The sequence below is a fragment of the Halorubrum lipolyticum DSM 21995 genome, from assembly GCF_000337375.1.
Classification (GTDB): Archaea; Halobacteriota; Halobacteria; order Halobacteriales; family Haloferacaceae; genus Halorubrum; species Halorubrum lipolyticum.
In genome coordinates this window covers 1-178866 of record NZ_AOJG01000012.1, presented here as the reverse complement: position 1 = coordinate 178866, position 178866 = coordinate 1, and the positions used below count along the sequence as shown (strand labels likewise).

Genomic DNA, 178866 nt, shown 5'->3' with positions numbered 1-178866 from the left:
GTTCACCGCTGATCCGGTGGCAGTGAAGTATATCCGAGCGGCTGGGGCTTTGGAGAAGTTCACTACCGATCTACCATGAAATATTTATAAACGACAGCTCACTCCACCTCTCGCGTCAGCTGCTTTCGATACGGCTCGAACCCCTGTTTCTCGTAGAACGCCATCGCTCGCCCGTTATCGGCGTCGACGTCGAGTCGAAGTTGGCCGCAGCCCTGCTCGCGCGCGTCGACCTCTGCGCGCTCCATCAGTCGGCCCGCGATCCCGGTTCCCCGGTACGCCTCCGCCACGTAGATGTCACCGACGACGAGCCGGTCCGGTCGGTCGAACACCGCGGGACACTCGTCGACGCTCGTCGAGACGAACGCGACGAGATCGCGGTCCGGATCGGGAACGCCGACGGGTGCGGGGTCCTCGGGGTCGAGGCTCGTGGGATCGACGTCGTCCGCGTCGACTCCGGCGTCGACCGCGACGACCCACGTCCGGTAGTCGTCGTTCTCGCGGAGCAGGTCGAGCCGGAACTCGGCCTCCGCGGCGATCAGCTCCTCGTCGGGTCGGTTCGCGAGCGCGTGCGCCTCCGCGCTCGCCGCGAGATCGCGGTGGTACGGCAGCCACAGCGCCGCCGCATAGCGCTCGGCGGCGGCCTCGGTGGCCGACAGGCGTCGGATCTCCATACGGCGGTCACCGGGGCCGGCGGCATACGCTTTCGGGTCGCGTGCGAGTCAGTCGCAACCTCCGATATCCGGGAGACGAAACCTTGAAACGCGCCTCGGGCGAATCGTGAGGCATGGAACTGCGGGTCATCGAGAAGACCGACACGGAACTCCGCATCGAGATCGCCGGCGAGGACCACACGTTCATGAACGTGCTGAAGGGCGTCCTGCTCGAGACCGACGACGTCGCGGCCGCGACCTACGACATGAACCCCGAGCAGTCCGGCGGCCAGACGGAGCCGGTACTGACGGTGAAATCCGAGTCCGGCGACCCGCTCGACGTGCTCGCAGACGCCGCCGAGTCGATCACCGACCGGACGGGCGCGCTGCGCGACGCCGTGAAGGCGGCCTGATAGGCCGCGGACCTCCGCTCCTCCTCACCGGACTCTCCGTCTCTCTCCGTTCGCTATCTCCGCATCCTTCGCTATCTCCGCGTTCGTCGACACTCTCTCGCGTCGATCTCGCGCGAACGAGGGGGCATACCTAAGTGCCGACTCCCGAAATGTGGGGGTATGCCGCCGAGCGTACTCATGCTGGGATGGGGGTACCCGCCGAACATCACCGGCGGGCTCGACGTCCACGTCGGTGAACTGTTCTCGGGGCTCCGCGACGACTTCGGGGTGGACGCCACCCTCGTGTTGCCCGCGGAGTTCGCGCCGGACGACGAGCCGGGTATCGAGCCCGTCGAGACCGGAGAGGGCGACGTCGCGGCCCGCGTCGACCGGCTCAGCGACCGGTTCGCCGAGTTGGCTCCCGACTACGACGTGCTCCACACCCACGACTGGTTCGGCTACGGTCCCGGCCGACAGGCGTCCCGCGCGTCCGACGCGACGTGGGTGTCGTCGTTCCACTCGCTCGCGAGCGACCGCAACATCGACCCGCCGAAACGCGAGGTCGAGACCGAGCGACGCCTCGCGAACGCCGCGGACACCAACATCGCGGTCAGCGAGATCGTCCGCGAGGACATCCGCGAGCTGTACGACGCCGACTCCCGGGTCGTGTACAACGGCTTCTCCACCCCGAAATTCTCCGGGAAGGAGGTGCGCGAAGACCTCGGTATCGACGGCGAGATGCTCTTTTTCGTCGGCCGACACACCGATCAGAAGGGGATCTCGCACCTGCTGTACGCGATGCGGAAGCTCCGTCGCCCCGGCGTGACGCTCGTCGTCGGCGGGTCGGGCCACCAGACGGACCAGCTGAAGCGGTTCGCCGAACTGCTCGGCATCGACGACCGCGTCGAGTTCGTCGGCTACGTCCCGGAGGCTGAACTCGGCGACTACTACGCCGCCTCGGACGCGTTCGTCTCGCCCTCGTACGCGGAGCCGTTCGGGATCACGATCACGGAGGCGCTGGAGGCCGGGACGCAGGTCGTCGCGACTCGGTCGGGCGTCGCCGAGGTGCTCCCCGACGGCTGTCTCGTCGAGGTCGAAGTCGACTCGGAGTCGATCGTCGACGGAATCGCCACCGCGCTCGACCGCGAGCGGCCCCCGGAGTACGAGCGCCGCGAGTGGTCGGAGGTCACAGAGGACACGCTGGCCGTGTACGAAGACGTGGCGTAGGGCGCTCGAAAGGCGTAGGACGCTCAAAAGACTCAGGCGCTCGAAATTCCGTTTCTCTCGGTCCGTTTCTCCGTCGACGATTACCCGCCGTCGATCACTCGTCGTCGCCGCGGTACACGTCGAACTCGGTGGCCGCCTCCGGGTGGGTGATCCGGAACCCGTCCGCGGTCTCGGACACGCCGCGGGTGCTTCCCGACTCGCCGCCGTACGGGCTCTCCTCGCCGTCGACGCCGCTTCCGCCCTGATACGGGGAGGTGTACGGCGACCCGGACACGGGCTCGTTGAAATCCTCCGGTGGGAGGTAGATCCGCTCGCCGCTCGCGGAGCGAACGACGACCGCGACGTCGCGAGTCCCGCTCACGTCGATGACAGTCCGCTCCCCCGTGACGCGCGCGTCGATGTCGATCTCGTCCATGCCCCACGTTGCGGACGGGGACGGTTTAGCACTACCGACCGTCGCGGCGCTTTCGGCGGCCAGACGAGAGGGGTGGTGAACCCTTTTGTGCGGTCGCGTCGAACCCCGACCCGATGGACGTCAACAGCCATGCCGAGGAGCTCGCCTCCGACCTCGGTGTCGACAAAGAGGAGGTCACAGCCGACCTGCAGAACCTACTGGAGTACAGCGTCCCGATCGAGGAGGCCAAACAGAGCGTCCGCCGGAAGCACGGCGGCGGAGGCGGCGGCTCGACGCCGACGCCCGATTCGGTCGACGTGGGCGAGATCACCACCGACCACGACGGCGTGACGGTGACCGTTCGCGTTCTCACGCAGGGGACCCGCACAATCCGGTACCAGGGCGACGACCTCACGATCCGCGAGGGGGAGATCGCCGACGAGACCGGCGTCATCTCCTACACCGCGTGGCAGGACTTCGGGTTCGAGCCCGGCGACTCGCTGACGATCGGCAACGCCGGCGTCCGCGAGTGGGAGGGCGAGCCGGAGCTCAACCTCAACGACTCGACGACCGTCGCGATCGCCGACGAGCCGGTCGAAGTCGACCGGGCGGTCGGCGGCGACCGGAGCCTCGTCGACATCGCCGCGGGCGACCGCGGCCGCAACGTCGAGGTCCGCGTGCTGGAGGTCGACGAGAAGACGATCTCCGGACGCGACGGCGAGACGGAGATCCTGGAGGGGGTCCTCGGCGACGCCACCGCGAAGCTGCCGTTCACCGACTGGCAGCCCCGCTCCGAGCTGAAGCCGGGCGCCGACCTCCGGATCGAGGACGTGTACGTCCGGGAGTTCCGCGGCGTCCCCTCGATCAACCTCACCGAGTTCTCGACGGTGACCCCGCTCCCCGATCCGGTCGAAGTCGCCGAGGACGCTCCCCGCCTGTCGATCGCCGAGGCGGTCGGTTCCGGCGGGATGTTCGACGTGGAGGTCGTCGGCAACGTCCTCGAGATCCGCGACGGCTCCGGGCTCATCGAGCGCTGTCCGGAGTGCGGTCGCGTGGTCCAGAACGGCCAGTGTCGGAGCCACGGCGACGTGGACGGCGAAGACGACCTCCGCGTGAAGGCGATCGTCGACGACGGCACCGACACCGTCACCGTCGTGCTCGACGACGAACTGACCGCCGAGGTGTACGGCGGCGGGCTCGACGACGCCCTCGACGCCGCGAAGGACGCGATGGACAAGGAGGTCGTCGCCGAGGCGATCGCCGACTCGCTCGTCGGGCGCGCCTACCGCGTCCGGGGGAACCTCTCGGTCGACGACTACGGCGCCAACCTCGACGCGGCCGAGTTCGAACTCGCGGACGACGACCCGGCCGACCACGCTCGCGCCGCGCTCGCGGAGGTGGGCGAATGAGCGACGACGGGCCGGGCGCCCGCGAGGTCGCTCACCGGGTGTTCGCGGCCGAGTTCGACGACGCCTCCCTCTCGTACTCCGAGAGCGACGAGGAGCGCGCCCCCAACTACGTCGTCATGCCGACCGGCGCGCGCGTGAATCGGCTGTTCGTCGCGGGCGTGCTCACCGAGGTCGAGCGCGTCAACGACGAGACGCGCCGCGGGCGGGTCGTCGACCCCTCAGGCGCGTTCGTCACCTACGCGGGACAGTACCAGCCCGAGGCGCAGACGTTCCTCGAACGCGCCGATCCGCCGGCGTTCGTCGCGCTCACGGGCAAGGCGCGCACCTTCGAGCCGGAGGACTCCGACCGGGTGTTCACCTCGGTCCGCCCGGAGAGCCTCAACGCGGTCGACGCCGACACCCGCGACCGCTGGGTCGTTTCCGCCGCCGAGGCCACCCTCGACCGGCTCGCCGTCTTCGCGAAGGCCCTCGAGTCGGACCTCCGCGGCGAGGAGCTCCGCGCGGCTCTCGAATCGGGCGGCGCACCCGCGTCGCTGGCGGCGGGAATCCCGAAGGCAATCGCCCACTACGACACCTCGACCGCCTACGTCGAGGCGCTCCGTCGGCTCGCCGTCGACGCCCTGGAGCTGATCGCCGGCGACCGCGACGAGGTGCGCGCGCCCGAAATCGCGCCCGACGCGGGCGGCGAGGCCGCGATCGGGTCGCTCCCGGAGACGGACGTGACGATCGAGGCGCCGGAAGAGCCGGTCGCCGACGAGGGGGCAGCGGAATCGGAACCGGCCGTCTCCGACTCTGACGACCCCGCCTCTGAGCCGGAGTCCACATCCGAGCCGGAGACCGCCTCTGAGCCGGAGTCCACATCCGAGCCGGAGACCGCCTCTGAGCCGGAGTCCACATCCGAGCCGGCATCCGATTCAGAGCCGGAACCCGCCTCTGAGACCGAGTCCGCAGCCGCAGGTGAAGAGACGCCTGAGGCGGCCGAGACCGTCGAGACCGCTGCGACGACCGAGACCATCGATTCCGGTTCCTCGGAGACCGACTCGATCGGTTCCGACTCCGAACCCATCGGCTCGGAGACCGAGGACGAGAGCGACGGACTCGGCGACTTCGACGCCGGCCTCGACGACGCCGGGGCCGACGACGCCGTGGCGGGCGACACCCAAGGAGACGCCACCGACATCGATCTCGACGAGCCGACGACCGAGCCCGCCTCCGACGAGATGTACGAACTCGACGAGGAGGAGCGCGAGGAGATCGAGTCGGAGTTCGGCACCGACTTCTCGACCGGGAGCGAAGTCGAGGAGCCCGGCGAGGCCGACATCGACGTGCCGGACCCCGAGGAGATGAACGAGCCCCCGGCCGAGGAGGGCGCCGCGGTGTCAGCGGACGCCGAGGAGCCGGCCGCCGCCGATCCGGCTCCGGCGAGCGAGGAGCCGGCGGACGACGACGGGGCCGAGTCGGCCGACGCTGTCGACCTCGAAGCGGTCGCTATCGACGCGATGGGCGCGCTCGACGACGGCGACGGTGCCGACCGCGAGGCGGTCGTCGAGGCGGTCGTCGACGACCACGGCGTCGCCGCCGACGCGGTCGAGGACGCGATCCAGGACGCGTTGATGAGCGGGAAGTGCTACGAGCCCGGCGACGGCGTGCTCAAGCCGATCTGATGGCGCCGGGCGCCTCGCCCGCCGTCGAGCCGATCGTCGACGAGCCGGCGGCCGTGGCCGACCTCGGGAGCGAGCGCGCGCTGCTGGTCGCCGACGTGCACGCCGGCATCGAGGTCGGACTCCGCTACGAGCGCGGCGTCGAACTTGACTCTCGGGCCGACGAGCGCCGCGAGCGGCTCTGCGGCCTCATCACCGAGACCGAGGCCGACCGACTCGTGGTCCTCGGCGACCTCGCCCACCGGATCGGGGCGCCCGACGGCGACGAGCGCGAGGAGCTCGTCGAGCTGATCCGAGCGGTCACGGACCGCGTCCCGATGACGCTCGTCGAGGGGAACCACGACGCGGGCGTCGCCGAGGCGTTCGCCGACGACCTCGACGTGATCGGGGCCGGAGGCGGCGTGATCGGTGGCGGTAGCGGCGTCGGTAGCGGCGGTGTCGGTAGCGGCGGTGTGACCGCCGGCGCTGGCGTCGGCGTCTGCCACGGCCACACGTGGCCGATCCCGGACCTGCTCGACGCCGACGTGGTGTGTATGGGCCACGAGCACCCCCAAGTGCGGCTGGAGGACGCGGTCGGCGGCTCGCGCGTCGAGCGCGCGTGGCTCCGCGGTCGACTCGATCCGAGCGCGTTCGTCGAGGAGGGGGATCCGGAGGCGGAACCATCCGGAGACCCGCCCGAACTCGTCGTCTTCCCCGCGTTCAACGAGCGCTCCGGCGGGACGTGGGTCAACGTCGACGGCCAGTCGTTCCTCGCGCCGTTCCTCCCGGACGCGCTGCCGGCCGCCGACGCCTACCTACTCGACGGGACGCGGCTCGGCGACTACCGGCGGGTGTGAGCAAAAAAACGCGAAAAACGAGCGCGGCTACTCCTCGACCGGCCGGAACCGGAAGCCGTCCCAGTCCTGGCTCTCGGGCTCGCGGATCCCGGCGCCCGGCTCGCGGAGTTCGTCGGCGTAGACGGGCTCGACGCGGTCGCCGATGTCCACGTCGAACGCCTCCCCACCTCCGTCCTCGCGCTCGGCGATCTGTCCGAGCGCGCGGACCGCCGGGCCGTCGTAGTCGTCGCCCATGTCGAACTCGACGATGGCGAGGGTGTTGGGCTCGCGGACGCCCGGCGGCGTCGCCGTCGAGGTCGTCCACGTGAGGACCCGGCCCTCGTACGCCCGGAGGTCGACCGTCCCGACGCGCTCGGCGCCGTTGGGACTCACGGTGTGGGGCGGGTAGGTGATCGTCCCGTCCACGTACTCGGCGGCCTCGAAGGCCGGTTCGGCGGTCGCGTCGTCGGTTCCGCTCGCGTCGTCCGCGTCGTCGTCGCTCATTGGCTTCCCTCCAGAATCGCGGTGGTCACGCAGTTCCCGAACCCGCCGACGTTGCAGGCGAGGCCCGTGTCGGCCTCGACCTGCCGCGGGCCGGCGTTCCCGGTGACCTGCTGGACTATCTCGTACACCTGTGCGACGCCGCTCGCGCCGAGGGGGTGTCCCTTCGACTTGAGTCCGCCGGAGGTGTTGATCGGGAGCTCCCCGTCGCGGTCGGTGACGCCCTCCTCGACCGCCTTCCACCCCTCGCCCTTCTCGAAGAAGCCGAGGTCCTCGCTCTGCAGGAACTCGAGGATGGTGAACATGTCGTGGAGCTCCGCCACGTCGACGTCGTCCGGCGAGATCCCGGCCATCTCGTAGGCGATATCGGAGGAGTCGACGACGCCGCCCATCGTCGTCGGGTCCGCGCGCTCGTGGACGACGTGGGTGTCGGTCGCGCCGCCGATCCCCGAAATGACCGCGTACTCGTCCTCGGGGACGTACTCCTCGGCGACCGACTCGGGACAGAACACGAGCGCGGCGGAGCCGTCCGTGATCGGACAGAAGTCGTACAGCCGCAGCGGGTCGGCGACGATCGGCGAGTCGAGCACCGTGTCGAGGTCGACCTCCTTCCGGAACTGGGCGTGGGGGTTGTCCACGCCGTTCCTGTGGTTCTTCACCGCGACCTTCCCGAGGCTCTCGCGGGGGGCGTCGTACGTGTCGAGGTAGAGCCGCGCCGTGAGCCCCGCGAAGGAGGGGAGCGTGACGCCCTGTTTGTACTCGACCGGATGGGTGAGCGACGCGATCACGTCGGTCGCCTCAGCGGTCGTCCGGTGGGTCATCTTCTCGCCGCCGACTAACATTGTGAGGTCGCTTGCGCCCGAGGCGACCGACTGCCACGCGGCGTACACGCCCGCGCCGCCCGAGGAGGACGTCTGGTCGATCCGAGCGGTGTAGGCGGGCTGTGCCGCGAGATCGTGGGCGAGCGCGTTCGGGACCCCCGTCTGGCCCTCGAACTCGCCGCTGGCCATGTTCGAGACGTACAGGTGATCGAGGTCGTCGCCGTCGATCCCGGCGTCGTCGAGCGCGGCCGCGCCCGCCTCCGCCAACAGTTCGCGCACCCACGCGTCGCGTTGCCCGAACCGGGTCATCGACGCGCCGATGATCGCTACGCGTTCCATACCCGTGGGTCCACGGCGCCCACCTAAAGCGTACCTCTCTGCGGTCGGCGGGGCGGGGAGATTCCCCCGCCGGCTCACTCTGCGCGTCGCCCGGCGTGACCGGGGTAGTCGCGCTCGAACCGCGACCCGATCTCGTCGCGGTCGAGCCGGATCACGACCGGGCGCCCGTGCGGGCAGGCGTACGGGTTCTCGCAGGCGTCGAGCCGGTCGAGCAGGTCGACGACCGACCCCTCCGTCAGCGAGGTGTTCCCGGTCACGGAGGGGTAACACGCGAGGTCCGCGAGCAGCTCGTCGACCACGTCCGTCACCGGCTCGTCGCCCGCGGCCGCGTCGTCGACGAGCGCGGAGAGCACGTCCCGGACGAGCCCCGGATCGAGCGCGGCGTCGAAGACGGCGGGGACCGAGCGGACGACCGCCTCGCGCTCGCCCGCGCGCTCGGCGCGGAACCCGATCCCGGCGAGGTCGTCGACGAACTCCTCGAACAGCGCCGCCTCCCGCGCGGTGAGCTCGATCCGGACGGGCTCGGCGAGCGCCTGCGCGTCGGCGCCGTCGGCGAAGGCGGCCTGCAGACGCTCGTAGTTCACGCGCTCGTCGGCGGCGTGCTGGTCGATCAACACGAGCCCGTCGGGCGCCTCGGCGACGACGTACGTCTCGTGGAGCTGTCCGAGCACCCGCAGCGGCGGGAGCGAGTCGTACGTGCGTTCGGCGCTCGTCGACTCGCCGTCGAGGGTCCGCTGGGCGGTCGCGGTCGAGCGCGAGTCGGTGGCGGCAGCCGACGCGGAGTCGGCCGCACCGGAATCGGCGTCGTCGCCTCCCGGGCCGTCGAACCGGTCGATTCCCCCCGCCTCTCCGGGGGCGGTCTCGGTCTCGGCCTCGGTACCGGCGACCGCACCGGCGTCGTCGTCCTCCGCCCCGTTCCCGGCCTCGTCCGGGTCCGACTGCCAGCTCCGCGGCGAGGGGCGGTCGGACGCGGAGCCGGCGGAACGGGCGGAATCGGCGGTGTCCGACCCAACGTCGCCCACCGCCCACGCCTCCTCGTCCGTGGGGTCTAGTTCGGACGCGCTGGTCACGGACCCGGCAGTCGGATCGCCGCTGTCGTCTGAATCGCCGCTGTCGTCCGGGTCGCCGCTGTCGTCCGGGTCGTCGCTGTCGTCCGGGTCGTCGCCGTCTCGATCCTCCCCCCTCCGACCGCCGAGCGCGGCGCGCTCGTGGTCGGTCCCGGCGCCGCCGACGGCCTCGGTCTCGGAGCTCTCGGGAGCGACCGTCGCCTCGTCCGGGGCCGACTGACCCCTGGGGGCCGTCGAGCGGATCAGCCCGTGGTCCAGGAGGGCCTCCTCCACGGCGTCTTCGACGGCCTCGCGCACCGCCGGCTCCTCGTCGAACCGGACCTCCAGCTTGCGCGGGTGGACGTTCACGTCCACGTCGCCGGGCGGGACCTCGACGAAGAGCACCGCGAAGGGGTACCGATCGGGCGCGAGCTGGCCGCCGTACGCGTCGAGGACGGCCTCGCGCAGGGCGCTCGCGGTGACGTACCGACCGTTGACGTAGGTCGCGAGGTACTCGCGGGTCGACCGGGTCGTCTCCGGGTGCGAGACGAGGCCGGTGACGCCGCGAACGGGGGGATCGGTTTCCGAACCTCCCGGCGCCCACGCCACGTCCACCATCGCCTCCGCGACCTCGCGGCCGTAGACGGCGAGCACGGCCGACCGGAGGTCCCCGTTCCCCTCGGTCGCGAACGTCTCCCGGCCGTCGTGTTCCAGCGAGACGGCGACGCCGGGGTTCGCGAGCGCGTAGCCGGTGACGACCGCGTTGACGCGGTCGAACTCGGTCGCGGTCCGCTTGAGGAACTTCTTGCGGGCGGGCGTATTATAAAAGAGGTCGTCGACCTCCACGGTCGTCCCCTCGGGGCAGCCGGCGGGGCGCACCTCCCCGACCGTGCCGCCCTCGACGGCGATCTCCGCGCCCGCGTCGGCGCCGGGCGGGCGCGACCGGACGGTGAGTCGCGAGACCGCGCCGACGGTGTACAGCGCCTCGCCGCGGAAGCCGAGAGTGCCGACGCCGCGGTCGAGGTCCTCGATGTCGCCGATCTTGGACGTGGCGTGTTCCGCGACGGCCGCCTCCAACTGGTCGGCCGGGATGCCGACGCCGTCGTCGCGGACGCGGATCCCCTCGGTGCCGCCGGCCTCGACCGACACGGCCACGCGCGTCGCGCCCGCGTCGAGGCTGTTCTCGATCAGCTCCTTGACGACGCTCGCCGGGCGCTCGACGACCTCGCCGGCCGCGATGCGCTGGACGGTCCGCTCGTCCAACCGCTCGATGTTCGGCGGCTCCATTGCTACTCACCGGTCGGACGAGCGCGCACTTGAAGCCGTTGTCGCCGACGGCGACGCGAGACGGACGGTGTGTCGGGAGCGTCGTCATTTATAAGTCGAACTGCGGTGGCGCGCGCCGGTGAGCGGCCGACAGGCCGCGAGCCGTACGCGCGAGGGAGTCGGTCGTCCGGAGCAACGCGGAGGACGACCGACGAGGCTGGGGAGGTGTGAGGCTGCGGTGCGGTTGCAGGTGGGCGGGACTCAAAGGGGCAGTCGCCGGCGGCAACGCCGCCGGCTGCCAGAGGCGCGAAGCGCCTCGCTGCCGCGAGGGCGACGCTCGGCGACGCAAGCACCGCAGCGAGCGAGGGGCGTGGTTCGAGAGAGAGCTTCGCTCTCTCGTCATCGCCGGAAATCGGAGATTTCCGGCTAGCAGTCAGAACGCTCTGCGTTCTGACGACATCGCCGGAAGTCAGAGACTTCCGGCTAGCGGCCAGACTCCAGAGGAGTCTGGCAACATCACGAGACGCCGAAGGCGTCTCGAACGACAGCAAGGCGCGCGAGCCGTCGCGGCTGGGGCGTGGCGGTGTTCACCGTCGATCCGGTAGCAACCCATTTATAAACGAACGACCGTCGCTTCGAAGCGGTTCGTCGTCGAGTCATCGATCGCGTATAAATACACCCAAGAATGAGAGAACGCAGAACGAAGGGAAACCGGACCGTCCCGCTTATCCCTCCATCCCGCCGAACGACAGCCCGTCCTCGACGGAGCGCTGGGCCGCGAAGTAGACGATCGCGACGGGGAGCGCGAACAGGTTCGCGAACGCCGCGAACCGCGTCCACGGCGTGGAGAACCGCCCCTCGGTCGCGAGGTTGTACAGCTCCACCGAGAGCGGGTAGTTCTCCGGTGAGAGCAGCGTCTGCGCGATGATGAACTCGTTCCACCCGGCGAGCCAGACGAAGATGAGGACGACGGCGAGTCCCGGCTTCGTGAGCGGGATGATGATCTCTCGGATCGTGTCCAGGAAGCTCGCGCCGTCGACCATCGCCGCCTCCTCGTAGGAGATCGGGATGTTGTCCATGTACGTCTTCAGCAGCCACGTGTTGAACGGGATCGCCCCCGCGGCGTAGAACAGCCCGAGGATGAACAGGTTGTTCGTGAGTCCGTACGAGCTGAACAGCGAGTAGAGGGCGACGAGCGTCGCGATCGACAGCCCGGCGCCGATCTGCGTGAACAGCACGTAGCCGTAGAGGATCCGCTTGCGACCGACGAAGCTCCGGCGCGAGAACGCGTACGCGGCCGGGACGATCATCGCGAAGCCGGCCACGATCGTCACGCTCACCAGGTAGAGGCTGTTGAACAGCGCTCCGGGGCCGGTCTCCGTTCCGACCCACCGGAAGCTGACCAGCCCGCTCCCTCCGCCGAGGACGAGCTGGGGGTACCCCCAGTCGCCGTCGACGAAGAAGAAGTCGGACTCGAAGACGACCCAGCGATACGCGCCGAGGTTGTACGTCGACGGGTCCGGGAAGATCCCGCTCGTGTTGAACAGCCGGGTCCCCTCGGCGAGCGACGCCGTGAAGATCCAGAACAGCGGGAACAACAGCAGCAACACCATCGCGAGCCCGAACAGGGTCATCAACACGCTCTTCGAGACGTCCCACGGCGTCCGTCTCCCGGTACGGAGGTCGTACACCGTCCGCCGGAGCGACACGACGAACCGCTTCGGCGCGGTCACGAACGCGATCAGCTTCGCGCTGATAAGCGCCAGCGCGGACTGCAGGGCGCTCATTCGTCACCCACCCCCTCTGCGAGGCCGCCGTAGCGCACGGCGGCGTACATGAACAGGCCGATAACGGCGATCGCGACGATCAGGATCGCCGCCGAGAGGCCGAACTCGTTGAAGCTGATCGCCTCGCGGTAGCCGTACACGATGATCAGCTCGTTCTGTCGCGCCGGCCCGCCTTGATTGAACACCCACGGGATCAGGAACTGCTGGAACGCCGTCGCGCCGGTGAGGATCGACGCGAACAGCACCGGGCGCCTGATCGCGGGGAGCGTCACGGTGCGGAACCGCTCGAGGAAGCCGGCGCCGTCGACCATCGCGGCCTCGTGAAGCTCGCGCGGCACGTCCTGCAGCGCGCTCACGATGATGATCACCATGAAGGGATACGCCAGCCACACCTCCGTGGTGACGTACGCGAAGAACGCCTCCCAGCGCCCGCTGAGGAAGCCGATCGGAACGTCGAACAGCAGGATTTCGGGCGCCGACAGCGACGACATGACCCCGTTGTACCGACCGAGGATCGTGTTGAACACGCCGAACCGGGCGTCGCTGAACATCCCGCGCCAGACGGTGATCGTGAAGATGCCGGGGAACCCCAGCGGGACGATCACCGCCGCGCGCATGTAGCGTTTCCCGAAGACGCGCGCGTGATTCAAGAGGAGCGCGATGCCGACGGCCAGAAACACCTTGATCACGAGCGAGACGGCGACGAACAGCCACGTCGTCGTCATCGATGTCCAGAACTGCGAGTCGCTCAACAGCTGGACGTAGTTGTCCAGGCCGATCAGATCGGCGCCGCCGCCGATCACCGACCCGGCGAACGTCGCGTCCGTCAGCGAGATATAAAACAGGTAGACGATCGGATACAGCATGAAGCTCGAAAAGAGGATGACTCCGGGGATGACGAGAAGGAGCCCCCAGTCGCGGTTGGAGAACGGGACCGCTGCTCGGAGCCGCGCCAAGCCGCTCGCGCCGGTGCCGGTGTGTGAAGAGGCCATGGTTGCTAGGTGGGAGGCCGCCTACTGGTTCTCCCGGATCGTTTCGGCCGCGCTGTCGAGCGCCGCGTCGCTCTCTTCGTCGCCGTTGAAAACGTTCGTCAGCGCGTTCGTCAGGGGGTCCCAGACGTCGTTCATATCGGGATGGGTCGGGATCGGGACGCCGTGGTCGACCTGCTGGGCGAACGCCTGAACGTCCGACGAGAGGTCTCCGTCCTCGACGACGGAGGTGAGAACCGGGATGTATCCCTGCTCGGCGGCGTTGGTCTCGACGATGTCCTCGTTCGTGGTGTACCACTCGGCGAGTCCGGTGGTCGCGTCGATCGTCGACTGGTCGGCGTCGCTCAGCATGGCGCTGAAGTAGAACGTCTGGATCCCCGAGTACGACCGCGGGTTGTTGCCGTCGACCGTCGGGAGCGTCGTGACCCCCAGGTTGTCGATCTCCCCGGAGAGGTTCGCGATCTCCCACGGGCCGTTGATCGCGAACGGAGCGGCGCCGTCCGCGAACGCGACGATCTGCGACTCGTAGCCGGGGTCGGCCGGGACGTAGTCGAAGAGCGTTTCGAGCGCGTCCATGCCCTGCTTACACTCGTCGCTGTCGAGGGTGACCTCGAGGTTCTCCTCGTCGAAGATGTCGCCGCCGTACGCCTGGATGAAGCCGCTGACGAAGTACGGGTCCGTCACCGGGTACGAGAGGCCGTACTCGCCGTTCTCGGGGTTGTGGTACTCGTCCATGACGGAGACCATGTCGTCGAGCGTCTCCGGCGGCTCGTCGACCATGTCCTCGTTGTAGAACAGGGCGACGGTCTCGGAGGCGAACGGGAGTCCGTGGACCGCGCCGTCGTACTGAACCGCCTGCTGTGCGGTCTCGGTGAAGGCGTCGAGCGAGTCGATGTCGTCGCTCGCGTCGTAGAGGAAGGGCGGGTCTTCCCGGACCGCGAAGCGGCCGACCCAGTCGTGCGCCCAGACCCACGAGTCGGGGCCCTCTCCGGACGGGATCGCCGTCTCGAGCTGCTGGTCGAGCTCGCCGCCGGGCTCTTCCTTGTTGATCGTGTGACCCGTCTCCGACTCGAACTGGTCGACGTAGGTGGACATGGCCTCGTCCTCGCCGTCGGAGAGGTCGGTCCACAGCGTCGCGGTTCCCGGGTCGTCGACTCCCGCGGAGTCGTCTGAGTCGTCAGACTCGTCCGATCCGCCGGAACCGTCCGACCCGTCGGAGCCGTCCGATTCGTCGGAGCCGTCGGACCCGTCGCCGCCGTCACCGCCGGTGCTGATACAGCCCGCGAGCGCCGCGAGCACGGTACTTCCCCCCATCGTCTTCAGTAGCGTTCTGCGTTTCTCGTTCATGTGTCTACAACAAACGATGAATTACATATTCATACATTTAGTTTTTGGGGTGGTCGCTCTCGACTGCCGTCGAAGCGTCCCGGGAATCACCCGGTCAGGTGCTTCCTCGTCGAGCCGTGTTCACCGCTCGTCGAGGCGTCTCGGCGTCTGAATCGCGGTCACTCGGGGACCCCGGACAACGGTTGTCTCGATCCCGACGGTGGTCTACATCTGAGATGAGATTATTCCTCACATATCGAAAAAACAGCAAAGAACTAATATGCGAGAAGCTCCCTTTGCCAGTAAATGGCAAGAGTCACGCTCGACACGCTCCGGAAGGAGTTCGACCGGGGAACCATCGTCGCCGTCGACGACATCGACCTGGAGATCGAGGACGGCGAGTTCGTGACCGTCGTCGGGCCGTCGGGGTGCGGGAAGACGACCACGCTCCGGATGGTGGCGGGACTGGAGGAGCCCACGTCGGGCGCCGTTCGGTTCGACGACGAGGACGTCACCGACATGCACGCGAAGGAGCGCCCGGTCGCCATGGTGTTCCAGAACTACGCGCTGTACCCACACAAGACGGTCCTGGGGAACATGGAGTTCGGGCTCAAGATGAGCACCGATATGACCGCGGAGGAGCGCCGCGAGCGCGTGACCGAGATGGCCGAGATGATGGGGATCGCGGACTTACTCGACGACAAGCCGGACGAGCTCTCCGGCGGGCAGAAACAGCGCGTCGCGCTGGGCCGCGCCATCGCCCGCGAGCCAGAGGTGTTCCTGTTCGACGAGCCGCTCTCCAACCTCGACGCCAAGCTCCGCACCGAGATGCGCGCGGAGATCCAGAAGCTCCAGAAGGAGTTCGGCGTCACCGCGATGTACGTCACCCACGACCAGGAGGAGGCGATGACGATGGGCGACCGCCTCGCGATCTTGAACGACGGGGAGCTCCAGCAGGTCGGGAAGCCGACGGAGGTGTACGAGAACCCGGTCAACGAGTTCGTCGCCGGTTTCATCGGCTCGCCCTCGATGAACTTCATCGACGTGGAGGTCGAGACCGACGGCTCGTCGGCGACGATCCGCAGCGACGACGCCGGGCTCGCGTTCGAGCTCAGCGACGAGTACGTCACGGGCCACGAGCTGAAGAACGCGCCCTACACGCTCGGGATCCGTCCCGAGAACATCCGGATCGTGGAGCACCCGACCGGCGACGAGACGCTCGCCTCGACCGTCGAGGTCGTCGAGCCGATCGGCTCCGACAACTACGTCCACCTCACGGTCAACGAGGACTTCCTCGCGCGGTCGACTCCGGACGTCTTGCCCGAGGCCGGCGACGAGGTGGGCGTGGTGTTCGAGGAGGCCGACATCCACCTGTTCGACGCGGAGACCGGCGAGGACGTGTTCCTGACCGAGGAGGAGATCGCGGCCGCAGTGGCCTGATACGGAGCGGTTTCGGATCGGTGGGTTTTCGTTGCTTTTTGCGACGGAGTAGTTGCCGGCGCAGTACCGATCGACTGCATATAAACCGTTGACAGCGGATCGACGGCCAACACCTCCAAAGCCCCAGCCTCGCGCGCGACTCGCAGCCTGACGGCTGCCCGTCGGCACGCGCCACCGCACATCTCCGGATTCAAAAGTCGATTTATAAACCGCTCCGTCACCCGCGTCAGCCCTTCAGTCCGCCACGTCTGGCGTCGGCGCCTCGCCGCCGAGCCGGTCGCGGTCGTGGGCCGCCTCGAAGTCGAGGTCCGGGCCGCGCGCGATGATCCCGGAGGGCGTCACGTCCGGGTGCGTCGTGTAGTAGTGCTCCTTGATGTGGCTCATGTTCACCGTCTCGGCGACGCCCGCGGTCTGGTAGAGGTCGCGGAGGTACGGCCAGAGGTGCTCGTACTGGTGGACGAACTGCTTGTTACACATGAAGTGGGTGTGATAAACTTGGTCGAACCGGACCAGCGTGGTGAACATGCAGATGTCGGCCTCGGTGAGCGAGTCGCCGACGAGGTAGCGCCGATCGGCGAGGCGCTCGTCCCAGCCGTCGAGCGCGCCGAACAGCTCGTCGATCGCCTCGTCGTAGGCCCCTTGAGACTTCGCGAAGCCGGCGCGGTAGACGCCGTTGTTGACGGGCTCGTAGATGTCGGTGATCACCTGGTCGACCGCCGCGACGGTCGCCTCGTCGCCGTCGCCCGGCAGCAGCGACACGTCGTTGCCGAGGTCGTCGAACGCGGTCGAGAGCATCCGCAGGACCTCGCGGGACTCGTTGTTGACGATCGTCTCCTCTTGGGTGTCCCACAGCACGGGGACGGTCACGCGACAGGTGGCGTCGGGGTCGGCCGCGACGTACAGCTCGCGGAGGGAGTCGCTGCCGTGGAGGCGGTCGGGCGTACACCCCTCCTTCTCGGGGGTGAACTGCCAGCCGTCCTCGGCGCGGTACGGGTCCACGACCGAGACGCCGATGGCGTCCTCCAGGCCGAGCAGCGACCGCGCGAGCAGGGTTCGATGCGCCCACGGACAGGCGTAGGAGACGTACAGGTGGTACCGGCCCGCCTCGGGCTGGAACCGGTCGTCGGGCTCGGCGTCGACGTGGTCGGGTACGTCGCTGCCGGCGATCCAGTTCCGGAACGTCGTCTCGCCGCGCTGGAACGAGCCGTCCTCGCCCGTCGCCTCGTACGCGTCCGTCCGCCACTCGCCGTCCACGAGTTGGTTCATACCGATCACACGGGCGCGAGGCCCATAACGTGGCCGGGGACGCGCGCGTCACCGGGTTCCGTCTCCTCACGGACTCACGGGCGCGGACGGCGACGGCCGCGTCGGCAATATTGCCGCGTCGCGACGGGTTTATGCGGCGCACGCGACTACCGGCTTCCAGTCATGGCCGCACAGGCGATGGATCGGGTTCCGCGATCGTGATGAGGTCTTCTCCGTGAGCATCGACACCGCGCGGCGAACAGACGCGCCGTACCCGAGAGCGGCCGCGCCGCCGATCGGGGTGACCGCCCGATGCTGACCGGTCGCGAGGCGGTCGCCCGGACCGGAATCGACGCCGTGGCGCTGAAACCCGCCGAGTGCGACGTGTCGCGGGCCGTCGAGCTCCCGCTCGATCGGGTGACGATCGATTACGAGGGGCGCGACCACCTCCCGGACGCGGCGACGCTCGACCGGGTGGCCGCGGAAACGGAGCTGTACGTCACCACGCCGGTGCGAGCGGACGGGTTCGACCCGCTCGGGGACGACTCGCTGGTGGCCCGGGTCCCGGACGCGGCCCGCCGGGTGCTCGTCGCGGGCCACGGCGCCTACCTCACGGACGAGGAGTCGTCGCGCGCGGTCGCCCCCCGGCTCGGGGCCGCGCGGCGCGCCGCCCCCGACGCGTGGGTCGGCACGGAGGGCGTCGAGCGCGTCGCGCTGGCGGCGGGCGGGACCCAGTTCGAACTGCTCTCCCGGTCGACCGACCGCGACGTGCGCGCCCTCCGCGCCGCCGGGTTCGACGGCGAGGTCGCCGTCTACGCGCCGACCGTCCTGACCGACGACGAGGACGCCGTCCTCGACGCCGTGGGCGCGTACGTCGCCCGCCGCCGGCCGGTGGCCCGCGCGCTGCCGGACGGGGACTCCGACGACGCGCAACCGACCGATTCGGAAGCGACCGGCCGCGCCCGCGAGGTGCTCTCGGCGGCCGCGCGGGACTTCGCGCTCGTCGGGTCGCCCGAGACCGTCCGCGATCGCGTCGCCGACCTCCGCGAGGTCGGCGTCGACCACGTCGTCGGCTACCCGGCACGCGGGATCGACGAGTTCCTGTCGTAGTCGGGCACATACGGCGTGAGACAGCCGTTCGCTGATGAGCGCTTTTTGATCGATAGCGGGGGTGGGTATAGCGGATTGGTGAAACGGTTATTTATAAGCGATCGAGTGATATTGCTGGCGGCTGTGTATCCGTGATCGACGCCGCTGCGGTGAACACCTCCAAAGCCCCAGCCCCTTTGAGTCCCACCCGACCACCGGAAGACGGTCACGCGGTGTCACCGCGTGAGCAAGCGAGACCTTCGATCTCGCCCTGGTCCTGCTCGCTCACTTCGTTCGCTGCGCGGGCTGCGACTTCCGTGCTCCCGCTCATTCCGTTCGCGGGACCGCACCGCCCCGCCCCGCACCTCGCACCTCCCCAGCCTCGTCGGCCACTCTCCGCTTCGCTCCGAGTGGCCGACTCCCTCGCGCGGCGCCGTTCGCGGCCTGAAGGCCGCTCACGGGCGCGCGCCATCGCACTCGTCATTTATAAGGGATCGTCGTCTTCACTCGAATTCAGTTAAATACCGAATCACCGCCATCGAACTGCGACAGTCACTCCCGTACTCTCCCGTCGCTGTATCCGTACTGACCGCGGCCAGACCAGATGTGTCCACTACAAAGCGTTTCAACAGTATCTTCGGTCCCCGGAGACGCCCGCCCCGTCGTTTTTAAGACGTATCGGTGACAGGCGAGCGCATGAGCCGATCAGACGCGTCGACGGAGCGAGGCGCTCCGGCGGACCGAGACTCCTCACCCCCCGAAGTCGCGGTCGTCGGCGGCGGCGCCGTCGGCGTCACCGCCGCGGCCGACCTCGCGGCCCGCGGCGCCGACGTGACGCTGTACGACCGCGGCGACCTCGGCGCCGGGAGCTCCGGGCGCGCGGCGGGCGTGCTGTACGACGCGTACGCCGAGGACGTCGACGCCGCGCTGGCCGCCCGCGCGATGGAGCGGTTCCGGGCGTTCGATCGCTCGCTCCCCGGGTTCTCGTTCGCGCCGTGTCCCTACGTCATCGCCGTCCGCGAGGGCGACCCGGACGCCGAGGCCGTGCCGGCGATGGTCGACCGGATGCGCGCGCACGGTCGGGACGTGGCGGTCGTCGACCCCGAAGCGCTCGGCGACCGGTTCCCCATCGCCACCGACGACCTCGCCGTCGCCGCAGTGGCCGAGAACGCGGGGTGGTGTGACCCCGCGAGCTACGTCGCCGCGGCGGGTGAACGCGCGCGTCGCGAGGGAGTCGCCGTCGAGACCGACACTCCGGTCTCGCTCGCGGGTGGCGGTCCCGAACTGTGGGTCGGCGGGGCGACCCGACGCGAGGGCGCCCGCGAGTTCGACGCCGTCGTCGTCGCCGTCGGCGCGCACACCGCCGGCTTCCTCGGCGACGCGGGGGTCGAGGTCCCCGTGGTTCCCTACCGGGTACAGGCGCTGATGGCGCGGGGCGACCGCGGCGACCGCGACGCCCGCGGCGACCGTAGCGACTCGGCGAGCTACGACGGCCCGATGGTGTACGACGCGACGGCGGGCGCGTACGTCCGGCCGCACCCGACCGGCCTGCTCGCCGGGGACGGCACGGAACCGGTCCCGGCCGACCCGGACGACTACGACCCGACGGGCGACGACTGGTTCGTGGAGTCGGTCTCGGCGACGCTCCGCGAGCGACTCGACGCGGTCGGCTCGGACGGCCCGGAGGTGGAGCGCGCGTGGGCGGGTCTCTGCACGGCCACGCCCGACGGCGACCCCCTCGTCGGGCCGGTCGGCGATCCCGCCGACCGCGTGTTCGTCGCCGCCGGCTGGCAGGGCCACGGGTTCATGCGCGCGCCGGCGATCGGCGAGCTCGTCGCCGATGGGGTGTCGGCGTCGCTCGACGGGATCGAGGCGGGAGATTCGGAGGAGTCGGCGTCGCCGTGGATCGACGCGTTCGCTCCCGACCGCTTCGACGGGAGCGAGGAGTTCGAAATCGCGGAGGGAATGTCCGTGGAGCGCCGGTCCGGGGAGTGAGCGGGACGCGGAGTCAGGCGCCGTCCGCGTCGCGGTCAGCTTCGGTTCCGTCTTCGGCGGCCTCCTCCTCGACCACGGCCACGTCGCGGCCGTCGTCCTTCTTCGGGATCTCGACCTGGAGGGTCCCGTTCCGCGTGAGCGTCGCGTTCGCGCCCTGCGGCGTCACGTTCGCGTCGCGCGGGAGGTCGGCGCTCCCGGAGAGCGAGACGCCGCGGCCGGGGAACAGCATCTCGTACCCGTCGTAGAAGTCGCGGAACCGGTCGAGCTCGACCTCGACGGTGTGATCGAGGAACGTCACGTTCAGGTCCTCGCCGCGGACGCCGGGGGCGTCGAAGACGACCAGGTAGGCGTCGTCGCTCTCGAGGAGGTCGTACGAGAGCGGCCGCCGCTCCTGCATCTTGCTCCACCCGCGGCCGAGGCGTTCGAGGGCCCGACGGACCACCGACCGACCCGTCTCCACGAGTCCGCTCACGGGCTACACCTCGATCTCGGCGAGGTCGCTCCCGCCGCAGTACGGGCACGACAGGTCCTCGACCGCGTGGTCGTCGGGCACGTCGTAGGTGTAGTGGTTCTCGAACATGTCGAGCTCGCAGTCGTCGCTCTCGCACTTGACCTCCATCGTCGATGGCATATACGGAGCCGTTGGGTCGGCGAGGGCTTAAACGGCGTGGCGGCGGCGGTCGAGGCGCGCGGAGCGTTCGGGCGCGGCAGCGCGGTTAGCGCTGCCGCCGCGGCGGTCAGATCCCCGCGCCGCGCAGTCGCTCCGGAACGACCGTTCGCTCCGCGAGCAACGCGACGAGGATCCCGAGCGCGAACCCCGCCCAGACTCCGGGCCCGTACGGGAACAGCGCCGGGGCGAACGCGAGCGAGACGCCGAGCCAGACCGACGCGAGGAGGATTCCCGCACCTGCGGCGACGTACGTCAGCGTCTCGCGGAGGTCCTCCGTGACTCGGTCCCGCGCCAGCCACGCGACCGGTCCGAAGACGAGGGCGGTCCCGGCCGCCCACGCGACCGCGACGCCCCACGGGCGCGGCTCGGCGGCGTAGAACTGTCCCGCGGCGAAGAGGCAGACGCCGGCGAGCACGACGTACCGCACGACGCGCAGTCGGGCCGAAACCGTCTCGGAGGGCATGGCTCTCGATCCCGAGCGGTCCGATATAAGCGATTCCCCGCCGCGTTCCGCCCTGCGCGTCCCGCACCGTTCGTTCCGCACGCTTTTCCCGTCTCGGCCGACTACGGTGGGGTAACATGACCGATTCGCCCGCGTCGGGCCGGGGCTCGCTCCCGTCCGACCCGAACGACCTCTCCGTCACGATCGTCGACGGCTACGTCGACGAGCCGGCGCACTTCGGCGTGCCGCCGTACATCTCGACGTACCCGCGGTACACGGCCGGCGCGCTCGTCGACGCGGGCGTCCCCGAGTCGCGGATCACCTACCACACCATCGACGAACTGCGCGACGACCGCTCGAAGCGCGCCGACGTCGCGAACGCGGACCTCATGGTGTACGTCGGCGGGATGACGGTTCCCGGGAAGTACGTGGGCGGGACCCCGGCCGAGCCGGACGAGGTCCGGGAGCTGGGGTGGACCGCGGACGGGGTCACCCTGCTCGGCGGCCCCGTGCGGTTCGGCGTCGGCGAGGAGAACGCGGGCGCGCAGGAGACCGAGCGCGACGACCTCGACTACGACTTCGTCGCCATGGGCGACGTGGAGGCGGCCGCCTACGACCTCGTCCGCGAGGGGTTAGAGGGGTTCGGCAACCGGATGCGCGACAACGCTGAGATCGACCGGTGGGCCGAGAAGGGCGCGTTCGTCGTCGAGCAGCACCCGAACCACCCCGACTACCTCATCTGCGAGATGGAGACCTCGCGCGGGTGCGCCTACCGCTGTTCGTTCTGTACCGAGCCGCTGTACGGGAGCCCGGCGTTCCGGGAGGCACGCTCCGTGGTCGACGAGGTCGACGCGCTCTCCGACCGGGGGGTCAGGCACTTCCGGCTCGGCCGGCAGGCCGACATCCTCGCGTTCGGCGGCGACGGCGAGGCGCCGAACCCCGACGCGCTCCGGGAGCTGTACGGCGGGATCCGCGAGGTCGCGCCCGACCTGCGGACGCTCCACCTCGACAACATGAACCCGGTGACGATCACCGACTACCCCGAGGCCTCCCGCGAGGCGATCCGGGTGATCGCCGCGCACAACACGCCGGGCGACACCGCCGCGTTCGGGCTGGAGTCTGCCGACCCCGTGGTCCAAGAGCAGAACAACCTGCTCGTCACCGCCGAGGAGTGTCTGGAGGCCGTCCGCGCCGTCAACGAGGAGGGCGGGTGGCGCCCGGGCGACGGTCCGGAGACGACGCCCGGTCCCGACGACCGGGTGACCGGCCCCTCGACCGGGCCGGACGCCTCGCCGCGGCTCCCGAAGCTCCTCCCCGGGATCAACCTCGTCCACGGGCTCGCGGGCGAGCGCCCCGAGACGTACGAGCACAACAAGCGGTTCCTCCAGACCGTCTACGACGAGGGGCTCATGCTCCGCCGGATCAACATCCGGCAGGTGATGGCGTTCGCCGGCACGGAGATGGCCGAGACGGGCGCCGACATCGCCCAGGAGCACAAAGACCAGTTCCAAGCGTACAAGAAGGAGGTGCGCGAGACCGTCGACAACCCGATGCTCGACCGGGTGGTCCCGCCGGGGACGGTCCTCCCCGACGTGCACCTGGAGTACCACCAGGACGGGAAGACGTTCGGCCGCCAGCTCGGCACGTACGCCCTTCTCGTCGCCGTCCCCGGCGAGCGCGAGCTCGGCACCGCCATCGACGTGGCGATCACGGACCACGGCTACCGCTCGGTGACGGGCGTCCCCTACCCCCTCGACGTCAACGCGGCGTCGATGGACGAGCTGACGGCGATCCCGGGGATCAACCGGAGCAAGGCGGGAGACATCGTCGTCGGACGCCCGTACGGCTCGGTGGCGGAAGTCGATTCGGGCGTCGCCGACCTCTCGCGGTTCGCCGTCGCCGACGACGTCGACGTGCCGATCCCCGGCCGCGAGCGCGCCGGGTCGGGTCCCGGGCCCGCAGCCCGCTCCCTGCTCGACCGACGCGACGGCTCCTCCGTCGGACGCGGGGACTGAGCCGATGACGGGACCGGGATCGGACCCGCACTCGTCGGTCGCCCGCGTCCCGGTCCCGGTCGACACCCGCGCGCCCGGCGGGACGACGAACGCCCACGTCGCCGGGGGGCTCCTCGTCGACCCCGCGGCCCGCACCGACGCGCTCGACGCCGCGGCTGGCGTCGCCGACGCGGAGCCGTCCGAGGGCGGGGCGAGTCCCGTGGTCGAGGCGATCGCGGTCACCCACGCGCATCCGGACCACGTCGGCGCGGTCGCCGAGTACGCCGACCTGACCGGCGCGCCCGCCTTCGCGCACGCCGACCACGTCGACCGGTTCGCGGCGGCGGCCGGCGTGGCGCCCGACGACACGTTCGAGGACGGGGAGACCGTGGGCGACACCGAGGTCCGCGCGGTCGAGACGCCCGGTCACGCGCCGGACCACGTCGCGTTCACGGTGACGGAGGGGCGAGGAGGCGAGAGCACCGCCGGCGCGCTCCTCTGTGGCGACCTCGCCGTCGCCGAGGGGAGCGTCGTCGTGGGCGCTCCCGAGGGCGACCTCCGGGAGTACCTCGACAGCCTCGAACGCGTCCGCGACGCCGGCTACGACCGGCTTTATCCGGGCCACGGCCCCGTGATCGACGACCCGAGAGCGACCTGCGACCGGCTGATCGACCACCGGCTGGACCGCGAGCGGGCGGTCCTCGCGGCGGTCGAGGGCGGCGCGAGCGACGTTGGCGCGGTCGTCGACGCCGCCTACGAGAAGGACCTGACCGGCGTCGCCGACCTCGCGCGGGCGACGGTCGTCGCGCACCTCGAGAAGATCCTCGCGGAGGGGCGGCTGGACGGGGAGTGGGCGGGTCGGATCCGAGGCTGACGCGGCACGATCGTCCGTCGGAGTCCTCTGGCTCGTCGCCGCGGGGGTGCTCATGCCGCTCTGGCTCCGGGCCGTCGGGACACCGGCGACGCTCCCGAACCTCCCGGCGATCGGCCTGCTCGCGCACGGGCTCTGGGAGATCACGCTCGGGGGCGGGTACGCGCTCGTCGGCGGCCGGTTCGAGTACGTTTTTAGAGCTCGGCCTCGAGATGGGCCGCCAGCCCGTCGAGCGGCGTCTCCGTCACGTCGACGAACCGGCCCCCCACGTCCTCGACGCCGCCGTCGGCCGCCGGGTCGTCGCCGACGTGGACCAGCGACGCGGGCGGGACGCCGAGCGCGTCAGCGGCGGTCTCGAACGCCTTCGGGTGTGGTTTCCGCCAGCCGCAGCCGATGCTCGTCGTGACCGCGTCGAACTCGCCGCGGAGCCCGGCGCGGATCAGGGTCTTGGGGACCAGTTCGGGCACCGCGCAGTTCGAGAGGAGGCCGACCGGCCCGCGCTCGCTCACGTCTCGCACGGCGGCTCTCGCGCCGTCGCGTCGCGTCACGTCCGGGTCGAACGCCGCGACGACGGCGTGCCGGACGACGTTATCGGCGGCCTCGACGCCGCGCGAGTCGAGCGCGTGCGCCACGTGAGCGGGGAGGGGGACCTCCGCGCCCGCGGGGGCGTCAACGTGTCGCTCGCCGTACGCGACGTGCCAGTCGTCCGGTACCTCGACGCCGCGCGACTCCAGCTCGCGCGCGACGATCTCCGCGGGGTCGGACGGGTACTCGACGTCGACGAGGGTCCCGAACAGGTCGAAAGTGACTGCCACGATACGGGAGGTACGGTCAAAACGGGATTGAACCTGTCGGTCGGCGCGGCCGATGCCGGGTTCCGGGGTCGACCGGACGCCCGGGTGCCGACCGCGACGCGCTCGTCACAACATCGCCGCGACGTGGAGCGTGTAGAGCCGGTAGAGACCGGTCACCCACGCACAGAGCCAGAGGATCATGAACCCCGCCACGCCGGCCCGGAGCCGCGCGCGCCAGTGGCCCATGTCCTCATGGATCTCGTCGATGTCGACGTCGGGGTCCTCGTAGGCGTCGGCGTTGCGCTTCGCCTGCAGGATCCGGACGATCCCGGTGAGCGCGAACGCCAGCAGCGCGTACGCCTGCACTCCGAGAAACGCGTGGATCACGGCGATTCCGGACAGGTTCACGAACAGTCGCGGGATCATCCACCCGACGATCGGGACGGTCGTGAGCACCAGTCCGACGCCGATGTACCGCAGGTGGCGCATGAGGACGGTCCACGTCACGGTCTCGGTGTCGATCATGATCCACGCCCCGTACAGCAGGAACGGGAGGCTCGCCGTCACCGACAGCCCGGCCGCCGCCGCGATAACCGACTCGTCGACCATTACTCGCGGTTGGGTCTCCGGCGCGTAAAGCCCCGCGATCCGCGGCCGCGGGAGCCGCGGATCGCGCCGACCGCAGACGAAAACAGTTAGCGTCCGGAGCACGTATCTCCGAGCCATGGAGGACACCTCGACGGAACCGGATCCGGAGCGGCGGCCGGACCGGTCGTCGGACGAGCCCGACGGCGCGTCTTCCCGGAACCGCGCGTCGCCCCGATCCGACGCGTCTCACGGGGGCGGCGACGCTCCCGCCGACGCGCCCGGCGGCCCGGCCGACGACGCGCCCGACGACCTCGACGAACTCCGCGAGCGGGTCGACGAGGAGTACGACTTCGACGACTTCGGGCCCTCGGACATGGCCCGGATGAGCGCGGAGGAGTGGGACGCCGCGTTCGACCCGGACTCGTGGATCACCGGTGACCGGCTGCTCGCCCGCGCCGAGGCGGAGCTGAAGTCCCGGATCGCGCGCCGGGACGTGTTCGGCGTGTTGGAACGCGTCCGCGAGGACGGCGAAGACCGGCTCCTCGTCTACTCGGACGAGGGGTACGCGATCGTCCGGCCGACGGGGGAGGTGACCGGACAGGGGACCGTGCTCCGCGACATCGAGCCGGTCGTCGCGCTGGCGGCGATGGAGTCGCACGACGTGCCCGAACCCCCGGAGGACTGGTCGCTTCCCCACCCCGACACGGTTCCCGAGGGATCGGGCGAGTTCGGGAACCTGATGGTCCAGGTGATCGCGGTCGTGCAGGTGCTCGCCGGGGTCGCGCTGCTCGTCGCCTCGTTCGTCGCCGACCTGAACACGATCGTCGCGCCGGCGATGGGGATCGTGTTCCTGCTCATCGGTCTGCTGCTCTTCGTCATGGTCGCGAACGCGCGCCTCTCCGATCGGTTCCGTTCGGAGGAGTACCGCGAGCGGCTGCGGGCCCTCCGACAGGCCAAGGAACGGCCCGACTTCGTCCCGGTCGAAGGCGGGGTCGTAACCGACGACGACCGAGACGAGTGAACCGCCGATATCACGCGACAGAGGCCTTGTAAACCCCTCCGAGTCGACGGGTTCAGTCGGTGGGTTTAAGCGCACCCCGTCCCGAGTGAACCTGTATGAAAAGGCGGGAATTTGTGCGGACGGCCGGCGGCGCCAGCGCCGCGGTCGCGGCCTCGGCCGGGGCGACCGGAACGGCCGCCGCACAGGAGGCGGAACCGGACTGGCCGAGCGGCGTCACCGGCGGAAACCTCGGGGAGTACATGGACGCCCGCGGCGAGAGCGAGGTCACCGTCGAGGTCGGCGCGGGGAGCGACGGGCTCGCGTTCGCCCCGACTCAGCTGTGGGTCGACACCGGGACGACGATCACGTTCGAGTGGACCGGAAGCGGGGGCGACCACAACGTCGTCACGGTCGAGGGCGAGGCGTCCCTCGACAGCGGCGACCCGGTCGGCGAGGAGGGATACACCTACGAGTACGAGGTGACCGAAGAGGACGCCGGCATCACCCACTACCACTGTGTGCCCCACGACGCCGTCGGGATGCACGCCGGAATCGCCGTCGGTGAGGACGTTCCCACCGTCGAAACCGGCGGGAACACCGGGTGGCCGGAGAACATCGCGAAGGTCGGCGTCCCGCTGCACGCCCACTGGGTCGGCATCGCGGCGATACTCGGCATCGCGCTGACCTTCGTGTTCACCTTCTACCTGCTGAAGTACGGCGAGTCGGCTCACACCGGTCACGGAGGTACCCAATGAGCTCCGGCGGCTCCTCGTACGGTGACATCCATCGGTACGAGCCCGCGAGAGAGAGCACCGCCGCCGCGATCGCGATCGTGCTCCTCACGGTCATCGAGGTCGTCTTCGTCTCCCTGTTCGTGTACGGGCTCATGTCCGCCTGGGCCTCGACCGAGTTCGGGAACATGTTCGCCGGCGCGTTGCTGGCGATGATCTTCATCGACCTCGCGTTCATCCTCCTCCTGTACCGCAAGGAGTTCCTGCCCGACGTGATGATAGTAAAGAAGCGCCGCCGCAAGTGGGAGGACCTCTACGTCCGCGAGGAGGACAAAGACGGCGTCGGGGTCGACACCGGGAACCTGACCGAGACGCTCAAGAAGGCCGTCTACCCGTACTACAAGAAGTAACCTGACAATGAGCCTCAAAAAACAAGACGAGATGGACCACAACGCGTGGCTCAAAAACCAGGACCTGACGGTCATCGAGACCGCGTTCCTCACCACGCTCATCTGGCTCGACAAGCGGCTCCGCATCGTCGATTACCTCGAGCTGCTGGAGACGATGTATTACCGCGCCAACCTCCAGATGCCGAAGAGCCACACCGAACAGTACGACCTCGACAACAAGTTCTGGTACTGGTACCCCCTGTACTCGCTCGGGTCGCTGTCGATCGTCGCGTACCTCGTCGCCGCGGTCACCGGCGCATTGCTGGGGTTCTACTACGCTCCCTCGACCGCCGGCGCCGCCGCGCAGGGCGATCCGACGGCCGCGTACGACTCGCTCGTGATGATCATGAAGGACGTCCAGTTCGGATACATGCTCCGCTCTATCCACCGCTGGGCCGCCCAGTTCATGGTGGCGGCGGTGTTCCTCCACATGCTTCGCGTGTACTTCACCGGCTCCTACAAGGAGCCCCGCGAGGTCAACTGGATCCTCGGGATCGTCCTCATCGGCCTGACGCTGCTGTTCGGATTCTCCGGGTACGTGCTCCCGTGGAAGCAGCTGTCCTTCTGGGCCGCACAGATCGGCGTCGAGATGGCGCTCGCGACGCCTCTCGTGGGCGAGTGGGCGGCACAGCTCCTGTTCGGCGGCTTCACGCTGGGACAGGCGACGCTCGTGAGAATGTACATCCTGCACGTGTTCGTGCTGCCGTTCGTGGTGACGGGGCTCATCGCCCTCCACGTCGGCATCGTTTGGGTGCAGGGCATCGCGGAGCCGCACTAATCCAATGACCGACGACGACACACCCATGACGGACGGAGGTACCGACGCGGAAGCGCGCACGGACGGCGGTCCGCCGGCGACCGTGCCGCCGGACGACGAGACGCCGACCTGGTCCGAGCGGAAGGAACACTCGAGCGGGCTCGCGCAGCTCACCTACCAGTACTTCGAGCGCTCTCGCCGCGAGGACGAGGACCTCCGCGCGGAGTCGACGTACGTCGAGCGCGACGTGCTCGGCTTCCCGACGTGGCCCCACGAGACGCTCCGGAACCTCGCGATCACGAGCTTCTTCGTCGGGATCATGATCCTCGTCGCGGCGCTCATGCCAGCCCACTTCGGCGAGCCCGCCAACCCGGGTTCAACGCCGGCGATCATCCTCCCCGACTGGTACCTCTACTGGTCGTTCGGCCTGCTGAAGCTCAACCCGCTCAACCCCGAGCTGGCCGTGCTCGGCGGCAACATCGTGATGTCGAACGAGCTGCTCGGGATCGTCGCCCACGGGATCATCTTCGGCGTCATCGGGCTCGTGCCGTTCCTCAACAAGGGGAGCGCGCGTCGCCCCGTCGAGCAGCCGTTCTGGGCCGCCGTCGGCGTGACGGGCGTCATCCTGGCGTTCACTCTCGCGGCGCTCGCGATCCAGAACTTCTTCCCGATCTCGCTCGACCTGCTCCTCACGCTCACGTTCATGCTGCCCGTGCTCGGCGGCATCCTCACCTACGCGGTGTTGAAGACGATGCGTGAAGGGTACATGTACGACCTGAACCGGCGGTACTACATGCTGCGGCCCCCGAAGTAACGCCTCGAACCAACCCGATTTTGCGGTCACCGTCACCGATGTCACCACCTTCAGAGACCGACGACACGCAGGCGTTCGACGAGACGGGAGATCCCGTCGCGAAGGACGCCGAGGACGCCGGAAAGGACCCACGAGACGAGCCGACCGGGCCGCGCGTCGGTCCGGACGGTCGGGAGATCGTCGTCCCGTTTCGGCTGTACAAGGCAGTCACCGTCTTCTCCACGCTCGCCGCCGTGGTCGCGTACCTGATCGGCTTCACGCTGATCGACGCGGCGACGCTGCAGATCAGCTTCGTCCGGACGACGATCGTCTACCTGCTCAACAGCGCCGGCCTCTACCCGTCCGACGACCTGCTGGTCGCGGTCCTCGCGATCACCGGAATCGGGTTCCTCGTCGCCGGAACGGCGGTGTACGTTCTCGGTACGCGGTTCCGCGGGCAAGGGATGGGAAAGCCTCAAGGCGATTCCAGCGAAACCTGAGATAATGGCAGACGAGTTCATCAAGGGGTTCACCCTCTTCACGCTCGGCGGTCTCGGATGGCTCACCTTCGGCGGTTGGTACCGGACGCCCTCGTACTACGACATCGTCCAGCTCGTCAATCCCGCCGAGGGAGTCAACACGGCCTACGGCGAGATCGGACTGATCGCCGGCGACGCGTCGTTCTGGCTGATGATCCTCGGCGCGCTCACGTTCTGGGTGTTCATTCCGCTGAGCCGCCAGCTCCGGGACATGCTCGACGAGGACGCGGAGACCGCGAACTGACTGCGAACTGACCGCGACCGCTCCGGTTTCGATCGTTCACCCTCTGCCCCCTTTTCTGTCGGAGTGTCGGCTCCGCGCTTCGATCCGTCTGCCTCAGCCATGAACGGTCGACGACGGATCGACGGCGAACGCCTCCAACGGACCGGCCTCGTCGCCGGCCTACGTCCGGCTGTCAGAGGCGCTTCGCGCCTCGCTGTCACCGGCGTGTCGCGCCGGTTGCGAGCGAGAGCTTCGCCCCCGCCCTGGCGCTCGCTTTGACGGCGGCGACGCCGCCGCGTTGCTATTTATAAGCAGCGTCGCTATCGCTCACGGCTATTTAAATACGAGTCGCCGCCGAGAAACCGCGACACACACTCTCGCAATCGATCGCCGTTGCTCCGACACTGACCGCAGCACGTCGGAACGCGGTCGTTACCGCGGACCTCGACGGCGCTCCCGCGTTCTCGAACGACGCCGATCCGGCGGAGGAGTCCGGCTGAGGGCCGCGCTCGTCTTACGCGACGACGAACTGGTTCCAGATCCCCGAGACGAGGAAGAACAGCGAGTAGTAGGCGACGAACACCATCAGGACGACCGAGGCGGCGATCGAGCTCTTCGGGGCCTCGATCGGCATGTCGTTACGCGCCTCGACGTTGCGCGCCTCGAGCTCGAACAGGTCGGCGATCAGCATCGTGACCACGATCACCGCGAGGATCGTGCCGCTGACGGGCGCGTCGAGCATGAACAGGAACGTCAGAAGCATCAGTCCGATGTTTGTGAACGCGTGCGGCGTGTACGGCTCGACGCTGTCGTCGTCGCTCCCCTGTTCGACGTGGTGCCGGTGCGCGATGTGTCGGGTCGCGAGGTTCGCGACCGCCATCACGAGTATCGCGTACGGCAGCATCGGTCCGACTTCGGACAGCCAGCCGAGCGGAACGAGGAACTGCAGTGGGTCCATACCGACACATCCGGTCACGAGTTATTAGAGTGTTTCCGATCGGCGCGCTCGTGAGGCCCACTCGGCGCCGCGAACGCGACCCGACCGACCGTCTCGATCTCGATCGGTCGGTGCGGCTCGACGGTTCCCCGTCGCTTCCCGTCGACCACGAGCGCGATCGGCTCCGACTCCCGTTCGACGGTGAGCCGGACTCGATCCGCCGCGACCCACGCGCCGGTCCGGACGCTGAACGGGGCGATCGGCGTGACCGAGAGCCCGCCCCCGGGCTCGACGAGGGGGCCGCCGGCGGCGTTCGCGTACCCGTCGCTCCCCAGCGGCGTCGCGACGACGACGCCATCGGCGCGGACCGACTCGGTCCGATCGCGGGAGAACCCGACCCCGAACTCCGAGATCCGCGCCGGCTCGTCGGTGATCAAGGTGACGTCGAACGCGGCCCGCGCGGGGGCGCCCGTCCCGCCGTCCACCGCGAGGACCGGGTGCGCGACGCGCGTGACGGAGTCGCCGCCCGCCCACTCGTCGAGCAGCCGCCGGAGCGCGTCGACGGCGCCGTCGCGATCGAACGCGAACCGGCGCTCGGCGACGGGGAACACCGTGCAGTTCGGCGCCGCCGCGACGGCGTCGCGGACGGCCTCGTCGCCGACGGCCACGATGAGGGCCGCGTCGCCGGCACCGATCGCCTCCGCGTCGGCGTTCGCGTCCGCCTGGGTCGCGAGGCGCCCGCCGGCGTCTCGGACCGCGTCACGGAGTTCCGACGCTCGCTCCTCGTCGCCGGTGACGGCGATGCGGCGTTCCGACGCTTCCATGTCCGGGGGTCCGGCCGGCGCGTGTGAAAACCTCCCGGTTCGCGCCGGGGGAGTGTCGCTAAAACGGCCAGTCGCCGGTGATCTTCATCCCCGTCGCCTTCCCCTCCCGCTCGAGCGCGGCCGCGATCTCGTCGGTCGGCTTCCGCGCGGTCGACACGTCGTCGCCGGCGAGGTCGACGACGAGCGCCGTCAGGAGGATCGCCTGCTCGCGGAGGTTCCGCGACTCCAGCTTGTCGAGCGTGTCCGCGCCGGTGTGGCCCCAGCCGCGGCCGCGCCCGTCCGTCTCGCCGGAGACCATGTAGCCGGGGATCCCGCGCTCGACGAACGGCCAGTGGTCGCTGTGGGGGACTAACTCCCCGCCGAGCGCGATCGGGTGGTCGAACCGGTCGCTCACGCGCTCGCCGGCCGCCTCCAGGTCGTCGAAGCCGTGGTGGTCGAGCCGCAGGGTGCGCCCGAACACGTTGCTGTCGACGTTGACGACGGCCTTCACGCGGCCGGGATCGACTCCTTCGGCGAACCGGCTGGAACCGACCAACCCCACCTCTTCGGCGCCGAAGCCGACGAACCGCACCCTCGTGTCGAGCTCGTCTTCCCGGGCCGCGAGGGCGTTGGCGACCTCGACGAGCGTCGCGGTGCCGGCGCCGTTGTCCATCGCGCCCTCCGCCAGATCGTGGGCGTCGACGTGACAGGAGACGACGAGGGAGTCGTCGGTGTCGGGACCGATCTCGGCGATCGCGTTCCCGCTCGTCGCGTCGGGGGTCTCGCAGTCGACGGCGACGGTGAGGGACTCGCCCTCGCGTCGGCGCGCGAGGCGCGCGCCGGTTTCCTTCGAGACGCCGACGGCCGGGATCTCGCCGATCGGCGCGTCAGCGGTGCCGACGCTGCCGGTCGGGGGGAGCGTCCCCTCGACGTGGTTCGCGAAGACGAAGGCGGCGGCCCCCGCCTCGACCGCGTGGTAGTACTTCTCGCGGCGGTGGACGAACCGGTCGACCGAGTCGGGGGTGTCCGACGAGACCATCACGACCGTCCCGGACAGGTCCCCGTCGAAGTCCCCGGGGACGCCGTATCCCAAATCGACGAACTCGCCCGTCGCCTCGCCGCTCGGGCTCCGCGGGAGCGCGATGCAGGCGTTTCGCCCGCTCGCGACGGCCTCGTCGCCGCGTCGGATCTCGCTGTCGCCGCGCGCCCAGCCCTGGATGTCGAACTCCTCGATCCGAGGGTCGCGCGCGCCGGCGTCGACCAGCGCGTCGCGGGTCAGCTCGAGTCCGGCGCGCTCGCCGTCAGATCCGGCCATGCGGTCGTCGACGTCGACGAGTGATTCGAGGTGGTCCCACCCGGCGTCGCTCGTGAAGGTGTCGCCGATCCAGTCGGTCATGCCTGTGGGTGGCCGGGGCGCGGGTCAAGCGTTTCGGTGGCGGCGGACGGGGCTGGATTCGAGCGTAACGCGTCGTTGGCTCGGGTCGCTACGGCGCGGGACTCACCGGGACGAGCGCCGCCGCGGCCTCGGCGGCCGCGAACGTCGAGCCGTACGCGTGGTTCAACATGAGGTAGGTGACGACGCCGAGCACGAGCGAGAGCAGCCACGCGCTCGCGGCGATCCGACCCACCCGGCGGTGCGGGGTCTCGTTCCGGAGCTCCGACTCCGAGTGGGTGAGCCCGAGAATGATGGCGTAGAGGACGACGGGCACGGCGACGACGGAGAGGACGATGTGGATCGCGAGCATGATGAGGTACGCCGGGTAGATCCAGTCCCACAGCGGGACCCACGCGTACGCCGACTCCAGGACGAACTCCCGCGTTCCGCCGCCGGCGACCTTCGGCAGGTACAGTCCGAGGAACACGAGGATGAGGGCGAACGAGGTCGTCATCGCCGCCGCGTGCTTCTTCACCTCGCCGTTGCGGATCCAGTACCACCCGAGCGAGAGCGTGACGATCGTGACGGTGTTGACGGCGGCGATGGCGTGCGCGAGCAGGTCGACGGTGCTCCGCGTCAGTTCGGGGAACAGCGCCTGAAACTGCGGGACGAGGAACACGCCGCCGACCGCGCCGTAGCCGACGACGGTGAGGAGCGCGGTGACAGCGCCGGCCCGCCCTTTGACCCGGTCGCGAACGCTAGCGGTGGACATATCGGTAGGAGGGAACGGAGCGATAAGTCGGCTTCGGGTACTCCCGAGGGTCGGGACGCTTCCCGTCTACCGATCGATGACGCCCGTCGCGGTCGCGACCTCGATCGCGGCCGCCTCGTTGATCCCGCCCTGCAGGATCGTGTACCGGTCGCGGATCTCGTGGGCGCTCGTGAGCGCGGCGATCAGCTCCGCGTCGTCGAGCCCGAGCTCGGCGGCGGTCGTCGGGGCGTCCAGCTCGGCGAGCGCGTCGCGGATCGCGGTCCACTCGCCGTTCTCGCCGCTGTGGAGGTACTCCGTCATGATCGAGGCGACGCCGACCTGATGGCCGTGGAGCGCCCGCCCCGGCGCGGTCCGGTCGAGCTGGTGGGAGATGAGGTGTTCCGCGCCGGAGGCGGGCCGCGAGGAGCCCGCGATCGACATCGCGACGCCGGAGGAGACGAGCGCCTTCACGACGACCCACGCCGACTCCTCTAAGCCGGGCCGGATCATGTCGGCGTTCTCGACGAGCAGCTCCGCGGTCATCTCCGAGAGCGCGCCCGCGTACTCGCTGTACTCGACGTTACGCAGCCGACGGGCGAGCCGCCAGTCCTTCACCGCGGTGTAGTTCGAGATGATGTCCGCACACCCCGCGGTGGTGAGCCGCCACGGCGCCTCCGCGATCAGCGTCGTGTCCGCGACGACCGCCAGCGGCGGGTCGGCGGCGACCGAGTGGCGCGTGTCGCCCTCGGGGATCGAGGAGCGCCCCGAGACGATCCCGTCGTGTGAGGCGACCGTGGGGACGGAGACGAAGCCGACGCCGAGGTGGTCGGCGGCCATCTTCGCGATGTCGATCGGCTTCCCGCCGCCGAGGGCGATCAGGTAGCCGGGGTCGACCGCCTCCGCGGTCTCGGTGAGCTCCTCCACGGCTTCGAAGGAGGCCTCCTCGACGACGGCGGTCGCGGGGTCGTCGAACTGCGCGCGCACCCGGTCGCCGGCGATCTCGTTGGGCGTCGGGCTCGTCACGATCAGCGGCCGTCCCGTGAGGTACAGCTCGCCGACCGCCTCCCCGAGGTCGTCGAGGACGCCGTGCCCCACGAGCACGTTCCGGGGGAGCTTGATCCACGTGGTCTTCTCGAACATACCGAGGCGTCGCGCTCGCGGGTGAAAGCCGTTGTCCATGTCGGTCGCGCGACGGGGTTCGGTCGGTCTCGGTCGCCGCTCTTAGGCTCCGAGCGCCGCCAGCGTCGTCGCCGCGTCGTAGAGGAAATAGACGCCGAACCCGGCGAGCACGACCGCGGAGCCGACCGCGACGAGCGGCGCGAACGTCTCGATCCGGCGCTCGGCCGCGACGAGGCCGGTCGGGAACCCCGCGATCCACGTCAGCACGCCGAGGAAGAACCCGCCGATGAGCGCCGGGGAGCCGGTGGCGACCACGAGCGTCCCGGCGAGGTCCTGGCCGACGACCGGGAGCCGGGCGAGCACGTCGAGCTCGCCGGGGCGGAGGAGCCCGACGCCGATCGTCAGCCAGAACAGCACCTGGTACGGGTTCGTCAGGGCGAGCACCAGCGCCTTGCGGAACCCCTTCCCGTCCTCGACGACGGGATCGTCGCCGGAGGTCGGCCGGAACGACGCCCGCGCGCCGCGGGCCGCGCCGACGGCGAAGTACAACATCAGGACGCCGCCGACCGCGACCATGGCGCCCTGCAACAGCGGGAACGACTCCACGACCGCGACGACGCCGACGTACGCGAGCACGAAGAAGATCGCGTCGGCGGTCGCGGCGCCGAGGCCGGCCCGGAAGCCGGCGAGGCGACCGCGCAGCACCGACTCCTCGGCGATCACGGCGTTCATCGGTCCGGGCGGGGCCGCGAGCGCCAGCCCGAAGACGACGCCGGCGCCGAGCGTTACGAGGAGACTCACACCGTTCGAGAGGGTCGTTTTCGTGAAAAGCCTCGCGAACGAAAGCCGGTCGTCAGGGGCGAGGAACCCGCATCGATGGACGAGTGTGGGCGGTAGCGTCCGCGGATCGAGATCACCCCGCGTCCTCGACCCGGATCGCGCGGGCGACCTCGGCCGGGAGGCTCTGCTCGCCGGTCGGCGTCGCCACGGTCACCATCCCGAACGGGGCGACGTCGACGACCTTGATCTCGGTACCGGGCGTGATCCCGGCGTCGGCGAGGTACTCCAGCTCCTCCTCGTCGCGGTCGGAGACGCGGGCGACGACCACGCGGTCGCCCTCCTCGCGGTCCGCGAGCCGCGCGCCGCTCCCCTCGTCGACGGGTTCGAGGTCCGCGCCGGGGATCGGGTCGCCGTGGGGGTCGACGGCGGGGTCACCGAGCGCCTCGGCCACGCGCCGCTCGAACGCCTCGGAGATGTGGTGTTCCAGGGCGTCGGCCTCCTCGTGGACCTCGGTCCAGTCGTAGTCGAGCCGCTCGGCGAGGAACGCCTCCAGCAGCCGGTGGTGGCGGACGATCTCTAGCGCGACCGCCTCGCCCTCCGCCGTCAGCTCCGCGCCGCGATACGGCTCGCGCTCGACGAGCCCGCGCTCCTCCAGCTTGCCCAGCATGTCGGTGACCGACGGGGAGGTCTTGTCGAGGTACTCCGCGATCGCCGACGTCGAGACGGGCGGGCCCTGCTCGGACTGGAGGACGTAGATCGCCTTCAGGTAGTCCTCCATCACGTCGCTCAGCATTTATAAGCGATCGCGGCCGCCGGCGGAAATACCTACCGGGAGGCGGTCCGGACGGCGACCCACCACGAACTCACTCGTCCTGCAGCTCCGCGTCCCGCAGCGCCTCGTTGAGGTCCTCGCGGACGCGCTCGCCGGTCTCGCGGTCCATCGCGGTGGTGACGATCCGGTTCTCCTGCACGCTGGAGCCGTCCCGCAGGAGGAGCCGGACGTTCCCGTTGGTCCCCGCGCGGGTCGCCTTCGCGCGCAGGCCCGTCCGGGAGCCGGTCCCGCCGGCGTCGATCGGGCCGGGGACGATCTTCTTGACGTGCGGGTGTTGCGCGACCGTCCCCACCGCCTTCCGCCCCTTGCGGTCGCCGATGAGCGTCGAGTGCGACCCGCCGATCTTCTCGCGGGGCGGCGTCTCGACGACCTGTAAGGCTCGGTCGCCCCGCCGGTCGAGCACCCACGAGACGACGGGGCTCGCGTCGTCGCCGGCGGTGGACTCCCCGCTCCCTCCCTCGCCCGCTCCCGCCTCCGCGTCGGGGACCCGATAGAACTCGTGGTGGACCTGCGCGCGCGTCTCACGGAGCGGCTCTCGGGCGCCGGCGGCGTAGACGGTGTCGGGTCGCTTCCGGCGGATCTCGTCGGCGACGCGCCCGGCGAAGTTGCGGAGCTGGATCTCGGTCAGCTGCTCGTCGCTCTCGGGGCGGGTGGTCACGGTCGTCTCGCCGACGACCTCGTCCTCGTCGAGCATCGTCAGGCGCGCGCGGTCCGCCGAGAACTCGACGACGACGGCGTCGGCGTTGGCGGTGTTGCAGGTGAGACAGTAGTCCCCGGGCTTGCGAAGCGGGGTTCCACACCGCCGACAGTTCATAGCGAACGGAGGGACGTGACGGGTAAAAGCGCGTCCGTTCGCCGTGTCGCGGAGGCAACCCATATAGTGGGGGCGGGCCTGAAGAAGAGTATGAACACCGACCGATCCGCGGCGGACGCCTCGGACGGGGGTTCGGAGACCGAGGTCGACGGGGGCGATTCGGTCGCTCCCGGTCCCGCTGACGCCGGTCCGGGCGAGCCCGAACCGGAGATCCCGGACGGCGACGCCATCGAGGACCGGCTGGCGCGGCTGTTCCGCAGCGGGCGGACGAACGCGGTGATCGCGTGGGCGATGGTGGCGGTGCTCGTCGGCGCCTTCGTCGAGAGCCTGCTCGGCCTCGACCTCCTCCCGATGGTCCTCGTCGCCGCGATCACGGCCGTCGTGGTCGCGCCGGCGGTCGCGGCGCGGAATCCGCGGGTGATGCCCCCGTGGGAGGTGCTCGGCCTCGCGCTGTTGCCGGTGCTGGTGCGCGTGCTGTTCGGGGGCGAACTCGGGACGTTCGCGACGTACCTCGCGATCGCCGCGTTCGCGCTGATCGTTACCGTCGAGCTGCAGATGTTCACCACGCTTCGGGTCACCCACTGGTTCGCGGTGCTCTTCGTCGTGATGGCCACGATGGCGACGGCGGCCGCGTGGACGGTGCTCCGGTGGAACGCCGACCGGCTGCTCGACACCGCCTTCCTGACGACGAACGACGCGCTGATGATCGAGTGGATCTACGTGACGCTGGCCGGGCTCGCCGCCGGCGTCCTCTTCGACGCGTACTTCCGGCGGCGCGGGGCGCGTCTCCGCCGCGCGATAGGGCGGGTGGTGCGCCGATGAACGTCCGCGGGATCCTCCGCGCTCGCCCGTCGCTGCGGACCCAGCGCCGGCTCACCAGGGCGATGCAGGTCCTGCTCGCCGGCATCGTCGTCTACGGCGTGGCCTTCGGTCAGCCGAAGGCGATCACCAACGGCGGGCTCGGCCTGTTCGTCACGTTCGTGCCGGCGCTGCTCGAGCGCAACTACGACATCCCGCTCGACCCGTGGCTCGGCGTGTGGATCACGACGGCGGTGTTCCTACACACGTTGGGGTCGGCGGGGTTCTACGCGCAGATCCCGTGGTGGGACCACCTCACGCACGCGCTGTCGGCGTCGCTGGTCGCCGGCGCGGGATACACGACGCTCCGCGCGGTGGACCTCCACAGCGACGAGATCTACATCCCGTCGCGGTTCGCGTTCGTCTTCATCCTCGTGGTGGTGCTCGCGTTCGGCGTCGTCTGGGAGCTGTTCGAGTTCGGGCTCGACATCGTCGCCGACGAGACGGGCATCGAGATGCCGCTCGCCCAGTTCGGGCTCGACGACACCGTGGCCGACCTGACGTACAACTCCGTGGGCGCGCTGATCGTGGCGCTCTTCGGCCAGGCGCACCTCACGGGGGTCGCGGAGCGGGTCCGGGAGGGACTGTACGGCGCGTTGGACGAGCGGCCCTAGCGCAGGCACGCGGCCACGACCCGCAGCGCGGCCTCCCCGCGTACCTCCTTCGCGAGCAGGGGGACGCGCTTCACGTCGCGCCCGCGGAACAGGTCCGTCGCCCGGCGCAGCGCCGCCTGCTGGACCTCCCAGCGGCGCGCGCAGAACTCGCAGGTGTCCGGGTTCGGCTCCACGATCCACTCGGGGTCGATCGCGGTCCCGCTCGCCTCGGTCACGTCGCCGACGCCCTCCATCACCCGGTTGACCACGAGCGTGTTCACCGGAATTCCGAACTCGTCCAGCCGGGCGACGAGCCGCTCGGACTCGGCGACGCTCATCTCCTCGGGGACCGTCACCACGCGGAAGTCGGTCTTCTCGGGGTCGCGCAGCACGCTCCGGAGGCGCTCGATCCGCTCGCGGAGCTCGTCGAGGTCAGCGGAGGGGTCGGCGTCGTCGTCCCCGCCGCCGAACATCCCCTTGATGCCGTCCATCATCCCCGAGAAGCGCTGCCGGAGCTTCATCACTCGGCCGATCATCGAGTCCATGATCTCGGGCAGCTGGAGGAGCCGGAGGGTGTGGCCCGTCGGCGCGGTGTCGACGACGACCCGGTCGAACCGCGGGTCGTCGAGGTACTCGAGCAGCTGGCGCATCGCGGCCGCCTCGTCGGCGCCGGGCATCGTGCCGCCGAGGAGGGAGCCGAGGCCGGCGTCTTCCCCGTCGTCCGCGTCGCCGGCGGGGCCGTCCGCACCGCCCATCATCCCGCCCATCGCGTCCCCCATCTCGCCCATCCCGCCGAGTGGGTCGCCGTCGGCGCCGAACATCCCCTCCTCCATCGCGTCGTCGGGGTCGATCTCGGCGGCGTACAGGGGAATCTCCTCGCGGATGCGCGAGGGCTGCGCCGGGATCTCCGTCTCGTAGGTGTCGGACAGCGAGTGGGCCGGGTCGGTGGAGACGACGAGGGTGTTCACGCCGCCCGCGGCCGAGGCGAGCCCGGTCGCGGCCGCCATCGTCGTCTTCCCGACCCCGCCCTTCCCGCCGTAGAGGACGTAGTCCGGGGCGTCGACGCCGACCGGGAGGGCCGTGGCGGCGTCCGTTTCGGTCGGGAGGTCGGGGTCGCTGACCTCGTCGTTCTCCGACTCCTCGACGCGATCCACCGGCTCGACGTCGATATCGTCCATACCGGGTCGTGGGCGCGGGCCGCTTGTGTACCCGTCGGTCCCGACGTGGGTGTTGGACGAGGAATTCGGCAGTCCGATATCGAGAGCGTGAGTGGAGGTCGTGGCTACCGTGGATCGCTTATAAATAGCCGATCGTAGATCGGGGAGAGCGCCTCCAAAGGCCCAGCCGCTCACTTATAAATGATTGCCAGTAACTCTGCGGTGAAGACCTCCAAAGCCCCAGCCGGCGAGGCGGGCGCACTCTCGCTGCGCTCCTCGCTCAGTCGCTACTGCTCCTTTGCTGCGGTGCTTGCGTCGCCTGTGCCCGCCTCGCCGGCTGCCCCTTTGAGTCCCACCCCGCACAGCAACCGCAGCCTCACGCCTCCCCAGCCTCGCGGTTCGCGCTCTTCGAGCGCTCACCGCGTCCCTCGCGCGGTGCTGTTCGCGGCCTAACGGCCGCTCACAGGCGCGCGCCACCGCACACGAGTCCTAAAAAACCGTCTTAAAATAGAGAGTGCGCGCTACTCGCCGGCTCCGTCCGCGTTCTCGCTCCCGTCGCTTCCCGCGCCGTTCCGCACCTTCACGGCGACCCCGCTCGCGAAGTGCTCGGCCTCGGCGCCGGAGAGCTCGGCCCGCCCGACCGCGAACAGCGCGTCGTCCTCGTCGACGACGAGCACCTCGTCGCCGGGGCGGATCCCGTCGTCGGCCGCGGTCACGAACTTCGCGAACGCGTTGCGCCCCTCGCGGACGAACGGCTCGCTCTCCTCCCCGACGACCATCCGGTGACGCGGGGCCGCGAACGCCTCGCGGATCCGGGTCCCGCCGGCGATCCCGAGGGTGAACCGTCCGTCCGTGCCGTACGAGACGAGCCGGTCGCCCTCCGGGCTGCCGGGGTCGTCGTCCACGTCGCCGACGATCACCTGTCGGGGGCGGCCGCCGCTCGACCGCCGGAGAGTCAGCGTCTCGTCCGGGGGGAACAGCGCGTCGCCCGCGCCCGCACCGAACTGGTAGTCGGCGCCGGTCCGCAGGTCCGCGAGGGCCGCTGCGTCGCTCATACGTCGGGTATCCCGGCCACCCGCAAAGCGGTTGCGACACGCGACGCCGACGACGCGGACCGGGGCCGGCTCAGCCCGCCTCGCTCCCGCTCGCCGTGAAGTCGGCGGCGACCCCGTCCGCGTCGGCGCGCCACCGGTCGGCGAGGTCGCGGTACGCCGCCGGGTCGGTCGCCGAGCCCTCGCCGATCGGTCCGGGAGCGTCCACGCCGAGCCCGTCGGGGTCCGGGTGAGACGCGAGCAGCGCCGCCAGCGCCTCGGCCGCGGGGACGATCGCGCGCACGCACTCGATCCGACGGCCGAGATCGAGCGCGGCGGTCAGCCGGTCGAGCGCCGTCTCCGTGTTTTCCCTCTCGGCCGCGACACGCCCGCGGTCGGCGAGCGCTCGCGCCTCGACGGCGGTGAATCCGCCCGCCCGCGCTTGCTCCAGCCCGGACTCGAGCGCGGCCGCGGCGCGGTCGAGGTCACCCCGCTCGAGCGCGACCACGCCGCGGTTCCGGTTCACCATCGCCAACCGACGCCGCCCCGCGTGCTCGTCGAGCAGCGACTCGGTCCGGTCGAGCCACCGCTCGGCGGCGTCGAGGTCGCCCCGTCGGAGTTCGACCTCGGCGAGGGTCACGGCGACCATCGCCCGTCTGGAGTCGGCGTCGAGGTCCTCGAACGCCGCCAGCGCGTCGCGGAGATACCGCTCCGCGCGGTCGAGGTCGCCGGCGAGCTGCGCCGCCGACCCGAGGTGGCTCACCGCGAACGCACGGTACAGGTCGGAGCCGACCCGGTCCGCGATGGCCCGCGCCTCCCGCGCGTGGGCGGCCGCCTCCCCGACCTCGCCGCGCTGCTCGGCGATCGCGCCGAGGTTCAACAGGACGACCGCCTCGCGGTGCTCGTCGCCGACGGTCCGGTAGCCGTCGAGCGCGCGCTGCGCCTCGCGCTTCGCGGCCGCCAGCTCGCCGCGCCGGCGCCGGGCGACCGCGAGGTTGGTCCTGACGTTCGCCTCGCCGTGGGTGTCGTCGTACGTCTCGAACAGCCCGCGAGCGACCCGGTAGTGGTCGATGACCGCGTCGGTGCCGTCGAGCGCGTCGAGCGCGTTCCCGATGTCCATGAGGCTCTTCGCGATCGCGATCGGGTCGTCGACGGCCGCGCCGATCGCGTGCGCCCGCGAGGCGGCCTCGTAGGCGGCCTCGTAGTCGCCCGCGAAGTGGGCGGCCTGCGCCCGTCCCCGGACCGCGGCGGCGAGTCCCCGCCGGTCGTCGGCCGCCGAGAACAGCGCGGCGGCGCGGTCGAAGCGCTCGCGTGCCGCGTCGTACTCCCCCCGGCGACGGGCCACGTCGCCGTACCCGCGTTGGCGCTCGGCCTCGCCGGCCTCGTTCGCGGGCCGCCACGCGTCGAGCGCGTCGGTCGCCCCGTCGAGGTCGCCGGCGTCGACGTACATGCGGACCACCCACTCGGGCGCTCGATCTCGGAGGTCGGCCGGGCAGGCGTCCGGGAGGTCGATCCACGAGTAGCGGACCCGGCCGTACAGCCCCGCGAGCCGCGGGTAGCGTCGGCCGACGCCGTAGACGGCCCGCACGGCGTCGGCCGCCCACGCCTCGGGGTCGCGCTCGATCCGGTCCATCGCCGGCGCGTCGCCGCCGACCGCGCGCCGGATCCGCGACCGCCGGGCGGGGTCGTCGGCCAGCTCGAGCACCCGCGTCGCCGCCCGCCCCACCCGTCTGGCGACGACCGGCTCCGGCTCCCGCTCGAGGAGGCGCTCCAGGAACAGCACCGACCACTCCTGGTGGACCGCGCGGTCCGGATCGGTCGGCGTCGGGACGAGCACGGTGCCCGACAGGCGGTCGAGGGCCCGCTGCACCGCCTCCGGTGCCGTCTCGTCGTCGGCGAGCGCGTACGCGAACTCCCGAACGTCGCTGACGCCGGCCACGTTGAGCAGGTTCGCGAGCACCGCGACGCCCGCGGTCGGCGGCGGCCGCTCGGTCAGGTCGCGGACCGCCCGCGAGACGGACGCCTCCAGCCCCGTTTCGTCTGTCTCACCCGAGTTTCCGTCCCGTCCTCCGGCGGTCGAGGGAGCGTCGTCGAGGAGGTCGCCCGTCCGCACGAGGTGATGGACGAGACACAGCAGCTCCCCGGGCCGGTCGCCCTCCGGCCGGCGCACCGCGTCGAGGAGTGCGCCCGGGTCGGCGACTGCCTCGGTGCCGGTGAGCTCCGCGACGTGGGCCGCGAGCCGCTCGGTCTCGCGCTCGTCGAGCCGCGGCATCCGCCGGCTCTCGATCCGCCGCCGGTACTCGAGGTCGCTCGGGTTCAGGGGGAGCGAGTCGGGGTCGTCGTACCGCTCCTCGCGCGCGTCGAACAGGAACGACACGTCGTCCCGGTCGGCGAGCCCGCGCGCGACGCCGACCGCGTCGGCCGCGTCGGCGTCGACGACGTCCTCGACGACGACGAGCGCGTGCCCCTCGGCGGCGACCGCGCGCTCGCGGAGCCGGTCGGTCGCCGAGAACGGCTCTCCCTCGTCGCCGGGGCGGTACAGCACCGGCCCGCGACCCGACCGGTGCCACCGCACGGCTGCGAGCCGGCAGACGGTGCTCTTCCCGCTTCCCGCCGGGCCGACCAGCGCGTGGTCGTCGCCCGCGGCGAGCCCCTCGATCAGCCGGTCGGCGATCGACCGCCGCGAGCCGTCTCGGAGCGCGGTCCGGTCGAGGACGTAGCCGGCGTCGACCTCCGCGAACGAGGGCGTCGCGTGGAGCGGTCCCGTCGGGTCGGCGTCGCCGCCGAGCAGTCCGTCGTCGAGCGCGACGAACCCCTGCGCGGAGAGCGGGTCCGGGCCGCCTCCGCCACGCGCCGGCGGTGCGCCGAAGGCGTCGAACCCGCTTACGTCGGCGTCGCCGATCCCCCCGCGGCGGGCGTCGTTGTCGCTGCGTTCGCCGGAGCCGCCGGCGGATCCCGCGCCTCTGCCGGTTCCGCCGGTCCCGGTGTCCCCGTCGCGCGCGGCTCGCGCCTCGCGGATCGCCGCGAGCTCCTCGGTCACGTCGCGGCCCGCTTCACCGAGGGAGCGAACGCGGTCGCGGGCCCACGCCACCGCCTCGGGATCGGCAGATTCGGCCACGCCGTGAACGCCGCCGTCGGCGTCGAACACGACGAGGATCGCGGTCTCGTCGGCGACCAGACACCCCACGTCGATCCCGTCGGCGACCGACACCGCGGCGCGGTCACCGGCCGACAGCTCGCCCAGCGTGTCGGCGTAGCGCTCGCGGGCGTGCCGGTACGTTCGGTCGGTCAGCGCGAGGTCGACGGGCTCGCCGGCGTCGGCGACGCGTCGGAGCCGGTCGAGCAGGCGAGGGTACGGCAGCGCCGGAAGCGCGGCGGCGACGCCGTCGGCCTCCGCGAGCACCCCGTCGATCCGTTCCAAGGGCCGGTACGGGTCGGGCGCCGCCGCCCGGTAGGTGTCGGCGTCTCGCAGCGCGGCCGGAGAAATCTCGACGCCGGGACCGAGCGGGGCGAGCGTCTCGGTCGCGGCGTCGACGTCGGCGGCGACCGTCAGGAACCGCCGGTAGCTCCGCGCGAGCAGGCGACCGGTCAGCGTCGTCCGGTACCCGTCGGTCTCGCCGGCGACGAGTCCGGCGGCCTCCAGCTCGTCGATCGCGCGGTTGACCGTCGAGCGCGAGTGGCCCAGTTCGTCGACCAGCTCGTGTTTCCGGAGCGCCCCATCGACGAGCCGCTCGAGGAAGTCGAGCCGGCGCTCGGCCACCTCGACGAGTCCTGACGGCGCCTCCATTCGTCACCCACGACTCGGTCCACTCGAATAACTGTTTCCTCGATCACAGGTTCCGCCGCGGGGTGACACAGTGGGTCACCGGATGAGAATATGGGGCTGGACCGAGGGGATCCGCGTATGAACGGCGGAGCGATCGCGGACGAAGCGGGCGGAGACCGAGTGGAAGCGACGGTCGCGGACGCCCGGTCCGCGGGGGCGCGGCTCGCGGAGCGCGACGCCGCGGCGACGGGTCGGATCGCCGAAGCGGTCGGCGAGCGCCTGAGCGACCCGGAGACGATCAGCCGGCTGGCGCTGGCGGCCGCGAACGAGACGGGACGGGGCCATCCGGGGACGAAGACGGAGAAGATCGCGACGGCGGTCGAGGGGGCACGGGCGCACCTCCGCGAGACGCCGACCGCCGGCGTGATCGACCGGGACGGGCCGCGGGGTGGGCTCACCGTCGCCCGACCGGTCGGCGTCGTCGGCGTCGCGGTCCCGGCGACGCACCCGGTGGTCGTCCCCGCGGTCGTCTCGCTGTACGCGCTGGCCGGCCGGAACGCCGTCGTCCTCGCCCCGTCGCCGTCGGCGGTCGAGACCTGCGACATGGTCGTCGAGGAGCTCCGGCGAGCGCTCTCGGCGGCGGGCGCGCCCGCGGGCGCCGTCTCGATGGTCCCGGCGCCGCCGTCGAAGCCCGGGACCGACTCGCTGTTCGAGCGCGCCGACTTCGTCGTCGCGTCCGGCTCGGCGGCGACCGTCGCGGCCGGCCAGCGCTGCGGGACGCCCAACGCGTGCGCCGGCGCCGACGGGCTCGTCGCCGTCTCCGACGGGTCGGCGTCGACCTCGGCGGTGGCGACCCGCGTGGCGGTCGGCGCGACGTACGACTTCGGCGCCCACCCCGCCGCCGACGCGGCCGCGGTGACCGCGGAGGGAACGGGAGCGCCGCTGATCGCGGCGCTCGAGGACGAGGGAGGGTACGTCCTCGGCGCGGACGAGTGCGACCGGCTCCGCGACCTGCTGACCGTCGGCGGTGCGGAGACCGCGCGACCGACTGACGCGGACCGCGACGCGGAGCGCGGTGCGGGGTCGTCTCCGATCGGCAACTCGCCGCGGTGGTTCGCGTCGGTGCTCGACCTGCCCCCGGCGGCGGACGCGGCGGCGTTTCTGATCGTCGACGGCGGGGATCTGAGCGGGGATCAGAGCGAGGACCTGATCGAGAACGAGGAATCGGGCGACGGCGCGGGCGCCCGAGACGACCCGCTCGCGACGCTCCCGGGAATCCCGGCGGTCACGGTGCACGCCCGCGACGGGTTCGGCGCCGCGCTGCGACTGGCCGCAGACCTCGGAGGGGCGCACGCCGCCGCGGTCCACACGACGCGGCAGGGGCGGGTCAGCCGGGCGGCGGAGCGGCTCGCCCCCGGACGGCTCGCCGTCAACCAGCCGGGGACCGCGGCGGTGGGGTCGACGCGGAACGGGTTCCCGCTCGCGCCGCTCCTCGGGGGCGGAAGCCGCGAGGGGAGTCAGCTCGACGGCGGGCTGACCGCGACGGACCTGATCGAGACGACGACCGTCTCGGTGACGACGGTCGCCGACCGCGCCCCGCACCGGAGCGGGGCCGGAGAGACGCTTCGAGGGCCGTAGCGACGATTCGGGGGCCGTAGCGACGATTCGGGGGCCGTAGCGACGTTCAGGGGCCGTCTCGACGGACCGGCGAGCAACTCTCGGAGGATCGCCTCACAGCTCGATCCGGTCGACGATCGGGCCGTTGCCGTCGCCGTCGCGGTGGGTGTTGATCGCGACCGTCCGGATCTGGTCTTCCAGCAGCGACCCGTCGATCTTCGCTTTGAGCAGCGAGTCGACCTGGTACACGCCTGCCGCGTTGTTCATCCGAATCACGACCTGCGCCGGAGTCTCGTCGCCCTCGCGCAGGGAGACGCGCTCGATCGCCTGCGAGGAGACGGTGTTGATGCCGCGGCCGCCCTCCTCGTAGGGGACCCGCGAGCGCCCGCGCTCCATGTCGAGGCCGTCGGCGATCCGGACGACGCCGGCCTCGCGGGTCAGCGGCTGCTCCTCGGTGTGGTGACAGAGGATGGCGTGGAGCACTTCGGCCTTGATCCGAACCCGCTCCGGGACCCCGTAGAAGGAGGGGAGGAAGTCGTCGAGGAAGTCGGCCGCGAGCGGGATCGAGTAGTACGGGTGGTCGTGGCGGTGGACGACGTGCCCGATGTCGTGGAGCGTGGCCGCCAGCGCGATGATCACCGACTCGTCGGCCTCGTCGAGCCCCTGCTGGCGGGCGCCGTTGAACTCGACGCCGCCGTCCTTCAGCAGGTCGTACAGCCGGAGCGCGCGGTCCCGGACGATCTCGACGTGTTTCGCGCCGTGGTCGTTGTAGCCCTTCCGGTCGACCGGGTTGACGTTCTGCGCCTCCAGGTACGCCGCGATCTCCGGGTCCGAATCGATCCGATCGAGCATCTCGTTGAGCCGGTCGTCGGGGAAGGCGTGCTCTTGGTCGGGGTGGTACTCGTGGCGGTCGGCGTCGCGATCGGCGTCGGCGTCGATATCGATGTTGGAGCCGTCGACGGCGTCGACGGGATCGGATTCGGCGTCGGCGGGATCGGATCCGCCGGGATCGCCCTCAGTATCGGAAGAGTCAGTCATGAGATCGATGAGAACGCGACGAATGGGTAAAAGGATGTTCGTGACCCGACCGGTCGGACCGGCAGTTTCGACCCGAGGCACAACCTATAAGCGAACCAAAAGCGCATACGGTGGTGTGACCCGACCCGCGTCCGGACGCGGCTCGCCGACGCCGACAGCGACGCGGCTCTTCTCGAAAAAACGCGCGTGAACCGTCCACCGGCGGGAGTGGCGACCCCGTCTCGGACGACCCCCGACCCGCGCGCACCGTTCTCCGACCGACCGCCGACACCGACACGACCCGACCCATGACGGACACCACGACCACGACACCCTACGCGACGCAGGACGAGACGGACCGAGAGACGACCGACGAGCCCTTCGAGGGCGTCTATCCGGCGATGACGACCCCGTTCACCGACGACAACGAGGTCGACCACGAGCAGCTCGCCGCCAACGCCCGCTACCTCGAACGGGCCGGCGTCGACGGGGTCGTCCCCGTCGGCTCCACCGGCGAGTCGGCGACGATGACTCACGACGAGCACGTCGACGTGATCGAGACGGTCCGCGACGCCGTCGAGGACGTGCCGGTCATCGCCGGCACCGGCTCGAACAACACCGCCGAGGCGCTCTCGCTGTCCCGGCGGGCCGCCGACGCGGGCGCCGACGGCCTCCTCCTCATCTCCCCGTACTACAACAAGCCGGAGCCCGCCGGCTTCCTCGAGCACTACCGGACGATCGCCGACGAGGTCGACCTCCCGCAGATCGTCTACAACGTCCCCAGCCGGACCGGCCAGTCGATCCCCGTCGACGTGAGCGTCGAGCTCGCCGAACACCCGAACATCCGGGGGTATAAGGCCGCCTCCGGCGACCTGAACCTCATCAGCGAGGTGATCGAGCGCACCCGCGACGAGGCGTTCTCCGTGCTCTCCGGCGACGACGGGCTCACGCTCCCCGTGCTCTCGATCGGCGGCACCGGCACCATCAGCGTGGTCGCCAACGTCGAGCCGGAGCGCTCCTGCGCGATGGTCGGGGCCGCGCTCTCGGGCGATTACGACCGCGCCCGCGCGCTCCACCACGAGCTCTCGCCGCTCGTGCGCGAGCTGTTCGCCGAGACGAACCCGATCCCGGTGAAGGAGGCGATGCACGTCCGCGGCCGGGGCGGCCCGCTGGTCCGCTCGCCGCTCTCGCGGCTCTCCGCGGAGCGCCGGGAGGTCCTGCGCGAGCTGCTGGCCGAGTACGACGACGGCGCGCCCGGCACCGTCGACCCGGCGGCCGTCGAGCCCGCGACGGGGGACGCGGAATGAGCGGCGACGGCGCCGACGCGGACCTCCGGCTCGCCGTCACCGGCGCCGGCGGCCGGATGGGCCGCGAGGTGATCGAGGCCGCCGCCGACCGCGAGGGCGTCGCCGTCGCGGTCGCGGTCAACCGCACGCCGACCGACCCGGTGGCGGGCGTCGCGGTCGAGGACGCCGACCGGATCGACGAGCTGCTCGGGGCCGCGGAGCCGGACGCGCTGGTCGACTTCACCGGCCCCGCCTCGGCGGTCGCGTATGCCGAGGCCTGCGCCGACGCCGGCGTGCCGATGGTCACGGGAACGACCGGGTTCGCGGACGCGCAGCTCGACGGCCTCCGGGCCGCGAGCGAGTCTGTCCCGGTTCTCAAGGCGTCGAACTTCGCCCGCGGCGTCGCCGCACTCCGGCGCGCGGTCCGCGAGGCCGCCGCCGCGCTCCCCGGCTACGACGTGGAGCTGACGGAGACGCACCACAACGCCAAGCGGGACGCCCCCTCCGGGACCGCGAAGTCGCTCCTCGACGACGTGGAGTCGGTTCGGGACGACCTCGACCGGCGCGTCCACGGCCGCGAGGGCGAGGCCCCGCGCGAGTCGGACGAGATCGGCGTCCACGCGCGGCGCGCGGGCGATGTCACCGGCGAGCACGAGGTGCTCTTGGCGGGGAACCGGGAGACGCTCGAACTCACGCACCGCGCCGGCGACCGCGGCGTGTTCGCCGAGGGCGCGCTCGACGCCGCAGACTGGCTCGCCGCCCGTGCGCCCGGCTGGTACGGGTTCGGCGACGTGTTGGACGCCGGTAGCGCCGGAGCCACCGGCGAATAATTGACGGGCATACACACATCGACGAATAAATACCGACACTCATCTATACACCATTCAATGACGCTCGAAGCCGACGTATCCGATCTGTGGGACCGCTATCAGGACGGCCTGACCGCGGCCGACGCGACCGACGAGGACGCCGCCGTGATCGACGAGTTCCTCGCCGCGCTGGAGGCCGGCGAGGTCCGCGCCGCCGAGAAGACCGGCGACGACGTGACCTCGTGGGAGGCCAACGAGTGGGTCAAGCGGGGCATCCTGCTGAACTTCGGCCTGCGCGAGACCGAGGCGCGCGAGTACGGCGGCGTGACCTACCACGACGTGCTCCCGCTGCGCGACACCGACGACCTCGGCGAGCGGGGGACCCGAAACACCCCCGACGGCACCGCGATCCGCCGCGGCGCGTACCTCGGAAGCGACTGCATCATGATGAGCCCCTCGTTCGTCAACATGGGCGCGTACGTCGGCGACGGCACCCTCGTCGACTCCTGTGACACGGTCGGCTCCTGCGCCCAGCTCGGCGAGAACGTCAAGCTCGGCGCCAACACGCTGATCGGCGGCGTCCTCGAACCCGTCGAAGACGCGCCGGTGATCGTCGAGGACGGCGTCTCGCTCGGTGCGGGCTGCCGAGTCACCTCGGGCTTCCGCGTCGGCGAGAACTCGATCGTCGGCGAGAACACCCTGCTCACCCCCCGCATTCCCGTCTACGACCTCGTCGAGGAGGAGGTCATCTACGGTCACCTCCCGGCCGAGCGCCGGGCGTTCACCCGGATGGTCGAGTCGTCGGTCGGCGACCACGACCTCTTCCAGGGCGGCGCGTACAAGCCCGCGGTCGTCGCCACCCACGTCGAGGAGGACACCCTCGAAGCGACGCGGCGGGAGGACGCGCTCCGCGAATGAGCGACTCCGAGGCGGGCGCGGACCCGACCGCCGACACCGTCGACGGTAACTCCTCGATTCGGCGCGTGAGCGACTGGGACGCCGACCGGCTCGCCGAGCTCGCGGCCGAGCACGGGACCCCGCTCTACGTGCAGGACCTCGACCGCGTCCGCGAGAACTGCGAGCGCCTGCGCGGCGCCTTCCCGGACGCCGACGTGCGGTACGCCGTCAAGGCCCACACCGGGCGACGCGTCCTCGAAGCGGTCCGCGAGTCCGGTCTCGACGCCGAGTGCGCGTCGGCCGGGGAGGTCGACCGCGCGCTCGCGGCCGGCTTCGGCGGCGATCGGCTCCACTACACCGCGGTCAACCCGCCCGCCCGCGACCTCGACTACGTCGCCGGCGTCGCCGAGGCGGAGCCGGACCTCACGATCACCGTCGGCGCCGTCGACACCCTCGACCGGCTGGCCGAACGCGGCTACGACGGCCGGGTCTGCGTCCGGGTGAACCCCGGCGTCGGCGCGGGCCACCACGAGAAGGTCCGGACCGGCGGCGCGGCGAAGTTCGGGATCCCGTACGACCGCGCCGCGGCGGCGGCCCGCGAGGCCGCCGAGCGCTTCGACGTGGTCGGGGTCCACGCGCACGCCGGCTCCGGCATCGACTCGGACCAGCTCGATAGCCACCGCGAGCTGGTGGCGCGGATGGGCGAGCTGGCGCGGGAGCTGGCCGATCCGAGTGACGACGAGGCCCCCGTCGACATCGAGTCCGTCGACGTCGGCGGCGGCTTCGGCGTCCCTTATAAAGAAGACGCGCCGGCGCTCGACCTCCCGGCGGTCGCCGACGCGACGCGGGAGGCGGTCGCGCCGCTCCCCGCGGGCGTCGACCTCGCGATCGAGCCCGGGCGGTACGTCGTCGCCGACGCGGGCGTCCTCCTGACGCGCGTGAACACGGTGAAGCCGACGCCGGACGAGCGCGTCGTCGGCGTCGACGCCGGGATGACGGACCTGCTGCGCCCGGCGATGTACGACGCCTACCACCCGATCCGGAACCTCGGGGGCGGGCGAGCGGAAGACGGGAGCGACGCCCCCGCCCCCGACGCCCGGTCGGCAACCCCTGTCACGGTCGCCGGACCTATCTGTGAGACCGGCGATACGCTCTGTAGGAACCGAGCGCTCGCCGACCCGACACGGGGAGACCTCCTCGCGGTCGGGATCGCGGGCGCGTACGGATACGAGATGGCGAACCAATACAACTCACGACCGCGACCGGCGGAGGTCGCGCTCGACGACGGAACCGCGACGGTCGCCCGCCGCCGAGAGAGCCTGGCCGACCTGACGGCGGTCGAGCGCGGAGCGACCCGGAACCGAGCCGATCGAACCGATCGAACCGACCGAACGGGGGCGGGCCGATGAGCGCCCATGCCGTCCCGTTCGAGAAGTACCACGGGACGGGCAACGACTTCCTCGTCGTCGACGCCGACGCCGAGGCGGTCGGCGACCGCGCGGCGTTCGCGCGCGCCCACTGCGACCGCGAGACGGGCGTCGACGGGGCGGCGTTCGGCGCCGGCCCCGAGAGCGACGGCGTCGCTGACGGCGACCGGAACGCCGGCCGACGCGGCGCCGACGGCGTCCTCTTTTTAAGCGTCGAGGAGCGCTTCGACCCGACCCGCGTCGTGATGACGCTGGTCCAGCCGGACGGCTCCACCGCGACGATGTGCGGCAACGGCGCCCGCGTCGTCGCCCGGTGGGCTCACGACCGGACCGGCGACCGCGAGTTCATGATCGACACGCAGGCCGGGACCCGTCACGCGTCCGTGAACGCGGACGCGACCGCGGCCACCATCGAGATGGGCGAGCCGACGTTCGATCCCGCGCGGGTCCCGGTCGCCCGCGACGAGCCGCTGGTCGACGAGTCGGTCGCGGGGCTGACCGTCACCGCCGTCAACACCGGGGTCCCGCACGCGGTCGCGTTCGTCGACGGCGGCCGCGACGACCCCGACGGGATCGACGCGGTCGACCTCGACGCGGTCGCGCCGCCGGTCCGTCACGCTGACGTCTTCCCGCAGGGCGCGAACGTGAACCTCGCCGCGGTGGTCGACGACGGGTCCGGCGACGGCCCGGCCGTCATCGACCAGCGCACCTTCGAGCGCGGGGTCGAGGGCGAGACCCGCTCCTGTGGCACCGGCGCGGTCGCGGTCGTCGCGGCCGCCCGCCGGCTCGGCCTGATCGACGGCGGGTCGGCGGTCAGCCGTCCCCCCGGTGGCGAACTGGAGATCTCGGTGCCGGACCGCGGCCACGCGACCCTGACCGGTCCCGTCGCCCGCGAGTACGAGGGGACGCTCCCGACCGACCCGCGATGAGCGAGGCGGCGTTCGACCCGGTCACCTTTCTGGAGCGGGCGGTTCGGACTCCCTCTCACGAGTCGATCGACGAGATGCGCGAGCTCGTCGTCGAGACGCTCGACCGGTTCGGGGTCGAAAGCGAGGTCGTCGCCGGCGGCTGCGTGCTCGCGGAGAAGCGCTCGGACGCGCCCGCCGACGGGCCGCATCTCGTGTTGAACACCCACCTCGACACGGTGACGCCACACGTCCCGTTCGAGCGGGGCGAGGCGCGCGAGGGCGAGCGGAGCGGGGGTGAGGGGGACGCCGACGAAGCCGTGATCCGCGGCCGCGGCGCCTGCGACGCGAAGGGACCGCTCGCCGCGCTGCTTTCCGGATTCCTCGCCGCCGAACCGGAGCGCGGCCGGCTCACGCTGGCGCTCACGCCGGACGAGGAGTCGCTGTCCCTCGGCGCGGCGGCGCTGACCGGACGGTCGCCCGGGACCGAAGACCGGCTCGGCGGCGACCTGTACTTGGTCGGCGAGCCGACCGGCCTCGACGCCTGCACCGCCGCGAAGGGGCGGTTTCAGGGGACCGTCGAGCTGTCGGGAACCGCGGCGCACGCCGCCGAGTTCGCGGGAGCGAACGCAGTCGCGGCCGCCGAGGGCGCGCTCTCGGGGGTCCGGACCTTCGACGACGGCGCCGACGAACACCCGCAGCTCGGCCCGCCGAAGCTCACGCCGACCGTTATCGAGGGCGGCGGCGCGACGAACCAGGTGCCCGCGGACTGCGCGATCACCGTCGACCGGCGGAGCGTCCCGCCGGAGACGGCCGAGGGGTTCCGGTCGTCGCTCGCGGACGCGGTCCGGGCGTCGACGCCCGACGACGTCGGCGTCGCGGTCGCGCTGACGGACCGCGAGTCGCCGTTCTTCGAGGCGTTCTCGACGGACCCGGACCACGAACTGGTGGGGGCGGTCGCGAGCGCGGCCCGGACCGCGGCCGGGTCGGTCGGACTCCCGGCGGACCGCGGCGGCGCGGTCCGCCCCTTCGGCGCGGCGACGGAGGCATCCTACTTCGCGCCGGCGCCGACGGTTGTGTTCGGCCCCGGAGACCTCGCGGACGACGCCGGGGCGGTCGCGCACGCCGACCGCGAGTACGTCCGCGTGCGGGAAGTGGAAGCGGCCGCGGAGGCGGTCTCGCGGGCGGTGTCGGCGCTCCTCGGCGACGCGGGTTCGACGGGGACCGACGACGGCGTCTAGAGCAGGAACGTCTCTTCCTCCTCGGCGAGGTCCACGAACTCGTCGGCGGCCTCGATCAGCTCGTCGGCGGCGGAGTTCCCGAACCCCATGGCCTCGACGCGGACGCCCTCGTGACGGAGGTGCGAGCAGAGCCGAGCGAAGTCGCCGTCGCCGGTACAGAGCACGACGGTGTCGACGTGGCTCGCGAGCGAGACGGCGTCGAGGCTCATCCCGAGGTCCCAGTCGGCCTTCTTCGAGCCGTCCGCGAACGTCTTGATGTCCTTGATCTTCGTCTCGAAGCCGATGTCGCGTAACGCCTCGAAGAAGCTCTCTTCTTCGGGGGAGTCCGCTCGGATCACGTACGCGATGGCCCGGACGAGCGCACGGTCGTTGACCGCGGCCTCTAGCAGTCCCGAATAGTCGATGTTCCGAGAGTACACGCTCTGTGCGGAGTGGTACAGGTTCTGGGAGTCGGCGAGCACCGCGACGCGCTGATCGGGGTGGATTTCGGTCATATGCCCTCGTTCGCCCCGGCGGGTTAGGGGTTTTTGGATCCGTCCATCGCTCATGTCGCCACGTATGTTCGACTATCTGAAGTTTTTTGTATGTCCACTTGTTTCGTGGTAGTATGTCACGGCGACACACAGACAGAACCGACGACGACAGCCGCCACATCGGTCGGCGGCAATGGCTCTCCGCGCTCGGTATCGCCGGCGTCGCGACACTCGCCGGCTGTTCCGAGCAGGGCGGCGACGGCGGGGACGGGAGCGACGGCGAGGACGGGAGCGACGGCGGGAACGGAACGGACGACGGCGACGGCGAGGACGGGAGTGACGGCGGGAACGCCGTGGACGTCGGCGACTTCCCGCAGTTCGGCGTCGGCGACCTCTACGGTCAGGAGGTCGCCCGAACCCTCGCTCGCGACGCGTTCGAGCAGTCGGAGTACGAGTACGGCTTCGACGGCGACACCATGGTGAACCCGGACGGCGACCAGGTGGAGATCAACATCTACCACAGCGCCGGACAGGAGACCTCACAGCTCACCGCGGAGTTCATCGCACAGGAGCTCGGCCAGAACCTCGGCATCAACGTCGTCGTCGAGGCGATCGACGGCACCCGGTTCAACAACGAGTACTGGACCGCCGAGGCGCAGGGCGGCACCGACACCGTCAACGGCGAGGAGCTCGAGTGGGCGAGCCCGACGCCGCAGAACCCCGGTCCGCGTTCCGTCACCAGCAACGAGCCGTGGGACATGTCGATCGTGTTCGGGCTGAACACCTACCCGCTCAACCCGCTCACGAACGAGGTGTTCTTCGACGGCGCGAACACCTTCTACAACCCGGTCGGCTACTACCCGCAGTTCGACGTGCAGGCGTTGTTCGAAGACGCCCGGGAGGCGACGACCCGAGAGGAGCTCCAGCAGGCGTTCGTGGAGATCTTCGAGAACCTCGCCCGCGAGCAGCCGTACATCACGCTGCTGTTCAGCGACGATCTGGTCGGCTACAACCCCGACCTGAACGGGCCGATCGAGAACTTCTCGAACGGCTGGGACCTGCCGGCGTGGCACTTCGAGGACCCCTCCGTCTCAGGCTCGTACGACACCGTCACCTCGGCCGGGTTCACGACGCTGAACCCGCTGTACAACACCGAAAACGGCGCCGGGGACGCGATCGCTCGCGCGCTCGACCAGGGGTACACGTTCGACGAGAACCAGGAGTACTTCCCGCTGTTGTACGACATGTCCACCGAGGACGGCGAGGTGTGGACCTTCGAGGTCCGCGAGAACCTCCAGTTCAGCGAGCCGTACGGGCAGGTCACGGCGGAGGACTTCGTCTACCTGATTCAGGAGCTCCACCAGAGCGACTGGGCGAACACGGCGGCGTCCAGCAGCTGGGACGGCGTCGAGGTCGAACAGACCGGCGAGTTCGAGTTCGAGGCCACGCTGGAGACGCCGAACCTGCTGTGGCCCCAGACGTACGACCCGCTCCTGTACCCGATCCCGCGCGACCTGGTCGAGCCCTACGTCGAGGAGGAGGACGTCGACGGGCTCGAACAGGACGAGGAGCTGCTGGAGCTCCAGTTCACCGGCAACCTCGGTGCCTTCACCCTCGACGAGTGGAACCGCGGCTCCGGGACGGAGTACACCCGTAACGACGAGTACTACCTCCGCGACATCGACGAGGGGCCGGACCTGTTCTCCGAGGGGCCGCTGTTCGAGGAGGCCTCGATTAGCGTCGTCGAGGAGCAGGCGTCTCGGCTCGGCGCCTTGGAGACGGGAGAGGCCGACTCCGCGGCGATCCCGCCGGAGCAGTACGAGTCGTACGACGAGGACGAGAACGTGACGGTGCGGCAGGTGCCCACCCCCTACAACACGATCATCTCCGTGAACCAGCGCGAAAACGGGTGGAACGCCGGTCCGGGGAACCTGTTCCAGCACGTCCCGTTCCGGCAGGCGCTGGCGTCGGCGATCAGCAAAGACCAGCTCATCGAGGGCGTCTACCGCGGGCTCGCGGAGCCGCACTTCACCTGGCAGCCCCGCTGGTCCGAGTTCTACCCGGGCGACGAGTAGCGCTCTCGTCGCCGCGTTCACATTATCACACACACCACATGGGATTTGGAAGATACGTTACCGCTCGCGTCCTCTGGGCCGGAGTGGTATCGCTCATCATCACGACGATCACGTTCCTGCTCGTCTCCGCCGCGCCCAACCCGTCGGTCCAAGAGGCGGCGACGCAGGCCGCGCTACAGGGGGGTGACCCCGCCGAGGCCGCGGAACGCGCGCGCGAGCTTCGCGGGCTCGATCAACCGCTGTACGTCCGGTACATGGACTTCATCGAGAGCGTCTACACGTTCGACTGGGGCTGGTCCCGGAGCCGGAGCCAGCCGGTGACGGAAGCGCTCGGACAGGGACTCTACTACACCGCGCAGTACTCCGTGCCGTGGACGGTCCTGACGGTCCTGATCGGCCCCCTGGTCGGCGTCTACTCCGCGGCGAACATGTACTCTTGGAAGGACCACGCCGCGACCGGGTTCGCGTTCTTCGGATACGCCATCCCGAACTTCTTCTTCGGGATCATCCTGCTCCTGATCTTCGGCGTCTGGCTGGAGGTCATTCCGGTCGTGTACAACACCGACGTGGCGGTGTTCAGCGCACAGAACGCCGTGCAGCTGTCGATTCCGGTGTTCGTCTTGGTCACCGGATCGATCGGCGGGATCATGCGCGTGTCGCGCAACGAATCGGCGGAGTTCCAGAACGCCGAGTTCATGAAGACGGCGAAGGCCAAGGGGGTCTCGCCGATCCGCGCGTACGCGTACCACGTGATGCGGCCGACGCTCGTCCCGCTGTCGACGACCCTCGTCGGACAGCTGCTGGCGCTGTTCCTCGGGTCGTCGCTGCTCGTGGAGGTCGTGTTCGGCATCCCCGGGATCGGCCGGGTGACGTACAACGCGCTGATCGCACAGGACACGAACCTCCTGTTGGGCTCGACGCTGGCGTTCACGTTCATCGCCGTCATCGGGAACCTCCTGGAGGACCTCGTGTTCACGGTGCTCGATCCGCGGATCAGCTACGACGACAGATAACTCGAGGACACAGACATGGCAACACAGAAACCGGAACGATTCGACCAGGTCGACTGGGCGGAGATATCGCGGTCGCGGTGGTTCGACCTGTCGATCAACAGCATCGGCATGCTCGCCACCGCGCTCCCGCTCCTGATAGTCGCGCTGTACGACTGGCAGATCCTCGACGAGCGGACGCCGACCCTCGAACCCGTCGGTCCGGCGTGGGACGTGGGGACCGTCGATTACCTGTTCATTTTCACCCTGCTGCTGTTCGCGTTCTACATCGTCCTCCCGCTGTTCCAGAACCCGCGGCGGACGAAGTACTACTGGCGGGAGTTCAAACGCAACCGGCCGGCGGTCGTGAGCCTCGGCTGGCTCGCGGTCGTGTTCGTCGGCGGGATATTCGGCCCGTTCTTCATCAGCGCGCCCGAACAGAGCATCCTCACCGGCTACCAGCCGCCCGTCTTCCTCTCGGTCGAGCAGTCGTACGTCTCGACGTGCGTCGGCGACATCGTCGGCGGCCAGTGTCAGGGGACGTGGCAACACCCCCTCGGCACGACGGCCGGCGGGAAAGACGTGTTCGCGGGGATCGTTCACGGGATGACGATCAGCATGCAGATCGGCTTCATCACGACGACCATCGTGGCGACGGTCGGCATCACCTTCGGAACGGTCAGCGCGTACGCCGGCGGCTGGGTCGACGAGCTGATGATGCGGTTCGTCGACATCGTGCTCTCGTTCCCGACGCTGCTGATGTTCCTGCTCATCCTCTATATATACGGTGCCGGGCTCGGGATGTTCATCCTCGTCTTCGCGGCGTTCGCGTGGGGCGGCACCGCCCGGTACGTCCGCAGCAAGTCGCTGTCGATCTCCGAAGAGGAGTTCATCAAGGCGAACCGGATCAGCGGCGCCAGCACCTACCGCGTCGTGCGGCGCCACGTCGTGCCGAACGCGGCCAGCAGCATCATCACGCAGCTCACGCTGCTCATTCCGGGGTTCCTGCTCGCCGAGGCGCAGCTCGCGTTCCTCGGGCTCGGCGACTCCACGATCCCCTCGTGGGGACAGCTCATCTCGGCCGGTCGGAGCGACCTCTCGTTCGCGCCGTGGATCGTTCTGGCGCCCGGTATGGTGCTGTTCTTGACCATCTTGGCGTTCAACTTCCTCGGTGACGCGCTGCTGGACGCCTTGAACCCCGAAGCGGAGGCGGAGAACGCATAATGTCCACTCCACTGCTCGAGGTCGAAGACCTCACGACGACGTTCAGCACCGACAACGGAGACCTCACCGCCGTCGACGGCGTCGGCTTCACCGTCGACGAGGGCGAGACGGTGTGTATCGTCGGCGAGTCTGGCTCCGGAAAGACGGTCGCGACCGAGTCGATCACGCGGATCGTCAAGGAGCCGCCTGGCCGCGTCGAGGGGACGGTCCGGTTCAAGGGCAGCGACCTGATGTCGATGTCCGACGAGGAGCTCCGGCGGATCCGCGGAAACGGGATCGCGCACATCTTCCAGAACCCGCAGGAGGCGATGAACCACTGTTACACCGTGGGGTGGCAGATCGCCGAGGCGCTCCAGATCCACGAGGACGTTCCGGACGAGGAGGCGCGGGCGCGGGCCGTCGACCTGCTCGACCGGGTCGGCATCGCCAACGCGAGCGCGCGCTTCGACGACTACCCCCACGAGTTCTCCGGCGGCCAGAAACAGCGCGTGATGATCGCGATGGCGCTCGTGGGCGACCCCGACCTGCTGATCGCCGACGAGCCGACGACCGCGCTCGACGTGACGGTGCAGGCGCAGATCCTGAAGCTGCTCGACGAGCTCCAAGACGAGTTCGACATGGGGGTCCTCTTCGTGACCCACGACCTCGGGGTGGTCGCGCAGATCGCCGACCGGATCGTGGTGATGTACGCCGGGAAGGTGATGGAGCGCGGCGGCGTGCTCGACATCTTCGAGCATCCGGCGCACCCGTACACCCAGCAGCTGCTGAATTGCGTCCCGGAGATCGGCGGGAACGAGGGCGGGATTCCCGGCACGCTGCCGAACCCGCGCGACCCGCCGGACGGCTGTCGGTTCGCGCCGCGCTGCTCGTACGCGGAGCAGGCGTGCCGGACCGGCGAACAGCCCGAGGAGCTGGAAGTGAGCCCCGGGCAGCGGGTCTCCTGTATCCACTACCGGGACGGCCGCGACCCGTCCCTGCTCCGCGAGAACGCCCCCGGCGTCGAGTCGGGCTCGAACGAGGTGAGTTCGGCGGATGACTGACGAGCCGATCCTCTCGGTGCGGGACCTGAAGAAGCACTACCCGATCCGGAAGGGGATCTTCAATCGACAGGTCGGCGCCGCGAAGGCGGTCGACGGGATCGGCTTCGACATCGCGCCCGGTGAGACGCTGGGGCTGGTCGGCGAGTCCGGCTGCGGGAAGTCGACGGCCGCGAGCTCGGTCATCCGCCTGGAGGAGCCGACCGCCGGCGAGGTCGTGTTCAACGGGAACGGCCGGGGCGGCGCGACCCGCAACCCGGACGGCACGCACCCGAACGACGTGACCCGGTTCTCCGACGCGGAGCTCAAGCGCTTCCGGCGCGGGGCCCAGATGATCTTCCAGGACCCGGCGTCGAGCTTCGACCCGCGGATGACCGTCGGCGGCGCGGTCGCGGAGATGCTGGAGGTCCACGGGATGTCGGACCGCCACCGGCGGCGCGCGATCGTCGAGGATCTGCTCGAACGCGTCGGGCTCTCGGCGACGGATTACGACCGATACCCCCACGAGTTCTCCGGCGGTCAGAAACAGCGGATCGCGCTGGCCCGGGCGCTCGTGTTGAACCCGGACCTGATCATCGCGGACGAGCCCGTCTCGGCGCTCGACGTGTCGATCCAGGCGGAGATCCTCTCGCTCATCGACGACCTCCAGACGGAGTTCGACCTCTCGCTGCTGTTCATCAGCCACGACATGTCGGTGATCCGTCGGATCTGCGACCGCGTCGCGGTGATGTACCTCGGCGAGATCGTCGAGGTCGGACCGACCGACGAGGTGTTCGCCGACCCGCAACACCCCTACACCGAGGCGCTGCTGTCGTCGATCCCGACGCCGGACCCGCGGTCGACGGTCGGCGGGATCGAGCTCGCCGGGACGGTGCCGAGCCCGACGAATCCGCCGAGCGGGTGCCGGTTCCACACGCGGTGTCACCGCGTCATCCAGCCGGACGGGATCGACGTCGACCAGTCCGACTGGCGCGGGATACTGAACTTCCGCGACCGCGTCGCCGCCGGCCGGGTCGACGTCGAGAGCATCCGAGAGAACGTCGCCGTCGACGGCGGACCGGCGAGCGACGGCGAGGTCGGCGCACAGCTCCGAACGGAGTTCGACATCGGCGAGCGGATCGGCGACCCCGAGATCGAAGACACGCTTCAGGACGCGATCGACCGGCTCCTCGCCGGCGACGACGAAGAGGCGGCGGAGCTTCTCTCAGACCGATTCACGACGCCGTGCGCCGAGACGGTCCCGGAGCGGACCGTCCACTCCGAGGGCCACGAGTCGTCGTGTCTGCGACACCAGCGGGAGCAGGCGGCCGCGCCGAACCCGGCGGACGACTGACGCCCTCGGGGGTCACGTCCCGCCGAGCGCCGGCAGCGTCGCTCGCTCCGGCTCCGGCGGTTCGGTCTCCGCGTCGCCGACGACCACCGCCAGATCGCCGCGCGGCTCGCCGTTTTCACGACCGGAGCCGCCGTCGGTCAGCACGACCGCTCCGCCGACCGAGAGCGGCGCGACCACGCCGGCGGCGAGCGCGCGCGGGTCCGAGAGGTCGCTCCGGAGGACGACCCGGGTCTCGGCGTCGATCCCGTGTCGCTCGACGGTCGCGGCGGCCGCCGCGAGGAGGGTTCGGTGGGTGGTTTCGCCGTCGCCGGCCCCGTCGCGGACGACCGGGTCGTCGGGGCCGACCGCGCTCGGCGGCGTCCCCGGGTTCTCGCTCCACAGCTCCTGTTCCCAGTGGGTCGTCTCCGGGCGGGTCGGCGGGCCGCCGAAGGCGGCGAGGTTCGTGCCGGGCGCCGGTTCCGTCGCCGGCTCGTCCGCGACGGCGACGAGGACCACGCGGTCGCCGCGTTCGATCCCCGCCGTCGGATCGAATCGGACCGGGGCGCCCAGCCCCGCGGCGCCCAAAAAGGCGAGCGTCGTGTGGAACCCCGGCGTCGGGTCGACGGCGACGGTCGACCCCTCGCGCGCGCCGAGGTAGCGCAACACGTTGGCGGCCTTGTACGCGTTGGTGATCAGGTCGCGATACGTGCGCTCGCGGCCGTCGGCCGTGACGAGCGCGGTGTCGCGGCTCCGCCGGTCCCGAGCGAGCAAGTCGCCGACGACGTCCATACGCGGGGCTCGGGGCGGGCGAGACTTAAAAACGCGGAGGCGTTCCCGCGGGTCGCGAGCCGGGCCTCGGGAGTCGGACGCGGAGAGTCGGCCGGAGAGCGCTCAGGGCGCGCCGGCGATGACCATCTTCGAGCCGTCGGCGGTAACGGCCAGGTCGCGCGTGGAGTCGGCGTCGACCCGCACCGCGTCGCCGGGACCGAGCGCGACGGGCTCGCCGTCGACGGTGAGCGTCGCCTCGCCGTGGAGCAGCACGTACACCTCCTCGTGATCGGCGTCGGCGTGGTCGTGTTCCATCCCCTCCCAGCCGTCGTCGGCCTCGACGACCGTGACTCCGAGCTCCTCGCAGTCGAGCGCGTCGCGGAGGAAGTACATGCCGGGGGCGCGCGGTTCCACGTCGTCGTAGGCGGTCGCGTCGTAGCCCATACCCGGGGGAACGGGCCGGACCGCGGAAAAGGTAGGGGTCGGCGAAGGCGAGTCGGCAACGGACCGCCGAAGGGATTTAAAAGGAACTCTTCAGCTTCTCGAAGAAGCCGCCGCCGACGTCGATGTCTTCGCCGCCGGCCTCCGCGAACGCCTCCAGCGCCTCGCGCTGCTCCTCGTTGAGCGAGTCGGGTATCACGACGCCGACCTGCACGTAGAGGTCGCCGCGCCCGCGCCGACGGAGACGGGGCATCCCCTTCCCCTTGAGCCGGAACGTCTCCCCGCTCTGGGTGCCGGCGGGCACGTCCATCTCGACGCTGCCGTCGACCGTCTCGACCTCGATGGTGTCGCCGAAGACGGCCTGCGGGAAGGAGACGGCCTCGCTCACCCGGAGGTCGTCGCCGTCGCGCTCGAACCGGTCGCCGACCTCCACGTCGACCTCGATCAGCAGGTCGCCGTTGGGGCCGCCGTTCTCGCCGGGCGCGCCCTCGCGCTCCATCCGGAGGCTCTGTCCGGAGCGGATCCCCGCCGGAATCTCGACCGAGAGCGTCGCCTCCTCGCGGACGACGCCGTCGCCGCCGCAGTCGGCGCAGTCCTCGCTGTACAGCTCTCCCTCGCCCTCGCAGCGGGGACACGTCGAGGTCTGCTGAACCCGACCGAGAGGCGTCTGCTGCACCTGCTGGACCTGCCCGCGACCGTTACACTGCGGGCAGGTCTCCACGTCGGCGTCGGGCGGGTGGCCCGCGCCGTCGCAGGTGTCACACGTCGTCGGTCGCGTGAGCGTGACCTCCTTGGTCGCGCCCTCGAACGCCTCCTCCAGGTCGATCGCGAGTCCGGTCCGGAGGTCCTGTCCCTGACGCGGTCGGTTGCCGCCGCCACTGCCACCACCGCCGCGACCGCCGCCGAAGAACTGGTTGAAGATGTCCTCGAAGCCGCCGGCGCCGCCGGCACCTCCGGCGCCGCCGAAGGGGCCGCCCGCACCGCCGGGACCGCCGCCGCCCGTCGCGCCGCGCTTGTCGGCCTCGGTGAAGCGGTCGTGTCCCAGCTGGTCGTACTGCTGGCGCTTCTGCTCGTCGGTGAGCACCTCCTTGGCCTTCTGGATCTTCTTGAACCGCTCCTCGGCGTCGTCGTCGTCGCTGACGTCGGGGTGGTGTTCGGCGGCCTGCTTGCGGTACGCCTTCTTGATCTCTTCCTCGCTGGCGTCCCGCGATACCCCGAGGACGTCGTAGAAGTTCTCGCTCATGCGTTACGTTCGTTGTTCGTTGTTGGGTCGTTCGTGTCTGGGTCGCGTTACGCGGCGCGTCCGAAGGCGGGGGGCGAGCGACTACTCCTCGTCGTCCTCGTCCACGTCCTCGAAGTCGGCGTCGACGTACTCCCCGTCGTCGCCGTCGGCCCCCGCACCGCCTGCACCGCCGGGGCCCGCACCGCCCGGACCGCCCATGCCGCCCATGCCGCCCGGACCGGCGCCGGCCGCGCCGCCCGCGCCGCCCGGACCGGCCTGCGCGGCCTGTCCCTCGTACATCCGCTTGCCGATCTCCTGCAGCTCCTCGGTGAGCGCCTCGGTCGCGGACTCGATCTCGTCGGTGTCGGCGTCCTCGTCCTCGAGGACCGCCTCCACGTCTTCGATGGCCGCCTCGATGTCGGCGACGAGCTCGTCGTCGTCGAGCTCCTCCTCGTTCTCCTCTAAGAGGGTCTCGGCGCGCTGGATCGTCGTCTCGGCCTCGTTGCGGGCCTCGATCCGCTCGCGGCGGGCCTCGTCCTCCTCCGCGTGTTTCTCGGCTTCCTCCTGCATCTGGTCGATCTCCTCGTCGGAGAGGCCGACGCCGCCCTCGATGGTGATCGACTCGGCGTTGCCCGAGCCCTGGTCCTCGGCCTCGACGTTGACGATGCCGTTCTCGTCGATGTTAAAGGAGACCTCGATCTGGGGGGTTCCGGCGGGCGCCGGCGGGATGCCCGAGAGCTGGAACGCGCCGAGCAGCTCGTTCTCGTCGGCGATCTCGCGTTCGCCCTGGAAGACGCGGACGTTGACGGAGGTCTGGTTGTCCGCGGCCGTGGTGAACACCTTCGACTCCTCGGTGGGAATCGTGGTGTTCTTCTCGATGAGCCGCTCGAAGAGGCCGCCCTTCACCTCGATCCCGAGCGAGAGCGGAGTCACGTCGAGCAGGACGATGTCGTCGACGTCGCCGGAGAGAACGCCGCCTTGGACCGCCGCGCCGAGCGCGACCGCCTCGTCCGGGTTGACGTTCTTCTTCGGCTCCTGGCCGACGAGCTCCTCGACCTTCTCCTGGACCTGCGGCATCCGGGTGGAGCCGCCGACGAGGATGACCTCGTCGATGTCCGACTTCGAGTAGTCAGCGTCGGAGAGCGCCTGCTCGGTCGGCTCGACGGTGCGCTCGATGAGGTCCGAGGTGAGGTTCTCGAACGTCGCGCGGGTGACCGACTGCTCGAGGTGGACCGGACCGCTGTCGGTCGCCGTGATGAAGGGGAGGTTGACGGTGGTCTCCTTCTTGTTCGACAGCTCGATCTTCGCCTCCTCGGCGGCGTCTTTCAGCCGCTGGAGCGCCTGCCGGTCCTCGCGGAGGTCGATCCCGTGGTTGTTCTGGAACTCGTCGGCGAGGTGGTCGATGAGCGCCTCGTCCCAGTCGTCGCCGCCGAGGTCGTTGTCCCCGTTCGTGGCGACGACCTCGTAGACGCCGCCGCCCAGATCGAGGACCGACACGTCGAACGTCCCGCCCCCGAGGTCGTACACGAGGACGGTCTGGTCGGACTCGTCGTCGAGGCCGTACGCCATGGAGGCCGCGGTCGGCTCGTTGACGATGCGCTCGACCTCGAAGCCGGCGATCTCGCCGGCGTCCTTGGTCGCCTGCCGCTGCTTGTCGTTGAAGTACGCGGGGACGGTGATGACCGCCTTCTCGACGTCGTCGCCGAGGTACTCCTCGGCGTCGCGCTTGATCTTCTGGAGGATCATCGCCGAGACCTGCTCCGGCGTGTACTCCTCGTCGCCGATATCGACGGTGTAGCCGTCGTCGCCCATGTGGCGCTTGATCGACTGGATCGTGCGGTCGGGGTTCTGAACGGCCTGGTTCTTCGCCGGCTTGCCGACGAGTCGCTCGCCGTCGTCGGCGAAGGCGACGACCGAGGGGGTGGTCCGGTCGCCTTCCGCGTTGGCGATGATCTCGGGCTCGTCGCCTTCCATCACCGCGAACGCGGAGTTGGTGGTACCGAGGTCGATACCGAGGATCTTGTTGCTCGCCATCTTGGCCAAATGTACCGGCTTGTGTCGGTTAAAGGTTACTAGACGGCGCGATTCGAACGCGCAGTCGATCCCGTCGCAGTCATGCGGTTTCCGCGATCGTGTGAACGCGTCGCACCGGTGTTTTTATATCGATCCGCAAGCGCAGCAACGCGCCCTCCGTCGCTGGCCCTGACGAGACCGGGTCGGATCCCGTCGACGGGCCACTCAGATCCCGCTGACGAGGTCTTCGAGCACGGCCTCCGGGTCGTCGGCCTTCGCGACGCCCGACGCCAGCAGGACGCCGGCGGCGCCGAGGTCGCCGGCGGCGCCCACGTCGTCGCCGGTCGAGACGCCGGCGCCGCAGAACACGTCGACGGCCGGGTCGACGGCCTCCGCGGCCGCGACCGCGTCCTCGACGATCCCGGGGTCGGCCGTCGAGACGGAGACGTCGCCGCCGATGAGCTCCGGCGGCTCGACGGCGACCGCGTCCGGCCCGAGCGCGGCGGCGGCGCCGACCTGCGCGGGGTTGTTCGCGCAGACGATCGTCTCCAGGTCGGCGCGCTCGGCCGCGCGGACGGAGCCGTCGATGTCGGCGAGCTTCAGGCGGTTCTCGGAGTGGTTGACGAGCGTTCCCTCGGCGCCGTTGTCGGCGACCGCCTCGGCGAGCGTCGACCCGGTGTGGGAGCCGTGCGCGTTCGGCGAGACGTGCTGGGCCCACGTCTCGACGCCGGTGTCGGCGACGCGGGCGACGTCGGCGGCCTGCGGCGAGACGGCGATTCGCGCGCCGGACGACTCGGCCACGTCGCGGGCGGCGGTCGCGACTTCGATCGGGTCACACGGGTACGCCTTCAGGTTCACCAGGATGAACATATCCGTATTCGGGGGTCGCGGCGCAAATAGCTTCATGCTTCGGCGGCGTCGCCCCCGGAGCGACCCCCCGAGTCGCGAAACCGAAACCCGTTTCGCTGGCTCTGAGAGCAGAAACGACCTTATACCCCGCTACTGTGGGTCCGACAAGGGATGTCCCTCATCGAGCTCATCGCCGGCGTGGAAGCTCACGAGGCCACGTTGACCGTGTTCAACGCCGATCCGGCGGTCACGGACGAACTCCGGGAGTACTTCGCCGACCGCAACGTCCGGATCGTCGACGACCAGACCGCTTCCGGGCCGGGGGAGTTCGCCGTGCTGGCGCGCGACGGCGAGTTCGTCACGGCTGTGACCGTCGACGAGCTGTTGCCGCGACCCGGCGGGAACGGAGCCGGCGGGAACGGAGCCGGTGAATCGGGAGGCGACGGCGGCGAGTCGAGAGCCGAGGGGTCGCGAGGCCGGCGCGTCGGCGAGCCGGTGTTGGACCACCTCGACGAGACGATGTTCACCTCCTACTCGCGCGCGGACATGGTGGCCGCGTCCCGCGAGATAGAGGACCGCGCGTGGCGGGTCGGCGACGGCGAGCTCCACGCCGGATTCCAGACGCTCGACGTGCTCACCGGCGAGGCGGACACCTACGACCTGCTCGGCGAGAAGGAGCGGCTCAGCGTGCACGCGTACGCCGCGAACGAGGGCGACGCCCCCGACGTGGAACACTACACCGTCCACGTCGGCGAGACCGCGGAGATCCGGGAGACGTGGTTCGTCGCGTACGACGGCGGCGGGTACGACGACGCGAAGTGCGCGCTGCTCGCCGAGGAGCGCGCGCCGGGAGAGTTCTACGGCTTCTGGAGCTACGACCCCGAGACGGTCGATTACATCATCGACTACCTGACGGACCGATACGGGCCCGAAGAGGGAGGCGAGCCCGCGGACGACGCCGGAATAAACCGCTAACGCCGGGATACACCGGCAGCGTCGGAGCGGAGGCCGAGACGGCGTCTCAATCCTTTCGCTTGACCACGTCGCCGAGCGTCATCGTCCCGGCGTCGCCGCTGTCCCAGTCGGCGTCGTCGACGGACTCGCCCTCGACGAGCGTGATGTCGAGCGCGCCCTCCAGCTTCCGCTGGATGTCGTCGGTGGGGAGCGTGTCGCCGCGCTCCAGCTTCCGGATGAGGCTCGCCTTCTCGTTGAGCTGATCGGCCAGCTCCTCCTGGCTGAGCCCGCGGGACTCGCGGGCGTTGCGGATCCGGTCGTCGTAGTCGGTGGCGATCTCGTCCATGTCGTCGAACATGTCTCGCGGGCGCGTCGACCCGCCCGAGGAGCCGGACGAACCGGACGAGCCGCCGGAGGAGCCCGACGACTTCCCGGAGCTCGAACTCGTGGAGTACTTGCTGCCGCCGGAGCCGGTCGACTCGTCGCGGACCTCCGTGCCGAAGTCCGTACACGAGCTACACAGCTCCAGCTCGGCGCCTTCGACCTTCGTCGTCGTCAGCGAGGCCTGGTCGGCGCCACACATCTCACACTGGGGCATACGCGACGGTAACGCTCCTGTTGGTATAAAGGGTACGCCGGCGGGCTCCGGAGAGGGTTCACCCCGCCGAACTGCGCTCGCGGGTCCGCCCGCAGAATCGTGCCGCGGCCGGTACCCACTTGTCGCCGCGGGCGGCAGGGGACGTATGGACGTTCACGTCACCACCTCGACGGTGCGGGGGACCACCCGCGCGCCGCCCTCGAAGAGTTACACCCACCGCGCGCTGCTGGCCGCGGGGTACAGCGACGGCGCGACCGTTCGCTCGCCGCTCGTCTCGGCCGACACGAAGGCGACCGCTCGGGCCGTGACCGCCTTCGGCGGCGCGGTCGAACCGGAGGCCGGAGCCGAGACCGACACCGACGACGCCGACGCGCTCGTCGTCGACGGCTTCGGCGGTCGCCCCGCCGTCCCCGACGACGTGATCGACTGCGCGAACTCCGGGACGACGATGCGGCTCGTCACCGCCGCGGCCGCGCTCGCGGACGGGACCACCGTGCTGACCGGTGACGGCTCCCTCCGGTCGCGCCCGCAGGGGCCGCTCCTCGAGGCGCTCGCCGATCTGGGCGTGCGCGCGGAGTCGACCCGCGGGAACGGGCAGGCGCCGCTCGTCGTGAGCGGGCCGCTCGCGGGCGGCGAGGTCGCGATCCCCGGCGACGTCTCCTCGCAGTACGTCACCGCCCTGCTGATGGCCGGCGCGGTCACCGACGAGGGGGTCGAGGTCGACCTGACGACGCCGCTCAAATCGGCGCCGTACGTCGACATCACGCTCGAACTGCTCGCCGACTTCGGGATCGAGGCCACGCCGGTCGACGACGGCGGCGACGCGCTCGACGGCGCGGCCGGCGCGGCGGGGTTCGTCGTCGACGGGGGGCAGTCGTACGCGCCCGCGGACGGGAGCTACACCGTCCCCGGCGACTTCTCCTCGATCTCCTATTTGGTCGCCGCCGGGGCGGTCGCCGCCGAGCCCGGCGAGCCGGTCCGGATCGAGGGCGCCGTGCCGAGCGCGCAGGGCGACTCCGCGATCGTCGAGATCGCCGAGCGCATGGGCGCGGAGATCGAGTGGGACCGCGAGGTCGGCGTCATCACCGTCCGGCGCTCCGAGCTGTCGGGCGTCGAGGTCGACGTGGGCGACACGCCCGACCTCCTCCCCACCATCGCCGCGCTCGGCGCGGTCGCCGACGGCGACACCACGATTACGAACTGCGAGCACGTCCGGTACAAGGAGACCGACCGGGTCTCGGCGATGGCCGAGGAGCTGGCCAAGATGGGCGCCGAGACGACCGAGGAGCCGGACACCCTGACGGTCCACGGCTCCGAGAGCGACCTCCGCGGAGCGACCGTCGACGGGCGCGCCGACCACCGGATCGTGATGTCGCTCGCGGTGGCCGCCTTGGTCGCCGAGGGCACCACGACGATCCACGGCGGCGAGCACGTCGACGTCTCGTTCCCGAACTTCTTCGACGCGATGGCCGACCTCGGGATGGCCGTCGAGCGCGACGGCGCGGGCGAGTAGCGCGCCAGCGTTGTTTATAAATGCGGTGCGGTGGCGCGTGCCTGCGAGTGGCCGATAGGCCACGAGGAGCACGCGCGAGGGAGTCAGTCGCCCGGAACAACGTGGAGGGCGACTGACGAGGCTGGGGAGGCGTGAGGCTGTGCGGTCGGGTGGGACTCAAAGGGGCAGCCGGCGAGGACGACGCTCGACGACGAAAGCACCGCAGCGAAGGAGCGATAGCGACTGAGCGAGGAGCGCAGCGAGTCGCGCGAGTCGTCGCCGGCTGGGGCTTTGGAGGTGTTCGTCGTCGCTCCGCCAACAAGCATTTATAAGTGATCGGCTGGGGCTTTGGAGGCGTTCACCGCCGATCCACAGTTACCAATCACGTATAAACAGCCGACGGCGACACTAACATCGACTCAGAAGAACCCGCCGAGACCGACCGCCTCGACCAGCGGGACGCCCGCGACGACGGAGCCGATCAGGTAACCGCCGATCGCGCCGCCATTTAAGAGTGGGAGCCCGGCGTGGGGCCGGCCCTTGATCACCCAGCTCATCAGCACCAGCAGCCCCCCGAGGCTGCCGACCATCGCGAGCAGCGCGGGGATGTTGATCCCGATCAGCGGCACGGAGAGAGTCGCGGCCGGCGAGAACGTCGCCGCGCTCGCCACGAGCACCGCCGGGATCACGGCGTCGCCGAGCCCGATGAAGAACGCGTCGCGGTCCTCGATGTCGGTCGGCTCCGAGACGTCGGCGGCCGCGTCCGCGGAATCGTCGTCGTCGAGGTCGCTATCGGGGCTGTCGTCGCCGTCGTCGTCTCCGCCCGCCGGCTCCGCCTCCTCCCCGAGAAGCGAGTACGACAGCGACAGCGGGATCACGAGCACCACGGGGATGTTCAGGTCCATCACGCCCTCCGCGAGCGACAGCATGTGCTCGGTGCCGTACACCGAGATCGCGTCGTAGACCGCCAGGAACCCCAACAGGAGCAGCGCGGGCAACAGTCCGAACGAGATGCCGAACAGCCCCGCCGCGCCCGCGCCCATCAGCACCCCGGCGGTGTCGATCACGTACCACTCGGGGTACACGAGCAGGGCGACGCCGACCGCGACCGCGGGCACGGCGGCCGCGAGCGGCGAGACCAGCGCCGAGAAGACGTACCACGAGAGCCACGCCGAGACGCCGACGATCAGCAGTCGGATCGCCTGATCGAGGTCGTAGCGGAACGCCGCGAGCATCAGTCCGGTCATGGCGATGATCGCGACGATGTACAGAAGGCTGTTCGTCGGATTCTCCGGGTTCTCGACCGCCTGGTAGCCGCTCTCGACGAACTCCGGTACCAGCGCCAGCGCGCCCAGCTGGACGACGAGGAACAGGCCCACGACGAAGGCGACGCCGCGGTACTCGCGGGGGAACATTCGACCGTCGGTTCGAGAGCCCGGGGTTTCGACCTTGCGCTTCGCCGCGGGGACGCTCCGGTCGCTGCGGGACGGGAGCGCGGTACCGAGAAACGGGATCGGGTACGGTGTGGGAGCGGGTGAACCCGAACCCGAAAGCCGACGGACGACGGACGGTGGAAGCGAGTCTCCGACCGGCCCGCCCGTAAACGGGATTGGGCCGGTCGGTTTCGTCCGCGGCGTTTACGTGCTGCCCCGACCGCCGTAAGTAGCTACCGTCCAAATTCTCAGAAATGATACTCTCCGGGTCAAAACACGCGAGGTCACGACTGTGCGGCGTTCAGGAAAGGGAGGGCGAAGGGAACCGAAGGACGCAGACGGGAGTCGAACGGAGCTGTCGATGCGTCGAGTGCGGGGGACGAGAGGTGGCGAAAGGCGAGGCGGGCGGACGAGAGGCGTCGAAAGGCGAAGGAGACGGATGAACGACGGGAGGCGGGCGGGCGGCGGCCGAACAGCGGACCCCCGGGCTGTCACCGGCGTCGCCGCCCGAGTGGTCGGGACGGGCGCGTGGATTGTCGCCGAACTCCAACGAGAAAAGCGTCGGACTTCGGCATCGGATCGTTATCGCTTCTCCCGTATAAATGAGGCGGTCCGAACCGACGGGACTACCGACGGTCGCGCAGCGCCGGGAACTCCTCTCGCACCGCGGCGACGCGGCTCGGATCGACCTCGGCGGTCACGGTCGTCGGCTCGTCGCCCGCCGACGCCAGCGTCGTCCCCCACGGGTCGTAGACGGTCGTCCGGCCGCAGAGCGCGTCGCCGTCGAACGCGCCGCTCCCGTTGACCGCGGCGACGTACGCCAGGTTCTCGATCGCCCGCGCCCGGCCGAGCGTCCGCCAGTGCTCCACGCGCGGGTACGGCCACGCGCTCGGCACCAGCACGCAGTCGACGCCCGCCTCGACCATCCGCCGGAACTGCTCCGGGAACCGGAGGTCGTAACAGGTCGTCACGCCGACGCGGACGCCCTCGATCTCCGCCACCGGCTCCCGCTCGCCGGGGACCATCCGGGCCGTCTCCTCGGAGCCGTAGCCGAAGAGGTGTCGCTTCCGGTAGACGAGCCGCCGCTCGCCGCTACGGTCGAACAGCGCCGCCGTGTTCGCGAGCCCCTCGTCGGCCGGCACGTCGACCCCGTCGGCCGCGGACGCGGCGAGGTCCTCGACGACGGTCCCCGCCAGCACGTTGACGCCCTCCTCGGCGGCGACCGCGGCGAACCGGCTCAAGCGGTCGCCGGCGAGGCTCTCGGCCGCGCGGGCGTACGAGTCGAACGCGAAGTACCCGACGTCGAACAGCTCCGGGAGGACGACCAGGTCGGCCCCGTCGGCCGCCGCCCCGCGGACCGCTTCGACCGCGGCCGCGACGTTCTCCTCGACGGCGCCGCCCTCGACGCCGAGCTGGACGCACGCGAGCCTCATGCCGTCGGTCCGAGCGACGCCCGTAGGGCGTCTTCCAAGTTGTCCAGCTCCGCGTCGAAGTTGCGCTCGAAGAAGGACTCGACGCCCGGCAGCCGCCCGTCGACCACGAACTCGTTGGCCAACCGGCAGCCGCCGTCGGTCTCGGTGATCGTGTGCTCGCCGGTGACGCGGAAGGCGCGTGACTTACCGACGAACTTCACCCGCGTCGGCGGCTCGCGCTCGACCTCCTCCGTCTCGACGGAGATCGTCGACCGGATCATCGGTATCGGGAGCGCGACGTGCCACGTCGCTCGGCCCTCGCCGTGTACCTCGAAGGTGTCGACGACGCTTATCGCTCCTGCGCGCTGCTCGGCGTCCGAGATGAACGCCCACACGTCCTCGGCGGGGGCGTCGAACTCGAACGTCCGGGAGACTCGGACGGTCATACGCTCCCGTTTGGAGCGGTGGGGGTTAAAAACACGCGAGTCTGGCGGGCGTGGACCGAAATCGGCGGCAGTGAGGCGGGACGGGATTAGCCCTGCGGGGTCACGCGCCACGTCGTCGACCGCGCGCGACCCCACTTCTCGATGTCGACGTCGTCGGACTTCTCGGCGAGTCGGGGGAGGCGCGAGCCGACCTGCTTGGCCGTGAGACCGATGGCGTCGGCGATCGTCTTCGAGCGGACGTACCGCTCGCCACGGGTGACGCTGTCCGTGAGGTACGCGAGGATGCGCTGTTCCTCCTCGGTGTACTCGCTCATGTCCCGAAGGTAGGCGTCAAACGTTCTTAACGGTTTCTCGTCCGGACCGCGCTCAATCGAAGATCTGGACGGCGACGACCGAACAGAGGGCGAAAACGAACGCCGCTCCGAACCCCCACGCCTTCCCGAGCTGCGACGGGTGGCCGAACATCACGACGGCGCCGACGACCGCGATCGCGCCCAACGCGAGCGCCACGCCGATCTCCTTGTCGGACTCGATGGATGCCTCACTCATACTCGTCGCTTCGCGGGCGGCTACTTAGTTCATGCGAACGCGGAGACGCGAGCCACGCCGCGAGCGGGGACTCGGCGTCGAATCAGATGATCTCGACGTGCTCCGACTCCTCGTTGAGCGCGAGGTTCGCGGCGATCTCGGCGTTTCGCATCGCGTACTCCGCGGTGTGCTGGAGGCTGACGAGCACTTCGCGGGTCATCAGCAGGGTGTCGTTGTCGAGGTCGCTCGGCAGCTCCCCGAGGATCTCCTGTTCGCGGTCCTCGAGCCGGGCGAAGAGCTCGCGGCACTCGACCGTGAGGTCGTAGTCGCGCTCGACGACCGCCCGGACGGCGAGGGCGGTCAGGTCGTCCACCTGGTCGGTGAACTCCCGGATCTGTCGCATCGTCGCGCTGTCGACGTCGAGCGTGTGGCCCTCCGCCTCCATCACGATGTCGGCGATGTCCTCCGCGTTGTCGGCGGTGAGTTCGAGGTTCTTCGCGACTGACCGGTAGCCGATGAGCGGGAACCCCTCCTCCAACCCGACCGCGCGGGCGAGGTTCGGGTTCTGGTACGCCGTGAAGATCAGCCGGAGCAGGAGCACGAATATCTTGTTCGCCTGCCGCTCCCGGTTGAGCGCGCGCTGGGCTAGGTCGGGGTTGCCGTGCGCGAGCGCCTTCACCGCCTCGCCGCGCATCGTCGATCCCGTGTTCTCCAGCCGCTCGAGCAGGTTGTCGAGGGTGAAGTCCTCGGGGTCGACGGAACACCGGATCGAGATGTCTTCCGGCGTCTCCTCGATGACGCCGAGCCCCATCAGCTGCGTCTCGGCTTTATAAACGGCGTTGATGTGCTCGCTGTCGAGCGTCCCCTCGCTGCGGACGTGGATCACGCGCCGCCCGAGCACGTACTGGGCGACGATGGCGCGCTCGAGCGAGCGCGCGTCGAGGCCGTCGGCGTTTATCACCGCCTCCGACTCCTCCGTGCTCACCGACTCCGGCAGGACCGTGAGGGTCCCCTTCCCGCCCATCCGCAGCGACACCTCGTCCCCCTTGTTGACGCCGTGCTCCTTCGCCCACTCAGCGGGGAGGGTCATCGCCAGCGTCGACGGCCCCAACCGCTGGACTTTCCGCGTTTCCATGGAGATTGATACCGCCGGATACACCTTAACCTTGTTCCTATGTCCATTATACGCTTCACCGGATATACAAGGGATTCTCGCGAGTCGACGGCGGTGGAATGCGCGCGATCACGTAGTCGATCCGCGCGCTTATGACGCTCAGCCGCCGACGGGCAGACATGACTGAGCGGGTACTCGTCGTCGACGACTCCTCGTTCCAGCGGACCGTCGTCCGGGACGCGCTGGAGGGCCCATTCGAGGTGGTCGGCGAGGCGGAACACGGTGCGGAGGCGGTGGAGCTGTTCGAGGCGTACGAACCGGACGCGGTGTCGATGGACGTCGTCATGCCCGAGATGACCGGGATCGAGGCGACCGCCGCGATCAAAGAGCGCTGGCCCGACGCCGTGATCGTGATGTGCACGAGCGTCGACCAGCAGGAGAAGATGATGGAGGCGGTGAAGGCCGGCGCCGACGGCTACGTGACGAAGCCGGTCGACGCCGACGAGTTGGTCCCGGAAATACGGAGCCACCTCGGTTAGGCGTCGCAGTCGGCGGCGGGGGCGTCCGCGCCTCCCCTACGCCGGGTCGAACGATCGCAGCCTACGCCGGGTCGAACGATCGCAGCCTACGCCGGGTCGAACGATCGCAGAATGGACGCGAGCGCGCTCGCGAGCTCCTCGAAGCGGTCGATCTCCATCGAGTCGGTCGTGACCCAGATCCCGTGGCCGTTGGCGATGACCCGCGTGAGGTACCCGTTTTCGAACACGCGGACGGTGAACCGGTAGTCGCCGAGCTGCGTGTCGGCGTACAGCGACTGCGCGTGGAACCCGTGTCGCTCGCTCTCCGCGAAGCCGACGAGGTCGGCCGTCCGGCTCAGGTCGCTGCGGAGGTAGAGCTGCTCGACGTCCTCCTCGGTGAAGTACGTGAGGCTCCGCAGCTCGTCTCCGGTGGCGGTCCGCGCCGCGCTGAGCAGCTCCTCGACGCTGGCGTCCGGTGGGTGTCCCATGCTACCACGATCGATCGTCTGATACATGAGCGTATGGGTGCCCGCAGAACCGACGAGCCGCCCGACGAGCCGATCGGTGAGGGGGCGTGCGTCCCGTCCGCACGGCCCGGACCCGGAAGGACAGAGTTTAGCGACTCCCCCGATATCGACCCCGTAATGAGCGAGTACGACGACGTCTGCGTCCTGCTGCCCACCATGGACGAGGTCGAGACGGTCGCCCGCGTCGTCGAGGCGTTTCGCGACGCCGGGCTCGACGAGGTCCTCGTGATCGACGGCGGCTCGACCGACGGCACGCGGGAGGCGGCCAGCGAGGCGGGCGCGCGCGTCGTCGAGCAGTCCGGACGCGGGAAGGGGCAGGCCGTCAGGGAGGCGGTCGGCGAACACATCGACGCCCCCTACGTCGTGATGGCCGACGCGGACGCGACGTACGAGGCGAGCGACGTCGATGCGATGCTCGATCCCCTGCTGTCCGGCGAGGCGGACCACGTGATCGGGAACCGGTTCGCGGACATGCGCCCGGGCGCGATGACCCGACTGAACCGGATCGGAAACCGGATCATCAACCTCGGGTTCCGCGCGATCCACGGCGAGCAGTACCTGGACATCCTCTCGGGCTACCGGGCCTTCACCCGCGAGTCGTTCCGCAGGCTCCACCTCACCGCCGACGGGTTCGGGATCGAGACCGAGATGGCCGTCGAGTGCGTGAAGAACCGGCAGTCGGTCGCGGTCGTGCCCGTCACCTACCGCGAGCGCCCCGGCGGCTCCGCCACCAACCTCCACCCCGTCCGCGACGGCGGCGTGATCTTCCTCGAGCTGTACCGGAAGGCGAAGACGAACAACCCCCTGTTCTACTTCGGCAGCCTCGGCGTGATAGCGACGAGCGCCGGGGCGCTCATGACCGGGTACGTGCTCTACGACTGGATCGTCAACGGGATCCCCCACGAGATAATCGCGATCGGTGCAGTCGGGGCCGCGATCTTGGGGATCCAGCTGCTGATCTTCGGGTTCCTCGCCGACATGATCCTCTCGCTCCACCGCGAGCAGGTGGCGCGCTACGAGCGCGCGACCGAGGACGGCTCGGATCGGTAACCGACGCGTCTTCCCCCGCAGACCGATCGAGCCCCATGGTTTATGTCCGACCGCGGAGAGGAACGGCCATGGACGAGAAGCGGTTCGTCATCGCCCTCTTCGGTCTCGCCGTCGCGGTGCTCGTCGGATTCATCGCCTACCGGTTCGTCGCCCCGCTCACGGTCGCCGTCTTCCTCTACTACTCGACCCGTCGTCTCTTCCACCGCCTCGAGCGCTTCCGGCTCCCCGCGCGTGTCAGGGCGGTGGCCTCGCTGTCGCTGATCGGCATCCCGCTCATCGGCCTTTTGAGCTACACCGTGCTCCTCCTGCTGATCGAGGCGCGCCGGTTCATCGAGCAGTACCCGGTCGCCGAGACGATCGGCGCCGAGAACTCGTGGGTCGGCGACCTCGCCGCGCTCTCGAACCCGACGTTCGAGGGGGTCATGCAGGCGTACCAGTCCGGCCAGCTCGACCCGCTCATCGACTTCGTCTCCGAGCAGGCGGGGCTGCTGGCGGGCGTGCTCTCGGGGCTCGCGTTGAACCTCCTCATCACGATCGTCGTCACCTACTACCTGCTGCTTGACGGCTCGAAGTTCCACGAGTGGCTGCTCTCGTTCGACGACGACGCCGTCGTCCGCGAGTACTTGGAAGAGGCCGACGCCGAGCTGGAGGCGGTGCTGTACGGGAACCTCCTCAACGTCATCGCCATCTCGATCATCGCCGTCGTGACCTACACCGGCTACAACGTGGTCGCGCCCGAGATCGTCGAGGTGCCGTATCCGGCCCTCGCCGGCGCGCTCACGGGCGTCGCGAGCCTGATCCCCGTGATCGGAATGAAGATCGTGTACCTCCCGCTCGCGGCGGTGACCGCGGTTCAGCCGGTCCTCGGCGACGACATCGCCGCGCTCGTGTACGTCGCCGGATTCCTCGTCGTCGCCGCGGTCGTCGTCGACACGATCCCCGACATCGTTCTCCGGCCCTACTTCAGTGGGAAGACCACCCACGTCGGGCTGCTCATGCTCGCGTACATCTTCGGGCCGGTCGTGTTCGGGTTCCACGGGCTGTTCCTCGCGCCGATCGTGCTCGTGTTGGCCCTCACGTTCGCCAACACCGCCCTGATACGCCTCCTCGGCGGGGACTCCGAGGAGGTCGGTCCGGAGGTCCCGCGGGGACAGCGTCAGCTCGACGAGTTCTGAGCGGGAGGGCTCCCTCCGAGCCGAAGGCATAAGCCCCCGCTCGACGACCGGGGTGACGTATGCGAGTACACGTCATCGGTCTCGGCGGTGCCGGCGGTCGGATCGCCGGCCGGCTCGCCGCCGACAGCGACGGTGACCGGTTTCTGCAGGGCGTCAACGCGTTCGACACCGACGCGACCGCGCTCGACGCCCTCCGGTCGATCGACGAGTCCCGCCGGTACCGCTTCGGCGACGCGGCCGACGGGGGCGGGCTCGACGGCGACCTCCACGCGGCCCGGCGGCTCGGCGACGCCCACGCCGGCGAGTTGAGTCGGGCGATGGACGACCAGCAGCCGTCGCTCGCGGAGGCGTTCGTCCTCGTCGTCGGGCTCGGCGGCGGCGCTGGCGCGGGCGTCGCGCCGGCGCTGGCCGAGGAGCTGACCCGCCTCTACGACGCCCCCGTCTACGCCGTCGGGCTGCTCCCGACGCCCGCGGAGTCCGAGCGCGGCGAGCCCGACCCGCCCCACGCGAGCGCGACGGGGGACGCCCCCGAGAGCCTCCCCCCGGACCGGCCCCTCGCGGAGAAGAACGCCGCGCGGACCCTCGACGCGCTCTCCGATCGCTGTGCGGCGGTCTTCCCGTTCGACAACGACGACTGGCTCCGTCCGGGGGAGACGATCGCCGACGCCCGCGACCGGCTGAACGAGGTCGTCGCCGACCGGGTCGCCGCGCTGTTCGGCGCCGGCGAGGCGGACGACGCGGACTCGACGCCCCAGCAGGTCCTCGACGCGAGCGACGTGGCCCGAGCGGTCGGCGACGACGGGGAGATCGCCGTCATCGGCCACGCGACGCAGGCGGTCGAGCCGCCCGAGTCGGGGTCGCGGTTCGGGCTCGGGCTGTTCGGCTCCTCGGAACCCGCCGAGGTCGACACGAGCGCCGCGGTGTCGGCGATCGAGACGACGATCCGGAAGGCGGCCCGCGGGAAGAACACCGTCGAGGTGCCGGCGGGGCGGGCCGACCGGACCTTGCTCGTGGTGGGCGGGCCGCCGGCGTGGCTCAACCGCGAGGCGATCGCGGACGGGCGGCGGTGGCTCACCGACGAGACCGGTTCCGGCGCGATACTAAGTGGCGACGCCCCGGTCCCCCGCGGCGACGAGGTGTTCGCGCTGGTCGTGCGGTCGGGGATCGACGAGCCGGCTCGAGTCCGGGAGCTCCGGGAATCGATCGCGTGACCGCCGGCTGTCGGTGCCGACTCCCCCCGCCGTCTCCCGACCCGAACTCGTTAACCCCGTGAGGCGCCCAGTACGCCCGTGACCACCCACGCCGACCTCGGGTTCGACCTCGACGTGCGCGACACGGACGCGGTCGCCGACCGGCGCGACGAGCTCGTCGCCGCCGTGCGGGACCACGCCGGAACGATCGCCTACCAGCTCGCCCGGCTGCAGGGCGGCGACTACGGCCGACAGGAGGTGTCGACGCCGGGCGGGACGTGGACCGTCAAACACGAGGCCGGCGAGCTGGAGTTCCTGCTGTTCTCGCCGAAGTCGGGCTCGGACGTGTACGTGATCTCGACGAAGCAGCCGCCGGAGCCCGCCGACCTGGCGACAGCGCTCGGCGACTACGCGAACTTCGTCGCGGCGTGGAACGAGTGGGTAGATTCGCTCTCGGGCGTCCTCGACGGGGTGAGCGCCGAATTTCCCGACCCCGCGTCGACCGACGGGGTCGTGGCCGAGCGCGACCGCGTGCTGGACCGCGTGCGCGACACCTGCTCCGTCATGGCCGGCGAGATCCATCGGTACGAGGGCGACGACTACGGCACCTTCACCGCCCGCGTCGACGGCGACCGCTGGGAGCTGAAGTGGGACGAGGGGACCGTCTCGTACCTCCGGGTCGGGGGGTCGGGCGGGCTCTACCTCCTCTCGCAGTACGAGGCGCCGTCCGCGGCCGACGTGCGCGAGTACGTCGACTCGTTCCGCGGGTTCGTCGACGCGTACAACGAGTTCGTCGTGGAGCTGGAGAGCGACCTCGCGGCGGTCGAGCTGTAGGCGCTGAGAAACGATTGTGGGCGATAGCGGGAGTGAGTATTGCAGATCGGTGGCGGCAAGAGCGTATTTAAAAAGACATGAGCGACTGCGACGATCGCTTATAACTGACGAGTGCGGTGGCGCGCGCCTCCGAGCGCCCATCGGGCGCGAGGAGCGCCGCGCGAGGTCGCCGGCGCGTCGCGCCGGCTGCCAGAGGGACCTTCGGTCCCTCGCTGGAGTCGGTCGCCCGGAGCAACGCGGAGGGCGACCGNGGCGCGTCGCGCCGGCTGCCAGAGGGACCTTCGGTCCCTCGCTGGAGTCGGTCGCCCGGAGCAACGCGGAGGGCGACCGACGAGGCTGGGGAGGTGTGAGGTGCTGTGCGGTTTCGGGTGGGGCTTTGGAGGTCTTCACCGCCGATTTACCATCAACCACTTATAAACAGTCGACAGCAACATCACTCGATCGCTTATAAACAACCGATCACCCAACCCGCTATACCTACTCTCGCTATCGATCAAGAGTTCGTCTCCGGCAACCGGTTGTGTCACTGTGGTATGTCTAAACAAAACGATTTCAACGAACTCGAAAAGTTATACATATATGTGCCTATTTATCTGTGCAATGTGGGAATATTTATGCAGTAACGTCCGGTACCGCCGCGTATGACGATCACGCTACCGGGACCGACGCTCGGCGTCGTCGGCGGCGGTCAACTGGGTCGGATGATGGGCGAGGCGGTCGCGCCGCTCGGCGTCGAGGTCGTCGTGCTCGATCCGACGCCCGACTGTCCGGCTAGTCCCGTCGTCAGCGACCAGATCGTCGGCGGTTTCGACGACCCCGACGCGATCCGCGAGCTGGCGAGCCGCGTCGACGCCCTGACCTTCGAGATCGAGCTGGCCGACCCGGACCTGATGGCCGAGGCGGCCGCCGAACACGACGTGCCCGTTCACCCGGATCCGGACACCCTCCGCACCATTCAGGACAAGCTCGTCCAGAAGGAGGCGCTGGTCGACGCCGGGATCCCCGTCCCCGAGTTCGTCGCGGTCGCCACCGCCGAGGGGCTCGAGCGCGTCGTCGAGGAGTTCGGCGGCGTCATGCTGAAGGCCCGCGAGGGCGGGTACGACGGGCGCGGGAACGTCCCGGTCCGCGACCCCGCGGACGCGGCCGACGCGCTCGACGAGGTCGGCGGGAACGCGATGGCCGAGGAGTTCCTCGACTTCGAGCGCGAGATCGCCGTGATGGGGCTGAAGGGGGCCGACGGCGAGACGCGGACCTACCCCGTCACGGAGACGGTCCACCGCGAGGAGATCCTCCGCGAGAGCGTCGCTCCGGCCCGGACCGGCGACGCGGTCGTCGCCGAGGCCGAGTCGGTCGCGCGCGACGTGCTCGACGTGCTCGACGGCCGGGGCGTCTTCGGGATCGAGCTGTTCGAGACGAAGGAGGGAGAGGTGCTCGTCAACGAGATCGCGCCCCGGCCGCACAACTCCGGCCACTGGACCATCGAGGGCGCGCGCACCTCGCAGTTCGAGAACCACGTCCGAGCCGTCCTCGGCTGGCCGCTCGGCCCGACCGACCTCGTCGCGCCCGCGGTCACAGCGAACGTGCTCGGCGACGTCGAGGAGACGCAGCCCGCGACGCTGTCGGGCGTCGAGGAGGTGCTCGCGGCGCCCGACGCCGATCTCCACTGGTACGGGAAAGACGACGTGCGCCCGCTCCGGAAGATGGGCCACCTGACGGCGACGGCGGGAGGCGACGACCCGAGGGACGACGATGCCTCCGGTGACGCCGACCGCGACGCCCTGCTCTCGCGGGCGCGAGCCCTCCGCGACGGGCTGACCTTTCGGACCGAGTAGCTGCGGAGCGATGCCCGACGACCCCGCATCCGACGACCCCGCATCCGACGACCTCGCGCCCGAGGCGCCCCGCAAACGCCAGTCGATCCGGCTCCCGGCGGACCGGATCGAGGCGCTCCGCGAGTGGGCGGAAGAGGGGACCGCACTGACCGCCGCGGCCCGCGTCCGCGACCCCGACGACCGGCTCGCGCTCGTGAAGACCGCGTGGTCGGACGGGTGGGTCCTCCCCGGCGGCGCGGTCGAGGCCGGCGAGTCGCCCGCGGCCGCGGCGGCGCGGGAGGTCCGCGAGGAGACGGGGCTGGACGCGCGGATCGGCGACCCGGTCGTCGTCTTCGAGCAGTCGTACGTCGACGCCGAGCGCGACGCGGTCGCGTTCGAGGCCGAGTACGCGGTCTACGCGGCGCGCGCCGCTGGGCAGATTCCGGACGCCGCCGAGCTCGGGACCGATCCCGACGAGATCCGCGCCGCCCGGTGGTTCGAGGGAGTCCCGGAGGCGCTCCACGACGGCGACCTCCTCCGCGCGTACCTCTCAGGAGAGCACCGCTAACCGCCCGTCGCTGGTTTCTGTCGCCACCGTCGCGAACAGCCTCCCGTCGGCGGCGGTGACGTAGCTCGCGCCGCCGTCGACCTCGCGCTCGAACCGCGTCTCTCCGAGGCGGAGGGACCGGACACCGACGCCCCCGTCGACGCCGACCCCGCGGAGCCGTTCTCCGCCGACGTATATCGTGTCGCCCACGAGCGCCGGCGGCGTCGGTCGAACGGCGCTTCCGATATCGGTCCGCCACGCGCGGTCCCCGCTCTCCGCGTCCAGCGCGTACAGCCGCCCGCCCGAGACCGCGAACACTCCGCCGTGACCGGCCGCGATTCCCCCTTCGGCGAATCCGCGAAGGCCGGCGCGCCACTGCGGCTTCCCGGTCCGGTCGAAACAGCGAACCGACCCGTCTCCCGCGCCGACCACCACGTCCCCCGACCCCCGTGTCGACTCGTCGTCCGGCCCGCGGGACGCGACGACGGTCGGCGCGGTGCGGATCCCGGCGTCGACGGTCCGGTTCCAGCGCACGCGGCCGTCGTCGTCGACCGCGTACAGCTCCCCGCCGGCGGTCGCGGCGTAGACGACGCCGTACACCGACGCCAGTGAGTGGGCGGCGGCACGCCGGACGATCCCGTCGAGCCGCCGTTCCCACTGTCGCTCGCCCGTCGCGCCGTCGAACGCTCGGAGGTACTCGCCGGCGCCGATCACGACCCGATGACCGTCCCCGCGGTCGACGACGAGAGGCGTCGTCTCGCCGAAGACGTACTCGAACGCTCGGCTCCACAGCTCCTCACCGGTGTCGAGATCGCGCGCGACCAGCGCATCCCGCTCCGGGACGTACGCCACGCCGTCCGCGACGGCCGGCGCTCCGGTGTAGCGAAACGCGTCGTTGTCGTCGGGGGCGACGGCCCAGCGCCGGCTCAGGTCTCCGCGGTCGAGCGCGACCACGTTCACGCCGGTGTTCAAAAGCACCGTTCCGTCGGTCACCACCGGGTCGCCGGCGGGGATCCCGTCGAACTCGTGCGTCCGGTCGACGGTCGGGTCGTCGCGCGGCGCGGCGCCGTTCGGCACCGCCCGCGAGTTCCACTCGTTGCCGCCGCCGGTCGGCCAGTCGTACGCCTCGTCGCTGCCGGGAGCGGCGTCGAACTCGCCGAGACAGCCGGCGGCAGCCGCCGTTCCGGTCGCGCCGAGACCGGCGAGAAACGCGCGTCTGGAGGGCATGTTCGTCCAGCGATTCCGCGTCCGAGCCCTTCCGCCTTGCGGTCGCTGGAGTGTCTATCGCCGGCGTGACGGAGGGCCCCGGACCGGCACGATTTACAACCCGGCTCGCGTCACCCACTCCCATGACGACGGTCCAAGACCTGATCGACCGGCTCGAAGCGGAAGCGGCGGCCGACGCCGACCCCGAGACGACTCCCGACGTGGGGATCATCATGGGATCGGACTCGGACCTCCCCGTCATGGAGGGCGCGTACGACGCGCTCGACGAGCTCGGGTTCGCGGAGCAGACCGACTTCGACGAGGCGCCGGACGCGCGGTTCACCTACGAGAGCTACGTCGTCTCCGCGCACCGGACGCCGGAGCTCATGTACGCGTACGGGGAGACCGCGGCGGCCCGCGGGCTCGACGTCGTGATCGCGGGCGCGGGCGGGAAGTCCGCCGACCTCCCGAACATGACCGCGTCGCTCGCGTACCCGATCCCGGTGATCGGCGTCCCGGTTCAAGAGAAGTCGGTGAACTCGGTCATCGGGATGCCCACCGGGGCCCCGATCGTCGCGGTCGACGCGGGGAAGTCGTTCAACGCCGCCCTGTCGGCCGCGCAGGTGCTCGCGCGCGAGCACGACGCGATCGAAGAGCGACTGGTCGAGTACCACGAGGGGCTGAAAGGCGGCGTCGCAGACGTGTCGGCGGGTCTTCACGACCTCGGCATCGACGGGTTCCGCGAGCGGGACGAGTCGTAGGGTCGTCCGGAGGACCGCGGAGACGCTCAACCCCGATCGCCCGTCCGACCTGCTGGCCGGCGTTTTCGGCGACGTGGGGGCGTTGCGGTGAAGACTCAACGCTTATGAGGGGGCGGTCCAAACCCCAGCACGTTACGGAGACCTATATGAGCGATTGGATAGCGATCGGCGCCTTGGCGGCCGTCGGCCTGGTCATCCCCCTAGCGATGATGTCCGTGTCGGCGTTGCTCCGTCCGAGCGTGCCTGAGACCGGTAAAAGTACCACCTACGAGTCCGGCGAGACCCCGACGGGCGGGACGCGGATCCGGTTCAACATCCAGTACTACATGGTCGCGCTGTTGTTCGTCGTGTTCGACATCGAGACCGTGTTACTGTTCCCGTGGGCCGTCATCTACCGTCCGGCGATCAGCGCCGGCGTGCCGATGATCGACCTGTTGTGGCCGATGTTGGCGTTCGTCGGAATCCTCGCGATCGGACTCGTCTGGGCGTGGCGCTCCGGCGCCATCAGCTGGGCCCGGAGTCCCCGCGCGACCAGTCGAAAGACGGAGCGTGACCTCAACCAATGAGCAGCGATCAACCATTCATCACCGACGAATCGCAAGTCGTGACCGAGACGCGGGACGCCCGGATGACCGGGCAGGGAGACCGATTTAACTCCCGCCTCCGCGAGGCGTTCGGCTCCTCGCCGTTCATCCTCACCAAGTTCGACAAGTTCCTGAACTGGTGTCGCGGATCCTCGATGTTCATGCTGCAGTTCGGCATCGCCTGCTGCAGCATCGAGATGATGCACACCTACGCGGTGAAACACGACCTCGACCGCTTCGGGAGCGGGGTCCCCCGCGCCTCGCCGCGGCAGGCCGACGTGATGATCGTCCCCGGGACGATCGTCTCGAAGTTCGCCCCGCGGATGAAGCGCGTCTACGACCAGATGCCCGAGCCGAAGTTCGTGGTCGGCATGGGCTCGTGTACCATCTCCGGCGGTCCGTTCCAAGAGGGGTACAACGTGATCAAGGGCGCCGAGGAGGTCATCCCGATCGACATCCACGTCCCCGGCTGCCCGCCCCGTCCCGAGGCCCTCGTCTACGGCGTCGTGAAGCTGCAGGAACGCATCGCCAACGGCGAGGCCGCGCCCGTCACCGTCAAGCCGTACGAACTGGAGGAGTTCTCCGACCTCGAACGCGACGAGCTCGTCGACAAGCTCGCCGACCAGATCGACGACGACGAACTCGTCATGCGGTACAACTTCGCTGATTCGCCATGAGCCTCGAACGACCTGACACCGTCGACGACGGCGCCGTCGAGCGCACCCCCGACGAGCTGGAGGCGCTCTTGGGCGACCTCGTCGTCGACCGCGACGACCACCTGAACGCGCCCGGATTCGTCATCCGGCCCGACACCGTCCAGGAGACGCTCTCGATCCTGAAAGAGCAGGCGGGGTACGACCACCTCTCGGTGGTCTCCGCACAGGAGTACGAGAACCGGTACGAGTCGATCTACCATCTGAAGAAGTTCGACGACCCGACCCAGGAGGTCAGCGTCGTCGTCCCCGCCGACAAGGACGATCCCGTCTCCGAGTCTGCCGAACCGGTGTTCCGTACCGCCGACTGGCACGAACGCGAGGCGTACGACCTGATCGGCATCGAGTACGACGACCACCCCGACCTGCGGCGGATCCTCCTGCCCGAGACGTGGCAGGGCCATCCCCTGTCGATGGATTACGACCTGGACCGACCGCAGATCGCCACGCTGCCGGAGCACGCGAACCCGCTGGAGGACCACCACAAGGACGCTGAGTCCGACACGATGTTCCTCAACATCGGGCCGCACCACCCGGCGACGCACGGGGTGCTCCACCTGAAGACGACGCTCGACGGCGAGCAGGTCGTCGACGTCGAGCCCGACATCGGCTACCTCCACCGTAGCGAGGAGCAGATGGCGCAGTCCGGGACGTACCGCCACCAGATCATGCCCTACCCGGACCGCTGGGACTACATCTCGGCTGGCCTGCTCAACGAGTGGGCGTACGCCCGCGCGGCCGAGGACCTCGCCGACATCGAGGTCCCGGAGTACGCGCAGGTCATCCGGACGATGGGCGCGGAGATGTGCCGGATCGCCGCGCACATGCTCGCGCTCGCCACGTTCGCGCTCGACATCAACGGCGACTTCACGGCGACGTTCATGTACGCCATCAACGACCGCGAGCGCGTCCAGAACCTCTTGGAGGATCTGACGGGCCAGCGGCTGATGTTCAACTACTTCCGCCTCGGCGGCGTCGTCTGGGACCTCCCGGAGCCACGCGAGGAGTTCTTCTCGAAGACCCGGGACTTCCTCGACCAGCTCCCGGAGTCCGTGGAGGAGTACCACAACCTGATCACCTCGAACGAGGTGTTCCAGATGCGGACCATCGACACGGGTGTTCTGCCGCCGGAGGTCGCGAAGAACTACGGGGCCACCGGCCCCGTCGCCCGCGGCTCGGGGGTCGACTACGACCTGCGTCGCGACGACCCGTACGGGTACTACGACGAGCTCGACTGGGACGTCGTCACCGAGGAGGGATGCGACAACTTCAGCCGCCTCCTCGTCCGGATGCGCGAGGTCGAGGAGTCGGCGAAGATCATCGGGCAGTGCGTCGACCTGCTCGAGGACTGGCCGGAGGACGAACGGAACATCCAGGCGAACGTGCCGCGCACGCTGCGCCCGGACGACGACACCGAGATCTACCGCGCCGTCGAGGGCGCGAAGGGCGAGCTCGGCATCTACATCCGCGCCGACGGGACGGACAAGCCGGCGCGGTTCAAGATCCGGTCGCCCTGCTTCTCGAACCTCCAGACGCTTCCCGAGATGGCGAACGGGGAGTACATCCCCGACGTGGTCGCGGCGCTCGGTAGCTTAGACATCGTTCTCGGGGAGGTGGACCGCTGATGGGGACGGCGCCAGCACAGCTGTTCCCCGAGTTCCTCGTCGACACGTTCGGGCTTCCCGGCGTGCTCGGCGAGGTCGTCGCCTCGCTGGTCGGGGCCGCCGTCGTCGCCAACATCATCCTCGCGTTCTCCGGCGTCGCCGGACCGTGGGCGAAACGGAAGATCACGGCGGCGTTCACCGACCGCATCGCGGTCGACCGGATCGGCCCCTACGGGCTGCTCATCATCCCGGCGGCGGCGGTCCAGCTGCTCGCGAAGGAGCTCATCATCCCAGAGGGAGTCGACCGCCCGACGTGGGACATCGCTCCGATACTGCTGCCGGCGTCGGCGATGCTCGGGTTCTCCGTGATCCCGATGGGCCAGATCGGCCCGCTGAACCTCCACCTCGCCGACCCGGAAGTCGGGCTGGCGCTGGTGTTCGCGTTCGCCTCCATCGCCTCCGTCTCGCTCGTGATGGCCGGCTACGCGTCGAACAACAAGTACTCGCTACTCGGCGGGCTCCGCGCCGTCGCGCAGAACCTCGCGTACGAGATCCCGCTCATCGTCACCGCGATGTCCGTCGTGATCTTCGCCGGGACGCTCCAGATAAGCGGCGTGGTCGGGGCACAGACGGAGACGCTCGTGACGATCGCCGGGTTCGACATCCCGGCGTGGTACGCGTTCGTGAACCCGTTCGCGTTCGTGCTGTTCCTCACGGCGAACATGGCGGAGATCGGTCGGAACCCGTTTGACATCCCCGAGGCACCGACGGAGATCGTCGCGGGGTACCAGACGGAGTACTCCTCGGCGTACTTCGTCCTGTTCTACCTCGGCGAGTTCGTCCACATCTTCCTCGGCGGTGCGATCCTCTCCGTGGTGTTCCTCGGCGGCGCATCCGGTCCGGGGCCGGAGAGTATCAGCTTCATCTGGTTCGTGGTGAAGGTCTGGGGCTTCTTCCTGTTCACGCAGTGGGCCCGCGCGGCGATTCCCCGCGTCCGGATCGATCAGCTGATCGAGATCGGCTGGAAAGGAATGCTGGTGCTGTCGTTCGCGAACCTGGTTCTCACGGCCGTAATCGTGGGGGTGATCGCGTAATATGATCGGACTCATGAAATCCATGGCGACGACGATGAAGCACGCGCTGGACGGGAAGACGTTCACGGTGGAGTACCCGGAGGACGCGCCCGAGGTGAGCCCGCGCTTCCGCGGCGTCCACAAGTTCAGCCAAGAACGGTGTATCTGGTGCCGCCAGTGCGAGAACGTCTGTCCGAACGACACGATTCAGATCGTGCAGGACGACCAGCGAAACGGCGAGCAGTACAACCTCCACATCGGGCAGTGCATCTACTGTCGACTCTGCGAGGAGGTCTGTCCCGTCGACGCCATCCTGCTGACGCAGAACTTCGAGTTCACCGCGGACACGAAGGACGACTTCGTGTTCAACAAAGAACAGCTCAAGAACGTCCCGTGGTACAAGGGAATCGACCCGCTGGAGTCCCGGAACCCCGATCGCGGCGCGTGGATCGGGGAGGGAGACGGCGAGGTCGACTACCAGTAGCGGGCGCGTCTCGAAATCTTCAAAGGGACTCTCATAGGAGACAAACACAATGGTTTATGCTACCATCGCGTTCGGGCTGTTCGCCGCGGTCACGCTGGCGTTCGGCCTCGGGGTCGTCCTCGCGCGCGACGTGTTCCACGCCGCGTTGCTTCTGGGCGGTGCCCTGACGAGCGTCGCGGTGCACTACGTGATGCTGCAGGCGGAGTTTATCGCCGCCATGCAGATCCTCGTCTACGTGGGCGGGGTGTTGATCCTCGTCACGTTCGCCGTGATGCTCACGCGATCGGACACGGAAACGGAGGTGAATAGCGCATGAGTAACGATGACTCCCGAAGCCGCGGGCGTCTCGTACCCGCAGTCGCGGTCGGACTCCTGTTCGCAATCATGGCCCTGACGGTGCTGTCGGCCGACTTCGGCGAGGTGGCGGCGTTCCCGGCGGACGCGTCGATCGTCCACAACATCGGGTACGCCCTCTTCAACCTCGGCGAGTACGAGCTCGGCGCGGTGCCCTCCGAAGGGTTCCTCGCCGCGTTCCTGATCGCCGCCGTCGCGCTCGACGTGGCCGTCGACGGCGCGGTGTACCTCGCGAAACGCGAGGAGGACGGCTCCATCGTCTCTGCGGTGGGCACGGCGTTCACCGACGGCGGACGCGACGGAGGTGAGCGGTAATGACGGCCGTCGCTTCCTCGATCCCGCCCGAGTGGTACCTGCTGCTCGCCGCTGCCGTGTTCTGTATCGGCCTGTTCGGCGTTCTCACGCGGCGAGACGCGCTCTACTTCCTGATGAGCGTCGAGCTCATGATGAACGCCGCGAACATCAACTTCGTCGCGTTCGCGCTGTACTACGGCGACCTCACGGGGCAGGTGTTCGCGCTGTTCGTCATCGCGCTCGCGGCCGCGGAGGTCGCGATCGGGATCGGCATCATCCTCGTGTTGTACCGCAACTTCGGTGTCACCGACGTGACCGTTCCAACGGAGATGAGGTGGTAACATGATAGACGTGTTCTCATACGTTCCGGCGATCGTTCTCCTCCCGTTCTTCTCGTTCCTGATCGCCCTGGGTGTCGGCAAACACCTCCCGAAGGGCGGCGCCTTCGGCGGCATCGCGGCGACGGCGGGGTCGTTCCTGCTCTCGCTGTGGGTGCTCGCGACGGTCGCGGGCGGGGAGGCGGCGAACCGCACGCTCTACACGTGGGCGGACGCGGGCGGCATCGGTCCGACGGACGTCGAGCTATCCTTCGGAATCCTGATCGACCCGCTATCGGCGCTCATGCTCGTCATCGTGACGCTCGTGGCGCTTCTAGTCCACGTGTTCTCGCTCGGCTACATGAACGACGAGGGCGAGACGGGACTCCCCCGGTACTACGCCGGGCTCGGCCTGTTCACGGCGTCGATGCTCGGCTTCGTCGTCGCCGACAACCTGCTGATGGCGTTCATGTTCTTCGAGCTGGTCGGGCTCTGCTCATACCTGCTCATCGGCTTCCACTTCCGGGAGCCGGGACCGCCCTCGGCGGCGAAGAAGGCGTTCCTCGTCACGCGGTTCGGGGACTACTTCTTCCTGATCGGCGTCGTCGCGGTGATCGCGACGTTCGGCACCGCACAGTTCGCCGGTGATGGGTCGTTCCCCGCACTGGCCGACGCAGCGCTCAATGGCTCCGGGTCGGTCGCGTGGACGCCCGGCGGCGTCGAACTGCAGACGTGGCTGACGGTCGTCGGCCTGCTCGTGTTGGGCGGCGTCGTCGGGAAGTCCGCGCAGTTCCCACTGCACACGTGGCTCCCCGACGCGATGGAGGGCCCGACGCCCGTCTCCGCGCTCATCCACGCCGCGACGATGGTGGCGGCCGGCGTCTACCTCGTCGCGCGCATGTACGGGTTCTACGCGCTGTCGCCGACGGCGCTCGCGGTCATCGCCTTCATCGGCGGCTTCACCGCGCTGTTCGCGGCGACGATGGGGCTCGTGAAAGACGAGCTGAAGCAGGTGCTCGCCTACTCCACCATCTCGCAGTACGGCTACATGATGCTCGCGCTCGGCGCGGGCGGGTACGTGGCCGCGGTCTTCCACTTGACGACCCACGCCTTCTTCAAGGCCCTGCTGTTCTTGGGTGCCGGCGCGGTCATCATCGCGATGCACCACAACGAGAACATGTGGGACATGGGCGGGCTCAGATCGAAGATGCCCGTCACCTACTACACCTTCCTCGCCGGGTCGCTGGCGCTCGCGGGCATCTTCCCGTTCGCCGGCTTCTGGTCGAAAGACGAGATCCTCTACGAGGCGCTCGTCCACGGGCTCAATGACCCGCTGCTGCTCGGCGGCTACCTGATGGGACTGCTCGCGGTGCCCGTCACCGCCTTCTACACCTTCCGGATGGTGTTCCTGACGTTCCACGGCGAGCCCCGGAGCGAGACCGCACGCGACCCCGAACCCGTTCGCTGGAACGTGAAGGGGCCGCTGACGGTTCTCGGCTCGCTCGCGGTCGTCACCGGCTTCATCAACATGGTGCCGGTCCAGAAGGTCCTCGGACTGGAGGGGATCGACCTGCTCCACCGCTGGCTCGACAACGAGTGGGGCGGCATCGAAGGGCTCTCCTCGCACCATTACGGGGACATCGGCCCGTACAGTAGCGCGTACCTCGTCGGCGGCGAGGTCGGTACGGTGCTCGTCGGCGCGGTCGTCTCGCTCGGCTTAGCGCTCGGCGGCCTCGCGGTCGCGTGGCGGCTCTACAACGTTCCGTCGCCGACGGAACACACGGCGAAGCTCGGCGGGATCAAAGACGTGCTGTACAACAACTACTACTTGGACGAACTGCAGGTATGGCTCGCGTATCGCACCGAGGACGTCGCCGGCGGCGCGAACACCTTCGATCAGGGGATCATCGACGGCGTCGTCAACGGCGTGTCGTCGGTGAGCCTCTTCGGTGGGAGTCGGGTCCGCCGACTCCAGAGCGGCGTGGTCTCGCAGTACGCCATGCTGCTCACGCTGGGGCTCGTCGCGTTGCTTCTCGCGCTCGGCGTGACCGGGGGGTGGTTCCTGTGATGCTCGAAGCGCTCATCGGCGTCACGTTCGTGGCCGCGCTCCTCGTGCTGCTCGCGCCGGACGAGTGGGCGGGGCGGCTGGCGTTCGCGTTCAGCCTGCTCCCGTTCGCCGGCTCGCTGTACCTCTGGTCCGGCTTCGACGGCGCCGGCAACGCCCTCACGGGCGGCGACATCGCGTACGCGACCCAGATCGAGTGGTTGGAGGTCGGCGGACGGACCGTCTCGTGGTTCGTCGGCGTCGACGGGATCAGCCTCCCGCTCGTCGTGCTCACGACGTTCCTCGTTCCGCTCGCGATCGTGAGCGCGTGGACGCCGATCGATTCGCGCCAGAGCCAGTTCTACGGGCTCATGCTGTTCATGGAGGCGAACCTGCTCGGCGTGTTCACCGCGCTCGACTTCTTCCTCTGGTTCGTCTTCTGGGAGGCCGTCCTCGTGCCGATGTACTTCCTCATCGGCATCTGGGGTGGTCCGCGTCGGAAGTACGCCGCGATCAAGTTCTTCGTCTACACGAACGCCGCGTCGCTGCTGATGTTCATCGGGTTCATGTCGCTGACGTTCGCGCTCGGCGACTCCGTGAGCTCGTTCGCGCTGCCGGAGATCACGGCGGCGATCGCCGACGGCGGTCTCGGGACGTGGTTCAACATCTCACCGGACCGGATCGCGATGGTCGCGTTCCTCGCGATGTTCCTCGGGTTCGCGGTGAAGGTCCCGATCGTTCCGTTCCACACGTGGCTGCCCGACGCCCACGTGGAGGCGCCGACGCCGGTGTCGGTGCTGCTGGCCGGCGTCCTCCTGAAAATGGGGACGTACGCGCTACTCCGATTCAACTTCACGATGCTTCCGGACCAGGCGTCGGCGCTCGCAATTCCGATCGCCGCCGTCGCCGTCATCAGCGTCATTTACGGCGCGATGTTGGCGCTGGCCCAGAAGGACCTCAAGCGGATCGTCGCCTACTCCTCCGTCTCGTCGATGGGGTACGTCATCCTCGGACTCATCGTGTTCACCGAGTACGGTGTCGGCGGCGCGACGTTCCAGATGGTCGCGCACGGTCTCATCTCGGGGCTGATGTTCATGGCCGTCGGCGTCATCTACAACGCGACGCACACGCGGATGGTCGGCGACATGTCCGGCATGGCCGACCGGATGCCCGTCGCGGTGGGCATCCTCGTCGCCGGCGCGTTCGGGTACATGGGACTCCCGCTGATGGCCGGCTTCGCCGGTGAGTTCTTCATCTTCGTGGGCTCGTTCGCCGCCCCGGCGCTGCCGTACGCGCCGATCTTCACGGCGCTCGCGATGTTCGGTATCGTCATCGTCGCCGGCTACCTGCTGTCGGCGATGCAGAGCACGCTGTTCGGGCCCTTCGAGCTCGAAACCGACTACGAGGTCGGTCCCGCGCCGTTCCACGACGTCGCCCCGCTCGCGGTGCTTCTGGTGGCGATCATCGTGCTCGGCGTGGCGCCCGACATCTTCTTCGAGATGATCCGTGACGCCGCCGTTCCCGTGGTCGAGGGGGTGACCGTCGATGGTTAACACGCTTCCGCAGGTCGCGGCGCTGTTGCCCGTCTTCCTGCTCGCGTTCACGGGACTCGCGCTGCTGCTCGTCGACACGATCAGCCCCGACGCGCGGTCGAACACCTCGATGGCGGTCGTCGGTGCGATCGGCTCGCTCGCCGCGCTCGCGGCCAGCGTCTGGCTGGTCGTCTCCGGCACCGGGAGCACCGACACCGGCGGGGCGATCACCCTGTTCGCCGAGGCGATCAAGGTGGACACGATGGCGCTGTTCTTCACCGCCATCTTCGCGTCCGTGACGGCGCTGGTCGTCGTGGCGGCCCACGACTACTTCCACGACCACGAGAGCCCGGCGGCGTTCTACTCGCTCGTCGTGTTCGCAGCGACCGGGATGGCGCTGCTCGCGGCCGCGAACTCGCTCGCGGTCGTGTTCGTCGCCCTCGAGATGGTGTCGCTGCCGTCGTACGTGCTCGTCGCGTACCTCAAGCGGGACCGCGGGAGCGTCGAGGCGGGGATGAAGTACTTCCTCGTCGGCGCGCTCTCCTCGGCGATCTTCCTCTTCGGGATCTCGCTGGTGTACGCGGCGACCGGGTCGCTGCTGCTCGACGATGTCGCCGAGGGAGTCGGAGCGCTCGACGGCCTCGCCGGCGTCGCCGGTCTGGGAATCGTGATGATCGTCGGCGGCGTCGCGTTCAAGACCGCCTCCGTCCCGTTCCACTTCTGGGCGCCGGAGGCGTACGAGGGCGCTCCCGCACCGGTGAGCGCGTTCCTCTCGTCGGCCTCGAAGGCGGCCGGCTTCGTGGTCGCGTTCCGCCTGTTCACCGAGGCGTTCCCGGTGGGCGCGTCGCTCACCGCCGGCATCGACTGGGTGCTGGCGTTCGGCATTCTCGCGGCCGTGACGATGACGCTCGGGAACTTCGCGGCGGCCGTCCAGGAGGAGGTCAAGCGGATGCTCGCGTACTCCTCCATCGGGCACGCGGGCTACGTGCTCATCGGCGTCGCGGCGCTCTCGCAGGACGGGGGCGCCAACGGCGCGGTGATGGGCGCGGCGATGGCTCACCTGCTCGTCTACGGGTTCATGAACACCGGCGCGTTCCTCTTCGTCGCGATGGCGGAGCGGTGGGGCGTCGGTCGAACCTTCGAGGACTACGCCGGGCTCGCGCGTCGCGCGCCCGTCGCCTCGACGGCGATGGCCGTGTTCATGTTCTCGCTCGCCGGGCTCCCGCCCTTCGCCGGGTTCTTCTCGAAGTACTTCCTGTTCATGGGCGCCATCGACAACGGCTTCCTGTGGCTGGCGGCGTTCGGCGCCGTCAACAGCGTCGTCTCGCTGTACTACTACAGTCGGGTCGTGAAGGCGCTGTTCATCGACGACCCGGCGTCGTCGAGCTCGCTGGACGCGGTCGACGTGCGGCCCACCGGGCTGTACGCCGCGGTCGTCTTCGCGGCGGTCGCGACGGTGCTGCTCCTGCCCGGCTTCGGGCCGGTCATCGAGACGGCCGAGGCCGCGGCGTCGGCGCTGTTCTAGCGGTCCGGCGCGCCCTCGCAGCGCTTTCGACTTCGATCTCTCTCCACCGGTACCGCAGGTATTAGCCCGTTCGGTCCCGTATATGTCGTTATGAGTAGAACTCGAACGTACCGCTGTCTGAACTGCCTCGAACACACGGTGAGCCGCGAGTTCGACACCTCGCATCTGTCGGTGACGTGCCCGACCTGCGAGTCGTTCGAGCGGTTCGTCAACGAGGCGGTGTATCGACAGTTTCAGGCGTTCGAGGAGTCGCCGCCGGCGGAGTTGGACTGGCAGCGGCTCGATCGAGTGGAGAAGCTCGTCGTCGCGGAGCGGCTCGCCCGCTCGACGAAGACGATCGATGACTTCGACGTGGTGAGTGGTGACGAGGAAGAAGACGGGGCGGAGGACGAACGCTCGAACGAGGCCGCCGAGTCGCCGACTCCCGAGTAGGACCGCGATTCAGCGCGCGTACAGCTTTCCGCCGACGAGCGCCGCGAGGTCGTCGTCGTTCGGCGTCACCGCCACGTAGGGGCGATCGACGGGGCCGAACACGTCGACGACGCGGCCGACCGTCGCGAGTGACTCGTCGACCACGGACGAGCCGATCCGCGGCGGCTCCGCGCCCGCCTCGGCGCGCGCGATAGCGAGGCCGCCGGCGGTGCGGACGACCGTGCCCACGCGGCGCATCGTCACTCTCTGATGACCCCGAGGTAGGCGGCGATCGCCTGTACGAGGTCGTTTTTCGCAGTGTCTTCGGTCCCTCGAACGACCACCGCGCCTCGCGGCTCGAACTCGCGTGAGTAGGTCTTCTCGCGTTCGATCACAGCGTCGTAGCCGACCTGTTGGACCGCCTTCGCGATCTCGTCGACGGTCGGCTCCTCGATCGCGAGGTCCATCGGGACGCGGCGTCCCGCCGACCGCGATCGGTCGGCGTCGAAGTACGCGGGATAGACGACGTTCTCGACCATATACCGGAGAGGCGAGCGCGCGGCGTAAGGTCGTTTCGGACCGGTTCGGTCCCGACGCTCACGATGTCTTGAACTCGAACCGGGCGCCGCCGGAGTCGCCGGCGAGCGCGCGCACCTCCCAGCCGTGCGCGTCGGCGATCCGTTTCGTGATCGCGAGCCCGAGACCCGTCCCGTCCTCCTCGGTCGTGAACCCGCTCTCGAACACGCGGTCTCGTTGGCCCTCGGGGAGCCCGCAACCGTCGTCTTCGACGAAGAACCCGCTTCCCGCCGCCCCGTCGTCGCTGCGGAACGCCGCCGTCCCGACGCGCACGGTGACGTGGCCGGCGTCGTCGGTCTCCGGCGACAGCCGGCCGTGTTCCACGCTGTTCCGGAACACGTTCTCCAGCAGCTCCCGCGTCCGGGTCGCGCTCGCGTCGACCGTCACGTCGCCGTCGACGACGAGCTCGGCGCCCCCGGTGTCGACGCTCTCCCACGCGTCCCTCGCGAGCGCCTCGATCGAAACGGGCTCCGTGTCGCCGACGGACTCCCCCTGCCGGGCCAGCGAGAGCAGGTCGCCGACGAGCTCGTCCATCCGGTCCAGCGCCTCCACGGTCTTCTCGAGGTGGGCGGTCTCGCCGGTCTCGTTCGCGAGGGCGACGTACCCCTCCGCGACGGAGAGCGGGTTCCGGAGGTCGTGCGAGACGATCGAGGCGAACTCGTCGAGCCGTTCGTTCTGCCGTTCGAGCGCCGCCTCGCGCTCGCGGCGCTCCGTCACGTCGGTGTAGATCGCGTACCCGGAAACGTTCTCGGCGTCGAGTCGGATCGGCACGACGTGCAGGATGAAGTGTCTGGGGCCGTCGGCGGTCTCGCGTGTCACCTCGCGTCTGACGTTCTCGCCGCGCTGGAGTCGCTCGTTGAGCTCCGTAGCCTCGGACTCGGCCTCCTCGGTGGGGGGAACGATGAAGTCGTCGACGGACTCGCCGACCACGCGGTCGGCGGCGTAGCCGAACGTCTCCTCGAACGCGTCGTTGACTCGATGAACGATCGGCTCGCCGTCGACGTAGTCGTAGGCGATCGCGGGGTCGGGGACGTTCGAGAACAGCGCAAGCAGGTGGTCCCGTTCGGCCCGCAGCGCCTCGTCGTCGCGGTCGAGTCCCGGCCCGCCTCCGGCCGCGAGCCAGCGGAGCGTCGCGTCGAGCTCCGTCGGGGTGGTCGCGATCGCGTCGACGAGGGGGTCGGTCGCCGGTTCGCTGACGGGGTCGTCGACGAACGCGACCACCCGATACGACCGGTCGAGGCGGTGGACCGCGTCGAGCCCGTCGGCGTCGAGGACGACGGCGGCCTCCGCCGCCGCGAGATCGCCGTCGTTCGGCGTCGAAGACGCGTCGTCGCCGGGGGTGTGAGCGTCGTCGCCGGGGGTGTGAGCGTCGTCGCCGCCGGACACGGATGCGGCGACCATGCTCTCCACGGCGTCGGCAACGTCCGCCGCCTCGTCCGCGTCGCCGCCGAAAACGAGGACGGAGGGCCGCCCGCTCGGCTCGGTGTTCACGATACCGTGAACACGACTGGTGCGCGGATAAATTTTCCTTCCGTCGTCCGTTCCCTAGGGATTCGCGGCCGATCCGACCGGAGAGAGCGTTGAACGGTCCGGCCGGAGTGAGTTGAGCGGTCCGGCCGGAGGGAGCGCTGGACAGGCCGCGGAACGCGTACGAAGCGGGCCGCGAGGCACCCCGGAACCCTTTTGGAGGAACACGGGCCACGTTGCAGTAATGAGCGATCTCGAAGCGGAGTACCGCCTCGACTACTTCGAAGAGGAGGGGTTCGAGCGGAAGGAGTGTATCTCCTGTGGCGCGCACTTCTGGACCCGCGATGCCGACCGCGAACTGTGCGGCGAGCCGCCCTGTGAGGACTACAGCTTCATCGACGATCCGGGCTTCCCGGAGGCCCACACGCTCTCTGAGATGCGGGAGGCGTTCCTCTCCTTCTTCGAGGAGCACGACCACGAACGGATCGACCCGTACCCGGTCGCGGCGAACCGCTGGCGCGACGACGTGCTCTTGACGCAGGCGTCGATCTACGACTTCCAACCGCTCGTCACCTCCGGTCAGACCCCGCCGCCGGCGAACCCCCTCACCATCTCACAGCCCTGTATCCGGATGCAGGACATCGACAACGTCGGCAAGACGGGCCGGCACACGATGGCCTTCGAGATGATGGCCCACCACGCGTTCAATACGCGCGAAGAGGTCGACGAGGACGAGTACGCCTACCACGGCGAGGTGTACTGGAAGGACGAGACCGTCGAGTACTGCGACGAGCTGTTCGAGAGCCTCGGCGCGGATCTGGAGGAGATCACCTACATCGAGGACCCGTGGGTCGGGGGCGGCAACGCGGGCCCCGCGATCGAGGTCATTTATAAAGGCGCCGAGCTGGCGACGCTCGTCTTCATGTGTATGGAGCGGGACCCCGACGGCGACTACGAGATGAAGGACGGGCACACGTACTCGTTCATGGACACGTACATCGTCGACACCGGGTACGGGCTCGAGCGGTGGACGTGGATGAGTCAGGGGACGGCGACGGTGTACGAGGCCGTCTACCCCGAGGCGATCGACTTCCTCAAGGAGAACGCGGGGATCGAACACACGGAGGCGGAACGGAAGCTCGTCCACCGCGCTGCGAAGCTCTCCGGCCGACTCGACATCGACGACGTGGACGACGTGGAGGCCGCTCGCGGCGAGATCGCCGACCGGCTTGACGTCGACGTCGACCGGCTCCGCGAGCTCGTCGAGCCGCTCGAGTCGATCTACGCGATCGCCGACCACTCGCGGACGCTCGCGTACATGTTCGGCGACGGGATCGTCCCCTCGAACGTCGGGACGGGCTACCTCGCCCGGATGGTGCTTCGGCGCACGAAGCGGCTCGTCGACGAGGTCGGCGTCGACGCCCCGCTCGACGAGCTCGTCGACATGCAGGCCGAGCGGCTCGGCTACGAGAACCGCGACACGATCCGCGAGATCGTCCGCACCGAGGAGCGGAAGTACCGGAAGACGCTCGAACGCGGCTCCCGCAAGGTGGAGTCGCTCGCGGACGAGTACGCCGGCACGGGCGAACCGATCCCGACGGCGGCGCTCCTGGAGCTGTACGACTCCCACGGGATCCAGCCGGACATGGTCGCCGACATCGCCGCCGAGCGCGGCGCGACCGTCGACGTACCGGACGACTTCTACGCGCTCGTCGCCGACCGCCACGAGGAGGAGGACGGCGACGAGGCGGCCGCGGACCGCGACGACCGGCTCGGCGACCTCCCCGAGACGGAGAAGCTGTTCTACGACGATCAGGGACGCACCGAGTTCGAGGCGGTCGTCCTCGACGTGTTCGAGCGCGAGGAGGGGTACGACGTGGTGTTGGACCAGACGATGTTCTACCCGGAGGGCGGCGGTCAGCCGGCCGACCGCGGCCAGCTCACCGCCGGCGAGACCACCGTCGACGTGGTCGACGTACAGGAGACGAACGGCGTCGTGCTCCACCGGACGGACGCCGACCCCGGGAAGGGAGAGTTCGTCAAGGGACAGGTCGACGGCGACCGTCGCGACCGGCTCCGCGCGCACCACACCGCGACCCACCTGATCGGCCACGCGGCCCGCGAAGTGCTCGGCGATCACGTCCGGCAGGCGGGCGCACAGAAGGGGATCGACTCCTCCCGGCTCGACGTCCGTCACTTCGATCGGATCTCTCGCGATCAGGTCAAAGAGATCGAACGGGTGGCCAACGAGCTCGTCCGCGACGACGTGCCGGTGCGCCAGGAGTGGCCCGACCGCAACGAGGCGGAGGCCGAGCACGGGTTCGACCTGTATCAGGGCGGCGTCCCGCCGGGAACCAACATCCGCCTGATCCACGTCGGCGACGCCGACGTGCAGGCCTGTGCCGGTACCCACATCGACCGGACCGGCGAGATCGGCGCGGTGAAGGTGTTAAAGACGGAGCCCGTCCAGGACGGCGTCGAGCGGATCGTGTTCGCCGCCGGCGGCGCGGCGATCGAGGCGACCCAGCGCACGGAGGACGCGCTGTACGACGCCGCCGAGGCGCTCGACGTCGACCCGCTCGACGTGCCCGAGACCGCGGAGCGGTTCTTCGAGGAGTGGAAGGCGCGCGGCAAGGAGGTCGAGTCGCTCAAAGAGGAGCTCGCGGCGGCGCGCGCCTCCGGCGGCGCCGACGCAGAGGAGGTCGACGTCGACGGCGTGACCGCGGTGATCCAGCGGCTCGACGGCGACGCCGACGAGCTTCGCGCGACCGCGAACGCCCACGTCGACGACGGGAAGGTCGCGGTCGTCGGCAGCGGGGCGGACGGCTCCGCGAGCTTCGTGGTCGGCGTCCCCGACGGCGTCGACGTGAACGCCGGGCAGGTCGTCTCGGAGCTCGCCGGCCGCGTCGGCGGCGGCGGCGGCGGTCCCCCGGACTTCGCGCAGGGGGGCGGCCCGGACGCGGACGCGCTCGACGACGCGCTCGACGCGGCGCCTGACGTGCTCCGCAGTCTCCAGGAGGCCTGAGCTCACTCTCACCCGGTTTTTATGCCCCACGCGAACAACGCCGGCGTCGAGATCCGGTACGAGACGGACGCCCCCGACGCCGGCGACCCCGACGAGGCGGTCGTGTTCTGCGGCGACGTGGGGCTCGGCGCCTGGCAGTTCGGCTGGCAACACGCCGCGCTCGCCGGCCCGCACACGGTCATCACGCCGGAGACGCGCGGCGTCGGCCGGTCCGACGCGCCGCCCGGGCCGTATACGGTCGAAGCGCTCGCGAGCGACGTGGACGCCGTGTGTGCCGCGGAGGGGATCCGGAACGCCCACCTCGTCGGGTACGGCCTCGGCGGGATGGTCGCGCTCGCGTACGCGCTCGCCTCGTCGCGCCCGGCGAGCCTCTCGGTCGTCGGCACGCCGCCCGCGGGCGACGCCTACAACCCCGACGGCGTGTGGGCCGACCCGTCGACCCCGGCGGCGGTGGAGGGGTCGCTGAACGGACTCCTCTCGGAGTCGTTCCGGGGGAACCACCCCGACGCACTCTCGCGGATCGCGGAGTGGCGCCTCGCCGAGGACGCCGGCCGCGAGACGTTCGAGGCCCACCGCGCGGCCGTCGACGGGTTCGACCTCTCGGACCGGCTGTACGAGCTCACGACGCCGACCCTCGTCGTCCACGGAACCGACGACACCGCGTGTCCGGTGACGGCGGCCGAGACGCTCGCGGAGGGACTTCCGCGCGGCGAGCTCCACGCGGTTGAGGGCGCGCGCCACCTCGTCGGCGTCGAGGCGTCGGCCGCGGTCAACGACGCCCTCGTCGGCTGGCTCGCGGAACACGCCGCGGACCCCTTCCCGGAGTGAACGGAAGCCGGCCGACCGAACTCGCCGCTCCCCGACGGCGGTAGCGCTTCGCGCCGTCGCAACCGTTTTTGCCCCGTCGCGCGTCGGAACCTCCAATGACACGGCTCCGGTTCGCTCTGCTGAACGCCGCCCACGACGGCGCGAACACCCGGCGGAACTTCCGGCGCGAGCTCGACGCCGACCTCGTCGAGTTCTCGGCCAGCGACGGCCACCTCCCCGACCACACCGAGTTCGACGGCGTCGTGGTCACCGGGTCGCGCTCGTCCGTCTACTGGGACGATGAGTGGATCCCGCCGCTCATCGACTACGTCGCCGAGGCCGCGGAGGCCGGGCTCCCGGTGCTCGGCGTCTGTTACGGCCACCAGGTGGTCGCCGAGGCGCTCGGCGGGCGCGTCGCCGGGATGGACGGGTTCGAGATCGGGTACAACGAGGTCCGCCACCGCGGCGGCGACGAGCTGTTCGCGGGGATCGACGAGGCGTTCACCGTCTTCACGACCCACGGCGACGCGGTCGTCGAGCTCCCGCCGAGCGCGACCCTGCTCGCCGAGAACGACCGCGGCGTCCACGCGTTCCGCGACGGCCACTGTTGGGGCGTGCAGTTCCACCCGGAGTACGACCTCGAGACGGCGCGGGAGGTCACCGAGGGGAAACGCGAGCGCCTCGGCGACGCCCGCGTCGATTCGGTGCTGGCCGAGATCACCCCCGAGGCCTACGACGCCGCCTGCGAGGCGAAGCCGCTGTTCGACAACTTCGCGACGTACGCCCGGCGACTGAAAGCCGAGCGGGAGTCGGTCGCCGCGGCCGGCGACTGACCCGGGTTCGCCGACGGCGCGACCGGCGATTCCCCGCCCGACTTCGGCGCCGCCCGGGTCGAACACGCTTATACGGTTCCCGCCCGGACGCTCCGTATGAACGTAGTACCGGACACCAGTGCGGTCGTCGACGGCCGCGTGTCCGAACGCGTCGAGGACGGGACCTACGCGGCGGCGACGGTGCTCGTCCCGGAGGCCGTCGTCGGCGAGCTGGAGTCGCAGGCGAACGACGGGCTGGAGTCGGGATGGGACGGACTGAGCGAGCTCAAGCGGCTCGCCGACTACGCCGACGAGGGGACGATCGAGCTGGAGTACGTCGGCGAGCGCGCCGACGGCGACGCCCGATCGCGCGCCCACGAGGGCGACGTGGACGCGCTGATCCGCGAGGTCGCCGACGACCGCGACGCCACGCTCCTCTCCAGCGACGTCGTGCAGGCGGAGGTCGCCCGCGCGAAGGGGATCGACGTCGAGTACGTCGAGCCGGTCGCCCGCGGCGTCGTCGACGAGCTGCCGATCCAGCAGTTCTTCACGGACGAGACGATGTCGGTCCACCTCAAGACGGGGACGAAGCCGAAGGCGAAGCGCGGGGCCCTCGGCGAGATGCGGTACGAGGTCATCGACGACGAGGAGACGAGCGAGGCGCAGATGGACGAGTGGGCGACAGCGGTCGTCGACCTCGCGCGGCAGTCCAACGAGGGGTTCATCGAGCTCTCCGACGACGGGATGGACATCGTCCAGTTCCGGAACTACCGGATCGCGGTCGCGCGCCCCCCGTTCGCCGACGGGATAGAGATCACGGCCGTCCGTCCCATCGCGAAGACGACGCTCGACGACTACGAGTTCGCCGACGAGCTCCGCGAGCGCTTCAAAGAGCGGAAGCGCGGCGTGCTCATCTCCGGGTCGCCCGGGGCCGGCAAGTCGACGTTCGCGCAGGCGGTCGCGGAGTTCCTCAACGACAACGACTACGCGGTCAAGACGATGGAGAAGCCGCGCGACCTCCAGGTCGGTCCGGAGATCACCCAGTACGGCGCGCTCGGCGGCGAGATGGAGAACACGGCCGACTCCCTCCTCCTGGTTCGCCCCGACTACACCATCTACGACGAGGTCCGGAAGACGAACGACTTCGAGGTGTTCTCGGACATGCGGATGGCCGGCGTCGGGATGGTCGGCGTCGTCCACGCCTCCCGCGCCATCGACGCGCTCCAGCGGCTCGTCGGCCGGGTCGAGCTCGGGATGATCCCGCAGATCGTCGACACCGTCGTCTACATCGAGGCCGGGGAGGTCCACACGGTGTACGACGTGACGACGGAGGTGAAGGTGCCCGCCGGGCTCACCGCCGAGGACCTCGCGCGTCCGGTCATCCAGGTGTCGAACTTCGAGACGGGCCGCCCGGAGTACGAGATCTACACGTTCAACCGGCAGGTCGTCACGGTCCCCCTGAACGACGAGGGCGGCGAGGCCGAGAGCGAGACGGGCGTCGGTCGGATCGCGAAACAGGAGATCGAACGCGAGATCAAGTCGGTCGCGCACGGCCACGTCGACGTCGAGCTCGAGGGGAACGACCAGGCGATCGTGTACGTCTCCGAGGGCGACATCGGCACCGTCATCGGCAAGGGCGGCGGCCGCATCAGCGACATCGAGAACCGCCTCGGGATCGAGATCGACGTCCGCACCCACGACGAGAAGCCCGGCGGTCGCGGGGGCGGATCCGGCGGCGGGGGCGGCTCGAAGGGACAGGGCGGCGGCCGGGGCGGGCAGGTCGGCGAGGAGCGCGGCACCGTCGTGACCCCCGAGATCACCTCTCGGCACGTCGTCATCGACGTCGACGCCGGCGTCGGCGAGACGGTCGAGGTGCGCGCGGACGGCGAGTACCTCTTCACCGCCACCGTCGGCCGCGGCGGCGAAGTGCAGGTCTCCCGCGGCTCCGCGATCGCCGAGGAGCTGGAGGACGCGATCGACCGGAAGCGCACGGTGACGGTCGTGCCGGCTCGCTGATCGCCGCGCCGAACCGCCGATCGCCGGCCCCGACTCGCTGATCGTCGGGTTTCCGCACCGGTCTCGGGCGATATCGCGACGGTCCGTCCCCGCACGTGTCGCAAATCCGACGACCGAAGCGCCGTCGTCCGACGCGGACCGGTTCGACGATCGTCGTGCGTATTCCTCCTGAAAGATAACGCTTTTTTGGCGGTGGTCGGAACGTCACTGCATGTCAGACGAGTTAAAGCGCGGGCTCGAAGGCGTCCTCGTCGCGGAGTCGGATCTGAGCTACGTCGACGGCGAGGTCGGCAGGCTCGTGTACCGTGGCTACGACATCGAGGACCTCGCTCGCGGCGCGAGCTACGAGGAGGTGGTATACCTCCTGTGGCACGGCTCGTTGCCGACGCGCGAGGAACTCGACGCCTTCGCCGCGGACCTGGCCGCCGAGCGCGCCGTCGACGATGACGTGCTCGACACCGTTCAGGCGCTCGCCGACGCCGGCGAACGCCCGATGGCCGCGCTGCGGACCGCGGTCTCCATGCTGTCGGCGTACGAGCCCGAGGGGGACGCGGACCCCGCGGACCTCGACGCGACGCTCCGGAAGGGCCGCCGGATCACGGCGAAGATCCCGACGATCCTCGCGGCGTTCGAGCGCGCCCGGCAGGGCGAGGACCCGGTCGCGCCCGACCCGGACCTCTCGCACGCCGCGAACTTCCTCTACATGCTCACCGGGACCGAGCCCGACGAGGTGAGCGCGGAGACGTTCGACATGGCGCTGACGCTCCACGCCGACCACGGGTTCAACGCCTCGACGTTCACCGCGATAGTGATCGGCTCGACGATGGCCGACGTGTACTCCGGCGTCACCGGCGGGATCGGCGCGCTCTCCGGCCCGCTCCACGGCGGCGCGAACCAGGACGTGATGGAGGTGCTTCAGGAGGTCGACGCCTCGGATAAGGACCCCGTGCAGTGGGTGAAAGACGCCCGCGACGAGGGCCGACGCATCCCCGGCTTCGGCCACCGCGTGTACAAGGTGAAAGATCCCCGCGCGAATATCCTCGAAGAGAAGCTGCGCGACCTCTCGGAGTCGTCGGGCGACACGAAGTGGCTCGACTACACCACCGCGATCGAGGAGTACCTCACCGAACAGGGGCTGCTGGACAAGGGGATCGCCCCGAACGTGGACTTCTACTCCGGCTCCGTCTACGACTCGCTGGGGATCCCGGTCGACATGTACACCCCCATCTTCGCGATGAGCCGCGCCGGCGGCTGGATCGCCCACGTCGTCGAGTACCAGGAGGACAACCGCCTCATCCGCCCGCGCGCCCGGTACACCGGGCCAAAGGACTCGGAGTTCGTGCCCGTCGACGAGCGGTGAGGCGTCGACGGCGGTGCGGCGCCGCGGTCTGACACCCTCTTTTTATATACTATTTATAAAGTGTAGTCGTGTTCGCCGGTCTCCGACTCCAGGAAGGCCGTCAGCAGGTCGATCGTCGCGGCCACGTCGTCGCCGTCGGCGGTCTCGGTGACCGTGTGGAGGTACCGCGTCGGGATCGAGACGGCGCCGACGGGTTTCGCGCCCGCGGTGTTCTGGAACCCGGCGGTGTCGGTACCGCCCGCGGGCAACACCTCGTGCTGGTGCTCGATCCCCTCCTCCTCGGCGACTGCGGTGAGCCGCTTGTGGACCTTCGGACTGGTGATCACCGAGGAGTCCTTCAGCTTGATCGCGGTCCCCGCTCCCAGCTCGGTCACAGCGTCGGCCGGCTCGCCGATCTGCGGCACGTCGTTGGCGACGGTGACGTCGAGGGCAACGGCGAGGTCCGGATCGATGTCGACGCCGAGCGCCTGCGCCCCGCGAAGGCCGACCTCCTCTTGGACGGTCGCCGCGAAGTGGATCGTCACGTCGGGTTCGTCGATCCGCTCGGCGGCCTCGAGCGTCGCGAACAGGCAGATCCGGTCGTCGAGCGCCTTCCCGGTGATCCGGTCGCCCATGCGGGTCGTCGTCTGGTCGAGGGTGACCAGGTCGCCGACGCCGACCAGCTCCTCGACGTCCTCGGCGTCGCGGCCGAGGTCGATGAAGACGTCTTTCACCTCGTCGTCTTTCTCCCGCTGTTCCTCCGTGAGCGTGTGCGGCGGCACGGAGCCGATCACGCCGGTGAGGTCCTCCTCGCCGTGGACGGTGACGCGCTGGGCGCGCAGCACGCGGGCGTCGAACCCGCCGAGCGAGTCCACCTGGACGAACCCCTCGTCGGTGACGTGTCGGACCATGAAGCCGATCTCGTCCATGTGGGCCGCGACGGCGACCGAGTAGTCGGAGTCGCCCTCGATCGTGGCGACGACGTTGCCCATCGCGTCGGTGCGGACGCGGTCGGCGCGGTCGGCGAACTCGCGACGGACGATCTCGCGGACCTCGTCCTCGTACCCCGGGACGCCTCGGGCCTCGGTCAACTCGCGGAGCAGGTCATAGTCGAACTCGAACGACATACCTCTCCTCGCGACCCCATCGACAAAGTTCCGCAGGTTCCGGAACGCGCGCCCGGGTTTCGGCCCGACCGCTCACCCGTTTAAAACCCTCAATTAGTTTAGCGTTGTTCCGCAACGCTTTTGCGGTCCCTCTCGGGACGTGGATGTATGACAGACGTGAAAGCGGAACTCCGCGAACAGTTCTTAGAGGCCTTCGGCGGCGCCGACTTCCCCGTCGAGAACCAGATGGACCTCGTCCCCGCGCTCCCGAACGGACCGGGCACGAAGTTCGAGGCCGGCGACGTGAGCCTCACCGCGATGGAGCTGGCCGCGAAGCTCGGCAGCGAACAGGAGTTCCCCTACGACACGCCCGAGGCGCTCGTCGACGACATCATGGACGGGCTCGAAGCGAAGGGAATGATCTGACGCGTCGGCGCGACGCCGCTTTTTCCGACCGCCTGCCGCACCCGCCGAGAGGTTGATACGCTCGGAGCCGTAACTGCGGGCGTGGTCGTCGAGATCGTCAGTCTCCTGCCGCCCTGGGTCGCGTTAGGGCTCGCGCTCGGCGCCGTCGCCTCGGGGCTCGTCGCGCTCGCCTTCTACCTCGGGGACCGTTACGTGGGCCCGGTCCCGAGCGGCGGCGCCGGAGGGCGAGGGGGCTCCGGTCCCGGGGGTACCGGCGCTGACCGCGCCGCCTCCGGAACGGCGGTCGACGAGCGACGCCGACGGGAGATCGGCGAGTACCTGCGGGCGATCGGCGAGCGGTTCCGCGAGGACCACGCGGTCGGCGACGTGGCGGTTCCCTTCTACCTCCCCGAGCGCGAGGTCGCCATCACGTTCGACGCGCACGACTACTTCAGACTGGAGGGCGAGGGCGTCTACACCGTCCTCTGTGAACACGAGATGCCCGGCCGCGGGCTCGGCCGACGCCTCCCCTTCGACGTGACGGAACCCGAGTGGGCGACCGGCGGACGGTCCGCGACGGGCGGCCGATCCGAGCGAGGCGGACGGTCCGAGAGGCGTTGGCGACGCGTCGCCGGGGCCGGTCGAGCCGCACGCGGGGCCGGCCGAGCCGTCGGCGCGGGCGGACACGACCCCGTCGCCGCCGCCTTCGCCGAGCTCGACGTGGCGACCGACGCCGACGCCGCCGAGGTGAAACGCGCCTACCGCGAGCGCGTCAAGGAGACCCACCCCGATCAGGGCGGCGACGAGGAGGCGTTCCGCCGCGTCCGCGAGGCGTACGCGACCGCACGCAACCACGTCGACGAGGAGGACCGCGGCGTTCGCGAACCCGCTTCGCGGTGAACGTTTATTTCCCGTCCCCGTGACACCTGATCGCACATGCAAGCAGCCAGACTCCACGAGTACACCGACGACATGACGGAGGGGCTCGCGATCGACGAGGTCGACCGACCCCACGCGACCGGGGCGAGCGACGTGGTCGTCGAGGTCGAGGGCGCGGGGTGGTGCCAGACGGACAACCACATCATCGAGGGGATGTGGGAGGAGTACGTCCCGCAGGAGCTCCCCATGACACTAGGTCACGAGAACGCGGGAACCGTCGTCGAGACGGGCGAAGACGTGGACCTCGTCTCGGAGGGCGACCCGGTGATCTGTCACCCGGTCCAGACCTGCGGCACCTGCCGTCCCTGCCGGCTCGGCGAGACGATGTACTGCGAGAACGACGCGTTCAACGGGCTCACCACCGACGGCGGCTTCGCCGAGTACCTCCACACCAGCGAGCGCTCGGTGATCCCGCTGCCGGCCGGCGTCGAGCCGATCGACATCGCCCCGCACGCCGACGCCGGGATCACGGCGTACCACGCCGCGAAGAAGGCGGTCGCCGACCTCGACCCCGGCGACCACGCGGTCGTCATCGGCGTCGGCGGGTTAGGCCACATCGGGCTGCAGTGTCTGAACGCCATGAGCGCGGCCCGGATCACGGCGATCGATTTGAAGGAATCCGCCTTGGACCTCGCCGACGGCTACGGCGCCGACCACCTGGTAAACCCGAGCGAGGCCGACGTGCGGGAGGAGCTCGACGGGATCACCGACGGAAAGGGGGCCGCGCAGGTGCTCGACTTCGTCGGCGAGGACGTCACCACGGCGTACGCGCCCGACATCACCGCCGCCGGCGGCGACCACCACATCATCGGCTACGGCGGACACGTCCACGAGCCGGCGCAGGCGCTGGTGAACGGCGAGTTCTCCTTCGTCGGGAACATCGTCGGCCGGTACGCGGAGCTGCAGGAGCTCGTCGCGCTCGTCGAACAGGGCGACGTGGACCTCCACACCAGCCGCTACGACCTCGGCGACGTGAACGCGGTCGCGGAGAAGCTCGAACACGGCGAGATCGACGGGCGCGCCGTGATCACGCCCTGAGTGGGGAGTCCGCCGTCGAAACCCGGCACAGCTCGCAGAAGATTTTTACTGATCGTTTCGAACGTCCGAGTATGGATCGCAGGGCCCTCCTCTCCGCGATCGGCGGGTCCGTCGTCGCGGGTTCGGGATGCGTCGGCGACGGCGCTGACACGGCTCCGGCGACGAACGGGACCGACGACGGGACGACGGAGACCGACGGCGAGCGATCGAGCGACGGCGAGCGATCGAGCGACGGCGACGAGACGACGGCGTCTCTCGACGTCGAGCTCCGGAGGGTTCCGCACGTCGTCACCGCGTACGAACCGTCGCCGAGTCGGGGGATCGATCCGGAGCACGTCGTCCCCGAGTCCGAGATTCCGGACGCGCTGCGCGAGCCGCTCGCCGAGGCGCGCGACGGGCGGTTCGAGACGGACGACCCGAGCGACGCGCTGCTGGCCGCGGTCGACGAGTTCCGCGCGTACGACCGGGGCAAGCTGAAGCCGTACGTCGAACTGGACGGGACGCGCTACGCGTTCGACCCGACGCTCCCGACGTTCACCGCAGCCCTCGTCGACGAGGAAGCGGAGGGATACGACGAGGACCGAGTCCTGCGCGAGGCGAGGCAGCGCGAGGACCTCGACCCGTCGGCGGTCGAGACGTTCGTCGACGCGCTGACTGCCTACGGCCCGAACGTGGCGCGCGGGGAGTACCGCCGGTGCGTCCTCCCGGACCCCGTCGCCGCGTTCCTCGACGAGTACGACTACTTGGAGGACGGACGCGGCGTGTCCCGGATCCGGACGGGCGTCGAGAACGAGGACCCGCCGTACGCGATCACGGCGCGCGAGCTGACCGCGGCGGACATGTGGGACCGGCCGGTCGTCGACGAGTCGGCGCTCGACGACGAGGTGGTCGCGCTCTTCGAGCGCGCGCTGGCGTCGCCCCACCGGAGGCCGGCGCTGCCGGGCGACGATCGCAGTCAGCTCTTCGCCGACGACGTGCCGGACGCCTACGAGGAGTTCGCCGCGGAGCGCGACGAGCCGCCGTACTACCGGATCGACGACACCGTGTACCGTATCATCGTCGGCGAGTCGCGGTACGACCGGCTCCCGGTGTCGGTGTCGGCCGCGGCGAGCGAAACCGCGGAACGCGAGTTCACGCTCTCGGTCGCGCCGGCGCCGGGGAGCGCCGACGGCGACGCCGAGGGGCCGTACACGTTCACGAGCCGGGGCGCGCTGCCGAGCGCCCTCTGGGTGCTCCACGAGGGTGAGCGGTGGCCGTTGAGCGTCGTCGAAACCGACGGCGTCGACGGACCGCAGCCGAGTCGTCCCGACAGTGAGGCGCTGGAGTCGCTCGACGCGCGGGAGGAAATCGCCGCGACGTACGCGGTCCCCGAGGACCTCCCCGCGGACACGTACGCGGCTCGTGGGCTGTTCCATATCTCGTGGGGCGTCCCGGATCAGACGCCGGACGAGCACGGGGCGTACCCGTTCGAGCTGGAGCTCGCGGTCGAGTGAGCGGGGTCGGTTCCCCGCGGCGACTCCCCCGAATCGATTCCTCACGAGCGACCGGGCGCCCTCGTCGGGCACGCTGACCGGGATGATCCCCGCGAGGTGGCGCCGTCGCGAGGGAGACTCAAATCGGCGCTTCACCCACGGGAAGGCCTTTATTATCCGTTCACGACCGCCGAGTATGGACGGTTCCGACCCGCCCGCGTCCGGCCCCTCGCGGCGGTGGTCGCTTTACGCCGGCGCCTACGCCTTCGGGTGCGGTGCGGTCACGGCGCGCCTGCTGTCGACCGTCCTGCGCGTCTTCGCCGAGGTGGTCGGCCTCCCGGCGTCGTTCCCGGTGCCCCTCCTCGCGGCGCCGGCGCTCCCCGTCGGCGGCGGGCTCTGGTGGCTGCTCGTCGAGCGTCGCGGGGCGTACACGTACCGAGCGGGAGTCGCGTACGGGGCGCTCACGGCGCTCGCAACCGGCCTCTGTTGGACCGCGTGGTTCCTCGTCGTCTGGGGCGTCGACCTGCTCGTCGCGGACCCGACCCCGCTCATTGTCACTCTCGTGATCGGGCTGGCGACGGTCGCCGGAGCGCTGATCGGCCCCCCGATCGCCTTCCTCCGCCGGCGGAGCCGAGCGCGGTCGGACGCCGCCGCGACCGCTACCTCCTTGTGACCGGCGCGCACACCGATCCGCATGAACGAGAACGGCACCGACGGCGCCGACACCGTCGACCGTGCTGACGCCCCCGACTCCGGGACCGATCCCCTCGCCGACGAGGATCTCTACCGCGTGCTCGGCCCGGACGGCAGTCCCCTGCCGGACGCGACGGTCCCGGACCTGTCGGACGAGCGGTTCCGTGCGATCTACCGCGACCTGGTGATCACCCGCCGCTTCGACGAGCGCGCGGTCAGCCTCCAGCGACAGGGCCGTATCGGGACGTACGCGCCCTGCGCGGGCCAGGAGGGCTCGGCGGTCGGCTCGACCCACGCGCTCGCGGACCGGGACCTGATCAGCTACCAGTACCGCGAACACGGCGCGGTCGTCGTCCGCGACCTCCTCTCGGAGTACCTCCCCTACTGGACGGGTCACGAGTCCGGGACCGAGGCGATCGCCGAGGGTAACGTCTTTCCCCTCAACATCGGGATCGCGGCGCACCTCCCGCACGCGGTGGGGGCCGCGTGGGCGTTCGACTACCGGGACGAGGACCGGGTCGTCGCCGTGCACTTCGGCGACGGCGCGACCAGCGAGGGCGACTTCCACGAGGCGATGAACTTCGCGGGCGTCTTCGACACCCCGACCCTGTTCTGCTGTCACAACAACGGGTGGGCGATCTCGATCCCCGAGTCGCGGCAGACCGCGAGCGACACCTTCGCGGGGAAGGCGTCCGCCTACGGCTTCGACGGCGTTCGCGTCGACGGGATGGACCCCCTCGCGAGCTACGCGGTCACCCGGGAGGCGGCCGAGCGGGCGCGGGTCGGCGGGGGCGGGTCGGAGAGCGACGACGACCCGGCCGGCGGGGATCCTCCCCGCCCGGCCCTGATCGAGTTCGTCGAGTACCGGTTCGGCGCGCACACGACCGCCGACGACCCGACCGCCTACCGCGACCCCGACGACGTGGAGCCGTGGCGCGCGCTCGACCCGCTCGACCGCATGGAGGCGTTCCTGCGGGAGACCGACCGGATCGACGACGAGGGCGTCGCGGCGATCCGCGAGGAGGCCGACGAGGTCGTCGCCGACGCGATCGACTTCGCGGAGTCGATCGAACCCGACCCGAGCGACATGTTCGACCACGCCTACGCCGAGCTCCCGCCCGAGGTCCGACGCCAGCGCGACGAACTGCTCGCGGCGGTCGACGAGCACGGGGAGGAGTCGTTCCTGCGGGAGGAGTAGGGTTGGGTGGCGTCGCTCCGGGATTTATAAATAGTCGCCGGCCGCCGCTGCCGCCCTCCGCCCGCTCTCTAAGGCGCCCTGGATCGACGACCACTCCGTGTAGTCGCCGGCGAGGACGACCGGGCCCTCGGGATCGTCGGGGTCGGGGAGGTCGGCGTGGACGCCCGGCGGCTGGGCGAACTGCGCGAACCGGATCCGATGGGTGGCCACGGTCTCCAGCCCGGAGAAGTCGCGCTCGGGGTACCACGCCTCGAGGGCGTCCCGGACGTCGTCGCGGAGGGCGTTCGCGGGGCGGTCGAGGGACTTCTCGCCGAGGAACGTCGCCGCGAGGAGGGCGCGGTCGTCGGGGGCGTACTCGGGCGCGACCTCCGACATCGGAACCACCGCGTTCGGCGACTCCTCGGCGGCGTTGAGCAGGATCCGTTTCCCGGTCTCGAACGACTCGCCCGCGGGGAGCGTGTACCAGCCGGTCACGTTCGGAACGCCCTGGGTGGGAATCGACTCGACGCCGGTGAGCCGTCGGGCCTCCGGCGGGGTCGTCGCGACCACGACCGCGTCGGTCTCGCGCGTCGAGCCGTCCGCGAGCTCGACGGTCGCGCCCTCTGCGTCGCCGCTCCCGGTCCGGAACGGGATCCGACCCTGCCCCGCGGTCCGGATCGACTCCACGTCCTCGCCGGTCGCTATCTCGACGCCGGCCTCCCGTGCGCGGGCGGCGAGCGCCTCGGGGATCGCGCGCATTCCCTCGGCGGGGACGCCGATGGCGCCGCGGCCCATCGCGCGGAAGGTGTACTCGAACACCTGCTTCGAGGTCGAGAGGCCCCGGTCGAGGGTGATCCCGCCGTAGAAGGGCTCGACGAAGTTCTCGACGTAGTCGTCGGCGAATCCCCATTTATAAAGGTACTCGCGGATTGACGTGTCCGATCCGGCGAAGAAGTCGCCCTCGTCGCGCTTCGAGAGGTCGTACCGGAGCGCGAGCGTTCGGAGCTTGTCGGAGAACGAGACCTCGTCGTTCAACAGCGAGGGAATCGCCCCACGGGGGTCGCGGAGGGGATCCGAGAGGACCGAGCGCGACCCCGGCCGGCAGATCGTCGCGCCGGGCGCGAAGCGTCGGACGTCGAGGGCGTCGGCGTCGAGTTCGCTCGCGACCGCCGGGTAGCTCGTGAACAGCACCTGGAAGCCGCGGTCGAGCGTGAACCCGTCGACGGTCTCGGTGCGGACGCGGCCGCCGACCTCGGGCCGTCGCTCGTACAGCGTCACGTCCGCGCCCGCCTCGGCGAGTCGGGTCGCCGCGACGAGCCCCGCGAGCCCGCCGCCGATAACGGTGACGTCTCCGTTCATACGTCTGTGATCGAGTTGCGGGTTTATAAGCGGTCGCTGACGGATACGTGACTGATCCCTTTGCGGTGAAGGCCTCCAAAGCCCCAGCCGGCGAGGACTCGGTGCGCTCGTTGCGGTCCTCGTCACTCGCAATGCTCGTTCCTGCGGTCCTTACGTCGCGCGCCTTCGTCCTCGCCGGCTGCCCCTTTGAGTCCCACCCGACCGCACCGCGACCGCACCTCACACCTCCCCAACCTCGTCGCTCACTTCGTTCGCGACTCCCTCGCACGGGCTGTTCGCGCCCTGTCGGGCGCTCACAGGCGCGCGCCACCGCACGGCTGGGGTGTGATTCCGATTGCGGTCCACCGCCGAGAGGGAAGCGATTAGTCGCCGCCGCCGAAAGGGCCGGTATGGAGTCGACGGAGACGACGACGGCGTTCCGCGGGCTGCAGAGTCGCGCGTCGGGTCGCGTCCACGAGACGGCCGACCCGACGACCGTGTCGGCCGAGGAGCAGGCGCGGGGACTCGACCCCGCCTACGACTACGACGCGGTCGACCCCGAGACGCTGCTGGGGTCGCCGCGGGACGGCCCCGCGGGAACGGGCCGCGGCCACTGGCGCTTCGACGCGCTGCTCCCGTTCCCGGCCGACGCGGCCATTTCCGCTGGCGAGGGCGCCACCCCCCTCGTCCCGACGGAGCGGCTCGCCGACGAGCTCGACGTCGACGCGGTGTACGTCAAGGACGAGGGCCGCAACCCGACGGGCACCGTGCTCGACCGCGGGCTCTCGGTCGCGCTCACGGCGGTCGCGGCGCGGGCCGACGAGGGGGCCGACGTGGAGCCGCTCGCGTGCGCGAGCCCGGGCAACGCCGGGCAGTCGATGGCGGCGTACGCGGGCCGGGCCGACCTGCGCTCGTACTCCTTCGTCCCCTCGCGGTGCGCGTTCTCGAACAAGGCGATGACGAACGTCCACGGCGGCGACATGCGCGTGGTCGGCGGGCGCTTCCCCGACGCGGCCGACGCGGTCGACGAGCAACTGGAGACGGAGTACACCGACCTCGGGGAGTTCGCGACGCCGTACCGCCACGACGGCGTGAAGACGCTCGCGTTCGAGCTGGTCGCCGATCTCGACGCGGCGCCCGACGTCGTGGTCGTGCCGACCGGCTCCGGCGAGGTCGTCGCCGGGGTTTATAAGGGGTTCGCGGAGCTGGAGCGCGTCGGCGCGATCGACGCCGTGCCGAAGGTCGTCGCGGCGCAGGCCGCGGGCTGCGCGCCGATCGCGGCGGCGGTGGAGCGCGGCCTCGACGAGCCGGAGCCGTGGTCGACGCCCGACACGATCTGCGGCGAGCTGGAGATCGCGGACCCCGCGGGCGGCGCGGCCGCGGTCGAGGCGGTGACGGAGAGCGGCGGGACGGCGGTCGGCGTCGAGGACGAGGACATCCTCGCGAGCGCGGTCGCGGTCGCGCAGAACGAGGTCATGGAGATGGGCGCCACCGGCGGCGCCGCGCCCGCCGGCGCCTGGGCGCTCGCGGAGGAGGGGTTCTTCGACGGAACGGAGACGGTCGTCCTCGTGAACAGCGACGCCGGGCTCAAGACGCCGGACGTGTTACGCAGCCACCTGATGGGACAGGGCATTTAACTAGCGGTCGACGCCGACGCCCCGCGGGGAACCGTTTTTACGTCGCCCCGCGTACGTGTATCCATGTATGTCCGCGACGCCAAGAACCGTGACGAGGCGTGGTTACTGGACGCGATCGAGCAGCTGGGGCTCGACGACGTCGCCTTCCGGTCGCGGGACTACGTGATCGCGGTCGACGAGGAGTCGGGCGACCGAGCGGGGTTCGGTCGGCTCCGCCTGCATCGGAGCGACGACGAGGACGCGGAGAATCGGATCGAGCTCACCGGGATCGGCGTGCTCCCCGAGTGGCGCGGCCGGGGCGTGGGTGGGCACGTCGTCGAGCGCCTCGTCGACACCGCGGCCGCGAACGGGTTCGAGACGGTGTACGTGCTCACCGACCAGCCCGAGTACCTGACCCAGTTCGGCTTCGACGCGGTCGACACCGACGACCTCCCCGAGGCGCTCTCGGACCGGCTCGCGGAGAAGCGCGAGTTCCTCGGCGGGGGCGTGGTCGGCCTGCGGCTGGCCGTCGGCGACTTCGAGATGCCCGACCGGTTCCGCGAGGCGTTCAAGGCGGCCGAGCCGGCCGACGCCGCCGACGACGCGAGCGAGTCGCCCGAGGACTTCGGGATCGACCCCGAGTCGGCGACGTACAAGTACGACACGGGACGGTAGCGGACGAGGGCGGTCGGGCTCCCGCGGACCGATCGACGGAGATCCGGAAGAGACATCGAGTCGCACCCCGTACGCGGCGTAAATGGGATCACGGATCCACAGCGTGGACGCGATGCGGATCGTCGCGGTCGCGCTGGTCGTCGTCATCCACACGAACCCCTTCGAAGGGGTCGGCGCGTCCGGCAACGCGGTCAACTTCCTGCTCGAGACGACCGCCCGCGTCGCCGTTCCGTTCTTCTTCCTGGCGTCGGGCTACTTCTTCGCGCGCAAGACGCTCGACCGCGACCCGCTGGCGTACTTCCGCTCGCGGGCGCGGTCGCTCGCGGAGCTGTACGCGTTCGGGATCGCGCTGACGCTCCCCGTCTTCCTCGCCGGGACCGCGCTGGAGGCGGCCGCCGCCGGTGAGTCCGTCACCCGGAGCGTCGGCGGACGGCTGGTCGAGAGCGCCTCACCGGTCGATCTCCTCTACTACGGGACCTCGGTCTCGGAGATCCTCTGGTTCATCCCGGCGCTGGCCGTCGGGCTCGGGCTCGTCGCCGGGTTCGCCGCGCTCGGCCGGAGCGACCTCGTGCTCCCGGTCGCGTTCGCGCTCCACGCGGTCGGGCTCCTCGGCCCGGAGTACGCCGGACTCGTCGACCTTCCGGTCGACGTCCGCGACGGGCTCTTCTTCGGGTTCTTCTACGTGAGCGTCGGCCACGCCATCGCCGCCCGCGGGTGGCGCGGGGGCTCCGGACGGTCGGGGACGCTCCTCGCCGCCACGGTCGGATTCGGGATCCTCCACGTCGTCGAGCGCTACGCGGTGGGGTACGCGCTCGGCGGCGCGTCGGTCGCGACCGGGGTGTACGCGCCGTCGTTCACCGTCGGCACGGCGGCGTTCGCGGTCTCGCTCTTCTTGTACCTCCTGTCCCGCCCCGGCCTCGGCGCGTCGACGCACCTCCCCGCGTGGGGGAGCTACGCGGTCGGCGTCTACGTCGCGCACCCGCCGGTGTTGGCGATCCTCGACCGAATCGGGGACCAAGCGCTCGTCGGCGGCACGCCGCTCGCGGAGACCCTCGGCTGGCACCTCGCGTACGCGCCGGCGACGTTCCTCGTCGCGCTCGGCGTGTACCTGGCGGCTCACCGGCTCGGCGTGATCGAGATCGGCGGGTCGCACCTGCCGCGGCTCCCGCGGCGTCTCCGCCGGTCGCCGCCGTGATCCGGATCCGACCGCTTAACGCCCCGCCGACCGACACCCCGGTATGGACCTGATCGAGGCCGCGCGCGACGCGCTCGACGACGCGCACGTCCCGTACTCCGAGTACCGCGTCGGCGCCGCGCTCCGGACCGCCGACGGCACCGTCTACACCGGCTGTAACATCGAGAACGCGAACTACTCCAACAGCCTCCACGCTGAGGAGGTCGCGTTCGCTGAAGCGGTGAAGAACGGCCACCGCGAGTTCGACCGGATTGCCGTCACCTCGGGCGTCCGCGACGGCGTCACGCCCTGCGGGATGTGCCGGCAGACGCTCGCGGAGTTCGCGGCCGACGACCTCCTCGTCGTCTGCGACGAGGGCGACGGCGAGACCAGCGAGTACACGCTCGGCGAACTGCTTCCGAACACCATCTCGGAGGGGACCCTCGACGACGCGCGCGAAATTTAAAAACGGACGAGCGCACCGAGCGACCGAGACGGAACTACTTTTAAACGGCTCACCGAAGGGCGGAGACATGACCGACAAGAGCGACCGGAGCGAGGACCCGAACGACGAGGTGGGGTACCACGTCGAGGTCGGCTCCGACGACGTCGCGGACGCCGTGCTCCTCCCCGGTAACCCCGAGCGCGTGGACAAGATCACGGCGCTGTGGGACGGCCACGAGGAGGTCGCGCGCCACCGCGAGTACCGCACCGCGACCGGCACCTACGACGGCGCGCCGATCTCCGTGACCTCGACCGGGATCGGCTCGCCGTCGGCCGCAATCGCGGTCGAGGAGCTCGCCAGGGCCGACGTCGACACGTTCATCCGGGTCGGCTCCTGCGGCGCGATCCAGCCGGGGATGGACGTGGGCGACCTGGTGATCACGACCGGCGCGGTCCGACAGGAGGGGACCAGCGACGAGTACGTCCGCGAGGACTACCCGGCGGCCGCCGACGGCGAGGTGGTTTCCGCGCTCGTCGCCGCCGCCGAGCGGCTCGGGTACGACTACCACACCGGCGTGACGATGAGCGCCGACTCCTTCTACGCGGGACAGGGCCGCCCCGGCTTCGAGGGGTTCGAGGCGGCCGGCTCCGACGAGTTGGTCGCGGAGCTGCGGGACGCGAACGTGAAGAACATCGAGATGGAGGCGTCGGCGATCCTCACGATCGCGAGCGTGTACGGGCTCCGCGCGGGCGCGGTCTGCTCCGTCTACGCGAACCGGGTCACCGGCGAGTTCCGCACCGAGGGCGAGTCACGGGCGGCCGAGACCGCGAGCCTCGCCGTGAAGCTCCTCGCGCGGATGGACGAGGTCAAGCGCGAGGCGGGCGCCGACCGCTGGCACGCCGGGCTCTCGCTGTAGGGCGACGGCTCGTCTTCCGACCGTTCGCCAGTTCAGCGACGTTCCAAAGCGACTTTACCCCCGGACCGCGGAACGACACGCATGACTACACAGGTCGTCGTCGTCGGTTCCGGCTACGCCGGGGCAGGGGCGGTGAAGGCGTTCGAGGACGAGGTCGGCGACGGCGAGGCCGAGCTCACGTGGATTTCGGAGCACGACTACCACCTCGTTCTCCACGAGGTCCACCGCGCGATCCGCAACCCCGCGGTCGCCGAGAAGATCACCATCCCGGTCGACGAGATCAAATCGCCCGAATCCGACTTCGTACAGGGCCGCGTCGTCGACGTCGACACGGACGAGCGCGTCGTCGAGACCGACGACGGGACGACCGTCGACTACGACTACCTCCTGCTCGGCGTCGGCTCCACGACCGCCTTCTTCGGCATCGAGGGGCTCGAGGAGAACGCCCACCAGCTCAAGAGCCTCGACGACGCGAAGGCGATCCACGAGGACGTGCGGTCGGCCGCGGCCGAGGCGACTCGCTCGGAGCCCGTCGAGGTCATCGTCGGCGGCGCCGGCCTCTCCGGCATCCAGACCGCGGGCGAGATCGCGGAGTACCGCGATAAACACCGCGCCCCGATAGAGATCACGCTCGTCGAGGGCCTCGACGAGGTCTTCCCCGGGAACGATCCGCAGCTCCAGGGCGCGCTCCGCCAGCGGCTGGAGGACGCCGACGTTGAGATCCTCACCGGCGACTTCATCTCGAAGGCCGACGAGGACGCGGTCTACCTCGGCGGCGGCGAGGACGAGGAGCCCGAGGAGCTCGCGCACGACGTGTTGATCTGGACCGGCGGCATCACGGGCCAGCCCGAGATCGAGAACGTCGAGGTCGAGAAGGACGAGCGGTCGCACCGCGTCCACGCCGCCTCCGACTTCACCACCAGCGACGACCGCGTGTTCGCAATCGGCGACACCGCGCTCGTCGAGCAGGGCGACGACGACGTGGCGCCGCCGACCGCGCAGGCCGCCTGGCAGGCCGCCGAGGTCGCCGGCGAGAACCTCGCACGCGCCGCACGCGGTGCGCCCCTCCAGTCGTGGGAGCACAAGGACAAGGGGACCGTCATCTCGATCGGCGAGGAGGCGGTCGCTCACGACGTGATGGGCATGCCGATCAAGACGTTCGGCGGCACCCCGGCGAAGCTCCTGAAGAAGTCCATCGCGGTGCGGTGGATCGCGAAGGTCTCCTCGACCGGACGCGGCGTGAGCGCGTTCGGCGACATGTAAGCGCGGCGAAAGCGAGAACCGACGCGAAGACCGGTTTTTCGGCGACGAGATGTCCGGCTCGAGAGCGGCGGTTTCGGCGACTGGGGCGGTTTCGGCGACTGGGGCGGTTTCGACGACCACAACGGAGTCAATCGCGGAGGGTGAGCGGCTTCGCTCGAGGTGTTGGCGGGGTCGCGAAGAGAGAAACGCAGACCGGTACCGTCAGTGCTCGGCGGGCTCGTCGGGCGCGCGCATGTCGTCGATACGGAGGATGAGGATGTTCGCGGTGTCGTCTTTGCCGTCGACGGTCCCGTCGATGACGAGCTTCGAGAGCGGCGTCGGACCGACGGTGACTGAGTCGCCCTCGTGGAACTTCCGGACGGAGCCCTGGACGTGGATCTCGGCGCGGCAGAGCTCGGGGTGGTGGACGCTGGAGAGGTCGATGCCGTCGACGTTAACGCCCGTGACCTCCTCGCCCTCGTGGAAGATCGGAACGTCCGCGGGCTCGTCCATCCGCTGGATGTCGAGGGCCTCGTACGCGTTCGAGGTCGGCTTGTACCCCCCTTTCGGCCCGGGTACGCCCTCGACCAGCTGGAGTGCTTTCAGACTCTGCATCTGGTTGCGGATCGTCCCCGGGTTGCGGTCGACCTCCTCGGCGATCGCCTCGCCTTTGACGGCGTCTTCCTGTTCCCCGTACAGGTTGATGAGGGCCGTGAGGATGCTTTTCTGACTCGACGTGAGCTCGATCGATGACATAGACGCGAATAGATGGCGACCCTGCTTAAATGCGATGGAAGCCCGTTATAAATGATCGTGTGGATTCTCAGGATCGGCGGAGGCGACGGAGGCGAACGTACGCGATCGGGCTGGAGAGCGCCACGACCGCGCCGACGCCGATCAGCGCCAGACCGAGGTCGCCGACGAAGAAGGCGAGCCCGGCGCCGACGAGCCCGATCACGGCGCCGGTGAACGCGACGGCGATCATGGCGCCGATCGGTTCGATGTCGGTCGGAGCGTCGTCGCCCTCGGATCCGCTCATAGCCGTCCGTTGGCGGCCGACCGTGAAAACCCTCGGCGATCTCTCCGCGGCGCGACGGGGATCCGCACCATTCAAGCGTCGCCGCGGCGCTCTCTCCCACATGACCACCGTCAGGATCATCGGCGCGCCGACCGACTACGGGGCGAACCGACGCGGCGTCGACATGGGACCGTCAGCGATCCGCTACGCGGGGCTGGCCGACCAGCTCGCGGGCGCGGACGTCGAGACCGTCGACGCCGGCGACCTCGCGGTCCCCCGCGCCGAGGAGCGCGACCCGGACGCGGAGGCCCCGCGCGACGGGGACGCGAAGTTCCTCCGCGAGACGGCCGACGTCTGCCGCCGGCTCGCGGACGAGGTCGGCGAGACGCTCGCCGCGGGCGACGTGCCGCTCGCGCTCGGCGGTGACCACTCGATCGCCATCGGCTCGCTCGTCGGGTCCGCGCGCGACGCGGAGATCGGCGCGGTGTGGTTCGACGCCCACGCCGACCTCAACACGCCCGCGACGACGCCCTCCGGGAACGTCCACGGGATGCCGCTGGCGGCCGCGCTCGGGCTCGGCGAGTTCGCGGACTCGGACTGGGCGGTGGCGCCAGGGCTCGACCCGGAGAACGTCGCCTTGGTCGGGCTCCGCTCCGTCGACGACGCGGAGGTCGAGGTGATCCGCGACCACGGGTTCGCGGCGTACACGATGTCCGACATCGACGAGCGCGGGATCACGGACGTGGCGGAGGAGGCGATGGCCGAGGCGGCGGCGGGCGTCGACGGCGTTCACGTCAGCCTCGACCTCGACTGGCTCGACCCCAAGGAGGCGCCCGGCGTCGGGACCCCCGTGCGCGGCGGCGTCACCTACCGGGAGGCCCACAGCGCGATGGAGGTCGTCGCCGAGAGCGACGCCGTCCGCTCGATGGAGCTCGTCGAGGTGAACCCGACGCTGGACCAGCACAACGAGACCGCGGAGCTCGCGACGGAGCTGGCCGCGAGCGCGTTCGGAAAGCGGGTGCTCTGAGGGGAGAAGACCCGGTCAGGGACTTCGGTCCAGCTGATCGACGACGCGCTGCAGGTCCGCCTCGCGCTCGATCTCGCGTTTGATCTCCTCGCGGCGGCGGACCGCCGCGGAGTCGGCGTCGTACGCGCGCACGAACTCGGCGCGGGTGTGCTCGTCGAACGCGTGTCGGATAGCGAAGTAGCCGTCCGGGACGATCGTGCCGCACACCTTGCACTCGTGGCGCTGGTGGCCGTTCGTCTGATGGACGATGGCCGACTCCACGTCGTCGAAGCCGGCGTCGCAGCCGTCGATACCGCACGTCCAGCGGGGCATACCATCCCGTCCCCGCCCCGAGGGATTAACGGTTTCCCCCGGCGGTCGCCTCTCGCGTCGCGGGGTCGACCGGGACCGGACGGTCGGTTCGCGGCGAGCCGACGGACGCTTCGCGGTCGAACGATACGCCTTTGCTCGGGCACGAAGAACCCACCTCTGTGACTCGATCGAGAACGCGCGTCGACGCCCACGTCAAGGTGCTCGACGACGACGTCGTGGCCCTCGCGAAGGAACGGGGGATCGACGCGCTCGTGTACGCCCCGCATTTCACTCGCCTGCCGACGATCCGGGAGCGCGCGGCCCGGTTCTCCGACGACGATCTCACCGTGGTCCCCGCGCGCGAGGTGTTCACCGGCGACTGGGGGAACCGGCGACACATCCTCGTTCTCGGCCTGGACGAGCCCGTCCCCGACTACATCACCTTCGAGGCGGCGATGGCAGAGGCGGACCGGCAGGACGCGGCCGTGCTCGCGCCGCATCCGGGGTTCGCGACCATCTCGCTCACCCGTCCGGAGATCGCGGCTCACGGCGCCCGAATCGACGCGGTCGAGACGTACAACACGAAGCTCCTCCCGCACCAGAACGCCCGGACCCGCCGGATCGCCGAGGCCACCGACCAGCCGGGGTTCGGATCGTCGTACGCCCACCTCTCCGGCACCGTCGGCGAGGCGTGGACCGAGTTCGACGGCGATCTGGACGGCGTCGACGCGGTCGTCGACGCCTTCCGCGAGGCGCGCCCCCGAAGCGTGGTCCACCGGGGCGGCGCCGGCCACCAGCTCCGCGGGCTCGTGGAGTTCGCCCACCTCGCGTACGAGAACACGTGGGAGAAGCTCGACCGGCAGTTCCTCTCGGGCGACGAGCCGACCCTCCCGAGCAACGTCGCCTACGAGGGACGGTTCAACGACGTGAGCGTCTACTCCGGGACGCTCTCCGACTACCGGCCGAACTAGGTCGCGGTCGCCGTCTCAGTTCTCCCGACGCGCTGTACCGGTCAGATTCCGAGCCCGGCCGCCGCCTCCGAGGCGGCCGCGGAGAGGTCCAGATCGAGGGTCACGACGTAGGTGTGAATCGCCCAGAAGACCGCGAGTTCGACGGCGGTGACGACCACGGTGACGAGGTCCGCGTACTTGCTGCTCGTCGTCACGCCGGTCGGCATCCCGTACTCGGTGTCGGAGAGCGGGTGGAACAGCGCGATGCCGCGGCGGCTCCCGACCACGTCGAGGACGTAGTGGGTCAACACGCCGATCCAGACGTACTGGAGGTTGCCGAACACGATCGGGTACGCGAGGAAGATCCCCAACACCGGGAGGCTGTGGAGCGTCTTCCGGTGACGGCCGAAGGCCGTGTCGACGTCGGGGAACAGCGCGCCCAACACGATCGGGACGGTGATCTGGGCGGTGGTCCGCGCCGTGGCCATGTCGAGCCCGGGCTCGATGACGAAGCCGAGTCCGAGCGCGAGAAGTAAGGCGTTGAGGACGTGACCGCGTTTGTTCATACCTTCGGGTGGCCGGGGCCGTAGGTGAAACCACCGGATCGGATCGCCCGGGGAATAAGGTCGGCATAACGCACGCAGACGGTCGGTCGAGCGGGGGAACGGCCAGTCGAAAGAGCCACGGCGACCGACGCCGAGCGACCCGTATGGAGTACGAGGAGCCGAAGTTCTTCCACGTGATGCAGTACGCGGCCGCGGCCGACGGGGACGTCATCGACATGGTGAGCGGGAACCCCGACTGGGAGCCGCCGGCCGCGCTGCGGGAGGCGCTCCGCGAGTACGCCGACCTCCCCTCGGAGGCGTTTCAGTACCCGCCGAGCGAGGGGCTGTTAGAGCTCCGGGAGGCGATCGCCGAGCGCCGGAGCGTCGATCCCGACCGCGTGGTGGTCACGAACGGCACCGGCGAGGCCAACTACCTCGCGATGGCGCGCGCGTTCGAGCGCGACGCGGGGGCCGAAGCCCTCCTCACCGACCCCGTCTACCCCTACTACCCAGGGAAGGTGGACATGCTCGGCGGCGATCCGACGCTCGTTCCGACGGAGCGCGACGGGAGCCTCGACGTCGGCGCGATCCGAGAGGCCGCGAGCGAGGACACGGCCCTCGTCGTCCTGAACACGCCGAACAACCCCACGGGAGCCGTGTACGACCTCGACGCGGTCCGCGAGGTCGTCGCGGTCGCGGAGGCGGTCGACGCCCTCGTCGTGGTCGACGAGGTGTACGACCACTTCGATCTCACCGGCGAGTTCGAGTCGGCGCTGACGCTGGATTCGGACCGCGTCATCGTCACCAGCGGCTTCTCGAAGTCGATGGCGATCACGGGGTTCCGCGTCGGGTACGGGGTCTTCCCCGAGGACCACGTCGACAGCGCGAAGACCCGACACATGCTCGTGAACGTCGCCGGGGCGCGTCCCTCGCAGTACGCGGTCCACCACGCGCTCGCGGAGACGCCCCCGGAGTACTACGCGGAGGCCCGCGACCTGCTCGCCGACCGCGCCGACGCCTTCACCGACGCACTCGACGCGGCCGGCGCCGAGTACACCCGCCCGGAGGGCGCCTTCTACGTGCTCGCGCGCTTCGACGACTTTCCCGGGACGATGGCGAACGTGAAGCGGCTCGTCGACGAGGCCGGCGTCGCCGGCATGCCCGGCGAGGCGTTCGGCACCGCGCGCGACGAGTGGATCCGGTTCGCCCTCGTGACGCCGCGGACCGAGGCGGCCGCGGAGCGCCTCGCCGACTACTTCGGGGACTGATCCGGAACAGATGGCGGTGGCGCGCGCCTGCGAGCGGCCACCCTCGGCGGCCGCGAGTAGGGAGAGACCGAAGGTCTCTCTGACAGCCGGCGGCGAAGCCGCCGGCGAGAGCCCGCGAGGGAGCCCGCGACGGCGTTTATAAACGCCGTCGCGGCGCGGCTGGGGCTTTGGGATTGTTTGCCTGAGAGTCAGTGTCAGTCGATTATAAGCGAGGGGCTGGGGCTTTGCAGGAACCCCACGCCGATCCGCAGTCAACTACTTATAAACGATCAGCTGATCTTTTATAAACCGCGTCTAGCCGAAGTTTTCCACCTTCGCCGCGTCGGCGTCGCCGCCGGCCGCCTCGATCGCGGCCTCCGCGTCGGCGACGAGGTCGGCGAAGCCGTAGACGAAGACCGTCTCGCCCTCGGTTCCCGTCAGCGCCGCGGCGACGGCGTCGTCCAGCTCCTCCGCCGCGTCGAGGAGGTGAACCGCGACCCCGCGCTCCGCCAGCGCGTCCAGTCGGTCCGCGTGCGACACGTCGTCGTCCCGGTAGACGACCGCGGCCTCGGCGCCGTCGTCGAGCGCGCGCTCCGCGATGGCGACCGCCGGCCCGACGCCCGGGCCGCCCGCGATCACGACCGCGCGCGGTTCGCCGTCGTAGTGCTGGTCGCCGAACGGCCCGGAGAGCGTCATCTCGGTGCCCGCCTCGGCGTCGGCGAGGAACGCGGAGAATTCGCCGCCTTCGTCGGGGTCGATGCCGACCGTGACCTCGAAGGTGTCGCCGACCGTCGGCGACGAGAGGGTGTAGAAGCGCGCCTCCGACTCGCCGTCGATCTCAGTGCCGAGCTTCACGAACTGGCCCGGTTCGGCGGCGAACCCGTCGGGCGCGTCGAACCGGAGGGCGTACGTGTCGCGGCCGACCGTCTCGACCGCGCTGACCGTCGCTGTGGTGTCCATGACTCCGATCCGATCGGGACACACAAACGTGTTCCCGTCGACGTCGGTGCTGCCCGTGTCGAAACCGGTCCGGGCGCCGCCCGACTCCGGGCGCCGTCTGTTCGACGAGCGTCGAAACTACCGCCGACGATACGAGTCGATCGTGAAAGACTGGGACAACATATGTCCATCCCATCTGGCAAATAACCGGATATGGCCGCCTCTTAGCGACAATATTCGCGAAAAGAGAAACGAACGTTCAGAAATGGATCGATAGCTCCTTCCAGAAGTCTTTTGATGAGTCCGGCGAAAGCTGCGACATAGCATGGCTGCGGATTTCAATTGGGCCGTCGGCGGGGAGGCCGGTGACGGCATCGACTCGACCGGGAAGATCTTCGCGCAAGCGCTCTCTCGGGCGGGTCGACACGTGTTCACGTCGAAGGACTTCGCCTCGCGGATCCGAGGCGGCTACACCGCGTACAAGGTGCGGACCTCCGTCGACAAGGTACAGAGCGTCGTCGATCGCCTGGACGTGCTCATCGCGTTGACCCCGCGGACCATCGAGGAGAACCTCGAGGAGCTCCACGAGGGGTCGGTGATCATCTACGACGGCGAGCGGACCACGATGCAGGACGTGGAGATCCCCGACGAGATGATCGGGATCGACGTCCCGCTCAAACGGCTCGCCGAGGAGGCCGGCGGGGCGATCATGCGGAACGTCGTCGCGCTCGGCGCGGCCTGCGAGGTCGCCGATTTCCCCATCGAGAACCTCGACTCCGCGCTGGAGAAGCGCTTCGCGGACAAGGGCCAGAAGCTCGTCGACAACAACAAGGAGGCCGCCCGCGCGGGGCAGTCGTACGTCGCCGAGGAGTACGACCACGAGTTCGACTACGACCTGGAGACCACCGACGAGGACTACGTCCTGCTCAACGGCGACGAGGCGATCGGGATGGGCGCCATCGCGGCCGGCTGCCGCTTCTACGCCGGCTACCCGATCACGCCCGCGACCGATGTGATGACGTACCTCACGGGTCGGATCGAGCGCTACGGCGGTCACGTGGTGCAGGCGGAAGACGAGCTGTCGGCGATCAACATGGCGCTCGGCGCCGCCCGCGGGGGCGCGCGGTCGATGACCGCTACCTCCGGGCCCGGGATCGACCTGATGACCGAGACGTTCGGGCTCATCGCGACCTCGGAGACGCCGCTCGTCATCTGTAACGTGATGCGCTCCGGCCCGTCGACCGGGATGCCGACGAAACAGGAACAGGGCGACTTAAACCAGATGCTGTACGGCGGCCACGGCGAGGTCCCCCGGTTCGTGCTCGCGCCGACGACCATCGACGAGTGCTTCTGGAAGACGGTCGAGGCGTTCAACCTCGCCGAGAAGTACCAGCTCCCCGTCTACCTCACCGCCGACCTCTCGATGGCGGTCACCGAGCAGACGTTCAGTCCGGACACCTTCGACATGGACGAGGTCGAGGTCGACCGCGGCAACGTCGTCGACGAGACGACGATCGACGACCACATGAGCGAGTCGGGCGGCTTCCAGCCCCACGAGATCACCGACGACGGGATCTCGCCGCGGGCGTTCCCCGGCACGGCCGACGGCGCGCACATGTCCACCGGGCTCGAACACGACGAGCAGGGCCGTCGGACCGAGGACACGGAGATGCGCGTCGAGCAGGTCGACAAGCGCAACCGGAAGGTCGAGACGGCCCGCGAGCGCGAGGACCTGAGTCCGCGCGAGTTCGGCGACGAAGACGCCGACACGCTCGTGATCTCGTGGGGCTCGAACGAGGGCGCGCTCGCCGAGGCGGTCGAGTTCCTCGCGGACGACGGAATCGACGTGCGGGTGCTCTCCGTCCCGTACATCTTCCCGCGGCCGGACCTCTCCGAGGACGTCGAGGCGGCGGAGAGCGTCATCGTCGTGGAGTGCAACGAGCAGGGGCAGTTCGCGGACCTCGTCGAGCACGACGTGTTAGCGCGCGTCGACCGGATTAACAAGTACAACGGCGTGCGGTTCAAGGCGGACGAACTCGCAGACGACATCAGGGAGACCCTCGCGACGGGGGTGGAGGCGTAACCAATGAGCTCAGACATTCGATTCACCGACTTCAAGTCCGACAAGCAGCCGACGTGGTGCCCGGGATGCGGCGACTTCGGGACCATGAACGGGATGATGAAGGCCCTCGCGGAGACGGGGAACGACCCCGACAACACCTTCGTCGTCGCCGGCATCGGCTGTTCCGGAAAGATCGGCACGTACATGCACAGCTACGCGCTTCACGGCGTTCACGGACGCGCGCTCCCCGTCGGCACCGGCGTCAAGATGGCCCGGCCCGACATCGAAGTGATGGTCGCCGGCGGCGACGGCGACGGCTACTCCATCGGTGCGGGCCACTTCGTCCACGCCGTCCGACGCAACGTCGACATGACGTACGTCGTGATGGACAACCGCATCTACGGGCTGACGAAGGGGCAGGCCTCGCCCACCTCCCGCGAGGACTTCGAGACCTCGACGAGCCCCGAGGGCCCGAAACAGCCCCCGGTCAACCCGCACGCGCTGGCGCTGGCGTCGGGCGCGACGTTCATTGCCCAGTCGTTCTCCTCGGACGCGCTCCGCCATCAGGAGATCATCCAGAAGGCGGTCGAACACGACGGCTTCGGCTTCGTGAACGTCTACTCGCCCTGCGTCACGTTCAACGACGTGGACACCTACGACTACTTCCGCGACTCGCTGGTCGACCTGAAGGAGGAGGGCCACGATCCCAGCGACAAGGACGCCGCCAAAGACGTCATCTTCGACGACGAGACGGAGCACCAGGGCGTCATCTACCAGGACGAGGAGTCGGTGCCGTACCACGAGCGCCACGGCGTCGACGAGGACATGTCCGTCATCCCGGACGGCGCGCCCGAGGGCGCGACGGACCTCGTCCGCGAGTTCTACTGAACCGGCACCGGGCGCGAGGCGGTTCGCGATTCGACTCGTTCTACGGCCGCCCCGCGCTCTGACCGTCCCGCGCTCCGACCGCGACGGTCCCCTTGACGACCGCGATCGCGATCCCCGCGATATTCCGACCTCAGCGAACCGCCAAAATCCGGCGACCGAGCCGGGTCACAACCTGTTTGCGACCCGTTTCAGCAAGCCTAATTACGTGGGTCCGTATTCACGGGTATATGGTTGATCGCTACGACGTCGTGATCGCGGGTGCCGGACCGGCGGGCGCCCAGTGCGCTCGCGACCTGGCGACGCGAGGCTACGACGTCGTCGTTCTCGAAACGGAGCCGGAAGACGAGTTCCCCCGTCAGAGCAACAAGTCGACCGCCGGGACGTTCCCGTCGATGATGTCCTCCTTCGGAATCCCCGACGACGTGGTGATGTCGTACACCGACGACGTGGTGTTGGAGTCACCCAACAGCCACTACAAGAGCTACCAGCCCGGCGCGGTGTTGGAGTTCGCCGAGTTCAAGCGGTTCCTCGTCGCCGACGGCCGCGAGAACGGCGCCGAGTACCGGTTCGACTCGCGGGTGTCGCGACCGATCCTCGACGAGGACGGCGTCATCGAAGGCGTCCGGTACAACGGCGACGAGGAGGTGTACGCCGAGGTGGTCGTCGACGCCACCGGTCCCGCGGCGCCGATCGCGAGCGCGCTCGACGTGGTCGACCTCGAACGCGAGAACCAGGCGATCGGTATCGAGTACGAGATGGAGGGCGTCGAGATGAACCACCCGGAGTACGCCGACCTGCGCCGGGCGATGATGCTCCGACTCGATCACGACATCGCACCCGGCGGCTACTCGTGGATCTTCGCCACCGGCGGCGACACCGCGAAGGTCGGGATCTGTTACATCCAGAACGACCGGCACCGCGAGTTCGCCCAGGAGGGACAGACCGTCGACGGCTACCTCGACGCGTGGGTCGACCGCGACCCGCGGTTCGCCGACGCCGAGGTGATCGACGGGAAGGTCCACCGCGGCTCCGCGCACATCCAGATGCCCGACGAGATGCACACCGACCGCTTCCTCGCGATCGGCGACACGGTCCCCTCCATCGACCCGCTGTGGGGCGAGGGAATCCACAAGGGGATGAAGTCGGCCCGCGCCGCGGCGGCCACCGTCGACCGGTGTCTCACCGACTCGAAGCGTCGCCTCGACGCCGAGAGCCTCGCGGTCTACGAGCGGCTCTGGCACCGCGACGTGGCCCCGCGGATGAAGTCGCGGCTGATGCTCACGCGGCTGCTGTACCTCGCGCCCAACGAGCGCTACGACCGGTTTATGCGCGATCTCCGGAAGACCGAAGAGAACACGCTCGAGAAGGCGAACCAGGGCGAGAAGGGGGCGATGGCGAAGCTGCTCCACCTCGACGACATCCCGCTGTTAGCGAAGTTCGCGCGCGAGCAGTTGGGGTCGTAGGGGCGGACGCTCCGGATTCTCGACCTCCAGAACCGTTTTGTCCGGCGGTTACGCACTACCGACTATGCTCGATTACGTGGGATTGGAGGCGGACCTCGGCGAGGAGGAGCGACTCATCCGCGACACGGCCCGGGAGTTCGTCGACGAGCGGGTGCGCCCCGACATCGGCGACCACTTCCAGGCGGGGACGTTCCCGACGGATCTGATCGAGGAGATGGGCGAGATGGGGTTTTACGCGCCGAACCTCGACGGGTACGGGCTCCCGAACGTCTCCGAGACGGCGTACGGTATCCTGATGCAGGAGCTGGAGGCGTGCGACTCGGGGCTCCGGTCGATGGCGAGCGTGCAGGGAGCGCTGGTGATGTACCCGATCCACGCCTACGGCAGCGGCGACCAGAAGGAGCGGTGGCTGCCGGCGCTCGGGGAGGGCGAGGCGGTCGGCTGCTTCGGACTGACGGAGCCGGACCACGGCTCGAACCCCTCGGCGATGGAGACCACGGCGCGGAAAGACGGTGACGCCTACGTCCTCGACGGGTCGAAGACGTGGATCACGAACGCGCCGATCGCCGACGTGGCGGTGGTCTGGGCGCGCGACGAGTCGGGCGGCGGGGAGGACAGCGGGAGCACCGGCGAGGCCCCCGTCCGCGGGTTCCTCGTCGAGACGGACCGCGACGGCGTGACCACGAACGAGATCGACGACAAGCTCTCGCTGCGCGCGTCGATCACCGGCGAGATCAGTCTGCAGGGCGTGCGCGTCCCCGAGGCGAACGTCCTCCCCGGCGTCTCGGGGATGAAGGGGCCGCTCTCGTGTCTCACGCAGGCCCGCTACGGGATCGCGTGGGGCGCGGTGGGCGCGGCGCGGGACTGCTTCGAGCAGGCGCGCGAGTACGCGCTCGACCGCGACCAGTTCGGCGGGCCGATCGCCCGGTTCCAGCTCCAACAGGAGAAGCTCGCGGAGATGGCCACCCAGATCACCACGGCCCAGCTGCTCGCGTACCGGCTCGCGGAGCTGAAAGAGCGCGGCGACCTCACGCCCCAGCACGTCTCGATGGCGAAGCGGAACAACGTCCGCACGGCCCGAGACCAGTCGCGGGTCGCCAGAGAGATGCTCGGCGGCAACGGGATCACGACCGACTACTCGCCGATGCGTCACATGGCCAACATGGAGACGGTGTACACCTACGAGGGCACCCACGACATCCACACGCTCGTGCTCGGCGAGGACCTGACGGGCATCGCGGCGTACGAGTAGAGATCGGAACCGATCGGCGTGTGAGTAGCGGGCCGGAATCGGCCGACGACCGACGGCGCCGGCTCAGTCGTGCCGGAAGCAGCGCGAGCCGGTGAACGCCATCGCCATGTCGTGTTCGTCGGCCGCGGCGATCACGTCCTCGTCGTTGACGGAACCGCCGGGCTGGATCACGGCCTCGATCCCGGCCTCGGCCGCCTCCTCGATCGCGTCCGGGAAGGGGAAGAAGGCGTCCGAGGCCATCACCGCGCCCTCGGCGGACTTCCCGTCGGCGTCCTTCTCCGCCTTCATCGCCGCGAGCGTGACGGCGTCGACGCGCGACACCTGTCCCATTCCGACGCCGACCGTCTCGGTGCCGGTCGCGAACAGGATGCCGTTCGACTTCACGTGTTTGAGCGTCTGCCACGCGAACAGCATCGTCTCCAGCTGCTCGTCGGTGGGCTCGCGTTCGGTGACCACGTCGAGGTCGGCGGCCGCCGGCGACTGTCGGTCGCGCTCCTGTACCAGTCGCCCGCCGACGACCGGCTTCTCCGTGAACCGCTCGGAGAAGCGCTCGTCGCCCTCGCCGAGCGGACCCACGTCGAGCACGCGGAGGTTCTTCTTCTCCCGGAGCACGTCGAGCGCGCTGTCGGTGTAGCCGGGCGCGACGACGACCTCCTTGAACGAGTCGACGACGGCGTCGGCGGTGTCGGCGTCGCACTCGCGGTTCACGGCGACGATGCCGCCGAACGCCGACTTCGCGTCGGTGCGGAGCGCGCGGTCGTACGCGTCCACGAGCGTGTCGCTCGTCGCGCAGCCCGCCGGATTCGTGTGCTTGATCACGGCGGCCGCGGGCTCGTCGAACTCCTTGACGAGGTTCAGCGCGGCGTCGGCGTCGTTGTAGTTGTTGTACCCCATCCCCTTCGCGCCGGGGTTCAGCTGGGGCGCGTCGACGACGCTCGCCTCCTCGCAGCCGTCGTCGACGTAGAGCGCGGCGTCCTGGTGGGGATTCTCGCCGTACCGCAGCGTGTCGGCGCGCTCCTCGGAGACGAACCGCCGCTCGGGGAAGTCGCCCCCCTCGTCGCCGTCGACGGATACGTTCACGGGCGCGTCGTCGCCGTCGCGTTCGAGCGTCACTCGGTCCTCCGCGAACCACCGCACGGCCCGCGGGTACGCCGTGAACTCGGCGTCGCGAAGCACTCGGTCTTTCAGCGCGTCGGCGTCGTCGCCCTCGTAGACGGGTACCGGCTCCTGCGTGACGATCGGGCCGGCGTCGACCTCCTCGGTGACGACGTGAACGGTGCAGCCGGTGGTCCGGACGCCGGCGTCGAGCACCTGCTCGTGGGCGTCCGTACCGGGGAACGCGGGCAGCAGCGAGGGGTGGACGTTCAGCGTCGTCGGCGCCGCGTCGAGGAACTCGTCGGTGAGCACGCGCATGTACCCGTCCAGACAGACGAGATCGAAGTCGTACCCCGCCAGTCGGTCGGCGATCCGTCGCTCGTGCGACTCGCGCGACTCGCCCGCCTCGCGCTCGACGACCTCCGTCGGGATCCGACGCTCCGTCGCGGCCTCCAGCACGGGGGCCTGTTCGCGGTTGGTCAGGACGACCGACAGCTCCGCGTCGCCCGGCGCCGCGTCGGCGATGTGTCTGAGGTTCCGTCCCCGGTTGCTCGCGAGTCCGGCGATCTTCATACGCGAGTGGTCCGACCGATCGCGTATATCGATTGCGGTCCGCTCCGGTCGTGTGTTCACGTTCGCGGATATATTCCGGGCGAGACGACGGCGAAGACCGAAAACGGATCCACGTCCGTGCCACTCCTCATCGACACGCTTTTGCTGGCTCCAGCGGCAGTCGCGGACATGACGGACGCCGACGACACGCCCGGCGACGACGCACCGGCCGACGAACCGATCTCCGGGCTGTCGCGCTCGGACCCGCTCGCGGCGGTGTCTCCGCTCGACGGGCGGTACGCCTCCCGGACCGCGCCGCTGTCGCCGTACGCGAGCGAGGCCGCGCTCATGCGCGCCCGGACCCGCGTCGAGGTCGAGTACCTGATCGATCTGGCCGGCCTCGACGCGACCCCGATCGCGCTCGACGAGGCGGCCGAGTCGGCGCTTCGGGGGGTCTACGAGGAGTTCTCCGCCGAGGACGCTCGCCTGATCAAGGCGCTGGAGGTCGAGGGCGCGCAGGGGTACGGCGCGACCAACCACGACGTGAAGGCGGTCGAGTACTTCCTGCGGGTCCGACTCGACGGACTCGAGGAGTCGGGGACGATCGCGGACGGCGAGGCGCTGTACCCGTGGATCCACTTCGGGCTCACGAGCGAGGACGTGAACAACCTCGCGCACCGCCTCCTGGTGAAGGGGGCCGTGAGCGAGGTGATCGTGCCCGCGATCCGCGAGGTCCGGGACGCGCTCGCCGACCTCGCGCGGGAGCACCGCGAGACGCCGATGCTGGCGCGCACCCACGGCCAGCCCGCGACGCCGACGACGTTCGGCAAGGAGATGGCCGTGTACGCCTCGCGGCTCGGTCGCGCGCTCGGTCGAGTCGTCGTCGCCAACGGCGACCTCTCCGGCAAGCTCGCCGGTGCGTCGGGGACCTACGCCGCCCACGACGCGGCCTACCCCGAGGTCGACTGGCGGGCGTTCGCCGAGTCGTTCGTGCGCGGGCTCGACCTCGAACACACCCCGCTCGCGACGCAGGTGAACCCCTGCGACGACCTCGCGGCGCTGTTCGACGCGCTGCGCGGCGTCAACAACGTCCTCCTCGACCTGGACCTGGACGCGTGGCTCTACGTCTCCGACCGGTACCTCGGGCAGCGGACCGTCGAGGGCGAGACGGGCTCCTCGACGATGCCGCACAAGGTGAATCCGATCGACTTCGAGAACAGCGAGGGGAACCTCTCGAAGGCGAACTCGGACCTCACCTTCCTCGCCGACTACGTGACGACCTCGCGGCTCCAGCGCGACCTCTCCGACTCGACGGTCAAGCGCAACGTGGGCGCCGCCCTGGCGCACTGCCTGATCGGCTACTCGAAGGCCGGCGACGGGCTCGCGACGGTCGTCCCGAACGAGGCCGTCATGCGCGAGGAGCTGGCGGCGACGCCCGAGGTGATCGGCGAGGCCGTCCAGACGATCCTCCGACGCGAGGGCGACACGGGGGCGTACGAACGCGTGAAGGACCTGACGCGGGGGAAGCGCGTCACCCTCGACGACTTCCGCGACCTCTTCGACGACCTCGACGTCGACGAGGGCGTCCGCGAGGAGCTCAAGACGCTGACCCCCGCCGGGTACGTCGGCGTCGCCGACGAGCTGGTCGACGATATCGACGCGTAGCCGCCACTCGATCGCCCGGATCGGTCACTCCGCCCGCAGGTCGAGCTCGCTCGTCGCGAGTCCCGGCCGGTCCACGAGCCGGCGGTACTCCGCGGCGAGGTCGGCGGCGTCGATCGCGATCCGGTCACCTGTCTCCTCCGCCTCCGTCGAACTCTCCGCCGGTCGGACCGCCGATCCGATCCGGACGTAGGTGACGGTGACGTCGTCGAGGGCGGCGTCCAGAGACTGGGCGAGTCCACGAGCGGCCGGGCCGACGGCGCCCCACTCGATCTGTTCGGTCACGGGAGGCTCCGCGAACGTCGTTCCGCTGAACAGGACGGTCCCTTCGGTCTCTCGTAGATCCCGAAGGGCCGCGCGGACGCAGGCGAGCGACCCGCCGACCCGGACGTCGAAGATTGAGCGGAGGCGCTCGACGTTCGCCTCGTCGACCGGGCGTCCGCCCCCGCCGCTGGCGTTCAACACGAGGACCTCGACGGGGCCGAGCTCGGTTCTGACCCGTTCCATCGCCCGTTCGACCGCAGATCGGTCCGTAACGTCAGCCGCTATCGATACCGCATCGGAACCGAGCTCCGCCGCGAGAGGGGCCGTCACCCGGTCGCTCCGCGCGAGCATCGCGACGGCGAACCCGTCAGCGTGGAACCGGCGAGCGACCGCGGTCCCGATGTTCGGTCCGACCCCAGCGACGACGACGACGCGCGACATAGACTCGCATCGTACGGCGTCGTGGAATAGCTTGTGGCGCCCCGTCACATGCGGGCACAACGCTCAATTGGCTGGTCGTTGAAAGCCGAACTGATGCCCTCCGACGACAACGACAGCGGGACGGAGTACTCCGTCTTCGACGACGAAGCGAGCGACGAGCGAGCCGACGCGGGCGACGGCGATCGCGCCGACCCCGACGCGACTCGAACCGGGGAACGGCCCGAGTCGCTGGCGGCCGGGGACGACGACGGCTGCCCGAAGTGCGGACACGAGGAGACGGAGACCGACGAAATCGCGACGAGCGGCACCGGACTCACGAAGATGTTCGACGTTCAGAACCGCAAGTTCGTCGTGGTCTCGTGTGCGAACTGCGGCTACTCGGAGCTGTACAAAGGACAGTCGACGGGGAACGCCATCGACTTCTTCATCGGCTGAGCGAGCCGCGGCGCCGACGGCTCCCGCGACCGTCCCGTCGCGGCTCTCGGGCCGTCCCGCGGCCCGGCGAGCGACCGATTTATGTCGACAGCGAAACCGTTTGTGAGCGCACATGGTCTCCCTCAGATCACCCTCCGCTCTCCCGGTCGTCGGCGTCCTCGTCGACGGCCGGACGTACAGACACCTGTTGTACCTCCTGCTCGCGATCCCGCTCGGGTTCCTCTACTCGATGCTGTTCTCGTTCGGGTTCGTCTTCGGACTCCTGCTCTCCGTGGTGCTCGTCGGGTTCGTCGTCCTGCTGGCGACGCTCCTCGGCGCCCGGATCGCCGCCGGCTTCGAGCGCTGGCTCGCCGACCGGCTGCTGGGCACGGACCTCGAGCGGTACGACGACGTGCCCGCCGACACGGACGGCGCGGTCGCCGGCGTCAGGAAGTACGTCGACGCGGCGTCGACGTGGCGGGGCGTCGGCTTCCTCCTGCTGAAATACTTCGTCACCGTGCTCGCGTTCGTCCCGCTGGTCGCGCTCGCGGCCGGACTCCCGCTCGTTCTCGCCCCGCTGCGGTACCCATACGTGGCGAACTTCGGCGAGTCCAACGGGGAGCCGGTGACGTGGGCGATCGACACGCTCCCTGAGGCGCTGCTGGCGGTCCTCGTCGGCGTCGTCGCGGTGCTCGTGGCCCTTCACGTCACGAACCTCGTCGCGTACGTCTGCCGGCAGATGGCGACCGCGCTGCTCGGAGAGCCGACGGGAGACGGGTCGGGGACCGTCCGGGAGTCGGTGGCGGACGACGGCAGCGACTCGGCGACGAGTGACGCCGGTCCGTCGAAGACCGGCGACTCGGCGGAGAGCGACGCCCCGCCGACGGGCGACGACGCGTTCATCCCGGCGGACGCCGTGGAGCCGGACTCGGACGCAGTCGAACAGAACTCGGACGCAGTCGAACAGAACTCGGACGCAGTCGAACAGAACTCGGACGCAGTCGAACAGAACTCGGACGCAGTCGAACAGAACTCGGACGCAGTCGATCGGAACTCTGGCGACGGCCCGGTACGGGACGACGACCGGGCCTGATCCGCCACCGTTTCGCGGCGACTCCGCCCCCGGAGCGCTTATTCTCGTGGGAGTGTCAGGGTCGGTATGGCACCGACGCTGGTCAGCGCCGCCGTCGGCGCGGTGCTCGCGGCGGCCCTGCTCGGCGCCGCGTTCGACCGGCGCGCGGTCGCGGTCGTCGTCGCGGCCGCGGTCGCTCCCGATCTCGACGCGGTCGCGAGCCTCGTCGTTCCGGGCGCGACGAACGCCCTCCTCCACGCCCTCTGGCTCCCGCTGCTCGCGGCGGTCGCGCTCTACCGGGACACCGCCGTCGGCACCGACTCTCGGGTCCGCGCCCGGTTCGGGTGGCGGGGCGTGCGGGTCGCGTGGGTCGCGCTGGCCGCGTTCGTCGCCGCGGGCGTCGGGCCCGACCTGTTCGGCGGCGAGGGCGCGAACCTGCTGTACCCGGTCCACGACGCCTACTACCGGATCGACGGCCGTCTCGTCTTCTCGACGCGTGAGGGGATCGTCCAGACGTTCGTCGCGCTCGGTGCGGAGGGGCCCGGGATCCTCCCGTTTCGGAGCCCCGGCACGACCGCCTCGCACGTGATCCCGACCTTCGCGAACCCCGACGGGCGACCGGGGCTCTCTCTCGGCGCGGACCGGACGCTGTACCTCGTCCGGAGCGGCTGGCAGCTAGTGGTCGTCGCCGCGGGGGCGGCGCTGCTCGCGGTGCGGTTCGCGCGGGTACGCCGCTCGCGGGAGTCCGCCGGGGGGAACGGAGACGGAGGCGGAGCCGAGACCGACGCCGCGACCGACCGAACGGAGGCGACCCGATAAATGGTCTCGACGGTCGTCCACGCGGGGTTCGCGCTCGCGCTCGCGGTCGGGCTCCTCGGCGACTACTACGACCGGCGAGCGCTCGCGGTCGTCCTCGCGGTCGTCGTCTTCCCGGAGGTCGACAGCTTCCTCGGCCCGGTCATGCCGGGGGCCCACCGGACGGTCGGTCACAACCTCGTGCTCCCCGCGGCGGTCGCGGCGCTCCTCTACTACGACACGCGGCTGCGGGGCCGGTCGACGCTCCGCGACCGGCTCGCCGACCGGTTCTCGGAGCGCAGTGCCGAGCGGTGGATCGCGGTCGCGTGGGTCGGCCTGTTCGTGCACGTGTTCGCGCACGTCGCGCTGGACTGGGTCCACCTCGAGGGGGTGAACGCGCTCTGGCCGCTTCGAGACCGCTTTTACGCTCTGAACGGAGAGGCGCTGCTCTCGTCGACCGACGGGTTCGTACAGACGTTCGTCGACGTTCGAGTCGATCCGGAGACGGGGGCCCGTCGGGTCGACGCGGGCGGAGGCGGAACGACCGACACGGTGCACGTGAACAACCCCGTCGAGCCGCGCGACCCCCGAGAGGTCACGGACGAGCCGGTCGACAGGCGGTTCCCGGTCGCGAGCGCCGGCTGGCGGCTCTACCTGATCGGACTGGGGCTGTTCACGCTCGTCGCTCGGCGGCTGCAAAGCGCCGATCCGCGTCGGTAGGTGCGGACCCCCCCGAGCGACGCGGCCTCCCGCGGAGGGCTGACACCGACCCCGGAGTCGGAGAGCTCACACCGACCGCGGCATCACCGCTCCGCGTCTCCGATTCGCTCGGTCGGTCCCTCGACTGCGGCCTGCACCGCGGCCTGTACCGCGGCCCAGTGGGTGATGGTCCCGTCGTCGCCGCGGAGCGGTCGGAGCGAGACGCGGTTCAGAAACGGCGTCCCGTCCCGCCGGTGGTTCCACACGTCGACGGTGACGGCCTCCCAGATCGACACCGCTTCGCGTAGCTTCGCGACGGCCGCGGGGTCCGTGCGGGGACCCTGCAGCAGCCGCGGGTTGCGACCGCGGAGCTCGGCGAGCGAGTAGCCGGTGCGGTCGCGGAACGTCCGGTTCGCGTACAGGATCGGCGTGTCGCGGTACGCCGGCCCGCACAGCGTGACGCCGATCGGGGCGGTGTCGAGGAGCCGAACCCGGTCGATCAGCCGGCGGTCGCGCTCGGTGAGCGCCGGGAGGTCGTCTCGGTCTCCGCGGTCGGCGTCGGCGGCCACCTCCGTGCCCGCCCGCCCCCGGTCCGACGTGACGCCGTGGCGCGAGACGAACTCGTTGAACCGCGTCCGGACGGCGTCGCCGTCGCACGCGAGGAGGTCGAACGCGTCTTCCCTGATCCCCATCTGACGACCGATCGCAGGGCTCGACGGGGCAAGTGGCTGTCGCCGCTCGCGTTCCCGGTCTCGGAGACGGCGACCCCGGTGTCGGTGAGTCGGAACCGCACTCGGTCCGGGCGTTTCCGGCAGACGCGCGGGCCGGGTCGGGGCGCGCCGGGCCGGGTCGAGGCGGGGAGGGGAGGGAGGGGACTGTCGCCGTGCTCAGAACCCGTGGCGTTCGCGGTGTTTCGCCACGAAGTCCGGATGCGGCCTGATCGAACTCCCCTCGGGGAAGACCAGCGAGTCCCCCTCCAACTGCTTGAACTCGTAGTACCCCTCCCGCTCGGGGGCGTCCTTGACGACGACCTCGTAGTCGTCGGTGAAGGCGATCCAGCCCGCGTCGAACGCCCAGTGATGCAGCCGACAGAGCGTCACTCCGTTCCGAACCTCGTCGACTCCGCGTTCGGCCTTCGGATACACGTGGGCCGCCTCCACTTCGGGCCGGCCGTCGGGGGTCTCGCGGCGACGACCGCAGACGACGCAGGTGCGATCGTACGCCGCTCGAACGTCCTCGACGAACTCCGGGTCGCGCTCGCGCCGACGGCTCTCGACGAATCGGTCCTCCTCGACGGTCAGCTTCGGGGGATCTGCGGCCGCGTTCGCGTCTGCGCCCGCGTCGTCGGACGGTTCGCTGTCCGGCTCGGCGCTCCGGTTCTCCATCGTGAACACGATCACGTCTCGGCCGTCTCGCTCCTCGAACTCGTGGTCGACGACGCTCACCAGGCCGTGGTACTCCCACTCCTTCGCGTCCGTCGGTTTATAAAAGAAATGGACGGGAATCCCTCCGTCGACGGCGTCGATAAGCGTCGAGTTCCCCGGCGACGTCTCGCTCTGATCGCCGTCTAACCCCTCCCCGACGTACTCGAACCGACCGCGGGTCACGTCGTCGTCGTACGGGCCGTCTTCCGTCGCGAACAACAGCACGTATCGTCGGTCTCGCGCGTCCCTCCGCGGGTTAATCCCGGAGATCTGATACCCGAACCCCGTGTCGAACGCCTCCTCGATCTCGGCTTTCGCGAGGCGATCGCCGACCGCGACCGGTGCCGTCTCCATGCGTCCCGCTCGTCGTCGAACCCGTATATATATGGTTGACTTCGAGATAGGTGTCGGAACGTACCTCCCGAGGCGAGTCCGGTACCCGGACCGGTTTCAAGCCGTAAGGACGAACGAAGTGAGTCGAGCGGACTCGCGGCGCAAAAACGTGGACTCGCGGGGGTCCCGTGAGCAGCGAGGGACCTTTTGTCCCTCGTGCAGCCGGCGCTCCGCGCCGGCGACGCTAGCGAACGGGACCAAGCGAGGGAACGAGACGAACGAAGTGAGTCGAGTGGACTCGCGGGGATTTGAACCCCGGGCCTTCCCCGTGCCAGGGGGATGATCTACCACTGATCTACGAGCCCTCGTACGCATCCATTCGTTCCCCGCTGGATATATTAAGGCCTTCGACTCGCCGACACCGGCGACACCGGTTCCCACGCGCGCTCAGATCCGGGCGGAATCGACGTACACCTCGAGGTCGACGTCGCGCGTCGAGTCCTCCAAGTCGCGCACGGCGCGCTCGACGACGCGCTCGGCCTCGCCTCTGATCAGGGGGATCGCCTTCTTCAGCACCCAGTCGAACGAGACGAGCGTCGGGAGGTCGAGCGCGTCGGAGCTGGCCGAGCCCGGGTCGAACTCGACCTCGAGCGCGACCTCGCACGGGTGGTCGGTTTGGTCCGCGTTGGCCTCGCTGTCGGAGGCGACGGCGTCGAGATCGGGATCGGCTTCCGACTCGCCCGGCGTCACCCGCCAACATCCGCCGGCGTCGATGTCCTTCGTGATCTCCCAGTCGATCCGCTCTGGCGGCTCGACGCCGGTCACGCGCGAGTGAGCGGTGTAGGTGATCTTCCACCACGCGAACGTCAGCGCGTAGCGGGTGTCCGGTCCGCCCTCTCCCTCCAGCGTGCGCACCTCCCGGAGGTACTCCGAGTAGTTGGCGTACCGCGGGAAGTCGAGCAGGAACGCGTACACGTCTTCGGGGTCGGCGTACACCTCCGTGCTCACGACGAGTTCGTCCACGTACTGGGGTTCGAGCGGCGCCTAATAAGCGGTCCGACGATTGGACGTGGAGATGTGTGTATACGGGGACAGCGACTCCTCGTCGGCGAACACCGCCAAAGCCCCAACCACGAGGCGCACGCTCGTTGCGTTCCTCAGGCGCTCACGTCGTTCGCTCCCTGCGGTACTTACGTCGTCATCAGAACGCTCCGCGTTCTGATTGGCTCACGAGAGCTCCGCTCTCGTGAACGCCTGCGTCCGCCTCGTGGTTGCCCCTTTGAGTCCCACCCGCCCGCAACCGCACAGCAGCCTCACACCTCCCCAGCCTCGTCGGTCGCCCTCCGCGTTGCTCCGGGCGACCGACTCCCTCGCGCGCGCCGGTTCGCGGCCTGACGGCCGCTCACGGGCACGCGCCACCGCACAATCATTTATAAACGATTAGCTTCCGATCGCTTTCTCGATCGGGACCCGGAACGACCCGCCGAAGCCGTCGGATACATGGGGCGCGACGCGCTCGTAGGCCCATGGCCGCCGACGACCGCAACGCCTTCGAAGTGTACCGCGACCGGGTCGACCGACCCCTCCTGCGGCTGTTCCGCGAGTACGGCGCGCCCGAGGCGCACTGGCTCGTGATCGGGATGGCCGCGAACGTGGTCGCCCGCGTCGCGGGGCTGCTCCCGCCGGTCGTGCTCGGCGTCGCCATCGACGCCGTGTTCACGGGCGACGGCCCCTACACCCTCCCGATCGTTCCTGACGCGTGGCTGCCGACCGCGGGGCCGGCGCAGTTTCGACTCTCGGTCGCGCTCATCGTCGGGTCGTTCCTCGTCACCGGCGTGTTCACGTGGATCTACGGTATCGCCGCGAACAACTTCGCGCACCGGGTGATGCACGCGGTCCGGACCGACTCCTTCGACCGGATGCAGCGGCTCGACATGACCTTCTTCGACGACAAACAGACCGGCGAGGTGATGAGCGTCCTCAACAACGACGCCTCGAACCTGGAGGTCTTCCTCGACAACGCGCTCCAGAACTCCGCGCGCCTCGGCGTAATGTTAGTCGGCATCGCGGGCGTCCTCTTCTACTACAACCACGAGCTCGCGGCGGTCACGCTCTCGGCCATCCCGCTGATGATCCTCTTCACGCTGTGGTTCATGCGAGCGGTCGAGCCGCGGTACGTCGCCCAGCGCTCCGTCGTCGGCGACCTGAACACGGCCCTCGAAAACGCGCTTTCGGGCGTCGAACTCGTCAAGACCTCCAACACCGAGGCCCACGAGAGCGACCGCGTCGAGACCGCCTCGAAGGAGTACTTCGAGCGCACGATGTCGATCCTCCGGCTCAACTTCGTCTACCGACCGGGGATGGAGCTGTTCGCCGGGATCTCGTTCGCCGCCACCTTCGCGGTCGGCGGGTACTGGCTCTCGGCCGGCCCGCCGGGACCCTTCACGACGACGCTCACGGTCGGGACCTTCGTCACGTTCGTCCTCCTGACCCAGCAGTTCGTCGCCCCGCTCGCGGAGGTCTCCAATATCATCGACCAGTACGAGAACGCGAAGGCCTCCTGCGAGCGCGTCTTCGGCCTCCGGGACATCCCGATCCGGATCACGGACGACGAGGACGCGACCGATCTCGGCGGCGGGAACGACGACGACCGTCCCGACCGCGGCGGTGTCGACGGCGCGGTCGAGTACGACGACGTCTCGTTCGCCTACGCCGAGAACGCCCTCGTCGACCCCGCGGACGCCGACGAGGAGGTGATCCGGAACGTCTCCTTCGAGGCCGCCCCCGGCGACACCGTCGCGCTCGTGGGCCCGACCGGGGCCGGGAAGTCCACCCTGCTCAAGCTGCTCCTCCGGCTGTACGACGTGACCGAGGGCGCGGTCCGTGTCGACGGCCACGACGTCCGCGACGTGACCGTTTCGAGCCTCCGGTCGAACGTGGGCTACGTCGCGCAGGACACCACGCTGTTCGACGGCACCATCGCCGAGAACATCCGGTACGGGCGGTTCACGGGCGTCGACGCCGCGGGTGAGAACGACGACGCGGCCGAGAGCGAGGCGGTCCGCGAGCGCGTGGTCGAGGCCGCGAAGGCCGCCGAGGCCCACGAGTTCATCGACTCGCTGCCGAACGGCTACGACACCCGGATCGGCGAGCGCGGCGTGAAGCTGTCCGGCGGCCAGCGGCAGCGCGTCGCCATCGCGCGAGTCGTCTTACAGGACCCCGCGATCCTGATCCTCGACGAGGCGACCTCCGCGGTCGACACCGAGACGGAGATGCTCATCCAGCGGTCGCTCGACCGACTCGCGGCCGACCGCACCACCTTCGTCATCGCGCACCGCCTCTCGACCGTGACCGACGCCGACCTGACGCTCGTGTTGGAAGACGGCGCGGTCGTCGAGCGCGGGCCTCACGACGAACTGCTCGAGGCCGACGGCCTCTACGCGAAGCTCTGGGGCGTGCAGGCCGGCGAGATCGACGAGCTCCCCGAGGAGTTCGTCGAGCGCGCCCGCGAGCGCCACGTCGACCGCGCGGTCGAGCGTGCGGTCAAAGGCGAAGTAGAGAGCGAGTCGCTCGACGACTGACGGACGCGAGACGCTCGCCGATCGAAACGGTCGAACCCGGCGAACGGTCTAAAAAGAACGGCCGAGTCAGTCGTCGCTCGACGCCTGCCCGGTCGCGTCGGACGCGGACCCGGGGACCGCCGCAGCGGGCTCGGGCGGGTCCTCGCGCACGTCGGCGCCCGTGCCCTCGGAGATGACCTCGGCGTAGGCGTCGGGGAAGACGCGCACGAAGTCGTCGAGCGCGGCCGCCCAGTCGTCGAGCAGCTCGGCCGCGCGGTCGCTGTCGGTGTACGCGCGATGGTTCTCCACGAGCCGGCGGAGCATGCGTTCGTCCGACTCCTCGAGGGTCTCCGAGAGCGACACCATCCCGCGGTTCACGCGGTCGTCGAGCCGGTCGTCCGGGTCGTACACGTAGGCGACGCCGCCGGACATCCCGGCCGCGAAGTTCCGCCCGGTGTCGCCGAGCACGGCGACGACCCCGCCGGTCATGTACTCGCAGCCGTGGTCGCCGACGCCCTCGACGACCGCCTTCACGCCGGAGTTGCGGACGCCGAACCGCTCGCCGGCGACGCCGTTGACGTAGACCTCGCCCGCGGTGGCGCCGTACAGCCCGACGTTGCCGGCGACGACGTTCTCGGCGGGGTCGTAGCCGGCCTCCTCGGGCGTGTCGATCACGATCCGACCGCCGGAGAGCCCCTTGCCGACGTAGTCGTTGGCGGCGCCGGACAGCTCCATGGTGATCCCGGACGCGAGGAACGCGCCGAAGCTCTGGCCCGCGTAGCCGTCGAACCGGCAGGTGACGGTGTCGTCCGGGAGGCCCTCGCCGCCGTGCTCCGAAACGATCCGGTTCGAGAGGGTCGCGCCGACCGCGCGGTCGACGTTCTCCACGTCGCGGGTGAGCGCGACGGGTGCGCCGTCCTCGATGGCCGGGCTGGCCTCCTCGATGAGGTCCCAGTCCAGCAGGTCGTCGATGTCGGCGTCCTCCTGCTCGCGAGTCTTCGTCCGGGCGTCGCCGGCGGGCTCGGCGATGACCGCAGAGAGGTCGAGGTGTTTCGCCTTCTCGTGGTCGGTCTCGCGCTGGGAGAGGAGCTCGGGCCGGCCGATGAACTCCTCGACCTCGGTGTAGCCGAGCTCTGCCATGAGCTCGCGGAGCTCCTGCGCGATGAACGTCATGTAGTTGATGACGTGGTCCGGCTGGCCGGGGAAGCGCTGGCGGAGGTCCTCGCGCTGCGTGGCGACCCCGACCGGACAGGTGTTCTCGTGGCACTGCCGCGCCATCACGCAGCCGGCGGTGACGAGCGAGGCCGTCCCGAAGACGTACTCCTCGGCGCCGAGCGCGGCGGCGACGGCCACGTCGCGCCCGGTCTTCAGGCCGCCGTCGGCCGTCACGCGGATGCGGTCCCGGAGTCCGGTCGCGCGGAGCATCTGGTTCGCCTCGGCGAGCCCGAGCTCCCACGGGAGCCCCGCGTTCTTGATCGACGTCTTCGGCGACGCGCCGGTCCCGCCGTCGTGGCCGGAGACGTGGACCACGTCGGCGTTCGCCTTCGCGACGCCGGCCGCGATGGTGCCGATACCCGCCTCGGAGACCAGCTTCACGTTGACGTCGGCGTCGGGGCTCGCGGCCTTCAGATCGAAGATGAGCTGCTTGAGGTCCTCGATCGAGTAGATGTCGTGCTGGGGCGGCGGCGAGATGAGCCCGACGCCGGGAGTAGAACACCGGACGTGCGCGATCATCTCGTTGACCTTTTTCCCCGGGAGGTGGCCGCCCTCGCCGGGCTTCGACCCCTGCGCCATCTTGATCTGGAGCTCGTCGGCGCTCGCGAGGTACTCGGAGGTGACGCCGAACCGGCCGGACGCCACCTGCTTGACAGAACACTCCTTCTCGGTGTCGAACCGCTCCGGGGGCTCGCCGCCCTCGCCCGTGTTCGACTTCGCGCCGAGCCGGTTCATCGCGATGGCGTTGTTCTCGTGGGCCTCCGGCGAGATGCTCCCGAGGCTCATCGCTGCCGTCGAGAAGCGCTCCACGATCGACTCGACCGGCTCGACCTCCTCGACCGGGACCGGGTCGCGGTCGGACTCGAACTCGAGGAGGCCGCGGAGCGTCTGGAGCTCCTCGGACTGGTCGTTCACCAGCTCCGCGAACTCCCGGTACTGCTCGTAGTCGCCGCCCCGGACCGCCTGCTGGAGCGTCCCGACCGTCTGGGGGTTCCAGCCGTGCTTCACGCCCGACGACCGGTGTTCGTACTCGCCGATCGTCTCGACTTCGGGGTCCGCGCCGAACGCCATCGCGTGGCGCGTCCGGAGGTCGCTCTCGATCTCCGCGACCCCGATACCCTCGGTGCGGATCTCGGTGCCCTCGAAGTACTCGGCGACGAACGACGAGGAGAGCCCGACGGCCTCGAAGATCTGCGCGCCCTGGTACGACTCCATCGTCGAGATGCCCATCTTCGCCATCGTCTTGAGGAGGCCGTCCTCCAGCGCGTGGCGGTAGGCGGCCAGCGCCTCGTCCTCGTCGGCGCCGTCGGGGCCGGCGACGACGTCGGCGATGGAGGCGTACGCGAGGTACGGGTCGACCGCGTCCGCGCCGTACCCGACCAGCGTCGCGAGGTGGTGGACCTCGTGCGGCTCGCCGGACTCGACGACGAGCCCCGCGCGGTTGCGAAGCCCGTTGCGCACGAGGTGATGGTGGACCGCGCCGGTCGCGAGCAGGCTCGGGACCGCGATCCGGTCCGGGCCGACGGCCCGGTCGGAGAGGACCACGGCGTCGGCACCGTCCCCGATGGCGGTCGCGGCGTCCTCGCGGATCCGATTCACCGCGTCGACCAGCGATCCGTCGCGGTCGTACGTCACGTCGACGGTCACGGAGGTGAACGACGACGCGGCCGCCCCCTCGCCGTCTCCGTCGGCCGGCGAGCGTTCGCCCGGGCCGGGGAGATCGCGCAGCGCGGCGGTCTCCGCGTCGGTGAGAACCGGGGTGTCGGAGACGATCTGCTCGGCGTGCTCGGGCGTCTCGTCCAGCAGGTTGCGCTGGTTACCGATCCGGGTCTCGAGCGAGGTGACGAGCTCCTCGCGGATGTAGTCGATCGGCGGGTTCGACACCTGCGCGAACAGCTGTTTGAAGTAGGTGAACAGCGGGCGGTCGACGTCGGCGAGCACCGACAGCGGGGTGTCGTCGCCCATCGAGCCGACCGGGTCCTTCCCGTCTTTCGCCATCGGCTCGACGAGGTGGTTCAGCGAGTCGGTGGTGTAACCGAACGCGGCCTGGTGGGCGCGCACGGTGGGCGCCTCCGAGTCTGTCTCTTATACACATCTCTGATGGCGCGAGGGAGGNTGTCGTCGAGATGGCGCTGCTGTTGGTCGACCCACTCGCCGTACTTCTCGTCGGTGAGGTCGTCGAACACCTCGTCGTCGGGGACGATCCGCCCCTGCTCGAGGTCGGCGACGAAGATCTCGCCGGGCTGGAGCCGGCCCCGGCGCGTCACGTCCGCCGGCTCGGTCGGGAGCGCGCCGACCTCGCTGCCGACGATCAGCCGGTTGTCCTCGGTCACCTCGTACCGGCAGGGACGGAGCCCGTTGCGGTCGAGGACGCCGGCGACGCGGTCGCCGTCGAAGCCGATGACGAGGGCGGGGCCGTCCCACGGCTCGACGAGGGAGGCGTGGTAGTCGTAGAAGTCGGCGCGCGCCGCCTCCATCAGGTCGTCGTCGCGGAACGCCTCCGGGATCAGCATCCGGAGGGTGTGCGGGAGGTCGCGGCCCGCCTGCAGGAGTAGTTCGACCGCGTTGTCGACGCTCGCAGTGTCCGACTGGTTCGGGTCGTCGATCACCGGCTTGATCGTGTCGAGCTCCGCGCCGAACGCCGGGTGGTCGAGGTCGTTCTCGCGGGCGCGCATCCAGTTGACGTTCCCGCGGATCGTGTTGAACTCGCCGTTGTGGACGATGTTGCGGTACGGGTGCGCGAGGTGCCACGCGCCCAGCGTGTTCGTCGAGAAGCGGGCGTGAACCAGCGCGACGTGGCTCGCGAAGCGCTCGTCGGTCAGGTCGGGGTAGTAGCCCGCGAGCTGCGAGCCCTTGAGGAGCCCCTTGTACACGACGCGCTGGCGGTCGAGCGAGCAGACGTAAAACCGGCCGGCTCCGTCGACATCCGACACCGCGTTCTCGATCTCGCGGCGCGCGGCGTACAGCGCGCGGTCGAAGCCGAGGATCTCCGGGTCGGCGTCCTCGGGACGGCTCTCCTCGCTGGTGAACCGCTCGGCGAGGCCGGCGCCCTCGACCGGCGCGGCGAACAGCTGCGCGACTTCCGGCTCGGAGTCGAGTGCGGTCGCGCCCAGATCGCCGTTCTCCGTCGGGACGGACCGCCACTCCAGGACTTCCAGGCCGTACACGGAGAACACCTCCGCGATGACGTCGTGGATCTCGGCCTGTACGCTCGGCTCGGTCGGCATGAACACAGAGCCGACCGCGTACTCCTCGGGCAGGTCGGCGTCGACGACCTCGCGGAAGAAGCCGTCCGGGCGCGCGACCATGATACCGGCGCCGTCGCCGGTGTCCTCCTCGGCGCCCGTCGTCCCGCGGTGTTCGAGGTTCTCGAGCAGTTCGACGGCGTCCGTAACCGTTCCGTGGCTCGGATCGTTGTCGAGGTCGACGATACCGCCGATCCCGCAGTTCGAACGCTCGTCCGTTACCGTCGCAAGCCCCCCACCGTGGCCCGAGAGATCTCGCTTCGATACCTCCCGGGTGTTACTACGTGGCTCGGTCATGCAACACACTCCGGATCCATTACTTAAAGGTATGACCCTGATAGGGGTAGGATCCATCGTACACACATTAGGGAATATAAGGTAATTATTCATCAGGGGTGTGTACCAATGATACAATCGCTGTTCGATCAGGTGATACCCGTTTTCGAGTAAATAACCGGGGCGTCAGCGGACTCCTTCGGGACGTTACCGGTCGAATTCGGAACGTGGGTTAGCGATCGTCAACTCGGGCCGTCGCACCGATCGCGAGGCGCCGTCGAACGGGGCCGACGGCCGATCGAGATGGACGGTGGTGCGCGCGAGGGGCCAAGGTGCGAGCGAGAGGTCGAACTCGCGGATCGGTGGTCCCCGTTCTCGAGCCGTCTTCATTCACTCAGCGGGGTGAAGGTCCCGTTGATGTCCCACTCGTGGATGCAGTAGACGTCGCCGGACTCGCCGTCGATCCGCCAGCCGTCGGCGTCGTCGTCCCACCGCTCCTCGCGGCCGCACAGCTCGCATTCGCGCTCCCGTGGCGGGGTGATGGTGACGCTCATACGCTCACGGAGGGCGCGGTCCAGCAAAAGGATACCGCCGGCCCGGTGCCGAACCCGCGGTCGATCGCGAGTCAGCGACCCCGCCGTCCCCGAGTCGCGGCCAGAAGCGCCAGCGTGAGAGCCGCGAGCGACTGCAGCGGACCGAATCCGGGAACGTCTTCGGCGGTCGCTCGAATCGGCGCGTTCTCGTAGGTCGGCGTCGCTCGATCGGCACCGACGGTGTCGTCCCCCGAGCCGTCGGGCCCGTCGCCTGCGGTCCTCGAACCGTCGTCGCGCGCGGCGGAGGCTTCGGCGTCGACCGACGGAGCCCCGCCCTCGGTCACTTTGGTCGCGTCGGTCGCGTCGGTCGAATCGATCCCGCTGGACGCCCCGGCTTTGCCGTCCGCCGTCGGCGTCGACACGACGATCGGTCCGTTCAAAAGCGGCGTCCGACGCTCGGCACTCGGCCGGGACCCGAACCCGACTCCGCGCGCAGGGTCGATCCGGTCGCCGTTCTCGTCTGTGCCCGCCGCGCTGCCGGCGTTCGGTCCGCCCGGACGGTCGCCCTCGGCGGAGTCGGACGAAGGGATCCCTCCCGTCGTGTCCCCTGTACCGCCGCCCGTCCCGGCGCCTCCGCCGTCGGTTCCGCTTCCGCCGCTTCCGCCGGTTCCGCTTCCGCCTCCCCCTCCCGCGGGACCGCCCGACGCGATCCGTTCGCGGTCGTCGCCCGTCGGATCGTCCCGGTCGGCGGCGGCGAACGCCACCGTCGAGGTCACGCGGTGGCCGTCCGGCGGGTCCGACGCGGCCTCTCGGAGGCGGTCGTCGGTGACGCGGAACTCGGCGGTGAACTCCTCGCCGGGCTCCGGCTCTCCGTCGGTCGTGAGCGCGTCGTCGCCGTCGGCGACCACGTAGAGCCCGGTCTCGTCGACGTGGACCGTCGAGTTTCGCGGCGTCTCGCCGAGCGCGTCGCTCGCGGTCAGTGCGTCGTCGCCTCCCGTCGACCGGACGCCGAACCCGATCCCGTCGAGGCGGTCGAGGTCGACGCCCGTCTCGGGCGTCGCGTTCCGCGCTGCGGGCAGTCCGGTCAGCCCGGTCGCGTTCACCGCGTAGACCACGGTGTCGTTCACGCCGACGCGCTCCGATTCCGACAGCGCGTCGCTCTCGATGGCGTCCCTCACCGCCGCCGCGCTTCCGAGATCGGTCCGATCCGCGTCCGCCCCGGTATAGGTGGTGAGCCCGTTGGTCGAGCGTCGGGCGACCGTCACGGTCGCGTTGTCGCTCGTCGTCGCGATCCCCTGCTCCGAGCGGACCGCGATCTCGTAGGTCCCCGGCGAGAGCGTCTCGTTCGCTCCCGGCGCGGTGACCGACTCGATCGACGCCCCCGACCCTGTCACGCTAACGCTCTCGTTGAGAGAGCCGTTCGCCGCCGCGTACGTGTTGAGTCCGAACGTCGTTTCGCCTTCACCAGGTGTTTCGAGTTCGATCGTGGCGGCTGTGGTGTTGGTCTTTGACTTATTGAGGTGAATCTCGGTGGAATTGTATGTCGATGAGATCTCGATGGGGAGTGTTTGTCCTGAATATATTGAGTTAACAGATTCTGGCAAATCCGATACGATCTCTCTTCCTTTTAAAACATTTACAGTTTCGTTACTGATCTCGTTAGAGTCAAGATCTCTAAATTGTATCGTATATTCTCCACTCTCTGAAACATTTATTATTTCACTAGTATTGTCCGAGCCCGTTGTAACATACAATCTCTTTTTTATTTTTGAATTGTTGTATATATTTGTGGCCACAACCCGATTCGACTGTGTGGATCTGAAATCTGTGACTATTCCTTTATCTATTGATGTTGTTTGGATATTTGGTGATAAGGATGTATTGACGACCTGAATCTGGGTCTGATTAACTTTTGTCTCTGATTGAATCACATACTCTCCTTCTGGAAGTTTTGATGTGTTGAGCGTACTGATCTCTCCACTACTATTGATTAGAGCGTCTTGTGCGTTTTGTTCTTTTGAACTCCGAGATATTGTAGTAGATCCACTTGAATTCAATCCAATATACGTACCTTGAGCTGCAGTAATATTTGTTTTAGTCTGAATAATGTGAGTAACTCGTCGAGGAGAATATTTTCTTTTAGAAAATGTACTCATATATTGTCTCGATTCAAGATCATTCACAGATATCTGTTTGATATACGGAAGCTTTTTATCTGAGTTCTTATAAGTGCTATTTAATAATATTCTAATCTGATTCCCTTCTATCTCATATTTGTCTTCGTCTATATTTAGATCAAACGTCGACCTAGACTGGTTAAAATACGATATAGATATATTTCCTTTGTTTGGATCTATCTCTGTATTAAATGACATTGATAGAACCATATCGGTGTTGTCTTGCCCTGAAGAGTTGTCAAAATAATATCTCGGCTGTTGTGTTGCTTCGATTGAGACTGGAAATCGAACGGATCGATTGGCTGCTGCATATATAATATCTGTATCTGGTTCTGTTTTTCCTGGATGAATTGTAGCTGCGAGTTCGATCTCACCACTTATATTCTGACTAGAGATATTGATCTCTTTTTTATATCCCTGTGACTTTCCAAGTTGTTGAATTAATTTTCCGTTCTTAGATTTCTCCCAGATCACCACGTGATCTGTTTCATTAATCAATTCGAGATCTTCAAGAGATATTGTTGTTGTTCTGTTATTGTATGTGTTATTTTGAAAATTAACCTCTGCAGATGAATCAATACTAGATTGAACGAGCTTATCAGAGCTTCCTTGTTCTATGTTATATTCAATCCCCATTTCGGGCTCTGAAAGATCATTATTATATACACTCACGTTACTTGTGTCAATATTTGATATTTCTATATCAAATCCAGATCCGTCAGGGACTGACTTGTCAATAACAATTGTTGCATTCTCTTCATTTTGATTTTTTATATACACATCTGACTCAGCTATATTTTCCCGGTCAGTTACTGTATATGATGAATTTGCTCCATCAAGCTCAGCCCCCTTATTAATCAAATCACCAACCCGTATCTTGACATCCTCATCTCCATAACGCGTTTTAATTTCACTAATTGTTTGATTTTCATCAGGTCCGATTCCGATGTTATCAGCTCCTCCCACACTCCAGACTGCTCCATTCACGGAAATTACTCCCACCCCGATAACGGACAAAACGCTGATTGAGAGAACGAGGACGCAGACCACCGCGCACCGGATCGTTGTTCTCCGGACCATCATCGTGTCTACGGTCGCGAGAGCACCGGCTATCGGACTCTCAGACCGCGGATCGCGACGGCACGAGCCCGCACCGGAGTCTCACAACGCGAGATGATCGCATTTCGGGTCGATTAGTTATAAATGGGTTGCGGACCGCGAAGCTTCCGTCCGCGGAAACGTTTCCGTCAAAGGCGACGCAGTCATGCGATTGTCGTCGCTGTTCTCGAGGACAAAACGACTTCTACGGGACGGAAAACGGTTTAAAACGGAACGCGGACGAGCGGCTAGTGTTCGACCTGTTCCATCAGGGACAGCAGCGATTCCCGGGCTTCGACGGCGGTGGGATGGACGCCGATGAGCACGATCACGTCGTCCCGGTGCTGGACCGTCCCGATGTACAGGAACACCGGAACGTCTTCGACGGAGCCGCTCTGTCCGTCGCCGGCGTCGACCTCTGCGTCGATAGTCGTTTCGAGGATCGATATCTCCACCTCCTCGCCGAGGATCGTGCGGGTCTCCGAGCCTCGCTCCTCGATGTCGCTCGTCTCGATCTCGGTGTCCTCGCCGCCGAGACCGCGCTGGTCGACCTGATCTAACAACCGCCGGATCAGGTCCGTGTCGTCGGCGCGAACGAGCGGGTTGACCGATTGCCCGCCGATCGACGGGTTGGGCGTGCTCGCCACGAACAGCGCCGACCCGTTCTCCGAGTTCTCGTACCCGGCGGCCCACGTCGTCACGGACACCTGCGCGTTCACGCCGGCTATCTCGAACTCCTCCTCGATGGGGAACGACTCCGGTTCCTCTCCCTCGTACCCCGCTTCCGAGACGGCTGAAGCCGGGATGCTGGCCGGTTCCGCGTCGAACTCGTAGCTGCCGTTTTCGCCCCCGGCGCACCCGGCGACCGCGACGGATGTCGATGCGGCGATCGCCGCGAGGAGTCCGCGTCTGTGCATACCGATAGATACGCCTTCTGGGGCGGTTAAGCGTATCGACGCGGATATATGGATCTGATAATCGGGTTGTTCGGGAGCGAGCTGCCGGAATACGGCCGCTCGGCTGACGGAGTGCCCGCGTCGACTCCGGGGATTTCTCGTGGTGCGATCGAAGGCACAAAGTTCACGGTGTGTCGCGCGCGAGGTGAGCCAAATGGAACGCCGAGGACAAACCGGACTGGTGGAAGCGCTCCTCCTTGACGTCGTCCGTCTCCACGAGACGTGGATGGAGGTCGTCTTCCCCAGGCAGCTCGACCCGAGCGCGGTGTTGGGGAAGTGGAAACCGGAGACCAGCGTCCAGACGGTCGGGTACTACCTCTGGGCGGTCCTCGGGGCACCGCTCGTGGCGGTGGCGTACCCCCTCCTGCTGGTCGGGTTCGCCACCCGGTTCTACGCGGCGAAGCTCGACTCCGCAGTCACGCGGTTCGGTGTGCTCGGCGCGGTGATCGTCGCGACGACCGTGTGGGGATCTCTCACCCTCCTCGCGCACTTCCAACTGCCGACCGATGTGATGCTCGGAATCGGCGGCGCCAGCGTCGTCGCCGTCGTCTCCGCCGGGCTCGCGGCCGGGTTCTCGAAGGTCGGCGGCCGCTTCGTCAGCGTCCTCCTCGCCTACCCGTTCGCGATGACGGCGATCTTCCTGCCGCCGGTCGTCGCCGCGCTGCTCACCCCGTCCATCTCGAACGTGGTCCTCGACCCGAGCTACGAGCTCGCGCGGTGGATCCTCGACACGTTCCTCGCCGTCGGCGGGATCAACGAAATGCTCCGCGACGCCTTCGACCTGGAGACGTTCGGCCAGCAGTGGGGCGTCACCGGCCTCGGGTACGTGTTGATGTGGATCGGCATCTCCGTCCCGCTCGGCTGGTTCCTCGGAGTGCTCGTCGCGCTGGCGAACCTGATCCGGCCGAAGTCGGACGGCTGAGTCGACGCGCCGACAGACAGCCGCCTCCGCGCGTCGGTCCGCTACCCCTCCCGGTCGAACCGCTCGCTCGCGGTCTCGAACGCGGACTCAGACGCTTCCTTGCTCCGTCGGCTCTCACGCGCCGCGATCGCCTCGGGATCGGGGCTGGCGTCGTCGTCGATCCGAGCGAACGACTTGTGGACCTTCGTGTGACACCAGCGACACAGCGAGACGGTGATCTCGTGGGGGCCGGCGTCGTCGGGACCAGAGGCCGTATCGCGTGAAGACGCGGCGTCAAAAGAGGCGGCGTCCCCGTACGACACGTGGTGCTCCTCCACCAGCGGACGGGCGTCCTCGTGGGCCAGTCGGACCTCCGTCAGCCCGCATCGGCGGCACTCGCGGCCGTCGGTCGTCGACCGGTAGTGCGGGCACGCGCTCCACGCGCCGTCCGCCCCGACGTGGCAAGTGTAGTCGTCTCGGCGTCGCTCGGCGCTGAAATCCGCGTCGTCGCTCGCCCGCGTCAGCGCGAACCGACAGCGACCGTCGTCGGTGAGGTGGTCGCAGACGCCGGCGACCGCGTACGGGTCGTCGACGCCCACCGGGGTTCCGTCGGGCGTGCGTTCCATCCCGGTTCCACCTCAGATGAGGCTCGCGCCGTCCAGTTCCGTCCGGCCGTAGTCGACGTCGAGCAGGCGCAGGAGCGTCGGGGCGATGTCGAGCAGGTCCGCGTCCTCGACCTTCGCGTCCGGGTGGTCGACGAACAGCGCGGCGTCCTCGAAGGTGTGCATCCCGCTCCGGGGGCCGTCCGGGTCGAACACGGCGTCGTGAGAACGGAAGCCGGCCTTGAGATCGAACCCCTCGTGCGGGATCACCACGAGGTCGGGCGCGATGGCGTCGTGGTCGCCGCGGAACACCGTCTCGCGCTCGACGACCCGCTTGGCGACGGGGTTCCCGTTCGGTCCCTCCCACGCTTCGATCTCGGCCCGGAGCTCCTCGCGCACCGCCTCGTACTCCGACTCGGAGACGACGCCGTCCGGCTCGCGGCCCTCCACGTTGAGGTAGAACCGCCCGGGGACCAGCGAGTACGCGCGGGCGTCGCCGGCGATGTCGGACAGCGACCCGTGGTCGTCGCCGCCCTCGTACGACAGCCACCCCTCGCGCTCGAGCCACTCGTTGCAGTACACGTCGTACCGGAGTCGGGTGAACCCGTGCGTGGAGCCGACGACGAGCCGAACGTCGTTCGGGAGCGCCGTCCGGATGGCGCCGATGTGTTCGTCGAGGGCGGCGTAGAACGCCAGCATGTCCTCGCGGTACGGGCCGCCGTCCTCGTAGTCGCCCCACAGGAAGTGGTTGATCCGGTCCGGGCTGGAGAACACGCCGACGAACAGGTCCCAGTCGTCCATCTCGACGTAGCGCGAGAACGCCTCTGCGCGGGCGTCGAGGGTCTGTCGAGCCTGCTCGATGAACTCCGCCTTGTCCTCCCGGTGGCCGAGTTTCGCGTTGACCGACAGCCGGTAGTCGCTCTCGGTGAGGTATTTCCGAAGCTCCTCGGGGTGAGCGGCCTTGTCGACGTCGGGCGAGAGGTAGCCGGAGACCATGCGCTGGACCGTTCGCTGCGGCGGGAACGTGACGGGAACGTTCATTACCGTCGCGTTGAGGCCCGCGTCGGTCGCCCGCTCCCACACCCGCGTCGCCTGTACGTCGCGGCCCATGGGGACGTAGGTGTCGTACGAGCCGACCTCGCGGTCCTGAAAGCCGTACACACCGGTCTCACCCGGGTTCACGCCGCTCGTGAGTACCGGCCAGCATGCGCTCGATTCCGGCGGCACGGCGCTGTCGATCGGCCCCCCGTCGCCCGCGTCAGCGATCGCCGACAGCGTCGGAAACGTGTCCGGGTTGTCGGCGACGAGGCGGTGGGGGAGGCCGTCGATCCCGATGAACGCCACGCGAGGCGTGTCGTTCCCTCGCAGCCGGTCGAAGAGGCCCATAGGGGTACATCCGCCGTGGAGGCCAAAAGAGTTGACATCGCTTCCCGCCCGTTTCGCCTCCGCCCGGCGGACTCCTCGGCTCTCGGGAGCCTTTTGAAGGCGGGCCGTCACGGTGGGGCATGGAGACGCGACGCACGCTTCTCGTCGACGCGTTCGCAGACGAGCCGCTGGCCGGGAACGTCGCCGGCGTCGTGCCGGACGCCGCGGGACTGAACGACGGTCGGATGCGACGGATCGCCGACGAGGTCGGCGCCTCCGAGACCGCGTTCCTGTTCGACGCCGTCGAGAGCGGTGACGGCGCGACCGGCGCGGACGACGCCACCGGTGCGGACGACGCGACCCCGGACGGAGACGGCGCCGACGAGCGGCTCCGGTACTTCACTCCCTCGACCGAGGTCGACCTCTGTGGCCACGCCACGATCGCGACCTACGCCGCCCTGTTCGCCGAGGGCGCGATCGACGCCGGCGACCGGGTCCTCCGGACCAACGTCGGCGACCTCGAGATCACGGTCGACGACGACGGAACCGTCTGGATGCGGCAGAACCCGCCGACGGTCGACGTGATCGATCCCGACGACGAGGAGGGCTCGGACCTCGACGCCGACCGCCTCGGCCACGCGCTAGGGATCGACCCGGCCGCCCTGCGCGACGTGGGCGCCGACCTCCCGGTCGCGGTCGCCTCGACGGGCCTCCCGTGGCTCGTCGTCCCCGTCAACTTCCTCGAACGGCTCGGGGAGGCCGAGCCCGACGCGGCGGCGGTCGAGGCGATCTCCGAGGCGCACGACGTGGCCGGCGTGTACGCGTTCACCTTCGACGCGCTCGACGCCGAGTCGACGCTGCACGGCCGGGCGTTCGCCCCGGCGATCGGAGTGCCCGAGGACCCCGTGACGGGGACCGCGAGCGGCGCGGTCGGCGCCTACCTCCGCGAGGTCGGCGCGTTCGACGGTGACTTCCCCGACGAGCTGCGCTTCGAGCAGGGCCACTTCGTCGACCGACCCGGCCGCGTCCGCGTCCGGGTCTCCGGCGACGAGGTGCGCGTCGGCGGGCGGGCGCTCGTCTCGCTGGACGGCGAGTTGCGGGTGCCCGAAGCGGAGGACGACGACGAGATCATCGAGACGTAGCGACGCGCCGGAGCCGGGGTCGGTGCTGCGCGCCTGCCGCGAGGGCGCCGCCGCGGACCGAACCCTTAGGAGTCCGCGAGCCGTAGCGCGACTATGGAGTTCGACCTCCCTCGTGCGGCCGGTATCGTCGCGCTCGTCGTCGCCCTCGGGACCCTCGGGGTCGCCTTCGGGACGCCGATGGCGCTTTCGACGACGCTGATGATGGTTCTCCCCTCGATGGTCGTCTTCGGTGCCATCGCGTTCGTCGTCGGGATGAAACACGGCGAGTTCCGCTCCACGCGCGTCTGAGCCGCCTCACCCGGCCGCCGCTCCGCGGGCTCGCGGGCCCGCGACGCCCCGGAACCACGACGCTTTTTAAAACGGCGACGACAACCCGGAGCCGTGCTACTCGGGTCGCCGCTCACGGAACTCCTGCTGCTCGCCGGCGGCGTCGCCCTCCTGTACGCCGGTGCCGAACTGCTCGTCAAGGGCGCCGGCGACCTCGCGCTCGCGGTCGGGCTGAAGGCGTCGACGGTCGGCGTCACCGTCGTCGCCTTCGCGACCACGGCCCCCGAGCTGTTCGTCTCCCTGCTCGGCGCCATCACGGTCTCGACCGACACCGGGCTCGGCGCCATCGTCGGCTCGAACATCGCCAACATCGGACTCGTGTTGGGGGTCTCCGCGCTGATCCGCCCGCTCGACATCTCGCGGACGGTCTTCGAGCGACACGTCCCGTTCATGGTGCTCGCCGCGCTGCTGCTCGTCGGCCTCGGGTGGGACGGTCGGATCGGCGCGGTCGACGGGGTCCTCCTGCTCGCCGTCCTCGTCGCGTTCACCGTCGTCGTCATGCGTCGGGTCCAGCAGACGCAGTCCAGCATCTCGGACGCCGAGCGCGCGGAGATGCCGGACGCGCGCCTCCGCGACGCGGGCCTCGTCGTCGCGGGGATCGTCTCGTTGATCCTCGGCTCCCAATGGCTCGTCGACGGCGGGCAGTCGCTGCTGTCGGCCGCCGGATTCTCCGACATCTTCATCGGGCTCACGGTGTTGGCGCTGGGGACCTCGCTGCCGGAGCTCGCCGCGAGCGTCGTCGCCGCGATCCGCGGCGAGGCCGAGTTCAGCGTGGGCAACGTCGTCGGCTCGAACATCTACAACGTCCTCGCCGTCATCGGCGTCGTCGCGATTATCACGCCGATCAGCGTGGCTCCCAGCGTGCGCGGCTTCGAGTTCCCCGCGCTGCTCGCGTTCACCGCCCTGCTCGTCGGGCTGATGTACCGCGGCGACCGCATCTCGCGGGTCGACGGCGGCGTCCTCGTCCTCGGCTACCTCGCCTTCATCTACCTGTTGCTGCCGTGAGCGCTCGGTGGACGCACCGGACCGGTGCGTCGACGACGGGTGTTGTTTATAAGTAGAGTGATTGTGCGGTGGCGCGCGCCTCCGAGCGGTCGCCGTGGGCGACCGCGAGGAGCGCCGCGCGAGGGAGTCGCTGGCGGCTATCGCCGCCAGCGACGAGGCTGGGGAGGTGTGAGGTGCGGTGCGGTTGCGGTCGGGAGGACTCAAAGGGGCAGCCGCGAGGACGGCGCAGGTGACGCAAGCACTGCAGGGAGCGAGCATCGCGAGCGACCGAAGCGCGCAGCGAGCGTGCGCCGTCCTCGCGGCTGGGGCTTTGGAGGTGTTTACCGTCGATCCGCCGCCAGCAACCATTTATAAGCGAGCGGCTGGGGCTTTGGAGGTGTTTACCGTCGATCCGCCGCCAGCAACCATGTATAAACGATCGACCGGGCAGCCAGTCGATATCGTCACCGCACCACCGACGTCGTATCGACGGCTATTCGGACGTCCCGCCCCGACCGAAATCCGTGATAGCGATCGTCGTCAGCCGGGCCGACAGCGCCTCGGAACACATCGGCGAGCACCTGCTCGAGATCGGCGACTGGGAGCGCTGCGACGACCCGAGCCGCCCCGACGCCGACGGCGGCGAGACGTACTACCGGACGGACGGGTTCGAACTGCGGGAGTTCGACGACCTCCACATCGATCTGGAGGACCCCGCGGTCGCGTTCGGTGGTGGCGAAGACGCTGAGGGCGACGACACCCCCGAGTTCCTCGCGTTCGTCTCCCGCCATTCGGGGGAGACGGGGAAGCTCCTCACGGCTCACGTCACCGGGAACTTCGGTCCCGCGCCGTACGGTGGCGAGCCGGGGACGCTGGCGCGGGCCGCGCCCGGCGCCGAGAAGCGCGTCGTCGAAGCGCTGGCCGCACACGCCCCCGAGGGGTACGACGTGGGGATCGAGTGCACCCACCACGGGCCGACCGACACCGCCGTCCCCTCGCTGTTCGTCGAGCTCGGCTCCGACGAGCCGCAGTGGACCGACCCGGAGGCGGCCCGGGCGGTCGCGCGGGCGGTGCTCGATCTGCGGGGAACCGGCGCGGATCTGGTCGGCGAACAGAGCGGATCCGACGGCTCGTACGCCGACCTCCGCCACGTCGTCGGCTTCGGCGGCGGCCACTACGCCCCGCGGTTCACCCGGATCGTCCGCGAGACCGAGTGGGCGGTGGGCCACGTCGGCGCCGACTGGGCGCTCGGGGACCTCGGCGCGCCCGACGCGAACCGGGACGTGATCGAGCAGGCGTTCGCGCGGAGCCGCGCCGATCTGGCGGTGATCGAGGGCGACAAACCCGACCTCGCCGCGACCGTCGAGGCCCTCGGTCACCGCGTGGTGAGCGAGACGTGGGTGCGCGAGGTCGGCGACCGCCCCCTGCCGCTGGTCGAGCGACTGGAGACCGACCTCGCGACGGTCGACGAGGGGCTCCGGTTCGGCGAGGTCGTCCCCGGGTCGGCCGACGGGCTCCGCGTCGGGACGCTCCCGGGGGACCTGCTCTCTCGCGCGCAGGGCGTGGACTCGGACGCGACCCGCGCGGCCGTCGAAGCGAACGCGGTCGCCTTCGACACCGAGCAGGCCGGGACGCGGGCGGCGGGGCGGGCCGCGTTCGCCGCCGACGAGGGGACGCCCGGGTACGACGACCTCGTCGCGGGTCTCGCGAGCGTGTTGGAGCGCGGGTACGACGCGGTCGAAGTCGACGACGACGCCGTTATCGCTCGCGAGACCGCCTTCGATCCCGAACTCGCCGCCGAGCGGGGCGTCCCGGAGGGGCCGGCGTTCGGGCGGCTCGCGAGCGGGGAGTCGGTCGAAGTCGACGGCGAGACCGTCGCGCCCGAAGACGTGTCGCGGGCGCGGACGGAGCGGTTCCCGATCGAGTGACACCGGCTCCCGACGGCGACGCGGACGCTTCCGACGGCGACGCGGACGCTTCCGACGGCGACGCGGACGCTTCCGACGGCGACGCGGACGCTTCCGATGACGACCCGGCGGTAGCGCGCCTGCCCAGCGACGGTCCGATTCTTCGTTTTTGATCGGTGATACGCGGGTTTCGGCGGCTCTGGAGACAGTCTTCGGCCGTCTGACTCGCGTCAGACGATCGGGCAAAAATAAATACGTCCGGGTCGCAACCACACCATATAATGGACTCTATCGTAGAGGACGCCATCGACGAAGCCGAGGAATCCCCGGCGGACGACGCCGGGGAGGCCGGCGCCGGCGCGAACGACGCGGCCGCCGGCGCCCCGCCACAGACCGGAACGATGACCGACGAGGAGCTGCAGGACGTCCTCCAAGACCTCCAGACGAACATCACCGTCGTCGGCTGTGGGGGCGCCGGCGGCAACACGGTCAACCGGATGACTCAGGAGGGGATCCACGGCGCGAAGCTGGTCGCCGCCAACACCGACGTTCAGCACCTCGTCAACATCGAGGCCGACACGAAGATTCTCATGGGCCAGCAGAAGACGCAGGGCCGGGGCGCCGGCTCCCTCCCGCAGGTCGGCGAGGAGGCCGCGATCGAGTCCCAAGAGGAGATCCAGGACGCCATCGACGGCTCCGACATGGTGTTCGTCACCGCCGGGCTCGGCGGCGGCACGGGGACCGGGTCGGCGCCGGTCGTCGCGAAGGCCGCCCGCGAGTCGGGCGCGCTCACCATCGCCATCGTCACGACGCCGTTCACCGCCGAGGGCGAGGTCCGACGGACGAACGCCGAGGCCGGCTTAGAGCGGCTCCGCGACGTTTCCGACACCGTCATCGTCGTCCCCAACGACCGCCTGCTCGACGCGGTCGGGAAGCTCCCGGTCCGGCAGGCGTTCAAGGTGTCCGACGAGGTCCTGATGCGCTCGGTGAAGGGGATCACGGAGCTCATCACGATGCCCGGGCTGGTCAACCTCGACTTCGCCGACGTCCGCACCGTGATGGAGAAAGGCGGCGTCGCGATGATCGGGCTCGGCGAGTCCGACTCCGACTCGAAGGCGCAGGACTCGGTGAAGTCGGCGCTCCGCTCGCCGCTGCTCGACGTCGACATCTCCGGCGCGAACTCCGCGCTGGTGAACGTCACCGGCGGCACCGACATGTCCATCGAGGAGGCCGAGGGCGTCGTCGAGGAGATCTACGACCGGATCGACCCCGACGCCCGGATCATCTGGGGCACCTCGGTCGACGAGGAGCTGGAGGGCGAGATGCGGACCATGATCGTGGTGACCGGCGTCGAGTCCCCGCAGATCTACGGCCGAAACGGCGAGGCTCCCGAGGGGGAGACGGCGCCCGAGATGGAAGACATCGACTACGTGGAGTAGTCGCGCCGTCGCCGTCGGGCCGTCCCTGGGTCGCCGTCGGGCCGTCCCCGGGCCGTCCTCGGCCGCCACTGCGTGCCAACCACGCATCAAAAGGTAAAAACCGGATCACCTCGAACCTCTTCGTAACATGGACGTTCCGTACGACCTCAACAGCTACATTCGGGTGCTGAAACTGGCGAGCACGCCGAGCACCGACGAGTTCCTCCAGGTGTCGAAGATCGCCGGCGCCGGCATCCTCCTCATCGGCTTCATCGGCTTCCTGATGTTCGCGATCATGAGCCTCCTGCCGGGGGTCGGCGCGTAATGCCGATCTTCTCGGTCAAGACCACCGCGAGCCAGGAGCGGACCGTCGCCGACATGCTCGCGGAGAAGGAGATGCCGGAGATCCAGGCGGTCATCGCCCCCGACCAGCTCACGAGCTACGTGATGGTCGAGGCAACCGACGGGAGCGTGTTCGCCCGGATCCTCGACGAGATCCCGCACGCCCGCGGCGTGATTCAGGGCTCGGAAGGGCCGGCGGAGAGCCCCTTCTCCGAGGTCGAGCACTTCCTCTCGCCGACCCCCGACGTGGAGGGGATCGCCGAGGGCGACATCGTCGAGCTGATCGCCGGGCCGTTCAAGGGCGAGAAGGCCCGCGTCCAGCGGATCGACGAGGGGAAAGACCAGGTGACCGTCGAGCTGTACGAGGCGACCGTTCCCATCCCGGTGACGGTCCGCGGCGACCAGATTCGCGTGCTCGACTCGGACGAGCGCTGAGCGGGTCGGGCGTCTCCGCGGGAGCCGATAGCCTCCGCGGTTCCGTTCGAACTACCCGAGGATTCGTCGGCAACGACAAGGGCTTTATCCGCCGCCGACTGACGATTCGGACATGTTCGGTTCCGGCGTACCGGCGGTTCTGAGTCTGTTGCCGGACACGTTCACGTTCGCCTGGGTCGTCGCGGTTCTCTTCGCCGTCGCGTGGCTGCTCGACAGCCGCGGGCTGGCGGCGGGCCGCTCGCTCGCGGCCGGCACGTGGGGGCTGTTCGGACTCTTCTGGCTGTCGACCGTTCCGTACTTCGCGCTCGAACACCAGAGCTACGTCGAGTCGATCCTCGCCTTGGTCGGGGTCCCGGCCTGTCTGTACGCCGGCTACCTCCTGTACAACGGGCGGGCGTCGCTGTTCACGCTCACGCGAGCGATCGCGATCATGCTGTTCATCTACCTCCCGTTCGAGACGATCCCGGCGTTCACGCTCGCCGGCGTCGCGTTCCCCGAGCCCCGCCGGGTCCTCATCGAGGTCGTCGCGACCCAGACCGGGATGCTCATCGACCTGCTCGGCTACGCGCCGGAGCGGGTGGCGAGCAGCGAGGGGTACGACGCGGCCTACCTGTGGACGCTCGACGACGGGCACACCTACCGGATCGACATCGTGCTCGCCTGCACGGGGCTCGGGAGCATGGCGATCTTCGGCGGGCTCGTCGCGGCCGTCGAGGCGCCCCTGCGGCGGAAGCTCCGCGGGCTCGCGGTGTCGGTCACGCTCATCTACGTCCTCAACATCCTCCGGACGACGTTCATCTCGGTCGCCGCGGGCAACCAGTACATGCAGTGGTACCCGGACCTCGTGTTGCTGATGTTCGGCGCGAGCGACCCCTACCGCGTGTCGTTCCTGATCTCCGACCGGATCATGAGCCAGCTGCTCGCCGTCGTGGCGCTGATCGGGATCACGTTCCTCGTCGTGCGCGAGATGCCCGAGCTCGTGGTCGTCCTCGAAGACGTGCTCTATCTCCTCACCGGCGAGGAGCACGATCTGACGGAGACGCTCGACCTCCCGCGGGAGCCGACGAACCGCTGAGGCGGGGTCGCGCGGACGGTCCGGCGTCGCCCGGTATATAAACACATAGTAAGCTATAGGCGTCGCTGTCGACTGCTTCGGGGTATGGTCGCGACGACTCGGTCGGGAAGGGAGCGACGACGGGGAGGGCGACAGCGTCGACTGCGACCGCGACAGCAACAGCAACGGCAACGGCAACGGCGACAGCGACGACGACCGCGGCGACTGCGACGAGGTGACACCCCTTGTTGAGCGCCGTCGATCCCCTCGTCTACCTCCAGACGAACGTCGCGAAGCTGGTCTTGGCGACCGCGCTGGGGATGTTCCTCGGACTGGAACGGGAGTGGTCCCAGAAGTCCGCGGGGATCCGGACGTTCGCGCTGATCGGCCTCGCGGCGGCCGTCTTCTCCCTACTCGGCGACGACGGGCTCCTGATCGTCGGCGGCGCGTTGATCGTCGCCGTCGCGGTGCTGCTCGCGGTCCAGAGCTTCGTCGAGGAGGAGGTCGACGGGCTCTCTTTGACCACCTCGGTGTCGATGCTCGTCACGTACGGGGTCGGCGCGCTCGTCGCCGAGGAGTTCTTCATCGAGGCCGTGACGGTGGCGATGCTCTCCTCGCTGCTGCTCGTGTTGAAACGGGAGCTCCACCAGTTCGCGTGGGGGCTCTCGCGGGAGGAGGTCCGCAGCGCGGTCGAGTTCACCATCCTCGCGTTCGTCGTCTTCCCGCTGCTCCCGGCGGAGACGGTCGACCCGTGGGGCGCGGTCCAGCCGCGGCTGATCTGGTCGCTCGTCGTCGCGGTCAGCGCCATCGGCTTCGTCAACTACGTGCTCGTGAAGCGGTACCAGGGGCGCGGCTACGCAGTCACCGGGTTCTTCGGCGGGCTCGTGAACTCCACCGCGGTCGTCGCGGAGATGGCGAAACGCACGAAGGGACGAGCGGACTTACTCGACATCGCGGTCGGGTCGATCCTGCTGGCGAACGCGGCGATGGCCCTCCGGAACGCCGCCGTCGTCGCCGCCTTCGTCCCCGAGGCCGCAGTGGTCGTGGGCGCGCCGCTGGGCGCGATCACGGTCACCGGCGTCCTCGTCGCCGTGTGGCGCAGCGACTGGCGGACGACGATGGAGGCCGAGTTGACCTCGCCGTTCAGCCTCCGGAACGCCCTGACGTTCGGCGCGCTGTTCGTCCTCGTGCTGCTCGTCTCGGCGGGCGCCGAGCGAACGTTCGGCGCGGGCGGGTTCGTCGCCACGTCGTTCCTCGCCGGGCTCGTCTCCTCCGGAACCGCGACGACGACCGCCGTCTCGCTTCTGGGGACCGGCCAGATCACCGTCGACACCGCGGTCGCGGGCGTCGTCGCGGGGACGGCCGCGAGCGTCCTCGTCAAGACGGCGTTCGCCGCGAGCATCGCGCGGGAGCTGGTCCGGCCCGTGCTGTTCTGGAACCTCGTGCTGATCGCGGCGGGGATCGCGGTCGGCGCGCCGCTGCTTCTCATTTAAACAGACGAGCGGACCCGACGCCGCCCGTCGACTCAGGAGAGGTGCTCGGCCACGTCGGTCGAAGAGACCATCCCGACGTAGTCGTCGTCGACGACGGGGAGGTGTTTCACGCCGTACATCGTCATCATCGCCGCGACCTCCTCCATCATGAGGTCCGGCGTCACCGTCTCGACGTTCCGCGTCATCACGTCTCGGACGGTCGTCTCAGTGGTGTCTTCCCCCTCGGCGACGGCGCCGACGATGTCGCTCTGCGTGACGATACAGCCGCCTCCGGTCGTCACGACGAGCGCGCTGATGTCGCTGTCGCTCATCCGCCGCGCAGCCTCCCGGAGCGGTTCGTCGGCCCCGATCGTCTCGAGCGGCGTCGACATGACATCGCTGACGCGGGTCCGGTCGTTCAGATCCATACCATGTCGTGTGCTACCATGTTTGATTACTCTTCCGGTGCGCGGCTTCGAACGGACCGACCGCTTCCGCACGGACGGCGAACGGTCCGGAGGACCTGACGCCGTTCGGACGAGCATATATACGCGTTCGTGCCCGTACTGTTCACATGTCAGGGGCTCTCAGCTCGTTGGACGACTTCGGGACCCGGTCGCTGCTCACGCACGCCATCATGTCGGTGACGCTCCCGTTGGGGCTCGTCATCGGGCTCACCGTGGACTCGCAGCTCGGGCTGGTGTCCTTCGTGGCGCTGTTGAATTTCACCGCCGGGATGTGGATATGCCAGTCGATCCACTCGCTCGGCGCCGAGGCCAGCGACGACGGGTACGACGGCGTCATCAACGAGATCAGGTCCTATGTCAAGTGACAGCGGGCTCGACACCGCTCGGTTCGGTCGCCTCCTGCTGCTGATCGGGGGCGTCACGGCGGTGTCGCTGCTGACGTCCGCACGGGTCCTCCCGAACGACCTGTTCTCTATCGCCGTCGTCGCGATCGGGAGCATCGCCGTCGTCACCGCGATAATCGGGTTCCTGATCGCGGCGGGCGCCACCTACGACGACCAGATGGCCGCGTCGGGTCGCTGACTCTCGCGGTCGGAGACTGCCTCCCGAGGTGGGTCGCGCGCCGTCTGACGGCGCATCGGCTGCGCGCCGCCGGACCGCTCACCGCTGCTCCGAGACGTACGCCGTGAGGTCGGTCGTCGACACCATCCCGACCAGCTGATCGTCCGCGTCGACCACCGGCAGGTGCGTGTACCCCCGGTCGGTCGGCTCCGCGAGCTCTTCGACGGAATCGTCGGGGGACACGGTGACGACGTCCGTCGTCATGAACGCCTCGACGGACGTCTCGTCTTCCGGGTCGTTCCGTCGGACGAGCGAGACGAAGTCCGTCGCGGTTATCAGTCCCGTCAGGCGCCCGTCGTCGTCGACGACGAGGATGGAACTCACGTCCGTTTCGAGCATGCGCCGGGCCGCGTCGGCGGCGGCGGCGCCCGGGCCGATCGTGACGAGGTCGGTCGACATGAGCCGTTCGACGGCGAGGTCAGTCATGTGGCGTGATAACGCGGTCGGGGGTCATCAAACGTGCGGTCGTCGGGGCCGCGACCCCCGCCGCGCTCACTCCTCGATGAGGTCCGCAGGGGCGCCCGCCAGCCCGGCGAGCGCGTCGGCCTCGACGTGGTGGAGGTCCCCGGGGATCACGAGGAGGTGGAGCGGGTCGCCGAACTCGCGCTGGGCGAGCGCGCTCAGGCGGTCGGCGGCGACGACCGCGTCGGGCGCCCCCGCGCGGGCGACGACGACCGCGAGCGCGTCCTCCCACCCGTCGGCGAGCAGGCCGGCGGCCACGTCGGCGGTCATGTACTCCTCGTGGTCCGGGTCGGGACCGGTCGGGCCGGTGCCGACCTTGATGTCGAGGTAGACGACGGTGTGGAGCCCGCGCTCGCGGTTCGCCTCGATCGTGTCGATCACGCTTCCGGGCACGTCGTCCCCGCCGTGAGCGTACGGGAACGGGAGCGTCGTGGCCTTGCCGAACCGGTAGTTCTGGAGCCCGGTCAGACTCGACGCGGCCGACTGCGCGGTCACGCCGTGGATCACCCGGGTGTCGATCCCGCGCTCCTCGGCGCGCAGCCGGAGGTCGGTGTGGGTCGTCGATATCATCGTGTCGCCCGCGGTGAGGAACGCGGCGTGGCCGTCCGCCGCCGCCGCGAGGATCGCCTCCGGATCTCGCTCGACGCCCTCGCGGGACCGGACCTCGATCTCCGCGTCGTGGTACGCCTCGAGGTCGTCCACGTCGGCGCCGACCAGCCGGCTCGTGTAGAACTCCGCGAAGACCCGGTCCGCGGACCGGAGCGCCTCGCGCCCCTCGACGGTGATCGAGCGCTCGTCGTAGAGGCCGAGACCGATGAACGTGAGCATACGACCCGTCGGGCGGGCGGCGAGTAAAAGGGCGCGGAACGCCGGCGATTCCCCGAGAGGGGGAACGGATCCGAACGGTCGAATATGACGGTTCTCCCGGTCGGAGACGGCCGATATTAAAGGTCCTTCATGATCGTCTCTTGTGATTCCATAGCAAGCCCTAAGAGGTAACCAACACAATGTCGAATCACTAGGCCCTCACGGGCTCACATACCACTATGACTGACGACGAACTCATCTGGCGGATATCGGGGGGATCCGGTGACGGGATCGCTTCGACCAGCCAGAACTTCGCGAAGGCCTTGATGCGATCGGGGCTCAACGTCTTCACGCATCGCCACTACCCGTCGCGGATCCGCGGGGGCCACACCTACACCGAAGTCCGTGCGTCTTCGGACCCGGTGAACTCCCGGGGAGACGGGTACAACTTCCTGCTCGCGCTCGGCGACTCGTTCGCCCGTAACCCGCAGGAGGAAGCCGTCTACGGGAACGAAGAGATCAAGCCGCTCTCGGAGAACCTCGACGAGCTCCGCGAGGGCGGGGTCATCGTTTACGACGAGGGGCTCTTAGACGCCTCTGAGATCCCGGACTTCGAGGAACGCGCCGAGGAGAACGACTGGCACGTATACCCCCTCGACCTCCGCGGGCTCGCCCGCGACATGGGTCGCGAGGTCATGCGCAACACCGCCGGCGTCGGCGCGACCTGCGCGCTGACCGGCATGGACCTCAACCACGTCGAGGACCTGATGCGCGACGCGATGCCGGAGAAGATCCTCGAACCGAACATCGAGATCCTCGAGACCGCCTACGACCAGGTCAGCGAGGAGTACGACGTGGACGCCCCGGACGTGTCGGTACCGACCGGCGAGCACGACGAGACGCAGCTGCTCATGTCCGGCTCGGACGCCATCTCCTACGGCGCCATCGACGAGGGCTGCCGGTTCATCGCCGGCTACCCGATGACGCCGTGGACCGAGGTGTTCACCATCATGACGCAGAACCTGCCGTCGCTCGGCGGGATCTCCGAGCAGGTGGAAGACGAGATCGCCGCGGCCGCGCTCGCGGTCGGGGCCTCCCACGCCGGCGTGAAGGCCATGTCCGGCTCCTCCGGCGGCGGCTTCGCGCTGATGTCGGAGCCGCTCGGGCTCGCGGAGATGACGGAGACGCCCGTCGTCCTCGTCGAGGCCATGCGCGCCGGCCCGTCGACCGGGATGCCGACGAAGCCGGAGCAGTCCGACCTCGAACACGTCCTGTACACCTCGCAGGGCGACTCCCAGCGCGTCGTCTTAGCGCCCGGGACCGTCGAGGAGGCGTACGAGCAGTCGCGGATCGCCTTCCGACTGGCCTACGAGTACCAGATCCCGTCGATCCTCCTGTACGACCAGAAGCTCGGCGGCGAGATGACGAACGTCCCCAAGAGCCACTTCGACCGCGAGCCGAACCCGACGCTCGGGAAGACCCTGACCGAGGACGCGCTCGCCGACGAGCCGCACTCGCCCGACGGGAAGTTCCACCGGTTCCAGCACGACGTCGAGGACGGCGTCTCGCCGCGCTCGATCCCCGGCCAGAAGGGCGGTCGCTTCCTCGCGACCGGCAACGAGCACAGTCCCACCGGCCACATCGAGGAGTCGCCGGACAACCGCGTCGCGCAGATCGACCGGCGGACGCAGAAGCTGGAGGCGATCCGCGCCGACCTCGATCAGGAGGACACCGGCTCGTACGTCGGTCCCGACGACGCGCAGTACGGTATCCTCACGTTCGGGAGCCAGCAGGGAACCGTCGAGGAGGCGGTCGGTCGGCTCAACGACGCCGGGATCTCGGTGAAATCGTACGGCGTCTCCGACATGCTCCCGTTCCCGACCGAGCAGGTCGAGGCGTTCGTCGAGAGCGTCGACGAGGTCCTGGTCGTCGAGATGACGGCGTCCGGACAGTTCCGCGGGCTCGTTCAGAAGAACCTCGGCCGCTACGGCGAGAAGCTGTCGAGCCTGTTGAAGTACAACGGGAACCCCTTCGAGCCCGCCGAGATCGTTGACGGGTTCGAGGCCGCGATCATCGAGGGCGACGGCGACGCGTCCGGCCATCAGACCACCTTCGTCCCAGCCGCAGGTGACTAACCAATGAGCACGTTTTCAGCAATTGGAGAGGAGCGAGAGATCGACCGCGACGAGTACACCCCCGGCGTCGAGCCGCAGCCCACGTGGTGTCCCGGCTGCGGTGACTTCAGCGTCCTGAAGGCGCTCAAACAGGCGCTCCCCGAGGTCGGCCGTTCGCCCGAGGAGACCCTCCTGTGTACCGGGATCGGCTGTTCCGGGAAGCTGAACAGCTACCTCGACACGTACGGGTTCCACACGATCCACGGGCGCTCGCTGCCCGTGGCCCGCGCCGCGAAGCTCGCGAACCCCGACCTCGAAGTGATCGCCGCCGGCGGCGACGGCGACGGCTACGGGATCGGCGGGAACCACTTCCTGCACACGGCCCGGGAGAACCACGACATGACGTATATCGTCTTCAACAACGAGATCTTCGGGCTCACGAAGGGACAGACCTCCCCGACGAGCCCGAAGGGCCACAAGTCGAAGACGCAGCCGCACGGCAGCGCAAAGGAGCCGCTCAAGCCCCTCTCGCTGTCGCTGAACGCCGGCGCCTCCTACGTCGCCCGCACCGCCGCGGTCAACCCGAACCAGGCGAAAGAGATCATCATCGAGGCGATCGAGCACGACGGGTTCGCGCACGTCGACTTCCTCACCCAGTGTCCGACCTGGAACAAGGACGCGCGCCAGTACGTCCCGTACATCGACGTCAACGAGTCCGACGACTACGACTTCGACAAGACGGACCGCGTCGAGGCCGCGGAGATGATGCGCCAGACCGAGGAGTCGCTGTACGAGGGCGAGGTCCTCACCGGCCGCTACTACGTCGACGAGGACCGCCCGTCCTACGGCTCGGAGAAGCAGACGATCGGCGAGATGCCCGAGGAGCCGCTGGCCGAGCGCTACTGGGACGACGACTACGAGTGGGAGCGTTCCCACGACGAGTTCCTCGACAAGCACGCCTGACGCGGGCGTAGACCGGGATCGCCCGACGATCCCGTCGCGGTTCGTCGTCCGCTCGTCTCGTTTTTCGATTCGCAAGGTATTTTTTCTGTCGAGACAAAGCATTCGGTATGAGTACGGTATCGACGGAGGAACGGATCCTGTCGGTGTTAGAGGAGGACGCACAGGCCTCCTGCGCGGAGATCGCCGACCGAGCGGAGGTCTCGAAGCCGACGGTGCGGAAGTACATCGACCGCCTCGAAGAGAAGGGCGTGATCGTCGGCTACTCCGCGGAGGTCGACCCGAAGAAGCTCTCGTCGCAGTCGATCGCGATGGTCGGGATGGACGTCGACTCGGGACAGTACGTGAGCGCGACTCGGAAGCTGAAAGAGCTCGACGAGGTACAGGCGCTGTACACTTCATCCGGCGACCACATGCTGATGGCCGAGGTCCGCGCCGGCGACGGCGACGAGCTGGGCGACGTCATCTCGGAGAAGCTCCTCGGCGTGGACGGCGTCACCGCGGCGCACCCCTCGTTCCTGCAGGAGCGCCTGAAGTAAGCTCTGACCCGTCGATCGGTTCGACACCGGCAGATCTTCTATCGGTATGCGAGCGCGATGAGGAGCCCCGCCACCGCCGTACCGCCCAGCGCTGCGATGGCGACCGCGGACTCGCTCGCCCCCAGCAGAACTCCGGCGAGCGGGAGACAGAGCAGCGTCCCGGCCCACATCGCCGCCCCGCCGAGCCGCCGCGCCCGCTCGCGGCTCACGTCCGGCGTCGTCAGGAGTTCGCGGCGGTCGCGGTAGCGGACGAGCCATCCGAGGCCGATCGTTCCGAGGGCGGTGACACCGAGCGCCCCGGCCGCGACGAGCCGCTCGGGGACCTCGAAGGCGATCGCTGCCGCCAGCGCGAGCAGGAACGCGCCGGTCCCTCCGAGAACGGCGGCGTTCGCTCGCGCGCCCGCGTCGTCGCCGTCGTCGGTCCCGTAGAGCCGGCGGAGCCGACTCCCGGACGAGAGACTCGCGAGGGCGACGATCACGAGCGCGGCGCCGAGCGCGACGAGGAGGGACGAACCGAAGTCGACGGGAATCATGATCGGACGGGTGGCAGTGGACGCGCCGGACACTTCATTCCGCCCCGTCGGGGTGCCGGACGCGTTATCGAAGCGCGTCCACGTCGGTCACGACGATCGACTCGTCGCCGGCCGGCCCGCGACGCGTCTCGCGGTGCGCGAACCCGTGCGCGCTAAAGAACTCGGTGGCGCCGGGGCTGTCGGCGGGAACGCTCGCTCGAAGGGTCCCGACGCCGTGGTCGGCGACCGAGGACGCGACGCGAGCGAGCAGTTCGCTCGCGACGCCCTCGCCGGCGTGGTTCGGGTGGACCCACAGCGCGAGCAGTTCGGCCTCCCGGTCGCCCTCGCCGGCCCCTCCCGGGTCGTCGGCCGATTCCCCCACGGCCGTCGGTCCGTCGACCGACTCTTCGGCGTCAGGATGGGCGATGGCGACGCCCACCGGTCCCTCCTCGTCTTCCATCAGGAACGACCACTCGGCCTCCGCGGCGGCCTCGCGGACGCCGGCGGCGGACACGTCGAGAAGGGGAGCTCCGATGTCGTCGAATACGGTCGCCTCGCGGGCCCGCGAGACCGCCGTTCGAAGCGCCTCCGCGTCGTCGGGCCGAGCCGCCCGGACATGCATGTACGACCGTGGGTAAAGAAGTCACCTATAGGTTTCGGGACGGCAACGTTTCACAGGGAAGCGAGGATACGAATCGGGTGTCCGATCAGTTATACCGCTATTTGGCGTATGACGACTCGCTAATTGCACGTACCTCTGTGAATACGGCCGTGCGAAACGCCGATTCGATCGTTACGCGACCGGTTCGATTCCGATCGTAACCGCGACGCCTTCGACCTCCCACTCTTCGACGAGGCCGCCGTCGGCGTCCGCGGCGTCTCTCGGGCCGTCGAGCCACGCGTCGGCGCGCACCTCGCCGGCGATCAGGTCGGCGTGGTCGTCGACGAAGCCGGCGATCCGGTCGTCGTCGACGTCGACCCCGACGCGGATCCGGGCCTCCACGTCCAGGTCCAGCTCCTTTCGCATCTCCTGGATTCGGCGGATCACGTCTCGGGCGTACCCCTCCGATTCGATCTCGGGAGTCAGCGAGGTGTCGACGTAGACGGCGCCGCCGTCGAAGTCGGCGCCGGAGACGTGCTCCGGCGGCTCGGCGACGTACTCGATCATCTCGTCGGCGAGGTCGACGGGCTCGCCGTCGACGGTCACCTCGCCGCCCTCGACCGCCGCGCGGGTCGCGCCCTGCACCGCCTCCATCACCTTCTGCGCGTCGCCGCCGAACGCCGGCCCGATGGAGGCCATCTGCGGCTCGGCGGTCTCGACCAGCTCGTCGAACGCGTCGGTGACGGTCACCTCGCGGGCGTTGACGCGGTCGGCGATCAGGTCGGCGAGGCGCTCGACCGCGGCGGTCACCTCGTCGTCGTCGCTTTCGACGACCACGCGCGGCACGGGCCAGCGGAGCTTGCGCCCGGCCTGCTGGCGGGCGTTCGCGGCGGCCTCCTCCACGTCGCGGAGGACGCTCACGTCGCGTTCGAGCTCGGGGTCCCGGAGGTCCGCGTCGGGCTCGGGGTAGTCGAGCTGGTGGACCGTCGTGGCCTCGCCGTCGAGCGTCTGGTACATGCGCTCGGTCAGGTACGGCGCGATCGGCGCGAGCAGCCGGGTCGTCTCGTCGAGGACGGTCGCGAGCGTCGCGTAGGCGCCGCGCTTCGAGGCGGAGTCGGCCTCCTCCCACATGCGGTCGCGGACCGCCTTCACGTAGAAGCGCGACACGTCCTGCGTGACGAACTCGATGACGGCGTTGACGGCGTCGCTGACGCGGTAGTCGGCCCACGCCTCCGTCGCCTCGGTCTCGACGGACTGGAGCCGCGAGAGCACCCACTCGTCGACGAGTTCGAGCTCGCCGTCCGAGAGGTCGGCGTCGGCGGGGTCGTAGCCGTCGAGCTCCATGTACTCCAGCGGGAAGCGGAACACGTTCCAGAGGATGTTGAGCTTCCCCTGCAGCTCGCCGAGCCCGTCCCACTCGAACGCGAGGTCGACTCCCTGCTGGTCGTGGCTGAGGAGGTACGTTCGGAGCGGGTCGCGGCCGGCGCGCTCGATCGCCTCTTCCGGGGTGACGATGTTCCCGACGGACTTCGACATCTTGCGGCCGTCCTCGTCGTTGGCGAATCCGTGCATGAGAACCTCTTCGTAGGGGACTTCGCCGACTGCGGCGGTCCCCATCCCGAGCTGCGACCAGAACCAGCCGCGGGTCTGGTCGTGCGCCTCGACGATGAAGTCGGCGGGCCACAGCTCGTCGTGGGCGCCCTCGTCGCTCGGGTACCCGAGCGTGCCCCACGAGGCGACCGAGGAGTCGAGCCACACGTCGAACACGTCCTCGACGCGGCGGTAGGCGGTGCCGTCCTCGACGATCGTCAGGTCGTCGACGGCCGGGCGGTGGAGGTCGATCGCCTCGGGGTCGACGTCCTCCTCGACGCGTTCGGCGAGCTCCTCGCGGGTGCCGATCACGATCATGTCGTCGTCGAGGTCGCTCCCGTCCGCGTCCTCCGGCACCCAGATCGGGATCGGGATGCCCCAGTAGCGCTGGCGGGAGACGTTCCAGTCGGGAGCGTCCTCGATGAAGTCGCGGAAGCGGTTGTCGCGGGCCCACTGCGGGTGCCACTCCGAGTCCTCCATGTTGTCGAGGAGGTCCTCCTTGACATCCGTGATCGAGATGAACCACTGGTCGGTGACCAGCTGGATGATCCCGGTGTCACAGCGCCAGCAGTGGCCGTAGCTGTGCTCGACGGTGCCGTGCGCGAGCATGTGGCCGTCGGCGACTAAGTCCTCGACGATGTCGTCGTTGGCGTCGCGCACGAACCGCCCGGCGTACTCGCCGGCCGCCTCGGTGAACTCGCCGTTGGGACCGACGGGACAGTAGATGTCGAGTCCGAGCTCGCTGCCGCGGTGGAAGTCCTCTTCCCCGTGACCGGGCGCGGAGTGGACCAGCCCGGTGCGGTCGGCCTCGACGTAGTCGGCGGCGTACACCTGCCCGGCGCCCTCGAAGTCCGGGTACTCGGCGACGCGGTCGGCGAGCGGGTGGTCGTACGCCCAGCCGACCAGTTCGTCGCCCGTCAGCTCCGCCTCGACCTCGTACTCCTCGTAGCGGCCCTCCCCGAGCACGTCCTCGACGCACGCCTCGGCGACGTAGAGCACCTCCTCCTCGCCGTCTCGCTCGGCGCGGACCGCGTTGTAGGTGAGCTCCTCGTCGACGGCGACGAAGGTGTTCGCGGGGATGGTCCACGGCGTCGTCGTCCAGATGACGAGGCTTCCTTCCCGGTCCGCGAGGGGGAACTTCACGTAGATGGAGGGGTCCTCGACGTCCTCGTACTCGACCTCGTTGTTGGCGAGCCCGGTCTCGCAGCGCGGGCACTGCGAGATGGAGCGTTTCCCCTGCTCGACGAGCCCGTTGTCGGCGACCTCGGAGAAGGCCCACCAGGCGGCCTCCATGTACTCGGGGTCGATCGTCTCGTACGGGTCGTCCCAGTCCATCCACACGCCGATCGACTTGAAGTCCTCGTCCATCGCCGCCCGGTTTTCCAGGGCGAACTCCTTGCACTTCTGGATGAACGGCTCCATCCCGTACTCCTCGATGTCCCGCTTGTTCTCGAAGCCGAGCTCCTCCTCGACTTTCACCTCGATCGGGAGCCCGTGCATGTCGTAGCCCGGGCGGTCGGTGACGCGGTGGCCGGTCATCCGCTTGTGGCGGATGATCGCGTCCTTCAGCGTCTTGTTCCACGCCGTGCCGAGGTGCATCTGCCCGGAGGTGTACGGCGGCCCGTCCACGAAGAAGAAGGGCGGGTCGTCGGCGTGCGCCTCCTTCGCCGACTCGTAGGCGTCGGTGTCGTCCCAGTACTCGTCGACCGCCGACTCGACGTCCGCGGGCGTGTACTGGTCGTCGATATCGTCCATATCCGTTGGTCTTCGCGCGCGTATTTGAATACGGCGGACTCGGCGCCCGCCCGGCGACATCGGTGCCACGCGACCGGGGAACTCGGCGTCGCGTGCCCGGCGTTAGCGGTCCGCAGCCGGTGTCGTTCGGCCCGTCATCTCGTCGATCTCGAACCCCGCGATGACGACGTCGATGTCTTCGATGGCCTCGTCGAACACCCGGATCGGAGTGAACCGGCGATTGATCTCGGCGGTGTCGAAGCGCTCGCGTTCGGCCTCGGACAGCTCGGTGAGCCGTCCGGTAACGACGACGCTCCACGAGTCGATCTCCTGCGGCTCGTCGGTGGACTCTGTGCTATGGACGACGTAGCAAGCCGTTTCGGTCGCGTCCCAGAACGCCAGCTTCGTACTCCCGTCACTCAGTCCGAGACGGAAGTAGAGCTTCTCGCCGTCGTAGTAGTGCGCCAGCGGAAGCGCGTACGCGTCGTTCTCCCGAGCGAGCGAGAGGACGCCGGACGTCGCCGCGCGTAACCGCTCGGCCGTCTCGGCGTCGTCCATCCCGCGACTGTACGCGTACTCGACATGTTCCATGGTAACAAGTCTTCAGACATCGACTTAACTATCGGGTGCGGTGCGTGCCCGATCGGTCGAAACGGAGTCACGGTGTTTTATTCTCGCAGAACGGGTTAATCGAGTATGGACTACCGACGACTCGGTAACACGGGACTCAGCGTCTCCGAGCTCTGCTTCGGGACGTGGCGCTTCGGGAGAGAGACGAACGGCGTCGTCGAGACGGGCCGCGAGGAGGCGCACGAGCTCCTCGACGCGGCGGCAGACCGCGGGATCAACTTCATCGACACCGCCAACGTGTACGGGACGCCGAACGGGACGAGCGAGGAGTACATCGGGGAGTGGCTCGCGGAGCGCGAGCGCGAGGACTACGTGATCGCCTCGAAGGTGTACTTCCCGTTCGACGGGCGCGGCGAACCCGGTCCCAACGACTCCGGGCTCGGCCGCAAACATATTCGCGCGCAGGTCGAGGGGACCCTCGATCGGCTCGACACCGACTACCTGGACATCTACTACATCCACCGTTGGGACGAGGAGACGCCGATCGAGGAGACGATGCGCGTCCTCGACGAGCTGGTCTCGGAGGGGAAGGTGCACTACCTCGGCGCCTCGACGATGGCAGCGTGGCAGCTGACGAAGGCACTGTGGACCGCCGACGCCAACGACTACGCGCGCTTCGACGTGGTCCAGCCGCTCCACCACGCGGGCTACTACGAGGACGTGAAGGAGTACCTCGACGTCTGCATCGACCAGGACATCGCCGTCTGCCCGTACTCCCCGCTCGCGGGCGGGTTCCTCACCGGCAAGTACGAGCGCGCCGACCCCGACGACCCCGAGAAAGTGATCGCGCCGGACGGCTCGCGCGCCAGCTTCGACGACCGCTTCGAGCGCTTCTACCTCTCCGAGCGCGGCTGGACGGTGCTGGACGCGGTGCGCGAGGTCGCCGACGAGCTCGACGCGACGCCCGCGCAGGTCGCGCTCGCGTGGCTCACCGAGTGGGACGAGTTCACCTGCGTCCCCATCGTCGGCGCGCGAACGACCGACCAGCTCGAAGAGAACGTCGCCGCGACCGACCTGGAGCTGTCCGACGCGCAGTGGGACCGCATCATGGACGCGCGCTACGCCCCGGACGGGACGCTCTGGGGGCACTGAGCGGGAGCGAAGGGGAGCGGGAACGAAAGGGAGCGGGAGCGAAAGGGAGCGGGAGCGAAAGGGGGCGATCGAAGCGAGCGCCCCGCGCTACTCCCCGAAGTCGGGGAGGTCGTCGGGCGCCTCGAACTCGGCCTCCCAGTCGATGTACTCCTCTTTCAGCGTCTCGCAGACGATCTGTCCCAGCTCCGTGAGCCCCGCGTTGATCGCGGAGACGGTCCCCCACGAGTCCAGCTCCGGGTGGAGGTCGCGCTCCTTCCAGTCCTCGGGGAGCCCGGGTGCGTGGTAGCCGACGCGGTCGGCGAAGTCGTCCCAGAAGAAGTCGAACCGGGAAACGAGTTCGAGGTCGAGCGCGATCCGCCAATCTTCCTCGTCCATGTCGCTGCCGGCGGCCCACTCCGCGAACGCCTCCTCCCACGCGCCCTCGCGCAGGAACGCCTCCAGCTCGTCGCGGCGGTACTCGCCGCCGGCGACCTCGGCGTCCTCGTACTCGTTCGGGTCGACGGCGGCGAGTTCGGGCGGCTCCGGCGGGTCGACGTCGAGGGTCATGGTCCACCCTCCGCGCCGGCGACCCAAAACGCTACGGGAGCGCGCCGCCCCGCCGTCACGCCTCCCCTCTTTCCCCCTCGCGTCTCGCTCCGATCCGGTCCTTTTACCGCCGTCCCTCACCGAGCCTCGGGCATGGAGCTCCGCGACATCTCGCGTCGGGTGGGGATCGCCGCCGGCGTCGTCACCGTGCTCGCGCTCGCCGCGCCGTACGCGGTCCTGTCGGGGGGAGCGTACGCGTCACAGCTCGCCGACTACTACGCCTCGGGGATCGTCGGCGGCGCCGGAATCGCGCTGTTCGCGCTGCTCAGCGCGGTCGTCGTCGCCTCGGTCGATCGGGGGAACCTCGACCCCGGAACGCTCGCCGGCGCCGCGGTCGTGCTCGGGGTCGCGACGACCCTGAGCGCGGTGGCGTGGGCGACGGCGATCGAGCCGAGCCCGATGTTCCGCGACAACCTCTGGCTGGTGTGGCACGCGCGCGTCGTCGTCGCGCTCTCCGTTCCGATCCCGGTCGCCGCCGCCGTGTACGCCCGCGATCTGCTGGCGTAGCGTCGCTCCCCGACGCTTCCGGAGGCGATCCGGTCTCCGCCGAACGAAAGGCCCTTAAGGTGGTGCCGTGTACGCCGAACTGGACTAGGTCGGGCGGTTAGGCCCCGCTCGTCACCCGCGAGGTAGTCTTTAGCGGGGACCGAACAGCGGGCGCGTCCGGTCTGACCGGCGCGGGCCCCGAGAGCCAACGTGGAAGCCTCGTCCGCCGGGGACAGCGGTCCGCGACGCCCGCTCGCAGGAGCGGTCCGTCGCGGTTCGTCGGCGACACCGGGTCAGGCGCGGAAGCGAGCAGCCCATCGCCGGACGCCCGTCGCTCGTCGGGTCGCGGGGTGGAGAAGGCAACCGGGATACCCCGCGCCGGAACGCCGGGCTACCCCGCCCGTCCGCCATTCATACGTCGTTTATACGTGATCGACTGATGTTGCTGTCGGCTGTTTATACGTGGTTGCTGGTGGATCGGCGGTGAAGGCTTCCAAAGCCCCAGCCGCTTACTTATAAATCGTTGCCGACGGATCGGCGGCGAACTCCGCCAAAGCCCCAGTCGGCGAGGCGGGCGCACGCTTGCTGCGCGCCTCACTCGGTCGCTCACGTTGTTCGCTCCCTCGTTGCGGTGTCGTCGGCGACTTCGCCGCCGCCTGCTCGTGGCGCGTAGCGCCACGCTGCTTCCGTCGTCATCAGAACGCTTTGCGTTCTGATTGGCTCACGAGAGCTTTGCTCTCGTGAACGCCTGCGC

At 69.5% G+C, this 178866-nt stretch carries 169 protein-coding genes, 1 tRNA gene, 1 other RNA gene and 1 pseudogene; 101 read left to right on the top strand and 71 right to left on the bottom strand.

Annotated features, from left to right (window positions below; all coding sequences use genetic code 11):
- Positions 1 to 98: 98 nt before the first annotated feature.
- On the bottom strand, positions 99 to 671 hold the full coding sequence (locus C469_RS05585; protein WP_008004599.1) for a GNAT family N-acetyltransferase: 573 nt from the start codon (positions 669 to 671) through the stop codon (positions 99 to 101).
- Positions 672 to 784: 113 nt separating this feature from the next.
- Between C469_RS05585 and C469_RS05580 the strand changes: the two genes are divergently transcribed.
- Positions 785 to 1063, top strand: a complete 279-nt coding sequence (locus C469_RS05580; protein ID WP_008004596.1) for a DNA-directed RNA polymerase subunit L — start codon at positions 785 to 787, stop codon at positions 1061 to 1063.
- Between the two features lie 177 nt (positions 1064 to 1240).
- Positions 1241 to 2269: a glycosyltransferase family 4 protein gene (locus tag C469_RS05575; RefSeq protein WP_008004595.1), complete on the top strand. Its 1029-nt coding sequence runs from the start codon at positions 1241 to 1243 to the stop codon at positions 2267 to 2269.
- A 94-nt stretch (positions 2270 to 2363) separates the two neighbouring features.
- Here C469_RS05575 and C469_RS05570 read toward each other — a convergent pair whose 3' ends face one another.
- A complete protein-coding gene (locus tag C469_RS05570) occupies positions 2364 to 2684 on the bottom strand; it encodes a DUF7510 family protein (RefSeq protein ID WP_008004593.1) in 321 nt (106 codons plus the stop codon).
- 113 nt (positions 2685 to 2797) lie between these two features.
- Here C469_RS05570 and C469_RS05565 point away from each other — a divergent pair, with 113 nt between their 5' ends.
- From C469_RS05565 to C469_RS05555, 3 genes are read left to right on the top strand one after another with little or no spacing between them, the layout of a single operon-like run.
- A complete protein-coding gene (locus C469_RS05565; protein WP_008004591.1) occupies positions 2798 to 4072 on the top strand; it encodes a Single-stranded DNA binding protein in 1275 nt (424 codons plus the stop codon).
- On the top strand, positions 4069 to 5736 hold the full coding sequence (locus tag C469_RS05560; RefSeq protein WP_008004589.1) for a hypothetical protein: 1668 nt from the start codon (positions 4069 to 4071) through the stop codon (positions 5734 to 5736). The genes C469_RS05565 and C469_RS05560 overlap by 4 nt, the downstream gene beginning before the upstream one ends.
- A complete protein-coding gene (locus C469_RS05555) occupies positions 5736 to 6569 on the top strand; it encodes a metallophosphoesterase (RefSeq protein WP_008004587.1) in 834 nt (277 codons plus the stop codon). The genes C469_RS05560 and C469_RS05555 overlap by 1 nt, the downstream gene beginning before the upstream one ends.
- Before the next feature lie 27 nt (positions 6570 to 6596).
- Here C469_RS05555 and C469_RS05550 read toward each other — a convergent pair whose 3' ends face one another.
- The 6 genes from C469_RS05550 to C469_RS05525 all read right to left on the bottom strand — a co-directional run bounded on the left by C469_RS05550 (position 6597) and on the right by C469_RS05525 (position 14644).
- Positions 6597 to 7052, bottom strand: a complete 456-nt coding sequence (locus tag C469_RS05550) for a hypothetical protein (protein WP_008004586.1) — start codon at positions 7050 to 7052, stop codon at positions 6597 to 6599.
- Positions 7049 to 8209: a thiolase family protein gene (locus C469_RS05545; RefSeq protein WP_008004584.1), complete on the bottom strand. Its 1161-nt coding sequence runs from the start codon at positions 8207 to 8209 to the stop codon at positions 7049 to 7051. Before C469_RS05545 ends, C469_RS05550 begins: the two co-directional genes overlap by 4 nt.
- A 74-nt stretch (positions 8210 to 8283) precedes the next feature.
- Positions 8284 to 10542: a DNA mismatch repair endonuclease MutL gene (gene mutL, locus C469_RS05540; protein ID WP_008004582.1), complete on the bottom strand. Its 2259-nt coding sequence runs from the start codon at positions 10540 to 10542 to the stop codon at positions 8284 to 8286.
- A gap of 704 nt (positions 10543 to 11246) precedes the next feature.
- Positions 11247 to 12308, bottom strand: a complete 1062-nt coding sequence (locus C469_RS05535) for a sugar ABC transporter permease (RefSeq protein WP_008004581.1) — start codon at positions 12306 to 12308, stop codon at positions 11247 to 11249.
- The gene (locus tag C469_RS05530; RefSeq protein ID WP_049911061.1) at positions 12305 to 13300 is read right to left on the bottom strand and encodes a carbohydrate ABC transporter permease; all 996 of its coding nucleotides are present in this window, start codon (positions 13298 to 13300) and stop codon (positions 12305 to 12307) included. Before C469_RS05530 ends, C469_RS05535 begins: the two co-directional genes overlap by 4 nt.
- Positions 13301 to 13321: 21 nt before the next feature.
- Positions 13322 to 14644 (bottom strand): extracellular solute-binding protein, encoded by a 1323-nt coding sequence (locus C469_RS05525; RefSeq protein ID WP_008004579.1) that lies wholly within the window; start codon positions 14642 to 14644, stop codon positions 13322 to 13324.
- Between the two features lie 285 nt (positions 14645 to 14929).
- Here C469_RS05525 and C469_RS05520 point away from each other — a divergent pair, with 285 nt between their 5' ends.
- The gene (locus tag C469_RS05520; RefSeq protein WP_008004578.1) at positions 14930 to 16063 is read left to right on the top strand and encodes an ABC transporter ATP-binding protein; all 1134 of its coding nucleotides are present in this window, start codon (positions 14930 to 14932) and stop codon (positions 16061 to 16063) included.
- Between the two features lie 234 nt (positions 16064 to 16297).
- Here C469_RS05520 and C469_RS05515 read toward each other — a convergent pair whose 3' ends face one another.
- Positions 16298 to 17329, bottom strand: coding sequence for a glutathione S-transferase family protein (locus C469_RS05515; protein ID WP_008004577.1), 1032 nt, complete (start codon positions 17327 to 17329; stop codon positions 16298 to 16300).
- A gap of 291 nt (positions 17330 to 17620) precedes the next feature.
- On the opposite strand from C469_RS05515, the gene C469_RS05510 reads away from it, so the two are divergent.
- Complete coding sequence (locus tag C469_RS05510) at positions 17621 to 18418, top strand: DUF7388 family protein (protein WP_008004576.1); 798 nt, start codon at positions 17621 to 17623, stop codon at positions 18416 to 18418.
- Positions 18419 to 19093: 675 nt separating this feature from the next.
- A complete protein-coding gene (locus tag C469_RS05505) occupies positions 19094 to 20392 on the top strand; it encodes an NAD(P)/FAD-dependent oxidoreductase (protein WP_008004575.1) in 1299 nt (432 codons plus the stop codon).
- 13 nt (positions 20393 to 20405) lie between these two features.
- On the opposite strand, the gene C469_RS05500 is transcribed toward C469_RS05505, so the two are convergent.
- The 3 genes from C469_RS05500 to C469_RS05495 form a co-directional block, all read right to left on the bottom strand.
- Positions 20406 to 20864 carry an Hsp20/alpha crystallin family protein gene (locus C469_RS05500; RefSeq protein WP_008004574.1) on the bottom strand — a complete coding sequence of 153 codons (459 nt, stop codon included), beginning with the start codon at positions 20862 to 20864 and terminating at the stop codon, positions 20406 to 20408.
- Positions 20865 to 20867: 3 nt separating this feature from the next.
- Complete coding sequence (locus tag C469_RS17135) at positions 20868 to 21023, bottom strand: DUF7559 family protein (protein WP_008004573.1); 156 nt, start codon at positions 21021 to 21023, stop codon at positions 20868 to 20870.
- Between the two features lie 106 nt (positions 21024 to 21129).
- Positions 21130 to 21525, bottom strand: a complete 396-nt coding sequence (locus C469_RS05495; RefSeq protein ID WP_008004569.1) for a hypothetical protein — start codon at positions 21523 to 21525, stop codon at positions 21130 to 21132.
- Positions 21526 to 21641: 116 nt separating this feature from the next.
- Between C469_RS05495 and C469_RS05490 the strand changes: the two genes are divergently transcribed.
- A complete protein-coding gene (locus C469_RS05490; RefSeq protein WP_008004567.1) occupies positions 21642 to 23519 on the top strand; it encodes a radical SAM protein in 1878 nt (625 codons plus the stop codon).
- A gap of 4 nt (positions 23520 to 23523) precedes the next feature.
- Positions 23524 to 24372: an MBL fold metallo-hydrolase gene (locus C469_RS05485; RefSeq protein WP_008004565.1), complete on the top strand. Its 849-nt coding sequence runs from the start codon at positions 23524 to 23526 to the stop codon at positions 24370 to 24372.
- Positions 24373 to 24563: 191 nt separating this feature from the next.
- Here C469_RS05485 and C469_RS05480 read toward each other — a convergent pair whose 3' ends face one another.
- Positions 24564 to 25184 carry an HAD family hydrolase gene (locus C469_RS05480; RefSeq protein ID WP_008004563.1) on the bottom strand — a complete coding sequence of 207 codons (621 nt, stop codon included), beginning with the start codon at positions 25182 to 25184 and terminating at the stop codon, positions 24564 to 24566.
- Between the two features lie 105 nt (positions 25185 to 25289).
- Entirely contained in the window at positions 25290 to 25772 is a 483-nt protein-coding gene (locus C469_RS05475) for a DUF7321 family protein (protein ID WP_008004561.1), read from the bottom strand.
- 115 nt (positions 25773 to 25887) lie between these two features.
- Between C469_RS05475 and C469_RS05470 the strand changes: the two genes are divergently transcribed.
- The 7 genes from C469_RS05470 to C469_RS05440 all read left to right on the top strand — a co-directional run bounded on the left by C469_RS05470 (position 25888) and on the right by C469_RS05440 (position 30264).
- A complete protein-coding gene (locus C469_RS05470; RefSeq protein ID WP_008004559.1) occupies positions 25888 to 26772 on the top strand; it encodes a DUF308 domain-containing protein in 885 nt (294 codons plus the stop codon).
- A gap of 95 nt (positions 26773 to 26867) precedes the next feature.
- The gene (locus C469_RS05465; protein WP_049911060.1) at positions 26868 to 27506 is read left to right on the top strand and encodes a halocyanin domain-containing protein; all 639 of its coding nucleotides are present in this window, start codon (positions 26868 to 26870) and stop codon (positions 27504 to 27506) included.
- Positions 27503 to 27892, top strand: a complete 390-nt coding sequence (locus tag C469_RS05460; RefSeq protein WP_008004556.1) for a DUF7318 family protein — start codon at positions 27503 to 27505, stop codon at positions 27890 to 27892. The genes C469_RS05465 and C469_RS05460 overlap by 4 nt, the downstream gene beginning before the upstream one ends.
- A gap of 7 nt (positions 27893 to 27899) precedes the next feature.
- Complete coding sequence (locus C469_RS05455) at positions 27900 to 28709, top strand: cytochrome b (protein WP_049911058.1); 810 nt, start codon at positions 27900 to 27902, stop codon at positions 28707 to 28709.
- Positions 28710 to 28713: 4 nt separating this feature from the next.
- Positions 28714 to 29502: a menaquinol--cytochrome-c reductase (cytochrome bc complex) cytochrome b/c subunit gene (locus tag C469_RS05450; RefSeq protein WP_008004552.1), complete on the top strand. Its 789-nt coding sequence runs from the start codon at positions 28714 to 28716 to the stop codon at positions 29500 to 29502.
- Positions 29503 to 29540: 38 nt separating this feature from the next.
- Positions 29541 to 29981 carry a DUF7315 family membrane protein gene (locus C469_RS05445; RefSeq protein WP_008004550.1) on the top strand — a complete coding sequence of 147 codons (441 nt, stop codon included), beginning with the start codon at positions 29541 to 29543 and terminating at the stop codon, positions 29979 to 29981.
- Positions 29982 to 29985: 4 nt separating this feature from the next.
- Positions 29986 to 30264: a DUF7314 family protein gene (locus C469_RS05440; protein ID WP_008004548.1), complete on the top strand. Its 279-nt coding sequence runs from the start codon at positions 29986 to 29988 to the stop codon at positions 30262 to 30264.
- A 493-nt stretch (positions 30265 to 30757) separates the two neighbouring features.
- Here the strand turns inward: C469_RS05440 and C469_RS05435 are convergent, their stop codons facing one another.
- From C469_RS05435 to C469_RS05400, 8 genes are all read right to left on the bottom strand, one after another.
- Complete coding sequence (locus tag C469_RS05435; protein WP_008004546.1) at positions 30758 to 31201, bottom strand: DUF7313 family protein; 444 nt, start codon at positions 31199 to 31201, stop codon at positions 30758 to 30760.
- A gap of 14 nt (positions 31202 to 31215) precedes the next feature.
- Positions 31216 to 32004 carry an NAD(+)/NADH kinase gene (locus tag C469_RS05430; protein WP_008004544.1) on the bottom strand — a complete coding sequence of 263 codons (789 nt, stop codon included), beginning with the start codon at positions 32002 to 32004 and terminating at the stop codon, positions 31216 to 31218.
- A gap of 58 nt (positions 32005 to 32062) precedes the next feature.
- On the bottom strand, positions 32063 to 33379 hold the full coding sequence (locus C469_RS05425) for a M28 family peptidase (RefSeq protein WP_008004543.1): 1317 nt from the start codon (positions 33377 to 33379) through the stop codon (positions 32063 to 32065).
- A gap of 88 nt (positions 33380 to 33467) precedes the next feature.
- Positions 33468 to 34130 carry a DUF420 domain-containing protein gene (locus C469_RS05420; RefSeq protein WP_008004541.1) on the bottom strand — a complete coding sequence of 221 codons (663 nt, stop codon included), beginning with the start codon at positions 34128 to 34130 and terminating at the stop codon, positions 33468 to 33470.
- Between the two features lie 66 nt (positions 34131 to 34196).
- Positions 34197 to 35249, bottom strand: a complete 1053-nt coding sequence (locus C469_RS05415; RefSeq protein ID WP_008004539.1) for an NAD(P)-dependent glycerol-1-phosphate dehydrogenase — start codon at positions 35247 to 35249, stop codon at positions 34197 to 34199.
- An 81-nt stretch (positions 35250 to 35330) separates the two neighbouring features.
- A complete protein-coding gene (locus C469_RS05410; protein ID WP_008004538.1) occupies positions 35331 to 36029 on the bottom strand; it encodes a LysE family translocator in 699 nt (232 codons plus the stop codon).
- A gap of 112 nt (positions 36030 to 36141) precedes the next feature.
- Positions 36142 to 36801: a metal-dependent transcriptional regulator gene (locus C469_RS05405; RefSeq protein WP_008004536.1), complete on the bottom strand. Its 660-nt coding sequence runs from the start codon at positions 36799 to 36801 to the stop codon at positions 36142 to 36144.
- A 70-nt stretch (positions 36802 to 36871) separates the two neighbouring features.
- Positions 36872 to 37654: a DUF2103 domain-containing protein gene (locus C469_RS05400; protein ID WP_008004534.1), complete on the bottom strand. Its 783-nt coding sequence runs from the start codon at positions 37652 to 37654 to the stop codon at positions 36872 to 36874.
- Positions 37655 to 37744: 90 nt separating this feature from the next.
- Here C469_RS05400 and C469_RS05395 point away from each other — a divergent pair, with 90 nt between their 5' ends.
- Positions 37745 to 38476 (top strand): hypothetical protein, encoded by a 732-nt coding sequence (locus C469_RS05395; RefSeq protein ID WP_008004533.1) that lies wholly within the window; start codon positions 37745 to 37747, stop codon positions 38474 to 38476.
- A complete protein-coding gene (locus C469_RS05390) occupies positions 38473 to 39126 on the top strand; it encodes a hypothetical protein (protein WP_008004531.1) in 654 nt (217 codons plus the stop codon). The genes C469_RS05395 and C469_RS05390 overlap by 4 nt, the downstream gene beginning before the upstream one ends.
- On the opposite strand, the gene C469_RS05385 is transcribed toward C469_RS05390, so the two are convergent.
- The 3 genes from C469_RS05385 to C469_RS05375 form a co-directional block, all read right to left on the bottom strand.
- Positions 39123 to 40283, bottom strand: a complete 1161-nt coding sequence (locus C469_RS05385) for an ArsA family ATPase (RefSeq protein ID WP_008004529.1) — start codon at positions 40281 to 40283, stop codon at positions 39123 to 39125. The genes C469_RS05390 and C469_RS05385 overlap by 4 nt on opposite strands.
- 500 nt (positions 40284 to 40783) lie before the next feature.
- Complete coding sequence (locus C469_RS05380) at positions 40784 to 41317, bottom strand: PUA domain-containing protein (RefSeq protein WP_008004528.1); 534 nt, start codon at positions 41315 to 41317, stop codon at positions 40784 to 40786.
- Between the two features lie 70 nt (positions 41318 to 41387).
- A complete protein-coding gene (locus C469_RS05375) occupies positions 41388 to 45080 on the bottom strand; it encodes a transcriptional regulator FilR1 domain-containing protein (RefSeq protein ID WP_008004527.1) in 3693 nt (1230 codons plus the stop codon).
- A gap of 117 nt (positions 45081 to 45197) precedes the next feature.
- On the opposite strand from C469_RS05375, the gene C469_RS05370 reads away from it, so the two are divergent.
- Positions 45198 to 46697: an aldehyde dehydrogenase family protein gene (locus C469_RS05370; protein WP_008004526.1), complete on the top strand. Its 1500-nt coding sequence runs from the start codon at positions 45198 to 45200 to the stop codon at positions 46695 to 46697.
- A 93-nt stretch (positions 46698 to 46790) separates the two neighbouring features.
- On the opposite strand, the gene C469_RS05365 is transcribed toward C469_RS05370, so the two are convergent.
- Positions 46791 to 47714 (bottom strand): HD domain-containing protein, encoded by a 924-nt coding sequence (locus C469_RS05365; protein ID WP_008004524.1) that lies wholly within the window; start codon positions 47712 to 47714, stop codon positions 46791 to 46793.
- A 287-nt stretch (positions 47715 to 48001) separates the two neighbouring features.
- On the opposite strand from C469_RS05365, the gene dapA reads away from it, so the two are divergent.
- Genes dapA through C469_RS05335 form a run of 6 tightly spaced genes read left to right on the top strand, consistent with a single transcriptional unit; the run spans position 48002 to position 54258 of the window.
- On the top strand, positions 48002 to 49000 hold the full coding sequence (dapA, locus tag C469_RS05360) for a 4-hydroxy-tetrahydrodipicolinate synthase (RefSeq protein ID WP_008004520.1): 999 nt from the start codon (positions 48002 to 48004) through the stop codon (positions 48998 to 49000).
- Positions 48997 to 49809, top strand: a complete 813-nt coding sequence (gene dapB, locus C469_RS05355) for a 4-hydroxy-tetrahydrodipicolinate reductase (RefSeq protein WP_008004518.1) — start codon at positions 48997 to 48999, stop codon at positions 49807 to 49809. Before dapA ends, dapB begins: the two co-directional genes overlap by 4 nt.
- A 57-nt stretch (positions 49810 to 49866) precedes the next feature.
- Positions 49867 to 50706: a 2,3,4,5-tetrahydropyridine-2,6-dicarboxylate N-succinyltransferase gene (locus C469_RS05350; RefSeq protein ID WP_008004516.1), complete on the top strand. Its 840-nt coding sequence runs from the start codon at positions 49867 to 49869 to the stop codon at positions 50704 to 50706.
- Complete coding sequence (gene lysA, locus C469_RS05345) at positions 50703 to 52094, top strand: diaminopimelate decarboxylase (RefSeq protein WP_008004514.1); 1392 nt, start codon at positions 50703 to 50705, stop codon at positions 52092 to 52094. The genes C469_RS05350 and lysA overlap by 4 nt, the downstream gene beginning before the upstream one ends.
- Positions 52091 to 53041: a diaminopimelate epimerase gene (gene dapF, locus C469_RS05340; RefSeq protein ID WP_008004512.1), complete on the top strand. Its 951-nt coding sequence runs from the start codon at positions 52091 to 52093 to the stop codon at positions 53039 to 53041. The genes lysA and dapF overlap by 4 nt, the downstream gene beginning before the upstream one ends.
- Positions 53038 to 54258, top strand: coding sequence for a M20/M25/M40 family metallo-hydrolase (locus C469_RS05335; RefSeq protein WP_008004510.1), 1221 nt, complete (start codon positions 53038 to 53040; stop codon positions 54256 to 54258). Before dapF ends, C469_RS05335 begins: the two co-directional genes overlap by 4 nt.
- Here the strand turns inward: C469_RS05335 and C469_RS05330 are convergent.
- Complete coding sequence (locus C469_RS05330; protein ID WP_008004508.1) at positions 54255 to 54752, bottom strand: LabA-like NYN domain-containing protein; 498 nt, start codon at positions 54750 to 54752, stop codon at positions 54255 to 54257. The genes C469_RS05335 and C469_RS05330 overlap by 4 nt on opposite strands.
- Before the next feature lie 113 nt (positions 54753 to 54865).
- Between C469_RS05330 and C469_RS05325 the strand changes: the two genes are divergently transcribed.
- Genes C469_RS05325 through C469_RS05305 form a run of 5 tightly spaced genes read left to right on the top strand, consistent with a single transcriptional unit; the run spans position 54866 to position 61389 of the window.
- Positions 54866 to 56806 carry an ABC transporter substrate-binding protein gene (locus C469_RS05325; protein WP_008004507.1) on the top strand — a complete coding sequence of 647 codons (1941 nt, stop codon included), beginning with the start codon at positions 54866 to 54868 and terminating at the stop codon, positions 56804 to 56806.
- 38 nt (positions 56807 to 56844) lie between these two features.
- Complete coding sequence (locus C469_RS05320; protein WP_049911055.1) at positions 56845 to 57819, top strand: ABC transporter permease; 975 nt, start codon at positions 56845 to 56847, stop codon at positions 57817 to 57819.
- Positions 57820 to 57834: 15 nt separating this feature from the next.
- The gene (locus tag C469_RS05315; protein WP_008004503.1) at positions 57835 to 59019 is read left to right on the top strand and encodes an ABC transporter permease; all 1185 of its coding nucleotides are present in this window, start codon (positions 57835 to 57837) and stop codon (positions 59017 to 59019) included.
- On the top strand, positions 59019 to 60059 hold the full coding sequence (locus C469_RS05310) for an ABC transporter ATP-binding protein (RefSeq protein WP_008004501.1): 1041 nt from the start codon (positions 59019 to 59021) through the stop codon (positions 60057 to 60059). Before C469_RS05315 ends, C469_RS05310 begins: the two co-directional genes overlap by 1 nt.
- A complete protein-coding gene (locus C469_RS05305; RefSeq protein WP_008004500.1) occupies positions 60052 to 61389 on the top strand; it encodes an ABC transporter ATP-binding protein in 1338 nt (445 codons plus the stop codon). Before C469_RS05310 ends, C469_RS05305 begins: the two co-directional genes overlap by 8 nt.
- 12 nt (positions 61390 to 61401) lie before the next feature.
- Here the strand turns inward: C469_RS05305 and C469_RS05300 are convergent, their stop codons facing one another.
- From C469_RS05300 to tpiA, 5 genes are all read right to left on the bottom strand, one after another.
- On the bottom strand, positions 61402 to 62157 hold the full coding sequence (locus tag C469_RS05300) for an AMP-binding protein (protein WP_008004498.1): 756 nt from the start codon (positions 62155 to 62157) through the stop codon (positions 61402 to 61404).
- A 102-nt stretch (positions 62158 to 62259) separates the two neighbouring features.
- Positions 62260 to 62580 carry a cupin domain-containing protein gene (locus tag C469_RS05295; protein WP_008004496.1) on the bottom strand — a complete coding sequence of 107 codons (321 nt, stop codon included), beginning with the start codon at positions 62578 to 62580 and terminating at the stop codon, positions 62260 to 62262.
- 76 nt (positions 62581 to 62656) lie between these two features.
- Positions 62657 to 63820, bottom strand: a complete 1164-nt coding sequence (gene dnaJ / locus C469_RS05290; RefSeq protein ID WP_008004494.1) for a molecular chaperone DnaJ — start codon at positions 63818 to 63820, stop codon at positions 62657 to 62659.
- 81 nt (positions 63821 to 63901) lie between these two features.
- Positions 63902 to 65833 carry a molecular chaperone DnaK gene (dnaK, locus tag C469_RS05285; RefSeq protein ID WP_008004492.1) on the bottom strand — a complete coding sequence of 644 codons (1932 nt, stop codon included), beginning with the start codon at positions 65831 to 65833 and terminating at the stop codon, positions 63902 to 63904.
- Positions 65834 to 66037: 204 nt separating this feature from the next.
- The gene (gene tpiA / locus C469_RS05280) at positions 66038 to 66682 is read right to left on the bottom strand and encodes a triose-phosphate isomerase (RefSeq protein ID WP_008004490.1); all 645 of its coding nucleotides are present in this window, start codon (positions 66680 to 66682) and stop codon (positions 66038 to 66040) included.
- Between the two features lie 150 nt (positions 66683 to 66832).
- Between tpiA and C469_RS05275 the strand changes: the two genes are divergently transcribed.
- A complete protein-coding gene (locus tag C469_RS05275; RefSeq protein ID WP_008004488.1) occupies positions 66833 to 67636 on the top strand; it encodes a DICT sensory domain-containing protein in 804 nt (267 codons plus the stop codon).
- Between the two features lie 46 nt (positions 67637 to 67682).
- On the opposite strand, the gene C469_RS05270 is transcribed toward C469_RS05275, so the two are convergent.
- Complete coding sequence (locus C469_RS05270) at positions 67683 to 68213, bottom strand: multiprotein bridging factor aMBF1 (protein ID WP_008004487.1); 531 nt, start codon at positions 68211 to 68213, stop codon at positions 67683 to 67685.
- Positions 68214 to 68358: 145 nt separating this feature from the next.
- On the opposite strand from C469_RS05270, the gene aroA reads away from it, so the two are divergent.
- On the top strand, positions 68359 to 69726 hold the full coding sequence (aroA, locus tag C469_RS05265; protein ID WP_008004486.1) for a 3-phosphoshikimate 1-carboxyvinyltransferase: 1368 nt from the start codon (positions 68359 to 68361) through the stop codon (positions 69724 to 69726).
- A 398-nt stretch (positions 69727 to 70124) separates the two neighbouring features.
- On the opposite strand, the gene C469_RS05260 is transcribed toward aroA, so the two are convergent.
- The 6 genes from C469_RS05260 to C469_RS05235 all read right to left on the bottom strand — a co-directional run bounded on the left by C469_RS05260 (position 70125) and on the right by C469_RS05235 (position 74659).
- Complete coding sequence (locus C469_RS05260) at positions 70125 to 71120, bottom strand: presenilin family intramembrane aspartyl protease PSH (RefSeq protein WP_008004484.1); 996 nt, start codon at positions 71118 to 71120, stop codon at positions 70125 to 70127.
- Between the two features lie 644 nt (positions 71121 to 71764).
- Positions 71765 to 72571, bottom strand: coding sequence for a carbon-nitrogen family hydrolase (locus C469_RS05255; protein ID WP_008004482.1), 807 nt, complete (start codon positions 72569 to 72571; stop codon positions 71765 to 71767).
- Positions 72568 to 72996: a CoxG family protein gene (locus C469_RS05250; protein WP_008004479.1), complete on the bottom strand. Its 429-nt coding sequence runs from the start codon at positions 72994 to 72996 to the stop codon at positions 72568 to 72570. The genes C469_RS05255 and C469_RS05250 overlap by 4 nt, the downstream gene beginning before the upstream one ends.
- An 86-nt stretch (positions 72997 to 73082) precedes the next feature.
- Positions 73083 to 73310: a DUF7123 family protein gene (locus C469_RS05245; protein WP_007998354.1), complete on the bottom strand. Its 228-nt coding sequence runs from the start codon at positions 73308 to 73310 to the stop codon at positions 73083 to 73085.
- 52 nt (positions 73311 to 73362) lie between these two features.
- Positions 73363 to 73545, bottom strand: a complete 183-nt coding sequence (locus C469_RS05240) for a DUF7525 family protein (RefSeq protein ID WP_008004477.1) — start codon at positions 73543 to 73545, stop codon at positions 73363 to 73365.
- A gap of 82 nt (positions 73546 to 73627) precedes the next feature.
- Positions 73628 to 74659, bottom strand: coding sequence for a phosphate signaling complex PhoU family protein (locus C469_RS05235; protein ID WP_008004475.1), 1032 nt, complete (start codon positions 74657 to 74659; stop codon positions 73628 to 73630).
- A 158-nt stretch (positions 74660 to 74817) separates the two neighbouring features.
- Here C469_RS05235 and C469_RS05230 point away from each other — a divergent pair, with 158 nt between their 5' ends.
- Positions 74818 to 75177, top strand: a complete 360-nt coding sequence (locus C469_RS05230) for a response regulator (protein WP_049911053.1) — start codon at positions 74818 to 74820, stop codon at positions 75175 to 75177.
- A gap of 86 nt (positions 75178 to 75263) precedes the next feature.
- On the opposite strand, the gene C469_RS05225 is transcribed toward C469_RS05230, so the two are convergent.
- Positions 75264 to 75644 carry a DUF7522 family protein gene (locus tag C469_RS05225; protein ID WP_008004471.1) on the bottom strand — a complete coding sequence of 127 codons (381 nt, stop codon included), beginning with the start codon at positions 75642 to 75644 and terminating at the stop codon, positions 75264 to 75266.
- Positions 75645 to 75800: 156 nt separating this feature from the next.
- Here C469_RS05225 and aglJ point away from each other — a divergent pair, with 156 nt between their 5' ends.
- From aglJ to C469_RS05195, 6 genes are all read left to right on the top strand, one after another.
- Complete coding sequence (aglJ, locus tag C469_RS05220; RefSeq protein WP_008004469.1) at positions 75801 to 76733, top strand: S-layer glycoprotein N-glycosyltransferase AglJ; 933 nt, start codon at positions 75801 to 75803, stop codon at positions 76731 to 76733.
- Between the two features lie 68 nt (positions 76734 to 76801).
- The gene (locus C469_RS05215; protein ID WP_008004468.1) at positions 76802 to 77908 is read left to right on the top strand and encodes an AI-2E family transporter; all 1107 of its coding nucleotides are present in this window, start codon (positions 76802 to 76804) and stop codon (positions 77906 to 77908) included.
- A gap of 59 nt (positions 77909 to 77967) precedes the next feature.
- The gene (locus C469_RS05210) at positions 77968 to 79119 is read left to right on the top strand and encodes a cell division protein FtsZ (protein WP_008004466.1); all 1152 of its coding nucleotides are present in this window, start codon (positions 77968 to 77970) and stop codon (positions 79117 to 79119) included.
- 78 nt (positions 79120 to 79197) lie between these two features.
- Entirely contained in the window at positions 79198 to 79932 is a 735-nt protein-coding gene (locus tag C469_RS05205; RefSeq protein WP_008004464.1) for a hypothetical protein, read from the top strand.
- A gap of 641 nt (positions 79933 to 80573) precedes the next feature.
- Positions 80574 to 81764 carry a 5-(carboxyamino)imidazole ribonucleotide synthase gene (locus C469_RS05200; RefSeq protein ID WP_008004462.1) on the top strand — a complete coding sequence of 397 codons (1191 nt, stop codon included), beginning with the start codon at positions 80574 to 80576 and terminating at the stop codon, positions 81762 to 81764.
- 10 nt (positions 81765 to 81774) lie between these two features.
- Positions 81775 to 82311, top strand: a complete 537-nt coding sequence (locus C469_RS05195; protein WP_008004461.1) for an NUDIX hydrolase — start codon at positions 81775 to 81777, stop codon at positions 82309 to 82311.
- On the opposite strand, the gene C469_RS05190 is transcribed toward C469_RS05195, so the two are convergent.
- A complete protein-coding gene (locus tag C469_RS05190; protein ID WP_008004460.1) occupies positions 82294 to 83517 on the bottom strand; it encodes a PQQ-binding-like beta-propeller repeat protein in 1224 nt (407 codons plus the stop codon). The two genes, C469_RS05195 and C469_RS05190, sit on opposite strands and share 18 nt — an antisense overlap.
- Before the next feature lie 122 nt (positions 83518 to 83639).
- Here C469_RS05190 and purE point away from each other — a divergent pair, with 122 nt between their 5' ends.
- The 13 genes from purE (at position 83640) to C469_RS05125 (ending at position 95213) form a co-directional block, all read left to right on the top strand.
- Complete coding sequence (purE, locus tag C469_RS05185) at positions 83640 to 84257, top strand: 5-(carboxyamino)imidazole ribonucleotide mutase (protein WP_008004459.1); 618 nt, start codon at positions 83640 to 83642, stop codon at positions 84255 to 84257.
- Positions 84258 to 84403: 146 nt separating this feature from the next.
- The gene (locus tag C469_RS05180) at positions 84404 to 84823 is read left to right on the top strand and encodes an NADH-quinone oxidoreductase subunit A (protein WP_008004458.1); all 420 of its coding nucleotides are present in this window, start codon (positions 84404 to 84406) and stop codon (positions 84821 to 84823) included.
- Positions 84820 to 85518, top strand: coding sequence for an NADH-quinone oxidoreductase subunit B (locus C469_RS05175; protein WP_008004457.1), 699 nt, complete (start codon positions 84820 to 84822; stop codon positions 85516 to 85518). The genes C469_RS05180 and C469_RS05175 overlap by 4 nt, the downstream gene beginning before the upstream one ends.
- Complete coding sequence (locus C469_RS05170) at positions 85515 to 87179, top strand: NADH-quinone oxidoreductase subunit D (RefSeq protein ID WP_008004456.1); 1665 nt, start codon at positions 85515 to 85517, stop codon at positions 87177 to 87179. The genes C469_RS05175 and C469_RS05170 overlap by 4 nt, the downstream gene beginning before the upstream one ends.
- Positions 87179 to 88252, top strand: coding sequence for a complex I subunit 1/NuoH family protein (locus C469_RS05165; protein ID WP_008004455.1), 1074 nt, complete (start codon positions 87179 to 87181; stop codon positions 88250 to 88252). The genes C469_RS05170 and C469_RS05165 overlap by 1 nt, the downstream gene beginning before the upstream one ends.
- Position 88253: 1 nt before the next feature.
- Positions 88254 to 88715 (top strand): NuoI/complex I 23 kDa subunit family protein, encoded by a 462-nt coding sequence (locus C469_RS05160; protein ID WP_006629674.1) that lies wholly within the window; start codon positions 88254 to 88256, stop codon positions 88713 to 88715.
- Between the two features lie 49 nt (positions 88716 to 88764).
- Positions 88765 to 89031 (top strand): NADH-quinone oxidoreductase subunit J, encoded by a 267-nt coding sequence (locus C469_RS05155; RefSeq protein WP_004049822.1) that lies wholly within the window; start codon positions 88765 to 88767, stop codon positions 89029 to 89031.
- A complete protein-coding gene (locus C469_RS05150; RefSeq protein ID WP_049911052.1) occupies positions 89028 to 89384 on the top strand; it encodes a hypothetical protein in 357 nt (118 codons plus the stop codon). The genes C469_RS05155 and C469_RS05150 overlap by 4 nt, the downstream gene beginning before the upstream one ends.
- Positions 89384 to 89704 carry an NADH-quinone oxidoreductase subunit NuoK gene (gene nuoK, locus C469_RS05145; protein ID WP_008004452.1) on the top strand — a complete coding sequence of 107 codons (321 nt, stop codon included), beginning with the start codon at positions 89384 to 89386 and terminating at the stop codon, positions 89702 to 89704. Before C469_RS05150 ends, nuoK begins: the two co-directional genes overlap by 1 nt.
- Before the next feature lies 1 nt (position 89705).
- Entirely contained in the window at positions 89706 to 91748 is a 2043-nt protein-coding gene (gene nuoL, locus C469_RS05140; protein ID WP_008004451.1) for an NADH-quinone oxidoreductase subunit L, read from the top strand.
- Positions 91748 to 93277 carry a complex I subunit 4 family protein gene (locus C469_RS05135; protein ID WP_008004450.1) on the top strand — a complete coding sequence of 510 codons (1530 nt, stop codon included), beginning with the start codon at positions 91748 to 91750 and terminating at the stop codon, positions 93275 to 93277. Before nuoL ends, C469_RS05135 begins: the two co-directional genes overlap by 1 nt.
- Positions 93270 to 94781: an NADH-quinone oxidoreductase subunit N gene (locus C469_RS05130; RefSeq protein ID WP_008004449.1), complete on the top strand. Its 1512-nt coding sequence runs from the start codon at positions 93270 to 93272 to the stop codon at positions 94779 to 94781. Before C469_RS05135 ends, C469_RS05130 begins: the two co-directional genes overlap by 8 nt.
- 90 nt (positions 94782 to 94871) lie before the next feature.
- A complete protein-coding gene (locus tag C469_RS05125; RefSeq protein ID WP_049911050.1) occupies positions 94872 to 95213 on the top strand; it encodes a hypothetical protein in 342 nt (113 codons plus the stop codon).
- 9 nt (positions 95214 to 95222) lie between these two features.
- Here C469_RS05125 and C469_RS05120 read toward each other — a convergent pair whose 3' ends face one another.
- From C469_RS05120 to C469_RS05110, 3 genes are read right to left on the bottom strand one after another with little or no spacing between them, the layout of a single operon-like run.
- Positions 95223 to 95450, bottom strand: coding sequence for an H/ACA ribonucleoprotein complex subunit GAR1 (locus C469_RS05120; RefSeq protein WP_049911049.1), 228 nt, complete (start codon positions 95448 to 95450; stop codon positions 95223 to 95225).
- Between the two features lie 2 nt (positions 95451 to 95452).
- Positions 95453 to 95731, bottom strand: coding sequence for a signal recognition particle subunit SRP19 (gene srp19 / locus C469_RS05115; RefSeq protein WP_008004446.1), 279 nt, complete (start codon positions 95729 to 95731; stop codon positions 95453 to 95455).
- Between the two features lie 58 nt (positions 95732 to 95789).
- Positions 95790 to 97259 carry a PAS domain-containing sensor histidine kinase gene (locus C469_RS05110; RefSeq protein ID WP_008004445.1) on the bottom strand — a complete coding sequence of 490 codons (1470 nt, stop codon included), beginning with the start codon at positions 97257 to 97259 and terminating at the stop codon, positions 95790 to 95792.
- 220 nt (positions 97260 to 97479) lie between these two features.
- On the opposite strand from C469_RS05110, the gene alaS reads away from it, so the two are divergent.
- From alaS to citZ, 5 genes are all read left to right on the top strand, one after another.
- Positions 97480 to 100260, top strand: coding sequence for an alanine--tRNA ligase (gene alaS, locus C469_RS05105; RefSeq protein WP_008004444.1), 2781 nt, complete (start codon positions 97480 to 97482; stop codon positions 100258 to 100260).
- Positions 100261 to 100281: 21 nt separating this feature from the next.
- Complete coding sequence (locus tag C469_RS05100; protein ID WP_008004442.1) at positions 100282 to 101088, top strand: alpha/beta fold hydrolase; 807 nt, start codon at positions 100282 to 100284, stop codon at positions 101086 to 101088.
- Positions 101089 to 101183: 95 nt separating this feature from the next.
- Entirely contained in the window at positions 101184 to 101900 is a 717-nt protein-coding gene (locus C469_RS05095; RefSeq protein WP_008004441.1) for a type 1 glutamine amidotransferase, read from the top strand.
- 96 nt (positions 101901 to 101996) lie between these two features.
- Positions 101997 to 103895: a PINc/VapC family ATPase gene (locus C469_RS05090; protein ID WP_008004440.1), complete on the top strand. Its 1899-nt coding sequence runs from the start codon at positions 101997 to 101999 to the stop codon at positions 103893 to 103895.
- 211 nt (positions 103896 to 104106) lie between these two features.
- A complete protein-coding gene (citZ, locus tag C469_RS05085; RefSeq protein ID WP_008004439.1) occupies positions 104107 to 105255 on the top strand; it encodes a citrate synthase in 1149 nt (382 codons plus the stop codon).
- A gap of 53 nt (positions 105256 to 105308) precedes the next feature.
- Here the strand turns inward: citZ and C469_RS05080 are convergent, their stop codons facing one another.
- Positions 105309 to 106361, bottom strand: coding sequence for a M42 family metallopeptidase (locus C469_RS05080; protein WP_008004438.1), 1053 nt, complete (start codon positions 106359 to 106361; stop codon positions 105309 to 105311).
- 147 nt (positions 106362 to 106508) lie between these two features.
- Between C469_RS05080 and C469_RS05075 the strand changes: the two genes are divergently transcribed.
- From C469_RS05075 to C469_RS05050, 6 genes are all read left to right on the top strand, one after another.
- Positions 106509 to 106766, top strand: a complete 258-nt coding sequence (locus tag C469_RS05075; protein ID WP_008004437.1) for an MTH865 family protein — start codon at positions 106509 to 106511, stop codon at positions 106764 to 106766.
- A gap of 81 nt (positions 106767 to 106847) precedes the next feature.
- Positions 106848 to 107645, top strand: coding sequence for a J domain-containing protein (locus tag C469_RS05070; RefSeq protein WP_008004436.1), 798 nt, complete (start codon positions 106848 to 106850; stop codon positions 107643 to 107645).
- A gap of 36 nt (positions 107646 to 107681) precedes the next feature.
- Complete coding sequence (locus tag C469_RS05065; RefSeq protein WP_008004435.1) at positions 107682 to 108722, top strand: NAD(P)-dependent alcohol dehydrogenase; 1041 nt, start codon at positions 107682 to 107684, stop codon at positions 108720 to 108722.
- Between the two features lie 71 nt (positions 108723 to 108793).
- Positions 108794 to 110215 (top strand): hypothetical protein, encoded by a 1422-nt coding sequence (locus C469_RS05060; protein ID WP_008004434.1) that lies wholly within the window; start codon positions 108794 to 108796, stop codon positions 110213 to 110215.
- Positions 110216 to 110390: 175 nt separating this feature from the next.
- Entirely contained in the window at positions 110391 to 110867 is a 477-nt protein-coding gene (locus tag C469_RS05055; RefSeq protein WP_008004433.1) for a hypothetical protein, read from the top strand.
- A gap of 21 nt (positions 110868 to 110888) precedes the next feature.
- A complete protein-coding gene (locus tag C469_RS05050) occupies positions 110889 to 112085 on the top strand; it encodes a thiamine pyrophosphate-dependent dehydrogenase E1 component subunit alpha (RefSeq protein ID WP_008004432.1) in 1197 nt (398 codons plus the stop codon).
- 24 nt (positions 112086 to 112109) lie between these two features.
- Here C469_RS05050 and C469_RS05045 read toward each other — a convergent pair whose 3' ends face one another.
- Complete coding sequence (locus C469_RS05045; protein ID WP_008004431.1) at positions 112110 to 113423, bottom strand: NAD(P)/FAD-dependent oxidoreductase; 1314 nt, start codon at positions 113421 to 113423, stop codon at positions 112110 to 112112.
- A gap of 389 nt (positions 113424 to 113812) precedes the next feature.
- On the opposite strand from C469_RS05045, the gene C469_RS05040 reads away from it, so the two are divergent.
- The 6 genes from C469_RS05040 (at position 113813) to C469_RS05015 (ending at position 119491) form a co-directional block, all read left to right on the top strand.
- Positions 113813 to 115039, top strand: a complete 1227-nt coding sequence (locus C469_RS05040) for a pyridoxal-phosphate dependent enzyme (protein WP_008004429.1) — start codon at positions 113813 to 113815, stop codon at positions 115037 to 115039.
- A 63-nt stretch (positions 115040 to 115102) separates the two neighbouring features.
- Positions 115103 to 115693: a GNAT family N-acetyltransferase gene (locus C469_RS05035; RefSeq protein ID WP_008004428.1), complete on the top strand. Its 591-nt coding sequence runs from the start codon at positions 115103 to 115105 to the stop codon at positions 115691 to 115693.
- A gap of 82 nt (positions 115694 to 115775) precedes the next feature.
- Complete coding sequence (locus C469_RS05030) at positions 115776 to 116888, top strand: acyltransferase family protein (protein WP_008004426.1); 1113 nt, start codon at positions 115776 to 115778, stop codon at positions 116886 to 116888.
- Between the two features lie 43 nt (positions 116889 to 116931).
- Positions 116932 to 117333, top strand: coding sequence for a cytidine deaminase (gene cdd / locus C469_RS05025; RefSeq protein WP_008004424.1), 402 nt, complete (start codon positions 116932 to 116934; stop codon positions 117331 to 117333).
- 67 nt (positions 117334 to 117400) lie between these two features.
- Positions 117401 to 118228 (top strand): nucleoside phosphorylase, encoded by an 828-nt coding sequence (locus C469_RS05020; protein WP_008004422.1) that lies wholly within the window; start codon positions 117401 to 117403, stop codon positions 118226 to 118228.
- Positions 118229 to 118309: 81 nt separating this feature from the next.
- The gene (locus C469_RS05015; protein WP_008004419.1) at positions 118310 to 119491 is read left to right on the top strand and encodes an NAD(P)/FAD-dependent oxidoreductase; all 1182 of its coding nucleotides are present in this window, start codon (positions 118310 to 118312) and stop codon (positions 119489 to 119491) included.
- A 201-nt stretch (positions 119492 to 119692) separates the two neighbouring features.
- Here C469_RS05015 and C469_RS05010 read toward each other — a convergent pair whose 3' ends face one another.
- Positions 119693 to 120226, bottom strand: a complete 534-nt coding sequence (locus C469_RS05010; protein ID WP_008004417.1) for an Rrf2 family transcriptional regulator — start codon at positions 120224 to 120226, stop codon at positions 119693 to 119695.
- 67 nt (positions 120227 to 120293) lie between these two features.
- Positions 120294 to 120509, bottom strand: coding sequence for a hypothetical protein (locus C469_RS05005; RefSeq protein ID WP_008004415.1), 216 nt, complete (start codon positions 120507 to 120509; stop codon positions 120294 to 120296).
- Between the two features lie 100 nt (positions 120510 to 120609).
- On the opposite strand from C469_RS05005, the gene rocF reads away from it, so the two are divergent.
- Complete coding sequence (rocF, locus tag C469_RS05000; protein ID WP_008004413.1) at positions 120610 to 121515, top strand: arginase; 906 nt, start codon at positions 120610 to 120612, stop codon at positions 121513 to 121515.
- Positions 121516 to 121530: 15 nt separating this feature from the next.
- On the opposite strand, the gene C469_RS04995 is transcribed toward rocF, so the two are convergent.
- Entirely contained in the window at positions 121531 to 121827 is a 297-nt protein-coding gene (locus tag C469_RS04995; RefSeq protein WP_008004411.1) for a DUF7565 family protein, read from the bottom strand.
- Between the two features lie 131 nt (positions 121828 to 121958).
- On the opposite strand from C469_RS04995, the gene C469_RS04990 reads away from it, so the two are divergent.
- On the top strand, positions 121959 to 122777 hold the full coding sequence (locus tag C469_RS04990) for a PHP-associated domain-containing protein (protein ID WP_049911047.1): 819 nt from the start codon (positions 121959 to 121961) through the stop codon (positions 122775 to 122777).
- A gap of 41 nt (positions 122778 to 122818) precedes the next feature.
- Here C469_RS04990 and C469_RS04985 read toward each other — a convergent pair whose 3' ends face one another.
- The gene (locus tag C469_RS04985; protein WP_008004406.1) at positions 122819 to 123322 is read right to left on the bottom strand and encodes a metal-dependent hydrolase; all 504 of its coding nucleotides are present in this window, start codon (positions 123320 to 123322) and stop codon (positions 122819 to 122821) included.
- Positions 123323 to 123465: 143 nt separating this feature from the next.
- Between C469_RS04985 and C469_RS04980 the strand changes: the two genes are divergently transcribed.
- Positions 123466 to 124569: a pyridoxal phosphate-dependent aminotransferase gene (locus tag C469_RS04980; protein ID WP_008004403.1), complete on the top strand. Its 1104-nt coding sequence runs from the start codon at positions 123466 to 123468 to the stop codon at positions 124567 to 124569.
- Between the two features lie 294 nt (positions 124570 to 124863).
- Here C469_RS04980 and C469_RS04975 read toward each other — a convergent pair whose 3' ends face one another.
- Positions 124864 to 125508, bottom strand: coding sequence for an FAD-dependent oxidoreductase (locus C469_RS04975; RefSeq protein WP_008004401.1), 645 nt, complete (start codon positions 125506 to 125508; stop codon positions 124864 to 124866).
- Positions 125509 to 125812: 304 nt separating this feature from the next.
- On the opposite strand from C469_RS04975, the gene C469_RS04970 reads away from it, so the two are divergent.
- From C469_RS04970 to C469_RS04955, 4 genes are all read left to right on the top strand, one after another.
- Entirely contained in the window at positions 125813 to 127570 is a 1758-nt protein-coding gene (locus C469_RS04970; RefSeq protein WP_008004399.1) for a 2-oxoacid:acceptor oxidoreductase subunit alpha, read from the top strand.
- 3 nt (positions 127571 to 127573) lie between these two features.
- The gene (locus C469_RS04965) at positions 127574 to 128437 is read left to right on the top strand and encodes a 2-oxoacid:ferredoxin oxidoreductase subunit beta (protein ID WP_008004397.1); all 864 of its coding nucleotides are present in this window, start codon (positions 127574 to 127576) and stop codon (positions 128435 to 128437) included.
- Positions 128438 to 128664: 227 nt separating this feature from the next.
- Complete coding sequence (locus C469_RS04960) at positions 128665 to 129900, top strand: digeranylgeranylglycerophospholipid reductase (RefSeq protein ID WP_008004395.1); 1236 nt, start codon at positions 128665 to 128667, stop codon at positions 129898 to 129900.
- 64 nt (positions 129901 to 129964) lie between these two features.
- Positions 129965 to 131152 carry an acyl-CoA dehydrogenase family protein gene (locus tag C469_RS04955; RefSeq protein WP_008004393.1) on the top strand — a complete coding sequence of 396 codons (1188 nt, stop codon included), beginning with the start codon at positions 129965 to 129967 and terminating at the stop codon, positions 131150 to 131152.
- A gap of 63 nt (positions 131153 to 131215) precedes the next feature.
- Here the strand turns inward: C469_RS04955 and purN are convergent, their stop codons facing one another.
- Positions 131216 to 132820, bottom strand: a complete 1605-nt coding sequence (gene purN / locus C469_RS04950; protein WP_008004390.1) for a phosphoribosylglycinamide formyltransferase — start codon at positions 132818 to 132820, stop codon at positions 131216 to 131218.
- Between the two features lie 168 nt (positions 132821 to 132988).
- On the opposite strand from purN, the gene purB reads away from it, so the two are divergent.
- Positions 132989 to 134464, top strand: coding sequence for an adenylosuccinate lyase (gene purB / locus C469_RS04945; RefSeq protein ID WP_008004389.1), 1476 nt, complete (start codon positions 132989 to 132991; stop codon positions 134462 to 134464).
- Positions 134465 to 134488: 24 nt separating this feature from the next.
- On the opposite strand, the gene C469_RS04940 is transcribed toward purB, so the two are convergent.
- Entirely contained in the window at positions 134489 to 135166 is a 678-nt protein-coding gene (locus tag C469_RS04940) for an SDR family oxidoreductase (RefSeq protein WP_008004388.1), read from the bottom strand.
- Between the two features lie 93 nt (positions 135167 to 135259).
- Here C469_RS04940 and C469_RS04935 point away from each other — a divergent pair, with 93 nt between their 5' ends.
- From C469_RS04935 to C469_RS04920, 4 genes are all read left to right on the top strand, one after another.
- Positions 135260 to 135601, top strand: a complete 342-nt coding sequence (locus C469_RS04935; RefSeq protein WP_008004387.1) for a zinc ribbon domain-containing protein — start codon at positions 135260 to 135262, stop codon at positions 135599 to 135601.
- Between the two features lie 112 nt (positions 135602 to 135713).
- Entirely contained in the window at positions 135714 to 136673 is a 960-nt protein-coding gene (locus C469_RS04930) for a sensor domain-containing protein (RefSeq protein ID WP_008004386.1), read from the top strand.
- Between the two features lie 66 nt (positions 136674 to 136739).
- Positions 136740 to 137471, top strand: a complete 732-nt coding sequence (locus C469_RS04925; protein WP_008004385.1) for a hypothetical protein — start codon at positions 136740 to 136742, stop codon at positions 137469 to 137471.
- Complete coding sequence (locus tag C469_RS04920; protein ID WP_008004384.1) at positions 137472 to 138167, top strand: metal-dependent hydrolase; 696 nt, start codon at positions 137472 to 137474, stop codon at positions 138165 to 138167.
- 83 nt (positions 138168 to 138250) lie between these two features.
- On the opposite strand, the gene C469_RS04915 is transcribed toward C469_RS04920, so the two are convergent.
- The 4 genes from C469_RS04915 to C469_RS04900 all read right to left on the bottom strand — a co-directional run bounded on the left by C469_RS04915 (position 138251) and on the right by C469_RS04900 (position 140926).
- Complete coding sequence (locus C469_RS04915) at positions 138251 to 138838, bottom strand: PAS domain-containing protein (RefSeq protein ID WP_008004382.1); 588 nt, start codon at positions 138836 to 138838, stop codon at positions 138251 to 138253.
- Between the two features lie 195 nt (positions 138839 to 139033).
- Positions 139034 to 139924, bottom strand: coding sequence for an HNH endonuclease (locus C469_RS04910; RefSeq protein ID WP_008004380.1), 891 nt, complete (start codon positions 139922 to 139924; stop codon positions 139034 to 139036).
- Between the two features lie 272 nt (positions 139925 to 140196).
- Positions 140197 to 140268: transfer RNA gene (locus C469_RS04905), tRNA-Ala, on the bottom strand.
- A gap of 82 nt (positions 140269 to 140350) precedes the next feature.
- Positions 140351 to 140926: an SRPBCC family protein gene (locus C469_RS04900; protein ID WP_008004378.1), complete on the bottom strand. Its 576-nt coding sequence runs from the start codon at positions 140924 to 140926 to the stop codon at positions 140351 to 140353.
- Between the two features lie 503 nt (positions 140927 to 141429).
- Here C469_RS04900 and C469_RS04895 point away from each other — a divergent pair.
- Positions 141430 to 143484 carry an ABC transporter ATP-binding protein gene (locus tag C469_RS04895; RefSeq protein WP_008004377.1) on the top strand — a complete coding sequence of 685 codons (2055 nt, stop codon included), beginning with the start codon at positions 141430 to 141432 and terminating at the stop codon, positions 143482 to 143484.
- A 66-nt stretch (positions 143485 to 143550) separates the two neighbouring features.
- On the opposite strand, the pseudogene gltB reads toward C469_RS04895, so the two are convergent.
- The 4 genes and pseudogenes from gltB to C469_RS04880 form a co-directional block, all read right to left on the bottom strand.
- Positions 143551 to 148220: pseudogene (gene gltB, locus C469_RS04890) on the bottom strand (glutamate synthase large subunit).
- 365 nt (positions 148221 to 148585) lie between these two features.
- The gene (locus tag C469_RS17130; protein WP_008004375.1) at positions 148586 to 148753 is read right to left on the bottom strand and encodes an HEWD family protein; all 168 of its coding nucleotides are present in this window, start codon (positions 148751 to 148753) and stop codon (positions 148586 to 148588) included.
- 71 nt (positions 148754 to 148824) lie between these two features.
- Positions 148825 to 151896, bottom strand: a complete 3072-nt coding sequence (locus C469_RS17460) for a hypothetical protein (RefSeq protein ID WP_241429983.1) — start codon at positions 151894 to 151896, stop codon at positions 148825 to 148827.
- Positions 151897 to 152255: 359 nt separating this feature from the next.
- On the bottom strand, positions 152256 to 152924 hold the full coding sequence (locus C469_RS04880; protein ID WP_008004371.1) for a DUF6517 family protein: 669 nt from the start codon (positions 152922 to 152924) through the stop codon (positions 152256 to 152258).
- 220 nt (positions 152925 to 153144) lie between these two features.
- On the opposite strand from C469_RS04880, the gene C469_RS04875 reads away from it, so the two are divergent.
- A complete protein-coding gene (locus C469_RS04875) occupies positions 153145 to 153885 on the top strand; it encodes a hypothetical protein (RefSeq protein WP_008004369.1) in 741 nt (246 codons plus the stop codon).
- A gap of 41 nt (positions 153886 to 153926) precedes the next feature.
- Here the strand turns inward: C469_RS04875 and C469_RS04870 are convergent, their stop codons facing one another.
- Positions 153927 to 154490 (bottom strand): DUF7097 family protein, encoded by a 564-nt coding sequence (locus C469_RS04870; RefSeq protein WP_008004367.1) that lies wholly within the window; start codon positions 154488 to 154490, stop codon positions 153927 to 153929.
- Between the two features lie 12 nt (positions 154491 to 154502).
- The gene (locus C469_RS04865; RefSeq protein WP_008004365.1) at positions 154503 to 155852 is read right to left on the bottom strand and encodes an alkaline phosphatase family protein; all 1350 of its coding nucleotides are present in this window, start codon (positions 155850 to 155852) and stop codon (positions 154503 to 154505) included.
- Between the two features lie 119 nt (positions 155853 to 155971).
- On the opposite strand from C469_RS04865, the gene C469_RS04860 reads away from it, so the two are divergent.
- The 9 genes from C469_RS04860 (at position 155972) to C469_RS04820 (ending at position 164933) form a co-directional block, all read left to right on the top strand.
- Entirely contained in the window at positions 155972 to 156973 is a 1002-nt protein-coding gene (locus C469_RS04860; protein WP_008004363.1) for a PhzF family phenazine biosynthesis protein, read from the top strand.
- Positions 156974 to 157066: 93 nt separating this feature from the next.
- Positions 157067 to 157261, top strand: a complete 195-nt coding sequence (locus tag C469_RS04855; RefSeq protein WP_008004361.1) for a DUF7333 family protein — start codon at positions 157067 to 157069, stop codon at positions 157259 to 157261.
- Between the two features lie 93 nt (positions 157262 to 157354).
- Complete coding sequence (locus tag C469_RS04850; protein WP_008004360.1) at positions 157355 to 158305, top strand: calcium/sodium antiporter; 951 nt, start codon at positions 157355 to 157357, stop codon at positions 158303 to 158305.
- Between the two features lie 503 nt (positions 158306 to 158808).
- Positions 158809 to 160212 carry a D-aminoacyl-tRNA deacylase gene (locus tag C469_RS04845; protein ID WP_008004359.1) on the top strand — a complete coding sequence of 468 codons (1404 nt, stop codon included), beginning with the start codon at positions 158809 to 158811 and terminating at the stop codon, positions 160210 to 160212.
- Between the two features lie 260 nt (positions 160213 to 160472).
- Positions 160473 to 161630 carry a cell division protein FtsZ gene (gene ftsZ / locus C469_RS04840; protein ID WP_008004358.1) on the top strand — a complete coding sequence of 386 codons (1158 nt, stop codon included), beginning with the start codon at positions 160473 to 160475 and terminating at the stop codon, positions 161628 to 161630.
- A gap of 127 nt (positions 161631 to 161757) precedes the next feature.
- Positions 161758 to 161934, top strand: coding sequence for a protein translocase SEC61 complex subunit gamma (locus C469_RS04835; protein WP_006628863.1), 177 nt, complete (start codon positions 161758 to 161760; stop codon positions 161932 to 161934).
- Positions 161934 to 162386 (top strand): transcription elongation factor Spt5, encoded by a 453-nt coding sequence (locus C469_RS04830; protein WP_008004357.1) that lies wholly within the window; start codon positions 161934 to 161936, stop codon positions 162384 to 162386. Before C469_RS04835 ends, C469_RS04830 begins: the two co-directional genes overlap by 1 nt.
- A 112-nt stretch (positions 162387 to 162498) precedes the next feature.
- Positions 162499 to 163461: an archaeosortase A gene (artA, locus tag C469_RS04825; protein WP_008004356.1), complete on the top strand. Its 963-nt coding sequence runs from the start codon at positions 162499 to 162501 to the stop codon at positions 163459 to 163461.
- Positions 163462 to 163685: 224 nt separating this feature from the next.
- Positions 163686 to 164933, top strand: a complete 1248-nt coding sequence (locus C469_RS04820; protein WP_049911046.1) for an MgtC/SapB family protein — start codon at positions 163686 to 163688, stop codon at positions 164931 to 164933.
- Positions 164934 to 164965: 32 nt separating this feature from the next.
- On the opposite strand, the gene C469_RS04815 is transcribed toward C469_RS04820, so the two are convergent.
- Positions 164966 to 165340 (bottom strand): CBS domain-containing protein, encoded by a 375-nt coding sequence (locus C469_RS04815; RefSeq protein WP_008004352.1) that lies wholly within the window; start codon positions 165338 to 165340, stop codon positions 164966 to 164968.
- A 146-nt stretch (positions 165341 to 165486) separates the two neighbouring features.
- Here C469_RS04815 and C469_RS17350 point away from each other — a divergent pair, with 146 nt between their 5' ends.
- Both C469_RS17350 and C469_RS17345 read left to right on the top strand, forming a co-directional pair.
- The gene (locus tag C469_RS17350) at positions 165487 to 165744 is read left to right on the top strand and encodes a hypothetical protein (protein ID WP_082230114.1); all 258 of its coding nucleotides are present in this window, start codon (positions 165487 to 165489) and stop codon (positions 165742 to 165744) included.
- Positions 165734 to 165961, top strand: a complete 228-nt coding sequence (locus tag C469_RS17345; protein WP_082230113.1) for a hypothetical protein — start codon at positions 165734 to 165736, stop codon at positions 165959 to 165961. The genes C469_RS17350 and C469_RS17345 overlap by 11 nt, the downstream gene beginning before the upstream one ends.
- Before the next feature lie 78 nt (positions 165962 to 166039).
- Here the strand turns inward: C469_RS17345 and C469_RS04805 are convergent, their stop codons facing one another.
- Both C469_RS04805 and dph5 read right to left on the bottom strand, forming a co-directional pair.
- A complete protein-coding gene (locus C469_RS04805; RefSeq protein WP_008004350.1) occupies positions 166040 to 166426 on the bottom strand; it encodes a CBS domain-containing protein in 387 nt (128 codons plus the stop codon).
- 66 nt (positions 166427 to 166492) lie between these two features.
- Entirely contained in the window at positions 166493 to 167290 is a 798-nt protein-coding gene (gene dph5 / locus C469_RS04800; RefSeq protein WP_008004348.1) for a diphthine synthase, read from the bottom strand.
- Positions 167291 to 167508: 218 nt separating this feature from the next.
- On the opposite strand from dph5, the gene C469_RS04795 reads away from it, so the two are divergent.
- The 3 genes from C469_RS04795 to lrpA1 all read left to right on the top strand — a co-directional run bounded on the left by C469_RS04795 (position 167509) and on the right by lrpA1 (position 170882).
- Entirely contained in the window at positions 167509 to 169404 is a 1896-nt protein-coding gene (locus tag C469_RS04795) for a 2-oxoacid:acceptor oxidoreductase subunit alpha (RefSeq protein WP_008004346.1), read from the top strand.
- Positions 169405 to 169407: 3 nt separating this feature from the next.
- Positions 169408 to 170346 (top strand): thiamine pyrophosphate-dependent enzyme, encoded by a 939-nt coding sequence (locus C469_RS04790; RefSeq protein ID WP_008004344.1) that lies wholly within the window; start codon positions 169408 to 169410, stop codon positions 170344 to 170346.
- 107 nt (positions 170347 to 170453) lie between these two features.
- Positions 170454 to 170882, top strand: coding sequence for an HTH-type transcriptional regulator LrpA1 (gene lrpA1 / locus C469_RS04785; protein ID WP_008004342.1), 429 nt, complete (start codon positions 170454 to 170456; stop codon positions 170880 to 170882).
- Positions 170883 to 170920: 38 nt separating this feature from the next.
- On the opposite strand, the gene C469_RS04780 is transcribed toward lrpA1, so the two are convergent.
- From C469_RS04780 to C469_RS04765, 4 genes are all read right to left on the bottom strand, one after another.
- The gene (locus C469_RS04780; protein ID WP_008004340.1) at positions 170921 to 171415 is read right to left on the bottom strand and encodes a hypothetical protein; all 495 of its coding nucleotides are present in this window, start codon (positions 171413 to 171415) and stop codon (positions 170921 to 170923) included.
- Between the two features lie 64 nt (positions 171416 to 171479).
- Positions 171480 to 172016: a GNAT family N-acetyltransferase gene (locus tag C469_RS04775; protein ID WP_008004338.1), complete on the bottom strand. Its 537-nt coding sequence runs from the start codon at positions 172014 to 172016 to the stop codon at positions 171480 to 171482.
- A gap of 171 nt (positions 172017 to 172187) precedes the next feature.
- Complete coding sequence (gene ileS, locus C469_RS04770; RefSeq protein ID WP_008004337.1) at positions 172188 to 175340, bottom strand: isoleucine--tRNA ligase; 3153 nt, start codon at positions 175338 to 175340, stop codon at positions 172188 to 172190.
- Positions 175341 to 175442: 102 nt separating this feature from the next.
- On the bottom strand, positions 175443 to 175910 hold the full coding sequence (locus C469_RS04765) for a pyridoxamine 5'-phosphate oxidase family protein (protein WP_008004335.1): 468 nt from the start codon (positions 175908 to 175910) through the stop codon (positions 175443 to 175445).
- 105 nt (positions 175911 to 176015) lie between these two features.
- Between C469_RS04765 and C469_RS04760 the strand changes: the two genes are divergently transcribed.
- Positions 176016 to 177041: an aldo/keto reductase gene (locus C469_RS04760; protein ID WP_008004332.1), complete on the top strand. Its 1026-nt coding sequence runs from the start codon at positions 176016 to 176018 to the stop codon at positions 177039 to 177041.
- Between the two features lie 87 nt (positions 177042 to 177128).
- Here C469_RS04760 and C469_RS04755 read toward each other — a convergent pair whose 3' ends face one another.
- Positions 177129 to 177587, bottom strand: coding sequence for a hypothetical protein (locus C469_RS04755; RefSeq protein WP_008004331.1), 459 nt, complete (start codon positions 177585 to 177587; stop codon positions 177129 to 177131).
- 132 nt (positions 177588 to 177719) lie between these two features.
- Here C469_RS04755 and C469_RS04750 point away from each other — a divergent pair, with 132 nt between their 5' ends.
- Positions 177720 to 178133 carry a DUF7548 family protein gene (locus tag C469_RS04750; RefSeq protein WP_008004328.1) on the top strand — a complete coding sequence of 138 codons (414 nt, stop codon included), beginning with the start codon at positions 177720 to 177722 and terminating at the stop codon, positions 178131 to 178133.
- Between the two features lie 77 nt (positions 178134 to 178210).
- Positions 178211 to 178522, top strand: an RNA gene (ffs, locus tag C469_RS16275) — signal recognition particle sRNA.
- Positions 178523 to 178866: the final 344 nt, after the last annotated feature.

Bases quoted from the DNA above. Each gene is read 5' to 3' on its own strand.
- C469_RS05585 (WP_008004599.1), bottom strand. From the start codon at position 671: ATGGAGATCCGACGCCTGTCGGCCACCGAGGCCGCCGCCGAGCGCTAT.
- C469_RS05580 (WP_008004596.1), top strand. From the start codon at position 785: ATGGAACTGCGGGTCATCGAGAAGACCGACACGGAACTCCGCATCGAG.
- C469_RS05575 (WP_008004595.1), top strand. From the start codon at position 1,241: ATGCTGGGATGGGGGTACCCGCCGAACATCACCGGCGGGCTCGACGTC.
- C469_RS05570 (WP_008004593.1), bottom strand. From the start codon at position 2,684: ATGGACGAGATCGACATCGACGCGCGCGTCACGGGGGAGCGGACTGTC.
- C469_RS05565 (WP_008004591.1), top strand. From the start codon at position 2,798: ATGGACGTCAACAGCCATGCCGAGGAGCTCGCCTCCGACCTCGGTGTC.
- C469_RS05560 (WP_008004589.1), top strand. From the start codon at position 4,069: ATGAGCGACGACGGGCCGGGCGCCCGCGAGGTCGCTCACCGGGTGTTC.
- C469_RS05555 (WP_008004587.1), top strand. From the start codon at position 5,736: ATGGCGCCGGGCGCCTCGCCCGCCGTCGAGCCGATCGTCGACGAGCCG.
- C469_RS05550 (WP_008004586.1), bottom strand. From the start codon at position 7,052: ATGAGCGACGACGACGCGGACGACGCGAGCGGAACCGACGACGCGACC.
- C469_RS05545 (WP_008004584.1), bottom strand. From the start codon at position 8,209: ATGGAACGCGTAGCGATCATCGGCGCGTCGATGACCCGGTTCGGGCAA.
- mutL (WP_008004582.1), bottom strand. From the start codon at position 10,542: ATGGAGCCGCCGAACATCGAGCGGTTGGACGAGCGGACCGTCCAGCGC.
- C469_RS05535 (WP_008004581.1), bottom strand. From the start codon at position 12,308: ATGAGCGCCCTGCAGTCCGCGCTGGCGCTTATCAGCGCGAAGCTGATC.
- C469_RS05530 (WP_049911061.1), bottom strand. From the start codon at position 13,300: ATGGCCTCTTCACACACCGGCACCGGCGCGAGCGGCTTGGCGCGGCTC.
- C469_RS05525 (WP_008004579.1), bottom strand. From the start codon at position 14,644: ATGAACGAGAAACGCAGAACGCTACTGAAGACGATGGGGGGAAGTACC.
- C469_RS05520 (WP_008004578.1), top strand. From the start codon at position 14,930: ATGGCAAGAGTCACGCTCGACACGCTCCGGAAGGAGTTCGACCGGGGA.
- C469_RS05515 (WP_008004577.1), bottom strand. From the start codon at position 17,329: ATGAACCAACTCGTGGACGGCGAGTGGCGGACGGACGCGTACGAGGCG.
- C469_RS05510 (WP_008004576.1), top strand. From the start codon at position 17,621: ATGCTGACCGGTCGCGAGGCGGTCGCCCGGACCGGAATCGACGCCGTG.
- C469_RS05505 (WP_008004575.1), top strand. From the start codon at position 19,094: ATGAGCCGATCAGACGCGTCGACGGAGCGAGGCGCTCCGGCGGACCGA.
- C469_RS17135 (WP_008004573.1), bottom strand. From the start codon at position 21,023: ATGCCATCGACGATGGAGGTCAAGTGCGAGAGCGACGACTGCGAGCTC.
- C469_RS05495 (WP_008004569.1), bottom strand. From the start codon at position 21,525: ATGCCCTCCGAGACGGTTTCGGCCCGACTGCGCGTCGTGCGGTACGTC.
- C469_RS05490 (WP_008004567.1), top strand. From the start codon at position 21,642: ATGACCGATTCGCCCGCGTCGGGCCGGGGCTCGCTCCCGTCCGACCCG.
- C469_RS05485 (WP_008004565.1), top strand. From the start codon at position 23,524: ATGACGGGACCGGGATCGGACCCGCACTCGTCGGTCGCCCGCGTCCCG.
- C469_RS05475 (WP_008004561.1), bottom strand. From the start codon at position 25,772: ATGGTCGACGAGTCGGTTATCGCGGCGGCGGCCGGGCTGTCGGTGACG.
- C469_RS05470 (WP_008004559.1), top strand. From the start codon at position 25,888: ATGGAGGACACCTCGACGGAACCGGATCCGGAGCGGCGGCCGGACCGG.
- C469_RS05465 (WP_049911060.1), top strand. From the start codon at position 26,868: ATGAAAAGGCGGGAATTTGTGCGGACGGCCGGCGGCGCCAGCGCCGCG.
- C469_RS05460 (WP_008004556.1), top strand. From the start codon at position 27,503: ATGAGCTCCGGCGGCTCCTCGTACGGTGACATCCATCGGTACGAGCCC.
- C469_RS05455 (WP_049911058.1), top strand. From the start codon at position 27,900: ATGAGCCTCAAAAAACAAGACGAGATGGACCACAACGCGTGGCTCAAA.
- C469_RS05450 (WP_008004552.1), top strand. From the start codon at position 28,714: ATGACCGACGACGACACACCCATGACGGACGGAGGTACCGACGCGGAA.
- C469_RS05445 (WP_008004550.1), top strand. From the start codon at position 29,541: ATGTCACCACCTTCAGAGACCGACGACACGCAGGCGTTCGACGAGACG.
- C469_RS05440 (WP_008004548.1), top strand. From the start codon at position 29,986: ATGGCAGACGAGTTCATCAAGGGGTTCACCCTCTTCACGCTCGGCGGT.
- C469_RS05435 (WP_008004546.1), bottom strand. From the start codon at position 31,201: ATGGACCCACTGCAGTTCCTCGTTCCGCTCGGCTGGCTGTCCGAAGTC.
- C469_RS05430 (WP_008004544.1), bottom strand. From the start codon at position 32,004: ATGGAAGCGTCGGAACGCCGCATCGCCGTCACCGGCGACGAGGAGCGA.
- C469_RS05425 (WP_008004543.1), bottom strand. From the start codon at position 33,379: ATGACCGACTGGATCGGCGACACCTTCACGAGCGACGCCGGGTGGGAC.
- C469_RS05420 (WP_008004541.1), bottom strand. From the start codon at position 34,130: ATGTCCACCGCTAGCGTTCGCGACCGGGTCAAAGGGCGGGCCGGCGCT.
- C469_RS05415 (WP_008004539.1), bottom strand. From the start codon at position 35,249: ATGTTCGAGAAGACCACGTGGATCAAGCTCCCCCGGAACGTGCTCGTG.
- C469_RS05405 (WP_008004536.1), bottom strand. From the start codon at position 36,801: ATGCTGAGCGACGTGATGGAGGACTACCTGAAGGCGATCTACGTCCTC.
- C469_RS05400 (WP_008004534.1), bottom strand. From the start codon at position 37,654: ATGAACTGTCGGCGGTGTGGAACCCCGCTTCGCAAGCCCGGGGACTAC.
- C469_RS05395 (WP_008004533.1), top strand. From the start codon at position 37,745: ATGAACACCGACCGATCCGCGGCGGACGCCTCGGACGGGGGTTCGGAG.
- C469_RS05390 (WP_008004531.1), top strand. From the start codon at position 38,473: ATGAACGTCCGCGGGATCCTCCGCGCTCGCCCGTCGCTGCGGACCCAG.
- C469_RS05385 (WP_008004529.1), bottom strand. From the start codon at position 40,283: ATGGACGATATCGACGTCGAGCCGGTGGATCGCGTCGAGGAGTCGGAG.
- C469_RS05380 (WP_008004528.1), bottom strand. From the start codon at position 41,317: ATGAGCGACGCAGCGGCCCTCGCGGACCTGCGGACCGGCGCCGACTAC.
- C469_RS05375 (WP_008004527.1), bottom strand. From the start codon at position 45,080: ATGGAGGCGCCGTCAGGACTCGTCGAGGTGGCCGAGCGCCGGCTCGAC.
- C469_RS05370 (WP_008004526.1), top strand. From the start codon at position 45,198: ATGAACGGCGGAGCGATCGCGGACGAAGCGGGCGGAGACCGAGTGGAA.
- C469_RS05365 (WP_008004524.1), bottom strand. From the start codon at position 47,714: ATGACTGACTCTTCCGATACTGAGGGCGATCCCGGCGGATCCGATCCC.
- dapA (WP_008004520.1), top strand. From the start codon at position 48,002: ATGACGGACACCACGACCACGACACCCTACGCGACGCAGGACGAGACG.
- dapB (WP_008004518.1), top strand. From the start codon at position 48,997: ATGAGCGGCGACGGCGCCGACGCGGACCTCCGGCTCGCCGTCACCGGC.
- C469_RS05350 (WP_008004516.1), top strand. From the start codon at position 49,867: ATGACGCTCGAAGCCGACGTATCCGATCTGTGGGACCGCTATCAGGAC.
- lysA (WP_008004514.1), top strand. From the start codon at position 50,703: ATGAGCGACTCCGAGGCGGGCGCGGACCCGACCGCCGACACCGTCGAC.
- dapF (WP_008004512.1), top strand. From the start codon at position 52,091: ATGAGCGCCCATGCCGTCCCGTTCGAGAAGTACCACGGGACGGGCAAC.
- C469_RS05335 (WP_008004510.1), top strand. From the start codon at position 53,038: ATGAGCGAGGCGGCGTTCGACCCGGTCACCTTTCTGGAGCGGGCGGTT.
- C469_RS05330 (WP_008004508.1), bottom strand. From the start codon at position 54,752: ATGACCGAAATCCACCCCGATCAGCGCGTCGCGGTGCTCGCCGACTCC.
- C469_RS05325 (WP_008004507.1), top strand. From the start codon at position 54,866: ATGTCACGGCGACACACAGACAGAACCGACGACGACAGCCGCCACATC.
- C469_RS05320 (WP_049911055.1), top strand. From the start codon at position 56,845: ATGGGATTTGGAAGATACGTTACCGCTCGCGTCCTCTGGGCCGGAGTG.
- C469_RS05315 (WP_008004503.1), top strand. From the start codon at position 57,835: ATGGCAACACAGAAACCGGAACGATTCGACCAGGTCGACTGGGCGGAG.
- C469_RS05310 (WP_008004501.1), top strand. From the start codon at position 59,019: ATGTCCACTCCACTGCTCGAGGTCGAAGACCTCACGACGACGTTCAGC.
- C469_RS05305 (WP_008004500.1), top strand. From the start codon at position 60,052: ATGACTGACGAGCCGATCCTCTCGGTGCGGGACCTGAAGAAGCACTAC.
- C469_RS05300 (WP_008004498.1), bottom strand. From the start codon at position 62,157: ATGGACGTCGTCGGCGACTTGCTCGCTCGGGACCGGCGGAGCCGCGAC.
- C469_RS05295 (WP_008004496.1), bottom strand. From the start codon at position 62,580: ATGGGCTACGACGCGACCGCCTACGACGACGTGGAACCGCGCGCCCCC.
- dnaJ (WP_008004494.1), bottom strand. From the start codon at position 63,820: ATGAGCGAGAACTTCTACGACGTCCTCGGGGTATCGCGGGACGCCAGC.
- dnaK (WP_008004492.1), bottom strand. From the start codon at position 65,833: ATGGCGAGCAACAAGATCCTCGGTATCGACCTCGGTACCACCAACTCC.
- tpiA (WP_008004490.1), bottom strand. From the start codon at position 66,682: ATGTTCATCCTGGTGAACCTGAAGGCGTACCCGTGTGACCCGATCGAA.
- C469_RS05275 (WP_008004488.1), top strand. From the start codon at position 66,833: ATGTCCCTCATCGAGCTCATCGCCGGCGTGGAAGCTCACGAGGCCACG.
- C469_RS05270 (WP_008004487.1), bottom strand. From the start codon at position 68,213: ATGCCCCAGTGTGAGATGTGTGGCGCCGACCAGGCCTCGCTGACGACG.
- aroA (WP_008004486.1), top strand. From the start codon at position 68,359: ATGGACGTTCACGTCACCACCTCGACGGTGCGGGGGACCACCCGCGCG.
- C469_RS05260 (WP_008004484.1), bottom strand. From the start codon at position 71,120: ATGTTCCCCCGCGAGTACCGCGGCGTCGCCTTCGTCGTGGGCCTGTTC.
- C469_RS05255 (WP_008004482.1), bottom strand. From the start codon at position 72,571: ATGAGGCTCGCGTGCGTCCAGCTCGGCGTCGAGGGCGGCGCCGTCGAG.
- C469_RS05250 (WP_008004479.1), bottom strand. From the start codon at position 72,996: ATGACCGTCCGAGTCTCCCGGACGTTCGAGTTCGACGCCCCCGCCGAG.
- C469_RS05245 (WP_007998354.1), bottom strand. From the start codon at position 73,310: ATGAGCGAGTACACCGAGGAGGAACAGCGCATCCTCGCGTACCTCACG.
- C469_RS05240 (WP_008004477.1), bottom strand. From the start codon at position 73,545: ATGAGTGAGGCATCCATCGAGTCCGACAAGGAGATCGGCGTGGCGCTC.
- C469_RS05235 (WP_008004475.1), bottom strand. From the start codon at position 74,659: ATGGAAACGCGGAAAGTCCAGCGGTTGGGGCCGTCGACGCTGGCGATG.
- C469_RS05230 (WP_049911053.1), top strand. From the start codon at position 74,818: ATGACTGAGCGGGTACTCGTCGTCGACGACTCCTCGTTCCAGCGGACC.
- C469_RS05225 (WP_008004471.1), bottom strand. From the start codon at position 75,644: ATGGGACACCCACCGGACGCCAGCGTCGAGGAGCTGCTCAGCGCGGCG.
- aglJ (WP_008004469.1), top strand. From the start codon at position 75,801: ATGAGCGAGTACGACGACGTCTGCGTCCTGCTGCCCACCATGGACGAG.
- C469_RS05215 (WP_008004468.1), top strand. From the start codon at position 76,802: ATGGACGAGAAGCGGTTCGTCATCGCCCTCTTCGGTCTCGCCGTCGCG.
- C469_RS05210 (WP_008004466.1), top strand. From the start codon at position 77,968: ATGCGAGTACACGTCATCGGTCTCGGCGGTGCCGGCGGTCGGATCGCC.
- C469_RS05200 (WP_008004462.1), top strand. From the start codon at position 80,574: ATGACGATCACGCTACCGGGACCGACGCTCGGCGTCGTCGGCGGCGGT.
- C469_RS05195 (WP_008004461.1), top strand. From the start codon at position 81,775: ATGCCCGACGACCCCGCATCCGACGACCCCGCATCCGACGACCTCGCG.
- C469_RS05190 (WP_008004460.1), bottom strand. From the start codon at position 83,517: ATGCCCTCCAGACGCGCGTTTCTCGCCGGTCTCGGCGCGACCGGAACG.
- purE (WP_008004459.1), top strand. From the start codon at position 83,640: ATGACGACGGTCCAAGACCTGATCGACCGGCTCGAAGCGGAAGCGGCG.
- C469_RS05180 (WP_008004458.1), top strand. From the start codon at position 84,404: ATGAGCGATTGGATAGCGATCGGCGCCTTGGCGGCCGTCGGCCTGGTC.
- C469_RS05175 (WP_008004457.1), top strand. From the start codon at position 84,820: ATGAGCAGCGATCAACCATTCATCACCGACGAATCGCAAGTCGTGACC.
- C469_RS05170 (WP_008004456.1), top strand. From the start codon at position 85,515: ATGAGCCTCGAACGACCTGACACCGTCGACGACGGCGCCGTCGAGCGC.
- C469_RS05165 (WP_008004455.1), top strand. From the start codon at position 87,179: ATGGGGACGGCGCCAGCACAGCTGTTCCCCGAGTTCCTCGTCGACACG.
- C469_RS05160 (WP_006629674.1), top strand. From the start codon at position 88,254: ATGATCGGACTCATGAAATCCATGGCGACGACGATGAAGCACGCGCTG.
- C469_RS05155 (WP_004049822.1), top strand. From the start codon at position 88,765: ATGGTTTATGCTACCATCGCGTTCGGGCTGTTCGCCGCGGTCACGCTG.
- C469_RS05150 (WP_049911052.1), top strand. From the start codon at position 89,028: ATGAGTAACGATGACTCCCGAAGCCGCGGGCGTCTCGTACCCGCAGTC.
- nuoK (WP_008004452.1), top strand. From the start codon at position 89,384: ATGACGGCCGTCGCTTCCTCGATCCCGCCCGAGTGGTACCTGCTGCTC.
- nuoL (WP_008004451.1), top strand. From the start codon at position 89,706: ATGATAGACGTGTTCTCATACGTTCCGGCGATCGTTCTCCTCCCGTTC.
- C469_RS05135 (WP_008004450.1), top strand. From the start codon at position 91,748: ATGCTCGAAGCGCTCATCGGCGTCACGTTCGTGGCCGCGCTCCTCGTG.
- C469_RS05130 (WP_008004449.1), top strand. From the start codon at position 93,270: ATGGTTAACACGCTTCCGCAGGTCGCGGCGCTGTTGCCCGTCTTCCTG.
- C469_RS05125 (WP_049911050.1), top strand. From the start codon at position 94,872: ATGAGTAGAACTCGAACGTACCGCTGTCTGAACTGCCTCGAACACACG.
- C469_RS05120 (WP_049911049.1), bottom strand. From the start codon at position 95,450: ATGCGCCGCGTGGGCACGGTCGTCCGCACCGCCGGCGGCCTCGCTATC.
- srp19 (WP_008004446.1), bottom strand. From the start codon at position 95,731: ATGGTCGAGAACGTCGTCTATCCCGCGTACTTCGACGCCGACCGATCG.
- alaS (WP_008004444.1), top strand. From the start codon at position 97,480: ATGAGCGATCTCGAAGCGGAGTACCGCCTCGACTACTTCGAAGAGGAG.
- C469_RS05100 (WP_008004442.1), top strand. From the start codon at position 100,282: ATGCCCCACGCGAACAACGCCGGCGTCGAGATCCGGTACGAGACGGAC.
- C469_RS05095 (WP_008004441.1), top strand. From the start codon at position 101,184: ATGACACGGCTCCGGTTCGCTCTGCTGAACGCCGCCCACGACGGCGCG.
- C469_RS05090 (WP_008004440.1), top strand. From the start codon at position 101,997: ATGAACGTAGTACCGGACACCAGTGCGGTCGTCGACGGCCGCGTGTCC.
- citZ (WP_008004439.1), top strand. From the start codon at position 104,107: ATGTCAGACGAGTTAAAGCGCGGGCTCGAAGGCGTCCTCGTCGCGGAG.
- C469_RS05080 (WP_008004438.1), bottom strand. From the start codon at position 106,361: ATGTCGTTCGAGTTCGACTATGACCTGCTCCGCGAGTTGACCGAGGCC.
- C469_RS05075 (WP_008004437.1), top strand. From the start codon at position 106,509: ATGACAGACGTGAAAGCGGAACTCCGCGAACAGTTCTTAGAGGCCTTC.
- C469_RS05065 (WP_008004435.1), top strand. From the start codon at position 107,682: ATGCAAGCAGCCAGACTCCACGAGTACACCGACGACATGACGGAGGGG.
- C469_RS05060 (WP_008004434.1), top strand. From the start codon at position 108,794: ATGGATCGCAGGGCCCTCCTCTCCGCGATCGGCGGGTCCGTCGTCGCG.
- C469_RS05055 (WP_008004433.1), top strand. From the start codon at position 110,391: ATGGACGGTTCCGACCCGCCCGCGTCCGGCCCCTCGCGGCGGTGGTCG.
- C469_RS05050 (WP_008004432.1), top strand. From the start codon at position 110,889: ATGAACGAGAACGGCACCGACGGCGCCGACACCGTCGACCGTGCTGAC.
- C469_RS05045 (WP_008004431.1), bottom strand. From the start codon at position 113,423: ATGAACGGAGACGTCACCGTTATCGGCGGCGGGCTCGCGGGGCTCGTC.
- C469_RS05040 (WP_008004429.1), top strand. From the start codon at position 113,813: ATGGAGTCGACGGAGACGACGACGGCGTTCCGCGGGCTGCAGAGTCGC.
- C469_RS05035 (WP_008004428.1), top strand. From the start codon at position 115,103: ATGTATGTCCGCGACGCCAAGAACCGTGACGAGGCGTGGTTACTGGAC.
- C469_RS05030 (WP_008004426.1), top strand. From the start codon at position 115,776: ATGGGATCACGGATCCACAGCGTGGACGCGATGCGGATCGTCGCGGTC.
- cdd (WP_008004424.1), top strand. From the start codon at position 116,932: ATGGACCTGATCGAGGCCGCGCGCGACGCGCTCGACGACGCGCACGTC.
- C469_RS05020 (WP_008004422.1), top strand. From the start codon at position 117,401: ATGACCGACAAGAGCGACCGGAGCGAGGACCCGAACGACGAGGTGGGG.
- C469_RS05015 (WP_008004419.1), top strand. From the start codon at position 118,310: ATGACTACACAGGTCGTCGTCGTCGGTTCCGGCTACGCCGGGGCAGGG.
- C469_RS05010 (WP_008004417.1), bottom strand. From the start codon at position 120,226: ATGTCATCGATCGAGCTCACGTCGAGTCAGAAAAGCATCCTCACGGCC.
- C469_RS05005 (WP_008004415.1), bottom strand. From the start codon at position 120,509: ATGAGCGGATCCGAGGGCGACGACGCTCCGACCGACATCGAACCGATC.
- rocF (WP_008004413.1), top strand. From the start codon at position 120,610: ATGACCACCGTCAGGATCATCGGCGCGCCGACCGACTACGGGGCGAAC.
- C469_RS04995 (WP_008004411.1), bottom strand. From the start codon at position 121,827: ATGCCCCGCTGGACGTGCGGTATCGACGGCTGCGACGCCGGCTTCGAC.
- C469_RS04985 (WP_008004406.1), bottom strand. From the start codon at position 123,322: ATGAACAAACGCGGTCACGTCCTCAACGCCTTACTTCTCGCGCTCGGA.
- C469_RS04980 (WP_008004403.1), top strand. From the start codon at position 123,466: ATGGAGTACGAGGAGCCGAAGTTCTTCCACGTGATGCAGTACGCGGCC.
- C469_RS04975 (WP_008004401.1), bottom strand. From the start codon at position 125,508: ATGGACACCACAGCGACGGTCAGCGCGGTCGAGACGGTCGGCCGCGAC.
- C469_RS04970 (WP_008004399.1), top strand. From the start codon at position 125,813: ATGGCTGCGGATTTCAATTGGGCCGTCGGCGGGGAGGCCGGTGACGGC.
- C469_RS04965 (WP_008004397.1), top strand. From the start codon at position 127,574: ATGAGCTCAGACATTCGATTCACCGACTTCAAGTCCGACAAGCAGCCG.
- C469_RS04960 (WP_008004395.1), top strand. From the start codon at position 128,665: ATGGTTGATCGCTACGACGTCGTGATCGCGGGTGCCGGACCGGCGGGC.
- C469_RS04955 (WP_008004393.1), top strand. From the start codon at position 129,965: ATGCTCGATTACGTGGGATTGGAGGCGGACCTCGGCGAGGAGGAGCGA.
- purN (WP_008004390.1), bottom strand. From the start codon at position 132,820: ATGAAGATCGCCGGACTCGCGAGCAACCGGGGACGGAACCTCAGACAC.
- purB (WP_008004389.1), top strand. From the start codon at position 132,989: ATGACGGACGCCGACGACACGCCCGGCGACGACGCACCGGCCGACGAA.
- C469_RS04940 (WP_008004388.1), bottom strand. From the start codon at position 135,166: ATGTCGCGCGTCGTCGTCGTCGCTGGGGTCGGACCGAACATCGGGACC.
- C469_RS04935 (WP_008004387.1), top strand. From the start codon at position 135,260: ATGCCCTCCGACGACAACGACAGCGGGACGGAGTACTCCGTCTTCGAC.
- C469_RS04930 (WP_008004386.1), top strand. From the start codon at position 135,714: ATGGTCTCCCTCAGATCACCCTCCGCTCTCCCGGTCGTCGGCGTCCTC.
- C469_RS04925 (WP_008004385.1), top strand. From the start codon at position 136,740: ATGGCACCGACGCTGGTCAGCGCCGCCGTCGGCGCGGTGCTCGCGGCG.
- C469_RS04920 (WP_008004384.1), top strand. From the start codon at position 137,472: ATGGTCTCGACGGTCGTCCACGCGGGGTTCGCGCTCGCGCTCGCGGTC.
- C469_RS04915 (WP_008004382.1), bottom strand. From the start codon at position 138,838: ATGGGGATCAGGGAAGACGCGTTCGACCTCCTCGCGTGCGACGGCGAC.
- C469_RS04910 (WP_008004380.1), bottom strand. From the start codon at position 139,924: ATGGAGACGGCACCGGTCGCGGTCGGCGATCGCCTCGCGAAAGCCGAG.
- C469_RS04895 (WP_008004377.1), top strand. From the start codon at position 141,430: ATGGCCGCCGACGACCGCAACGCCTTCGAAGTGTACCGCGACCGGGTC.
- C469_RS17130 (WP_008004375.1), bottom strand. From the start codon at position 148,753: ATGAGCGTCACCATCACCCCGCCACGGGAGCGCGAATGCGAGCTGTGC.
- C469_RS04880 (WP_008004371.1), bottom strand. From the start codon at position 152,924: ATGCACAGACGCGGACTCCTCGCGGCGATCGCCGCATCGACATCCGTC.
- C469_RS04870 (WP_008004367.1), bottom strand. From the start codon at position 154,490: ATGGAACGCACGCCCGACGGAACCCCGGTGGGCGTCGACGACCCGTAC.
- C469_RS04865 (WP_008004365.1), bottom strand. From the start codon at position 155,852: ATGGGCCTCTTCGACCGGCTGCGAGGGAACGACACGCCTCGCGTGGCG.
- C469_RS04860 (WP_008004363.1), top strand. From the start codon at position 155,972: ATGGAGACGCGACGCACGCTTCTCGTCGACGCGTTCGCAGACGAGCCG.
- C469_RS04855 (WP_008004361.1), top strand. From the start codon at position 157,067: ATGGAGTTCGACCTCCCTCGTGCGGCCGGTATCGTCGCGCTCGTCGTC.
- ftsZ (WP_008004358.1), top strand. From the start codon at position 160,473: ATGGACTCTATCGTAGAGGACGCCATCGACGAAGCCGAGGAATCCCCG.
- C469_RS04835 (WP_006628863.1), top strand. From the start codon at position 161,758: ATGGACGTTCCGTACGACCTCAACAGCTACATTCGGGTGCTGAAACTG.
- C469_RS04830 (WP_008004357.1), top strand. From the start codon at position 161,934: ATGCCGATCTTCTCGGTCAAGACCACCGCGAGCCAGGAGCGGACCGTC.
- artA (WP_008004356.1), top strand. From the start codon at position 162,499: ATGTTCGGTTCCGGCGTACCGGCGGTTCTGAGTCTGTTGCCGGACACG.
- C469_RS04815 (WP_008004352.1), bottom strand. From the start codon at position 165,340: ATGGATCTGAACGACCGGACCCGCGTCAGCGATGTCATGTCGACGCCG.
- C469_RS17350 (WP_082230114.1), top strand. From the start codon at position 165,487: ATGTCAGGGGCTCTCAGCTCGTTGGACGACTTCGGGACCCGGTCGCTG.
- C469_RS17345 (WP_082230113.1), top strand. From the start codon at position 165,734: ATGTCAAGTGACAGCGGGCTCGACACCGCTCGGTTCGGTCGCCTCCTG.
- C469_RS04805 (WP_008004350.1), bottom strand. From the start codon at position 166,426: ATGACTGACCTCGCCGTCGAACGGCTCATGTCGACCGACCTCGTCACG.
- dph5 (WP_008004348.1), bottom strand. From the start codon at position 167,290: ATGCTCACGTTCATCGGTCTCGGCCTCTACGACGAGCGCTCGATCACC.
- C469_RS04795 (WP_008004346.1), top strand. From the start codon at position 167,509: ATGACTGACGACGAACTCATCTGGCGGATATCGGGGGGATCCGGTGAC.
- C469_RS04790 (WP_008004344.1), top strand. From the start codon at position 169,408: ATGAGCACGTTTTCAGCAATTGGAGAGGAGCGAGAGATCGACCGCGAC.
- lrpA1 (WP_008004342.1), top strand. From the start codon at position 170,454: ATGAGTACGGTATCGACGGAGGAACGGATCCTGTCGGTGTTAGAGGAG.
- C469_RS04780 (WP_008004340.1), bottom strand. From the start codon at position 171,415: ATGATTCCCGTCGACTTCGGTTCGTCCCTCCTCGTCGCGCTCGGCGCC.
- C469_RS04775 (WP_008004338.1), bottom strand. From the start codon at position 172,016: ATGCATGTCCGGGCGGCTCGGCCCGACGACGCGGAGGCGCTTCGAACG.
- ileS (WP_008004337.1), bottom strand. From the start codon at position 175,340: ATGGACGATATCGACGACCAGTACACGCCCGCGGACGTCGAGTCGGCG.
- C469_RS04765 (WP_008004335.1), bottom strand. From the start codon at position 175,910: ATGGAACATGTCGAGTACGCGTACAGTCGCGGGATGGACGACGCCGAG.
- C469_RS04760 (WP_008004332.1), top strand. From the start codon at position 176,016: ATGGACTACCGACGACTCGGTAACACGGGACTCAGCGTCTCCGAGCTC.
- C469_RS04755 (WP_008004331.1), bottom strand. From the start codon at position 177,587: ATGACCCTCGACGTCGACCCGCCGGAGCCGCCCGAACTCGCCGCCGTC.
- C469_RS04750 (WP_008004328.1), top strand. From the start codon at position 177,720: ATGGAGCTCCGCGACATCTCGCGTCGGGTGGGGATCGCCGCCGGCGTC.